Genomic DNA, 178,993 nt, shown 5'->3' on the forward strand with positions numbered 1-178,993 from the left:
GCGGCCCTGCCGGTCCCGCTGCATGCGCAGTGCGGGGCGACGCTGGAGCTGTTCGGCACGGCCGCCCGGGAAGCGCGGCTCGGTCGCCGGCAGGGCTGAGCGCCGTGGTGGACGGACCGGTGCGGGCACTCGCCGCGCCCGCACCGGCCCGGGGGCCTACAGGGGTACGGTGCCGGTCAGTTCACCGTCCTCCAGCGTCAGCCGGCGCGTGATGCCGATCTCGTCCAGGAAGGTCGGGTCGTGGCTGACGACGACCAGGGCACCCTCGTAGGACTCCAGGGCCGTGACGAGCCGGCGGACCGAGGCGATGTCGAGGTTGTTGGTCGGCTCGTCGAGCAGCAGCAGCTGCGGGGACGGCTCGGCGAGCAGCAGCGCGGCGAGCGAGGCGCGGAAGCGTTCGCCGCCGGAGAGCGTGCCGGCCGGCTGGTCGGCCCGGGCCCCCTTGAACAGGAAGCGGGCAAGCCGGGCCCGGATGTGGTTGTTGCTCGCGCCCGGGGCGAAGCGGGCGACGTTCTCGGCGACGGTGAGCGCGTCGTCCAGGACGTCGAGGCGCTGCGGCAGGAAGCGGTGGGGCACCTCGACCCGGGCCGTGCCGGACGCCGGCGGGATCTCGCCGGCGACGGTGCGCAGCAGGGTGGTCTTGCCGGAGCCGTTGCGGCCGGTCAGCGCGATCCGCTCGGGACCGCGCACCTCCAGGTCGGCGAGGGCGCCGTAGCGGGTGCGCAGGGTTTCCAGGCGGAGCACGGTCCGGCCGGGGGGTACGGCGGTGTGCGGCAGGTCGATACGGATCTCCTCGTCGTCGCGGACGGCCTCGGCGGCCTCGTCGAGGCGGTCCCTGGCCTCCTTGAGGCGATCGGTGTGCAGGGCGCGGTGTTTGCCGGCGGAGACCTGGGCCGCCCTCTTGCGCTCGTTCATGACGATCTTCGGCTCGCGCTTGTTCGCGGACATCTTGTTGCCGTAGCGGACCCGGCGGGCCAACTTGACCTGAGCATCGGAAAGTTCGCGCTTCTGCCGCTGGACGTCGGCCTCGGCGACCCGCAGCATCCGCTCGGCCGCCTCCTGTTCGACGGCCAGGGCCTGTTCGTAGGCCTGGTAGTTGCCGCCGTACCAGTGGACCTCGCCGTCGCGCAGGTCGGCGATCCGGTCGACCAGCTGGAGGAGTGCGCGGTCGTGGCTGACCACGACGAGCACCTTGGACCAGCCGTCGACCGCGGCGTACAGCCGCTCGCGGGCCGCCCGGTCGAGGTTGTTGGTCGGCTCGTCGAGCAGCAGCACGTCCGGCCGGCGCAGCAGCAGGGCCGCCAGCCGCAGCAGGACGCACTCGCCGCCGGACACCTCGCCGACGGTGCGGTCGAGGTCGAGGCCCGGCAGCCCGAGCTGGTCGAGGGTGGCGCGGGCGCGCTCCTCGACGTCCCAGTCGTCGCCGAGGGCGGTGAAGTGCTCCTCGCGGGCGTCGCCGCCCTCGATGGCGTGCAGGGCGGCGCGGGCCCCGGCGATGCCGAGGACCTCGTCGACCCGCAGGTGGGTGTCGAGCGGGGCGTGCTGAGGGAGGTAGCCGACCTCGCCGGCGACCTTGATGCTGCCGGCCGCCGGGGTCAGTTCGCCCGCGATCAGCTTCAACAGGGTTGATTTTCCCGCTCCGTTGAGGCCGATCAGGCCGGTGCGGCCGGGGCCGACGGTCAGCGGGAAGTCCGCCAGGACGGGGGTGCCGTCGGGCCAGGCGAAGTCGAGGCCGGTGCAGACGATGGAGGCGGAGGCGGGGGGCATGGACATACGGGTCTCCTGAGCGCGGGGGAAGGACGGGGACTGCGCGGGGAGACACCGCGTCATACACGCGGGGTGCGCCGGGGTACGCGGTTGCGGTACGCCGAGGTCACGGACAGGCTGCGCCGGGCAGGGATCCGCCGCTCCGGAATGCGGGAGCACAGGGCGGATTCGCCTCTTACGGGCGCGGTGTCTCAGGACCTCAGACGAGCAACGGCCTTCTCCGATCGGCGGCAACGGGACGAGCACGACAGTACGGGGAGGGCCGGCCAAACGCAAACGCATTTATTGTTGCGTTTACCTTCTCCCGGGTCGACTTCCGGTCCGTCCGGGGCGGCGGGCCACGGCGGACCACGGGGTGAGCGGCGCGGGTCGACCGGGGCCTCGCCCCCGCGCGCCGTGCCCCGTTGTCGTGCCCCGGATCCCCGTGCCGTGCGCCGGGGCGGCCCCCGTAGCATGAGCCGGATGATCGACAAGCGTGCCGGCCGGGCGGCCACCGCCGCCCCGTGCCGGATCACCGTGTGCCGCGGCTGCTGCTGCGGCGACGCGGCCAAGATTCCGGGAGTCGACCACGCCGGGCAGATACCTCGGTTGCGCGCGGCGCTCGACGGCGCGGCGCCGGTGCGGGCCTCGGAGTGCCTGGACGTCTGCGACCAGGCGAACGTGGTCGTGGTCCAGCCGTCCGCAGCGGGGCGGGCCGCCGGCGGGCGGCCCGTGTGGCTGGGACTGGTCAACGACGACGACGCGCTGGCGGACATCGCCGCCTGGATCCGCGCCGGCGGCCCCGGCCTCGCGGAGCCGCCGGGCGTCCTCGACCTGTACGCGATCACGGTGTCGCGCCGGGTACGGGAGGGGCTGGAGGGCTGAGCCGCCGAACCGCCCCGGCCGCCCGGAGCCGCCGCGTCCCACCCGTCGCGACCGGACGGCACCGCTGCCGGCGACCGGGGAGCCGCTAACCGAAGTCTTACGGATGCCGCCCCGCCCGCCCGCCGCCGCCCGCGCTGGTGTTGGCTGGGCCCATGACCCGCCTCCCGGGAAAAGCAGGCTGACCCCGTGCCCCCCACCACCCCGCCCGCCGCTCCGCCGCCCGCCCCCGCCGCCGGGCCGCCGCGCCGCGTCCTGGTCGTCGAGGACGATCCGACCGTCGCCGAGGTCGTCACCGGCTACCTCTCCCGCGCCGGCTACACCACCGAGCACGCCGCCGACGGTTTCGCCGCCCTCGACCGGGCCGCGGCCTTCCGCCCGCATCTCGTCGTGCTCGATCTGATGCTGCCGGGCCTGGACGGGCTGGAGGTGTGCCGCCGGCTGCGGCGGTCCGCCGAAGGGCCCGCGGTGCCGGTGGTGATGCTCACCGCCCGCGGCGAGGAGGCGGACCGCATCCTGGGTCTGGAGCTGGGCGCGGACGACTATGTGACCAAGCCCTTCAGCCCACGCGAGCTGGTGCTGCGGATCGGCTCGGTGCTGCGCCGCGCGGAGTCCGCGCCGCCGGCCGCGGCGGCCGCCACCGTGCTGCGGGCCGGGGACCTCAGCGCGGACCCGGCTGGCCGGCGGGCCGCCCGCGCGGGGCGCGAACTCAGCCTCACCACGCGCGAGTTCGACCTGCTGGTCTTCCTGATGCGGCACCCCGGGCAGGTCTTCGCGCGGGAGGAACTGCTGCAGCGGGTCTGGGGCTGGGAGTTCGGCGACCTGTCCACGGTGACCGTGCACGTGCGGCGGTTGCGCGAGAAGATCGAGGCGGACCCGGCCGCGCCCCGGCTGGTGACGACGGTCTGGGGCGCCGGCTACCGCTTCGACCCGGCGCGCGAGGAGCCGCCGGAGGGGGACGGACCGCTGCTGGGAGGCGATCTGCTGTCATGACGGACTTCCTGGTCATCGTGGCCCTGGCGGCGCTCGGCGCGACGGTGGCCGGGCTGATCGCCGCGCCCGCGGTACGGGCCCTGCGGCGGCGTTCGGTCGCGCTGTCGCTGTTCGCGGTGGCGGCGCTGGCGGTGGCCGCGATGGCGGCGGGCACGGTGGCGGTCGCCCAGGCGATGTTCCTGTCGGGGCACGACCTGGGCGTGGTGATGGCCGTGGTGGCCGTCTCCGGAGTGGTGTCGCTGGCGGCCGCGCTGCTCTTCGGGCGGCGGATCGCGGCGGGCAGCCGGGAGCTGGCGCGCTCGGCCCGTACGGTCGGCAGCGAGGGCGGCTTCGTGGCGCCCGCCGAACCGCCCACCGCCGAACTCGCCGCGCTGTCCGGGGCGCTGGAGGAGACCAGCGCCCGGCTGGCCGAGGCGCGGGAGCGCGAACGGGCGCTGGAGGCCTCCCGTCGGGAGCTGATCGCCGGGATCTCGCACGATCTGCGCACCCCGCTCGCCGGGCTGCGCGCGATGGCCGAGGCGCTGGAGGACGGGGTCGCCGAGGACACCGCGCGCTACCACGCACGGATGCGGATCGAGGTGGACCGGCTGGCCGCCATGGTCGACGACCTCTTCGAACTCTCCCGGATCCAGGCCGGGGCGCTGGCCCTGACGCTGTCGCGGGTGTCGGTCTTCGACCTGGTGGACGAGGCCCTCGCGGGCGCCGGGCCGCTGGCGCGCAAGAGCGGGGTGCGGCTGGTGGACGGCGGGGTGGTGCCGCTGCCGGTGCACGTGGACGCCCAGCAGATCACCCGCGTCCTGGGCAATCTGCTGGTCAACGCGATCCGCGCGACCCCGGCCGACGGGACGGTCGCGGTCAGCGCACGGCATGAGCAGGGACGGGTGGTGCTGGCGGTGGAGGACGGCTGCGGCGGTATCCCGGCGGAGGATCTGGGGCGGGTCTTCGACACCGGCTGGCGCGGCGGCCCGGCGCGGACGCCCCGCTCGGACGGCGGGAGCGGCGCCGGGCTGGGGCTCGCGATCGTGCGCGGCATCGTGGAGGCGCACCAGGGCCGGACGACGGTGCGCAACGCCGGGGCGGGGTGCCGCTTCGAGGTCGAACTCCCCGCCGCCGGGCCGCCGGGCGCGGACGCCCCGGCCCCGCAGCCGGTCGGCTGAGACACCGCCCGTCGGCCCGCCGCGCCTCAAAGGGCCCCGGCCAGGGCCGTCAGGCCCCCGGCAGCGGCGTGGCCGCCCGCCCCTCCGGCTCCGGCCCACGCCCGGCCGCTCCCGGCCGCTCGCCCGCCGCGGGGCGTACCGGCAGGTCGCGCACCCTGCCGACCGGGGAGAAGAGCAGGATCAGGCCGGCCAGCGGCACCCCGGCGGTCATGATCCACATGGCCGGGCGGACGCCGAGCAGCGAGCCGAGCGTCCCGCCGAGCAGCGCCCCGAGGGGCAGCGTCCCGTAGTTGAGGAAGGAACTGCTGGCGATCAGCCGGCCGAGCAGGGCGGGCGGGCAGTACCGCTGCTGGAAGCCCACCTTGAGGACGTTGCCGGCGACCACCCCCGCGCTGACGCCGAAGCTGCCCGCGACGTAGAGCAGCGCCCCGGCGCCGTGGACGGCCAGCGGCATGCACGGCGCGGTGCAGGACAGGCCGAGTTCGCACAGCAGCAGGGCGCGGGCGGTGCCGAACCGGGCGGCGGCCCGGCGCGCCAGGAAGGCTCCCGCGATGCCGCCCGAGGCGCCCAGCGCCAGCAGCCCGCCGACCGCACCGGGTGCCAGGCCCACCTCGCGGACCAGGAAGACCGCCGCGATCGACTGATATCCCATGAGCGCGAGGTTGGAGGCGGCGCCGAACAGTGTCAGCGTACGGAACCACACGTCGCCGACGACCAGCCGCAGGCCCTCGGCGACCTCCGCGGCCAGGATCCGCGGTCCGCGCTCCCGCCTTTCCGGGCGCGGCTCGCGGTAGCGGATGCCGCGCAGGAACAGCAGGGCGAGCAGGAAGGTGCCGGCGTTGACCCACAACGCGTGGACGGCTCCGGCGAGTTGGGCGAGGAGTCCGCCGGTCCCCTGCCCGGCGATCTGGGCGGCCGAGGCGCTGCCGTGCAGCGCGGCGTTGCCCTCGGCCCGGTCGGCGGGCGCGAGCAGCGTGGGCAGATAGGCGCTGTAGGCGGTCTGGAAGACCACCGCCGAGGTGCCGGCCAGCAGGGCGACGGCGAGCAGCAGCCCGAGCGAGAGTCCGCCGTACCGGGCGAGGAGCGGGACGGCGGCGAACAGCACCAGCGACACACCGGCGGCGCCGAGCATCAGGGGACGGCGCCGCAGCCGGTCCACCCACGCGCCGACCGGCAGGCCGATGAGCAGCCACGGCAGCCAGCCGCAGGCGCTGAGCAGCCCGACCGCGAAGGGGGAGGCGTGCAGGGTGGACACCGCCACCAGCGGCAGCGCGACATTGGTGACCGCCGCCCCGAATCTGCCGGCCGTCTCGCCGCACCACAGCAGCCGGAAGTCCCGGTGGCGGCGCAGCAGTCCGCTCACCGGGCGCCACGCTCCTTGCGCGGGAAGGACTGCAACTGGACGAGGACCGGCTGTCCGTCCGGCGTCCCGGCCCCGGGCGCGCTCCGCGCCGTCGCCCGGTACCGGGCGACGACCTCGGCCAGCTCCGCGTTCATCGCCGCCAACTGCGCGGGCGCGAGCCGCAGATCGTGCCACTGGGTGAGGGTGCCGGCATTGCGCCACTCGGCGTCCCAGTCCTCGGTGAGGTAGTCGACGACGCGGTGGAAGTGCTGCTGGAGCAGTTCGTGCACATAGACGGACAGGGCGCCGCGGGTGTCCGGATCGTCGCGGAACCGGGCGGTGTCGAGGTTGTTGCTGACCCGGACGGCCCGCCACCAGCGTTCGCGCCGGGTGCCGCGGTCGGTCTCCTCCTCGATGAAGCCGTGGGCGGCGAGGTGGCGCAGATGCCAGCTGACGGTGCCGGTGTTCTCACCGAGGCGGCCGCCGAGCCCGGTGGCGGTGTCCGGACCGTCGAGCCGCAGCAGTTCCAGGATGCGCATGCGCAGGGGGTGGGCGAGGCCACGCAGGCTGCGGGCGTCCATCTGCCGGGTGGGCGCTACGGCGGAGGCGTCCGGCCACGGGGGCTTCTGCGGGGTGTCGGTCATGGACGTCAGCGTAGGGGTGCAGAGAACTCTCTGCACAGGGTTCTCTGCAGAGAGGTCTCTGCAAGTGGCCGCGTCAGGACCGGGGTTGATGACCTTGCGGGTCCTGCCCTTCCGCGCGCTCGCCCCGTTCCCCGTCCTCGGGACGCCACAGCGGATGCTCACGGCGGGCCCACCGTGCGTCGACCCAGCCCGTCCGCATCCCGCGGCGCGACTCGGGATCGCCGTACGCCTTCCCGACATGGCCGGCGATCACGAGGATCACGGCGAGGGCGAGCCAGTCGTGGACGAACGTGGCGCCGGTGCGCCACACCAGGGGCACCGGCGTCCCGGCCCGGACGAGGCCGAGGGCCTGCGGGAGGGTGGACCACATCAGCAGTCCGGTGCCGAGCATCACCAGCACGGCGCCGGCGATCCAGGCGGCGTAGAGCTTCTGGCCCGCGTTGAACTTCCCGGCCGGGCGGCCGCCGCGACGGCGCAGGGCGGAGCGCAGCCAGCGGCGGTCGTGCGGGCCGTAGCGGTTGAGCCGGGTGAGGTCGGCGCGCAGGGCGCGGGAGAAGAGGCCCAGCAACAGGGGCACCGGCAGCAGGACGCCGGAGCACTCGTGGACGGTGACCATCAGGGCGCGGCGGCCGACGAGTTCGGCGAGGAAGGGGAGGTAGAGACAGCCCGCGGTGAGCACACAGACCGCCATCAGGGCGGCGGTGGCCTGATGGACCCGGTGTTCGGCGGGGGTGAAGCGCGGCACCCGGGGGCGCGCGGCGGCTGCCGACGGCGCGTCAGGTGGTGGGGGCATCGTCGCGTCCGTTCGACCGGCCGACCCAGGCATCGACGTCATATCCGAGGTTCTCCCAGTATCCGGGCGCGACATGGTCGGTGACGGTGATCCCGGAGAGCCACTTCGCCGACTTGTAGAAGTACATGGGCGCGACGTAGAGGCGGACCGGTCCGCCGTGCGCGTGCGCCAGCGGCTTGTCCTGCATCCGCAGGGCGACCAGAACGTCGTCCCGGCGGGCCTGGGCGAGGGTGAGGGACTCGCTGTAGGTGCCGTCGAAGCTGGTGAAGCGGACCGCCCTGGCCTCGGGGCGGACACCGGCGGCGTCGAGGAGCGCCGAGAGCCGGACGCCCTCGAAGGGGGTGCCGGGCACCCGCCAGCCGGTGACGCACTGGACGTCCCGCACGAGCCGGGTCTGCGGCATGCGGCGCAGGTCGTCGAGGTGGTAGCGGGTGCGGTGGCGCACCAGGCCGTCGACCGTGAGGCGGTAGCTGCGGGCGTCCTTCTCGGGCACCGAGCCGGTCACCGAGTAGTAGCGGAAACCGCCGCCGGCCGGGAGCAGACCGGACAGCCCGGTGGGGTCCTTCTGGGCGGCGGCGCCGAGCGTCTCGTCGTAGGCGCGCTGCAGGAAGGGGGCCGCGGCGACGCCGGCGGCACCGGCCGCGAGCATGCCCAGCACGACGCGGCGGCCCACCGGGGAGCCGCGCCCGTCCCCGCCGCCGTCCGCCGCGGCGGCCGGATTCGCGTCCTTGGTCATGACCCGATTCGAACACCGCGCGGCCTCCGGGGCCAGCGTCCGGGCCCCGGCGTCAGACTTTCGTCATCAGCCGCCGCCGCGGGCTCAGCGTGCCGCGGTGTCGCGGGCGCTGCGCAGGGCGGTGGCGCGGGCGGCCCGGAACGCGGCCTCGGCGTCGCGGCCCGTGTACGACCACGGGGCGCGGGTGGGGTGCGGGCCGATGCGCGGGAAGAGCGCGGCGGCCTCGGCCATCCGCCCCTCGTGGAACAGCGCGTGGGCCAGGAAGTTCAGGTCGATGGTGCGGCGCGGATGGTCCTCGCCCTCCCACTCCAGCCACCAGTCGAAGGCGGCCCGCAGGACCTGGTGGGCGTGCGGGGTGGACCAGTGGCCCGAGTCGGCGGGGTCGGGCGGGACCAGACCGGCGGCGGCCAGTGCGCGGTAGCGCTCGGCGTGCGCCACGACGGGCAGCAGGGCGAGCGGGGAGTCGGCGGGGGCGCGCTCCGCGGCGCGGGCGGCGAAGGTGTGGGCCGGGTGCCGCGGGCTGTCGCCGCCGTCCGGCCGGCGTTCGGCCAGCGCGGCCGTCATCAGGTGGTGGGCGTGGTGGTGGTCGCGGTGGCGGGCGCGGATCTGCCGGAAGGCGTGCTCCTGTCCGTCCGGTGTGCCGCAGCGGCGGGCGAGGATCAGCGCGCCGAGCCAGGGGGTGGGGTCGTCGGGCAGCATCGCGGCGGCGGTGGCACAGGCCCGGGCGGCGGCCGTGGTGCTGCCCGTGCCGCGCAGCGCGAGCCGGACGGTGGCGAGCGCCAGGAGGGTGGCGGCGTCACCGCTGTCCGGTTCGGCGAGCAGCCAGTCGGCGGCCCAGGCGGCGCTGCCGGGAGAGGTGGCCAGGACGGTTAATCGGTGGCCGCGCAGGTCCCAGTCGGTGCCGGTGCCGGTGAGCAGGGTGCGCACCCGGGCCCATTGGCCGAGCGCCAGCGCGTCGGCGGTGAGGGCCAGTTCGGCATCGCCCAGGGCCGGGGCCAGGGCCCGGAGGTCCGGGCAGGGGCCGGGCGCCGGGGGCGACGACGGGGACGGGGGGACAGGGGTAATCGAGATCACGGGTCAGCGGGCTCCATGACGCGCCGCACCGGCCGCTCGCCGCGCCGAGCCGTCCTCGGCGGGGTGGGACCGGATCTGCACGCGCCTCTACAGAGGGTGATGACGTGGTCCGCACCAGTCATCACGGACAGCAAAGCGGTACGCAGAGCTGTGCGTCAAGACGGGAAGGGGAATGGCTGGATCCGCCCAACCCCCTTTAGGTATCACGGTATTGGGCGCGCGAGCCAACCGGACCCGCTGCCGCCCGCCGCTCCCCGGCAGGCCCCTCCCCCGGCCCCGCACGCGCCCGGTCCGTCCCGTTCGGGCATCCGTCCCGGTCAGGACACCGCCCGGGCCGCCGCCCGTCCCGCCGTGCGCCCGGAGAAGAGGCAGCCGCCGAGGAAGGTGCCCTCCAGCGAGCGGTAGCCGTGCACCCCGCCGCCGCCGAAACCGGCCGCCTCACCGGCCGCGTACACGCCCGGCAGCGGGGTACCGTCCTCGGTCCGCACCCGCGAGGACAGATCGGTCTCCAGCCCGCCGAGCGTCTTGCGGGTGAGGATGTGCAGCCGTACCGCGATCAGCGGGCCGGCCTTGGGGTCGAGCAGCCGGTGCGGCGCGGCGGTGCGGATCAGCCGGTCACCGAGGTACTTGCGGGCCCCGCGCACCGCCGTGACCTGGAGATCCTTGCTGAAGGCGTGGGCGATCTCCCGGTCGCGCGCCACGATCTCGCCGCGCAGCGCCTCCTCCGAGAGCAGCGGCTCCACGGTCAGCGCGTTCATCCGCCGCACCAGGTCCGTCAGCGACCGCTCGACGACGAAGTCCGCGCCCCGGTCCATGAACGCCTGGACCGGTCCGGGCGCGCCGGAGCCGGCCCGGCCCAGCACCCCGCGGACGCTCTTTCCGGTCAGATCCGGGTTCTGCTCGGAGCCGGAAAGGGTGAACTCCTTCTCGATGATCTTCTGGGTGAGCACGAACCAGGTGTGGTCGTGGCCGGTCGACATGATGTGTTCGAGGGTGCCGAGGGTGTCGAAGCCGGGGAAGAGCGGCACCGGCAGCCGCCGGCCGCGGGCGTCCAGCCACAGCGGGGAGGGCCCGGACAGGATCCGGATGCCGTGCTGCGGCCAGAGGGAGTTCCAGTTCTCGATGCCCTCGGTGTAGTGCCACATCCGGTCGCGGTTGACGAGGCGGCCGCCGGCCGCCTCGGCGATGCCCAGCATCCTGCCGTCCACGTGCGCCGGCACGCCGGAGAGCATCCGGCGCGGAGGCTTGCCGAGCCGCTCGGGCCAGTTGGCGCGCACCAGTCCGTGGTTGCCGCCGATCCCGCCCGAGGTGACGATCACGGCCTGGGCGCGCAGCTCGAAGGCGCCGGCCACCTCGCGGCTGCTGGGCCGGCCGCGGGCGACGTCCGAGGCCTCCAGGACCTCGCCGCTGACCGTGTCCACCGCCCCGGCGCTGCGCGAGAGTCCGGTCACCCGGTGGCGGAAGCGCAGCTCGACCAGCCCGCGGGCGGCCCCCTCCCGCACCCGCCGCAGGAACGGGGCGAGCAGCCCCGGGCCGGTGCCCCAGGTGATGTGGAAGCGGGGGACGGAGTTGCCGTGCCCGGTCGCGCCGTAGCCGCCGCGCTCGGCCCAGCCGACGACGGGGAAGAAGCGCACGCCCTGCCGGTGCAGCCAGGCGCGTTTCTCCCCGGCCGCGAAGTCGACGTAGGCCTCGGCCCACTTGCGCGGCCAGTGGTCCTCGGGCCGGTCGAAGCCGGCGGTGCCCAGCCAGTCCTGCCAGGCCAGTTCCTGACTGTCGCGGATGCGCAGCCGGCGCTGTTCGGGGGAATTCACCAGAAAGAGGCCGCCGAAGGACCAGTGCGCCTGCCCGCCGAGGGACTGCTCGGGCTCCTGGTCGAGCAGGATCACCTTGCGCCCGGCATCCACCAGTTCCGCGGTGGCCGCCAGCCCCGCGAGCCCCGCTCCGATCACGATCACATCAGCGTCGTACGCCATCTGCTTCTCCTCAACGGGGCACGCCCGGCGCCCCGGCCGCCGTGGTGGAACGATCCTCAGCGCACCCGACTGCCGCGTCAACCACGGGTTACTGCGCGGTACACCGCGACCCGCGGGAGAATGGTGGGTGACGAGGGCCACCCCACGCCCGACGCCGGATGACTATCCTCAGGCGCAATCCCCCACCCCGCGCGATACGAGGTGCGACGTGACGGTGATACTGCTCGCCCTAGGGGCGGCCTGCTGTCTGGGACTCGGCTTCGTGTTCCAGCAGGCCGCGGCGCAGCACGCCCCGATGAAGGACTTCCTCTCGGTGCGGCTGCTGCTCGACCTGGTGCGGATGCCGCTGTGGGTGGCCGGTATCGGGCTGATGGTGGTCGGGATGGCGCTCGGCGCGATGGCGCTGGGGATGGGTGACATCACGCTCGTCGAGCCGCTGCTCGCGACCAATCTGCTCTTCGCCATGGCGCTGTCCCGGCGGCTGACCCGCCAGCGGCTCGGCCGCAGCGGCTGGGCGGGGCTGTGGCTGCTGGCGGGCGGGGTGACGGCCTTCATCGTGGCCGGCCGTCCGCAGGGCGGGCGCAGCAGCGCCGACCAGACCTGGCAGTGGCTGATCATGGGCGTGGTGCTGGGCACCGCCCTGCTGCTGGCGGCGTTCGCCAAGCGGGAGCGGGTGCATGTGAGCCTGGAGGCCGCCCTGCTGGGCATCGCCGCCGGGCTGATCTACGGCCTCCAGGACGCGCTGACCCGGATCAGCGGGGAGCGCTTCGGGCACGGTGGCTGGGGCGCCCTGCTGACCAGCTGGCAGCCGTACGCCATCGTCGTCCTCGGGGTACTGGCCCTGGTGCTGGTGCAGAGCGCCTTCGAGTCGGCGCCGCTGCGGCTCTCGCTGCCCGCGCTGACCGCCGCCCAGCCGCTCGCCGGGATCGCCTGCGGGGTCGGCTTCCTCGGGGACCGGCTCCAGGTGACGGCCGGGGCGCTGGCCTGGGAGGTGGCCGGGATCGTGGCGGTCGTCGCGGGCATCGTGCTGATCGGCAGCCATCCGGCGATGCCGCCGGGAGCCGGCCGGCGGACGGACGAGCGGAAGCTGGAGCCGCGCTGAGGCCGGGCGGCCGGGCCGGCGCCCCGGCGGGTGCGGCCCCCACTCGCGGTGGTTGCATGGCCCCATGACCGAGCAGCAACCGCTCAACGCGGACGAGATCCTCGACGTCGTGGACGAGAACGATCAGGTCGTGGGCCAGGCCCCACGCGGTGAGACCTACGCCCGCAGAATGCGCACCCGCTGCGCCTTCGTCCTGGCCCGGGACGCCGAGGACCGGATCTTCGTGCACCGCCGCACCCCGCAGAAGCTGGTCTTCCCCTCGCACTACGACATGTTCGTGGGCGGGGTGGTCGGCACCGGCGAGAGCTATGACGAGGCGGCGCTGCGCGAGGCGGAGGAGGAGCTGGGCGTGCGGGGGCTGCCGCGCCCGGAGCCCCTGTTCAAGTTCCTGTACGAGACACCCGAGCACACCTGGTGGTCGGCCGTCTACCAGGTGCGCTGCACCCTGCCGGTCGCCCCGCAGGAGGCGGAGATCGACTGGTACGCGTTCCTGACCGAGGAGGAACTCACCCGGCAGCTCGGCGTGTGGCCGTGGACGCCGGACGGCCTGGCGGCCTACCGGGAGCTGCTCGCCCGGCGGGCGGCGGGGGACCTTTGAGGCGACCGGGGCGGGGGCCGGGGCGACACCCCCTAGGGTTTCGCTCATGATCCTCATTCAGGGGCTGCGGTCGGCCGGCCGGGCCGTGCGGCTGTGGTGGGCGCCGGCGCGCATCCGCGAGGAGGGCACGACCCCCGACTACCGCTTCTCGCTCGCCAACGAACGCACGTTCCTGGCCTGGCTGCGCACCGGGCTGGCGCTGATCGGCGGCGGGTTCGCGGTGGATCAGTTCCTGCCCCGGCTGCATCCGTGGCTGCGGCTGGCGTTCACCGTGGTGCTGCTGGTGGGCGGGGCGCTCTGCGCGCTGCGGGCGGTCAACCACTGGGTGCGCTGCGAGCGGGCGATGCGGCGCGGCGAGGACCTGCCGGTCACGCGTTTCCCCACGGCGCTGGCGCTGGCCGTCGGCGCGCTGGCGGTGGCGCTGGTCGTGCTGGTGCTGCTCGGCCGGACCGGCTGACCGGTGGCGGACACGGCGCGGCCGCAGGAGCCGGACGAGGGGGCACCGCGGCCGGCTCCCGACCGCGACCCGGGGCTCCAGCCGGAGCGGACCCGGCTGGCGTGGCGGCGCACCACGCTGTCGGCCACCGCGGTGGCGGTGCTGGCCGGCCGCCAGCTGCTGGCCAGCCGGGCACCGGGGGCGGTGGAGGTGGTCCTGGTGGTGGTGATCGGGCTGCTGTGGCTCGCCTTCGTGACGCTGGCGCACGGCCGGATGCGGGCGATGGCCGAGGGCCGCCCGCCGGCCCTGCCGCCCCGGACCGCCCTGCTGCTGGTCGCCTGCACCCTGGCGCCGGCACTGTGCGGCGGGGTGCTCCTGGCGCGGGCCGGGTGAGGACGCCGGGGGCGCGGCGTCGCCGCGGCGGCCGGTGACGATACCGTGACGCGACCCCGCGGCCACGGGGTGTACCCGCACCCCGGCCGGGCCACGGGGGGTGACGGGTCATCGGACGAGGGGACACACCCGCATGGGCGACGAGACGGCAGCGACCACACCGGGGCGGCACTCCGCGGAGCCTGACCCGGCCCGGACCACCGGCCCGCAGGGACCGCCCGCCGCCGGGGCCGGCCTCCCCGAGCCCTACCTCACCGAACTGGCCGCCGGGGTCCACGCGTTCATCCAGCCGGACGGCGGCTGGTGCCTGAACAACGCGGGCTTGGTCACCGACGGGGACGCCACCCTGCTCGTGGACACCGCCGCCACCGAGCGCCGGGCCCGTCTGCTGCGCGAGCGGATCGCCGCGAGCGGCGCGCCGGCGCCCCGCGTATTGGTCAACACCCACCACCACGGCGACCACACCTACGGCAACGCCGTCTTCGCACCGGAGGCGACGGTCGTCGGGCACGCCTCCTGCCGCAGTGAGCTGCTGGCCGCCGGGCACCAACTGCACGCGGTGTGGCCGGAGGTGGAGTACGGCGACATCCGACTGACCCCGCCGGAGGTCACCTACACCGACGAACTGACCCTGCACACCGGCGACATCGAGGTGCGGCTGATCCATCCCGGGGTGGCCCACACCACGGGCGACACCGTGGTGTGGCTGCCCCGGCAGCGCATCGTCTTCGCCGGTGACCTGGTCTTCCACGGCGGCACCCCGTTCGTCCTGATGGGGTCGCTGACCGGATCGCTGCGCGCGGTGGAGGTGCTGCGCTCCCTGGACGCGGTCACCGTCGTCCCCGGGCACGGCCCGGTGACCGGCCCCGAGGTGTACGACGGCATCGAGCGCTATCTGCGGTTCGTCGGGCAGCTGGCGCAGGAGGGCCGGGCGGCCGGCCGTACGCCGCTGGAGGTGGCGCGCGAGACGGATCTCGGGCCGTTCGCCGAGCTGGCCGAGAGCGAGCGGCTGGTGGCCAATCTGCACCGGGCGTACGCGGAGCTGGCGGGCGGGGCGCCGGGGGCACCGCTCGACCCGATCGCCGCCTTCGGCGACATGACGGCGATGAACGGCGGGGTGCCGATGGCCTGTCACGCCTGACCCGGACCGGCCGCGGGCGCCCCCGGGGCGTCCGCGGTGGCGGGAAATCCCCTGCGTGACGGACGCCCCACGCCGGGCCACTGGACTCCATACCGACTAGTCGGCATGATCGTGGCCAGCGACCGATGGACCGTCCACTCCGCATGGAGGAGCACGATGAGCAAGGGCACCCCTCCCCCGCCGGATTCCGGCCGGGAGCAGCCTCCCGGCCTCGACCTGGAACGATTGCGCGCGCATCTGGACCGGGAGCGGCCGGGGCTGGCCGGCGGGCCGCTGCGGGCACAGCTGATCGAGGGCGGGCGGTCCAACCTCACCTACCGGGTCACCGACGGCACCGGCTCCTGGGTGGTGCGCCGCCCGCCGCTGGGCCACGTCCTGGCGACCGCGCACGACATGCGGCGCGAGCACCGGGTCATCAGCGCGCTGCACGAGACGCCGGTGCCGGTGCCCGAAACGCTGCTGCTGTGCGAGGACGAGTCGGTGATCGGCGCGCCCTTCTACGTGATGGAGCTGGTCGAGGGCACCCCGTACCGCACGGCCGCGCAGCTCGCGCCGCTCGGCCCCGAGCGCACCCGCGCGGTGGTCCTCTCCCTGGTCGACACGCTCGTGGAACTGCACGCGGTGGACCCCGAGGCGGCCGGACTGGGCGACTTCGGCCGGCCGGACGGCTTCCTGGAGCGGCAGCTGCGGCGCTGGGGAAAGCAGCTGGCCGCCTCGAAGAACCGTGCGCTGCCGGGCATCGAGGAGCTGCACGCGGCGCTCGGCCGGGCGCTGCCCGCCTCCCCGGCGCCCACCGTCGTGCACGGCGACTACCGCCTGGACAACGTCCTGGTAGGCGCCGGGGACACCATCGAGGCCGTCCTGGACTGGGAGATGTCCACGCTCGGCGATCCGCTGACCGACCTCGGGCTGCTGGCGATGTACAGCTCCGACCTGGGCCTGCCGCAGTCCCCGGTGAGCACCACCAGCGGCGCCCCGGGACACCCCTCGCCGGCCGAGCTGATCGAGCGCTACGCGGCCCGCTCCGGCCGCGACGTCTCGTCCCTCGCCTGGTACACCGCGTTCGCCTGGTTCAAGCTCGCGGTGATCCTGGAGGGCATCCACTACCGCTTCACGCTCGGCCAGACCGTCGGCGCCGGGTTCGACCGGATCGGCGAGCTGGTCCCGGTCTTCATCGAGCACGGACTCACCACCCTCAAAGAAGGCTGAGCACCCATGGACTTCGCATTCGACGCCCGGACCGAGGAGCTGCGCGAGAAGCTCCTGACGTTCATGGACGCGCACGTGTACCCGGCCGAGCAGACCGCCCACGAGCAGCGGGCCGCGCTCGCCTCGCCGTGGGACACCCCGGCGATCGTCGAGGAGCTGAAGGCCGAGGCCCGGCGGCAGGGGCTGTGGAACCTGTTCCTGCCCGACGCGGAGCACGGCGCCGGACTGACCAATCTCCAGTACGCGCCGCTGGCCGAGATCACCGGCCGCAGCCCGCAGTTGGCGCCCACCGCGCTGAACTGCGCGGCGCCGGACACCGGCAACATGGAGGTACTGGCGCAGTTCGGCGACGAGGCGCAGCAGAAGCGGTGGCTGGCGCCGCTGCTGGCCGGTGAGATCCGGTCGGCGTTCGCGATGACCGAGCCGGAGGTGGCCTCGTCGGACGCCACCAACATCGAGACGCACATCGCACGGGATGGCGAGAATTACGTCATCAACGGCCGCAAGTGGTACATCTCCGGTGCGATGAACCCGCTGTGCCAGATCTTCATCGTGATGGGCAAGACCGACCCGGACGGCGCCGACCCCCGCCGCCAGCAGTCGATGATCCTGGTCCCGCGCGACACCCCCGGCCTGGAGATCAAGCGCGCGATGCAGGTCTACGGCTACGAGGACCACTACCACGGCGGCCACGCCGAGGTGGTCTTCCACGACGTACGGGTGCCGGCGGCGAATCTGATCGGCGAGGAGGGCGGCGGCTTCGCCATCGCCCAGGCCCGGCTCGGCCCCGGCCGGATCCACCATTGCATGCGGCTGATCGGCATGGCCGAGCGCGCCATCGAGCTGATGTGCCGCCGCGCGGTGAGCCGTACGGCGTTCGGCAAGCCGCTGGCCCAGCAGGGCGTGGTCCAGGAGTGGATCGCGGACGCCCGGGTGGCGGTGGAGCAGCTGCGGCTGCTGGTGTTGAAGACCGCCTGGCTGATGGACACCGTCGGCAACAAGGGCGCGCACACCGAGATCCAGGCCATCAAGATCGCCACCCCGCGCACGGTGGTGGACATCCTCGACAAAGCCGTGCAGCTGCACGGCGCCGGCGGGGTCAGCCAGGACTTCCCGCTGGCGGAGCTGTGGGCCGGGGCCCGGACCCTCCAGCTGGCGGACGGTCCGGACGAGGTGCACCAGCGGTCGCTGGCCCGCCGTGAGCTGAAGCGGTACCTCTAGCCGAAGGCCGCCACGGCACGGCCGGGGCCCGCGACCGCCGGTGGTCGCGGGCCCTCGCCGTGCGCGCTCAGGGTCGCAGTGCCCGCAGCAGCAGCTCCGCGAGGTGGTCGGCGACCTGCTGCGGGCTGAGCGGTCCGTCCTCGCGGTACCACGTGCCCAGGTGGTGCACGGAGCCGAAGTGGTAGTCGACCACGAGGTCGGCGGGGATGTCGGCGGCGAACACGCCGGTGCGCTGCCCCTCCTCGACCAGGGCGCGGAACCGCTCGTGGTAGCGCCGCCGTTCGGCGCGTACCTGCTTGTCCTTCTCCGGGCCGAGCTGGTGCATCGAGCGGAAGAAGATCTTGGTGTCGTCGAGGTTCTCGATGGTGGTGACGACGACATCGGCGGCGGCGTCCCGCAGCCGCGTCTCGACCGGCGCGTCGGCGTCGGCGAAGTGGTCCAGCCGCTCCTGCTGGAGCCGCAGCACCCGGCCGTAGACCTCGTGCAGCAGGTCGTCCTTGGAGCCGAAGTAGTGGTAGAGGGCGCCCTTGGTGACGCCCGCCGCATCGACGATCTCCTGGACGGAGGTGCGGTCGTAGCCCTGCTCCGCGAAGAGCCGGGTGGCGGTGGCCAGCAGCCGCTGGGCCACCGGCTTCGCCTCGCCGCTGCCGCTGCCGTTGCCGTCCTTCGTGCCGGCCATCGCCCTCACCTGCTCCTTCGTGCTCTCGTTCATGCGCGGTGGCGCAGCTCCCGTCGGAGGATCTTGCCACTCGTGGTCTTCGGAAGCTCGGCCAGGATCTCCACCTCGCGGGGATATTTGTACGCCGCGAGCCGTTCCTTGCAGTACGCGGCCAGCTCGGCGGGTTGCGGGGCGCTCCCCGGCCGCAGGCTGACGTACGCCTTGACCGACTCCCCGCGGTAGGCGTCGGGCACCCCGACGACCGCCGCCTCGCGCACCGCCGGGTGGCTGTAGAGCACGTCCTCGACCTCCCGCGGCCACACCTTGAAGCCGGAGGCGTTGATCATGTCCTTCTTGCGGTCGACGACGTAGAGCCAACCCTCGGCGTCCATGAAGCCGATGTCACCGGTGCGCAGCTCGCCGTCCGGGATGCCCTGGGCGGTGGCGTCCGGGCGGCGCCAGTAGCCGGGGACGACCTGGGGGCCGCGCACCGCGATCTCGCCCGGCTCGCCGAACGGCAGGTCCCGGCCCTGCTCGTCGATGATCCGGACGACGGTGTCGGGGCCGGGGACGCCGACGGCGAGGGTGCCGGAGGCCTTGTCGACCGGCGCCTGCCGGCCGGGCGGCACGCTGGCGCAGGGGGCGGTGCACTCGGTCAGGCCGTAGCCGTTGTGGAGGTAGGGACCGAAGCCGGTGCGGAAGGTCTCGACGAGGGCGGGCGGCAGCGGCGCGCCGCCGGAGGACAGGGTCGTGAAGGACGCGAAGTGCTCGCGGGTGACCTCGGGATGGGCCATCAGCGCCATGTAGGCGGTGGAGGGGCCGACCGTGTAGGCGGGCCGGTGCTCCAGGAAGGCGTCCAGGACGACGCCGGCCTCGAAGCGGTAGGCGAGGGCAAGGGTGCCGGCGTTGGCGAGGCAGGCCGCGAGCTCGCAGACCAGGCCGGTGATGTGGAAGAGCGGGGCGAGCGCGAAGTAGGTGGCGCCGTCGGGCAGGCCGAGGCCGGTGCGCTGGCGTTCGGCGTTGTAGGTGATGTTGCCGTGGGTGTTGGTCGCGCCCTTGGGGGTGCCGCTGGTGCCGGAGGTGTAGCTGATCAGCGCGAGGTCGTCGGCGGTGAGATCCGGGTCGGCCGGCACCGCGCGGATCGGACCGGCGGTGCGGGCGACGGTCAGCAGATCGTCGGCGCCCTCCTGCGGCCCGAGCCGCTCGCCGCGCAGCACCCGCCGGTCGTCGCGGGTCTGCAGGTCCCGCTCCCAGGCGGTGAGCGCGATCCGTACGGACGGCGTCCCGTCGGCGAGCAGGCGCAGAAAGCCGTCCCAGGTGCGGTCGGCGCAGAGGACGGCGGTGACCTCGGCGTCGTCCAGGATGTGCCGCATCTCGGCGGACTTGTACATGGGGTTGACCGGGACGACCACCCCGCCGGCCTTCCAGACGCCGAGCACGGCGAGCACGAAGTGCGGGGTGTTCTGGAGCATGACCGCGGCCCGGTCACCGCGCCGGAAGCCGCGGCCGGCGAGGTGGGCGGCGATGCCGTCGGAGAGCGCGTCGGTCTCGGCGTAGGACAGCCGCCCGTCGAAGTAGGCGAGCGCCGTGCGGTCGGGGACCCGGCCGACGGCGGCCCGGAAGGCGTGCAGCGTCGAGGGGGGCGGCTGGACGGGGGCGCGCTGGGCGTCGGTGAGCTGTGCCAGCCACGGCTTGTCCTGGTAGGAGGTCATCGGGTGCGGCCCTTTCTTCCTGATCGCCTGATCATCCCCGCGGGGGGACACCTGGGGTGTGGCGGGGTGGCGCCCCCGGACCCGGCCGGCGCGCCACCCCGTCCGTACGGCGGAATCCGCCACCGGGGCGCTTCCCGGGTCAGGAGCGGCCCTCGGTCCGCTCCAGCTTCTGTTGGAGGTGGTTCATCCCGGCGAGCCAGCGGTCGGGTTCGGCGGCCCGGGTCGCGTAGTAGTCGCCGACCTCCGGGTGCGGCAGGACCAGGAAGCGGCCCTCGGCCATGGCCGCGAAGAGCGCCTCGGCGACGTCCTCGGGCTCCACGGCGGTGGGGGTGAGCACCAGGTCGCCGGCGGCGCCGGTGGCGGCCAGCATGTCGGTGCGGACGCCCTGGGGACAGATGGCGTGGACGTCGATGCCGCGGTGACGGTAGGTCAGCGAGAGCCACTCGGCGAAGGCGTAGGCGCCGTGCTTGGTGACGCTGTAGGGGGCCGCGGCCACCATGGTCAGCAGGCCGGCGGCGGAGACCGTGGAGATGAAGCGCCCGCTGCCGCGCTCCAGCCATTCGGGCAGCAGCGCGCGGGCGGCCCGGACATGGGCCATGACATTGACGTCCCAGGCCAGCGTCCAGTCCTCCTCCGACGCCTCGGGCCCGCCGCCGGTGCCGACCCCGGCGTTGGCGCAGAAGATGTCGATGGCGCCGCCGAGCGCCTCCCGCGCGGCCGGGACGATCCCGGAGGCGTCCCCGGCGACCGCGAGCGCCCCGATCTCCGCGGCGGTCCGCTCCGCCTTGGCCTTGTCGAGATCGTTGACCACGACCCGGGCGCCCTCGGCGGCGAACCGGCGGGCCAGCGCGGCGCCGATCCCCCCGCCCGCCCCCGTGACGACAACGGCCTTGTCCCGTACGGCTTCCACTGCGGTGTCTCCCTCGGTCGCGCCGAATCGGCTGCAGGCAGACTAACCAGTCGGTATGTCTGCGCGAAAGGGGCCGGTTTCCGTCACGGCACGGCCCTTGCGCCACGTTTGCGTCCGCGACCTCGCGCCACGGGGCGGGTGTGCGCACGGCCCGGTGCGTTCCGCATCGGCCCCGTGCGGGTTAGCGTGCACACGACACGTATCCGGTGGCTGGGGACGACTGATCACGGAGGTGTGCGGATGGCTCTGTCGCGACGCGTTCTGCTCGGACGGCTGGCGACGGCCACGGCGGCCGGGGCGGCACTGACCGCGGGGACGGGCGGCCCGGCCGCCGCACGGCCCGCGCCCGGCACCCGGCGGCGGGTACGCACCGGCTTCGACCGGCTCGCCGCCGACGGCTACCGCCTCCTGGACGGCCACCGGGTCGGCATCGTCACCAACCCCACCGGGGTCACCGGGGACCTGCGGCACCTCGTCGACGTGATGCACGCCGACGACCGGGTGCGGCTGACCGCCGTCTTCGGCCCCGAGCACGGCTTCCGGGGCACCGCCCAGGCCGGCGGCTCCGAGGGGCGCTACGACGATCCGGCCACCGGACTGCCGGTCTACGACACCTACAACAAGAGCGGCGAGGCGCTCGCCGCCGTCTTCACGGCCTCCGGCGTGGACACCGTCGTCTTCGACATCCAGGACGTCGGCGCCCGCTTCTACACCTACATCTGGACGCTCTACGACTGCATGGTGGCGGCGGTCCTCGCCGGCAAGCGCTTCGTGGTGCTCGACCGGCCGAACCCGGTCACCGGCCGCGCGGCCACCGGCCCGGTGCTCGACAAGGCGTACGCCTCGTTCGTCGGCCGGGAGCCGATCTCCCAGGCGCACGGCATGACGGTGGCCGAGCTGGCGCTGCTGTTCAACGGCGAGTTCGTGCCCCGGGTCGCCGGCCGCCCGGTGGAGCTGGTGACCGTGCCGATGACCGGCTGGCGGCGCGGCGACTTCTTCGGGGCGACCGGACTGCCCTGGGTGCCACCGAGCCCCAACATGCCCACCCCCGACACCGCCCTCGTCTACGCCGGCACCTGCCTCTTCGAGGGCACCAACCTCTCCGAGGGGCGCGGCACCACCCGCCCCTTCGAGCTGCTGGGCGCGGACGGCATCGACCGGCGGTGGGCCGCGGCCGCCACGGAACTGGGCCTGCCCGGCGTCCACTTCCGGGAGGCGTACTTCGCCCCCACCTTCTCCAAGTTCCAGGGCACCACGGTCGGCGGCGTCCAGCTGCACGTCCACGACCCCGGGGCGTTCGACCCGGTACGCACCGGCATCGGCCTGCTGGTGACCGCGAAGCGGGTCTGGAAGGACTTCGCCTGGCGGCCGGATCACGGCATCGACCGGCTCACCGGCTCCGCTGCCGTGCGGACGATGACCGACGCGGGCGCGGAGCCGGACGAGATCGTGGCGGCCTGGCAGGAGGGGCTGCGGCGCTTCCGGACGGTGCGGGCGCGCTATCTGCGCTACCGCTGAGAGCGCGCCGGAACGGACCGGCCCCCGCCCGTGGAGCGGTGCACGGTGCCGTCGGGGTCCAGGCCGCGGAAGGCGAGCAACACCACCACGGATCCTCCGCAGCAGATCGACACGTCGGCGAGGTTGAGGACGGCGAAGTGGGCGGGGGCGATGAAGTCGACCACCCCGCCCTGGAATCCGCCGGGCGTGCGGAAGAGCCGGTCGGTGAGGTTGCCCAGCGCCCCGCCCAGCAGCAGGCCGAGCGCGAGGGCCCACGGCACGCTGTAGAGCTTGCGGGCCAGGCGCACCATGACTGTGATGACCACCGCGGCGATGACGGTGAACACCATGGTCATCGCCTCACCGAAGCCGAAGGCGGCGCCGCGGTTGCGCAGCACCCGCAGCTGCAGGAGCGTCCCGGCGACCTGGACCGCGTCGTGGTGCTCCAGCTTCGCGACCACCAGCATCTTGCTGCCCAGGTCGAGGAGGTAGGCCAGCGCGGCGACCGCGCAGAGCACCGGGATGAGCCGCTTGCGCGGGCCCGTACCGCGTGCGTCGGCGGCGCCCGCCGCGGGTGCCCCGGCGGTCTGCTGAGTTTCCGTCACGGGAGTCTCCCCAATGTTGTCCCGCCTCAGGCGCCTCTGGTCGGGACCGAGCGTACGGCACCCCGGTCCGCCACCGGGAGGACGCCACGGCCGGTTTCTGACGGCACGTCGGAACGGCGGAACGAGGCCCGGACACGACGCCTCACGAGCGGTACCACCACCGGCCGCTCTCCCACGACAGCGCCTCCCACAGGAGGTTCAGCGGGTGCCCCGGGGCGTAGGAGCCGCGCTCGCCGCGCCGGGTGAACACCCCGACCAGCACCTCGGTCCTGGGGCCCACGTCCCCGACGAGTTGCAGGGTGCGCAGACCGCCGGCCTCGGGCAGCCGGCCGTCCGCGGCCGCCTCCCCGATGCCCCGGGTGACCAGCATCGCCCCGTTCACCACCTTGGACCGCAGCAGCTCGAAGCCGTAGTGGGCGGCCTCGATCTCGGCGGCGATGGTCAGCTTCTGCCGGTACTCCGGGCCGTACCAGGAGGCCAGGAAGCGGTCGATCAGACCGCGCGCCGAGACCACCAGGGGCAGCCCGGGCAGGTCACGGGCGCCGAAGGAGGTGCCGGGCAGCGCCTCCGGCGGCAGGTTCGTGAGCAGGGAAAGCCCGCTGCGGCGCCATTCCATGACCTCGTACGGACCAAACAATTCCGCTTCTCTGCCCTCGGTGACGACCACGCTGCCGCAGACCAGATCCAGCTCCTTGGCCCGCAATTTGGCGAAGAGGTCACCGGTGCGGACATGGGTCACTTTGAGATCGACGTCGTCGCGCTCGAAATCCTCGCTGACGCGTTCCACCGCGTCCAGCAGAAAGCCGAGCGTATAGCGGGTGGTGCCGACCGACAGCGTCCGGCCCAGCCGGCGCCGGGCGTCGCGCACCCCGTCCGACCACTCCCCCAGGGTGCGCCGGGCCAGCTCCACCAGCGCCTCGCCGGTCGCGGTGAACAGGGCGTTCTGCCCGCGCCCCTGCTTGAGCACCAACTCCTCGCCGCACAGCCCGGAGAAGGTGCGGTTCATGGTGTCCAGTTGCTTCTGCACACTGGACTGCTCCCTGCCCAGCCGGCGCGCGGCGCCCAGCGCGGTGCCCGTCTCGTGGACGACGATCAGCGTGCGCAGCTGATCCATGGTGGTGTCCAGCAACTCGGTCGGGTACTGCTGCGGACCTAACAAAGCCATGCGCCCCTACTCGCTTTCCCGTCCCTGGAATGCAGAACGTTGCAGCATAACCCCAGGGAAATTCCGGCCGGGCACCGCCGGGATTACTGGGGGTTTCTTCCGGAAAATACGAGATGCGTTCTCGGCGAACGTGGAATGGTCAAGTAAATCCCGGCTTTTCCGTACCGGCCGTCCGTTCCGGCGGCCGGGCCCCGGGCACACCGCCGCTCCGGACGCGAACAGGCCCCGGGCGGGTGCCCGGGGCCTGCTGCCGCTCGGCGGTCGCCGGCCGGCCTGTGTCCGCTACCGGTCCGCTACCGGTGTGCGGGGAATTCCACGACCTGCTGATAGGTCGGCCGGTTCTGCCAGCTGATGGTGTCGTGGGTCAGCCCGCCCACCGCACGCTGGATGATCGCGTCCGCACACCACTGGTCGCCGGCCTTGCAGCTGCTGTCGCCGGGGTAGACCTGCTCGGCGGTCTTCCCGGCCGCCTGCTGAAGGGTGGTCAGCAGGGTCTCGCGGCAGGCGGAGAGGTCACCGCCGCCGCAGTACGGCTCCGCGAGCGGGCCCTGCACCGGGTCGCCGAGCACCGCGCGCAGGTCCTTGTCGGCGTAGCTCCACCAGCCGTACTGGAAGGCCGAGCCGGCGTGCCCGCCGGTCGGGCCGTGGCCGGCGGACGGCGATTCGTCGACGGCGAGGTTGGCGCGCAGCGCGTCGTAGAGGTCGCCGCCCAGCCGGGGCTTGAAGACCGCCTCGGTCATCAGCGGCCACCAGGCGTCCATCAGACGGACCGCGTCGGGGTGGGTGTAGGTGTGCGAACCGGCGGCGGTCTCCTTCCGCTGGGCGCCGTCCTTGCGCCAGGCCTCCAGCTGCTGGACCGCGGTCTTCAGCGCCGGGTCGGTGACCGGCTTGCTGTTCAGCACCCGCAGCAGCTCGGGCAGCACGTCCTCGCCGCGCAGATCGGTGACGGCGGCCTCCCCCATGGCGCGGGTCAGCGCCGCCCGGGTCACCCCGCCGCGGTTGGTCAGCGCGCGCACCCGGTCGTCCAGCAGATTGCCGCGGTGCACCGAGCCGTTGCCGAAGCCCGCCGAGTCGTAGTCCTTGGCCTGCTTGTTGTTCCAGGAGATGTAGTAGTCCTGATCGACGGACTGCGGGTGCTGGGCGGGCGGGGTGTAGTCGGTGGTGTTGGTGGCGGGGTCGTAGCCCTTCCACTCGTAGGCGTCGTCCGCCGTGATCGGCAGCGACGGATCGACGTCCGGGTTGCGGACCGGGTTGAGGCCGCTGTTGTAGTACGCGATGTCCCGGGAGTCGGCGTAGAACCAGTTGAAGGCGTAGCCGATGTGCGAGGCGGCCTTCTGGAAGGACGCGGCGTCGGTGACGTAGGACGGGTCGTTGAACATCTGGAAGCCGATGATCGAGTCGGCCTCGTGGCGGTAGGTGGAGCGCTGCGCGGTGTAGGCGACGGGTTTGCCGTCGACGGTGGCGCGGTGGGTGACGATGCCGTACTTCGTCCGGAAGACCTGCATCCGGTAGGAGCCGGCCGCGGTCGGGTCGGCGACGGTGGGCTTCCAGGAGTTGGTCCGCTCCAGCTTCTCCATGGGCACGCAGCCGCCGTGGTAGCGGTAGGAGGTGGAGTCCTTGGTGGGCGCGGAGCCGTCCGCGTTGCACAGCTCGGCGGCGTAGGTGTCGGTGATGTCCTGGCCGGCGGAGGTGGCGCTCCAGGCGTAGTCCTGGCCGCGGCCGAGCTGGACGTACATGCCCACCCCCGCGAAGGACGCGCCGCGGGCGCTGATGCCGGGCCCCTGGATCTCCTGGAGCATCAGCAGCTGGGGGGCGAAGTAGCCGGTCTGCGGGCCGAAGACCGCGACGGGGTGGCCGCTGGCGGTGTGCTTGCCGGACACCAGCAGGGCGTTGGACATCCCGCGGTGCTGGGTGGGGTCGAAGCTCCCCTCGGGCAGCACCCCGTCCTTGAAGAGCCCTTCCAGCTTCTTGTACTTCTTGGGGGCCTTGACCGGGTCCCGCGGCGGCGTCCCGCTCTTGACGGTGGCCGCGCCGGTGCGGTCGAAGACCAGCGGCTCGGCGGTGACCGAGCCGCGGTCGGGCAGCGCGGTGCCCTTGGCCTTGGCCGGCTTGACCGCGTACGGGAAGCTGCTGCCGTCGTGCAGGGTCTTGGCGGCCTCGGGGTCGTTGCGCTCGCGGAAGGACTCCCAGACCGCGGTGCCCTTCTCCACGCCGTACTTCTGCTGGGCGGAGAGCAGCGCGAGGGCGGAGGGGACCTCGCCGCCGCCGCCGTTGCCGAAGAGCCCGCCGACGACGGAGGCCAGGGCTATCAGGTCGGTGAGCTTGAAGGGCTGGATCTCACCGGCGTTGGTGATCGCGTCGACATGGCCGGTGAGGACGTACTCGCCCGGGAAGTAGCGGCCGTTCTTGGACTGTTCGCGGTAGGCGTTGATGCCGTCGATGTAGGCCTGGGCGTCCGACATGGCCTGCTTGCCGCGCTCGCCGTTGTGGTCCCTGATGTAGTCGACCTGCTGTTGCAGGTCCTCCTCGGTGTACGGCGCCTGCGGCCAGAACTGCTGCTCCAGGCCCTGGTTGGCGAGTGCGCCGCCGGCGAAGGAGGTCAGTTCGCCGCGGCCGATGTGGCGGAAGAGGTCCATCAGCCAGAGCCGGTCCTGGCCCGCGGCGTAGCCGGCGCCGTATTCGGTGCCGTAGCGGGTGGTGCCCTTGATGTGCGGCACCCCGGTCTTTTTGTCCCGGGTGATGGTCACGTCGTCGCGGGGCGTGGTGACCTTGCCGACCTGGTCCTGGGGGACACCGAAGGAGGCGTCATTGAAGAACCGGCTGAGGGTGTCGTCGGTGAGGGACTGATAGCCGCCGGCCAGGGCGCTGTAGGGGCCGAGCTGGTCGGTGGAGTGCTCGGGGTGGGTGCCGAACAGCTTGTTGCCGAGGATCTCCACCAGGGTGGCGTTGCCGGTGGCGCCTGGCGGCAGGATGTCGCCGCACTGGCCCTGGCAGTAGTCGTGGGCGTCCTGGGGTGCGGCGGCCGAGGCCGCGGTGGGGGGCGGTGCCAGGACCATGGCACCCAAGGCGAGCAGGGCCGCCGCCGCGGCGGTCCTGAGCCTTCCGGTACGTCGTCGCATACCTGCTCCTCGGTGGGGGCCCCTGCTCTTCCGGAGCCTGGGGAAGGGTGGGCGGGACGTTACCGGCGGTTATCCCCGGCCGGAAGATGAGCAACAGTCAACTTTTTCTCACTCCACGGGACTTCGGGCGCGAGGGAGCCACCGCGCTCCGGGCGGACGGCACCTCCGGCCTTTCAATTCACCGCCCGGGCCCCCTCGGGCCCGGGCCCCGGCACCCCCGGATCCCACCCCGCCGAAACCGCAAGGAAATTCGATGGATCCAAGTGGGGGCCGGCTGCGTCTCATCTCCGTCCAGTCGGATCCTCCCCACGGAGGTGGGATGAAATGGCCGGTTTCAGAGCCCTCGCAGAGCAGGTCCGCAATCCACGACTCGTCGCGACCCAGCGACGCACCGCGCTGCGCAAGTGCCTTGAACGCTTCGCCCCTTACGGGCACCGGGCGACCTGGCACCATCTGTGCACCCGGGCCGGTATCGCGACCCAGGACCGCGAGCCGGATCCGGCGCGGCTGGTGGCCGCGCTGACCGAGCTGGAAGAGGCCCGCGCCCTCTGGCTCGCGTACGAGGAGGAGTGCGCCGCCCGGCGCCGCAAGGAGAAGCACGACGGCATCCGCCAGCCCGGGGCCCTCGACGAGTGGCACCGGCGGACCTGGGGAGGCTGTGACATCGTGCCGTGCGAGTCGCCGCAGCGGCACCCCGCGGCCCCGCTCGCGGCGGTGCTCCGCAACATGATCGCCGCGATGGAGGCGGGCCGGCCGCGCCGCGACTGCCCGGTGTGCGGCGGCACCCGCTTCAGCTGGCTCCCGCAGTCCATGAACCACCCCGCGGCCGGGCCGGCCTGCCGGCAGTGCGGGGTGCTCGCGCCGGTGTCCGTGTTCACCCCCGAGGCGCTGATGGCCGCCGACCGGGTGCCCGGCGCGGGGGCGTTCGCGGCGGCCTGAGCCGCGGCCCGAAGCCGTCGGGCACGGCGGGCGCACGGCGCAAGGACCGCGGTCCGGGAGCGTTGTCAGACCCTTCTGCCATCATCACGACATGCTTCAGGTATGCCTCAACGGCCCCCGGACCGCGGCCGATTCGGGTGCGGTGCCGATGTCACCGGCGGCGCTCGCCGCCGCCGCACAGGCGGTGGCGGCCGGCGCCGAGGACGTCCATGTCCATCCGAAGACCCCGTGCGGCAGGGATTCGCTCGCGCCGGAGGTGGTGGCCGCGGCCCTGGAGGCGATCCGCGCGGTGGTGGACGTCCCGGTCGGGGTGACGACCGGCGCCCGGGCCGAGCCGGACCCCGGGCGGCGGGCGGCGCGGGTCGCCTCCTGGACGGTGCTGCCCGATCACGCCTCGGTGCACTGGCACGAGCCCGGCGCGGAGGCGCTCGCCGCGGCGCTGCTGGAGCGGGGCGTCGGCATCGAGGCCGGCATCCGGTCGGGCACCGCCGGCGCCGCCCTGTTCGCCCGCTCCCCGCTCGCGCCCCGGGTGCTGCGGGTGCGGGTGGAGGTGACCGACGCCGGGGCCGCACCGGCCGTCGCGCGCGAGGTGCTGGCCGCGCTGGACGGCGCCGCGCCCGGCCGCCCGGTGCTGCTCCACGGCCGGGACGGCGGGGCCTGGCCGGTGCTGCGGCTGGCCGACGCCCTGGGCCTGGACACCCGCATCGGCCTGGAGGACACCCTCCTGCTGCCCGACGGCCGTCCGGCGCACGACAACGCCCAGCTGATACGCGCCGCCGCGGAGGCACGGTGAGCGGCCCCCTCGCGGGCACCCCGACGCCTTCGCGGACACCCTCCCGGTCGCGCCGAACCGTCCGTTCATATACGGCCTTTACGGTCCGTCCGGGAAACTGCCACGGCAGAAACCGCACCACCGCGTACCGCACACCGCACACCGCACCAACGGAACCTGCACCAACGGAAACCACTGTGCACGGGGCCGACCGCCCGCACCGGCCTCGCGCCCGGCGGGCAGCGGCCTTCCCGCCCGTGCGGCACCAGGCCGCGCGGACACCCTCCCCCTGCCCGGAGCACGGGGGAGGCACTCCCAGGAGAAGGTGGACGTCCATGGCCGAACTGCACGATCTGACCGCGCTCCAGCAGGCCGAGGGGATCCGGTCCGGTGACCTCTCCCCCGTGGAACTCACCGAGCACTATCTCGCACGGATCGAGCGGCTCGACGAGACACTCGGCGCGTTCCTCACCCGCACCCCGGAGATCGCCCGCAAGCAGGCCGCGGAGGCAGAGAGCGAGGCCGCGGCGGCCCGCCGCGAGGGCCGCTCGCTGCCCCCGCTGCACGGCGTCCCCGTCCCGGTGAAGGACCTCAACCAGGTCGCCGGGGTGCGCTGCACGATGGGCTCCCGGGCGCTGGACGGGAACGTTCCGGTGCTCGACGACCATCTGGTCGGCAAGCTGCGGACCGGCGGCACGATCCTGCTGGGCAAGACCAACACCCCCGAATTCGGGCTGCCCTGCTACACGGAGAACGGTCTCGCGCCGCCCGCCCGCACCCCCTGGAACCCGGAGCTCTCGGCGGGCGGGTCCAGCGGCGGCGCGGCCGCGGCCGTGGCCGGCGGACTGGCCCCGCTCGCGCACGCCAGCGACGGCGGCGGCTCGATCCGCATTCCGGCGTCCGTCTGCGGGCTGTTCGGCATCAAGCCCAGCCGGGGCCGGATCAGCAGCGGCCCCCTGCTGCACGACGTCTCCGGTCTGGCCACCTCCGGCCCGCTGGCCCGTACGGTCGCCGACGCGGCCACACTGCTGGACGTCCTGGCGGGCCCCATGCCCGGCGACCCGTTCGCGGCCCCCTCGCTGCCGCCCGGCGACACCTTCGCCGCGTACGCGGGCCGGGAGCCGGGACGGCTGCGGATCGCCTGCCTCACCGAGCCGCCCGTCCCCGGGGTCGAGGTCCACCCCGACTGCCGTACGGCGACCACCGACACCGCCGCGCTGCTGTCCGGACTCGGCCACGAGGTCGAGGAGTTGTCGCTGCCCTCCGACGAGGGCATCCTCCTCGCCTTCACCCGCGTCTGGTCGGTGCTGGCCGCGAGCCGCCCCGTACCGCCGGAGGGCGAGGAGCTGCTGATGCCGCTCACCCGCTATCTGCGCGCCCGCGGCGAAGAGGTCTCCGGCACGGAATTCGCCCGGTCGCTGCACGCCTTCCGGATGCTCGCCCAGTCCCTCGCGGACGGGCTGATGCCGCCGGGCGGCTATGACGTGATCCTCTCCCCGACGGTGGCCGCGCCTCCGGTGGCGGTCGGCGCGCTGCGCAACGACGCCGATCCGCAGGCCGAGTTCGCCGCCATCGGGGCCTTCACCCCGTTCACCGCGCTCTACAACGCCACCGGCCAGCCCGCGGTGAGCGTCCCGCTCCAGTGGAATGCCGAGGGCCTGCCGATCGGGGTGATGCTGGCCGGCCGGTACGGCGAGGAGGCCACCTTGATCGCGCTCTCCGCCCAGTTGGAGCGGGCCCGCCCGTGGGCGGACCGCAAGCCGTCCATGTGGTGACAGCGAGGTGCGGGCGGGCTCCCCACGCCGGGGCCGCCCGCCCGCGGCCTCACGCCTCGCCGGGGCAGCACTCCGGACCGCCCGGCGTCTCACACCGCCCGTCCGAACCGCCCGGCCCGTCCGGCCCGGCGGCGCTCCCCTGCGGCTCGCCGGCCCGCCGCTGTGCCCCCACCGGGTCCGTGGCGCGCCGGTCGACCCGCAGCCGGCGCGCGCCGGGCCCCTGTGCGCCGAGGCTGTCGTAGGGGTTGGACAGCGCGCAGGTCTCCAGCGAGAGACAGCCGCAGCCGATGCAGTCGCTCAACCGGTCGCGCAGTTCCTGGAGTTGGCCGATCCGCTCGTCCAGCTCGGCGCGCCAGACCTCGGAGAGCCCGGCCCAGTCGGCGCGGTTGGGGGTGCGCTCGTCGGGCAGCTGTGCCAGCGCGTCACGGATCACCGCGAGCGGGATCCCGACCCGCTGCGCCGCCCGCACGAACGCCACCCGGCGCAGCGCGTCACGGGAGTAGCGGCGCTGGTTGCCCGCCGTCCGGGTGCTGCTGATCAGCCCCTTGGACTCGTAGAAGTGCAGCGCGGAGACCGCGGCGCCGCTGCGCGCGGAGAGCTGACCGACGGAGAGTTCATGAACCTGGTACGGAAGCTGGGGCACGGATCCACCCTAGGCGGACGTGCCCGGTGGACCTCAAAGCGTTGACAGTGGGCACCCCCACTCCGCATGCTGAGCAAGCGCTTAGTATGCGCCCCCGGCCGGTGTGCGACAGCGGCGGATGGATCCCGAGGAGGCAGACGGAGATGGCACAGCCCCGAGTATTCGGATCGCTCGACGAACTGCGGGCCGCGGTCGGTGAGGAGCTGGGCACCAGCGACTGGCTGGAGATCGACCAGAAGCGGATCGATCTGTTCGCGGAGGCCACCGGCGACCACCAGTGGATCCATGTCGACCCGGAGAAGGCGGCGGACGGCCCCTTCGGCACCACCATCGCGCACGGCTATCTGACGCTGTCGCTGCTGCCCGCCCTCGTGCCGCAGCTGATGCGCGTCGACAACGTGAAGATGGGCCTCAACTACGGCTCCAACAAGGTGCGCTTCCCGGCCACCGTCCCGGTCGGCTCCCGGCTGCGCGCCACCGGCCGGATCGCGGAGGTGGCCGAGGTGTCCGGCGGCGTCCAGCTCACCACGGTGGTGACCGTGGAGCGCGAGGGCGGCGAGAAGCCGGTGTGCGTCGCGGAGACGGTCAGCCGCTTCTACCTGTAGGGCGGCGGGCGCCCCGCGCACCGGACCGGTGCGCGGGGCGCCCCCTACCGTCGGGTGCGGGCCCCCGTCACTGGCCCACCCTGCCGTCGATGCGTTCGCGCAGCAGGTCGGCGTGCCCGCAGTGCCGGGCGTACTCCTCGATCCGGTGCACCAGCAGCGCCCGCACGGCGATCCCGTCCTTCCCGACCCGCGCACCCAGATCCGGGTGCGCGGCCAGCGCGGCGTCGGTCGCGGCCTGTTCACGCTCCAGGTCGGCGTACGCGGCGTCGACGGCGGCCGGCTCGGCGACGACCGCGTCGAAGTCCGCGTCCCGCTCGCCGTAGAGCTTCGGCAGCCGGGCGCCGTCGCCGATCCAGTTGCGCCAGTCCCGTTCCACCTCGGCGAGGTGCCGCACCAGGCCGAGCAGCGACATCGTCGACGGCGGAGCCGACCGGCGGGCCAGCTGCTCCGCGTCCAGGCCCTCGCACTTCATCCGCAGGGTCAGGCGGTAGTCCGTCAGGAAGCCCTGCAACGTCGCGAACTCGCCGTCCGGGCCGGCGCCTTCGCTGTCGCGGGGGTCGTCGTCCGGGTCGGCCCACATGTCGGGGTGGACGGTCGCCTGGCTCCATCGCGCGGGTGCGTCACTCATGCGGGGCATCCTGGCCCCGGGCGGCCCGGGTTCGCCACCGAATTGCGGCGGACGGGGCCCGGGGCGGCCTGCGGGCGCAGCCCGAGGACCGCGCGGCGCGCCCGTTCGGCGGCGTCGGCGTCACGGGCGATCCTGCGGCTGTGCTCCACCTGCTCCCTGCCGTACGCGACGGCCGCTGCGCGCCGCCGGGAGCGGACCCGCCGGATCTCCTCGGCGAGCGCCCGAGCGGTGTCCTCCAGGTAGTCGGTGTGCCTGCCGGACCACATGCCGCCCCCTTGTCGTCGGTGCAGCACACCAGGGACGACGGCCGGCGGCAAGACATCCGCCGGCCATCCGCTCAGCGCGAGGTCCCGGCGCTCCGGCCCGGGTCCGTTGCGCCCACCATCCGCAGCACGAGATCGGCGTAGAGGGTGCCAACCTCGTCGGGCGTGCGCGGGCCGTCGGCGGTGAACCAGCGGGCGACGTCCACGCACAGCGACAGCACCGCGAGGGTGGTGCCCGGGACGTCGTCGGCCCGGAACTCCCCGCTGTCCGCGCCGTCCTGGATGATCTGCCGCAGCAACCGGTCGGTCCGGCGGCGCAGGCCGGTGATCTCGGTGTAGTGCTCGGGGCCGAGCGCCTGGAGTTCGTACTGGATGACCCGGGCGGTGGTGTGGTGCTCGGCGTGCCAGCGGGCGAAGGTCCGTACGGCGTCGCGCAGCCGCTCGGTGGCGCTGCCCCCGGCCCCGGCGGCGGCCCCCATGATGCGCAGCGCCTTCTCGTGGCCGATGCCGCTGATGCGGTAGAGGAGTTCTTCCTTGGTCTTGTAGTGGATGTAGAGCGCGGCCGGGCTCATGCCGGCGCGGCCGGCGATGTCACGGGTGGTGGTCGCGTGGTAGCCGCGTTCCGCGAAGGCCTCGACGGCGGCACCGACCAGCCGTCGCGCGGCGTCCGGGGTCACCCCGGCCCACTCCTCGTGCTCCTCTTCGGCCCGCTCCGCCGCCGCACCCATCGCGCTCCCCGCTCCTCGGTCCGCCAGGGACCCTCCTCTGACGGATCGAACACCATATCGCGCCGCTGAGCAAGCGCTTAGGGTCCGGCCGGGTGCGGAGACGCTTAATTAGCGCTGCTAGTTTTCGGCGCCGCAGCCTCTACGATGGACGGCATGGCCCGCCCCCGCAAGCCCCTGCTGAGCCGCGCACGCATCGTCTCCACGGCGCTGGCGCTCATCGACTCCGAGGGGCTGCCGGCGCTCTCCACCCGGCGCCTGGCGGCGGAACTCGGCGTCAGCGGCCCCTCCCTCTACAACCATTTCACGACCAAGGACGAGATCCTCGACGCGGTGGCCGACACGGTCATCGCCCAGGTCGACGTCTCCGCGCTGGTGTCGGGCGGGGACTGGCGCAGCGGGCTGCTCGGCTGGGCCCGCTCCTATCGCGCGGCGCTGGCCGCCCACCCGCAGATCGTGCCGTTCCTCGCCCAGGGACCCGGCCGCCGCCCCGCCGGACTGGCGATGGCCGACGCGGCGTTCGGCGGCATGGTCGAGGCGGGCTGGCCGCCCGCCCAGGCCACCCGGGTCTGCGCGATGGTCCGCTACTTCGTCGCCGGCTCCGCGCTGGGCTCGTTCGCCCGCGGCTTCGTCGACGACCCCGGCGCATACGACCCCGCCGACTACCCGCACCTGGGCCAGGCCCATCTTCTGGCGGAGCATCAACGGCAGGTGGACGAGGGCGCGTTCGAGACCGGACTGCGCGCGCTGGTGGACGGACTGGCGCTGCAATTCCCTGCGCGGCCCACCAAGGGCTGACTGCCGTAAGCGTTCCGGCCATTACGGGAATGGGCCGGTCGTGGAGAAGGTCCCATGCCGCCGAGAAGGGTCGTCACCGGACGGAGCAAGGAGCCGCGCAAGCGGTTCGCGGAGGAACTGCGCTTGCCGCGTGCGCAGAAGGGCGACAGCCTGCGGAAGCTCGGTGAGGTGCTCGGCCGGGACGCGTCGCTGTCCGGGAAGAGGGAGAGCGGGAAGAACCCCCAAGGGCCCGCGCTCGTCTTCAGCGCCACCGCTTGGGGGTTCTTCGTTGCCGCCGTGAAGAGCAGGGCCGTCTAGAAGACCACCAGCGCCCGCCCGCCCTTGCCGGCCAGCATCGCGTCGAAGGCGGCCGGGATGCCGTCGAGGCCGATCCGCTCGGTGACCAGCGCGGACAGATCCAGCGCGCCGGATCGCACGTGCTCGGCGATGACGGGCAGATCTCGGGCGGGGTCGCTGTTGCCGTAGACGCAGCCGGAGAGCGTCCGGCCGAAGTAGAAGAGTTCCAGGGCGGAGAAGGTCACCTGCTGCTCCTGGCCGCCGATGCCGACCACCGTCGTACGGCCGCCGCGGCGGGTCGCCGACCAGGCGGCGCGGATGGTGTCGGCGCGGCCCACGCACTCGATCGCGACATCGGCGCCGACTCCCCCGGTGAGCCCGCGGATCCGCTTGGCGCCCTCCTTCTCGAAGAACGCGGCGTCCGCCACCAGGAAGTCGGTGGCGCCGGCCGCGCGGGCCAGCTCCTCCTTCGCCGGGGAGACGTCCACGGCCACGATCGGGCCGGCGCCCGCGATCCGCGCCGCCTGGAGTGTGGCCAGGCCCACCCCGCCGACGCCGAGGACCACGACCGACTCCCCCGCGCGCACCCGGGCGCTGTGGTGGACGGCGCCCCAGCCGGTGAGCACCGCGCAGCCCAGCAGCGCGGCGTCGGCGAGCGGCACCCCGTCCGGCAGCGGCAGCGCGGCGTGCGCGGGCACCAAGGTCTCCTCGGCGAACGCGGCGGTGCCCAGGCCGGGGTAGAGCGCGGTGGCGCCGTCGGCGAGGGTGGCGTACGGGGAGCCCGCGGCGAGGCCCGCGCCGGCGCACAGCCACGGCTCGGCCAGCCCGCAGTAGTGGCAGTCACCGCAGGACGGCGCCCAGTTGAGGACGACCTGGTCGCCGGGGGCCACCGTGGTCACCCCGGGGCCGACCGCGGTCACGGTCCCCGCGCCCTCGTGCCCGAGGACCGCGGGGGCGGGCTGGCGCAGGGTCCCGTTGGACAGCGACAGATCCGAGTGGCACACCCCGGCGGCGGCGAGCTTGATGCGGACCTGGCCGGGGCCGGGTGCGGGCAGATCGATCTCGGTGACCCGGAGCGGGGCGTTGACGGCGGACAGGACGGCGGCGCGGACCACGGGAACTCCTCGGTGCGGAGGACGGGCGGAGGGAGGGGGCGGACGAGCGGAGGGGGCGGACGAGCGGACGGCAGGGCCGCCGGCCGCCCGCGCCGCCGGCTCAGAACTGGAGCGACTTGGTCTGCAGGTACTCCGTCAGGCCGTGCGGGCCCAGCTCGCGGCCGATGCCGGACTGCTTGTAACCGCCGAACGGGGCGAGGGGGTTGAAGCGGCCGCCGTTGATGTCGACCTGCCCGGTGTCCAGCCGGCGGGCGAACGCGACCGCCTCGGCGTCGTCGCCCGCCCAGACCGCGCCGGCCAGGCCGTAGACGGTGCCGTTGGCGATCCGCACGGCGTCGTCCTCGTCCTCGTACGCCAGCAGCGCCAGGACCGGGCCGAAGATCTCCTCCTGGGCGACGGTCATCTCCGGGGTGACGTCCGCGAAGACGGTCGGCCGGACGTAGTAGCCGGGACCGTCGAGCGCCTCCGGGCCGCCCGCCACCACACGCGCCCCCTGGGCGATGCCCTGCTCGATGTAGCCGCGGACCCGGCCCTGCTGGCGGGCGTTGACCAGCGGGCCGACGCGCTCGCCGGGCACGTACTTGGCGGCCGCGGCGGCCGCCAGCTCGACGGCCTCGGCGTAGTGGTCCCGGTGGACCAGCATCCGGGTCCAGGCGCTGCACGTCTGGCCGGAGTTGGCCATCACGTTGGCGACGCCCACTCCGACCGCCCGGGCCAGGTCGGCGCCGGGCAGGATGACATTGGCGGACTTGCCGCCGAGCTCCAGCGCCACCCGCTTGACCTCGGCGCCCGCGAGCGCGCCGATCCGCCGCCCGACGGCCGTCGAGCCGGTGAACGACACCAGGTCGACGCCCTCGTGCGCGGCGAGGGCCTGCCCGGCGACCGGGCCGAGGCCGGTGACGAGGTTGAAGACGCCGCCGGGTATCCCGGCCTCGTCGACGCACTCGGCGAAGAGCTGGGCGACCAGCGGGGTGTCCTCGGCTGGCTTGAGCACCACCGTGCAGCCGGCCGCGAGCGCCGGGGCCACCTTGGCGACGATCTGGTGCAGCGGGTAGTTCCAGGGCGTGATCGCGCCCACCACCCCGACCGGTTCGTGCAGCACGGTGGAGGTGCCGATCTTCTCCTCGAACGCGTACGTCCGGGCGAGTTCGGCGTAGGAGGCGCAGACCGCGAGCGGCACCCCGGCGTGCACGGCCTTGCTGAAGGCGAGCGGCGAGCCGAGTTCGGCGGTGACGGTCTCGGCGATCTCGTCGGCGCGCGCGGTGAGCCGGCCGTGCAGCGCGGCCAGCCGGTCCGCGCGCTCACCGGGCGCGGTGGCGGCCCAGCCCGGCAGGGCCGCGCGGGCGGCGTGCACGGCGGCGTCCACATCCGCCGTGGACCCGGCAGGGACGGTGGCGATGACCCGTTCGTCGGCCGGGTTGACGACCTCGATCGTCTCGCCGCCCGCGGCGGGCCGCCAGCTTCCGTCGATGTACATCGCGTCGTGCTGCTTCACGTCGTGATCCTCCCGTGGCGCCGGTCGTCGTCCCCCCAAACTAGCGCCGGTAGTTTTGCGGGCGCCAGGGAGCCCGCCGTCCCCCGGGCCGGGGCGACGACGGGCACGAGCCTACGAGGCGTCCGCACCATCCCCGTAGGGGAGGGGATGCGGGCCCCCGACCACCCCCGTCCGGGCCGCCCCGGCACCGCTAGATGATGCCGAAGAGCAACCCCGCCCCCAGGACGACCAGCGAGGTCAGCGCGGCCCACTTGACCGTGAACCGGGTGTGGTCGCCGAACTCGACCTTGGCCATGCCGACGAGGACGTACACGGCGGGGACCAGCGGGCTGGACATGTGCAGGGCCTGGCCGACGAGCGAGGCCCGGGCGATCTCGACGGGGGTCACGCCGTGGGCGGCGCCGGCCTCCGCGAGGATGGGCACGATGCCGAAGTAGAAGCCGTCGTTGGACATGAAGTACGTCAGCGGGATGCTGAGCACGCCGGTGACCAGGCCCATGTGCGGGCCGAGCGCGTCGGGGATGCCGCCGACCAGCCAGCGGGCCATGTGCTCGACCATGCCGGTGCCGGTGAGCACCCCGGTGAAGACCGCGGCGGCGAAGACCATGCCGGAGACGTTCAGCACGTTCTCGGCGTGCGCGGCGACCCGGGCCCGCTGGTCCTTCATCTGGGGGAAGTTGACGGTGAGTGCGAGGGCGGCACCGAGCAGGAACAGCACCGGGATCGGCAGCGCCTGGAGGATCAGCAGGGTGAGCAGCGCGACGGTGAGCGCGGCGTTGAACCAGTAGAGCCTGGGGCGCAGGGTGGCGCGCCGCGGGTCCAGCGCCTGGAGGTCGGTCTCGTCCGCGTCCTCCGGGGAGCCGGCAGAAGCGGCGGCTCCGGGTCCGGCGCCGCCCGGGGTGCGCGGGCCACCGGACAGGGTGCCGCCCGCGCCCACCGCGCCCGCACCGACCAGGACCGGCTCGCCCGCCTCGATGTCCACGTCCTCGGTCACCGGCCGGGTGTCGCCGAGGGTCAGCAGGCCCAGCCGCTTGCGCTCGCGCCGGCCGAGGACGTACGCGAGGACGAAGACCGCGACCAGACCGACGGCCAGGGCGGGGATCATCGGGATGAAGATGTCGCCGGCGTCGAGCTTGAGGGCGGTGGCGGCGCGGGCGGTGGGGCCGCCCCAGGGGAGGGTGTTCATCACGCCGTTGGCGGTGGCGGCGACGCAGGTCATGACCACCAGGCTCATCTTCAGCCGCTTGTACAGCGGGTAGAGCGCCGAGACGGTGATCATGAAGGTGGTGGAGCCGTCGCCGTCGAGCGAGACGATCGCGGCGAGCAGCGCCGTGCCGACCACCACGCGGACCGGGTCGGCCTTGCAGAACTTCAGGATGCCGCGGACGACCGGGTCGAAGAGCCCGACATCGATCATCACCCCGAAGTAGATGATGGCGAACATCAGCATCGCGGCCGTGGGGGCCAGGTCGCCGATGCCCTTGAGGACGTAGTCGCCCAGGTGCGCGCCCTGTCCGACCAGGACACAGAACAGCGCCGGAATCAGCACGAGCGCTGCCATCGGTGACATCTTCTTCATCATGATCAGCGCCAGGAAGGTGGCGATCATGACAAATCCGAGGATCGTCAGCATCAGTGGTACCTCACGTTCGCCCTTGAACATCTGCCGGGGGTGGCGGTTGGGCTGACGTTAGGTGCCGCAAACTTTTGTTAACAAGGCCTTGACGCGCGAGCAATACGAGCAAAACCCCAGGTCAATGCGGGATCTCCCGAAACGGGCCTGCCGCACCGTAGCGGGGGCCGCCGCCAGGTCCCCTGGCTCACTCCCGCTCGTGGTCCGCCCCGCCGCCGTCCAGATAGCGCACCAGGTAGGCCCGCAGCAGCAGCTTGGTCTCGCCGACGATCGCGGGATCCCCCTCGGGGTCCGTACGGAAGGCGAGCTGGAGCAGGGCGTCGGCGGTCTCGACGCCCACCAGGAAGGCGGTGCGCAGCCGCTCGTCGGCGGGGTCCAGGCCGAGCGGCCCGGCGAAGAGTCCGAGCAGCCGGTCGGCCACCTCGTAGTTGGCCTGGCGGGAGGCGCGCGGGGCGGGGACGGTGAACTCCACCAGCGCGAAGCCCGGCACCGTCCGCTTCATGGCGAGGTATTCGTCGATCACCACGTCCATCGCGCGGTGCCACTGCGACGACGTGGGGTGCGGCGTGGCCAGCCGGGCGGTGATGCGGTCCGCGTAGGCGTCGAGGTTGCGCCGGGCGAGGGCCTCGGCCATGGCGCGCTTGTTGGGGAAGAAGCGGTAGACGGAGCCGATCGGGACGCCGGCGCGGACGGCCACGGACCGGGTGCTCAGATTCTCGTAGCCGGTCTCCTCCAGCACATGGGCGCAGGCGTCGAGGATCCGGGCCAGGCGCTGGGCGCTGCGCTGCTGGACGGGGGCGCGGCGGAGGGAGCCGGGCGGCGGGGCGGGGCGCGGGGGCTGCTGCACCCGTCCATCCTGCCCGGCGACCGGGCCGGCGGCGGGTAACCGTGACGTTCCGGCCGCGCGGCAGGGAGTCTCCGTTGACGGCCCCCCACCGGAATCCTAATGTCTTGCATAGGATTTCTTGAGCGGCGGGAGCACGCGATGACAGGCACGGGCAACGAGCAGGCGCGGGAAACGGCCGAGGCGCTGGCGTACACCACCGGCTTCGGCAACGAGCACAGCTCGGAAGCCGTCCCCGGGGCGCTGCCGATCGGCCGCAACTCCCCCCAGCGCGCCCCGCTCGGCCTCTACGCCGAGCAGCTCAGCGGCTCGGCGTTCACCGAACCGCGCGGCACCAACCACCGCTCCTGGCTCTACCGCATCCGCCCGTCGGCCGCCCACCCGCCGTTCGCCCGCGCCGCGCAGGGCGCCCTGCGCTCGGCGCCGTTCACCGACTGCGTCCCCGACCCCAACCGGCTGCGCTGGAACCCGCTGCCCGAGCCCGCGGGCCCGGCCGACTTCCTCGACGGCCTGTGGACCCTCGGCGGCAACGGCGACGCCGCCCAACGCACCGGCATGGCCGTGCACCTCTACCACGCCAACACCTCCATGGACCGGCGGGTGTTCAGCTCCGCGGACGGCGAGCTGCTGATCGTGCCGGAGCACGGCGGGCTGCTGCTGCGCACCGAACTCGGCCTGCTGCGCGCCGAACCGGGCGAAGTGGCCCTCATCCCGCGGGGCGTGCGCTTCCGCGTGGAGCTGCTGGACGCCGCGCCCGACGGGCGGGGCCCGGCCGCGCGCGGCTATGTCTGCGAGAACTACGGACGGCCCTTCCAGCTCCCCGACCTCGGCCCGATCGGCGCCAACGGCCTTGCGAACGCCCGGGACTTCCGCGCGCCGGTCGCCGCCTACGAGGACGTCGAGGGCCCCGTCGAGGTCGTCAACAAGTTCTGCGGCCACCTCTGGACGGCGACCTACGACCACTCCCCGCTGGACGTCGTCGCCTGGCACGGCAACCACGTCCCGTACGTCTACGACCTGCGCCGCTTCAACGTGCTCGGCTCGATCAGCTACGACCACCCCGACCCGTCGGTCTTCACCGTCCTCACCTCCCCCTCCGACACCCCGGGGCTGGCGGGCGTGGACTTCGTGGTCTTCGCGCCGCGCTGGCTGGTCGGCGAGGACACCTTCCGGCCGCCGTACTTCCACCGCAATGTGATGACCGAGTACATGGGCCTGATCGAGGGCGCCTACGACGCGAAGGCGGCCGGAGAGGGCGGCTTCGTCCCCGGCGGCGGCTCGCTGCACAACATGATGTCGGCGCACGGACCGGACCGGGAGACCTTCGACCGGGCGAGCGCCGCCGAACTGCAGCCGCAGAAGATCGACGACGGTCTGGCCTTCATGTTCGAGACCCGCTGGCCGCTGACCCTCACCGAACAGGCCCGGGACGCCGGCCATCTGCAACAGGGCTACGACGACGTATGGCAGGGTCTCCAGCGCCATTTCCGTCCGTGACACCGGGGAAGACCTCGTGACCACCTTCGCTCCCGACTCGCTCGACCTGAACCGCAAGCTGCCGCTGTGGTACCAGGTCTCGCAGTCGCTGCGCGCCTCCATACTGGGCCGCTCCCCCGAGGCGCCGCTGCGGCTGCCCACCGAGGACGCGCTCGCCGCGCACTACGGCGTGAGCGTACTGACCATGCGCCAGGCCCTCAAGGAGCTGGAGACGGAGGGACTGATCAGCCGGCACCGGCGCCGCGGCACCTTCATCGAGCCGAGCGCACGGCGCGGTGCGCCGGTGCGGCTGCTGGGTTCCGTGGACGCGATCGTGGCCCAGCAGTCCGGAATGACCACCGAGCTGCTGGGCCACGGCCCCACCACCGTGCCGGCCGACCTGTCCGGCTACTTCCCCGGCACGGCCGAGGTGACGGCCTACCGCCGGCTGCGCAGCGACGAGGAGACCGGCGAGCCGACCAACCACGCCCACAACTACGTACGCCCCGAGATCGCCGCCCGCATCGACCCGGCTGACCTGACCCGCTGGCCGATGACGAAGGTGCTGCGGGACGTGGTCGGCGTCCGCATCAGCCGGATCACCGACACCGTCGAGGCCCGCCTGGCCGACCCGGAAACCGCCCGCCTCCTGCGCATCCCCCTCCTCAGCCCGATCCTCCACTACACGGGCATCACCTACGACGAGACCGGCCAGCCGGTAGACATCGCCCGCATCCACTACCGGGGCGACCGCTTCTCCTTCACGGTGTCGCTGGACGCCTAGTCTTTCTGGCTTCCCACGTTGTCGGCTTTCCCGCCCTTCCGCTGCGCTTGGCTTGTCTTCCCACGTTGTTTTCTGCGGCGCCGCGGTGGCTTCTCGCCGTTGCGCCTGCGGCGGGCCGGTCCGCTGCGCTTGACCGTTCTTCCCACGTTGTTTTCTGCGGCGACGTGGTGTCGTCTCGCCGTTGCGCCTGCGGCGGGCGGTGGTTGTCGGGTGCGGTGACGGTCCTGCGGGGGTGGGTGTTCGGACTGCTTCGCTTTACGTCCGAACACCCACCCCCTCCGGCCCGTCCCCTCCCGTGGAAGGAAAAGTTTCGGTGAGTGGGGGCGGGCCATCGAGGCCCGTTTCTGTGCGACCGGTACGGCGCACTGGACCAGCCACGTTCACCCCCACCGGCCTCTCCTCCCTCCCACAACGGGAGGGGGCGGACCGGAGGGGTCGGTGTGTGGGACGTAAAGCGAAGCAGTCCCACACACCGACCCCGGAGGTCCGTCACCGCACCCGACAGCCCCGCGCAGCGGACCCCGCCCGCCGCAGGCGCAACGGCGAGAAACCACCGCGGCGCCGCAGAAAACAACGTGGGAATCAAATCCGCTCAAGGCTCCGGCCCGTCGTGCGAGGGCCCAGGAGTGCCACGTTCAGGCACAGGAGGAGCATCAGGCCTGCGGAGCCGGTGAATAGCGCGGGAGCGCCGAAGGCGTGGAGGGCGCTCAGCGCGACGAACGGCAGCACTACCGAGGTGAGGCGGGAGAGCGCGTAGGCGATGCCGATGGCGCTGCTGCGCAGGGCGGTCGGGAAGAGTTCGGTCTGGTAGACGTGGAAGGCGTTGGAGAAAACGTTGCTGCTCACGGTCAGCAGGAAGCCGAAGGTGACGATGGCCCAGGCCGAGGTGGCGAAGCCGAAGGCCAGGCCGCAGCCGGCGATGCCGAGGGCCGAGGCGATGATCAGCGTCCGGCGTTCGGTCCGGTCGATCAGCGGGACCGACAGCGCGGAGCCGACCGGATAGCCGCAGAAGCTCAGCGCCGCGTACAGCAGCGACTCGGTGACGGTGTGCCCCTTCGCGGTGAGCACCACCGGCGCCAGCGACCCGAAGCCGTAGTAGCCGACGGTCTGCAGCACCTGGAAGAGCCACCACATCACGGTCCGCCGCCGCCAGGTGCCCCGGAACATCTCCCCCAGCGGCACCCGCCGTTCCCAGACGGTCTCCGTCTCGGGTACCGACGGCAGGCTGCCGCCGCTCTCCCGGGCCGCCCGTTCCTCCAGCTCCGCCACGATCCGTTCGGCCTCCACGTCGCGCCCCTGCACCGCCAGCCACCGCGGCGACTCCGGGAGCCGGCGCCGCATCAGCTGGAGGAAGGCGGCACCCAGCGCACCGGCGAGCAGCAGCCAGCGCCAGCCGTCCAGGCCCAGCAGCCGGTGGGTGGCCACCAGGCGGGCCCCGAGCAGCGCGGCGACCGGCACGCCGACGAAGCCGACGGTGTAGGCCCAGGCGATGTAGCGGCCACGCACCGCCCGGGGCAGGAACTCGGCGAGATAGGTGTCCACCAGCACGAGTTCGGCGCCGAGCCCCAGCCCGGCCGCGAAGCGCAGCGCCAGCAGCCAGGACAGATCCGGCGCGGCGGCGCTCAGCAGCGAGAAGAGCGAGTACGCGGCCAGATTGACCAGGAACATCCGGCGCCGCCCGAACCGGTCGGCGAGCACCGAGAGCACGGTGGCGCCGACGAACATCCCCAGGAAGCCGGACGCGATCACCCAGGACGTCGCGGTGTGCCCCAGGTGCCACCGGTCGGCCAGCACCGCGGCCAGCACCCCGCCCAGGAACAGCTCGTAGAGGTCGAAGAAGGCCCCGATGCCGACAAGGAGGGTGAGCCGGCGGTGCCACCGTGACGGCGGCAGCCGGTCGAGCCGTGCGGCGGCCCGGGTGCCGAGTGCCGTTCCCCCGCGCCGTTCCGGCGTGGGCGAGGTGGTGTCCCCCATGACGCTCCTCCCCTGAGCAGGTCCCGGCACACGGCACGGAGCCAGGTCCGCACCGTGTGGCCGGGCGTACGGCGAGGACCGTACTCCGCCAAGATCAGCAAGTGGAAGACCGCGGGGAGACCCGCCCCCAAGGAGTGGCGTGACGGCCGAGGCGGCACGCCCGCCGGGGTCCGTGGTTACCATGCCGGGGTCAACCGAACGGTCCGGGAGGGGCTCCGCGTGACGGCGAAGCAGGACGCGCCACGGCTGTCCGATCTGATGCCGTGGTCCGTGGCGCCGCTGCGGCTCGGCCGTTCCTGGGTGCGCGCACCGGACCCGGCGACCCTGCGGGCCCGCTGGCGGGCGCTGGTGGAGGCCGGCGACACGGCCGCCCGCGAGCGGCTGTTCCGGCCGTCCCGGGCCCGCACCTTGCACTCCGCCGTCGGCCAGCTGCCGGGCCAGGCCACCCCGACCGGGCGGCTGCACCGCGCGAGCGGCCCCTGCCCCGAGCCGGTGCGGATCCTGCACGGCCCGTTCGACCAGCAGTGGCTGCTGCCCGATCACCGGCTGATCGACGGGGCCCGGCCGGAGCTGTGGCGGGTGGCGGACGAACGGCAGCTGTTCGTCGTCGAGTGGGGCCAGGTACCGCAGCGGTCCGGACCTCCGGTGGTGTGCACCACGCTGCTGCCCGACGGGCGTTCGCCGGCCGGCCGCCCCGGCCGGATCCGCCCGTTCTACCGGCGGCCCGGCGGCCGGGAGCCGAACCTCGCGCCCGGCCTGCCGGCCCTGCTCGGCCGGCGCCTGGACCGCGAGGTGGGCCCCACCGACCTGCTCGCCTGGCTCGCCGCGAGCGCCCGGCACTCCCCCGACGGCTGCACGGTGCCGCTCACCGCCGACCCGGAGATCTGGGAGCGCGGTGTCACCCTCGGCGGGCGGCTGCTGTGGCTGTGGACCCGGGGCGCCCATGTCCACGGTGCCCCGGGCACACCGGGCGCCGAGCGGCCCCGGATGCCCGGCGGCCGCCGCCCGTACGTCCGCTCCGCGCTCCCCGCCCACGGCCTGCCCCCGGCGCCCGGTTACGACCCGCAGGAGGAGGCGCTGCTGCTGGGCGACGGCCGGATCTCCCCGGTGCCCGCGGGCGCCTGGGAGTTCCACGCGGGCGGCCTGCGCGTCGTCGAGTCGTGGTGCGCCGAGCGCACCGGCACGGCCGCGGACGAGCCCGAGCCCGGCTCGCTGGCGGCCCTGCGCCCCACCGGCTGGCTCCCGGAGTGGACCTCGGAGCTGCTGGAGCTGCTGACCGTGCTGGCGCTGCTGGCCGAACTCGTCCCGCGGTGCGCGGAGTTGCACCGCGCCACGGACGAGTCCCCGCAGCTCACGGCGGGGGAACTCCGGGCGGCCGGCATCCTGCCCGCGCCCGTCCACGCCCACCGCCCGGCCTCGGTGCTCGACCATCACGAGGAGGGGCCGGAGGGGCAGTTCGCACTGCTGTGAACCTGCCGTCGTGTGAGGGTGGGCGCACAAGAAACCACCGGTCGCGGCGCAACGGGTGGTGGGGAGTCCTGCGCCGGCCGGGTGGGGACGGGGCCGGGCGAGTGAGCGGCTCAGGGCAGCCGCGGGGCAGGGGTTCCCGGCCCGGCGAGCACACCGACATACTGCCGACGCCCTGGGCCCGAGGAGCGAACGGGCCGCAGTGCCGCGCCGGGACGGTGTGATCGCCCGAGATGCCGCTTCAGCAGCGGATCAGCCGTGCCCCCCGAACAGCGAGCGCCGCAGCCTGCGCAGCGGCGCGAACAGCGACACCCTGGCGCCGCGGCTGTTCCTCGAACGCGAACGATCACGCGCGGTCAGCTCCTGCATCAGCGAGGTCGCGCCCTCCGCCTCACGCCGCGGGATGGCTGGGCCACCCAGCACGGCGAAATGGCGGTCGAGGCGCGCACTGGACGCACTGCTTCCGCAATTGATGGCAGGGACTCGCGCCCTGCTACGCACTGTTATCTGTTCCATGACTCTCCCCACCCTACGAGGGCACCCGGCCCGGGCAGGGTAACCCTATCTCTCTCTCAGGACACGCGTGCAGACCGGTCATCGGATTCACCTGCCCCGCTTCGGCGTTGACGCACACCATACGGAAGGTCACCTACCACGGCGCGGACCAGGGCGAGTTGAGCGACCACCGGGCCGCACAGGCGGCCCGGTGGGGCGTCCGACGGGCCGCCGGGACGGACGAGGAGAGACGCGGATCTCACCACCCCTCCCCGGCGCCCGGCGGAGGGGTGCTCACGCAGCGGAGGCGAACACCGGTAGATAGCCGCCGGACTGGCCGGCGGCGGTGGGGTGGTAGGACTCGTCGACGGGGAAGGTCACGCTGTGCAACCACGGACTGCCGGAGCACAGCTCGTGTCCGGAAAAGGTGGCGTTGACATCGGCGAAGGAGAAGCCGTGGTCGGCGGCCCGCTTGGCCATGACACCGTTGATGTCGTCGGCCGCGGCGTTGATCGCGGCACGGGACCGCTCGGAGAGGCCGGCGAAGCAGGTGCCGTTGAGCCGGTAGAAGTGCGGATAGCCCAGGACGACCACGCGGGCGGCCGGGGCCTTCTGGGAGATGGCGTCGTACACCCCGTCGAGCCGGCCGGGCAGGGTGCTGTCGATGAAGCTCCGGGCCTGGGCGACCCGGGAGAGGCAGGCGCTCTCGCCCTGGAGCGCACAGGTCGTCATGGTGTCGGCGAACCCGGCGTCATTGCCGCCGATGGTGATGCTCACCAGCCCCGTGGAGCTGCTGAGCGGCCCGAGCTGACTGCTGAGAACATCACCCGTTCGGGCGCCGGAGCAAGCGGTGAAACGGAACGAGGAGGGGGAGTGCGCCGCGGCCCAGAGGGCCGGGTAGGACTTGGCGCTGCGCTTGCAGGAGCCGCTGGCACTGTCGTAGCTGCCGGCCCCGACACCGGAGGAGTAGGAGTCGCCGAGGGCCACATAGCCGGTGGCGGTGAGGAGTTGGGCGGACGCGGCGGCGCTCGCGCCGGTGAGCGCGAGCGCCGAGGTGACGAAGAAGGCGGACGTCAAGGCCGCGAATCGGGACAGTTTCATGGAACCTCCCTTAGCAGGAGCTCTGCCACATCCGTCGTAGCAAGACTCGCGGGGAGCCGGAAGTGTCCATGCCAAAACTCATCGCCAGTTCACGGCAAATCACCCGATCCGGGCTGATGTTCCCCCCGATATCCCCCCAGCACCGCCCCCCGGACGACACGTCCACGACCACCCCGATGGCGCACCGCGGACCCCGGCGGCCGAGGGGCGGGGGCATGGCGGACGGCCGGGTGCGCCCTACGGGACCGCACGCGACGGCCCGTCAGTCCTCCGGGGACGTGCGTCGGCGGGCCATGCCGGGGATCAGGGCGGCGGTGGCCGCGACGGCGACCGCGACCAGGGCGATCACCAGTATCGGGCGGGTGCCGAGGCCCAGGAGGCCGGCGCCCAGGAGGCCGCCGGCGAACATCGCGCCGACCGAGGCCAGGCGGCGGCCCGCGACGTGGCTGCCGTAGCCCAGTCGCTTGTCGTGGCCCACCGGTGAGCCGCTGATCAGGGCCGTCATCGCCCGGGTCTCGACGGTGGTGGTGAGGTCGGGCGAGGCGATGCGCAGGGCGGTGACGTTGCGCATGCCCATCGCCACCGCCATCAGGCCGACGATGAGGTAGGTCCGGCCCGGCGGCAGCCCGTGGGCCGGGCCCTGCTGCCAGGCCGCGGCCGCGGCGGCGGCCAGCAGCACCGCCTCCGTGACCAGCGCGACCGGGAACCACGGGCGCCGGCGGCGGGCCAGCCCGGATTCCACCCGGGCCCCGAGCGCCGCCCCCAGCACGAAGGCGCCGAGCGAGACGAGCGTCGCCGCGACCGGCACGCCGCCCTGTCCGGCGATGCCGAAGCCGAGGAAGAGCAGGTTGCCGGTCTGGGTGGCGGTGAAGACATGACCGAGCGCCAGAAAGCTGACGGCATCGAGCATCCCGGTGGCCACGGTCAGACACACCATGATCACTGTGAGGGCGGTTCCGCTCGGCGGCTCCACCAGCGCGGCTCCTTCCGGCGGGTCGCCTCACCTCGCGGTACGTCCCCCCAGTCTCCGGACGGCTGGCCCTCGGCGGCGCCATTGCGCCGTCTGTGGGCGGCTCATCCCCGGCTCACGGGGCAGCGCACCGGCCCCGCACCGCACAGCGCACGGCCGTACGGTTGCGCCGTTTTCCGGCCGTCTACGCGTCTTGACGGTGCTCCGAACGCTGCGCGACATTGAGGCCCGGCATCCGGTGCTTATGGGGGGCAAAGCAGCCAATGCACACCAAGACCATCCCGCACGTGGACGCGTACGACCGGCCGGCGCCCGCGCGGCGCCCGGTGGGGGCCGCCGTCTCGCTCGCGCTCGGCGCGGCCGCCGGCGCCGGCATCCTGGGCGCCGTCCTGGCGCTCGCCGGAATCGACTCGCCACTGCGCGCGCCACTCACCCTCTTCTTCCTTCTGGCGGCACCGGCCGGCGCGATCGCCACGGCCCTGGGCCGGATGGATCCGCTCGCCCGCGCGGTCGTCGCCGGGGCCGGGGCGCTCGCCGTCGATCTGCTGGTGGCGCAGGCCATGCTGACGCTGCATCTGTGGTCGATACGCGGCGGCGTGGCGGCGGTGGCGGTGTTCAGCCTCGCGCTGGCGCTGGTGGCCGCGCCGGCGCGCCGGGCCGGCCGGGCTCCCGGTCAGGGGGCGGACTGACATGGACGTCGCGGTGTACCGCCCCGGGGAGCTTGCCGGGGCCGACCGGAGCGCCTGGACGGACCTGCAGTCCCGGGCCCCCGCCCTGGGGTCGCCGCAGCTGGCGAACCCCTTCCTGTCACCCGAGTTCGCCCGGGCCGTCGACCGCTGCCGCGGCGGGGTGCGGGTCGCGGTGCTCCACGAGGACGGCCGGGCGGCCGCGTTCCTGCCCTTCCAACGCTCGGCACTGGGCGTCGGCCGGGCGGTGGGCCTCGGTGTCTCCGACGCGCAGGGACTGGTGCACCGGCCCGGATTCGCCTGGGACGCCCGGGAGCTGCTGCGCGGCTGCGGTCTGTCGGTGCTGGAGTTCGATCACCTGGTGGCCGGTCAGCGGCCGTTCGAGACGGCCTCGTCCGTCCGGCACGCCTCGCCCGTCATCGAGGTGGACCAAGGCTTCGAGGCGTATCTGGCGGGGCTGCGGGCGCGGTCGCCGAAGTTCGCCCGGACCACCCTCGCCAAGGAGCGCAAGCTCGGCCGGGACATCGGGCCGGTGCGCTACGTCCATGACGAGCGGGACCCGGCGGCGCTGCCGGCGCTGATGCGGTGGAAGTCCGCGCAGTACCGCAGGACGGGGCGCAGCGACCGCTTCGCGCAGCCCTGGATCGTCCGGCTCCTGCGCCACCTCTTCCACACCCGCACCGACTCCTTCGCGGGGCTGTTGTCGGTGCTCTACGCGGGCGAGCGGCCGGTCGCGGCGCACTTCGGGCTGCGTTCGGACGCCGTGCTCGCCTGCTGGTTCCCGGCCTACGACCCGGAGTTCGCGAAATTCTCCCCCGGGCTGGTGCTGCATCTGCGGATGGCGCAGGCGGCGGCCGCGGAAAACCTGGCGTATCTCGATCTGGGGCGGGGCGCCAAGGACTACAAGGATTCCCTCAAGACGCGTGAACTCACGGTGTCCGAGGGGTGGGTGATGCGACCCCACCCGGTGGCGCTGGGTCACCGGGCCCGGCGCGCGCCGGTGCGTGCGCTGCGCAACGCGGTGCTGGCCAGGCCCGAGCTGTTCGCGTCCGCCGACCGTGTCCTCAAGCAGTGGGGGCGCCTGCGGTCAGGGAGCGGGGACGCTTCGGCCGCGCGCCGCTGACATGGGGGTTCACTGCACGGTGCGCAACGGCGCAACGGGGCGTGCGCCGGTGCATAAATACCGGCGTGCCTCGGTATGTGACGGTGAATTACGCCAAAGCCCATTTCCGACGGAAGATCTTGTCCTACAGTCCCATTTATCAATACCGACGCACATCCACCCGCAACGGACGATCATCGCAAGACGGCTCCTGGGGAGGGCCCCGGCGACACGATGAACCGTTCGGTGCGGTGCGCGGTGGGGGGTCCCGTGTGCGGTCTTTCGCTTGCCGATCGCGGCATGCCGATGACCGTGGCGCGAGCCGCGCAGCCGTACGACGTATGCCAGCTCGCCCTGTTCGGACGGTGATCGCGGCCGTGCCGACCGGGGTGTGAACCCCCCTTTCGCACCGGATACCCAGCACGGAGCCGCCCGGGGGTGGGCGGTCCACCGGACGAGAGGGCAAGACATCATGAGCGCGTTCCTTCGCCCGGCCGACGCGGACGAACCACCGCTGACGCTGCCGCCGGACCAGTCCGCCTACCGGCCCGTTTCCTCGCATCTGGCCATCGCACCACCGGTCAGCGTCGTCATTCCGGCGATGAACGAAGCGGAGAATCTGCCGTATGTCTTCAAGACCCTGCCGGACTGGATTCACGAAGTGGTCCTGGTCGACGGGAATTCCACCGATGACACGGTTCGGGTCGCCCGTGAGCTGTGGCCCGGCGTCACGGTCGTACCGCAGTGCGGCAGAGGCAAGGGTGACGCCCTGATCAGCGGATTCGCGGCCTGCACCGGCGAGATCATCGTGATGGTCGACGCGGACGGGTCGGCCGACGGCGCCGAGATCGTCAGCTACGTCTCCGCACTGGTGGCCGGAGCGGATTTCGCGAAGGGCTCGCGGTTCGCCAACGGCGGTGGCACGGATGACATGACGGCGATCCGCAAACTCGGCAACCGTGTACTGACCTCCGTCGTCAACGCCAAATTCGGCGCGCGTTATACCGATCTTTGTTATGGATACAACGCCTTCTGGCGGCACTGCCTGGACGAAATCGCCCTGGACTGCGTGGGGTTCGAGGTCGAGACGCTGATGAACATCCGGGTCGTCAAGGCCGGGCTGCGGGTGCAGGAGATCCCCAGTCACGAGTACAACCGCATTCACGGCGTCAGCAATCTGCGGGCGGTCCGGGACGGGCTGCGGGTGCTGAAGGTGATCCTGCGGGAGCGGGGCACCCGGAAGAACCGTCCGGTCCGGCCGGCGATGATCACCGGGGAGGCGCGATGAGCCCGGCGCCGCGGATCTCGGTGGTCGTCTGCGTGCACACCGAGGACCGCTGGGACGACATCCTGGCCGCGGTGGCCTCGGTGCACGGCCAGTCCCGTCCCGCCCATGAGCTGCTGCTCGTGGTGGACCACCACCCCGCGCTCCTCGCGCGGCTCGGGGAGCACTTCGGGGGCGCTCGCGCGGGCGCGTCCGCTCCCGGCGCACCCGCAACTCCCCTGCGGATCATGGCCAATTCCGGACCCCGCGGACTGTCCGCGGGCCGGAACACCGGCATCGCCGCCGCCGGGGGCGAGGTCATCGCCTTCCTCGACGACGACGCGGTGGCCGAGCGGGACTGGCTGCGGCACTTCGCCGAGGCGTACGCGGACCCGTCGGTGATGGCGGTCGGCGGACGCACCGAGCCGGTCTGGGCGTCCGGCCGCCGCCCGGCGTGGTTCCCCGAGGAGTTCGACTGGGTGGTGGGCTGTACGTACCGCGGCCTGCCGCCGGGCCGGGTGCGGGTGCGCAACGTCCTGGGCGGCAACGCGTCCTTCCGCAGGTCCGCCTTCGACCTCGTCGGCGGGTTCGCCGTCGGCATCGGCCGGGACGGCGGCCGCCGGCCGCTGGGCGGCGAGGAGACCGAGCTGTGCATCCGGATCAGCCAGGCGCTGCCCGGTGCCGTGCTGCTGCTCGACGACCGTTCGGTCATCCACCACCGGGTCCCGGCCGAACGGCAGCGGTTCGGCTACTTCCGCAGCCGGGCGTACGCGGAGGGCCTGTCCAAGGCGCTGGTGGCGCGGAGCGTCGGCGCCCGCGACGGGCTGGCGACCGAGCGGCGCTACGCGACCCGTGTGCTGCCCGCCGGGGTGCTGCGCGGGGTGCGGGACGCGCTGCTGCGCCGGCCGGGCGGCGCCGGCCGGGCGGGCGCGATCGTCGCCGGGGTGGCGGCCGCGGCGGGCGGCTACGCCCGGGGCGCCGCGAGAGCCCGAAGAGGCGCAATATCGCTCAGACACAGAGGAGTTGACGGCGACGGGAACGGCACGGGCGTGGTGCGCGAGGAGGCGGCGGCGTGAGCGCGCGCCCGTCTGCGGTGCCGGTGCTGATGTACCACGCGGTCGCCGTGGCACCGGCGCCCGCCGCGCGCGCCCTGTCCGTCCCGCCCGAGGCGTTCGCGGCGCAGCTGGCGGTGCTGGCCGACGGCGGGTTCACCCCGCTGACCACCGCCGGGCTCGCCGCGGCCTGGCGGACCGGCGGCACGCTGCCCGAGCGGCCCGTGCTGATCACGTTCGACGACGGCTACGAAGGGGTGTACCGCCATGCGCTGCCCCTCCTCGCCCGGCACGGCTTCCCGGCCACCCTCTTCGTGACGACCGGGTGGCTGCGCGGCCCGCACGAGACCGGGGGCGCGCCCGACACCATGCTCGACTGGGACCAGGTGCGCGAACTGGCCGCGGCCGGGGTGGAGATCGGCGGGCACAGCCACGCCCACCCGCCGCTGGACGACCTCGGCGACGAGCGGCTGCGGCAGGAGGTGCTGCGCTGCAAGGAGATCATCGCCGAGGAGACCGGGGCGCCGCCGGAGTCCTTCGCCTACCCCTACGGGCACTCCGGCCGGCGGGTGCGGCAGACGGTACGCGGCGCGGGGTTCCGGCAGGCGCTCGCGGTGGGCAACGCGCTCGCCGACCGCCGGCAGGGACCGTACGCCCTGGCCCGGATGACGGTGCGGCGCGGTACGGGTATCGAGGAGTTCGCCCGGATCGTCGAGGGCCGCGCGGTGCTCCGCGCCTTCGCCCGGGACCGGGCGCTCACCAAGGGCTACGCGGTGGTCCGCAGAACACGGCAGGCGGTGCGGCTGTGCACGCCGGGCGGCTGAGCGTGCCGCGGTGGTCCCGCGGCGGAGGAGAGGGCGACGAAGCCGGTGTCTGACACGACCGTCCAGGCCGAGGAGCGCACGGAACCGGAGCCGCAGGCGCGGCCGGAGGGCGACCGCGCGGCGCGCCACGGGCGGCGCGGCGGCAGTCCGCTGTTCCGCAACGCCTATGCCCTGATGCTCAACACCGGCGTCTCCGGGCTGCTCGGTCTGGGGTTCTGGCTGGTCGCGGCCCGCTGCTACACGGAGTCCGCGGTCGGCCAGGGCTCGGCGGCGATCGCCGCGATGAAGCTGCTGGCGGGGCTGACGGCGCTGACCCTGACCGGGGCGCTGGCCCGGTTCATCCCGGTCGCCGGGCGGGGCACCGCGCGGCTGGTGCGGCGGGCCTACGCGGGCAGTTCGGCGGTGGTGGCCGTGGCCGCGGCCGTCTTCCTGCTGACCCTCGACACCTGGGGCTCCTCGTACGGCTTTCTGCACGGCGTGCTGCCGGGGCTGGGCTTCGCCCTGGCCGTGGTCGCCTGGTCGCTGCTCACCCTGCAGGACGGCGTGCTGACCGGGCTGCGCAGTGCCCTGTGGGTGCCGGCCGGCAACCTCGCCTTCTCCTCGGTGAAGCTGGGGCTGCTGGTGGCGTTCGCCGCGCTCCTGCCCACGGCCGGGGTGTTCGTCTCGTGGGCCGCGGCGATCGCGGTGTCGGTGCTTCCGCTGGGCTGGCTGGTGTTCCGGCGGCTGGTGCCCCGGCATGTGGCGGCCACCCACCGCACCGCCCGGCCGCCGTCGCTCGGGGAGATGGGCCGGTTCCTGGCCGGGGACTCCACCGGGTCGCTGTTCTCGCTGGCCGTGGTCTATCTGGTGCCGGTGCTGGTGGCCGCGCAGGTGGACCCGGCCGACAACGCCTACTTCTACATCACCACCACGATCGGCGGCACGGTCAATCTGCTCGCCCTCAACATGGGCGCCTCGCTGACCGTCGAGGGGGCGCACGATCCGGCGCAGCTGGCCCGGCACACCCGGGCCGCGCTGGGGCGGATGGCCCGCATCATGCTGCCGGTCTGTCTCACCCTGTTCCTCCTCGCGCCCCGCCTGCTGGGCATCTTCGGCCCGGGATACGCGCAGGCGGCGACGCCGCTGTTGCGTTGGTACGCGGTGGGGGCCGCGCTGCGGGTGGTGATGGAGGTGTACTTCGCGGTACTGCGTGCCCAGAGCCGCACGACCGAACTCGCCGTGCTCCAGGGACTGTTGTGTGTGCTGGTGCTCGGTCTGACGCTGGTCCTGCTGCCCCGGACGGGGCTGATCGGGGCCGGGGTCGCGGAGATCTCCAGCCTGGCGGTGATCGTGGCGGTCGCGGGGGTGCGGCTGCGGCGGGTGCTGCGCGGGGAGACGCCCGCGCCCTCACCCGTGGGCCGTTCGCCGTTCTTCGGGCGTCTGCGGAGGCGGCCCGACCTCGCCGTGTGGGCACTGTGCGGCGCCGCGCTGGCCCTCTTCTGGCTGCCGCTGCGCGGGATGGGCGATGCCGCGCTGGACCGGATGAGCGGGCTGGGGCTGATCTCGGTGCTGCCGGCGCTCACCCTGGCCGGGCTCGTCCTGCTGGTGGTGTCGTACGGCGCGGCGCTGTGGCTCTCCCGGCCGCGGCGTGCGCTGCTCACCGTCGTCCTGCTGGCCACGGTGGTGACGCTGCACGCGCTGCCGGCCGTGCTGGAGAGCGAACCGCGCTTCCCGACGGCCTGGCAGCATCTGGGCTTCCTGGACCACCTGGCCCGCACCGGCACCGCCGTGCCGGACCTGGACGCCCGCTGGAGCTGGCCCGGCTTCTTCGCCGGGGCGCAGTTCCTGGCGGGGGCCTGCGGCGTCACCGACTTCACCGACGTGCTGCGCTGGTGGCCCACGGTCCTGCAACTGCTGTATCTGGCGCCGCTGTTCCTCCTGTTGCGGGCGATCCGGGCGAGCTGGCGGGCGACCTGGTGCGCGGCGTGGCTGTTCGCGCTGTGCGGCTGGGTCGGCCAGGACTACTTCTCCCCGCAGGGGTTCACCTATCTGTTCTACCTCGCGTTCGTGGCGATCCTGCTGGTGTGGTTCCGGGCGCCGCGCCCGCTGGGCGGCCGGCTGCTGCCGGGCGAGCGGGAGGTGCGGGCGGCCGGCCGCGGCCGGCTGGTGGTGCTGCTCGGGGTGCTGGTCGCGCTGTTCGTGGCGTCGGTGGCGGGCCATCAGCTCACCCCGTTCGTGATGCTCGGCGTGCTGACCGTCCTCGTGCTGGTCCACCGCTCCAGCCTGCCGGGCCTGCCGCTGCTGCTCGGCGTGCTGGTCGTGGCGTGGGTGGGTTTTCTGGCGGAGCCGTACTGGTCGGGCCATCTGGGCGAGCTGTTCGGCGGGCTCGGCGGGGTCGGCGGCAATCTCTCCTCCTCCGTCACGGACCGGATCGCCGGCGACCCCACGCACAAGCTGGTGCTCTACACCCGGGTGGCGCTGGCCGGCGGGGTACTGGCGCTGGCCTGCTGGGGGGTGCTGCGGCGGCGGGCGGCGGGCTTCACGGAGCGGGCGCTGCTGGTGCTGACGTTCGTGCCGTTCCTCGCCTTCGGGATGCAGTCCTACGGCGGCGAGATGGCGCTGCGGGTCTTCTTGTTCGCGCTGCCGGGCGCCTGTGTGCTGGCGGCGCTGGCCCTCTTCCCGCGCGGCGCGGACCGGCGCGGGCTGGGGCCGCTCGCCGCGCTGTTGACGGGGCTGCTGCTGGCCGTCGGCTTCCTCGTCGCCCGCTGGGGCAACGAGCCGTTCGAGCGGATCCGGCCGGGTGAGGTCGCGGCGATGGACTACGTCTACGCCCACGACCGGCCGACGGCGCGGCTGCTGTGGCTGAGCAGCGACCCGGTCAACAGCGTCACCCCGGAGATGCCGTGGGGCGCCAGGGACATGGAGCGGGTGCAGTACGAGCCGGTCCTGGCACCGCGCGCCCCGGACCGCGTCGCCCCGCTGCTCGCCGCGCTGCGGAAGGCGGGACCCCGGTCGTACCTCCTCGTCAACCACGCGCAGGCGGAGTCACTGCGGCTGGATTCCGGCTACCGCCCGGGCTGGGAGGCACGGCTGCGCGGGGCGCTGGACGACCGCCCGGAGCTGCGGCGGGTGCTGTCCAACCGGCATGCGGCGGTGTACGAGCCGGCCCGGCAGCCGGCGGGCACGGTGCCCGCGCCGCACCCCGGCCGGCCCGGCCCGCAGGTGACCTGGACGCCGTGGTCGGTGCTCGGGGCGCTGGCGGGGCTCGCGCTGGTCCTGGTGCTGACGGCCCGTGAGGTGCTGCGGGTCGCGGTCCTGCCCAGCCCGCGGCAACTGCACTGGATGCAGGGAACGTTCTGGTTCTCGCTGCCGCTGCTGGCGGTGTTCCTGGCGTCGCTGGTGCAGCGGTTCCTGACGATGTCATGAGGCCGAGGGCCCGGGACGGGACCCGGCCCCTCGGCAGGGGTCACGGGCGGTCGAGCCACCGCACGTCATACCCCGCCAGGGTGACGCTTTTGCCGTCCACGGTCACCGTGACGGGCCGTTTGCCGGTGTTGACCAGCAGCGCGGTGCGGTCGTCGGCCAGCCCCCGGACCTGCGGGCGGTCGGTGTCGAGGTCGCGCGGGCCGCTGCCCGGCGGGAAGGCGCGGGCGAAGCGGGACAGCAGCGTCATCATCGGCAGCTCCCTGCCCCCGTCGTCGAGCCGGGTGCTGGTCCACAGGCAGCCGGGGCAGTCGGCGCCCTCGGTCTCCGGGTTCCAGTAGAAGCCGCCGGCGGCGCCGCCGGCCGTCATCTCGATCAACGCGGTGGCCTGCGCGGCGGTCCGGGTGCGCTCGCTCCACCGGGCCCGGTCGTCGTTCTCGTCGGCGACCTCCACGTACCACTCCGCCCACCACAGCGGCAGCCCGCTCTCCTTGCGCAGCCGGCGCCCCACATCGGCGAACTTCCGTGCGGCGGCGAACGGGTCGGGGGCGTAGCGGTCGTCCTTGCTGTAACTGGAGCCGTCGACGACCACGAAGTCCGCACCGGCCTTGTGGCGGTTCCAGTAGGTGAAGGCGTCCAGGGTCCGCCGGTCGATGCTCCCCCAGGGGCCCTTGAGGTCGGAGGCGTAGGTGTCGTCGCCCGGTACATGACTGTCCATGACCAGATAGGGGCCGCCCACCTGATTGGCGCCGTTCACCTTCTTCACGGCGCGGTAGACGAGGTTGTAGAGGCGGGTGTAACCCTCGTAATTCCAGCGGCCCTTGGTGTCGTCGAAGAATCCCTTGAATTCATTCCAGACGACATAGTGGCGGACGTCCGGAAAGCGCTGGGCGATCTTTCCGGCGAGGGCGGCGAAGTCCCCGTAATGCTGCGGTTCGGGCGCCTTTTCGAGGTTGTTCCAGTCGGTGTGGCCGGCCGTGCCGCCCTTCATCCAGTCGGGCGCGCAGCACAGGGTCACCACGGGCGTGCCGCCGGTGCGCCGGATCAGCGCGAGGCGGCGGTCCAGGTCGGCGAAGTCGTATTTCCCCGGGACGGGTTCGGGGTTGTCCGCGCCCCAGCCCATGATGTGCTGGTTCTGCGGCATCGGGTGGTCGTGCAGCAGCTGGGCGGCCCGGGCGGTGGACGCGTCGGTTCCGGTGTCCGCGCTGAATTGCGTGTGGGTGAATCCCCAGCCGATGGCGGGGCCGGTGACGCCCGGCCGGGCGGGCCGTTTCCCGTCCTGTTCGCGGTCCCCCGGAAGGGAACAGATGACCACCAGTATCGCCAGCGCCGCCATCCCGGCAGCGATGACAATGAACCTGCTCTGACGTTCCCCACCACGACGGCGCACAATGAGCAGATTAGCCAGTGAACGACCCAGTGCACCGGGCTTTCTGAGTAACAGTTCTGTTCTGGTACCGGGAAAACGCCGGGATAATCCGTGTACGCGCGGGGCCGCCGTGACCGATCATGGCGGTATGTGTGCCGATCATGTCCAGCCGTCCGCCACCGAGGAGTCCCTTCCGCTCCGGCTGACCATGGACGACAGCGACTCGCCGTCCGATGTCGTCGATGCGCTCTTCCTGGGCCGGTTCGCCAAGGGGGAGCAGCCGTTCGCCCGGAGCCGGTCCGTGGACCGGGTGCGGTCCGGACTGACGCTGCTGCCACCGGGCGCCCGGATCCTGCGCGCGGCGAGGGACGAGGACCGCAGCACCACGCTCGCCGAGGGGGACGGCTACACGCTGCTGGTCTCCCGCTGGAACCGCGGCGCCGACGTCACGGTCACCGCCGTCACCGACGACCTCGCCGAGACGGTGCTGGGGCAGGCCACGGACGGCGCCGAGGACCAGCCGGCCCCGCAGCCGGCGAACGTCCCGATGGGCTTTTGGTACTTCTCCCCGCGCCGCGGGCCGCACCGCACCTCCCGGCAGATCTCGGCCGGGACCTGGGAGGAGATCCGCCCCAACTACACCGCGCCGGTGGCCGAGGCGATGGACCGGCTGATGACGGTGGCGCCCGGGGAGATCGCCGGCCGGCTGCTGTTGCTGCACGGCCCGCCCGGCACGGGCAAGACCTCCGCGCTGCGCACCCTGGCCCGCTCCTGGCGCGACTGGTGCCAGGTGGACTGCGTACTGGACCCGGAGCGGCTGTTCAACGACGTCGGCTATCTGATGGACATCGCGATCGGCGAGGACGACAGCACCGGCAAGGGCCGCTGGCGGCTGCTGCTCCTGGAGGACTGTGACGAGCTGATCCGCGGCGAGGCCAAGCACGCCGCCGGGCAGGCACTGTCGCGGCTGCTCAACCTGACGGACGGGCTGCTGGGCCAGGGCCGCAACGTCCTGGTCGGGGTGACCACCAACGAGGATCTGGAACGGATGCATCCGGCGGTGATCCGCCCCGGCCGCTGTCTGGCACGGATCGAGGTCGGCCCGCTGAGCCGCGCCGAGGCCGTGGGCTGGCTCGGCACGGACCAGGGCATCGGACGCGAGGGCGCCTCGCTGGCCGAGCTGTACGCCCTGCGCCGCGGCACCCGCCCGGCCTCGGTCCCGGCCCAGGACGCGGGGGCGGACGCCGGGCTCTATCTCTGAACCTCCGGGCCCACCACGGCGCGCGAGACCGCGCGGGCCGGGTCCCGGCCGTGCCCCCCCCCGGGTCTACAGCCAGCTGTGGAACCTGCGGATGTACCAGGTCTTCACCCACTGGGTGAGGGCGCAGTAGGAGAGCAGGACCGCGATCAGCCAGGGGAAGTAGCTCATCGGCAGCGCGACCATGCCGAGCCCGGCGGCCAGCGGGGAGAAGGGCAGGAACAGGCCGGTGGCCATCGCCAGGGCCGTCATCACCATGACGGGCCAGGACGCGCGGGACTGCAGGAAGGGGATCCTGCGGGTACGGATCATGTGGACGATCAGGGTCTGCGACAGCAGTCCCTCGATGAACCAGCCGGACTGGAAGAGCGCCTGATGGGCCTCGTTGTCGGCGCCGAAGACATGCCACATGATCAGGAACATCGCGATGTCGAAGACGGAGCTGATCGGTCCGATGGTGACCATGAACCGGCCGATGCCCCTCGCGTCCCAGTTCCGCGGCCGGCGCAGATACTCGGGGTCCATCCGGTCCCACGGGGTGGCGAGCTGGGAGACGTCGTAGACCAGGTTCTGGATGAGCAGGTGGATCGCCAGCATCGGCTGGAAGGGGAGGAACGCGGAGGCGACCAGGACGGAGAAGACGTTCCCGAAGTTCGAACTGGCCGTCATCTTCAGGTACTTGATGGTGTTGCCGAAGGTGGTCCGCCCCTGGGAGACGCCGTCGCCGAGGACGGTGAGGTTCTTCTCCAGCAGGATGAGGTCCGCGGACTCCCTGGCGATGTCCACCGCGGTGTCCACCGAGATGCCGACATCGGCCTCGCGCAGCGCGGCCGCGTCGTTGACTCCGTCGCCGAGGAAGCCGACGGTGTGCCCGCCGGCCTGCAGCGCCCGCACGAGACGGGCCTTCTGCACCGGGGTGACCTTGGCGAACACCGTGGTGCGGGCGGCCAGTTCCCGCAGTTCGGCATCGGGCATGCCGTCGAGCGCGGCCCCGGAGACCACCTCGCCCACGGTGAGGCCGACCTCCGCGCAGATCCGGGCGGCGACCAGTTCGTTGTCACCGGTGATCACCTTGACGGTGATGCCCTGGTCCGCGAGCCCCTCCAGGGCGGCCGCGGCGTCCGCCTTGGGCGGGTCGAGGAAGGCCAGGAAGCCGAGCAGCACGAGCCCGTCCTCGTCCGCGACGCCGTAGGTGTCCCGGGGCTCGTCGACGGTCCGGGTGGCGACGGCCAGCACCCGCAGGCCCCGCCGGTTGTGCTCCTCGGCGATCCGCCCGGCGTGCCACCGCAGCTGTTCGGTGAGGGCGACCGTCTCGCCACGGTCCCTCATGTGGGTGCACAGGCCCAGGACTTCCTCCACCGCGCCCTTGGTGATCAGGACGTGCCCGCCGCCGCTCTCCCCGCCGTCCAGGGCGTTGCGGCGCAGGACGACCGACATCCGCCGGCGCGCGAAGTCGAAGGGGATCTCGTCGACCGGCGTGAAGCGGGCGTCGACGACAACCTCCTCGGCCTCGTGCATCCGGTCGATGACGGCCCGGTCCAGCAGGTTCCGCAGCCCGGTCTGGAAGTGGCTGTTGAGGTAGGCGTACTCCAGGACCTCGGAGTCCGGCCGGCCGTGCACGTCGACGCAGCTGTCCAGGACGATCCGGTCCTCGGTGAGGGTGCCGGTCTTGTCCGTGCACAGCACGTCCATCGCGCCCAGGTTCTGGATCGCGTTCAGCCGCTTGACGACCACCTTGCGGCGGGACAGCGCGACCGCACCGCGCGCCAGATTGGTGGTCACGACCATCGGCAGCATCTCCGGCGTGAGGCCGACCGCGACCGCGACGCCGAACGCGAAGGCGCCCTTCCAGTCGCCCTTGGTCAGCCCGTTGACGGCGAACACGGCGGGGACCATGACCAGCATGAAGCGGATCAGCAGGAGGCTGACCCGGCGGACGCCGTGGTCGAAGTTGGTCTGCGGGCGGTCGCCGGCCAGTGAGCCGGCCATGGAGCCGAAGTAGGTGTCCGAGCCGGTCGCCACGACCACACCGGTCGCGGTGCCGGAGGTCACCGACGTGCCCATCAGGCAGAGGTTGCCGGCGTCCACCGGGTCCGCCGTGGCGCGCTGCCCCCGGTCGTCGCCCCGGAGGTCGTCCTTGGCGACCGGCAGCGACTCCCCCGACAGTGCGGCCTGTCCGACCATCAGGTCCTTGGCCGCGATCAGCCGCAGGTCGGCGGGGACCAGGTCACCCGCGGCGAGCCGGACGAGGTCACCGGGGACCACCTGGTCCATCGGCACCTCAAGAGTGGCGGGTTGCGACGAACGGCCGGCCCGGCGGCGGACCGCGCAGGTCGTGGTGACCAGCCGGCTGAGGGCGTCGGCGGCGCGGCCGGAGCGGAACTCCTGCCAGAAGCGCAGCAGTCCGCTGATCCCCACCATGACGGAGAGGATGACCACGCCCGGGTCCTGGGGATCCTGGACGTACATGACGGCGGCGAGCAGCACCAGGACGGCGATGAACGGGTTCGCGAAGGCCCTGGCCAGCTGGGCGCCCCAGTGCGGTGCCTTCTCGTGGGTGACGGTATTGGGCCCGAAACGCTCCTGGCGCTCGGTGACATCGGAATATTTCAGGCCGTCGCGCCGGGCGTGCACGTCCTGGAGGACCTGTGCGGCGGGGCGTGCGCTGATGCGGGCGAGCTTTTCGCCGGTGATTCGAGTACGGGTCTCGAATTCGGCGGCCTTTCTCGCTCGGCGGCCGCGGGGTCCGCGGCCCGGCGGAGCGAGCTTCTCCGGGGCGAGCATGGTCATGGTGAATTTCCTTTCCGCGCAGGACGGCATGGCGCAGCCGCGCCGGCGTGCGGAGTGACGGAGTGCGAAGTGGTGGAGTGCCCGAGCGGGCGGGCGGCAAGAGCCCTTCCCGCGGAGCGCAGGAAAAGGTGGAGGAACGCGCGCGTCAGGGCGCGGCAGTGCTCAGGGAGCGGTCAGCCGGCCGGCAGGGCGCGGTGAGGACTTCGACCGGGTGGCATCCCGATCACCTCCTCCACTCGCGGGGCAACGGCCCGGACATCTCTGCCGCCGGACGACCTCACCGGCGGCACCCGAAGGAAAGTAACACGCCCTTCCGGGGAGGGAGAAACCTGAATGCGTCTTCAGGAATTTCAGTTTTCGTTCAGCCGGTATCCGCTCGGGAATGCCTCCCGAGGAGCGTTGTCGCGGCGCCCGCCGAGGCGTTTTCGCGGAAGGGCGGCGCCCGTGCGGAAATCGTCTCCGGCCGGACGGACGGAAAGGCAATTGCCTTAAGGGATATGTCATCCTTGCCGGTATGCGCATTCTGGTGGTCGAGGACGAGGAGGGGCTGGCCGACAGCCTGCGGCGGGGACTGGCCCTGGAGGGCCACTGGGTCGATGTCACCCACGACGGACACCACGGCCTCGAATGCGCCCGCGTCCGCGACTACGACGCCCTCGTCCTGGACGTGATGCTGCCCGGCCTGAACGGGTACGAGGTGTGCCGCCGACTGCGGCACGCGGGGGACACCACCCCCATCCTGATGCTGACCGCCAAGGACGGTGAGCACGACGAGGCGGAGGGCCTCGACTCGGGCGCCGACGACTACCTCGCCAAGCCGTTCTCCTTCGTCGTCCTGCTGGCGCGGCTGCGGGCGCTGGGCCGTCGCGCGCAGCAGGTGCACTCCCCCACCCTGCAGGCGGGGGACCTCGTCGTCGACACCGTCGCGCGCCGCTGCCGCCGGGGGGACACCGAGATCGAGCTGACCGCCCGTGAACTCGCCGTCCTGGCCTGCGTGATGGCGGGGGACGGCGACACGGTCGCCAAGCTGCACATCCTGCACGAGGTCTGGGACTCGCCGCTGGACATGGATCCCAACATCGTCGAGGTCTACATCAGCTCGCTGCGCAAGAAGGTCGACCTCCCCTTCGGGCGCCGCGCCATCCGGACGGTGCGCGGCCTCGGCTACCGGATCGCCCCCGATGGCGGCTGACCGGCTGCGCGCCCTGGTCCGCGCGCTGCCGCTGCCGCACAGCGTCCGGGCGCGGTCGGCCACGGCGGCCGCGCTGGTCATGGCCATGGTCCTGGCCGTGGGCGGCGCCTGGCTGTACATGACGCTGACCGACAATCTCCTGGACAACACCCAGGACCGCACGGAACTGGCCGCCCGCAAGGTGGCCGCCCGCACCGGCCCGCTCCCCCGCCATCTGCCCCAGCCGGCCGGCGGCGTCGATGCCGTCGTCGTGCTGGGGTCGCGGGGACAGGCGCTCGCCGGCACCGGACCGGACCCGACGGCCGGCGCCGACCGACTCGCCGGCTTCCGGCCGGGTCCGGGCAAGGAGGCGAGCAGCACGGTCCTGCCCGCCACGGCGGCGTCCGGCCAGCGCAGCCTGGCCGTCGTCGTCCGGGCGGACTCGGCGCAGGGCACCCGCTACGTCTACGCGCTGACCACGCTGGCCGACCTCAACGACGCCACCCGCGCGCTGGGCGTGACGCTGCTGGCGGGCGGTCCGCTGCTGATGGCGCTGGCCGCCCTCATCGCCTGGGCGGTGACCGGGCTGGCGCTGCGCCCCGTGGAGGCCATCCGCGCCGAGCTGGCGTCCGTGACGGCGAGCGAGCTGGACCGGCGGGTGCCCGACCCCCGGGGCAAGGACGAGATCACGCAGCTGGCCCGCACGGTCAACCGCACCCTCGACCGCCTGGAGCAAGCGGTCTCGCGGCAACGGCAGTTCACCGCCGACGCCTCCCACGAGCTGCGCAATCCGATCGCCGCGCTGCGCACCGAGCTGGAGGTGGCGCTGCGCGCCGCGCGGGACCCGGAGTCGGCCGCGTCCGTACGGCAGGCGCTGGACGCCGCGGTGCGCCTCCAGCGGATCGCCGACGATCTGCTGCTGCTCGCCCGGCTCGACACCCACCCGGTCCCGGCCGGCGAGCCGGCCGATCTGGCGCTGCTGTGCGCGGAGGAGATCGCCCGGCGGCGCGGCCCACGGGTGCCGCTGGTGCTGGACGCGGCGGCCCCGGTGCCCGTACGGGGCGACGCCGTGCAGCTGGAGCGGCTGCTGGCCAACCTCGTCGACAACGCCTTGCGGCACGCGTCCCACGAGGTCCGCCTCGGCGCGGCCGTCGACCCCGCCACGGGGCAGGCGGTGCTGCGGGTCGCCGATGACGGGCCGGGCATCCCGCCGGAGGCCGCCGAGCAGGTCTTCGAGCGCTTCACCCGGCTGCACGCCGCCCGCCACCGCGGCGGCGGCGGCACCGGACTGGGCCTGGCCATCGCACGGGACATCGCACGGGCCCACGGCGGCAGCCTGCGGGTGGAGCCCAGCGAGCACGGCGCGCTCCTGGTGGCCCGCTTCCCCGCCCGGGGCGCCTGACGGAGCCGTCGGGCCCGGGAGCCTGAAGACGCCGTCAGGAATCTCAGCTTTCCTTCAGCCGGCCCCGCCCACACTCGGGACTCGCCCCCAGCGCCCGTGGCCTCGTCCGCCGAGAGCCGCCGGGACGAGACCGACAGGACGCCCGTATGCACCACCGCCGTCACGCCTCCCCCGGGCCGGCCGGGACCGACGCCGCCCGCCCCCGCCGCCACCGGCGCGGACGTTCCCGGGCCGTCCGCTTCTCGCTCGCCTTCCTCGCGCTGGTGCTGGTGGTGGCCGGATTCGGCGGCTGGTACGTCTACCACGACGTCTTCGGCCGCATGGGCAGCTCCCGGGCCTTGGACGGTGCGGCCCGGTCCACGGACGGGGCGACGAACATCCTGCTCATGGGGCTGGACAGCCGCAAGGACCAGAACGGCGAGGACCTGCCCCCGGCGGTGCTGGACAAGCTCCACGCCGGCAGCTCCGAGATCGGGGGCTACAACACCAACACGCTGATCCTGCTGCACGTACCGGCCGGCGGCGGCCGGGCCACCGCGTTCTCGATACCGCGCGACGATCTGGTCGATATCCCCGGCTTCCCCCGGGACAAGATCAAAAAGGCGTACGGGCTGGCCAAGGCCCACCACGAGAACGTCCTCGCCGGGCGGGGCGGCGCGGATCACCGGGCCCTGGAACAGGCCGGGCGCGAGGCGGGGCGGCGGGCGGCGATCACGACCGTCTCGCAGTTCCTGGGCGTGCCCGTCGACCACTTCGCCGAGGTGAATCTCGCCGGCTTCTACCACCTGGCCGATTCCCTGGGGGGCGTGCCGGTCTGCCTCAAGCACCCGGTCGAGGACCGCTATTCCGGGGCCGATTTCCCCGCGGGCCGCCGGACGCTGGACGGCGCCCAGTCGCTCGCCTTCGTGCGGCAGCGCCACGGTCTGCCGCGCGGGGACCTGGACCGCACCCGCCGGCAGCAGGCGTTCCTCGCCTCGGCCCTGCACAAGCTGGACAGCGCGGAGACGTTCACGGACCCGGCCCGGCTGCTGCGCCTGCTCGATGCCGCCAAGCAGGACGTGGTCATCGACCAGGGCTGGGACCTGCCCGGCTTCCTCCGACAGGCGAAGAACCTCTCGGGCGGCGATGTCGAGTTCTCGACGCTGCCCATCACCGGTTTCGCCAAGCACCACGGCGAGGACGTGAACCTGGTCGACCCCGCGACGATCCGGCGGCTGGTGCGGGAGCGCATCGGTCCCGGAACCGACGGCAAGGGGCCGGACGAGGGACCGGACAAGGGGGCGGGCGGCAGCGCCGGCCCGCCCGCGGCCGGCCGCTCCGGCGCCTCCCCGTCGCCCGGTGGCGCGCCGCGGCGCGAGACGGTCGAGGGAGGCGGCGTCCCGTGCGTGGACTGACCCTCGCGGCCCGGCGGGCCACCGGCTCCGGCGGCACCCCGGGGGCGCCGGCCGCGCGCCGGACCGAGGCGCTGCTGCTGGGACTTGTCGTGGTCGTCGTGCTCTTCGGCTACCTCGCGGTCGGCATGGCGACCGGGGGCGCGCTGCCGGACCGGACCGCGGAGTTCGCGCTCACGATGTGCTGCCTGACCGTCACCCCGCATCTCGCGCTGCGCCGCTTCGCCCCGGACGCGGACCCGCTGATCCTGCCGGTGGCCACCCTGCTCACCGGCCTCGGCCTGGTCCTCCTGCACCGCCTCGACCACGCCTACCGCACCCCGCCCGCCGCCGGGCAGCAACTCCTGTGGACCGTCATCGGCGTGGCCGCCTGCATCCTGACGGTGGCCCTGCTCAAGGACCACCGGCGGCTTCAGCGCTACATCTACGTCACCATGGCGGCCGCACTCGTGCTGCTGATCGCCCCGGCCCTCTACCCCGGGGACACCTACGGGGCCAAGCGCTGGGTGTATCTGGGGCCGTTGTCCTTCCAGCCGGGTGAGTTCGTGAAGGTCATGATCGCCGTGTTCTTCGCCGGATATCTCGTGATCCACCGCGACGCCCTGGCGCTGACCGGCCGGCGGACGCTGGGCATGCGGCTGCCGCCCGGCCGGCAACTCGGCCCGATCGTCGCCGTCTGGATCGCGAGCCTGCTGGTCCTGGTCCTGGAGCGGGACCTGGGCACCTCGCTGATCTTCTTCGGTCTGTTCATCGTGATGCTCTACGTCGCGACCGGACGCGGCAGTTGGGTGGTGTGCGGCGCGCTGATGGCCGTGGCCGGCGCGGCCGTCGTGGGCTCCACCGAACCCCACGTCAAGGGCCGGATCGAGGCCTGGCTGCACCCCTTCGCCATCTTCCTTCCGCCCGAACGGCGCCCGCCGGGCCTGATCTCCGACCAGGCCGCACAGGCCCTGTTCAGCTTCGGCTCCGGCGGCATGACCGGCACCGGCCTGGGCCTGGGCCACCCCGAACTGATCGGCTTCGCCGGCCGCTCCGACTTCATCCTCACCACCGTCGGTGAGGAACTCGGCCTCGCCGGGCTGATGGCGGTGCTGCTCCTCTACGTCCTGCTGGCCGAACGGGGCCTGCGCGCGGCGCTGCTGTCCCGGGACCCGTTCGGCAAACTGCTCGCCCTCGGACTGGCCGTGGCGCTGGCCCTCCAGGTCTTCGTCGTCGCGGCCGGTGTCACCGGCCTGATGCCGCTGACCGGCAAGGCGCTGCCGTTCCTCGCCCAGGGCGGCTCGTCGATGGTCGCCAACTGGCTGCTGATCGCCCTGCTGCTGAAGGTCAGCGATCACGCACGACGCGGCGCCGATCCGCCGCCCGGCACGGACGGCACGGACGGCACGGACCGCGAACGGGCGGCAGCGGCCGGCGGGACGGGCGCGCTGCTCCCGGCGCAGCGGAGCGGTCCCCCGTCCTGACGGCCGGAGGGCACCGCGCGCGGGTGGCGCAGAAGATATCGTCAACGGCCCTTTTCCTGGCCGCCGGGCTCGGCCCGCTCCTACGATGCCGGTACCCGGGGGAGAGGTCGTGGGCGTGGCACGCAGGACCGCAGAGGCAGGGCAGGCAGGGCACACTCGGCACAGCGTCGAGAGTTCCGTCGCCTGGACCCTCCGCAATCTCGACAGCGTCGTCGCACTCGGCGCCGCGCTGGTCATCGGGCTGCTCGACGTGTTCGGCGGGGCGATCCAGGACAACGTCATCTCCGGCGCGACCCTGCTGGTGCTCGCCGCACTGGTCTTCGGGACGCTGACCGAGCGCAGACGCCGGGTGGCCGACATCCAGGGCGCGATGTCGGCGACGCACCGGGCGCTGGAAGACCTCACCATGGTGCGGTCGTTGACCGGCGCCGAGCTGGAGCAGGCCCTGGACCGGGCCCGCCACCGCACCGACCGCTGGGTGTTCAAGGGCGGCACCGGAACCTATCTGCGGGCGGTCACCCTGCCGGTCTGTATCCGGGAGGCGCAGCTCCAGCGCCGCTCCCTGACCGTCAAGATCGACATCATCCACCCGGGGGACGAGCAGGCCTGCGCCGCCTACGCCCGCTTCCGGCAGACCTTCGCACACCGGCTGGACGTCGTACCGCCGGACAGCTGGAGCGCCGACCGCACCCGCAAGGAGTCGTTCGCCACGGTGCTCGCGGCCTGCTGGCACCGGCAGCGGCTCGACACCCTGGAGATCGACGTGCATCTGTCGTCGGTGGTGCCCACGCTGCGCTTCGACCTCTCCGCCTCGTGCCTGATCATCACCCAGGACGACCCCCGGCGGGTCAACCTCCTCGTGGAACGGGACCGGCCGCTCTACGACTACTACGTCACCGAACTCCACCAGAGCCGGGAGCAGGCCGTCGCGCTCGACCTGCGCCGCACCGTACCGCTGAGCGAGGAGCCGACGGTCGACGAGACCCTCCGGCTCTTCGAGGGCCTCGGCCTGCCGCTTCCCACGTCCTTCACCGACGGAGACGTCAGCGAGGTCATCGACAAGGCGCTGCGCGCGGAGAACCCGTACCGGAGGTGAGCTGCCGAGTGCACAGCCCCATGGACCACCGACGGCTCGCACGGGCCATGCACCGGCAGGGCGCCCCCACGGAGATCTTCGAGACGGCCGCCTCGGTCCTGGAGGAGATCGCCTCCGGCCGCCGCGGGCTGCGCGCCGTGCGCCATCCGCTGGGCTTCCTGTGCTTCCCGGTGGAGCGCGTCGGCGACCACGGCGTCTGTGTGCACGCCTTCGGCGGCGAGCCGGCCGCCCGGGCGGCCCGGCCGACCACCTCCGAGGTGCACTCGCACAGCTGGGAGCTGACCAGTTGTGTGCTGTACGGGGCGGTGGGCAATCTGCGCGTACGGGTCGTCGAGCGGCCGGCGGAGCCCACCCACCGGGTGTTCGAGGTCCTCAGCCGCCCCTCCGGCGTGGACGAGATTCAGCCGACTTCCCGGCTGGTGAGCTGTGAGCCGGGCCCCGAACAGACCAGCCACCGCGGCACGGTGTACACCCTGCCGGCGGGAGAGTTCCACACCACGGTCGTCCCGGAGGGCCGCCCCGCCGCCACGCTGGTGCTCGGCCGGACCGTGCCGGGGCGCTTCGACCTTTCCCTCGGACCGCTGCACGGCACCGGCCATCGAGTGGTACGACAGGCATGCGACGCCGAGCAGACCGCCCGGACCGCGCGGACCGTGCTCAGGAGGATCCATGACCCCTGCCCCTGACAGCCCCTCGGTGCGGTTCGCGGCCGAGCGGGAGCTGGCCGTCGCCGCCGCGCGGGAGGCCGGCGCCCTGCTGCGCTCCCGTTTCCAGGACGACTTCGACGACTACGGCGTGCGGGCGAAGGGCGACGACGGGGACGTGGTCACCGAACTCGACACGATGGCCGAGGACCTGATCGTCGGCCGCATCAGGGAGCGCTATCCGCACGACCGGATCCTCGCCGAGGAGGCCGGGACGCTGGACGGCGACCGCGCCGGCGGCAGCGAGACCCCGCGCACCTGGCTGGTCGACCCGCTCGACGGCAGCAACAACGTCGTGATCGGCCTGCCCGCGTATGTCGTCGGCATCGCCCTGTGCGTGGGCGACGCGGCCGCCGTCGGCGTCGTGCACGACCCGGTCACCGACCGGACCTGGACCGCGCTCGCCGGCTGCGGCGCGTACGGGCCGCGGGGCCGGCTGACCGGCCCGGGGCGCGCCCTGCCGCCCGCGGGGCCGCTGCTCGCCTGGACCCAGGGGCACGGCGTCGCCCGCGACGATCCGGCGGCGCGGGCCCTGAAGGAGGTGCTGGAGGTCCGCTCCCGGCGGCTGCTCCAGCTGTGGGCGCCCCTGCTGACCTGGGCGATGCTCGCCCGCGGGGCGATCGACGGCTTCGTCGGCTACCGCGCGGAGGGCGTCGACCTGCCCGCGGGCGCCCTGCTCGCCACGGAGGCGGGGGTGGAGATCCGGGCCCTGGACGGCGGGCCGTTCCGCGGGACCGCCACCGGCCCGGACATCGACCGCAGCTTCGTCGCCGGACGCCCGGACGTCATCCCGCACCTGCTGGAGCTGGCCGCGCGGGGAGCTGGGGCCGGCGTCCGCTGAAGGAATCGCCCTAACCGGCCACCGCGAGCGCGACGGTGGCGGCCGGCAGCGCGACGGCGGCGAGCAGCGCCCCGGTCCCCACGAAGGTCTTCATCGACACCCGCACCCCCTGGGCGTGGCAGCGCTCGAACCACAGCAGCGTCGCCAGCGAGGCCCACGGGGTCACCACCGGGCCGACGTTCGTCCCGATGAGCAGCGCCAGCAGCTGGTGGTGGTTGCCGGCCGGCACGGCGGCCTCGCCGGCCAGGTAGACGGGCAGGTTGTTGAGCACGTTGGACAGCCCGCCGCCGACGGACGCGGCGCGCAGCATGCCGGGCAGCCCGCCGTCCGTGCCGATGGCGGCCGCCAGCAGCTCGTGCAGCCCGTTCGCGTCGACCGTCTCGACCACCAGGAACAGCCCCGGCACCAGGACCAGCAGCCGCCACGGCACGAGCGAGAGCCGCAGCGCGTCCCGGCGGCGCACCGCGAACGCCGCCACCGCGATCCCGGCGGCCGCCGCCGAGGCCGCCCACAGCGGGATGTCGGCGAGCAGGATGGCCAGCAGGAAGCCCGCACAGACCAGGGCGCAGACGCGGAAGAGCGCACGGTCCGCGGGCCGGTGCGGCGCCGGGGGCGGGTAACTGCGCGCCCCGCGCCGGCCGGACCGCCAGAAGAACAGCCACAGACAGCCCATGGTGACCGCGATGGCCACCAGCTGGGGAGCCCACATCGTGGCCGCCAGCCCGGTGGGGGTGAGCGCGACGCGGTCCGCCGCCAGCAGGTTCGTCAGGTTCGACACGGGCAGCAGCAGGCTCGCCGTGTTGGCCAGCCACACCGTCGTCATGGCCAGCGGCACGGGGGCGATCCCCACCCGGGTGGCGAGCGCCAGCATGACGGGGGTGAGCAGCACCGCCGTCGTGTCGAGGTTGAGGGTGATCGTGGTGAGCGAGGCGAAGGCCACGCACAGCACGAACAGCGCGGCGTAACTCCCCCGCCCGGCGCGCGCCACACCGGCGGCGACCACGTCGAACACCTCGGCCGCGCTGGTGAGTTCGGCAAGGACGATCACCGTGGCGAGGAAGGCGAGCAGCGGGGCGACGCGCAGCATGGCGTCCCCGGCGGAGGCGGCCGGCAGCAGCCCGGTGGCCAGGCACAGCAGACCGCAGGCGAGCATCCCCCCGGCCAGCCAGTCCAGCACATGGAGACGTTGTATGGCGGCACGCACCCGCAAAGCATGGCACACCGTTTGTGCGAACCCGGTGCCCGCCGGGAAGCGGCTCCCTAGGATGGCGTCATGGCCGGGCGTCAGGAACTTTCGGGGGAAACGCAGCTGTTGGACTTCTTCATCAGCTATTCACCAGCCGACGAGCGATGGGCCTCCTGGATCGCCTGGACGCTGGAGGAGGCCGGCTACCGGACCGTCGTGCAGGCCTGGGACTTCGTGGCCGGCACGAACTTCGTCGACTTCATGGACCGCGGGGTCAGCGAGTCCGCCGCCGTCATCGCCGTCCTCTCCCGCAACTACGAGCGCTCCCGGTACGGGCGGATGGAGTGGCAGGCCGCGCTGCGCGCCGACCCCGACGCCCCGGAGCGCAGGCTGATCACGGTCCGCACCGAGGACATCCCCGTCGAGGGCCTGCTCGCCACCATCACCTACGTCGACCTGGTGGGCGTCAGCGACACCGCCGCCGCCCGGGACCTGCTGCTCACCCGGGTCGGCCAGGCCCTGGAGGGCCGGGCCCGGCCCACCGCGCGCCCCGGCTTCCCCGGCGGCCCGCCCGCGCGCACCGCGCCGGCCGCCGCCGCGCCGAGCATCCCGCGGCCCTCCTCGCACCGTCCGCTCGGCCGGACGGGCTGGGCCGGGCGCCGGCGGCCCGCGGTGCCGCCCCGCTACCCCCAGGCCGTGGCGGCGGGCCCGTCCCGGGAGGCCGTCTCGGTGCTGCACCTCGCCGGGCCGTGCTTCGGCCGCGGCGCCGAACCGGCCGCGCTCCAGGCGGCGATCTGGGGCGACCTCGTCGAACTCGCCGACGCCGGGGCGCCCGAGCCCGACCTCCTGATCGTCACCGGCGACCTCACGGCGTCCGGCAGCCCCCGGGAGTGCGAACAGGCGCTCAGCTTCCTGACCGGGCTGCGCTCACGGCTCGGCCTCGACCCCGACCGGCTCGCCGTCGTCCCCGGCGGGCAGGACGTCAGCCAGGCCGCCTGCCGGGCCTACTTCAGCACCTGCGAAGCCGACGAGATGCAGCCCAGGCCGCCCTACTGGCCGAAGTGGCGGCACTACCACCGGCTGTTCCAGGAGCTCTACCAGGGCCTCGACGTCGTCTTCGACGGCGACCAGCCCTGGAGCCTGTTCCCGGTCCCCGCCCTGCGCACCGTCGTCGCCGGGCTCAACTCCTCGATGGCGTACAGCCACCGGCCCGAGGACCGCCACGGCCTGCTCGGGCCCGAGCAGGCGGCCTGGTTCGCCCAGGCCCTGCGCCCGTACGAGCAGGAGGGGTGGCTGCGGATCGGGGCCCTGCGCCATCCGGTGGGGGCGGACCGGCCGCTCACCTCCGACGGCGGGTCCGGCGCGGCGCCGGACGGCGACCGCGGCCCGCGCCGCGGGAGCGGTCAGGACACCGCGTCCGGCGCCGCGCCGGTCCGCGACGCCGATGTCCTCGCCCGGCTCACCGGGCCGCGGCTGCACCTCCTGCTGCAAGGGCCCGCCGGCGGCCCCCGGGACTCGTCCGCCGCGCCCACCGCCGCCGCGCTCCCCCTCGCCGCCGGCGACCTGCCGGTCTTCGGCGCGGCCGCCCCGGCCCGGCACCAGCTGCTCCGGATCACCGGCGAGGGCGTCACCCGCTGGCCGGAACGGTCCGACGGGCGGCCGCGGAGCTTCGCCACCGGATGGGAGGGCAGCCGGCGCGTCTTCGGCGGCCCGGAGCCCTCGCCCGCCCCGGACTCCGCGCCGGAGGCCGGCTCCACGGCGCCCGCGCCGGAGGCCGGCCGTACCGTGGAGGACCCGCTCGACACCCTGATCGCCCGGGTCACCGAGGTCTGCCGCACCCGCCACGAGGGCGCCCAGCTGCGCCGGGTGCCCGGCGAGCTGCCCCAACTGCTTGTCACCTGGACGGAGTCCGGGTTCGTCCGGCAGCAGCGGGTGGCGGTCTGCGCCGGCACCCCGCAGCCGGAGTTCGTCGACCGCTTCCTCGACCACCTCCACGCCTCCGACTCGCCGCCGGACGCCGAACTCGTCCACGACGGCCCGCCCCCGCCACCGGAGCTGCGCGAGCGGGCCCGCCGCCGCGGGGTCCGGGTGCGCAGCTTCACCGAGTTCCAGGGGCTGCTGGATCTGCGCGGCTATGTGGCCCGCCAGACCGAGCGGCTCAGCACCGACCTCCCCTACCACCCGAGCCTGTATCTGCCGCAGCGCTACCGCGAGGTGGAGCGGCCCGGCGGAGCCGAGCGGGACGGGCTCGTCGAGGACATACTGCGACTGCTCGACGCCGACCACGGCCGCTTCGTGCTGCTCCTCGGCGACTTCGGCCACGGCAAGACCTTCGCCCTGCGCGAGCTGGCCCGCCGCCTGCCCGAGGAACTCCCCCAGGCCGTACCGCTGCTGATCGAGCTGAGCACCCTCGACAAGGCCCACACCCTCGACGGGCTGGTGGCGGCGCATCTGGCGAGCCACGGCGTCGACACCATCGACCTGCGGGCCTTCCGTTACATGCTCCGCCAGGGCCGCATCGTGCTGCTCTTCGACGGGTTCGACGAACTGGTCAACCAGGTCAGCTACGAGCGCGCCGCCGACCATCTGCAGATGCTGTTGGACGCCGCGGTGGACAACGCCAAGATCGTGGTCAGCAGCCGCACCCAGCACTTCCGGTCGCAGGCCCAGGTGCTGACCGCGCTCGGGGAGCGCGTCGGGCTGCTGCCGCAGCGCCGGGTGCTGGCCGTCCAGGAGTTCTCGCCCCGGCAGATCCGCACGTACCTGGTGAACCGCTACGGGGACGAACACGCCGCCGAACGCCGGGTACGCCTGCTCGAAGGCATCCCCGACCTGCTGGCGATGTGCCGCAACCCGCGGCTGCTCAGCTTCGTCGCCGACCTCGACCACGAGCGGCTGCGAGCCGTCGCGGGCGCCGGCCGGGCGCTGAGCCCCGCGGGGCTGTACGAGGAGGTGTTCACGTCCTGGCTGCGCTACGAGGAGCGCCGTGGCCAGGGCGGTCCCGGCAGCGTGCCCGGGCTGAGCGAGCGGCAGCTGTGGCGGGGCGTGACGACCCTGGCGCTGCGGCTGTGGGAGAGCGGCCGCAGCGCGCTGCGGCTGGACGAACTCCATGACGTGGGCGAGGTGCTGACCGGCCTCGCCGACAGCCGGCTGTCCGTGCCGCAGGCCGCGCACGCCGTCGGTTCGGGCAGTCTGCTGCTGCGCACCGAGGACGGCCTGTTCCAGTTCATCCACGGCTCGGTGGTCGAGTGGCTGGTGGCGCGGGAGGCCGCCGCGCAGCTGACGGGCGCGGGCCCCGGGGACAGCGGTCTGCTCGCCCGCCGCCCGCTGAGCCAGCTGGCGGTGGAGTTCCTGTGCGACCTCGCCGACCACCGCACCTGCCAGCAGTGGGCCGAGCGCGTGCTGGCCGGCGGTGCCGAGGGCGCGGACCGCGAGCCGGGCGCCGCCCGGGAGGGGGCCGCCGGGGAGGAGGCCGCCCGGGCGAACGCGGTCAAGGTCCTCAGTCGTCTGCGGGTGCCGGCCCACACGGATCTGCGGGGCGCCGTCCTCGCCGGGGAGGACCTCTCCTACCGCGACTTCTCCGGCGTCGACCTCACCCGCGCCGACCTCACCGACGCCGCCCTGGTCGGCGCGGACTTCTCCGGCGCCGTACTGCGCGACGCCTGCCTGGCCGGAGCCCGCCTGGACGAGGCGAAGCTGACCGGCGCGGATCTGCGCGGCGCCGATCTGCGGATGGCCCGGCTGATCGGCGCCGAACTCCGCGGCGCCCGGGTGGCCGGCAGCCACTGGCAGCGCGCCGCCCTCGTCAACACCGTCGCGGACGACGCCACCCTGGACACCCCGGAGCTGCGGGCGGCGGCGCGCGCGCCCGGCATGCCCGTCGAGGCCGGCTTCCGGCCGTCCGCGGTCGGCGTGCCGTACGGCTTCGACATGCGCACCAGCAGGCTGCCCGAGCCGGTCTCCTACAGCCCCGACGGCGAACTCCTCGCCGTCGGCAGCGAGGACGGCGGCGTGCTGGTGTGCGACGCCGCGACGGGTACGGCGGTGCGCACGCTCCAGGGCCACACCGGCCGGGTCTACGCGGTGAAGTTCCGCGACCGGGTGCTCGCCACCGGCGGTGCGGACGGCACCGTGCGGCTGTGGGACCCGGTCGCCGGCACCTGCCTGCACCGGCTGGAGGTGCATCCGGACGGGGTGTGGCCGGTGTCCCTGGACGTCGCCGGGGCGCAGCTCGCGACCGGCGACCGCGAGGGCACGGTCACCGTGTGGGAGGTGGCGGACGGGACCCCGCGGCACCGGCTGTACGGCCACACCGCGCCCGTCTACACCGCGGGGTTCAGCCCCGACGGCCGCACCCTCGTCACGGGCGACGCGGCCGGGGCGGTACGCCTGTGGGACACCGCCTCCGGCCGGCTCCTCGGCTCCCTCGACGGCCACCGGGGGCCCGCCTACCGCGCGCAGTTCAGCCCGGACGGCACCCTCCTGGCCACCGGGGACATGGGCGAGGACGAGCGGGGCACGGTGCGCGTCTGGGACGTGGCCGGGCTGCGGCTGCGCCACGAGTTCACGGGCCACACCGGGCGCGTCTACACCCTGGACTTCCACCCCGGCGGCCGGCTGCTGGCCAGCGGCGACACCACCGGGCAGGTACGGCTGTGGGACCCGGTGACCGGGGCCGCTGCCGGGGCGCCGGCCGAGGGCGGCGGCCATGTGTACCAAGTGGTCTTCGACCCCGAGGGAACGATGCTGGCCGCGGGCAGCAGCGACGGATCGGTCCGTCTGTGGCGGGTGGCGCACCGGTCCGGGGACTGGACGGCGACCCCGCTGCGCCAGCAGCCCGCGGATCATCAGGGGGCGGTCTGGGCCTGCCGGTTCCGGCCCCGGAGCCGCTTCGGCGCCCGGGAGGCCGACCCGGTGCTGGTGACCATCGGCAACGAGGGCCTGGTGCGGCTGTGGGACACCTCCACCGGTCAGGGCCGGCGGATTCTGCGCGGTCACGGGCGGCGGGTGGCGAGTCTGGCGTTCAGCCCGGACGGGACGTACCTGGCGGCCTGCGGCAACGACGGCGTGGCCCGGTTGTGGGAGTCCGCGACCGGCCGCCGCACCCGGGAGTTCTCCGGCGACCACGACCGCCTGGTCTCAGCGCTGTTCGTCCCCGGCAGCCACCAACTGGCCACCGCCAGCAGCGACGGCGACCTCTACCTCTGGAACGCCCGCACCGGTGAGTACCAACGCGAGATCGACGCCGAGACCGACCATGTGTGGGCGGAGGCGTTCAGCGCCGACGGCGAGATCCTCGCCACCGCCAACGACGACGACACCGTGGCGCTGTGGTACCGCAGTACCGGGGCCCGGCTGATGACCCTGGCCGAACACCGGGGCCGGGTGCGGTCGATCGCGTTCCGGGCGGACGGGACGGGCCTGGCCACCGGCTGCGACGACCGGTGCGTGCGGCTGTGGGACCTCGCCGAGGGCCGCCTCCTCGCCGAACTCGCGGGCCACGCCGCCCGGGTGTACGCGGTGGCGCACGGCCCCGGTGACGCCTGGCTGGCGAGCGCGTCCTGGGACGGCGAGGCGATCATCTGGCAGGACGGCGCACTCCGGCACCGGCTGCGGGGGCACGTCGGCCGGCTGTGGACCGCCGCCGCCCACCCGATCCGGCCGCTGCTGGCCACGGCGGGCGACGACCGCACGGTGCGGCTGTGGCACCCGCTGGAGGGCCGGGAGACGGCCCGGCTGACCGGCCACACCAGCCGCATCCTGACCCTGGCGTTCAGCCCGGACGGCTCGCTGCTGGCGAGCGGCGGCGAGGACGGCACGGTCCGGCTGTGGAGCGTACCGGCGGACGGCGAGCCGACCCCCCGGGCCACGCTGGTCGGCGTGCCGGGCGGCTGGGCCGCGCTGTCCCCCTCGGGCGGCTACAAGTACGACGGTGACATCGCGGGCGAGTTCTGGCACGTGGTGGGCATGTGCCGGTTCGAGCCCGGCGAACTCGACGCCCATCTGCCCGGGGTCCGGCGTCTCGCGCCGGACGACCCGATCTGAGCGGCCGCCCTGTGCAGCCAAAAGGGCGGCGAGCTCAAGCACCGCGGCCCTTTTGTCCCTTTCTGTCATACTAACAAGATCGGGGAGATGCCGGCCTTGCCGCGGACCCGGGCGGCGCGCCCCGGCCGGGCGGGTTCGGCAGGCGGTCCGTCGCACGATTGTCGTCGCCAGGGAGACCGGTTCCCATGGACCTCAACACCGTCACCGAAGTCATCCGGCGGCCGGCCGACCGGCCGGGCCCCGACTGGCGCGAAGGCGATGCCTGGCTGGCGGGCGGAACGTGGCTGTTCTCCGTGGAGCAGCCCGCCCTGCGCCGCCTGATCGACTTGACGGCGCTGCGCTGGGTCCCCCTCGTCGCCGGTGACCACGGCCTGGAGATCGGCGCCACCTGCACCATCCGCGATCTGTACGCCTTTCCGCTGCCGGACGACTGGCGCGCGGGCAGTCTCGTCGCGCCGAGCTGCGAGGCGTTCCTGTCCTCGTTCAAGGTCTGGAACGCGGCGACCGTCGGTGGCAACATCTGCATGTCCCTGCCCGCCGGCCCGATGATCACGCTGACGGTCGCGCTGGAGGCGCGCTACGAACTGTGGGCTCCCGACGGTGCGGTGCGCCTCGTCGAGGCCGTGGACTTCGTGACCGGCGACCATCGCAATGCGCTCGCTCCCGGCGAGATACTGCGGCGCGTCCTCCTTCCGGCACCCGCCCTGCGAAAGCGCGCCGCACACCGCCGTTTCTCCCTGACCCAGCTCGGCCGCTCCACGGTCTTCCTGATCGGTACGCACTCCCCGGACACGGGCGAACTGCTGCTCACCGTCACCGCCGGCACCACCCGGCCCGTGCGCTTCGCCTTCGACGCGCTGCCCGACGCCCGCACGCTCCAGGAGAGCATCGACGCCCTGCCCGCCGATGTCTGGTTCGCGGATCCCAACGGGTCGCCCGACCACCGTCGCCATCTGACCCGGCACTTCGCCGAGGAGATCCGCCGTGAACTCGACGCCGGGGGCCGGGCATGAACTACCGGGTGAACGGCGCGCACTTCGACGACGAACCGGCCCCCGGCCAGTGCCTGCGCACGTTCCTGCGCGCGCTCGGTCACTTCGGCGTCAAAAAGGGCTGCGACTCCGGCGATTGCGGCGCGTGCACGGTGTGGCTGGACGGCGATCCGGTGCACAGCTGCATCACCCCCGCGTTCCGTGCGGAGGGGCACGAGGTGACGACGATCGAGGGACTCGGCTCGCCCGGCCATCTGCACCCGATGCAACGCCGGTTCCGTGACGCCCCGGGCTTTCAGTGCGGCTTCTGCACCGCCGGGATGATCATGACGTCGACCACGTTCACCGAGGCCCAGAAGGCGGACCTGCCGCGGGCGCTGAAAGGCAATCTCTGCCGCTGCACCGGTTATCGGGGGATCGAGGACGCCGTGCGGGGCGTCGCCGGGGTGGAGAGCGCCGCGCCGGGAAAGGCCGTCGGCACCAGCGTCGCCCCGCCGGCGGCCGACGAGGTGGTCACCGGTCGCGCCGAATTCACGATGGACACCCACCTCGACGGCATGCTCTACGTCAAGGTGCTGCACTCCCCCCACGCGCACGCCCGGATCCTCGCGATCGACAAGAGCGCGGCCCTCGCGGTGCCCGGCGTGTACCGGGTCTACACCTGGGAGGACGTGCCGCGCAGGCGCTTCACCACGGCGATCCACACCGATCACCTCGTCGATCCGGACGACACCCGCATCCTCGACGACACCGTGCGCTTCGTCGGCCAGCGCGTCGTCGCGGTGCTGGCCGAGACCCCGGGGGCGGCGGAAGAGGGCTGCCGGCGGGTCGAGGTGGAGTACGAGGTGCTGCCCGCGGTGTTCGACCCGGAGGAGGCGATGGCGGAGGGCGCGCCCCCACTCCACGGTGCGCACGACCCCTTCGTCCGCGACCCGGTACGCAACATCCTGTGCGAGATCCATTCCCATCTCGGCGATGTCGACGCGGGGTTCGCCGAGGCGGAGGTGATCCACGAAGGCACGTACGTCTCGCCGCGGGTACAGCACGCGCATCTGGAGACCCACGGCTCGATCGCCTGGATGGAGGACGGCCGGCTGCACGTCCGCACCAGTTCGCAGTCGCCGTCGATCGCGAAGGTCAAGCTCGCCCACCTGTTCGCGCTGCGGCCGGACCGGCTCCGGGTGTTCTGCAAGCGGGTGGGCGGCGGTTTCGGCGGCAAACAGGAAGTGATCTCGGAGGATCTGGTCGCGCTGGCCACCCTGGACACCGGACGGCCCACCTGCTTCGAATACACCCGAGAGGAGGAGTTCACCACGGCCTCGCCCCGGCACCCGATGACGCTGACGGTCCGGCTCGGCGCGAAGGCCGACGGCACGCTCACGGCGTTCCAGGTCCGCACGGTGTCGAACACGGGCGCCTACGGCAACCACGGCGGCGAGACGCTGTACGCGGGCGGCGCCGCCGTGATGATCTACCGCTGCCCGCACAAGAAGTACGACGCGTACTCCGTCTACACCAACACCGTCCCGAGCGGAGCGCTGCGCGGGTACGGCATGACGCAGCCCGCGTTCGCCGTGGAATCGGCGATGGACGAACTCGCCCTCGCCCTGCACCTCGATCCGCTCACGCTGCGGCGGCGCAACATCGTGCGGCCGGGCGATCCGCTGCTCTCCATGTCGGAGGGCCCCGATGACGTGGAATTCACCGAGGACGGTCTCGGACGGTGCATCGACCTGGTGGAGGGCGCCATGGCACGCACGGCCGACATGCCGCCGCCCGGCCCCGGGTGGCTCGTCGGGGCCGGCGTCGCGAGTTCCGTGCACGAGACCGCGCCCCCGACCGAGCACCTCTCCGAGGCCTGGGTCACGCTCGGCGACGACCTGGTCTACGAATTGGCCGTCGGGACGGTCGAATTCGGCGAGGGCACCTCGACGGCGCACGTCCAGATCGCGGCCCAGCAGCTGGGCACGACGCCGTCACGGATCCGTCTGGTGCAATCCGACACCGACCGCACGGGATTCGACACCGGCGCCTTCGCGAGCGCGGGACTCTTCGTGGCGGGCAATGCTGTGCTCCGTGCGGCCAACGCGGTGCGCGACCGCATTCTGGAATTCGCCGCCGCATATACGGGCGTGCATCTCGTGATGTGCGCGATGGAGGACGAGAGTGTCGTGTGCGGCGACCGGCGGGTATCGCTGGCCGAACTCGTCGCCTCGGCCCGGGCGCGCGGGATCCGTTTCAGCGCCGCCCGCAAGGCCTACGGCTCGCCCCGCAGCGTCACCTCCAATACGCAGGGCTTCCGCATCGCCGTCCATCCGGTGACGGGTGAGATCCGCATCCTGTACAGCGTGCAGGCGACCGATGCCGCCGTGGTCATCAACCCCGCGCAGGTCCGAGGGCAGGTGGAGGGCGGGGTCGCCCAGGGCATCGGCTTCGCGCTGACCGAGAATTACCAGGTCGACGCGGACGGCGTCATGGTCAACCCGAATCTCCGCAACTACCGCATTCCCAGCTTCGCCGATATCCCGCGCACCGAGGTGCTCCTGGTGCACTCGACGGATTCCGTGGGGCCCCTGCGGTCGAAGGGGATAGCGGAATGCTGCATCAACCCCGTGGCCCCCGCACTGGCGAACGCGCTCCGCGACGCCACGGGCGTCCGCTACCGCGCCCTGCCGCTGACCCCGGAGCGGATCTACCACCGGCTCGCCGAGAGCCGGCCGGCGCGGCGGACCTGAGCCCGTCAGCGCTCCCTGCCCCGGGGCTTCAACGCCCCCGGCGGCAGCGCCGGAGCCGCCAGCCGGTCGCCGTCGTAGCCGTGGACGGTGCCGAAGCGCGAGCCCGACATCCAGGCCGACCGGGCCTCCTCGATGTCCGCGTGCGAGCGGCCCACGAAGTTCCACCACATCACGATCCGCTCCTCGAACGGCTCGCCGCCCAGGAGCAGCAGGCTGCTGTCGGAGTCGGCGCGCAGCGGCAGTTCGCCGCGGCCGCAGCCGAGGTAGAGCAGGGCGCCGGGGCCCAGGCGGACGCCGTCGACCTCGCTCTCGCCGGAGATGGTCAGCGCCGCGTACTCGAAGTCGGGGTCGACGGGCAGCCGGGTGTCGGTGCCGGCGCCGAGGGTGAGGTCGGCGCCGACCAGCGGGGAGTAGGTGGCGCCGGGCGAGGTGGCGCCGGCCAGTTCGCCGAGGAGGACGGTGGCGGACAGCCCGCCGCCGCCCTCGATGACCGGCAGATCGGTGTGGTGGGCGAAGGCGGGGGCGGCGTCGCGGTGAGCGTCGGGGAGGGCGACCCACAGCTGGGCGCCGTGCAGGAACGGGCCGTGACCGTGCGGGGATTCCTCGGAGTGCGCGATGGCCCGGCCCGAGGTCATCAGGCCCAGCTCCCGGGGCCGTACGGTCTGCAGGCTGCCGAGGCTGTCGCGGTGCAGCACCTCGCCCTGGTGGAGCCAGGTGACGGTCTGCAGACCCATGTGCGGATGCGGCGGCACCTGCATACCGGGCTCGGCAACGATGTCGTCGGGGCCGTAGTGGTCGACGAAGCACCAGGCGCCGACCATCCGCCGGCCGAGGTTGGGCAGCAGACGGCGGACGACGGTGCTCTCGCCGAGGGGCACCTGCTTGCCGGGCTGGACATCGCGGACCGGGCCGGTGCGGCCGGTGCCGCCGCACACGCCGGGCGCGGGTCTGAGGTCGAGGTTGCTCATGGCGTCACGATAGGCGCGGTCGGGTGTGCGGTCCGGGCAGGCGCACGCCACAAGCCGCGGATGGCGCCGTCACGTATACAGCGCGCGCAGCCGCACCGAGAGGCAGGTCACACAGCCCTCCAGCTTCTCGAACTCGCCGATGTCCACGAGGACCGGCTGGTACCCGAGGCCGGTGAGGAGCTCCGCGCTCTTCGGCGCGCTGGCGGCCATCAGCAGCCGGCCGCCGCCGAGCAGCACGACATGGGCGCCGGACTCCTCCGGGACGGGCAGGAAGCGGGGGAAGAGGGCGGGGTCGTCGACCAGCGGCGGGTAGCCGATGACGGTGCCGTCGGGGAGGGCGGTGACCGCGGATTTCAGGTGCAGGACGCGGCTGACCGGTACGGCGACCACCCGGGCCCCCAACGGCTCGAAGGCGGCGCGCAGTTGGCGTATGCCCTCGCCGTCGGTGCGGCCGCCGCGGCCGACGTAGACGGTGTCGCCGACCTTGAGGACGTCGCCGCCGTCCAGGGTGCCGGGGGCCCGGATCTCGTTGACGGAGCAGCCGAGCGCCTCCACCGCGGCGCGGACGGCGGCCACCTCGGGGCGGCGGGAGCCGGCGCCGGGGCGGGTGAGGAGCGCGACGTTGCGGAACATGACCACGGCGTCCTCGACGAAGACCGCGTCGGGGCAGTCGTCGGCGGGGGCGACCTCGGTGGTCCGCCAGCCGTGGTCGCCGAGCGCCTGGACGTAGGCCTCCCACTGGCGCAGGGCGCGCGCGGGGTCGACCGGGCGGCGGTCGATGTGGGTGACGAGGCCCTCGGCGAGGCGGGGGCCGGGGCGGCGTATGAGCGCGTGCCGGCTGGGCATGCGGATCCTTTCGGGCGGCGGGTGGTGGGAGGGCGAGGCGGGTCAGGCGTCGGTGCCGTAGGTGGCGCGCAGGGCGTTCTCGGCGGCGGCGAGGGCGGTGCGGTGGTCCAGACCGAGGCGCAGGGCGCGGCGGGCGTAGGACTCGGCGGCCGCGGCGGCCTCCTTGTCTGCGGCCTCACCGGCCGCCGCGATGAAGCTGCCGTTGCGGCCGCGGGTTTCGATCACCCCGTCGGTCTCCAGGGCGCGGTAGGCCTTGGCGACGGTGTTGGCGGCCAGCCCGAGGTCCTCCGCCAGGCCGCGGACGGTGGGGAGCTTGTAGCCGACCGGCAGGGCGCCGTCCCTGGCCTGATCCGCGATCTGGGTGCGTACCTGCTCGAAAGGCGCGGCGGACACGGCCGGGTCGATGGTGAGGGACAAGCTCTGCGGGGACACGGGGGCGCTCCTGTTGCTGGTGGTGGGGCGGGTGCGCGAGGCCTCGCCTCCCCGGGGCTCCCGGGGTGCGTGACGTGTGCGGACCCGCCGGTGCGCTTGTTTGTCGCATCCATTGTGCGTCAGGAGCGCCCGCCGTGCCGGGAGGTGCTATCCCCCGGGGGCGGTCACAGTGCGAGGGCGGTGCCGGTCGTGCGCAGCCAGGCGTTCATGCCGAGGACGAGTTCGGCGGCCGGACGGATGCCGGCGGCCGCCCCGTCGGTGAGGGCGTGCGCGGTGGCGGCGGTGTCCAGCAGCGGCCGCACCGGGGCGTCGCGGTCGGCGCACAGCGCCTTCAGCTCGGTGCGCAGGGCCTCGCTGTAGCGCGGGTCCTGGGTGCTGGGGTAGGGGCTCTTGACCCGGTCGGCCACCAGGTCGGGGAGCACGTCGCGGGTGGCGGCGCGCAGCAGTGACTTCTCCCGGCCGTCGAAGGTCTTCATCGCCCAGGGGGTGTTGAAGACGTAGTCGACGAGGCGGTGGTCGCAGAACGGGACGCGGACCTCCAGGCCGACGGCCATGCTGGCGCGGTCCTTGCGGTCGAGCAGCACCTGCACGAAGCGGGTCAGATGCAGATAGCTGATCTCGCGCATCCGGCGCTGCAGGCCGGTGTCGCTGTCGAGGTAGGGCACTTCGGCGAGCGCCTCACGGTAGCGGCGCCGCTCGTATCCGGGCAGGTCGAGCTTGCCGAGCAGCCCGTGGTCGAGCAGCGCCTCGCGGCCGGAGTCCCCGCCGGCGAACCGGCCGGCGATGCCGGCGGCGATCCAGGGGAAGGTGTCGGCGTGGACGGCCGCGGGGTCGTGGAACCAGCGGTAGCCGCCGAAGACCTCGTCGGCGGATTCACCGGACAGGGCGACCGTGGACCGTTCGCGGACGGCCTTGAACAGCAGGTAGAGGGAGGTGTCGCCGTCGCCGAAGCCGTTGGGCAGATCGCGGGCGGCGAGCACGGCGGCGCGGTGGCCGGGGTCCATCAGGTCGGCGGTGTCCAGGACGATGTCGCGGTGGTCGGAGCGGACGTGCTCGGCCAGGGCGTGGGCGTAGGGGCCGTCGGGGGTGCCGCGCAGATCGTCGGGCGTGAAGTTCTCGGTGTAGCCGGTGAAGTCGACGGCGAACGAGCGGACCGGGCCGCGGCCCTGCTCGGCCAGCGCCTTTGCAGCCAGTGCGGTGATGGCGGAGGAGTCCAGGCCGCCGGAGAGCAGGGTGCACAGCGGCACGTCGGCGATCAGCTGGCGGGCCACGATGTCGTCGAGGAGGTCTCGTATGTGCGCGACGGTGGCGTCGAGGCCGTCGGTGTGCTCGCGGGCCTCCAGGGCCCAGTAGCGCGTGGTGCGCAGGCCGTTGCGGCCGACCCGGACGACATGGCCGGGGCGCACCTCGTGCATGCCCTTGTAGACGGCGTGGCCGGGGGTCTTGGTGAAGGTGACGAGTTCGGCGAGGCCCTCGGCGTCGACGGTGGGGCGTACCGAGGGGTGGGCGAGGATCGCCTTGGGCTCGGAGCCGAACAGCACGCCGTCGGGGGTGGGGTGGTAGTAGAGCGGCTTGATGCCCATCCGGTCGCGGATCAGCAGCAGTTCCTCGGTGCGCGGGTCCCAGAGCGCGAAGGCGTACATGCCGTTGAGGTGTTCGGCGCACGCCTCGCCCCACTGGAGGTAGGCGTGCAGCACCACTTCGGTGTCGCTGTGGGTACGGAAGGTGTGGCCCAGTCCGGTCAGTTCGCTGCGCAGCTCACGGTAGTTGTAGACCTCGCCGCTGTAGGTGGTGACGACCAGGGTGCGGCCGTCGCGGTCCACCCTCATGGGCTGGGCGCCGCCGTCGAGGTCGATGACGGCGAGCCGGCGGTGACCGAACGCGGCGTGGGTGTCGAGCCAGATCCCGTCCGCGTCGGGCCCACGGCAGGCCATGGTCCGGGTCATCGTCTCCAGCGTACGGCGCTGGGCGGTGAGGTCGTTGTCGTAGGAGATCCATCCGGTGATTCCGCACATGAGGCGGCTCCTCCTTCGTGGCATCGGCGGACCTCCGCGCCACGGCGGCGGCCCACAGCAGCACCGTACGCGCGAATAGATGTACAGGCCACTGAAACCGTGCGGGGGCGGTACGGAATGAGCCACGCGGCCTTGCGGCGCCGCGGGAGGGGCGAGGGACCACAGGGGCTGAGGGTGCCGACGGGTCGTACGGGGCGGGACGCGAGGAACGGGAGGCGCGAGTCCGCGGGGCCGGGGGCGGGCGTGGGCCGCGCCCCGAAATTCAGCGGCGCTAGCCCGCCCCGGCGCGTACTGTCCGCCGTCATGACACTCACCGTGCGCGACTTCCGTCCGTCCGATGCCCAAGCCGTCGCCGAGCTGCGACGAGCCGCCGCGCCCTTCCACGTCTCCACCCCGCAGGGCGTCGCCTGGGAGGTCGCCACGGCGCCCGCGGCGCAGCGTCTGCGGCTGTTCGTCGCCGAGCGGGAGGGCAGGGTCGTCGGCGCGGTGCGGGCCGTCATGGTGCACGACGCCACCGTCCCGGGGCAGGCCTCGGCCACCCCCCAGGTCCACCCGGACCACCGCGGCCGGGGCGTGGGCCGCGCCCTGCTGACCGCGGCCGAGGAGCATCTCGCCGCGGCCGGCGCCACCCGGCTGCACGCCTGGGCGGTGGACGGGACCGGCGCACCGGCCTTCGCGGAGCGCCATGGCTACCGCCGCACCCGGCAGGCCCGCTTCCTACGCCTGGACCTCACCGAAGCCGCACTGCCGCAGCTCCCCTCCGACCTGCCGCCCGGTGTCCGGGAACGCCCCGGCACGGACTTCGAGGCCGACCCGCGGCAGCTGTTCGCGGCGGACACCGAGGCCAGCGCGGATGTGCCGGGCGATGTCACCATCGACGCCATGGCCTACGAGGACTGGCTGCGGCACACCTGGGAACACCCCCACCACGATCCGGACCTCACCTCGGTGGTCACCGTCGACGGCGAGATCGCCTCCTTCGCCCTGGCCTTCACCGACGGCCGCACCCGCTACTGCTCCGACATGACCGGCACCCGCCGCGCCTTCCGCGGCCGGGGCCTGGCCCGGCTGGCCAAGACCGCCTCCCTCCACCGCGCCCGCGACGCCGGCTACGCCGAGGCGTTCACCGGCAATGACGCCGAGAACGCCCCGATGCTCGCCCTCAACCAGGCCTTCGGCTACCGGCCGTTCGCCGGGGAGTGGCGGTACGTCCGCCCGCTGGGCGAGGGCTGAGCACCGCCCGCGCCCGGCACCTCACCCGCCCGGCGGCACGGGCGCGGTCACCACGGCGTCCCGGCCCGGGAGGGCGGCGATCAGCGCATAGCGCTCGTCGGTCACCTCCTTGCCCCACAGCGCCGGATCGTCCACCAGGCTCTCCACCCGTATCCCCATGGTCAACGGCGCGACGAGAGCGGTGAGTTCGACAGCCGGCAGGCCTATCGGCTCGGCCTCGCCCCAGCGGCCCTCCACCAGCACCAGCCGGCCGCCGGGAGTCAGCAAGGAGACCCAGCGGCGCAGCGCGGCCGCGGCATCGGGCAGCGCCCACAGGACATGCCGCACCAGCACCGCATCGAACCGCCCCTCCGCCACGGGCGGTTCGGCGGCGTCACCGACCAGGAACGCGGCCTCGTGGCCGGCGAGCTTGGCGCGCGCCCTGGCGATCATGCGCGGTGAGCGGTCGACACCCGTGACGCGATGCCCCTGTTCGGCGGCGAGCAGCGCCAGGCTGCCCGTGCCGCAGCCCAGGTCGAGGACGGCGGCGGGCCCGGACGGCAGCCAGGAGCACAACCGGGCGGCCCAGGCGGCGCGGACGGCCGGGTCGCGCAGGCCGTGGTCCGGCTCGTCATCGAAGGAGGCGGCGGCCACTTCCCAGTAGGCGGCGCCGGCGGTCGGCAGGGGCGATTCCCGGGGGCGGGCACGGAGGTTGGCGGGTGCGGCACGGGGCCGGCGGGACGGGTCGGCGGGGGCGTCGGTGCTCATGTGCCGAGGATGACAGCGACCACTGACAACGCCGGCCGGACGCGGTTCCCGGGCAGGCTCCGCGGGCCGGCGGCCGGCGTTCGCACGCGCGCCCGGCAAGGGCGGGGGAGTACCGTGGAAGGGCCGGTACGGTGCGTCGTGGACGTCCGGAAAGGGCGTCCGTCGCAGGTGGTACCGGCATTGGACCGGTCATATGAGTGTGCCCCAGAGCAGCCGTGTCTCCGGAGACGGCGTCTTCGACCTCACGCGGACGGCCGTGGTGGTGGCGGATCGCGCGGGGGTGACGCAGGGCTGGACCGAGGGGGCCGAGCGACTGCTCGGCTACCGGGTGTCCGAGGCCGTCGGCAGGCCCCTGGCGGACCTTTTCACCGGCGTGGACCCCGGTCCGGCACCGGACAGCGAGTGGCGGACCCGGCTGGCGGCGGCGGACGGCTGGAGCGGCCTGGAGGCCGTACGCCACAAGGACGGGCACCGGCTCGACCTGGAACTGCGCATCCTGCCGGTCAGGGACACCGAGCACGGCTCCGCCCGCCTCCTGCTCGCCGCCGAGATGACGCAGACGCCCTGGTCAGGAGCGAGCCGTTCGTTCCTGGAGGGGATTTTGGGGATGTCCCCGATCGGCGTGGGCATGGTGAACGCCGATCTGCGGTTCGTGTGGCTGAACGACGCGCTGGAGGCGATGGGCGGCATCAGCCGCGAGGCCCGCCTCGGCAAGCGCCTGGGGGACGTCCAGCCGGGCCTGGCGGTGAAGGCCATCGAGGCGGAGATGCGCCGGGTACTGCGCACCGGCCTGCCCTCGGTCGGCTACGAGTACCTGGGCCGGCCGCAGTCCGATCCGCAGCGCGAGCACGCCTACTCCACGTCGTTCTTCCGCCTGCAGGACGGTGCCGGCCAGGTGCTCGGCGTCTGCTACATGGTCCTCGACGTCACGGAGAGTTACCGTTCCCGGCAGCGGATGGCGCTGCTGAACCGGGCCGGGGAGCGCATCGGCAGCTCGCTGGACGTCTGGCGGACCGCGCAGGAACTGGCCGACGCGGCGGTGCCGGATCTGGCCGACTTCGTCACCGTCGATCTGCTCGACGCGCTGCTCAGCGGGGAGCAGCCGGCCGCGGGGCCGGTCGAGGCCTCGGCGCTGTTCTCCATGCGCCGGGCCGGCCAGCAGTCCGTGCGCGAGGGCTGCCCGGAAGCGGTGGTCACGGTCGGCGAGCGGGCCTCCTACCCGCCGTCGGCGCCCGTGGTGCTGAGCCTGACCGAAGGCAACTCCACCCTGCTGCAGACGCTCGACCTCGACGACGGCGAGTGGGCGGCCGAGGACCCGGTCCACGCCGCGCAGCTGCGCGCGCTCGGCTTCCACTCGCTGATGGTGGTGCCGCTGCGGGCGCGGGGGGTCTTCCTGGGCGCCGCCGCGTTCGCCCGCTGGCAGCACACCGGGCCCTTCCAGCCCGACGACCTGGTGCTGGCCGAGGAGTTCGGCACCCGCGCCGCGATGGCCATCGACAACGCCCGCCGGTACACCCGTGAGCACACCACCGCCCTCACCCTCCAGCACAGCCTGCTGCCGCGCGATCTGCCCGACCAGTGCGCGGTGGAGGCGGCCTACCGCTATCTGCCGGCCGACTCGCTCAGCGGCGTCGGCGGCGACTGGTTCGATGTGATCCCGCTGTCCGGGGCCCGGGTCGCGCTGGTGGTCGGCGACGTGGTCGGCCACGGGGTGCACGCCGCGGCCACCATGGGCCGGCTGCGTGCCGCCGTACAGGCGCTGGCCGACCTGCCGCTGTCCCCGGAAGAGGTACTGGCGCACCTCGACGACATGGTCAACCGGGTCGCCGACGACGCCCACACCGGCACCTCCGGTGGCGCCGACACCGCCGGCAACGGAGTCGTCGGCGCCACCTGTCTGTACGCGGTCTACGACCCGGTCGCCTGTAGTTGCACGCTGGCCCGCGCCGGCCACCCCGCGCCGCTGCTGGTGAGTCCCACCGGCGCCGCCGAGTTGCTGGAGCTGCCGACCGGACCGCCGCTGGGGCTGGGCGGGATGCCCTTCGAATCCGTCGAACTGCACCTGCCCGAGGGCAGCTTGCTGGCGCTCTACACCAACGGACTGCTGATGGGAAAGGCCCTCGACCTCGACGGGGGGATCGCCCGGCTGCGCAGCGCCCTGGCCGATCCGCAGGCTCCGCTGGAGAGCCTCTGCGACACGGTGATCGACGGCCTGCCGGGCGCCCGGCCGGTCGACGACGTGGCGCTGCTGCTGGCACGCACCCGGGCCCTGCCCCACACCCAGCTGGCCACGTGGGAGATCCCCGCCGATCCCTCGGCGGTCGGCGAGGCCCGCAGGGCGGCGGCCGCCCGGCTGGCCGAGTGGGACCTGGAGGAGCTCGGCTTCTCCACCGAACTCATCGTCAGCGAGCTGGTCACCAACGCCATCCGGCACGCCACCGGCCCGATCAGCCTGCGGATGATCCGGGCCCGGGCGCTGATCTGCGAGGTGTTCGACACCGGCAGCACCGCCCCGCACCTCCGCCACGCCCGGACCACCGACGAGGGCGGCCGCGGCCTGTTCCTCATCGCCCGCGTCGCCCAGCGCTGGGGCACCCGCCACACCTCCCAGGGAAAAATCATCTGGGCCGAACTCCCCCTCCGACCCGCCCCCTTTAACGCCACGGCGAACGACTTCAGCACCCTCGCCGCAGACCTCGGCGCCCCGCCCGCCGTCACCACGGCGGACGACCAGTGAGCTAGCGCCCCCTCCCCGGCCCCTCCGCTCCGCCCGTTTCCTCCCGGCCTGCCTGTGCCCCCGCTTAGCCGCTCCTTAAGCCCACCATAAAGATCATCCGCATCGCCCTTCGGACCGTAAATCCGCTGTTCAGCGGGGCTAGCGTGCTTCTCGCAAGGCGGCGTTGCGAGGCGCCGGTGCCGTTCTCCGGGGGGCGGTGCCGTCGTGCGCATCCCGACCCCCCACCACTGTGCCGCCCTTGCTTCCCCCTGCCCCGGCTGGATGCCCACTGATGAAGGAGACCCCCACGATGACCGCTCGTCGTAAGGCCACCGGGATCGCGCTGACCGGTGTCGCGCCGCTCGTGCTCACCGTGCTCGCCGCGAGCCCGGCCGCCGCGCACGGTTCGATGACGGATCCGGTGAGCCGGGTCTCGGCCTGCTACGCGGAGGGGCCGGAGAGCCCGCGGTCCGCGGCGTGCAAGGCCGCCGTGCAGGTCGGCGGGGCCCAGGCGCTCTACGACTGGAACGGGGTGCGGGACGGCGAGGCCGGCGGCAAGTCGAAGACGCGGATCCCGGACGGCAAGCTGTGCAGCGCCAACAACCCCACGTACAAGGGGCTGGACCTGGCGCGGGCCGACTGGCCGTCCTCCCGTATGCGGGCCGGGACGCACACGTTCCACTACAAGGCCACCGCTCCGCACAAGGGTTCCTTCGAGCTGTACCTCACCAAGAAGGGCTACGACCCGACCAAGCCGCTGAAGTGGTCCGACCTGGAGTCGAAGCCATTCGTGAAGGTCACCGACCCGAAGCTGACCAACGGTGAGTACGTCTTCAGCGGGAAGGTGCCGGCGCGCTCCGGTCGCCACCTGATCTACAGCGTCTGGCAGCGGTCGGACAGCGCGGAGGCGTTCTACACCTGCTCCGACGTCGTCTTCGGGAAGGGCGCGGCCGCCGGCGCCACCGTGAAGTCCGCGCCCCTCGCCTCCGCGCCGACGGACAGCCAGATCGCGGCGGGCGCCTCGAAGTCGTCGATGGACATGAGCCACCACGACCACCGGAGCGCCGGTGCGGACGAGCACCAGGGCGCGGGCGCGGACGGCCACACCGGCGCCGTGCGGTCGGCGAGCGCGGACAGCCCCGCGGTGGGCGGCGGTGCGGACGCTTCCGGCAACGCCCCGCGGCCCGAGGGCGGCGCCCGTCCGGCCGGCACCCGGCAGCTGGCGGAGACCGGTGGGGACAGCTCCACCGCCCCGCTGGCCGCGACCGGCGCCGCCGTCGTGGCACTGGGCGCCGGCGTGCTGATCGCCACCACCCGCCGCAAGGCCGCCCGGTCCCGCGGCTGAATGCCCGCAGCTGATCGGTCCCCCGGCTGACCGGTCGCGTGCCGGATCGGCCCGGGGCCGGTCCGGCGGCCCGGAAGTGCGGGAAACGGCGTCGCCTCCCCGTCCGGTGAACGGGGAGGCGACGCCGTTTCCCGTCCCCTGCCCCACCCGCTCGGACCGTTTTGGAGGGGTATCTCCGGCAATGTGGAGAGTACCCTCCAGAACATGGCCAGGCCCTCCCGCTTCGACACCCCGCGGCTGCTCGACGCCGCCGTGCGGCTGGCGGCCGGCTCCGGGCCCGCGGCGGTCACGATGTCCGCGGTCGCGGCGGCCGTCGGCGCACCCAGCGGCTCGCTCTACCACCGCTTCCCCGGCCGTTCGGCGCTGCTCGCCGAGGTGTGGCTGCGGACCGTCGAGGGCTTCCAGGAGGGCTACTTCGAGGCCCTGGAGTCGTCGGACGATCCGCTCTCAGGGGCCCGGGCCGCCGCCCGGCACGTCGTGGCGTGGAGCCGCACCCATCCGCAGGAGGCCGCGCTGCTGCTGTACGGGGCCCACGACTTCGGCCACGACGACTGGCCGGACGCGTATCTGCTGCGGGCCGAGGACGGGAACATGCAGGTCCGGGCCGCCATGGCGGCACTCGCGGGGGCGCTGGGAATGCACGGCCGCCCCGCCCTGGACCGGGTGACGCTCGCGGTGATCGACCTCCCGCTGGCGCTGGTCCGCCGCCATCTGCGCGGCGGACACCCGCTGCCCGCGCACGCCGAGGACCTCGCCGAGCAGTGCACCGCCGCCCTGCTCGCCGGCGGCTGACCGCGGCGGCGCCGGTACACAGCCGCTTCGGCCCCCTCGCCGACAGGGGGCCGGAGCGGCTCCCGGTCAGCCCGAGACGCAGGTCGTCCGGGTGGCGTGGGCCGGGTCGAGGGCGTTGGCCGTCTCGTGGAAGGCGACCCGGTCGAGGAGTCCGATGGCCACGTGCTCGGAGAGGTCGAGCGCGCACAGGTCCTGGAGCACGACGTTGTGCACGTCGGGGCCGTCGAGGAACTGGGTCCGGTAGGGCGTGACGACCTCGTCGTAGCGGGTGGCGAGCACGGTGTAGTGGACCCCGGGGACGGTGTCGCCGCCCTCGTTGAGGCGGCGCAGGATGTCGGAGCCGGCGATCTGGTCGGTCAGGCCCGGGGTCGCCCTGTCGAGGTACTTCTTGGCGCCGGGGAAATACGGCAGCAGGCGGGTCAGACCGTCCAGGTCGGTGCCGTGGTTGTCGGGGGCCAGCCCGACCAGCGTGTGCACCTTGTCCGCGCCGCCGTGGAACTTCAGGTACACCCGCGCCATCATGCCGCCCTGCGAGTGGCCGACGAGGTCGGCCTGCCGCGTCCCGGTGGCGGCCAGCACCCGGTCGACGAATTCGGCGAGCTGCCCGGCGGAGGCATCGACCGGGCCCAGGCCGTGGAAGAGCGGGACGCCGGGCAACTGGCCGTAGTCCAGGGAGAAGACGCAGTAGCCACGGGCCACCAGGTAGGGCGCGAGTCCGAGCCAGTTGTCGATGGAGTTACCGAGGGTGCCGTGCACCAGGACCACCGGCCGCGGGTGGTCGGCGGAGGGTGTGCAGGAGTAGTTGTTCCAGCCGCTGCTGACGGTGGGGGCGTCGGCGGCGGCGGGCACGGTGGCGGCCCCGAAGGCCAGGGCGAGGGCGGAGAGGAAGGTCAGCGGTCTTGACCAGCGCAGCTTCATACGATGCTCCTTGCGGGGTGAGGGGGACTCCGACGTACTCGGCGAGTCGTTCACGCGATCCGGATCGCAAGGGCCAACGCAGTTGACTGACAAGTAAGTTACGGCTGGGTAAGCGAGATGTGCCAGCGGCGTGACGGTGAAGGAAGCGCCACACAATCCTCACCGGATGTCCGGGGTGCACGGCGGCCGGACCGTGCTGTGGCGGGGCGCGCGGTACGGCGCTCCCCCTGCCCCGCCGCCCGGGCGACCGGTCGCGGTGCGCAACCCCGGTCGCTCCACGGCCCGTTGGGCGTTGGCGGGGCCGCGCGCCCGGTCCGTCGGCGGAGGGCCGGATGTCAGTGGCGTCGCGTACATTCGGTGATGCCTTGACCGAGCGAGTGAGGGGAGACGCCGATGGGGACGGCGGAAGCGGCGGACGCGGCGGGGACGGCGGACGCGGCGGGGACGGCGGACGCGGCCGGACTGGTGGAGATCTCGTCGGCGGCGGAGCTGCGCGAACTGATCGGTGAGCCCTCCGCCCATGCCGCGCACAAGACCCGGCACCGGCTGCACGAACTCGACCGGCAGTGGCTGGCCCGCTCACCGTTCTGCATGCTGGCCACCGCGGATGCGCAGGGCCGCTGCGACGTCTCCCCCAAGGGCGACCCCGCCGGCTTCACCCATGTCCTGGACGACACCACCGTCGTGATCCCCGACCGCCCCGGCAACAAGCGCCTGGACGGCCTGATGAACGTCCTGGTCAACCCGTATGTCGGGCTGGACTACGTCCTTCCGGGGCGTGGTGACACCCTGCGGATCAACGGCCGCGCCCGGCTGCTGCGCGATGCCCCGTTCTTCGACGACCTGGTCGTCAAGGGCCACCGCCCGCGGCTGGCGCTGCTGGTGGAGGTCGAGGAGGTCTTCTACCACTGCTCCAAGGCCTTTTTGCGCTCGGAGCTGTGGAAGCCGGAGACCTGGCAGCCGGACGCCCTGCCGTCGCGGGCCCGGATAGTCAAGGGCATCGAGGCCCAGGAGCTGCCCCTGGAGGAGCTGGAGCGGCACTACGGACCGCGGTATGCGGAGCGGCTGTACGGCTGAGCGGCTGTACGCGGCTGTACGGCTGAGCGCCCGGGGCGCGCGCCGGGTGCGGGGGCGCCGGGGCCGGCGGGTCACCGCCGGGTGGTGCCGGGGCCGGGGGGTTTCGCGCCCGGGAGCGGGGGCGGACGGCCGGCCCCGCCGAGGGCCGCCGCGGGCCGTACACTCCCGTCCCCGAAGCGGGCCCTGGCCCGGTCGACGGCCGCCTCGATGCGGTGCGCCCGGTCGTCGGACGGGTCGAAGGACAGCTGGCGGGCGGCGAGTTCGGCGCGGCACAGGTCCTCCGCGCGCAGCGCCACCGACCGCACCCGCGCCCGCTGCAGCCCGAGCGCGGCGTGCAGCGCGTACGCCGCCTCGACCAGCGCGGGACCGTGCGCGGTCGGCCCGTCCAGCCGCCGGGTGCGGGTGGTGGTGGAGCGGTCGGCGTAGCGGACGGTGAGGGTGAGCGCGCGGGCCACCTGCCCGCTCGCCCGCAGCCGGGCCCCGAGCCCGTCGGCGAGCGAGAGCAGCGCCCGCCGGCGCCGGTCCGGGTCCAGCTCGTCGTGGGCGAAACGGTGTTCCGCCGCCGTCGAGCGGGCCGCGGCGTTGGGGGTCACCGGCGTCGGGTCGATGCCACGGGCCCGCTCGTACACCACCCGGCCGGTGCGCGCGCCGAGGATCCGCTGGAGGGTCGCGGGTGGTGCGGCGGCGACCCTGCCGACGCTGTCGAGCCCGTAGGCGCACAGGGCGCGCGCGGTCGCCGGGCCGACGCCGTGCAGCGCCGAGGCCGGCCGGCGGTCGAGGAACGCGGCGACGGCGACGGCGTCATCGGGGACGACCCTGATCTCCCCCGGGGCCGCCCCCTGGGCCGCCATCCGGGCGAGCAGCGGGTTGGCGGCGATGCCGATCGTGCACCGTACGCCGTGCCAGGCGAGCGCCCGCAGCCGCACCAGTTCGGCCAGGCCCGCCGCGTCCCGGTCGAAGTAGCGCAGCGCACCGCGGACGTCCGCGAGCGCGGCGTCCGGTGGCAGCGCCTCGATCACCGGGGTGAACTGTGCGAGCAGTCCCAGCAGTTGCGCGAAGCACCCGGCGTCCGGCGGGGTGCCGTCGGCGGTCCGGAAGCGGATGTGGAGCATGCCCGGCTGCCGCCCGGTGGGGGCTTCCGGGAGGTCGGGGCCGGTGTCCGTGCCGGGGGTCATCCCGCGCTCCCGGGGCTGGAGTGCCACAACTTGCGTCCGGTGGCGGCGCGTTCACCCGGGGGCTGGAGGTCGGCCCACGGGTGCAGCTCGTAGCCGGTCTCCAGCCGGATGGTGCGGCCCGGGGCACCGGCCGGCTCGGCCTCCCCGCCGGCGCCGGGCTCCCCGCCGGGTCCCCGGTCCGTCCCGGCCTCCCCGGTGCCGGCCCCCGCCGCTCCCCCGTCCGGCCCGGTCGCGAGCCGGGCGGCGACCGCCTCCAGCCCGCCCTCCTGGCGCAGTTCGGCCAGTTCGGCGAGGTTCCAGGCGGCGGCGCCGACCACGCTGAAGCTGCGCGGACCGCGCCGCTGGACCGTGCCGCGCACCAGCAGCAGCCAGGAGTGGAAGATCGTGTGCGCACAGGCGGCGACGGGGCTGGGGGCGCTTCCCGGGCCGTCGGAGCCCGGAGGGGCGTCGAAGAAGGCGCAGTCGACCAGGCCCGTGCTGTCGTCGAGGGTGGTGAAGATGACCCGCCGGCCGGAGCGGATCGGTGGCGTCTGGGTGGCCGCCTTGGCGCCGGCGACCAGCACCGTCTCCCCGTGCCGGGCCTCCCGCAGCAGCCGGGCCGGCAGCGCCCCCAGCTCCGCGAGGAACTCCTGGTGGTCGGCCATCAGGTGACGGGAGGCGTCCATGCCGAGGACGCCCAGCTCGGCGCTGAGCCGTTCGACCTCGTCGAGGTCGGGCAGCCCCGCGGGCTCGACCGGATCGGCCGCCGCCCCCGGCTCCGCGCCCGCCCCGTCGAGGGCCCGGTCCGGCAGCGCCAGCTGGCCGCCGGACGCCCGCCGCCGGTGGTGGTGCAGCTCGGCGACGTGCAGCAGCAGATCCCGCCGGTTCGCACCGAAGGCGTCCAACGCGCCCACCCGGGCGAGGCGTTCGGCCACCGGGCGGCTCGGCCTGGCCCGCTGCCACAGGTCCTGGAGCGAGTGGTAGGGCTGTCCCGCCTCGATCCGCCGCGCCTCGGCCTCGCTCATGCCGTGCACATCGCAGAACGCGAGCCGCAGCCCCCAGAGGGCCCCGGACCGGCTTCCTGAGCCGCCAGGACCGACGGAACGAAGCCCGGCACCGGACACCAGTTCGATTCGGTGGGCGAGGGCCGAGCGGTTCACATCCAGCGGCAGCACCGGCACCCCGCGCCGCCGCGCGTCCGCGAGCAGCAGCCGCTTCGGGTACATCCCGGGGTCGTGGGTGAGCAGCCCGGCGTAGAAGGCCGCCGGGTGGTGCGCCTTGAGCCAGGCCGACTGGTAGGTGGGGACCGCGAAGGCCACCGCGTGCGCCTTGCAGAAGCCGTACGAGCCGAAGGCCTCGACGATCTCCCAGGTGCGGGCGATGACGTCGGACGGATAGCCGCGCCGCTCGGCGCACCGCGCGAACCAGGCGCGGACCCGGCCCTGGAATTCGGGGTGCGACAGGGCCCGCCGCTTCTCGTCCGCCTCGTCCCGCGGACAGCCCGTCATGATCCGCAGCAGCTCGATGATCTGCTCGTGGAACACCACCACCCCATAGGTCTCGCGCAGCGGCTCCTCCAGGTCGGGGTGCGGATAGCGGACCGCCTTGCGGCCGTGCCTGGCCTCGATGAAGGGCCGCACCATATCGGCGGCGACCGGTCCCGGCCGGAAGAGGGAGATGTCGACGACCAGATCGTGGAAGGTGGCGGGCTGCAGCCTGCCGACCAGGTCGCGCTGGCCCGGCGACTCGATCTGGAAGCAGCCGAGGGTCTCGGTCGAGCGGATCAGTGCGTACGTCGCCTCGTCGCCGGGCGGCACCTGCGCGGGGTCGTCGAGGTCGAGCCGGCGTCCGGTGGCCCGGCCGATCTCGGCGACCGCGTGCGCCATCGCGGACTGCATCCGCACGCCCAGCACATCGAGCTTGAGCAGCCCCATCTCCTCCACGTCGTCCTTGTCGAACTGGGACATCGCGAAGTGCTCACCGCTGGTGGGCACGGTGGGCGTGCGATCCAGCAGCGTGGCGTCGGAGAGCAGCACCCCGCACGGGTGCATGGCGATCCCGCGCGGCAGTGCGTCCAGCGCCTCGACCAGCTCCCACAGCCGCTCGTCGCCGGGCTCCCGCACCCCGCGCAGCTCCGGCAGCTCGGCCAGTGCCGTCCGCGCGTCACGGGCGCGGATGTGCGGAAAGGCCTTGGCGAGGCGGTCCACCCGGGCCGGGTCCATGCCCAGCGCCGCGCCCACGTCCCGTACGGCGTGCCGCACCCGGTAGGTCTCGGGCATCGAGACCGTGGCGACCCGCTCCGCGCCGAACCGGTCGAAGATCGCGCGGTAGACCTCCAGCCGGCGGGCGGATTCCACGTCGATGTCGATGTCCGGCAGCGCCGCCCGCCGTTCGGACAGGAAGCGCTCCATCAGCAGCCCGTGGGCGACCGGGTCGGCGTGGGCGATGCCCAGGAGGTGGTTGACCAGCGAGCCGGCGCCCGATCCCCGGGCCGCGACCCGGATCCCCCGCTCCTTGACGTCCGCCACGACCCGGGCGACCGTCAGGAAGTACGAGGGAAAGCCCAGCCGTTCGATCGTGCGCAGCTCGTCCTCCAGCCGCGCCCAGCGCGCCCGGTCGCGGTCGTATCCGCGCAGCACCATCCCGGCGGCGCAGTGCGAGCGCAGCACCCGGGCGGCGGTGCGGTGTTCCGCGCCGACCAGCCGCGGCTCGGGGAAGTGGACGCGGCCGAGCCCGATGTCGTCCTGCGGGTCGACCAGGCACTCGCCGGCGGTCTCCTCGGTCATGGCGAGCAGCCGGTGGGCGAGGTCGCGCCGGAAGCCGGCGGCCTCGGCGATCCGCCCGGCGGTGCGGTGCATCGCGGCGGCGTCCTTGAGCCAGCGCTCACCGCCGTCCCAGGTCTCGGGCCGGTGCCGGTCCACCGGCACCAGACGGCGGGCGGAGTCCAGGACGTCGGCGACCGGGCCCTGACCGGAGTCGGCATAGCGGACCGCGTTGGTCAGGACGGCGCGGATGCCCTGGTCGACGGCGAAGCCGAGGGTGCGGGCGGCCAGCCGCGCCGAGCCGGGTCCGCTGCCGGGCCGCCCGTGGTCGACGACCTCCAGGCGCAGCCCCTCGCCGTACAGCTCCCGCCAGGGGGCGATGAGCCGGGCGGCGCGGTCCGGGCGGCCGGCGATCAGCGCCCGGCCGACCTCGGAGTCCGGCCCGAGCAGCACGGTCAGCCCGTCCGCGGCGGATTCCAGGGAACTCCACGCAAGGACGGGCCGCTCGGCCCCGCCCGCGTGGGCGGCCGAGACCAGCCGGCACAGGGCGGCCCAGCCGGCCGCGCCGTCGCGGGCCAGGAAGACGGCGCGGGCGGCGGACTCGTCGAGGAAGGCACCGCCGCGCACCGGGGTGCGCCGGCGCACGGTGGCGTGGCCGGCCGGGGGTTCCACCACGTGCTCCGCCACGGCGAGTGCGCTGCCGAACAGCGGGCGGACGCCGGCGACGGCGGCGGCCTTGGCGAACCGTACGGCCCCGGAGAGTCCGTCCCGGTCGGTCAGCGCGAGGGCGTCCATGCCGCGTTCGGCGGCGCGCTCGGCGAGGCGCTCCGGGTGGGAGGCGCCGTAGCGCAGGGAGAAGCCCGAAGCGGTGTGCAGGTGCGTGAACCCTGGCATTCGCACCTCCCGCGCCTCATCCGCCTCAGCCGACCCTGTGTCCCCCCGTTCCTCTCCTCCACCATACCCGTCTGTCGAACATTCGTACGAAGAGACGCCGAAGATCACCGCCTCACCCGTCCGCCGATCGGCCCCATCCGCCCTGCACGGCCCCCTCACCGCCCGGAAGATAGGGGGACAAAAGCACCGGACCGCCCGCCGCGAGGTGGCAGGGAGCGCTACATGGCCACGACGGACGACGGCACCCGCACCACCTTCCTCGCGGAGGTGAAGAGCGCGGTGACGCCGCACGCCTCGCTGCTGGTGCTCGGCGTGCTGGGCCTGATGACCGCGTTCATCACGTCGTACACCGGCGCCTTCCACCACCCCCGGCCGACCGATGTGCCGCTCGCCGTGGTCGCCCCCGCGCCGGCCGGCGGACAGCTGGTGGGCGCCCTGGACCGACTGCCCGGCTCCCCCCTGGCCCCGCGCGCGGTGCCCACCGAACGACAGGCGCGGCAGCGGATCGCGGACCGGGAGGTCGCCGGGGCCCTGATCGTGAACCCGCACGGCGGCACCGACCGGCTGCTGGTCGCCGGCGGCGGGGGCACCTCCCTGGCCCAGGCCCTCGAACAGGTCGTCCGCCCGGTGGAGAAGGCCCGGCACCGCACCGTCCGCACGGTGGACGTGCGCCCGGTCGCACCGGGCGACGGCCGCAGCCTGTCGTCCTTCTACCTCGTCGTCGGCTGGTGCGTCGGCGGCTATCTGTGCGCCGCGATCCTGGCGATCAGCGCCGGGGCGCGCCCCTCCAACGGGCACCGGGCGGTCATCCGGCTGGCCGCGCTGGCGCTGTACGCGATCGCCGCCGGACTGGCCGGCGCGGTCGTCGTCGGGCCGGTCCTCGACGCCCTGCCCGGCACCTTCTTCGGGCTGTGGGGGCTGGGCGCCCTGGTCGTCTTCGCGGTGGGCGCCACCACCCTGGCCTGCCAGGCCCTGCTGGGCATCCTCGGCATCGGGCTGGCGATCCTGCTGATCGTCATCCTGGGCAACCCGAGCGCGGGCGGCGCCTACCCCTACCCCCTGCTGCCCCCGTTCTGGCGCGCCATCGGCCCCGCCCTGCCGCCGGGCGCGGGCACCTGGGCGGCACGCTCCCTCGCCTACTTCCGCGGAGCCGCCCTCACCGGCCCGCTCCTGGTGCTCTCCGCCTGGGCGGTGGGCGGCACCCTGCTCACCCTGGCCCTGTCGGTCTTCCGCACGAAGGATGTGAACCCCTCATGACCATTTCCGCCGGCCGGCTGTCCCAGCCCGCGGTCCGTGCCCTGGTCACGGCCCTCAACAACCATGACGAGCAGGCGTTCTTCGACGCCCTGACCGCCGACGCCACCATGTCCGACGACGGGTCCGACCGGGACCTGCGGGAGTGGTGCGACCGGGAGATCTTCGCCACCCGCGGCCACCTGGACGTACGGTCCGAGTCGGACCACGGACTGTCCCTCGTCGCCGACTACCGCAACGACACCTGGGGCGAGATGCGGACCCGCTGGAGGTTCACGGTGGCGGACGGCAAGGTCAGCCGCTTCGAGACCGGGCAGGCGTGAGGCGCCTCCCACCGCCTGCCGGCGCGTGGGACCGTGCGCGGCCGGCTCACATGTGTGTGCCGCCGTCGATCCGGATCTCCGTGCCGGTGATGAACGCACCGTCCTGCGAGGCGAGCATCGCGATCACGCCCGCGACCGTTTCCGGGGCCGCGAAGCCCTCGCCGAGGGCCGGGGTGAGCTTGGTGAAAAGGGACATGTCGGCGTCGTCGGGCAGTCCCGGGCCGCGTCCGTGGGTCATCCCGCTGGCGATCGAGCCCGGTGCCACGCACACCGCGCGCAGCCCCTGCTTGCTGTACTCACTCGCGATGGCGTGCGTCATGGACTGGACGCCGCCCTTGCTCGCCGCGTAGGCCGCCATGTAGGGGTGCGCGAACGCGGCGGACGTGGAGCTGAAGTTGACCACGACCGGCGAGCGGCCCTCCAGGAGGGCGGGCAGCGCCTCACGGGTCATCAGGAACGTGCCGGTCAGATTGATCGAGATGATCTTGTTGAAGAGGTCCAGGCCGGTCTCGTGGGTGTGCGCGGAACGCAGGATGCCGGCCGCGTTGACCAGGACGTCCAGACCGCCGAGGCCGGCCACCGCTGCGGCGACGCCGGAGCGGACCGCCGCCTCGTCGGCTATGTCCAGCACCGCCGTCTCCAGCCGGCCGGCCGTCCCGTCGTCGGCGGCGCGGGCGGCGGTGTCCCGCAACCCCTCCGCGTCGATGTCCGCGGCGACCACCCGGGCACCCTCGGCGAGGAGCCGGTGGACGGTGGCCCGCCCGATGCCCGAGCCGGCTCCGGTGATCAGGGTGCGGCGTCCGTCAAAGCGATCCATGGTCCAGCTCCGTTCTCGGGTTCTCCGGCACGCTAACTCCAAAGTGGCACGTTGTGCCAATGTCACATGCTGCGCCGGTACGGCACGCCACGTAGGCTGACCGCATGTCACCGGCGCCCGAACCCGCCCCGCTCCCCCGCCCCTCGCTCACCGCCCGGCGCACGGCCGAGACCCGGCTGGAGATCGCCCGGGCCGCGGCCGTGCTGTTCGCGGAGCGCGGCGCCGCCGTCACCGCCGACGAGATCGCGCGCGCCTCGGGCGTCGCGCTGCGCACCTTCTACCGCTACTTCCGCACCAAGGAGGAGGCGGTGGTGCCACTGCTCGCCACCGGCGTGCAGGAGTGGGTCGACGAGCTGGCGGCGTCGCCGGACGGGCCGGACGCACCCCCCGTGTGCGAGACGCTGGAGCGGGCCGCCCGCCGGGCGCTGACCCCCGCGGACGCGCCGGCCGCCGAGTCGCTGCGCCTGACCCGCGGGCTGCTGCGGGCGATGCCGGGCGACCCGGCGCTGCGCGCGGTCTGGCACCGGGTGCATCACGACGCCGAGGAGGCGCTGGTGCCGGTTCTGGGGCGACTGACCGGCGCCGGGCCGCTGGAGGTACGGCTGGCCGCGGCGGCCGCGAACACCGCGATGCGGGTCGCCGTCGAGCAGTGGGCGGCGGGCGACGGGCCGCCGGAGGGGCCCCGGGGGCCGGCGGCGCTGGTGGCGCGGAGCATGCGGACGCTGACGGCCGGGATGCCGGAGCTGACCGGGGTACACGGACGGGCGGGGACCCGCGGACGGGGCGGGAAGGAGAGCTCCGGCCGCACGGCGCGGGGGCGGCGCGGCGACGGGCCGGCGGGCCCGGGGAAACCGGGCCGGCGGCGCTCCGAGGAAGGCCCGGCGGCGGGCCGGTAAGGCGAGGGGCGGCGGTCCGGCTCTTACCCCGGCGGGCGCCCGACACCGCTCGGAGGGACCCTCCGGCCCCCCTCTTCGGCCAATCGCCGGAGATCGAAACCCGCCCGAACGGCCGGTCGGTGGCTGGATACCGGCACACCGGAGCCCGCCACCTCTTGCCGGAAGCATGACGAACGGGGCAACCTCGCTGGCCGCACGGCACTCCCACCCACCCGCGCCGCATCTACTCCACCCAGTTCGCGCCATTACCCTCAGCTTTCGAGTAACGACTCAAAGTGAACGCTTCAGACGCACTCAAGGTGCTTTCGGGATGCGGTTGGGCCAGACTCCCGTCCGGTATCTGCACCTTCGAGATAGGGAGTGTTCGTCATGCGGTACATCACTGGGGCGGTCGCGCTCGGCGCGGCACTGGTTCTGGGCACCCTGGCCACCACGGCGCAGGCCGTGGCCGCCCCGGCGCAGCCCGCGCGGACCGGTGGCCTGTACGCCCCGAGTGAACTGGTGCTGACGATGGGCCAGGGCGAGAGCCGTGCGACCGCCACGGTGCAGCGTGCGGTGACGCTCACCTGCATGCCGAAGTCCGGCGGAAGCCACCCGAACGCGATAGCCGCCTGCAACCAACTGCGCACGGTGGCCGGCGACTTCGGTGCGGTGACCGCCGCACCGTCCACGCGGCTGTGTACCAAGGAGTGGGCTCCCGTCGTGGTCACCGCGGACGGCGTCTGGCAGGGCAAGCGGGTCTCGTACACCTACACCTTCGCCAACCCCTGCACGATGACCGACGGCCGCGGTTCGGTCTTCGACTTCTGACCGGACCGTTCGCGATCCCCGGGCCCCGGACGGCGGTGCCCGGGGATCGTCATGTCCGGCAGGTCAGGGCCTCCCGGACCACGGAGCGGTCAGCCGATCTCCGCGCCGTAGGCCTTCAGGGCCTCCGGCACCGGCTGGAAGAAGGTCTCGCCGCCCTTGGTGCAGTCGCCGCTGCCGCCGGACGTGAGGCCGATCGCGGCGTCCCCGTCGAAGAGCGCGCCGCCGCTGTCGCCGGGCTCGGCGCAGACATCGGTCTGGATCAGACCGTCGACCGTGCCCTCCTGGTAGTTGACGCTGGCGTTCAGCGCCTTGACCGTGCCGCCGTGCACCTGGGTGGTGCTGCCGCTGCGCTGCACCTTCTCACCGACGGTGGCCTCCGCGGCCTTGGTGATCTTCTGCGTGCCGCCGTTGTAGAGGTCGACCTCGCTGGGGTGCGGGGTGTCGCCGGTGTACTTGGCAAGGGAGAAGTCGTGGCCCGGGAAGGTCGATTCCTCGGTGGTCGCGATCGCCGAGCCGCCCTGCTGGTCGGACCAGCTCTTGATCTCGTTGCCGCAGTGGCCGGCCGTCAGGAAGTACGGCTTGCCGTCCTTGACCACGTTGAAGCCGAGCGAGCAGCGGGCACCGCTCCCCCAGATCGCGTCGCCGCCGCCGATGAAGGGCTTGAACTCTCCCTTGCTGCGCTGCACCTCGACCTTGTCGCCGAGGCTCTTGGCGACCTTGGCGAGCCGGTCCAGCTTGGCGCCCTTGACCGTGCGGTCGGCGGTCACCACGACCTTGTTGCTCTGCGGGTCGATCCCCCAGGACGTACCGGGGATGGTCGCCTTCGACTTCAGGGTCTGCCGGGCCGAGTCGAGCTGGGCGAAGGTGTGCTTGACGAATCTGGCTTCCGCCCCCTTCGCCCGCGCGGCTCTGGCCTGCGCCTGGTTCACGACGTTGACCACCAGCTTCTTGGCCTTGGCGTCGTAGAACGCCCCCGCGGTGTCCGTCTTGAGGTGGGAGGCGAGGGTGGTCGCCGCGGCGGAGGTCAGCTTCGCGAGGGCGGGGGTGGCGGGCCGCGCCGGGGACGCGTTGGCGTTCGCCAGGGTCACGGTGGCGGTGGCGGCGAGGGCGAGCGCGCCCGCTCCCGCGATCACGGCGCGCCGGTGGGGTATGCGACGGTGCTTCAACTCGGGGCCTTCCGTGGGGGGGAAGAGCCCGGAAACCGTGGGGAGTTGCCCGGGCCCGGAGAGTGAGGGATGGACACACGGACGGTCCCCCCGGGATTGCCGCACCCCTGGAAGCCGCGTCCATGCCGACGTGTGCGCGGCCGAGTATCCCCATCGGCCTCACTCGTGCACAAGACCGAGTACCGGTCTCACATACGGGAGTTCACCATTTCGCCACACGGCGGTCACACCTGTGTCCGCGCCCCGTGGTGCGGAGTGCGGACATCAGCGGGCGTCCGGAAGCTCGGCGGCCACGCCACGTGTGAGGACTATAGCTGGCCGGAAAACGCCGACCGGAAGCCGCCCCCGGACCGCGGAAACCGCCGTACACACCGGCATCAACAGGCATATACGACGGTCAACGGGACATCAGGCGGCCCCTCGCGCGGCGGGCTCCTCCGCCCCTACGGCCGGCCCTCCGTCCGGTCCGGCAGATCCTCCGTCCGGTCCGGCAGATCCTCCGCCTCCGGGAGGTCCTCCAGCTCCGGCGGCCGCTCGTCCGGCGTCTCGCCCTCCACGGCCGCGGGCGAGTCGTCGGCCACCTCGGGGGCGACCGGCCGGCGCGCGGGCCCCCGCACGGCCTCGGCTGCCGCGGTCTCCGCCTGGGCCTGCAGCCCGGAACGCTCCAGGAACCGCAGCAGTTCGACCGGGAAAGGCAGGACAAGGGTGGAATTCTTCTCGGCGGCGACCGCCACCACGGTCTGCAGCAGCCGCAGTTGCAGCGCCGCGGGCTGGTCGGACATCGCCTCGGCCGCCTCGGCGAGCTTCTTCGAGGCCTGCAGCTCGGCATCGGCGTTGATCACCCGGGCGCGCCGGTCACGGGTCGCCTCCGCCTGGCGGGCCATCGAGCGCTTCATCGTCTCCGGGAGGGAGACGTCCTTGATCTCCACCCGGTCGACGGTCACACCCCAGCCGATGGCCGGGCTGTCCATCATCAGCTCCAGGCCCTGGTTGAGCTTCTCCCGGTTCGACAGCAGATCATCCAGTTCGCTCTTGCCGATGATCGACCGCAGCGAGGTCTGCGCCATCTGGGAGACCGCGAAGCGGTAGTCCTCGACCCGGATGACCGCGTCGGCGGCGTCCACGACCTTGAAATAGACGACCGCGTCGACCCGCACGGTGACGTTGTCCCGGGTGATGCCCTCCTGGGCGGGCACCGGCATCGTGATGATCTGCATGTTGACCTTGCGCATCCGGTCGACGAACGGAACGATCATGGTGAATCCGGGCCCGCGCACCTCGGAGGCCAACCGCCCCAGCCGCAGCACCACCCCGCGCTCGTACTGCTTGACCACCCGCGCCGCCGCGACGACGTACACCGCGCCCACCGAGGCCAGCGCCACCCCGGTCGCCACCAGTTCTTCGACCATCACGGCTCCCTGACGTGTGCCTACGCCATGCGAATCGCCTTGTTCACCATGGTATGCCCGGTTTGAAGGGGCGGGCGAGGCTCGCGAGGGGGCAGGCAGGGCGGGGCGGGGCCCCTGTCCGCCGGCGGACAGGGGCCGAGGCACCGCGGACCGCCGGAACCGGTTCCGGCGGTCCGTGGCGCGTCCGTCCCCGCGGGCCGGGGCCCACGGCCCGCGGGGACATCAGCCGGCCGGCGTCAGTAGACGCTCACTCCGTAGGCGCTCAGCGCCTCGGTGACGGGCTGGAAGAACGTGGTGCCGCCGGACGTGCAGTCGCCGCTGCCGCCGGAGGTCAGGCCGAGGGCCTTGGTCCCGGAGTAGAGCGGCCCGCCGCTGTCGCCGGGCTCGGCGCAGACGGTGGTCTGGATGAGTCCGGAGACGATGTCGCCGCTGCCGTAGTTGACGGTGGCGTTCAGCGCGGTGACCTTGCCGCTGTGGATGCCGGTGGTCGAGCCGCGGCGGGTGACCGTCTGGCCGACGGTGGGGGTGCCGGCGCTGGTGATGTCCTGGCTGCCGACCGTCCCGGGGTGCGCCAGGGAGCTGTTGGTGTACTTCACGATGCCGTAGTCGTTGCCCGGGAAGCTGGAGCCGGTGGTCGGGCCGATGCTCGTGGAGTCCGAGGAGTTGGTGTACCAGGGCGGGCTGCCCTCGGTGCAGTGACCGGCGGTCAGGAAGTAGTAGGTGCTGCCGCTGCGGACGTTGAAGCCCAGCGAGCAGCGCCAGCTGGGGGTGTAGATGGCGTCGCCGCCGCCGATGAACTTGCGGAACGTGCCCTGGATGCGGTCGATGCGGACCGCCGCGGCGTTGCTGCCGGCGGCCCGCTCGATCCGGGCGATCCCGGCCGCGGAGACCGTACGGTCCGCGGTGACGACCAGGGTGTGGGTGGCGCTGTCGACGCGCCAGGCGGTGCCGGCGACATCCGCGGCCCGGACCGCGCTTCCGGCGGCGCCGAGCTGGGCGGCGCTGAACGTCTTCGCGGGCGCGGGGTTCTGGGCGCTGGCGGTGGGGACGGCGATGGCTCCGACGGCCACCAGTCCGGACGCCACGGCGATCAGCCGGGTACGTCTCGCCACGCCGTTGTGGGGGTTGATGCGCGCGTTCCTCACTGATTCCTCCGAGGGGGATCGGGGGGCCGCCGGTGGGCAGCCCGTGAGGCGCAGCCGAGGGGCAGGCCGGAATCCGCACGTCCCTTTTCGACGTGCCCCTGACAAGCGCTGAGCGGAGTGTCGGGCGCACCGCCCGCCCTGCGCAAGAGGCGTGACGCCCCCTCCTTGCGTCCGGCACCCGGGCGGCATCCCGCGGCGGGCGCCTCAACGCCGGTTCCCACCGGCCCGGTTGGCTTCCCGGGACGGCGCCCGGCCGGGGCGCGGGGAGGCGGTCCGGCCGGGTGTGGGGCGGGCGGTCCGGCCGCCCGCCCCCGCCCGTCAGCGGGCGAGCGCGCCCGCCCGCGCCGGGCCGCCGGCCGTGTGCCGCCGTACGACCTCGTCCATCAGCGCGGCCAGCACCTCACGCACGGACCGGCGCCCGCGCGCGTCACAGACGAGCGCCGGGACCGCCGAGTCGATGCCCAGCGCCTCGCGGACCTCGTCCAGCTCGAAGTGCCGGGCGCCGTCGAAGCGGTTGACCGCCAGCACGAACGGGGTGCCGCGCTCCTCGAAGTAGTCCAGCGCCGGGAACGAGTCCTCGATCCGCCGGGTGTCGACCAGCACGATCGAGCCCAGCGCGCCCTCGACCAGGTCGTCCCAGAGGAAGGAGAAGCGGTCCTGGCCCGGGGTGCCGAAGAGGTAGAGCACCAGGGTGGGATCGAGCGTGATCCGGCCGAAGTCCAGCGCGACCGTCGTGGTGGTCTTGTCCTCCACGCCGGCCAGCGAGTCCACCCCGACCGAGACCTGCGTGATGGCGGCCTCGGTGTCCAGCGGCTCGATCTCGGAGATCGCGCCGATGAACGTCGTCTTGCCGACGCCGAGACCGCCGCTGATCACGATCTTCACGGCGAGCGGTGCGGCTTTGTCAGAGCGCCCTGACATGGTCCCTGATCCTCTCCAGGACATGGAGCGGCAGCTCCTTGGGTTGTTGACACACCAGCAGTCCGGCGACGACCAGATCGGCGATGAGCACCTTGGCCACGCCCAGCGGCACCCCGGTCTTCTGCGCGACCTCGGCCACCATCGTCGGCCGGGCGCACAGCGCCACGATCCGGCGGCGCTCGAACTCCAGGCCCGCGAGCGACGCGTCGGGCCCGGCGACCACCAGCGTCTCCAGGCGCAGCCCGTCGTGCATCGGCTCGGCCCGGCCGCCGGTCATGATGAACGGCCGGACGAACAGCTCGTCCGCGTCGGCTTCCTCGCTCACCGCGGCAGGACCTGCCGCAGATCGGCGATCAGCGCCGGGTTGAGCAGATCCCCGGCCCGCTCGGCCAGCACCGCCATCTCGTAGCCGACCAGGCCGAGTTCGCCGGTGCTGTCGGCGAGCACGCCCAGACAGCTGCCGTCCCGGATCGCCGAGACCAGCAGGAAGCCGCGGCCCATCTCGATCATGATGAGTTTGACGCCGTCGAACTCATAGCGGCGCGAGGCACTGCGCGCCAGGCTCGACAGACCGGAGACCACCGCCGCCAGATGGTCGGCGTCGGTGCGGCCCAGACCGTCGGAGACCGCGATCAGCAGCCCGTCCGAGGAGACGGCCACCGCGTCGCGCACCCCGTCCGTCTTGCGGACGAAGCTGGCCAGCAGCCAGTTGAAGGTCTGTGAATCGCTGTGGAGATCGACGCTCACTTCTCGTCACCCTTCGTCGCCGTCCCTGCCGTCTTCGGCCGGGCGTCCTGACCGCTGTCCCGGCCGCCGTCCCGGCCGCTGTCCTGCGCGGGCTCCGCCGCGCCCGCCGCCTGTTCCTTCTGCTGCTCCTTCGCGCGCTCCTTCTCCACGCTGATCCCGCCGCGCATGTGGGCGCTGCGGAGCGTGGCGAGCATGCCGGACACCTCGTCGGGGCTGCGCTCCGGAGTGGGGGCGGCCTGCTGCTGCCAGCGCGGGGCGGCCGCCTCGTCCACCGCCGACCGGATGGCGCTGCGCCGGGCGCGCTTGACCAGCCCGTTGCGGGTGCGGGACCCGGACGGGCCACGGGCCGGGGCCGCTTCCGTGGACTCCTGCGACGCGCGCGGGTGCGGCAGCGCCTCGGCCGCCCGGTCGTCCGCGGCGGGTCCGGCCGCGGGCCGCGGCTCTGCGGGGGCACCGGCCGCGTCGTGCCGCTCGGCTTCGCCGTCCGCACGCGGCCCGGCCGCCGGCCGGCTCTGCTCCGGCGCCGCGGGCCGCTCCTCGTCGCCGGTGCCGGGGGCGTCCGCCACGGCCGCCGACGCCGACGGCTCGGTGATCAGGCTGCCCGGGACGAGCACCCGGGCGACGGTGCCGGCGGCCGGCGCCTCGCCGAGCCGGACCTCGATCCCGCACCTGCGGGCCAGCGCGCCGACCACGAAGTGGCCCAGGAAGCGGGTCGGTTCGGCCATGAAGCCGGCCATCCCGGAGAGCCGGACGTTGGCCTCGGCCATCGCCGGGGCCGTCATGCCGGTGCCGTGGTCGACGATCGCGATGAGGTAACCGGCACTGGTCCGGCGCCCCTCGACCTCCACCTCGGTGTCCGGGGGCGAGAAGCTCAGCGCGTTCTCGACGAGTTCGGCCAGCAGGTGGGCGATCTCGGAGGCCACCGCGCCGCTGAGGAAGCCGGCGTCCACCCGGCGCAGCGTGACCCGGCGGTACTCCTCCACCTCGGAGAGCGCCGCCCGGATCACGTCGGTGACGGACAGCGGGGTGGCCGAGGTCCGCGGGCTGGCCTCACCGGCGAGCACCAGCAGGCTCTCGGCGTTCCGCCGCATCCGGGTGGCGAGGTGGTCCAGCTCGAAGAGGTTGGCCAGCGTCCCCGGGTCGGCGTCCTCGTGCTCCAGCCGGTTGATGAAGCTGATCTGACGCCGCACCAGGTTCTGGTTGCGGCGGCCGAGGTTGACCAGCGAGTCGGTGGCGTTGCGGCGCAGGACGGCCTGCTCGGTGGCCAGGTCGTAGGCCACCTTCTGCACCTGGTCGAAGGCGTCGGCCAGCTGCTGGACCTCGGTGCCCGCGCCCCGCGGGACGGTCAGCGGGCCGGGCGGCTCGGGCGAGCCGTCCCCGGACTGCACCCGGGCGACGGCGTCGGGCAGCCGGCCGCCGGCGACCTCACGGGCCTGGCGGGTGAGGGAGCCGAGCGGCCCGGAGACCGAGCGGGCCGCGCCGACGGCCAGCGCGCCGAGGGCCAGCACCGAGCCGAGGGCCAGCAGCCCGAAGAGCACCAGGGTCCGGGTGGCCTCGTCCTGCAGGGCCGAGGCGCGGTCCGTGATGTCCCGGCCCAGCGCGATCTGGACGGTGCGCAGCCCGTTGATGGTGGCGGTCGCCGCGTCGTACCAGGCGGTCGGCGGCACCGTCGCGGGCGCCGGCATCGCGCCGCGCCCCTCGACGATGACCTTCTCGTAGCCGAAGAGCCGCCGGGCGACCGGGGTCGAGAGCGCCTCGTCCACCTCGCGCCGCTGCTTCGCGGAGGCCCACGCGGGATAGGAGTCCAGGGCCGCCAGCCGCCCGGAGCGGGCGGTCATGAAGCGGGTGTAGTCCTCGCCGTGGAACCGCCGGGCGTGCAGCGAGCCGAGCACGACGGCCCGCTCCTGGCCGGTGAACTCCTTGGCCGTGCCGAGGACTTGCAGCGCCTGGTAGTCGGCGCGCAGCTCGCCGTCGCGGACCTCGACGAGGCCGAGCCCTAACCGGTTGAGGGCGACATCGGTCTCGGTGAAGTAGTCGTAGGTGCGCTCGACCCCGCCGGAGCCGCGGTCGGCGGCGGCGCGGATGTCCCGCAGGGCGTTGACGCGGGCCAGGGCGGTGCGCACGGCGTCGGCGGCGCTGTCGTGCCGGCCGGCGAGCGCGTGGTCCACGGTGCGGCGCGCGGCGTCGGTGAGCGTGCGCTGGGCGAGCATCCGGTCGTGGAACTCCCGGATGCCGCCGACATAGCCGGTGGTCAGGCCGCGTTCCTTCTGGTGCTCGTGGATGAAGCCCTGGAGGGCGTCGGAGAGCCGGGCGTCGGCCGCGGTGGTGCCGGCGTTCTCGTAGTCGCCCACCTGTCGCTCCGCGGAGAAGCCCAGCAGGGCCAGGAGTATCGCGAGGGAGACGGCCAGGATGCGGATGAGCTTGGCGCGGAGGGTGCGCGGCGCCACGACGGTGTCCGTCAGCGTCCGCCGGAGGCGCCGGTACCCGGCGCGGGTGGTCTGAGATTCCACGTACAGAACTTTCGAGGGAGGTTGATGCGGTGCGCAGATCACGATCTGCTGCCGTGTCAACGACCCTCGGATGGGCCAGTCACCCGATCATCGTCCTATTTCCCGGTGGTGCGCCGGCGCCTTTGGCATTTGCCCTGGTCCCGTGCACGAACCTACCCAGAGGTCCGCTCCGCCTTTCACCGGCCACTTTTCGGTATCGGGCCGGTAAAATACCGACCGTCACGTTCTTCATACTGTCAGTTTCCCTATGGGGCGCGTAAGCTGATGCCGCGCCACCCTCTTTGCACCAGATGTGTCACGAACCCCCCGTGCGGCGGCTATCCACTTGGCACACCCTCCGCCTCATGGACGACGATAGGGGCGGACACGCAGAGACCGCGGGTGAGAGGAGGCGTCAATGGGATCGGTGCGCAAGGCGAGTGCCTGGCTTGGCCTCGTCGACGACAGTGATGACGAGCGCTACTACGACGACGACTACGCCGAGGGACCCGATGCCGGCGACCCCGGGGAGAACCACCCGTGGGTCACCGACCCCCGGGTCCGGGTCGCCGATGAGGCCGCCCAGGACCAGGGCACCCGCATCGCCACGGTCTCCCCGGAGAGCTTCCGGGACGCCCGCGGTATCGGCGAACTGTTCCGCGACGGCGTGCCGGTCATCGTCAATCTGACGGCCATGGACTCCGCCGACGCCAAGCGGGTGGTGGACTTCGCGGCCGGGCTGACCTTCGGGCTGCGCGGTTCGATCGAGCGGGTCGCGACCCGGGTGTTCCTGCTGACCCCCGCCGACTACAAGGTGCTCAGCGGCGAGGCCCGCGGCCACCGCAACGGCGGCTTCTTCAACCAGAGTTGAGCGGACCCGGGCCTGCGCGCGGGCCCGGGGACCGCGGTGGCCGCCGCCGGCGTGTCCCGGCCCACGAGGGCCGGGCGGCGGCCGCCCGCATCACCGCGCGGCAGCGCCGCGCGAGCCGGTCACCGGAAGGCGTCCAGCCCGGTGAGCGCCTTGCCCAGCACCAGCTGGTGCATCTCGACGGTCCCCTCGTAGGTGAGCACCGACTCCAGGTTGGTGGCGTGCCGCATGACGGGGTACTCCAGGGAGATCCCGTTCGCGCCGAGAATGGTCCGGGCCGTGCGGCAGATCTCGATCGCCTCCCGGACGTTGTTCAGCTTGCCGAAGCTGACCTGCTCGGGCCGCAGCCGCCCCGCGTCCATCCGCAGCCCCAGGTGGTGGGCGAGCAGGATGCCCTTGTGCAGTTCGACGGCCATGTCGGCGAGCTTGGCCTGGGTGAGCTGGAAGCCGCCGATGGGCTTGCCGAACTGCTCGCGCGTCTTCGCGTAGTCCAGCGCCGCCTCGAAGCTGGCGCGCGCGGCGCCCATCGAGCCCCAGACGATGCCGTAGCGGGCGTGGCTGAGGCAGCCGAGCGGGCCGCGCAGCCCGGTGGCCCCGGGGAGTACGGCGTCGGCCGGCAGCCGCACCTCGTCCAGGACGAGTTCGCTGGTCACCGAGGCGCGCAGGGACCACTTGTGCTTGATCTCGGGGGCCGAGAAGCCCGGGGCGTCGGTGGGGACGACGAAGCCCCGGATGCCGTCGTCGGTACGGGCCCAGACCACCGCGACCCCGGCCACCGAACCGTTGGTGATCCACATCTTGCGGCCGCTCAGCACCCAGTCCGTCCCGTCACGCTTGGCGTGCGTGCGCATCGCGGCGGGGTCGGAGCCGATGTCGGGCTCGGTCAGGCCGAAGCAGCCGAGGACCTCGCCGGCCGCCATCCGCGGCAGCCACTGCTCCTTCTGCTCCTCGGAGCCGAAGCGCCAGATCGCGTACATGGCCAGTGAGCCCTGCACGGAGACCAGCGAGCGGATGCCCGAGTCGGCGGCCTCCAGCTCCAGACAGGCCAGGCCGTACTGGACCGCGGAGGCACCGGCGCAGCCGTAGCCGGTCAGGGACATCCCGAGGGCGCCGATCGACCCCAGTTCCCGGGCGAGTTCGCGGATGCCGGGGAGTTCGCCGCGCTCGTACCAGTCGGCGATGGAGGGCAGGATCCGCTCGGCGGTCCACCGGCGGACGGTGGCGCGGACGGCGCGGTCCTCGTCGGTCAGCAGATCGTCGATGCCCAGCGGGTCACGGGCGTCGAACGGCGAACCCGTCACGGGCGCTGAGGACTCTGCGGACGGCGTTGCGGGCATGGCGGGGCCTCCGGCGCGAAAACTAGCAGTGGTAGTTATGTGCCTTCGACGGTACGGCCCGCGGTGCCGCCCGGCAAGGGTCACCGCCGTGCGCCACGCGGGCGCACGGCGGGGCCGGGGCGGGCGGGGGAAGCGTCGCTCAGTGCCCGGAGCGCGCCGTGGCGGGCGCACCGCGGCCGGCCGGCCGGTCGCCGGGCGCCGCCTCGCCGTCCGCCTCCGCCCGCTCCGTGGACTCCGCCGCCCGGCGCGGCAGGCGCAGCGCGATGCCCGCGCCGATCAGCAGCAGCACGGCGCTGGCGACCAGGGTGATGTGCAGCCCGCGGACGAAGGACTCCCGGGCGGCCTCGCGCAGCGCGGCCCGGGCCGTGTCGCCCAGCCCGGCGGCGACCTTGTAGGCCTCGCCGAGGGAGTGCGCGGCGGAGGCGGAGGCGTGCGCGGGGACTCCCTCGACCCGGGTCAGGCCGGGTGCGTAGGCGGCGTTCATGACGCTGCCCAGGAGGGCGACGCCGATGCCGGCACCGAGCTGGTAGGAGGTCTCGCCGATCGCGGCGGCGCCGCCCGACTGCTCGGCGGGCGCCTCGCTGAGCATCGACTCGTACGCGCCGAACAGCGTGGACTGGAAGCCGAAGCCGAGCAGCACGAAGCCCAGCGACAGCAGCCAGGGCCGGTCCTGACTGCTCATCGCCGTCAGACAGAGCACCGCGACGGCGGTCAGCACGAAGCCCAGGGACACCATGGCGCGCGGGCCGAGGAGTTGCAGCATCTTCGAACCGGTCAGGCCGGCCGCCATCGCGGCGAAGACCAGCGGCAGCATCCGCAGTCCGGTCTGCAGCGGGCTCAGCCCGAGGACGAGCTGGAGGTACTGCACGGCGATCAGTTGGAGGCCCACGAGCGCGAGCATGGCCAGCACGATGCAGCCGACGGAGGTGCCGAACGCGGGCCGGGCGAACAGCCGCATGTCGATCAGCGGGTGGGTGCGCCGGCGCTGGCGGCGGACGAAGAGGGTCAGCAGCGCGATGCCGAGCAGGATGGGCAGCAGGGTCGTCCAGCCCACCACCGGGGCGCCGCTGCCGATCCGCTTCACCCCGAGGACCACGCCCAGCACACCGAGCGCCGCGACGATCGCGCCGACCACGTCCCAGGGGCCGTTGCGCTCACCGCGCGACTCCGGCAGCAGCCACCGGCCTATCAGCAGCATGGCCGCCATCATCGGGATGTTGATGAGGAAGACCGAGCCCCACCAGAAGTTCTCGACGAGGAAGCCGCCGAGGACCGGGCCGACCGCGGCGCCGACCGCGGCCACCGCGCTCCACACGCCGATGGCGACCGCACGCTCGCGCCGGTCGGGGAAGACCTGCCGCAGGATCGACAGCGTGGCCGGCATGATCATGGCGCCGCCGATGCCGAGCAGGGCGCGGGCCACCATCAGGGTCTGCGGGTTGGGCGCGAGCGCGGCGGCGGCCGAGGCCAGCCCGAACAGGCCGTAGCCGAGCAGGAGAACGCGCCGGCGTCCGACGCGGTCGCCGAGGGTGCCGAAGAGGATCAGCAGCGAGGCCGCGATCAGCGGATAGACATCCACGATCCACAGCAGCTCCACCGGCCCCGGCCGCAGGTCCTCGGTGACCGAGGGCACGGCGACGTACAGGATGGTGGTGTCCAGCGCGACGAAGAGCAGGCTGACGCAGAGCACGATCAGCACGGTCCAGCGGTTCACACCGCCGGCTGACAGCCGGGGAACACCAGCGGTCCGTCCACTGCCGGACGCGGTCGTCCCTGACATGCAGCACCTCCAGTCATGCTCTCGCTGCCGCGGATCAGGGCGCGAAAGCGCCCCGGGGGAACCGGCGGCACGGGCGAGTAGAGACGTCAGACTACGCGAACCCCCCGCTACCCTGCGTGGTTCACCTCACGATGAGACGCGCATCGCAGCGCCTCGCGTTCCCCCCACCCACCGTCGACCGTCGCTCTTCGGCCACGGGATAATCCCCGGGATGAACGCTCTTGCGCCCGCCGCCGCTGCCGGCCCGACCCGGTGCGCCGGCCCCGCCGCGGGGACCCCGCTGCGCCGGGCCGCGCCCGCGCTGGCGGCGTACGCGGCGATCCGGCTGCTGGGCGTGCTCGTGCTCGCGGTGTGGTCGGCGGCCGACGGCAAGGACTGGCACACCCTGCTGACCGCCCGCTGGGACGCGCTCTGGTACACCCGGGTCGCTGCGGACGGCTACGGCTACGCGGTGACGATGCCCAATGGCGACGTCCACTCCAACCTGGCGTTCTTCCCGCTGCTGCCGTGGCTGGAGCGGGGGTTGTCGGCACTGCTGCCGCTGTCGCCGGCCGACGCCGGGCTGGCGGTCGCCTGGCTCTCCTCGGCCGCCGCGGCCTGGGCCCTGTACGTGACCGGTGAGCGGCTGCACGGGCCGCGGGCCGGGATCGCCCTGGCCGCGCTGTGGGCCGCGCTGCCGGTCGGGATCGTGCAGTCGATGGCGTACTCGGAGTCGCTGTTCACCGCGCTCGCGGCGTGGGGCGTGTACGCCGTGCTGAGCGGTCGCTGGGTCGTGGCGGGCGTGTGCGCGTCCCTGGCCGGGCTGACCCGGCCGGTGGGCGCCGCGGTGGTCGCGGCGGTGTGGCTCACCGCCGCGGCGACGCTGTGGCGGGAGCGCGGCGACGGCGTCCGGCTGCGCGCCGCGCTCCGTGCGCACCCGGGCCTGGCGACCGGGGTGCTGCTGGCCCCGCTCGGCTGGTGCGGCTACTTCCTGTGGGTGGGCGCGCGGCAGGGCGCGCTCACCGGCTACCTCGACGTCCAGGGCGGCTGGGGCAACGGGTTCGACGGGGGGCTGGCGTTCGGCTCGTTCGTCCGGGGCCTGCTGTCCGGGCCCGCCGTCCTGGCCGGACTCGGGTTGATCCTCGGCGTCGGGCTGATGGGCTGGCTGTACGTGCGCGGCGTGCGCCGGGGGCAGCCGCTGCCGCTGGCGGTCTACGGCGGGGCGGTGCTGCTGCTCGCGCTGACGGCCAAGGGCTACTTCGGGTCCAAGCCGCGGCTGATGATGCCGGCCTATCCGCTGCTGCTGCCGCTGGCCGCGGCGCTGGCCCGCCGGCGGCCGGTGTGGTCGTGGCTGGCCATCGGCATCGCGGCGGCGGGCTCCGCGGTCTACGGGGCGTTCTGGCTGAACGGTTCGGGCCCGCCGTGACCATCCGGTTCCGCTCTGTGAGCAGCGCCGTGGGGAAACGTTACGAGGCCTGGCGGCGAATGGCGGATAAACTCCCTCCGGAGAAAAGCAGATAAGGCGTCCGGGACGCCGACACGCGGATGGCGGGAAGCGATTGAGAATCGCCAGGAATTCCCTTGCAAATCCCTTCGGCAAAGCCTCGTTTGAGACACATTCCACATCACATCGTCATTACAAAGCGCACAGTTTGACCAAGCACCTACATCACACGCGGTAACGTCGATTGAGTGCGTACCGATGACAAGCTCGACCAGATGGAGGAGCGCCCGACCGATCGCGCCCGACCACCCCGCATGACCCGGACCCGCCTGTGGCTGTTCTGGGGCACGCTGGCGGTGTACCTGGCGATCGTGGTCGGAGTGCTGGTCACTTCATGGCTGGTCACGTTCGACTGGCAAGTCATGTTCTTCAGGCCGTACAAGCAGTGGCCTGAGATCCATGCCTTCCTCGACTACTTCGTTGTACTGGGCCAGCGCGGGCCGACCGCGGTGGCCGTGGCCGCCTGGCTGGGCTGGCGCTGCTGGCGCCAGCGCAACCTCCACCCGCTGCTGGTGCTCGGCGCCTCGCTGCTGCTGCTGAACATCACCGTGGGCGCCGCCAAGCTCGGCATGGGCCGGCTCGGCCCGCACTACGCGACCGTGGTCGGCGCCAACGAGATGTCGCTGGGCGGCGACATATTCCCCTCGGGCCACACCGCGAACGCCGTGGTCACCTGGGGCGTGCTGGCCTACCTCGCCACCACCTCGCTGCGCCGCCGCACGCTGTCGGTGATCGCCGCGCTCGGCGCGCTCGGCGTCGGGATGACCACCGTCTACCTCGGCACGCACTGGGTCAGCGACGTCCTGCTCGGCTGGGCCGCGGGGCTGCTGGTGCTGCTGGCGATGCCCTGGCTGGAGCCCGGCGTCACGTGGTTCGAGGACCGGCTCATGGGCATCCTGCTGCGGCTGTGGCTGCGGCTGCGCCCCAACTCGCTGCGCGGCCCGCTGCCGGCCGGCGCGCTGGCTCCCGGGGTCTCCCGGCAGCGCCTGGCGCCCGACGGCGAGGTGCTGGTACGCGAGACGGTCCCGGCCGGCACGGGCGGCCGCTCCGCCGGCCACTCCCCGGACAGCTGGCCGCACCACCCGGCCCGGCCGTACACGATCCGCTCCGAGCGCTCCCCGGTCACCCCGGCCGGCACCCGGCGCCCGCCGCACGCCGACCGGATGCCCCGCAGCACACAGCTGGGCCCGTCCACCTGGCGCGGCCGCAACGACGCCGGCTGACCGGCCGCACGGACCGCGGGGCCGGTACGCACACCCCCACCCCGCAGCGAAGGCCCCGGCCGCTCCCGAGGAGCGGCCGGGGCCTTCGCCGTCCGCGCCGCGAGCCGGGCGGGACTTTGCGGACACGTCCTAGCCCTGCCAGCTGCGGTGCACCGTGCCGTCCTCGACCTCGAAGTTGAGGCGGCCGGACAGGTACTCCATGGTGATGATCGCGCCCGGCGGCAGGGAGCGGACGGTGGTCCAGCCACGCGCTCTGGCCTGCTCCTCGGCGCTCTCCTGCGCGAGGCCGACGTAGGCCTCGATGTCGTCCTCGGGGTTGTCCGGAAGATGCGGTAGGTCAGCCATGACAGCCACCGTATGCGGCTGCGACGGCCCGTGGAAGCCCGGTCCGCGCGCGGGGAAGGCCCGGTCCGCGCACACTCCGGTGACCGTGCGGTCCGCCGTTCGTCACACTTGTGTCACAGCCTGCGTTGGTGCGACCGCCGGACTTCCGTCACCCGTACGCGCCGCGTGACCGCGCAACCGGGTGGACTTTGTCGGCAGCCGAAATTCCACCTTGATCGAATACAAAACGGGCATCGGCGTTCCGGGCCGGGCGCCGCGGCGCCCGAAAACAATCCCCCGGCACTACCGGAAATTCGTTGCTCACTGCCGTTTGTCGGCCGTCCGGAAATTGACCAACGAGACACACTCCGAACACATTTCCCGCACATCGCCCCGATTGCCGGGCGCGTGCCCTTCGCGCCCCCCGCCCCCGCCCGGCGGGCCGCCGGAGGGGCGCCCGGCGGATCCCACCGGAACGGCCCGGAGCGCCCTCTCGCACTGCGCCGCACCCGCGGGGATCATGTCCCGGGCCCCAGTACACCTTCGACGAACGAGGTGCAGCGGATGGTTACGGACACCGGCCGGGCCGACCTGCGGGCGCCCGCGACGCGAAGCCCCGGGGCGGTGCTGGTCGACTGGCTGACGACCACCGACCACAAGAAGATCGGCCACCTCTACCTGATCACGTCGTTCGGTTTCTTCCTGGTGGGCGGCGTGCTGGCGCTGGTGATGCGGGCCGAACTGGCCCGTCCGGGGCTCCAGATCATCGGCCCCGAGCAGTACAACCAGGCGGTGACCATGCACGGCACGATCATGCTGCTGCTGTTCGCCACCCCCGCCTTCGCGGGCTTCGCGAACGAGATCATGCCGCTGCAGATCGGCTCCCCGGACGTGGCCTTCCCGCGGCTGAACATGCTCTCCTACTGGTTCTTCCTGTTCGGCGGGCTGATCGTGCTGGGCAGCTTCCTCACCCCGGACGGCGGCCCCAGCTTCGGCTGGACCGCCTACGCCCCGCTGAACTCGCTGACCCGCTCCCCCGGCTCCGGGCCCGATCTGTGGATCATGGGGCTGGCGCTGGCCGGCTTCGGCACCATCCTCGGCGCGGTCAACTTCATCACCACGGTGATCACGCTGCGGGCCCCCGGCATGACGATGTTCCGGATGCCGGTGTTCACCTGGAACGTCCTGTTCACCTCGATCCTGGTGCTGATGGCGTTCCCGGTGCTGGCGGCCGCGCTGCTGGTGCTGGAGGCGGACCGGCAGTTCGGGACGGTGGTGTTCGAGGCCCAGTGGGGCGGGGCGCTGCTGTGGCAGCACCTGTTCTGGTTCTTCGGGCATCCCGAGGTCTACATCATCGCGCTGCCGTTCTTCGGCATCATCACGGAGATCATCCCGGTCTTCTCCCGCAAGCCGATCTTCGGGTACGTCATGCTGGTCGGCGCGACGATGGCCATCACGGCCCTGTCGGTGATGGTCTGGGCGCACCACATGTTCGCGACGGGGGCCGTGCTGCTGCCGTTCTTCTCCCTGATGTCGTTCCTGATCGCGGCCCCGACCGGGGTGAAGTTCTTCAACTGGATCGGCACCATGTGGCACGGCTCGGTGTCCTTCGAGACACCCATGCTGTGGTCGGTCGGCTTCCTGGTGAGCTTTCTGTTCGGCGGGCTGACCGGCGTCATCCTGGCCTCGCCGCCGCTGGACTTCCACGTCACCGACACGTACTTCGTCGTCGGCCACTTCCACTACGTCGTCTTCGGGACGGTGGTGTTCGCGACGTACGCGGGCTTCTACTTCTGGTGGCCGAAATTCACCGGCAAGATGCTCGACGAACGCCTCGGGAAGATCCACTTCTGGACGCTGTTCGTCGGCTTCCACGCCACCTTCCTCGTCCAGCACTGGCTGGGCGTGGAGGGCATGCCGCGGCGCTACGCCGACTACCTGGCGGCCGACGGCTTCACGGCGCTGAACACCCTGTCCACCATCGGCTCCTTCCTCCTCGGGCTGTCCACCCTGCCCTTCCTCTACAACGTCTGGAAGACCACGCGTTACGGCGCCAAGGTCACGGTGGACGACCCCTGGGGCTTCGGCCGGTCCCTGGAGTGGGCGACCTCCTCACCGCCGCCGCGGCACAACTTCACGACCCTGCCGAAGATCCGCTCCGAGTCCCCGGCGTTCGATCTGCACCACCCGGAGGTGGGCCGTCCGGCGCCGCTGCCAGTGTCCGGGACAGCCGGTCCCTGATCTCCCGTACGTGGGCGAGCAGTTCGGCCGGCTCACGGATCTCGAAGTCGAAGCCCATCAGCACCAGGTGCACCACCATCACGTCCAGGCTGTGCGCCCCGGTGTGCAGCAGGCAGCTCTGCGCGTCGACCGCCTCCAGCGTCCCGGCGGCCGGGCCGATGCGCTCCGCGGCCCGCTCCAGCGGTGCGTGCACCAGCACGGTCGCCTGCCGGGCGTAGGCGCCGGTGGAGATGCCGTGGGAGACGTACGCGGCCAGGTCCTCGGCCGGCGGGGGCCGCGGGGTGAAGCGCGGGCCGTGCGGCGGGGTGGGGGTGATGCGGTCGGCGCGGTAGGTGCGCCAGTCCGCGCGGTCGGTGTCCCAGGCGACGAGGTACCAGTGGCGCCGGGCACAGACCAGGCGGTGCGGCTCCACCGTGCGGCGGGAGTGCGTGCCGTCGTGGGCGGTGTAGTCGAAGCGCAGCCGCCGGCAGTCCCGGCAGGCGTGCGCGAGTTCGGTGAGGGTGTTCGGGTCGACCCGGGGGCCGCCGCCGAGCATCGGCACGGTGAAGGCGTTCAGCGCGCCGACCCGGCGCTGCAGCCGGTGCGGCAGCACCTGCTCCAGCTTCGCCAGGGCGCGTACGGAGGTCTCCTCGATGCCCTCGACGCCGCCGGCCGCGGCGGTGCGCAGCCCGACCGCGACCGCCACCGCCTCGTCGTCGTCCAGCAGCAGCGGCGGGAGTTCGGCGCCGGCGCCGAGGCGGTAGCCGCCGGCCGTCCCGGACGCGGAGTGGACGGGGTAGCCCAGCTCCCGCAGCCGGTCGATGTCCCGGCGCACCGTGCGTGCGGTGACGTCGAGCCGGTCGGCGAGCTGGGCACCGGACCACTCGCGGTGGGACTGCAGCAGGGAAAGCAGACGGAGCAGCCGTGCCGAGGTCTCCAACATGACCCGAGTCTCGCAGCCTTTGCGGACAGCCACTGTCCTCGTGGCGCCCCGGCGGCGGTCCGCTTCCCGTCAGTCCCCGCCCGGTCCCGCTATCCGCAGGGCCAGGTCGTTGTCGAGCGTGTAATACGGGCCGGCCCGGAGGTCGCCCGCGGCGGTCGGCACCGGCATCGCGGGGTAGGTGAAGACCTGCTTCTTGTCGGCGACATCGTCCAGGAGGCGGGCGATGCGCACCGGCCGGGCGCCCTCCGCCGGGCGCAGCCACAGGTCCCACGGCTCGCTGCCGTCCTCCCAGTGGCCGGCCGGCTCGGCGTAGGGCAGCGTGAAGCTGAATTCCGCGCCCTCGACGGTCAGCGGGACGGTGACCGTGACCGCGGGGGCCGCCGCGGACGCCGCGGTGCGGCGCAGCCGTGCCTCCGCCCGGGCGCCGGCGGCCGGCGCGGCACCGTAGAGCCGGCCGGAGACCGTCATGCCGTCGGGCGTGACGAGGATGTCGCCGGCCTCGGCGTGCGGGCCGCGCAGCCAGCTGCGCAGCGCGAGATTGCCGAACTTGGTCGCGTACGGGATGCGCACGCCGAGCCGGCCGATGCCCGCCAGCGGCCGGCGGTCCACCAGCGAACGCAGGTCGTTGATGCCCGGGAGCAGGCGCCGGGGGTCCTCGCCGTCGCCGAGGTCGGCGTAGGCGTTCCAGCGGCCCTCGGCGAGCGCGACGGTGCTGGGCAGCACGGCGCGCAGCCGGCCGGCGCCGTTCGGCCCGAGCGGCAGCCGCACCGCGTCGTCCGCGCCGTCGCCGCCGCGCAGCCGCAGCACCAGCGCCGCGCTCCAGTTGAGGTGCAGGTCGTGCGGGACGCTCAGATCGAAGGTGAGACCGCCCGCGGAGTCCGCGATGCAGTCGGCCCGCAGCTCCGCCGGCGCCGTCACTGCGCCCCGCTCAGGCGGCGGTTCGGTGCCGTCGGGCCCCGGTCTGTCCGGAGCCTCGGGTTCCTGGTCGATGGCGGAGGACTCCTTCGTGTCGTGTCCGGTCACGGTCAGCCGGCTCGTCGCCGTCATGCCGTCCGCACCCCTCTCAGCGCGGCGCGGGCCGCATCCTTGGTGGCGTACGCGCCGCTGAGCAGGGCTCCCCGGGCGCGGTGCAGGCCGCATTGCAGCCGGCTCCCCCGGCGGCGGGCGAGCAGTTCCCCGAAGAGGTCCTCGTAGCGCCCGGCGACCGTGGCGGGGTCGAAGCGGGCGGACGCGGCCAGCGCGGCGCCGCCCATCCGTATGCGGGCGTCATCGTCGTTGATCAGCGTGAGCAGCGAGCCGGCCAGTGCCTGCGGGTCGCCGACCGGCACCAGCTTGCCGTCGACCCCGTCGGCGATGATCTCGCCGGGGCCGTGCGGGCAGTTCGTGGCGACGACCGGCAGCCCGCAGCGCATGGCCTCGACGATCGTCATGCCGAAGGACTCCAGGCTGGAGGAGACGGCCGCGATCGAGCCCTTGGCCCACTCGGCCTCCAGGGGGTTGGCCGGGCCCATCAGGAAGACGTGGTTGTACAGGCCGAGTTCCTCGATCAGCGCGCGCAGGGCGGCCTTCTCCGTGCCGCCGCCGTATATCCGCAGCCGCCAGTCGGGCCGCGCGGCGACGACCTGGGCGAAGGCGCGGATGAGGACGTCGTAGCGCTTGACGCGGGTGAGCCGGCCGGCCGCGACGACCCACTTGCCGCTGCCGTCGGCGGCCTCCACGGCGGGCGCCGGCACGCTGTTGGGCACGGCCTCGATGCGCACCCCGGGCAGCCGCAGCGTGCGGCGGTAGGAGCGGGCGTCGGCCTCGGTGACGGTGGTGACCGCGTCGAGACGCGGATAGGCGCTGCGCAGCGCCAGCTTGAGCTCGGGGTGGTGGGTGTCCAGGGTCAGGTGTTCCTGGCCCATGCGGACCGGGCCGCTGCGCGCCTGCCGGGCGATGTGCACATTGAGTCCGGGCCGGGTGCCGACCAGGACATCGGCCTCGGTGCGGCCCAGGTGCCGGGCGATCCGCCGGTCGGTCAGCTCGCTGTACTGGCGGTAGCGGACCTCGGCGGCGGGGAAGACCCGGGCCGGGCGGGCGTGCGCGGGATCCGCCCCGTCGTGGCCGGGGGCGCCCTCCCTGAGATCCACGAGGTGCCGCAGCGCGACCCGCGGGCCGAGGTCGAAGACCGGCGCGTCGCGGTGGCGCAGCACGGAGACGATCTCGACGTCGTGCCGCTCGGCGAGCGTGCGGGCCAGGTTGAACGTGGTGCGGATCGTCCCCCCTATCCCGTACGCGTTGTGAATCAGGAATGAGATGTGCATCCGTCCCCGTATCCCCTGGTCTTCCGGTCCGTGCTGGTCTCCCCGTGGGTCACGTCGCACTCCCCTCCTGATGGCGCGACGTTTCCCCTGTTGAACGGAAGGACACCGAAAGGAGGTTCCGGGTTGGCGCCTTACGCCAAGTTGTGCCGAAAGAGTTAGGACATCGGTAATGGCCCGGTGGAACCCCGAAGTCGTGAATACCGTCCACCCCCGGTGAACTGGAATTTCCCATTCCAGAGGTCGCCGTTTCCGGGCGTCCCACCGGCTCCCGGCAAGCCCCGGGACGGAAAGCCGCCGGTGAGGGCGTGAACCCGACCCGGCCGGAAGCCGCCGTCTCCTGTACGTACGCAGACGGGGCGGGGGTTGCTCACCGCGCGGACGCGCCGCCGGACGGTCACACCGCCGCGGCGGGAGGTACGGGAAGGCACGGGAGGTACGGCAGACCACGGGAGGTACGAGCGTCACGCGCCGCACGGGACGGCCGGAAACGCCCCCCTGAGCGGCCGTGCCCGCGGGGCGCCGCCGGTCGTGGTCGGCAGTCCCCACCCGGGGGTGCCGCACCGCCGTCTAGGGAACGCGCAGCCTGGTGCCGACCGGGAGCCGGTTCGGGTTGTCCCCCAGGGCCGTGCGGTTGGCCTGGTGAAGCGCCTGCCAGCCGCCCTTCACCCGGTACTTGCGGGCGATCCCGCCGAGCGTCTCGCCGCGCCGTACGACATGGCTCCGCTCGCCGTCACCGGTCAGCCCGTAGCGCCGGGCGCACTCGGGCCAGGCGCCCCAGCCCTGGGCCGCCTGCACCCGCTTGGCGATCTCGATCTGCTCGTCGCGGGTGGCGAGGTCCGCCCGCGAGGCGAACTCCAGGCCGCCGAAGGCCTCCCAGGTGGGCTGCCAGAACTGCAGTCCGCCGTAGAAGGTGTTGCCGGTGTTGATGTGCCAGTCACCGCTGCTCTCGCACTCCGCGAGGCAGCCCCACGGCCACTGGTCGCCGGCGCAGGCGTGCCCGGTCCTGCCGCCGCCCGGGCCGCCGCCGTCCGGCCCGTCGGCGGCGGCTGCACCACCGGGCAGACAGAGCACCAGGGCGGCGGCGGCCGAGGCGAGAAGTCCGACGGATCCCGCGAAGCGACGTGGCGACGAAGAGTTGTCCGACATAGCCGGTGACGGTAGGCAGCCGTCCGCGGTTGACCAGCGCGCCACGCCCTCGCCGGCGCGCTGCCACCCGGTCCGGCGTACGGAACGGCCCCGACTGCGCCAAGTCCTGCGCAAGAGTTGGCGCTATGTGACCGCTTGCGGGGCGGCTTTCCATTGAATTCCACTGTGCGGCGATTGGTTCGATTCTGTTCCCGTCCTCGCGTGACCCCTGCCGCAGGTCACCCGTTGTCCTGGTACGAGCCGGGAGACCACCCGGCAGACGCACAGAGATCGAGGAGCCACCCGTGCCGCGCATGCTCGACGTCAGTGACGACGTTCGCGCCGAGATCGGCGACGAAGAAGCCGACCGTCTGCTGGCCGGTGGCGACGCCCCCGGCAGCTATGACTGCACCTCCTGCCGGACGCCCGGGGACAGCGACCAGGAGCGCACCAGCACCGTCCTGTTCGTGGGCGAGGAGACCGCGGTGCTCGCGTTCGCCCATGCCACCTGCATCCCGTCGCAGGTCGTCCCGGTGTCCGAGGAGCAGCTCCAGGGAGCCGTGCGCTCCATCACCGGAGAGGACGCCGCCGCCCCCGCGCCCGGAGCGCAGCCCTCGCCGGCCGCCCCGGTCCCCACCACCCCGCGCCAGGCGACCCTCGGGATCACCTGCGGACTGGTGCTGATCGAGGGCGATCTGCGCCCGGCCCTGGTCGTCGAGCCGGACGGCCCGATCGCCCGTCCCGGCTCGGCCGGCCAGGACGACGCCTTCCTCCCGCTGCTCCTGGAGCAGGGCTTCCACCCGGTGACGGACATGAACCAGCTCCCCGGCCCGAACCCGGGCTGGTCCGCGCTGCTGGCCATGGGCAAGCTGCACGCCGTCCTCCAGCCGGGCAGCACCGGCAACCAGGCCGCCTGGTGGCAGGCCCACCAGCCGCTGGCCGTCTCCGACGGCTGGCGCGCCGCGGCCAACAAGGCACAGTCGGTGCTGATGTACGCCGCGCCGGCCGGCAGCATCGGCCACCAGCCGCGCGAGGACCTGATGCGGCAGGCGCTGGAGAACGCCGCGGCGAAGGGCGCCCTGGTCGCCGCGGAGATGCCGCTGGCCGGCACCTGACCGTCGCTCGGTACCCGATCGCGGGGACAGGACCGCCCTTCCGGACGGTCATGCCCTCGCGATCAGCCATTTCCGCCCGAAAGCCGCATCCCACGGCCATCGGGGTCGTTGGCACATACGTGCACGCATACGACGCCTCCTCCCGCGCCCCGTACACCCACCCGATCCCCGGCATGCGCCCGTCGTACGAACACGGGACGGCGCACACCACGGAGCACCGCTCGGCCACCCCGATCTACGACGCGCTGTACGCCGAGTACCGCCGCTCCTTCCGGGCGCTGCCCGGGGACCGTACGGACGAGCCGGAGCTGCCGGAGGTGCTGCGCGGCGCCGGGGACTGGGGCACCCCGCCTCCGCCCGCCGGCCACTGGGAGGTCGTGAACCGGCAGCCCTACCACCGCCGGGGCCACGCGCCGGCGCTGCCGCCGGCCCCGCGCGACACCCGGCCGCACGGACGCTGAGCCGCCCGCGCGGCCGGGGACCCGCTACTTCTTCTTGCTGCGCTTCTCGCGCACCCGCACGGAGATGTGGATCGGCGTCCCGTCGAAGCTGAACTCCTCGCGCAGCCGGCGCTCGACGAAGCGGCGGTAGCCGGCCTCCAGGAAGCCGGAGGCGAAGAGGACGAAGCGCGGCGGCTTGGTGCCCGCCTGCGTGCCGAACAGGATGCGGGGCTGCTTGCCGCCGCGGATCGGGTGCGGGTGCGAGGCGACGATCTCACCGAGGAAGGCGTTCAGCCGCCCGGTGGGGATCCGGGTCTCCCAGCCGGCCAGCGCCGTCTCGATCGCCGGGACCAGCTTCTCCATGTGGCGGCCGGTGCGCGCGGAGACGTTCACCCGCATCGCCCACGGGATCTGGACGAGGTCCCGCTCGATCTCCCGCTCCAGGTAGAAGCGGCGCTCCTCGTCGAGGGTGTCCCACTTGTTGTAGGCGATCACCAGGGCGCGGCCGGCCTCGACGGCCATGGTGATGATGCGCTGGTCCTGGACGCTGATGGACTCGGCCGCGTCGATCAGGACGACGGCGACCTCGGCCTTCTCCACGGCCGCCGCGGTGCGCAGCGAGGCGTAGTAGTCGGCGCCTTCCTGGAGGTGCACCCGCCGGCGGATGCCGGCGGTGTCCACGAACTTCCAGGTCTTGCCGCCGAGTTCGATCATCTCGTCGACCGGGTCACGGGTGGTGCCGGCCTGCTCGTTGACGACCACCCGCTCCTCGCCGGCGACCTTGTTCAGCAGCGACGACTTGCCGACGTTCGGGCGGCCGATGAGCGCGATCCGCCGGGGGCCGCCGAGCGCGGTGCCGAAGGTCTGCGCGGGCGCCTCGGGCAGGGCGTCCAGGGCGGCGTCGAGCATGTCGCCGGTACCCCGGCCGTGGAGGGCGGAGACCGGGTGCGGCTCGCCGAGGCCGAGCGACCACAGCATGGCGGCGTCGGCCTCGCCGGACGGGCCGTCCACCTTGTTGGCGACCAGGACCACGGGCTTGCCGGCGCGGCGCAGCAACTTGACGACGGCCTCGTCGGTGTCGGTCGCGCCGACCTTGGCGTCGACCACGAAGACCACCGCGTCCGCGGCCTCGATGGCGAACTCGGCCTGCATCGCCACGGAGGCGTCGATGCCGAGCACGTCCTGCTCCCAGCCGCCGGTGTCGACGACCTTGAAGCGGCGACCGTTCCAGTCGGCCTCGTAGGTGACGCGGTCGCGGGTGACGCCCGGCCGGTCCTCGACGACCGCCTCACGGCGGCCGATGATGCGGTTCACCAGCGTCGACTTGCCGACGTTGGGGCGGCCGATGACGGCGAGGACGGGCAGCGGGCCGTGGCCGGCCGCGGCGATGTCGCCGCCGACCTCCTCCAGGTCGAAGCCCTCTTCCGCGGCGAGCTCCATGAACTCCGCGTACTCGGCGTCGCCAAGCGCACCGTGCTCGTCGCCGGTGGGGTTCTGGTCGTTCATGAAGTCCGTTCCTCGTTCATCATCGTGGTCGGTGGGCCGCTCGTCCGCGGCCCACTACTCAAGTGTGGGTGTCAGCGCCCGGTCAGGCGCCGGGCCCGGTCCAGGTGGGCGGTCAACCGCTCCTGGATCCGCACGGTCGCCTCGTCGAGCGCCTTGCGGGTGCGCAGGCCGCCCGCCTGCCGCCCGTCACCGGCGCCTTCCTGGGCCTCGAAGGCGTCGCCGAAGACGACGTCGACACGGGCGCGCAGCGGCGGCACGGCCGGGGTCAGCCGGCTGCGGCGGTCGGTGCTGCCGAGCACCGCCACCGGCACGACCGGGGCGCCGGAGCGCACCGCGAAGTACGCCAGTCCGGACCGCAGGGAGGCGAAGTCGCCCTCGCCCCGGGTGCCCTCCGGGAAGATCCCCAGCACCCCGCCGTTCTTCAGCACCCCGAGCGCGTCGGTGATCGCCTTGCGGTCGGCGGTGCTGCGGTCCACCTTCACCTGCCCGATGCCCCGCAGGAACGGGTCCAGCGGGCCGGCGAAGGCTTCCTTCTTGATCAGGAAGTGCACCGGCCGCGGCGCGGTGCCCATCAGCATCGGGCCGTCGATGCCGTGCGAGTGGTTGACGGCGAGGATCACCGGGCCGGCCGAGGGCACCCGCCAGGCGCCCAGCACCCGCGGCCGCCACAGCCCGTACATCAGGCCGATGCCGATCCGCCGGCCGACCGCGGCGCCTGCCGCGCTCGGCGCGCTGCCGCTGTCGGTCACCGGGCGACCCGCCCCGCCTTCTCGGCGCCGGCGCCCTCGATGAGGGTGACCACGCACTCGATGACCTGCTCCAGGGTCAGCTCGGTGGTGTCCACCTCGACCGCGTCGTCCGCCTTGGCCAGCGGGGAGGTCTTGCGGCCGGAGTCGGCGGCGTCCCGCTTGATCAGCGCCTCGCGGGTGGCGGCCAGGTCGCCCGCCTGCGCCTCCTTGCCCTTGAGCTCGCCGCTGCGGCGGGCCGCCCGGGCCTCGGGGGAGGCGGTCAGGAAGATCTTGAGGTCGGCGTCGGGCAGGACGGTGATGCCGATGTCCCGGCCCTCGACGACGATGCCGTGCGGCGCCTCGGCGGCGATGGAGCGCTGGAGGTCGGTGATCAGGGTCCGCACCTCGGCGACGGCGCTGACGGCGCTGACCGCGGCGGTGACCTCCTGGGTGCGGATCGGGCCCGCGGCGTCCAGGCCGTCGACCGTGATGGTCGGGGCGGCCGGGTCGGTGCCGGAGACGATCACGGGCTTGGCGGCCGCGTCGGCCACCGCGATCGCGTCGTTGACGTCGATGCCGTTGTTCAGCATCCACCAGGTGATCGCGCGGTACTGGGCGCCGGTGTCGAGGTAGCCGAGGCCGAGCCCTGCGGCGACGGCCTTGGACGTGCTGGACTTGCCCGTGCCTGCGGGGCCGTCGATGGCGACAATCACTGCTGCCGGGGCGGTCCGAGCGGCGGTTTCCACGGTGACGAACACCTTTCTTGTACACGGGGCGGGGGTCCAAGGGCCACAAGGGCCTCGGACAAGGTTACTGGCTCACCCGCACCGCCCCGTCCACGGTCTCACTGCCGGATGGACCAGCCCCGCTCCCGCAGCTCCGCGGTCAGCACCGGCACGGCCTGCGGCTCGACCATGAGCTGGATGAAGCCCGCCTGCTGACCGGTGGCGTGCTCGATGCGGACATCCTCGATGTTGACCGCCACCCGGCCGGCGTCGGCGAAGATCCGGGCCAGCTCACCGGGCTGGTCGCCGATGTGGACGGCGACGATCTCGTAGGCGGCCGGGGCGGCGCCGTGCTTGCCGGGCACCCGGTCGCGGCCGGCGTTCCCACGGCGCAGCACGTCCTCGATGCCGAGGGCGCCGCCGCCGCGCTTGTCCTCGTCGGCGGACTCCAGGGCCCGCAGCGACCGCACGGTCTCGTCGAGATCGGCGGCGACCTCGGAGAGCACATCGGCGACCGGGCCCGGGTTGGCGGACAGGATGTCGATCCACATGCCCGGGTCGGAGGCCGCGATCCGTGTCACATCCCGGATGCCCTGGCCGCACAGGCGCACCGCGGTCTCGTCGGCGCCCTTGAGGCGGGCGGCGACGAGGCTGGAGAGCAGCTGGGGGGTGTGCGAGACCAGGGCGACGGCACGGTCGTGCGCGTCCGCGTCCATCACGACCGGCACGGCCCGGCACAGCGCGACCAGCTCCAGTGCGAGATTGAGCACCTCGGTGTCGCCGTCGCGGGTGGGGGTGAGCACCCAGGGGCGGCCCTCGAAGAGGTCGGCGGTGGCGGCCAGCGGGCCGGAGCGCTCCTTGCCGGCCATCGGGTGGGTGCCGAGGTAGCGGGACAGGTCGCGGCCCGCGGCCTCCAGCTCACGGCGCGGGCCGCCCTTGACGCTGGCGACGTCGATGTAGGCCCGGGCCACGCCGCGTCCCATCGTGTCCGCCAGGGCCGAGGCGACATGGGCCGGGGGGACGGCCACGATCGCCAGATCGACCGGCGCCCCGGGGGCCTCGGTGGTGCCGGCGCCGAGGGCCGCTGCGGTGCGGGCCTGGGCCGGGTCGTGGTCCTCCAGGAAGACCTGCACGCCGCGGGCGTGCAGCGCGAGCGCGGCCGAGGTGCCGATCAGGCCCGTGCCGATGACGAGGGCGGTCCTCACTGCGCGATGTCCTTCCGCAACGCCCCGGCCGCGCCGAGGTAGACATGGGCGATCCCGGCCCTGGACAGGTCGGTCTCCACATGGGCCAGCACCCGCACCACGCGCTCCATGGCGCCGGTGATGTCCAGCTCCTGGGCGCAGATCAGCGGGACGTCCGTGATGCCCAGGGCGCGGGCCGCGGCGGCCGGGAAGTCGCTGTGCAGATCGGGGGTGGCGGTGAACCACACGCTGATGAGGTCGTCCGCCAGCAGGCCGTTGCGCTCCAGGACGGCGGTGAGCAGCTCGCCGACCTGCTCCTGCATGTGCTGCGCGTCGTCCCGCTCCAGCTGGACGGCCCCGCGGACCGCTCGTACCGCCACGTCACTGCTCCCCTGCGTCCTGTGCCGCCGCACGCACCCGTGCGCGTCCCGATCAGCGTAACCAGCCCCACCGACATTCCGTGCCCGGCGGCCGCACGGCACAACGGGCCGAGCCGCCTCCGCACGTCCGGCGACCTTCCGTGCACCGACCGTGAGCACTCCGCGGGGGCGTCGGGATGCGGGTCGGCACAACGGGTGGCATTCGGCCTCCCACCAGCCACCATCTCCGCCATGCCGGAAGCCGCCGCAGGGCGTCCGCTGGTCGCCGAGCACACCGTCCACGCGTGCGTGAGGGGCTCGCGGGCCTTCGAGCCGGCCACGGAGACCGGTGACACCGACCGCCGCGGGTCTCTCTCGCACCCACCCCGCTGTTCCGGGGCTTCGAGAAGCCGCCCACCCCTGTGGAGGGGCCGCGAGGAGGAGTTCTCCTGGGAGCTGGAACCCTTCTGCCGGCTGGGGCTGCGCGCGAACCCGACCGTCCTGGAGTGTCTGCACTCCCCCTGGTGGAGCGCGTCGACGCGGTCGGGCGCGAGCTGCTCGCGCTGCGCGGGGCGTTCCTGTCGCGGCGGGCCCACCGCACCTTCGCGGGGTACGCGACCGGCCGGCTCAAGCAGCTGCGGGCCGATGTCCGCCGGCACGGCGCGCCCCGCTGGAAGCACGCCATGCATCTGCTGCGGCTGCTGGCCGTCTCGCGCGATCTGCTCCGCACGGGCCGGCTCACCCTGGACGTCGGCGACGACCGGGAGGCGCTGCCGGCGGTCCGGCGCGGAGAGGTGGCCTGGTTCACGGTCGCGCGGCGGAGGGCGCGGCTGTCCGAGGAGGCCGAGGCGGCGGTCTCCGGCTCGCCGCTGCCGGCCGAGCCCGACGTGGGCCGGGTGGCGGACTTCCTCTTCCGGGCCCGCGGCCGCCTCCGCGCAGGGCTGAGGCGGCCGCGGCACCCGGCCCGGCCGCCCCTCGGCCGCGCCGCCCGTCCCCGGCCCGCCGAAGCGCCCTCAGCCCAGCCGGGCGTGCAGCGCCTCGACGTCCGCGCGCAGCCGCGCCGCCGCCACCACCGCGCGGGCAACTCGGCGGCACGGGTGGGCAGATGGGGCTGCACCCGGCCGCCGGCCATGAGGTGGATGCCGGTGAGCAGCACCCGCAGCGTGTACAGCAGCGGCTTCAGCTCGCCGGTCTTCCCGAAGCGCCGCCACTGGGTCGCGGCGAAGCTCCGGTAGTGGTGGGCGTGGTGGGCGGTGAGCAGGCCCGGGGCCGGCGCGGTCAGTTCGGCATGCACGGGGGTGGTGTGCACGACCAGCGGGGAGAGCAGCCGCTCCAGGACCGAGCCGTTGCGGCGCAGCGGCAGGTCGTCGAACTCGGTGGGACAGCCGAGCGCATCACCCGGCGCCGGCCCGATCAGCGAACCGGTGGCGAAAGCCCCCGTGGACACCATGAACAGCACCACCCCTTAACGTCATGATGACGTTAAGGGGTGGTGAGGGCTTGGCCGCAAGGGAATTCGGCGCGGGTGCGCGGCCCCGGCGGCGGACCCCCTTAGAGCTCCACCTCGCGCATCAGCATGCCGACCTCGGTGTTCGTCATCCGGCGCAGCCAGCCCGACTTCTGGTCGCCCAGGGCGATCGGGCCGAAGGCCGTCCGCACCAGCTTGTCGACCGGGAAGCCGGCCTCGGCCAGCATCCGGCGCACGATGTGCTTGCGGCCCTCGTGGAGGCTCACCTCGACGAGGTAGTTCTTGCCGGTGTTCTCCACGACCCGGAAGTGGTCGGCGCGCGCGTAGCCGTCCTCCAGCTGGATGCCGTCCTTGAGCTGCTTGCCCAGGTCACGCGGCAGCGGGCCCTGGATAGCGGCCAGGTAGGTCTTCTTGACGCCGTAGCGCGGGTGCGTCAGACGGTGGGCCAGCTCGCCGTGGTTGGTGAGCAGGATGATGCCCTCGGTCTCGGTGTCCAGCCGGCCGACGTGGAACAGCCGCGTCTCGCGGTTGGTGACGTAGTCGCCCAGGCACTGGCGGCCGTCGGGGTCCTCCATCGTGGAGACGACGCCGGCCGGCTTGTTCAGCGCGAAGAACAGGTAGGACTGGGTGGCGACCGTCAGGCCGTCGACCTTGATCTCGTCCTTCTCCGGGTCGACCCGGACGCCCTGCTCCATGACGATCTGGCCGTTGACCTCGACCCGCGCCTGGTCGATCAGCTCCTCGCAGGCCCGGCGCGAGCCCATACCGGCCCTGGCCAGCACCTTCTGGAGCCGCTCGCCCTCCTGCTCGCCGAAGGTCTTGGGGGTCTTGACCTGCGGCTTGCTGTGGCGGGCGCGGTTGCGCTCCTCCACCTGGGCGTCGTACTCACGGGGGCGTGCGGGCGCCTGGCCCCGGCCGCGCGGGCCGCCGCCCTTGGCGCCCGGGCGGGCACCCTTGGACGCCGCGCCGGTACGGGGGCCGCCCTTGGCGCCGCCGCGGGCCGCCGCGCCCCGGCTGCCGCCGCTCTTGGCGCCGCCGCTCTGGGGACCACCGCTCTTCGCGCCGCCGCCGGTGCGCTCGTCCTTGCGGCCCGAGGAGCCGCCGGAACCACCGGAGCCGCCGGAGCCGCCCACGTCGTAGCGGCGCTCCTCGGGACGGGGGCGGCCCGCGCGCTGCTGCTTGTCGTCCCGCTTGCCGCCGGCCTTCGGCCGGGCGGAGCCCCCCTCGGCTCCGCGGTGATCGCCCCGACCGCTGTCCCTGTTGTTCCTGCCGCTGCTTCGCATCAATGATCCGTCTGAGAGTCGCCGCTGTCGTCTACGTCGAACGACGGGATACCTTCCGGGGAGTCGCCCTCGACCGCTTCCGCCTCCGGGAGGAAGGGTGCGAGCTCAGGGAGCTCGTCCAGGCCTCGCAGGCCCATCCGCTCCAGAAAGTAATTCGTCGTCCTGTACAGGATCGCACCTGTTTCAGGTTCCGTCCCCGCCTCCTCCACCAGGCCGCGCTGGAGGAGCGTGCGCATCACACCGTCACAGTTCACGCCGCGTACGGCCGAGACCCGGGAACGGCTGACCGGCTGACGGTACGCGACCACGGCCAGAGTCTCCAATGCGGCCTGCGTGAGCCGGGCCTGCTGCCCGTCCAGGACGAAGCTCTCCACCGCGTCCGCGTAGGCGGCACGGGAGTAGAAGCGCCAGCCGCCGGCGACCAGCCGGAGATCGAATCCGCGCCCCTGGCGGGTGTAGTCGTCGGCCAGCTCCCGCAGCGCGAGCGCCACCGCCCGCCGGGGCCGCTGGAGCACCCTGGCCAGGTGCTCCTCGGTCGCCGGCTCGTCGACGACCATCAGGACGGCCTCCAGCGCGGGCTTCAGCGCCAGCTCCTCGACGCCCAGCGCCCCGGCCGGCGCCCCCGGGTCGTCGTCCGCCCCGGTCCGCGGCCGCGCGCCCGCCTCCGTGACGTCGTAGGCCTCACCACCGGCCACACCGCTCATACCTGCTCCTCCTCCGCCTGCTCCGACGCCCGCGCGTCCGCCCGCTGTCCCGGCTCCCGGTCGAACTCGTCCGTGACCCGCGGCGCGGCCCCCTCCGTGCCCGTCCAGCGGACCAGCAGCTCACCCAGGGCCTCCTCCTGCTCCAGGGCCACCACCCGCTCCCGGTAGAGCTCCAGCAGGGCCAGGAAGCGGGCCACGACGGTGAGGGTGTCGGGTGCGTCGGCGATCAGCTTGCCGAAGCCGGCCTCGCCCGCCTCCCGCAGCCGCGCCATCACCACGTCGGCCTGCTCGCGCACGCTCACCAGCGGCGCGTGGATGTGGTCGACGTAGACCTGCGGCCTGGCCCGGGGCTGCATCGCCTTCACCGCGAGCCGGGCGAAGCCCTCCGCGCCGATGCTGATCGCGACCTCGGGCAGCAGCTCGGCGAGGTGCGGCTCCAGCCCGACGGTACGGGGATGACGCCGGCCCTCGTCGGCCAGCCGGCCGCTGAAGATGTCCGCGATCCGCTTGTAGGCGCGGTACTGCAGGAGCCGGGCGAAGAGCAGGTCACGGGCCTCCAGCAGCGCGAGGTCCGCCTCGTCCTCCACCTCGGCCACGGGCAGCAGCCGGGCCGCCTTGAGGTCCAGCAGGGTCGCCGCGACGACCAGGAACTCGGTGGTCTGATCCAGGTCGAAGTCCGGCCCCATGGCGCGGATGTGCGCCATGAACTCGTCGGTGACCTTCGACAGGGCGACCTCGGTGACGTCCAGCTTGTGCTTGGAGATCAGCTGCAACAGGAGGTCGAAGGGGCCCTCGAAGTTGTCCAGCCGGAGGGTGAAGGTGCCCTCGCCGGCCCCGCCGCCGTCCCTCGGCGCGGTCGCGGCGGAATCGGCCTGCGGGGTCTCCCCGTCCACCGCGGCCGCCGGGGCCGGAACGGGAGCGGTGTCCCCGGACCGATCCGGGGTCCCGGGTGCCGCCGGCTCCGCCGCTGCCTCGGCCGGCCCGGGCCCGAGTGATCTGCGGGCGCGGGACCGGGGGGCGTCGTCGTGGGTCGTCGGCATCGCGGTCCATGCTGCGGAGGTCCCGCGCCGGGGGCGGCGGGCTGGTCACGGGCGGGACAGCCCGCCGGTTGGGCAGGTTATCCCGTGGCACGCCTAACGGCCGCGCAGCCGCCTGACGAGGATGCTGGCGTCGCCGCGCGATTCGAGGTCGGCGAGGACCACGGCGACCGCCTCGCGGACGATCCGGCCGCGGTCGACGGCGAGGCCGTGCTCGCCGCGCAGCACCAGCCGGGCGTGTTCGAGGTCCATGAGCTCCTCGGCGGAGACATAGACGGTGATCTTCTCATCGTGCCGTTCCCGGCCGCTGGGGCGGCGGTTGGCGCCACGGCCACCGCGCCGGCGGCCCTGGCCGCCGGCCTGCTGGGCGGCCGCGGCCGCGTCGGCCCCGGCCGGTCCGGCCTGGCCCCGGTGGTTCTTGGCGGCGTCGCCGTCCGTCTCGCGCCCGCCGTGCTCGGCCGGGGCGCCGACGGCGGGCACCCGCGGCGGGGTGGCCGGTCCGCCGTCACCGGCCGTGGCCGCGGGGGTGTCCGCGCCGGCGTGGGGCCGCCGCGGGCGGACCGCGGTGGCCGTCTCCGGCGCGTCCGCCGCCGGATCGGGTTCGCCGGCCGGTGCGGGCACGCGGGGCGCCTCGCCGGGCGCCGCCGAGCCGTTCACCGGCCGGCGGGGGGTGGAGGCCTGCAGCCCCACTCCCCCGGTGGTACGGAACAGTTCGTCGGCTCCCGGAAGACTCACTCGGCGTGACACCGGGCGAGCACCTCCCTGGCGAGCTGGCGATAGGCGGCCGCCCCGACGGAGTTGGAGGCGTAGGTGGTGATCGGCTCGCCCGCGACGGTGGTCTCCGGGAAGCGGACCGTACGGCCGATGACGGTGTGGTAGACGTGATCGTCGAAGGCCTCGACGACACGCGCCAGGACCTCACGGCTGTGCACGGTGCGGGAGTCGTACATCGTCGCCAGGATGCCGTCCAGCTCCAGCTCGGGGTTGAGCCGCTCCTGCACCTTCTCGATCGTCTCGGTGAGCAGCGCGACACCACGCAGCGCGAAGAACTCGCACTCCAGCGGCACGATCACCTTGTGAGCCGCCGTCAGGGCGTTCACCGTGAGCAGACCGAGGGACGGCTGGCAGTCGATGACGATGTAGTCGTAGTCGGCCAGCAGCGGCTTCAGCGCGCGCTGGAGGGTCGACTCGCGCGCGACCTCGCTGACCAACTGCACCTCTGCCGCGGACAGGTCGATGTTGCTGGGCAGCAGGTCCATGTTGGGGACCGCGGTCTTCAGGAGCACCTCGTCGGCCGACATCCCGCGCTCCATGAGCAGGTTGTAGACCGTCAGGTCGAGCTCCATCGGGTTGACGCCGAGTCCGACCGACAGGGCACCCTGCGGGTCGAAGTCGACGAGCAGCACCCGGCGGCCGTATTCGGCGAGCGCGGCACCCAGGTTGATGGTCGAGGTGGTCTTGCCGACCCCGCCCTTCTGGTTGCACATCGCGATGATTTTGGCCGGGCCGTGGTCCGACAGCGGTCCGGGGATGGGGAAGTAAGGGAGCGGGCGTCCGGTCGGGCCGACGCGTTCGCGGCGCTGTCGCGCGGCGTCCGGCGCGAGCGTCGCGGCGTATTCGGGGTCCGGCTCGTACTCCGCGTCCGGATCGTAGAAGTGCCCCTGGGGCAGGTCGTCGTAGTCGGCGAGACGGGCGGGTTCTCCACTGCCCCGGTCGCCGGCCATGGCGTTCACGTGATGGCCGTCCATGCTCTGGTGGGCTGTCGTGGAAATGCTCTGGTGGGTTGCTGAGGTGTGGACCGCGACGGAGCCGACAGCCTCGCGCCCCGAGGGACCCTGGCCCCGTGCAACCACTCCTGGTTGACCACCTCCGGGAGAAAATGTCGACTCATTCACAAGTCGTCTTACCTCCTTGGATGTCACCAGGAAACTTTATCGATAGGTCAGCGTGGCACCATGCCGACGGTTGGCGACTCTATGGCGTGTCGGGCGTCCGCAGCAACACAATCCACCGGACCCGGCACGATGTGTCGGTAACCGGACCCCCCGATGTCAAGGGCGCAGGCGGTATCGCACCGATGTTTTGGGGGTGCGCGAATCGGTTAAAGGGTTACGTTCGCGGCGAGTTGAGAGTGCCCGTTCCGGAACACATGATTCCGCTGGTCGGACATGCGACCGGCCGGGCCCTGTGACCAGGACCCGGCCGGATGTGCCGCGTTGACGCGTGTCGTTGACGCGTCAGCCGAGGAGGGTGCGCAGCTCGATGTGCTCCAGCTCGTGCGCCTCGGCGACCGGGCCGTAGACGACCTTGCCGTCGTGCGTGTTCAGGCCCTTGGCCAGCGCCGGGTCACGGCGCAGCGCCTCGGCCCAGCCGCGGTTCGCCAGCTCCACGATGTAGGGCAGCGTGGCGTTGGTGAGGGCGTAGGTGGAGGTGTTCGGCACCGCGCCGGGCATGTTGGCGACGCAGTAGAAGACCGAGTTGTGGACCTCGAAGGTCGGCTCGGCGTGCGTGGTGGGACGCGAGTCCTCGAAGCAGCCGCCCTGGTCGATCGCGATGTCGACAAGAACACTTCCGGGCTTCATCTTGGCGACGAGCTCGTTGGTGACCAGCTTGGGGGCCTTGGCGCCGGGGATCAGGACGGCACCGACGACGAGGTCGGCCTCGACGACGGCCTTCTCCAGCTCGTAGGCGTTGGAGACGATCGTCTGCACCTTGGTGCCGAAGATCTTGTCGGCCTCGCGGAGCTTGTTGATGTCCTTGTCGAGCAGGGTGACGTGGAAGCCGAGGCCCACGGCGATCTGCAGCGCGTTCCAGCCGGAGACGCCACCGCCGATGATGACGGCCTTGCCCGCCGCGACACCGGGGACACCGCCGGGCAGCACGCCGCGGCCGCCGGCCTGGCGCATCAGGTGGTAGGCGCCGACCTGCGGGGCGATCCGGCCCGCGACCTCGGACATCGGGGCCAGCAGCGGCAGCGCGCGGCCGGCGGTCTCGACGGTCTCGTAGGCGATGGCGGTGGTGCCGGACTCCAGCAGCGCGTCCGTGCACTCCCGCGACGCGGCCAGGTGCAGGTAGGTGAAGAGCGTCTGGTCCTTGCGGAGGCGGTGGTACTCCTCCGCGATCGGCTCCTTGACCTTCAGCAGCAGGTCGGCGGTGCCCCAGACCTCATCGGCGGTGTCGAGGATGCCGGCGCCGGCGGCGACGTACTCCTCGTTCGAGATGGACGAGCCGAGACCGGCGTCCTTCTCGACGAAGACCTGGTGGCCGTGGCGGACGAGTTCGTGGACTCCGGCGGGCGTGATGGCCACGCGGAACTCGTTGTTCTTGACCTCGCGGGGGATGCCGACCTTCACGTCGATCACGGTCCTTGAAAGAGAGGGTGCAGGAGGAATTATCCCCTCATGCGCTGCATGACGGAACTGACCGCGCCGTACGCGGCCCAGCCAGTCTATTGAAGGAGCTCATCTTGTCTAGCCTTGCAAAGCATTAATCTTTCGGAGTAGCACTACCGATTTCGTAGGTCACTCGGGGTAATCTTCGAGGAGTCGTTCTCCGACGGAGCGGTGCAGCCGTGCCGCGGCGGGGTCGCCGAGCCGCTCGAGGGTGTCCGCGATCCGCAGCTGCAGTGCCGCCTCCAGTCGTCCGTCCTCCGCCTTCCGGGCGAGATCGAGGGCCTCCAGGCAGGTCCGCAGCGCCTCCTCGGGCCGTCCCGCGTACTCCCGCACCCGGGCCATCTCGCCGGTCGCCCGCGCCTGGCCGGACACCTCGCCGAGCCGGCGGAAGGTCCGGGCGGCCGCCCGCCAGGACGTGAGCGCCTCGTCCCAGCGGCCCGCGCAGGAGTGCGCGCCGCCGATCCGGCCGTACAGCCGCGCCGCGTCGGACCCCTCGCCGCGGGCCAGCCGCAGCTCCAGCGCCCGGCCGTACCAGTCGGCGGCCCGCTGCCAGTCGCCCAGCTCGCTGTACGAGCAGCCCAGGGACTCCAGCGCGCGGCCGGTGGCCACCGGGTCCGACACCGAACGGGCCGCCTCCAGCGCCTGCCGGTAGCGGGTCAGGGCCTGTGCGGTACGGCTCGCCCGGCCGTCCAGGTCGGCGAGGTTGAGCAGCGCGGCGGCCCGCTCCCGGGCCAGTCCGCGCCGTTCGGCGACCCGCAGGACGAGCCCGTGCAGCGCGTAGAGGTCCGGCGCGGCGGCCTCGGCGCCGCGGTGCGCGAGCAGGGTGCGGGTCAGCGCGGCCATCAACCGCCGGTCCAGGGTGTCGAGTTCACCGTCCGCGACGGCCATCGCGGCGGCGTCGAGCAGCGCGCCGCGGCGGCCGTGCAGCCAGTGCGCGGCGGCCGCCTTCGAGGCGAAGCGCAGGGAGCGCGGCAGGCCGGCGACCTGCTGCCGGGCGGGCGAGTCGGCCGGCTCCCCCATGGCGCGGCAGGACTGCAGCAGCCGTACGGTCCGCTCCAGCATCCGGGCGCGGGCCAGCTGGACCTCCGCCGGGCGCTCGTGCTCCGGCAGCAGCGCCCGCAGCAGCGGATCGAGGCAGCCGGGCAGGCGGTACGGGGGGTGCATGGCGGCGTCCGGCGTGCGGGTGCCCGCGCCGTCGCCGGCCTCGTCCCGCGCCGCGGCGAGCGGGCGCAGCAGGCCGAGCGTGGCGAAGTCGTCCAGGGTCGTGGCGGCCGCGGCGACCGAGCAGCCGGCCAGCGCGGAGGCGATGTGGGCGTCCACCAGGCCGCCCGGCGCGAGGGTGAGCAGCCTCAGTATCCGGGCGGCGGGCGCCGGCAGCGCGTCGTGGGCGAGCCGGAAGGCGCGGCACAGCGGGCGGACGCCGGTGGGCAGGTCCTCGGGCAGCGCGATGTCGTGCAGCGCCCGGTACAGATCGGCGACCGAGGACATGGGGCGGGCGGCGAGCCAGGCACCGGCCAGCACCAGCGCGGCGGGCTGGCCGCCGCACTCCTCCACGACGCTGTCGGCGGTCCGGGGGTCGACGGTGATCCGGGTCGGCCCGGCGTACCGGCTGAGGATCTCGACGCCGGCCGCGCCGTCCAGCCCGCCCAGGGCACACGGCCGGACGTCCGGAATGCCGGTCAGCGGCCCCTGGGAGACGACCACGACCAGGCAGTCCGGGGCGTCCGGGAGCAGCGGTTCGACCTGTTCGGCGCCCGGGGCGTCGTCCAGGAAGAGCAGGACGCGGCGCCCGGCGAGCGCCCCGCGCAGCTGCGCGGTCAGCTCGTCCTCGGCGGCGCCCGGCGGGGCCTCGGCGCCCAGGGCGGTCAGCAGCTCACGGGCGGTGCGGGCGGTGTCGGCCGGTTCGCCGCCGGGCCCGGTCAGCGTGGCCCGCAGCACCCCGTCGGGGTGGTCGGCGGCCCGCTCGCGCAGCAGCTGCTCGGCCAGGGCCGTCCGTCCCGAACCGGGGCGGCCGGCGATCAGCAGGACCCGGCTGCGGGTGCCCTTGCGGCCGGAGAGGGTGTCCAGGCCGGCCCGGGCGATGTCGGCGTGCAGTTCCTTGAGTTCCCGGCGGCGCCCGGCGAAGTGCGGGGCGGCGGCCGGCGCGGGGCGGGCGGCGGCGCCCTCCGGACGGGCTCCGGGGGCGCGCTTGCCGGGTACCGGCGCGGCCGGCGCCTCCCCCGTCTCCGGCAGGAGGGGTCCCCCGCCCACCGCCTGGTCCGTCACCGGTCACGCTCCCGTCCACCTGCGCGTACGAGTCCGCCGCTGGGGCGCGGACGGCACCCTGCCGAGGGTAGTTCACAGCCCGTCACGTCCGGTGCGGAGCAGGGCGGTTGCGTCACCCGATCGGATCGGCGGATCATCCGACGGGCCCGCGGCGGCGGCGCGGCGGCTCAGGCCTCGAAGGGACGGGCCGGCCACGGCGCGTCGGCGGGGCGCAGCGCGTCCAGGCCGGCGCCGCCCCGGGCCGCGGCGAGCGCCAGCACGCCCACGACGAGGCAGTTGTTGTGGAGTTCACCGGCGAGCGCCCCGCGCACCAGCTCCTCCTGCGGGACCCGCGCCAGCTCCATGTCGGCCTCCTCCTCGGAGACCTCGAAGCGCTCCCCCTGTGCCTCGGACAGCCCGCGGGCGAGGAAGATCCGTACGGCCTCGTCGCAGCCGCCGGGCGTGGTGTAGACATCGGTCAGCACCCGCCAGTCGCCGGCGCTGACGTGTGCCTCCTCGTACAGCTCGCGCTGCGCGGCGTGCAGCGGGTTCTCGCCGGGGATGTCGAGCAGCCCGGCGGGGATCTCCCACAGCTTCTGGCGCACGGGGTGGCGGTACTGGCGCAGCACCAGCACCCGGCCCTCGTCGTCGAGCGCGACGACGGCCACCGAGCCGGGGTGGACCTGGTAGTCGCGCGAGACGGTGGAGCCGTCCGGCATGACGACCAGGTCGGTGCGGACGCTGGTCTTGTTCCCGGTGAACGGCGTCGTGGTCGCGGTGACCGTCCACTCCTCGGGGGTGTCCTTGATCGCCATGGCGCGTCCTCCTGTATGTGCCTCTACAACGCAGAAACCGGGGTACGGCCTCGAAGAACGAGGCCGTACCCCGGCAACCGTATCCGTCGCGGTGCGGCTACTTCGCGGCGCCCGTCTTGCGCGCGACCGCGGCCTTCACCAGTCCGGCGAAGAGCGGGTGCGGGCGGGTCGGGCGGGAGCGCAGCTCGGGGTGCGCCTGGGTGGCGACGAGGTAGGGGTGCACCTCGCGCGGGTACTCGACGTACTCGACGAGCTTGTTGTCCGGGGAGGTTCCGGAGAACTGCAGCCCGGCCTTCTTCTCCAGCTCACCGCGGTAGGCGTTGTTGACCTCGTAGCGGTGGCGGTGGCGCTCCTCGACGTAGGGCTGGTCGTCGTAGACCTCGCGGACGATCGAGCCCTCGGCGAGCTTGGCCGGGTACATGCCCAGTCGCATCGTGCCGCCCATATCGCCCTCACCTGCGACGATGTCCATCTGCTCGGCCATCGTGGAGATGACCGGGTCGGCCGCGGCCGGGTCGAACTCGGTGGAGTTCGCGCCCGCGATGCCGGCGAGGTTGCGGGCCGCCTCGATGACCACGCACTGCAGGCCCAGGCACAGGCCGAGCAGCGGGAGCTTGTTCTCCCGGGCGTAGGTGATCGCGCCGACCTTGCCGTCCACGCCGCGGTCGCCGAAGCCGCCGGGGATGCAGACCGCGTCACAGTCCGCGAGCTGCTCGGCGGCGCCGGCCGGGGTCTTGCAGTCGTCGGAGGTGACCCACTTCAGCTTCACCCGGGTCTTGTTCGCGAAGCCGCCGGCCCGCAGCGCCTCGGTGACCGAGAGGTAGGCGTCCGGCAGGTCGATGTACTTGCCGACCAGCGCGACCCGGACCTCGTGGTCGGGGTTGTGGACGCGGTCCAGCAGGTCCTCCCACTGGGTCCAGTTCACGTCGCGGAACGGCAGGTCCAGCTTGCGCACGACATAGGCGTCCAGGCCCTCGGTGTGCAGCACCTTGGGGATGTCGTAGATCGACGGGGCGTCGATCGCGGCGACGACCGCGGCCTCGTCGACGTCGCACATCAGCGAGATCTTGCGCTTGATGGCGGTGGGGACCTCGCGGTCGGCGCGCAGCACGATCGCGTCGGGCTGGATACCGATGTTGCGCAGCGCCGCGACCGAGTGCTGGGTCGGCTTGGTCTTCAGCTCACCGGACGGGCCGATGTAGGGGAGCAGCGAGATGTGCACGACGAAGACGTTGTCCCGGCCGACCTCGTGGCGGACCTGGCGGACGGTCTCCAGGAACGGCAGCGACTCGATGTCGCCGACGGTGCCGCCGACCTCGGTGATGACGACGTCGACGTCCTCGGTCGCCATCCGCCGGATGCGGTGCTTGATCTCGTTGGTGATGTGCGGGATGACCTGCACGGTGTCACCGAGGTACTCGCCGCGCCGCTCCTTGGCGATCACGGTGTTGTAGACCTGACCGGTGGTGACGTTCGCGGAGCCGTCGAGGTCGACGTCGAGGAACCGCTCGTAGTGGCCGATGTCCAGGTCGGTCTCGGCGCCGTCGTTGGTGACGAAGACCTCACCGTGCTGGAACGGGTTCATCGTTCCCGGGTCGACGTTGAGGTACGGGTCGAGCTTTTGCATCGTGACCCGCAGGCCGCGCGCCTTCAGGAGCGCTCCCAGGCTGGAGGCGGTGAGGCCCTTGCCGAGAGAGGAGGCGACGCCCCCGGTGACGAAGAGGTGCTTGGTCGTCGTGGATTTGGGCGGCATGGCCAAGAGGGGGCTCCCGTGGTCGCGAGGTGGAGAGGTGCGAAGCGGCGCCGGCCTGGGGTTTCAGGGGTGCCTCGCTGCGGCTCGGGGGTGCCTTCACCACTGCCGTGACGTCTCTGGGCGGCCCACCGGTCCACGGGATACCAGGCTATCAGCGACCTGAGGTGGTCGCGTCCGGCCGGAAGCGGAATCCGTGCGGCGGCGGCGCCCGTGCCGGGGTCACGTGACGGAGGCCACCCGTTCGGACCATGTTCGTCCTCGCGAGGGTCGCGCGGAGAACCCACGTGCGTCGTATCCTGCTCGGACACTCGCGACGAGCCGTCCGGGAAGGCACCACCCTGAGCCGTCCGGGAAGGCACCACCCTCCCCCAGCTACCGCTGGGCGGTGCCCCCAGCCCGAATTTCCGGTCCCGCTGCTCGGCGACGTTTCATGGGCAGGACGGACAATCACAACGTCCCATGGGGGGCGTGACTCCAGTTCGACGGGAGACGCACGTGGCCGGGCGCATCGAGGACTACGCACTTATCGGCGATATGCAAACCGCCGCTCTAGTGTGCCGGGACGGCACGGTGGACTGGCTGTGCCTGCCCCGCTTCGACTCGCCGGCGGTCTTTGCCGGGCTGCTGGGCACGGAGGAGCACGGTTTCTGGCGGATGGGGCCGGCCAACGGGTCGGGGAGCCGCCCGGTGCCGGCCGACCGCCGGCGCTACCGGGGCGATTCGCTGGTGCTGGAATCGGAGTGGGACACCCCGCGCGGCACGGTCCGGGTGATCGACTTCATGCCGCCGCGTGACGGGGCGCCGCAGCTGATCCGCATCGTGGAGGGCGTCAGCGGCCGCGTCCCGATGCGCTCCGAGCTGCGGATGCGCTTCTCCTACGGCTGGGTCGTGCCGTGGGTGCACAAGATCGACGACCGTACGGTGGCCGTCGCGGGCCCCGACTCGGTGTGGCTGGACACCGCGGCCGAGACCTACGGCAAGGACCTCACCACCTACTCCGACTTCACCGTCTCGCCGGGTGAGCGGATCGCGTTCACGATCAGCTGGGAGCCCTCGCACAAGCGGCCGCCGGCCGTGGCGGACCCGGAGGGGTCGCTGGAGGCCACCGAGGAGTTCTGGCGCGAGTGGGTCGAGCACTGCACGTACCACGGCCCCTACCGTGACGCGGTGGTGCGTTCGCTGATCACGCTCAAGGCGCTGACGTACGCGCCGACCGGCGGGATCGTGGCGGCGCCGACGACCTCGCTGCCGGAGTGCCTGGGCGGGGTGCGCAACTGGGACTACCGCTTCACCTGGCTGCGGGACGCGGCGATCACGCTGTCCTCCCTGCTGCGCACCGGCTACCGCGAGGAGGCCCGGGCCTGGCGGGAGTGGCTGCTGCGGGCGGTGGCCGGCGACCCGGAGAACCTCCAGATCATGTACGGCATCGCCGGTGAGCGGGAATTGGGCGAGAACGAGCTCAACTGGCTTCCGGGATACGAGAATTCCCGTCCGGTACGGGTCGGCAACGGCGCCGCGGGACAGCTCCAGCTCGATGTCTACGGCGAGGTCACCGAGGCGCTGCACCTGGCGCACATGACGGGGCTGGCCCGCAACGACTACGCCTCGCTGCTCCAGCTCAAGCTGATCCAGTGGGTGGAGAAGCACTGGGACGAGCCGGACGAGGGCATCTGGGAGGTCCGCGGTCCGCGCCGGCACTTCGTGCACTCCAAGGTCATGACCTGGGTCGCGGTCGACCGCACGGTCAAGCTGATCGAGTCCGGGGACGTCGACGGTCCGCTGGAGCGCTGGCGGGACCTGCGCGAGACGATCCACCGGGACGTCTGCGAGAACGGCTACGACAAGGAGCGCAACACCTTCACCCAGTCCTACGGCTCGCAGGAGCTGGACGCCTCGCTGCTGCTGATCCCGCAGATGGGCTTTCTGCCGCCGGACGACAAGCGCGTCATCGGCACCATCGAGGCGATCCAGCGGGAGCTGTCCACCGAGGACGGGTTCGTGCTGCGCTACCCGACGTCCGGCGCCGACGATCTCGGGGTGGACGGCCTGGAAGGCGAGGAAGGGGCCTTCCTGGCGTGCTCGTTCTGGCTCGCCGACGATCTCGCGATGATCGGCCGGGTGGACGAGGCCCGCAAGCTCTTCGAAAAGCTGCTCTCGCTCCGCAACGACCTGGGCCTGCTCGCCGAGGAGTGGGACCCCAAGGCCCAGCGCCAGGTGGGCAACTTCCCGCAGGCCTTCAGCCACGTTCCGCTGATCGACACCGCGCTGCGGCTGACCGCCAGCGGGGCCTACGGGGGCTAGGGAGTCTCGGGGTGCCGTCCGGTTTCCGGGCGGCACCCCTTCTCCGTGTCGGAGACCTCCGGGTCAGAAGGGGGTCAGGGTGAGGGTGAGTTCCGTGGGGGCGGCGTCCTCGATATAGGAGGCGAAGCCGGCGACGTCGTCGAAGGCGAAGCCGTACGCCTTGCCGTCGCGGGTCGCGGCGTGCATCGCCCTGGCGTAGTGGTTGGTCAGCGGCAGCTGGTAGAAGGCGGCCGGGTCGGTGGTGGGCTGGCTCGCGTGTCCGGCGAGGGTGGAGCGGTTGAGGGCGGCGCCCAGGACGGCGGCGACGGGGCCGAGCACCCCGTCGTTGGGGGCGGCCAGGGTGCCGTCGCAGAAGAGGACGTCGCGGGTGGACGGCTTGCCGAAGGAGACCGTGCGGGGGCCGGTGAAGGTCAGGGTGGTGCCGCGGGTGCGGCCGGTGAAGGTGCCCGCGCCGGTGGTGACGGTCAGGTCCTTGTTCTCGTAGGCGGCCCAGGCCTCGTCGACGGCCGGGGCGAGACGGTCCCGGTCGAACAGGCCGGCGTCCAGGCCGTGTCCGGGGGCGATGATCCGCCGGTCGTCGATCACCAGGCGGGCGAAGCCCTCGGCCTGCCGGAGCGCGGCGAAGGCCGCGGCGCGGCCGCCGTCCTTGAGCGTGCCGGTGGTCTGCCGGCGGGCGCCGGTGAGCGTGAGCGCGAGCGGCACGCTGAACATGTCGACCATGGTGGTGTTGCAGTACATTCCGCCGGCGTGGAACGTGAACTCGGCGCAGTCGTGCAGCACTCCGTAGTTGGGGTCGCCGGCCACCCAGCCCGCCGGATAGGCGAGCGCGGGCCTGCCGTCGCCGTCCCGGACCGCCTTGAGTTTCAGCGGTCCGCCCAGCGCGGTGTAGATCCGGCCGGACATCGGCGGGAGCCAAAGGGTGGTGGTGCCGCTCGCGGCGAGCGGGATGGCGTAGTCGGTGAAGCCGTCCGGCCCGTTGTCGGCCAGGTCGACGGGGCGCAGCGCGCCGTCCGGGGTGACGTGCACCTGCTGGGTGCCGTCGTTGCCGACGATGTAGACGCGGACCGAGGAGTTGGCGAAGGCCCCGGTGTTGTTCACGAGGTGCAGCGGGAGGCCGTCGGCGGACAGGGCGGAGCGGCCGGCGCGGGCCGCGAAGGCGGGGCCGGAGCGGGCGAGGCCGAAGCCGGTGGCGGCGCCGGCGGTGAGTCCGCCGAGCAGGCGGCGGCGGGTGATCACGAGACCACTCCTGGGCGGATTTGCGTGCTCATGACATTCTCCTCGGTGCGGTGGGGGGTGGTGAGGAGTTCCGTGGAGCGGGTGCGGTGTGGGTTCCGCACGGCACGTTCCCGGCCGGGGCGGGGACGCGGGGTGCGAACGGCGGGTGAGAGCGCTCTCACCGTCTTCGCGGTGAACCCTGCCGACCCGGCGGCCGCACGTCAAGTGGCCGCGTGATAAAAGGAGTTGGATGAGGTCTCAGCCGAACGGACCCCGGCCCACGCTGGAGGCGGTCGCGGCGCTCGCCGGGGTCTCCCGCGCCACCGCGTCGCGCGCGATCAACGGCGCCGCGGGCGTGCGGCCCGTGGTCCGGGAACGGGTCCACCGGGCCGTGGCCGAGCTGGGGTACGTCCCGAACAGCGCGGCCCGCTGCCTGGTCACCCGCCGCACCGGAGCGGTCGCCGTGGTCATCGCCGAGCCGGAGAGCCGGGTGTTCAGCGACCCGTTCTTCGGGCGCCAGCTGCGCGGCATCAGCCGGGCGCTGGCCGGCGCCGACACCCAGCTCCTGCTGATGTTCGTCGAGGGCCCCGCCGACCACGACCGCATCGGCCGCTGGCTGTCGGCGGGGCACGTCGACGGGGCGCTGATGTTCTCCCTGCACCGCGACGACCCCCTGCCCGCCCTCGCCGAGCGCGCCGGCCTGCCCACCGTCTACGGCGGCCGGCCGGACTGGGCGGGCGCCGGCCGCACCCCGCCGCCGCTGTACGTCGACACCGACAACCGCGGCGGCGCCCGCCGGGCCGTCCGCCATCTCCTCGGCCGCGGCCGGCGCCGGATCGCGGTGATCACCGGGCCGCTCGACCAGGCCTCGGCGGTGGACCGGCTCGACGGCTACCGCGACGCGCTGGGCGCCACCGAGCCGGATCCGCGGCTGATCGCGGACGGCGGGTTCACCGCGCGCGGCGGCGAGCGGGCGATGGCCGCGCTGCTGGCGGCCGCGCCGGATCTGGACGCCGTCTTCGCCTGCTCCGACCTCATGGCGAACGGGGCGCTGCGCACGCTGCGGGCGCACGGGCGGCGGGTGCCGGACGACGTGGCGGTGGTGGGCTTCGACGATCTGGAGCCCGCGGCCTGGGCGGATCCGCCGCTGACGACGGTGCGGCAGGACGTGGAGGAGATGGGACGGCTGATGGCACAGCTGCTGCTGCGGCTGCTGGACCGGGAGAAGGCCGGTGCGGCGGACGGGCCGGACGCGGCGCCGGCGCCGATCGTCACCGAGGCGCGGCTGGTGGTGCGGGAGTCGACGTGAGGGGCGGTGCGGCCGCGCCACCGGGGCACGCGCCCCCGGGACACCGGACCACCCCGCTCCGGAATGCGGACTGCGGGTACCGTTCCTGGCCATGGGGCCGGAAGCGAAAATGGAGACCGAGATCACGGTGCGCAGGGCGCTCGAACTGCCCGCGCTGCGCCGCGGCCTGCCGGAGGTACTGGCCGGCGGCGACCGGCTGGACCGTGCGGTGCGCTGGGTGCACGCGGGCGAGGTGCCGCACATCGCCTCGCTGCTCAAGGGCGGCGAGCTGCTGCTGACCACCGGCCTGGGGCTGGGCGCCCGGCCCTCCGAGCAGCGCGCGTTCATCCGCAAGCTCGCGGACCGCGAGATCGCCGCGCTCGTCGTGGAGCTGGGCTCCCGCTTCGCCTCGCTGCCCACCGCCCTGGTCGAGGCCGCCCGGGACTGCGGGCTGCCGCTGATCCAGCTGCACCGCGAGGTCGCCTACGTCACGGTCACCGAGGCGATCCACACCGAGATCGTCAACAGCCACTACGCGATGCTGCGGCGCGCCGACGAGGTCCTGCGGCGCTGCACCGACGTGCTGCTGCGCGGCGGCGGCGCCCCGGAGGTGCTGCGGCTGCTGGCCGGCTTCACCGGAAACCCGCTCTGCCTGGAGGCCCCCGACGGCAGCCCGCTGTACGCGGCCGGGCCGGAAGGGCCGGAAGGGGGCGACGGCCCCGCGGACGCCGATCCGCTGCTGGCCTGGGAGGGGCTGCGCGACACCGGCACCCGCATCGATGTCCCCGGCGGCGGCCACGGCCCCGACGCGGTCCGGGCCCGGCTCGTCCTGCTGCCCGTCAACACACCGCTGGCGCCGGTGCACCGCATCGCCGCCGAGCGCGCCGCCGATCTCCTCGCCGTCGTCATGCTCCAGTCCCGCCAGGAGGAGGTGCTCGCCGCCCGGGGCCGCGGCGACTTCCTCGCCGATCTGGCGGAGGGCCGGATCACCGCGGCCGAGGCGCCCGCCCAGGCCCGGCTGCTGGGCTTCCGTCCTGGTTCGGACCCGGTCCTGCCGGTGGTGATGCGGCTGCCCGCGGGCCTGCCCACCCCCGGCAGCTGGGCGCTGCTCGCCCAGGCCCTGCGCGAGGAACTCGCCGCCCCCGGGGTGCCGGTGCTGCTCGGCGTGCGCCCCGTGGAGAGCCGGGTCCCGGTGCTCGCCGCGCTGCGCGCCGGCCAGGACCGTGCGGCGCTCGCCGACCGGATCGCCGAGGCCCTGCACGCCGGCGTCGTCCGCGCCGGTCTGGACCGCCCGGCCGCGCACCGCCCGGTGGTCGTCGTCGGCACACCGGGCGACTGGGCGGCCGCGGGCCCCGGTCTGCTCCACGCGGCCCAGGCGGCGGCCGCGGCCCAGGGACTGCCCGAGGCGCCCTGGTACGACGCGCGCCGGCTGGACATCGAGCTGCTGCTGTGGCGGATGCGCGAACACGGCGAGCAGGGCGTGCTGACCGACTTCGTGGAGCGCGCCATCGGGCCGCTGCTCGCGCACGACCGCGGTGCCCGCCAGCCGCTGCTGCCGACGCTGGAGGCCTATCTGGCCAGCGCGGGCCGCAAGGCGGAGACCGCCCGCGATCTGAACGTGAACCGGCAGACGCTGTACGACCGGCTGGCCCGCATCGCCCAGCTGCTCGGCACGGACCTGGACGATCCGCAGACGGTGCTGGGCCTGCGGCTGGCCCTGCGCGCCAGACGCCACACGGACTAGGCGCTCGGCGGTCGGGGGCGCGCGTCGGCCGGTGACCGTCCCGGCCGCCGTCCCCGTGCCGAGCGCGATCAGCACCGCGCCGGTGGCGCGCTCCACGGCGCGCTGGACCCGGGGGCGCCGCAGCCGGGCGAGCAGCGGCCCGCGCAGACTACCACCAGCAGCAGCCGGCCCGCGGCGATCAGCGCGTCGGCGGCGCCCAGCAGCAGCGTGTCGCCGAGCATCGAGTGCCCTCGGGCAGGAACTGCGGCACCACGGCGACCGGGCCGGGCTACCCCTGTGCGATCGGCTGGGCCAGTTCGTCGTAGACGCTCAGGACCTGGGTGACGGTGTCGTTCTCGCTGGGCCAGCCGGCCGCCTGGGTCCGGCCCGCCTCGGCGAGCGCGGTCCGCCGTACGGGGTCGGAGAGCAGGGCGCGCACGCTGCGGGCCAGGGCGGCGGCGTCCCCGTAGGGGACCAGCTCCGCGGCGCGGCCGACCAGTTCGCGGGTGCCGCCGGTGTCGGTGGCGACCAGCGGCACCCCGGCGCGCAGCGCCTCCTGGGCGATCAGCGAGCGCGCCTCCCATCTGCTGGGCAGCACCACCAGGTCCGCGGCGGCGAGGAGTTCGGGCACGTCATCGCGGCGGCCGAGCAGCTGGACGGGCAGCCGCTCCTGGTCGATCCGGCGCTGGAGCGCGGCCCGCTGCGCGCCCTCCCCCGCGATGGCCACCAGCGGCTGCGGATCGAGCGCGCACCAGGCGTGCGCCGCGTCCAGCAGCAGGTCATGGCCCTGGCTCGGGTCCAGCCGGCCGACCGCGAGCAGCAGCGGACGGCCCACCGCGCCCAGCTCGGCCCGCTCCTTGTCGCGCATCCGGTCCTGCTCCTCGGGCTCGGCCGGGACACCGCCGGCCCGGGGCCCCGGAATGGCGACCGGTGCCAGCCGGGCATCGCGCGCACCCCGCTCGCGGGCCCGGTCCACCAGGTCGGAACAGGCCCCCAGGACGACGGCGGCGGCCCGCGCCACCCGACGCTCCATCAGGTGCACCAGCCCGGCGCGCGCGCCCTCCGTGTGTGCCTTGGTGTGCCAGGTGATGACCAGCGGGACCCGCCCGCCGCCCCGGGGGCCGCGCAGTCCGCGCAGCGCCATCGAGGCGCGCATCCCGGCCCGCAGGCCGTGCGCGTGGACGAGGTCGGCATCCCAGCAGGCGCTGCGCAGCGAGGCCACGCTCGCCGGGTCCATCCGCGGCGGGACGTGCACGAAGCGGGCGCCGGTGCCCGCGAAGTCGTAGGCCTCCTCGGCCTCCGGGGTGGCGCAGACGGTCACCCGCACCCCGCGGGCGACCAACCCCTCGGCCAGCGAGCGGACGTGCGCGGCGCTGCCGGCGCTGCCGTACCCCAGCACCTGGACCGTGCGCAGCGGTGACAGCCCGTGCGCCGAGGTCGGGGTGCTGGTCACGTGATCGGGGCTCCTGGGTCGGGACGGGCGGACCGTGGGACGGCCGGTCCGGTGGCTGGGGGTGCCGCGGCGCGCGAGCCGCACCATTCCGCCCGCCCGCGGGACGGGCCGGCGGCGGCGATTCCGCCCGGGTTCGCGCACCGCGCCCAGGATGCCAGTCCGGCGACATCAATTCGGCACCGTCGGCCCGCCGTTCCGGTGGGAAGTCTCACCCCAGCACCCACCAGATCACCCACATGGGCGACAAACCGCCCGCGCGTGTGGACGCCCCGCCGGGTGCAGCCGCTCGCCGGAGTGCGCCCGCGGCCACCACGGGGGGCGCGTGCGCCGGGCGGAGACGGCCGCCCCGGGCGGGCGGGGTGGCTAGCCCTCGGCCCTGGCCGTCACCGGCCGGTCGTCGCGCAGCTCCCCGAAGAGCTTCGGCGCCCGCCGCGCGTCCCACTTCACGGCGCTGCCCTTGGGCGTCCGGAGGTTGAGGCTGGAGACGGGGACGTGGAGGCGGGTGCCGTCGCCGGCCGAGACGCTCTTCATCGCCTTGAAGAGCGAGGTGAGGTTCCACAGGCTCATGCTCTTGTCGACGATGAGCGTGTCGAGGCCCGCGTTCATCGTGGGGTAGACCTTGGACGGGTCGAGCAGGGTGCCGGGCGTGGCCGTCTTGTGGGACAGCGCGGCCAGGAACTTCTGCTGGTTCTGGCCACGGCCGAGGTCGCCCTGGGCCTCCTGGTGGCGCTGGCGGACGAACGCGAGGGCGTCGCGGCCGTCGAGCGTGTGGCAGCCCTTGCTGAGGTTCTCGCCGGACTTCTTGTCCCTGACGGCCTTTTTCAGGCACATCGGCACCCCGCCGACCGCGTCCACTATCCCGACGAAGCCCGCGAAGCCGATCTCGGTGTAATGCCCGATGTGCAGGCCCGTGTTGTGCTCGATGGTCCGCACGAGCAGCTCGGGGCCGCCGTGCGCGAACGCCGCGTTGAGCTTGTCCTTCGACGCGGCGTAGTGCTTGCCGGTCTCGGGGCGGGTGTACGGCGGGATGGTCACCCAGGAGTCGCGCGGCAGGCTCATCATCGTGGTGCCGTGGGCGCCGGTGTGCAGCAGGATCATCGAGTCGGTGCGGCGGCCCGCGTCCGCCGAACCGCCCGTGTGCAGATGCTTCAGGTCCTTGCCGGACAGGCCCTGGCGGCTGTCGGAGCCCACGATCAGGTAGTTGGCGCCCTTGCCGGCCGCCGGCCCGCCGGCGAGCTTGCCGAGGTCGACCTCGCGCTCCAGCTTGGTGTCGGCCCAGGTGTAGGTGCCGACGGAGGTGAGCAGGGAGACGACGACCAGGAGGCCCGCGAGGCGCAGGATCCGTCGGCGGCGGGTGGGGCGGGTGGGAGGACGACGGGTGGGGCGCCGGCGCAGGGGGCCGACCGGACCGCCGGGGGCGGGGGGTCCGCCGTAGGAGCCGGGTCCGCCGTCCCCGCCGCCCGGGAAGGCCGGGCCTCCGGGAGCGGCGCCGTTCCGGGCCGGGACGCCGGTGTCGTACGGGGCGGCGGCCCGGTCGTGGTCGTAGGGGACGCCCGGGACGTGCACGCCCTGCGCGCCGTACGGGACGTCCGGGCCGTACCCGGCCTGCGCGCCGTACGTGTCCCGCACGTCGTGGGTGCCGTACGCGCCATGGGTGTCCTGCGCGCCGTATGTGCCGTACGCGCCGTACGGATCGCCGCCGTGGTCCGCGGGCAGCGGTCTGGCGGGGACCGGTTGCGGCGGGTAGGGGGCGTGCGGCCCCGGCTGCCCCGTGACGGCGTGCGCCGGCTCCGCTTCGCCGCCGTAACGGTTGATGTCGGGGGACCCGTTCAACCAGTCATTCATGGGCGGACAGTCTGCATGCCCACGAGCCCTTCACCAAATGGCCGGTAATTGCGCACCGGAGGACGCACCTTCGGGGGAGGAAAGCGGATATTTCGTGCGGTCGGGCGAAGGATACGGGCGGGATCGCCGTGCGAAGGGCGGGATGCGCGGGGGTCGGGGGGCGTGCGACGGCGCCCGCCCGGGGCCGGGGGCGGGCCCCGTGTGACGGAACCCACCCCCGGCCGGCCCGTTCACCGCGACGACAGGCTCTCGTACGCCACCGGCTCCCCGATCGTCTGCGCGGCCGTTCCCGAGCGGTGCATCCGCTGCCACTTCAGACGGGAGCCGAGCAGCAGCGCCACCACGGACTGGATGACCACGAGGTACATCAGCTGCCGGTAGACCAGCAGTTGGAACGGCATCGCCCACAGCACCCGCATCTTCTCGCCGTCCAGTCGCAGCGCGTATCCGGCGCAGACCAGTTGGACGAGCAGGAAGCCGCACCAGACGCCGGCCGACTGCCAGGGGCCGAGGAAGAGCAGCCCGTACAGCGCGAAGATGTCGACGATCGGCGCGAACAGCGGCAGGGCGATCTGGAACAGGGCGAGGTAGCTCAGCCCGCGGCGGCCGAAGCGCCCGGCCGGCCCCATCTGGAGGACGGCCCCGCGGTGCTTCCACACGGCCTGGATCGTGCCGTAGCACCAGCGGTAGCGCTGCCGCCACAGCTGGCGCAGCGAGGTGGGCACCTCGGTCCAGGCGACGGCGGACTCCTCGTAGACCACCCGCCAGCCGGCCTGCCACAGGGCCATCGTCAGGTCGGTGTCCTCGGCGAGGGTGTCCTCGCTGACCCCGCCGATGCCCAGCAGCGCGTCCCGGCGGAAGGCACCGATCGCGCCGGGGACGGTCGGCATGCACTCCAGCACCTCGAACATCCGGCGGTCGAGGTTGAACCCGAAGACGTACTCCAGGTGCTGCCATCTGCCCAGCAGCCGGCGCCGGTTGCCCACCTTGGTGTTGCCGCTGACCGCGCCGACGGCCGGGTGGGCGAGCGGCTGGACGAGGCAGTGGATGGCGTCCGGCTCGAAGACGGTATCGGCGTCGACCATGACCACGATGTCGTGCCGGGCGTGCGCCAGACCGGTGTTGAGGGCGGCCGCCTTGCCCGCGTTGGACTGCCGGATCACGCTCACCCGCGGGTCGTCGATCCGGGCGGCGAGGTCCGCCGTCCGGTCCGTCGATCCGTCGTCGATCACGATGACCTGCAGCCGGTGGTGGGTGGAGGCGAGCAGCGAGTGGACGGTGGACTCGATGCCCGCCTCTTCGTTGTAGGCGGGGACCAGAACCGTCACCGGTTGGGTGATCTCCCGCAGCCGGGGTGATCCGGGGCGGAAGCGGGTCAGCCGCCGGACATGGGCGCGGGCGAGGAACACCAGCATCGCCAGCCGCAGCAGCCCCAGCCCGCCCGCGATGGCGAGCACCCAGGCCATCCCGCTGACGAAGGCGTGGCCCAGGGCCTTCGCCCAGATCAGGGCCGTGCCCGACCAGCGCGCCGGGCCGCTGACCGGTTCTTCGGGCGGGGGCTGGCGGACGCCGTCCGTCACGGTCGTGAACTTCTTGACGCGCGGGTTGTCGAGCAGCTCCTTGCTGCCCAGGTACGCGAGGTCGTTCTGGCTGAACTGGCGGATCACGCCCTGCGACGGATTGCGGTACCACCGGTCGGCGGCGACCAGCGTGTAGCCCTGCGCACCGGCCTTCTTCGCGGCCTGCCACTCGGGGCCGCACAGGGTGTCCACCGCGGTGGTCTGCGGCAGCCGCAGCAGCTTGGTGTGGATGCCCGCGCTGCCCGCCAGCGCCTTCTGGGTGAGCGAGAGCTCCAGCGAGGCGCGCAGCGGCGAGGAGGCGCCCATGGCGCCCCCGGTGTAGCTGTTGGAGCCGATCTCATGGCCCTCCGCCCGGATCCGCCGCACCAGGTCGGGGTACTGGGCCGCCTGGGAGCCGCGGAGGAAGAACGTGGCGTGGGCGTGGTGCGCGCGCAGCAGTTTCAGCAGCCGCGGCGTCCACACGGGGTCGGGTCCGCCGTCATAGGTGAGCGCCACCGTACGGGCCGGCACCCCGGACGACTCCGTCCGCCCGTCGTGGAACCGCAGCACCGGGCCGCCCTTGTCGACGGACCGGGGCACGGGGCCGGCGCAGTCCTTGCGCGTTTTCGCGGCGTCGACCTCATGAGTGGTCCAGCCCTCGAAGAGCAGGGCGCCGAACATCACCGGCAGCACCAGGAGCAGCAGCAGCCAGTGGCCGCGCGGGTCGCGGGACTGCCGGTGCCGGGCGCGGTTCGCGCGGCGCCTCACAGCGCCCCCGGGACCCCGGAAGCAGGCATCGCAGGAGTACCTCTTCGGACAGCAGGGGCCAACCGGTCACGGACGACGGCATCGCGGGGGTTCCGCGGCGCCCGGACGCGACGGGCGGAAGCATCGGCGCATGAACGGTCATCGCCTATTTTGTGCCGTTTTGTATACCATCTGGCCTCACACATGGTGGGCGAGTTTACTCATGGCCCCTCCGGGGCACGCACCGCGGATCATGCCCGTCGGGGCCGTACGCAGGGGGTTGTCACCCCGGCACAAGCGGTGGCCCGCGGCGCGCGCGAGGCCCGGCACGACCGCCCCGGCCGCCCCTGACGCCCCGCCGGACGGCCTGCGCGCGACGGGGCGGACCGGTGGCACAGCCCGCGCGTCCGCCGCCGGCCGGCGGCGGACGCGCGGAAGAGACTCTGCTCACATACGGAGGGCGCGGGGCCGGGGCCCGGTCCGCGGACCCGGTCCGCGGACACGCCCTAGCTTCCCGTGCGCGCCGTTTCCAAAAGCTCCTCGGCGTGCGCGCGGGCCGTCTCGGAGTCCTCCTGGCCGGCCAGCATCCGGGAGAGTTCCCGGACCCGCTCCTCGCCCTCCAGGACGGTGACCCCGCTCCTGGTGACCGAGCCGTCGTTCGTCTTGGCCACCAGCAGCTGGCGGTCCGCGAACGCCGCGACCTGCGGGAGGTGCGTGACCACCACGACCTGCGCCTTCTTCGCGAGCCGGGCCAGCCGCCTGCCGACCTCGACCGCCGCCTTGCCGCCGACCCCCGCGTCGACCTCGTCGAACAAATAGGTCGGTACCGGGTCGGACCCGGCGAAGACCACCTCGACGGCGAGCATCACCCGGGAGAGCTCACCGCCGGAGGCCCCCTTGGCGATCGGCCGGGGCGGCGCTCCCGGGTGCGGTGCCAGCAGGAGTTCGACCTCGTCGGCCCCGGCCGGTCCGTAGGCCACGGTGCGGCCGCCGACCTCGATGCCGTCGGCGTCGTCCCCGGCGACCTCGCTCTGGCGGATCTCGACGGTGACCCGGGCGTGCGGCATGGCGAGTTCGGCGAGTTCCGCGGTGACCGCGTCGGCGAAGCGGGCGGCCGAGGCGGTGCGGGCGTCGGTCAGCGTCTGGGCCAGCTCGCCCAGTTCGGTGCGCAGCGCGTCCCGCTCGGCGGTCAGCTCGCCGATCCGGTCGTCGTCGCCGTCCAGCTCCGCGAGCCGGGCGGCGCCGTCCTGGGACCAGGCGAGCACCGCGGTGATGTCCTGGCCGTACTTGCGGGTGAGGTGGCCCAGGGCGGCGCGGCGCTCCTCGACGGCGGCCAGCCGCAGCGGGTCGGCGTCCAGGCCGTCCGCGTAACTTGCGAGTTCGCCGGCCACGTCCGCCATCAGGATGCCGATCTCGCCGAGCCGCTCGGCGAGCGTGGCGAGATCCTGGTCGTGGCTGCGGACGGCCTCCAGGGCGCGGTGGGCGCCGGCGACCAGGGTGGTGGCGTCGACGCCCTCGGGGTCCTCGGGGTTGCCGGCCAGCGCGGCGTGCGCGACGGTCGCGGCGGAGGCCAGCGCCTCGGCGTGACCGAGCCGCTCGGCCTCGGCGGCGAGTTCGGTGTCCTCACCGGGCAGGGGTTCGGCCGCCGCGATCTCGTCGAGGCCGAAGCGCAGCAGATCGGCTTCCTGGGAACGTTCCCGGGCCCGCGTCGTCAGCTCGTCCAGCTCGGTGGCGACGGCACGCAGCCGGCGGTGGGCCGCGGTGTACTTGGCGAGCGGGACGGCGACCGCGTCCCCGGCGTAGCGGTCCAGGGCCTGGCGCTGCCGGGCGGGCCGCAGCAGGCCCTGCTGGTCGGTCTGGCCGTGCACGGCGACCAGGTCGTCGGCGAGCTCCGCCAGCAGGCCGACCGGCACCGAACGGCCGCCGACGTGGGCGCGCGAGCGGCCCTCCGCGGAGAGGGTGCGGCTGATCAGCAGCGCCCCGTCGTCCAGCTCGGCGCCGGCCTCCTCGGCACGTACCGCGGCCGGGGCATGGGAGGCGACGCTGATCCTGCCCTCCACGACGGCCGACTTGGCGCCGATCCGCACCAGGGCGGGGTCGGCGCGCCCGCCGAGCAGCAGGCCGAGGCTGGTGACGACCATGGTCTTGCCGGCGCCCGTCTCGCCGGTCACCGCCGTGAAGCCGGGGGACAGCTCGACAACGGCGTCATCAATGACACCCAGGGACCGGATCCGCATCTCCTCCAACACGGATACGACCTTACGAGGTCCCGGGGCCGCCCCGCGACGGCCTCCCCTCACTCCTGTCCCCCGCCCCGCGGAAAACCGCCCCGCACCAGGGGCGGACGCCGTGGCGGCCGGGCCTGGGCCCGGCCGTCACACCGCTCACCGTCCGCACCGGACGAGATGCCCATGTCCGGCGGATCGGTGCATACGACGGTGCGCGGGCCCCGGCACGCGCCGCCACCGGCCCGGCGACGGGCACGGTACGGCCGGGCGCCGCCCCGCCCGTCCCCCGCCGCCCCGTCCGTCGGAGCGGCCCCTACTGCGGTGCGCCGCGCCAGCCCGCCACCGGGAGCGCGAACTTGGCGACCAGGCGGTCGGTGAAGGAGGCGTGGTGCAGCCGGGCCAGGCGTACGGGGACGGCGCCGCGGCGGACCTCGACGCGGGCGCCGGCGGGGAGTTCGACGCTGCGGCGGCCGTCGCACCACAGGACGCCGTGCGGGGTCTTCGGCTGGACCTCGACGGCCAGGACCGAACGCGGCGAGGTCACCAACGGCTTGGCGAACAGGGCGTGCGCGCTGATCGGGACCATCAGCAGGGCCTCGACCTCGGGCCAGACCACCGGGCCGCCGGCCGAGAAGGCGTAGGCGGTGGAGCCGGTGGGGGTCGCGCAGACCACGCCGTCGCCGCCGAAGCGTGAGACGGGCCGGCCGTCGACCTCGGTCACCACCTCCAGCATCCGCTCGCGCGCCGCCTTCTCCACCGACGCCTCGTTCAGGGCCCAGTCGGTGTGCACCACATTGCCGTTGTTGCGGACGAGGACGTCCAGCGTCATCCGCTCCTCGACCTCGTAGGCGCGGGTGACGACCCGGTCGACGACCTTGTCGAGGTCGTCCCGCTCGGCCTCGGCGAGGAAGCCGACGCGGCCGAGGTTGACGCCGAGCATCGGGACCCCGGACGACCGGGCGAAGTCGGCGCCGCGCAGCAGCGTGCCGTCCCCGCCCAGCACCACCAGCAGTTCACAGCCCTCGGCCGTGCACTGCTCGGAGTCGACACGCTCGACCGACGGCGGCAGCGGCAGGTCCGCGGCCTCCTCCGCCAGGACCCGCACCCCGATGCCGCAGCGCAACAGGCCCTGGACGACGAGTTCGGCGCTGCGGATGGCCGCCGGGCGGCCCGTGTGCGCGAGCAGGAACACCGTCCGCCCGGCACCGCTGTTCTCGTGTGCTGCGCTGCCTTCAACTGCCTGGGTAGTGGTCAACGAGGCCCCTCCGCCACTGCACGGTCGACGTCCGCCGGGTCGAGTGCAGGCGCCCCGGCGCGCAGCCACAGAAAGTACTCGACATTCCCCGACGGACCCGGCAGCGGGCTCGCAGTTACGCCAAGTACGCCAAATCCGAGGGCGGCCGCCCGCTCGGCGACGGCACACACCGCCTCGGCGCGCAGCTGCGCGCTGCGCACCACCCCGCCGCTGCCCAACCGCTCCTTGCCGACCTCGAACTGCGGCTTGACCATCAGCACCAGGTCCGCGTCGGGCGCCGCGCAGGCGGCCAGCGCGGGCAGGACGAGTCCCAGCGGGATGAACGAGAGATCGCCGACGACCAGATCGACGGGCTGCGCGTCGATCTGGTCGAGGGTCAGTTCCCGTACGTTGGTGCGGTCCTTGACGGTGACCCGCTCGTCGCTCTGCAGCGACCAGGCGAGCTGCCCGTACCCGACGTCGACGGCGACCACATGGCCGGCGCCGGCCCGCAGCAGGACATCGGTGAAGCCGCCGGTCGAGGCGCCGGCGTCCAGCGCCCGGCGGCCCTCGATCCGCAGCCCGCGCGGGACGAAGGCGGCGAGGGCGCCGGCGAGCTTGTGCCCGCCGCGCGAGACGTACTCCGGATCGCTCTCGTCGGCGCGGACGACCACGGCCGCGGCGGTCTCGACCTGGGTGGCCGGTTTCGTCGCCGTCGCCCCGCCCACCGTCACCCGGCCCGCGGCGATCAGCTGGCTGGCGTGCTCGCGCGAACGGGCCAGCTTGCGGCGCACCAGCTCCGCGTCGAGTCGGCGTCGTGCCACTCCTGCCACCTGTGGTTCAGCTCCTGTTGTCGTGCGTCGTACCGTGCGTCGGGGAACCCGCGGACGGTGCGGGCGGCCCGGGGTGCTGGTCGAGGGCGGCCAGCACGTCACGCAGCCCACGGTGCACATCCTCGTACACCGGGAGATGTCCCTCGGCGGGGAGGTGGTCGGCATCGGCCAGCCGCCGCAGCCGGGCGTCGACCGCGGCCTGGCCGGTGGGGGTCACGCCCACCCCGAGGGGCCGCGGCCCGGCGGGAGAGTCCGGCCCGGCGTCCGTGCCCGGCCCCGGGTCCTGCGGTGCGTTCCCCGCTCCCCCGGCCCGGGGCTCCACGGGCTCTGTCGGCCCCCTGGCCCCGGCGTCCGCGGGTGCCTCCGGCTCCGGGCCGGACATCGGCTGTTCCATGCCCCGACGCTACCTCGACGAAGGCCGCCGGGGACGAACGAGCCGTCCCCGACCTGGCGTATCGTCGCTACCGATGGCAACCCTCGACCAGTGCCGCGCCGCTCTCGACCGGCTGGCCCAGAACATGTCCTCGGCCGACGGCAGGGTCCGCGGCGCCACCGCGGTCCACCGTTCGCTCAGCTGCCGCATCACCGACCTCGATGTGACCTTCGTCGGACGACTGGCCGACGGCACCATCCGGGACGTCACCGGCGTCCCCGGCCCGCCCCCGCACAAGGCCGACATCCGCCTGACCATGACCGGCGACGATCTGGTGGCCCTGGTGGACGGGGAGCTGAACTTCGCCCGGGCCTGGAGCAGCGGCCGCGTCAAGCTGGAGGCCGGCCTGCGCGACCTGCTGCGGCTCAGGACGCTGCTGTGACCGCCGCCCCGCCCGGTGCCGGCGCGGCCGCGGACCGGCCGCGGCGCCGGCGGGCGGCGGGGACGACCAGCGGGGTGCCGGTCTCCGGGTCCTCGATGACCTGACAGGCGAGCCCGAAGACCCGCTCCACCAGCTCCGCCGTGACGATCTCGCCCGGCGCGCCCTCCGCGACGACGGCACCGTCCTTCATGGCGATGAGGTGGGTCGCGTACCGGGCGGCGTGGTTGAGGTCGTGCAGCACCGCGACCAGGGTGCGCCCCTGCTCCTCGTGGAGTTCCGCGCACAGGTCCAGCACCTCGATCTGGTGCTGGATGTCCAGATAGGTCGTCGGCTCGTCCAGCAGGAACAGCGGTGTCTGCTGGGCGAGGGCCATCGCGATCCACACCCGCTGGCGCTGCCCGCCGGACAGCTCGTCGACGCAGCGCTCGGCCAGCGCGTCCACGCCGGTGGCCGCCATCGACTCCCCGACGATCCGCTCGTCCCGCTCCGACCACTGCCGCAGCAGCCCCTGGTGGGGGTAGCGGCCGCGGGCGACCAGGTCGGCCACGGTGATGCCGTCCGGGGCGATCGAGGACTGCGGGAGCAGCCCGAGCGTCCTGGCGACCTTCTTGGCCGGCTGCGAGGAGACCGCGGAGCCGTCCAGCAGCACCGCTCCGGCGGCCGGCTTCAGCATCCGCGACAGCGCGCGCAGCAGCGTGGACTTGCCACAGGCGTTCGGGCCGACGATGACCGTGAACGAGCGGTCGGGGACGGCGACCGAGAGGTTCTCGGCGATGACCCGCTGGTCGTAGGCGAGGGTGACCTGCTCGGCCGTGAGGCGGCTCACGTCTGCACTCCTGGGGGTTGTGGTGTCACTGCTGTGCTCGGGGACGGGCCGCGCCGTCGCCCGGGCCGTCCGGCGGCGGGGCCGGTCCGCCGCGCCGCTCATATCCGTCCCGCCCTGCGCTCCGTGACCAGCAGCCACAACAGGTAGCCGCCGCCGAGGAGGCCGGTGAGCACCCCCACGGGCAGCTGGTCCGCGCCGAAGAGCTGCTGCGAGGACCAGTCGGCGGCGACCAGCAGCGCGGCTCCCATCAGGGCGGAGGGCAGCAGGTTGGGGCCGGGCGACCTGGTGAGCCGGCGGGCCAGCTGGGGTGCGCTGAGCGCCACGAAGGAGATCGGCCCGGCGGCGGCGGTGGCCACGGCGACGAGCAGGACCGCCGCGGCCAGCGCGACGATGCGGACCCGGTCGACCCGCACGCCCAGCGCGCAGGCCGCGTCATCGCCCATCTCCAGCATGCGCAGCCCGCGTCCGCGGCCCAGCAGCAGCGGCACGAGGAAGGCGCAGACGGCGGCCACCGGCCAGACCTGGTCCCAGTCACGGCCGTTGAGGGTGCCGGTCATCCAGGTGGTGGCCCGGGTCGCCTCGACGATGTTGGCCTTGGTCATGAGGAAGAGCACCACCGCGTAGAGCATCGCGCTGACGCCGATGCCGACCAGCACGAAGCGGTAGCCGTGGATGCCGCGCTGCCAGGCCAGCAGGAAGATGGCGAGGCCGGTGACCAGGCCGCCGGCGGCCGCGCCGGCGGCGACCGCGAAGCCGCCGTCCTGGCCGTAGACGATGACGGCCAGTGCGCCGACGGACGAGCCCTGGGTGAGGCCGAGGACGTCCGGACTGCCCAGCGGATTGCGCGAGACGGTCTGGAAGACCGCCCCGGATATCCCGAACGCGGCGCCGACCAGCAGCCCCACCAGCACCCTCGGCAGCCGCAGGTCCTGCACGATGAACCGCTGGCCGGCGTCGCCGCCGCCGGTCAGGGTGGCGAGCACCTCGGACGGCGTCATCGGGTAGTCGCCGGAGCCGATCAGCGCGACGCCGGCGGCCAGCGCGAGGGCCAGCAGCAGCACCCCGGTCCACAGGGCGCGCGGGTCCAGGCGCAGCGAGAGCCCGCCCGCGGTGCGCACCGTCCGGGTCCGCCGGGCCGCTCCCGCCGTGGCCCCCTTCTTCCGCAGCGATGCGGTCTCCCGCGCAGTGTTGTCCTGCCCGGTGGTCCGCCCGGTGGTCTGCCCGGATTTCACGGTCGCGCTCACAGCTGGGCCAACCTCCGACGCCGTACGAGAAAGATGAAGACCGGCCCGCCGACGAGGGCCGTGACGATGCCGACCTGGAGTTCGCCGGGCCGGGCCACCACCCGGCCGAGCACATCCGCGCCGACCAGCAGCACCGGTGCGAGCACCGCGGAGTACGGCAGGATCCAGCGCAGGTCGGGGCCGGTGAGTGCCCGGACGGCGTGCGGAACCATCAGGCCCACGTAGACGATCGGGCCGCAGGCGGCGGTCGCCCCGCCGCACAGCAGGGTGACGGTGAGCATCGCCAGCACCCGGGTGCGGGTCAGCCGGGTGCCCAGCGCCCGCGCCTGGTCGTCGCCGAGCGCGAGGGCGTTCAGCGGCCGGGCGAGCAGCAGCGCGAGGAGGGCGCCGACCGCCAGGAACGGCGCGATCCGGGTGACCGTCGGCATCGTGGCCGCGGCCAGCGAACCCACCGTCCAAAAGCGCATCTTGTCCAGCGCCGCGGTGTCCAGCAGGTTGACCGCGTTGATGTAGCCGATGAGGACGGCGCTCAGCGCGGTGCCGGCGAGGGCGAGCCGGACGGGCGTGGCGCTGCGGGTGCCGCCGAGGACGTACACCGCGACGGAGACCACCGCGGCGCCGGCGAACGCCCACCACACATAGCCGGCCAGCGAGGTGACGCCGAAGAAGCTGATGGCGGTGACGACCGCGGCCGAGGCGCCGGCGTTGATGCCGAGGACTCCGGGGTCCGCCAGGGGGTTGCGGGTCAGCGCCTGCATGACCGTGCCGGCCAGGCCGAGGGCGGCGCCGACCAGCAGGCCGAGCAGGGTGCGGGGGTAGCGCACGTCGCGGATGACCACGTCGGTGTCGGAGCCGGAGTAGTGGAACACCCCGTGCCACACCTGGTCGAGGGGGATCTGTTTCGCGCCGACCGCGATGCCGAGGACGGTGACGACGGCCAGGACGGCCACCGAGGCGACCAGCCCCGCGAAGCGCAGGGCCTGCCGTCGCCGTGGTGGCACCGGGGCCGGGGCGGCCGGTGCTTCGGGGGGACTGTCAACCAACACGACAGTTAGGTTAGCCTACCCTCACATTCTCCGTGCAGGCCCTCCCAGAGAGAAGCGCAGCCACCATGAGTTCCTCCCGAAGCACCTCTTTGTCCCGTCGCGGCATCCTGGCCGCGGGCGGCGCCGTCGGCATCGGCGCCCTGCTGGCCGCCTGTGGCGGGGGCAAGGGCGCGGGAGGCACCAACGGCGCCGACGGGAAGGGCTCCTGGAGCTTCACCGACGACCGCAGGAAGAAGGTGTCCCTCGCCGGCAGACCGCGCCGCATCGTCGCCTTCACCGGCACCGCGGCCGCGCTGCACGACTTCGGGATCGATGACCAGATCGTCGGCGTCTTCGGCCCCACCAAGCTGAAGAACGGCAAGCCCGACCCGCAGGCCGGCGACCTGGACATCCACAAGGTCACCATCCTGGGCAACGCCTACAACCAGTTCAACGTCGAGAAGTACGCGTCCCTGCTCCCCGAGCTGCTGGTCACCAACATGTACGAGCCGAACGCGCTGTGGTTCGTGCCGGACGAGAGCAAGGACAAGATCACCTCGCTGGCCAAGACGGTGGCCCTGACCTCGTCCCGCACCCCGCTGAACAAGATCATCGAGCGTTACGCCGAGCTGGCCGAGTCGCTCGGCGCCGACCTGCGGGCCAAGAAGGTCACCGACGCCAAGGCCCGCTTCGAGAAGGCCTCCGCGTCGCTGCGCAAGGCCGCCAAGGCGCACCCGGTCAAGGTGCTCGCCTGCTCCGGCAGCCCGGACCTCTTCTACGCCTCCAACCCGGGCATCAACGCCGACCTCATGTACTACAAGTCCCTCGGCGTCGACCTGGTCGTCCCCGACCACCTGGACAAGGGCGGCTATTTTGAGAGCCTGAGCTGGGAGAACGCGGACAAGTACCGGGCCGATGTCCTGCTGCTGGACAACCGGACCGCCACCCTCCAGCCCAAGGACCTGGCCGCCAAGCCCTCCTGGTCCAAGCTGCCCGCCGTCAAGGCCCACCAGATCACCCCGTGGTCGAGCGAGCCGCGCTTCTCCTACGCGGGCGCCGCCCCGCTCATCGAGTCGCTGGCCAAGGCGATCGAGGGCGCCCGGAAGGTCAACTGACGCACGGCCGGGGCACCCCGGCGGCCGGGCCACGACAACTCCGGCCGCCGGCCCGGCCCCTGCCCCGGCCGCGACACCCGCCCCGAAGAAGCACCGCACCACCGCCCCCGCACCACCGCAGTCCGTCCCGGGAGGTTCCCCGCATGACCACGACCGCCGCCCCCGCCACCACGCCGTTCCGCTTCTTCGAGGTCCAGGTCCTCCGCACCCGGCGGCTGGGGCCGTCCATGGTGCGGGTCACCTTCGGCGGCGACCGGCTGGACGAACTCGCGTCCGGCGGTCGTGACCAGCGTTTCAAGCTCTTCCTCCCGCAACCCCACCAGGACCGCCCGGTCTTCCACGACACCGGCGACGGCTGGTACACCACCTGGCGGGCCCAGGACCCGGCCGAGCGCCCGGTGATGCGCTCGTACACGATCCGCGAACAGCGCCACGACCCGGCGGAGTTCGACGTCGACTTCGCCCTGCACGGCGCGGAGCCGGCGGCCTCCCCCAAGCTCTCCACTCCGTTCGAGCAGGGAGGTGCCCCCACCACCGCGGGCGGACCGGCCTCCCGCTGGGCCGCCCGGGCCCGGCCCGGCGACCGGCTGACCGTGCTCGCCCCGGCCGTCGAGGACAACGGCGGGGTCGACTTCCGGCCGCCGACGGGCACCGACTGGATCCTGCTCACCGGTGACACCACGGCGCTGCCCGCGATCGCCGGCATCCTGTCCTGGCTCTCCCCCGGAACCCGCGCCAAGGTGTGGATCGAGATCGCGCACGAGGACGACCGGCAGGAGCTGCCGTCCTTCGCCGACACCGACGTCAGCTGGCTGGTCCGCGACGGGGCCACCGCCGCACCGGGTGGCCCGGTGCTCGACGCACTGCGCGCCGCCGACCTGCCCGGGGGCACCCCCTACGCCTGGGTCGCCGGCGAGGCCGGGACCGTCAAGGCCGTGCGCCGCCACCTGGTCCGCGAGCGCGGCATCGACCGCCGGGCGGTCACGTTCACCGGCTACTGGCGGCGCGGCGCCACCGAGGAGGACCTGCTCGCGGAGCTGACGGCCGCGGCGGCCGCGCGCCAGGGCGACTGAGCCGCCGGCCGCCGCACGACGCCGCGGCCGAGGGGCCCGCGACGGCCGGGGCGCACCGCGCACCGCACCGCCGGGGCCCCGCCCCTCACATCCCGATCCGGGCCAGCGCCTTGCCCGCGTCCGCCGCGCAACTGCCGTCCCCCGCAGCCGTCCAGGCCGCCGCGCACAGCGCCCGCAGCCCGTCCAGCGGCTCGCCCTCACCCGTCACCGCGAGGGTGTCCCCGGACGCCCCGGCCCGCCAGCCGCCGCACCGGAACCCGTCCCCGTCCGCGGTCACCGCGGGCTGCGGGGTGAGCAGTCCGCGCAGATCGGCGTCCACATAGGCGGGACGGTGCGGCGGCGGGGCGGCCAGCAGCGCGGCCGGGGTGGTGACGCCGGTGAGCACCAGCAGCGAGTCCACCCCGCCGTTGGTGGCGCCCTCGATGTCCGTGTCGAGCCGGTCGCCGATCACCAGCGGCCGCCGCGCGCCGGTCCGCAGCACCGTCTCGCGGTGCATCGGCGGCTGCGGCTTGCCCGCCACCTGCGGCGATCCGCCCGCCGCGATCCGCACCGCCTCGACCAACGCGCCGTTGCCCGGGGCGATCCCGCGTTCCTTGGGAATGGTGAGATCCGTGTTGGACGCGAACCACGGCACCCCGCGCTGCACCGCGTACGCCGCCTCCGCCAGCCGCGTCCAGTCCAGCGCGGGATCGAAGCCCTGCACCACCGCCGCCGGATCGTCGTCCGCGGAGGTGACCGGTTCCAGGCCGCGCTCGCGCAGCGCCACCAGCAGCCCCTCGCCGCCGATCGCCAGCACCCGCGCGCCCGCCGGGACCTGCTCGGAGATCAGCCGGGCCACCGCCTGCGCCGAGGTGATCACATCCTCGGCACCGGTCGGCAGCCCGAAAACGGACAGCTGGCCGGCCACGGCCTGCGGGGTCCGGGCGGCATTATTGGTCACATAGGCGAGGTGCATCCCGCCGTCCCGCGCGGTGGTCAGCGACGCGACCGCGTGCGCGATGGCCTGTCCGCCGGCGTAGACGACACCGTCCAGATCCAGCAGCGCGGTGTCATACGCCTCGTTCAGCGCGTGCCGGCACCCGTCGGGCTGCCTGCGAACCTGCTCGTTCATGCCGTCTCGCTCCTCGCTTCCGCACGTCCGCGAAGGGATTTGCCGCCCCGCCGGGGGCGCACTCGCCGCCCGGGACCGGTGCGCGGCCCTCCGCTTGGCACCTACCGGCATTTCCGGCCAGGTACCGGCTGTCCCCCGATCTTCCCTCATCGGCCGGGCGGCATAGCATTCTTCAATGACCCGTACCGACGGCCTCCGCCTCCTCCCGTTCCGCGGACTGCGTTACGACCGGGACCGCGTCAGCAGCCTGACCGCCGTGACCTCCCCGCCCTATGACGTGGTGGTCCGGCCGGACGGCGTGCGCCACCTGGAGACCGCCGACCCGTACAACATCGTCCGGCTGATCCTCCCGCACGCCGCCGACCCCACCGACCGCCACCGCCAGGCCGCCGACACCCTGCGCCGCTGGCGTGCGGAGGGCGTGCTGCGGCAGGACGCCGAGCCCGCGCTGTACGTCTACGAGCAGCGCGCCGGCGAGGTGCTGCAGCGCGGCCTGATCGGGGCGCTGCGGCTGGACGGCCCGGTGCTGCCGCACGAGGGGGTCATCCCGGAGGTGGTCGAGGACCGGGCCGCGCTGATGCGCGCGGCGGCCGCCAACTTCGAGCCGCTGCTGCTGTCCTACCGCGGCGAGGGCACCGCGACCGGCGCCGCCGCGGTCATCGAGCGCGTGGTGGGCGAGGAGCCGCTGCTCGCGACCGTCACCGAGGACGGCTTCGCGCACCGCCTGTGGGCGGTCACCGACCCGGCCGACCTCACCGCCGTCGACGACGACCTCTCCTGCCGGCAGGCCCTGATCGCCGACGGCCACCACCGCTGGGCGACCTACCAGCGCCTCCACGAGCAGCAGTCCGGCGCCGGCGACGCCTCCCCCTGGGCCTCCGGCCTGGTGCTGCTGGTCGACACCGCCCGCTATCCGCTCCAGGTCCGCGCGATCCACCGGGTGCTGCCGCATCTGCCGCCCGCCAAGGCGCTGGCGGATCTGGCCGGTTCGTTCCGCGCCCGTGCGCTGCCGGGCGAGCTGTCCGCCGCCCTGGAGGTGCTGGAGGAGACGCCCGGCACCGCCTTCGTCCTCGCCGGCGGCCCGGACTCCTTCCACCTCCTGGACCGCCCCGACCCCGCGCTGCTGGACCGTACGATCCGCCGGGACCGGCCCGAGGCCTGGCGGCAGCTGGACGCCACGGTGCTGCACTCCGTCCTGCTGGACGAGGTCTGGCACATCCCCGACCACCCCTCGGACATCGGCTATCTCCATCACACCGGGGCCGCGGTCGAACAGGCCGCCCGGCACGGCGGCACCGCGGTCCTGATGCGCGCCACCTCCGAGGAGACGGTCCGTCAGCTCGCCGAGCGGGGCGTGACGATGCCGCGGAAGTCCACGTCCTTCGGCCCCAAGCCGGCCACCGGCCTGGTCCTGCGCACCCTGGAGAACACCGGCGACTGACCCCCCGCGCCGCCCCGCCGCGGCACCGCCCACCCACTCGCGCTCGGGTTAGGTTAGGCTTACCTAACCACGTCGCGGGCGGGCCTCCCTGCCCCTGCGCACAACCCACCCTGCGCAGCACGTGGTCAACTCCGCACCAGGGAGGACTTCGTCATGAGTCTCCTCGCGCACTCCGCCGAGGACCCGGCCGACGGCCGGACACATCTGCTCCACAACGGCACGGCGCACCGCTACCAGCGCACGGTCACCGAGGCCGTCACCCGGATCGGCGCCAAAATCGCCGGCACCACCCGCCCGTTCACCGGCGTCACCGTCGACGGCCTCACCCCCACCGTCTCCGGCGTCGACCTGGACGCACCGCTGCACGACGCGGCCGCCGCGCTCGACGAGCTCGAAGACGTCTACCTCCGCGACGCCGTCTACTTCCACCACCCGCGCTACCTCGCCCACCTCAACTGCCCCGTGGTGATCCCGGCCCTGGTCGGCGAGGCCGTACTGGCCGCCGTCAACTCCTCCCTGGACACCTGGGACCAGAGCGCCGGCGGCACCCTCATCGAGCGCCGGCTGATCGACTGGACGGCCGGGCGGATCGGCCTCGGCGAGCGGGCCGACGGCATCTTCACCAGCGGCGGCAGCCAGTCCAACCTCCAGGCCATGCTGCTCGCCCGGGACGAGGCCTGCCGCCGCGCGCTCACCGGCGGCGAGCTGCCCGACGACGCCCGGGCCTCCGACGTCCTGCCGCGGCTGCGCATCCTCACCTCCGCCTGCAGCCACTTCAGCATCCACAAGGCGGCCACCCTCCTCGGCCTGGGCGCGGACGCCGTCATCGCCGTCCCCTGCGACGAGCAGAAGCGGATGCGCACCACCGACCTGGCCGCCGAGCTGGCACGCTGCCGCCGCGAGGGCCTGATACCCATGGCCGTCGTCGCGACGGCCGGCACCACCGACTTCGGCTCGATCGACCCGCTCCCCGAGATCGCCGGACTGTGCGCCGGATACGGCACCTGGATGCACGTCGACGCCGCCTACGGCTGCGGACTGCTGGTCTCCCGCCGCCGCGAGCTGCTGGCCGGCATCGAGCACGCCGACTCGGTGACCGTCGACTACCACAAGTCCTTCTTCCAGCCGGTCAGTTCGAGCGCGGTCCTGGTCCGCGAGCGCGACACGCTGCGGCACGTCACCTACCACGCGGACTACCTCAACCCGCGCCGGATGGTCGAGCAGCGCATCCCCAACCAGGTCGACAAATCACTCCAGACCACCCGCCGCTTCGACGCCCTCAAGCTCTGGCTCACCCTGCGCATCATGGGCGCCCCCGCCCTCGGCGCGCTCTTCGACGAGGTCATCGACCGCGCCGCCGACGCCTGGAAGCTGCTGGCCGACGACCCCCGCTTCGAGGTCGTCGTCGAGCCCCGGCTGAGCACCCTGGTCTTCCGCTACGTCCCCAGCACCGACCAGGACCCCGACCTCAGCGACCAGGTCAATCTGCACGCCCGGGACGCCCTGTTCGCCTCCGGCGACGCGATCGTGGCGGGCACCACCGTCGGCGGCCGCCACTTCCTGAAGTTCACCCTGCTCAACCCGGAGACCACGCTGGAGGACATCGCCACCGTCCTCGATCTGATCGCCGAGCACGCCGGCAGCTACCTCGCCGCACGCCCCCGCCCGACGCTCAGCGCGCGCTGACCCTCCCACCGCCGACACCATCGGAGCCCCCGTGTCCGCCCCTCACGACTTCATCGCCATCGGCCTCGGCCCGTTCAACCTGGGCCTGGCCTGTCTGACCGAGCCGATCGACGAGCTCGACGGCCTGTTCCTGGACGACAAGCCGGCCTTCGACTGGCACCCCGGCATGATGCTCGACAGCACCCACCTCCAGGTCCCGTTCCTGGCCGACCTGGTCACCCTCGCCGACCCCACCTCGCCCTTCTCGTTCCTGAACTACCTCAAGGAATCGGGCCGGCTCTACCCCTTCTACATCCGCGAGAGCTTCTATCCGCTGCGCGCGGAGTTCAACGACTACTGCCGCTGGGCGGCCGGCAAACTCGACACCGTCCGCTTCTCCCGGCGGGTCACCACCGTCGAGTACGACCCGGCCGCGGAGCTGTACGTCGTCCACGCCGAGCACCTCCCCACCGGCGAGGTCACCACCCACCGCGCCCGCAAACTCGTCCTGGGCACCGGCACCCCGCCGCACCTCCCCGACGCCTGCGAGGGCCTGGGCGGCGACCTGCTGCACAACTCCGACTACCTGGACGCGAAGGCGGCCCTCCAGGCCAAGGAGAGCATCACCCTGATCGGCAGCGGCCAGAGCGCCGCCGAGATCTACCACGACCTCCTCCAGGACATCGACAGCCACGGCTACCACCTGACCTGGGCGACCCGCTCCCCGCGCTTCTTCCCCCTCGAATACACCAAGCTCACCCTGGAGATGACCTCCCCCGAGTACGTGGACTACTTCCACGCGCTCCCGGCCGCCACCCGCGACCACCTCAACGCCACCCAGAAACACCTCTACAAGGGCATCGACTCGGCCCTGATCAACGACATCTTCGACCTGCTCTACCAGAAGAACCTCGCCGGCCCCGTCCCCACCAGGCTGCTCACCAACACCGCCCTGCACCACGCCCGCTACGACGAGGCCGCCGGCACCTACACCCTCGGCCTGCGCCAGGAGGAACAGGGCGCGGACTTCACCCTCGACACCCAGGGCCTGATCCTCGCCACCGGCTACCGCTACCGCGTCCCGGACTTCCTCGCCCCGGTCCACGACCGCATCGCCTGGGACGACGCCGGCCGCTACGACGTGGCCCGCAACTACAGCATCGACACCACCGGCCACGGCATCTACGTACAGAACGCCGAGCTGCACACCCACGGCTTCGTCACCCCCGACCTCGGCATGGCCGCCTACCGCAATTCGTGCCTGGTGCGCGAGCTGCTCGGCCGCGAGCACTACCCGGTCGAGAAGGCCATCGCCTTCCAGGAGTTCGCCGCCCCGGCCGGCACGCACCACCCCATGGAGATCTCCGCATGAACGAGCACAGCGCGCACATACCCGGCCAGCGCCCGCCGAGCGCCGCCGAGGCCGGGCCCGGCGAGCGGCCGGCCCTCTTCACCCGCACCGACGAGGCCCTCGGGGAGTTCGCCCTGCGCCCCGTCGACCCGGCCGCCGACGCCGGGCTGCTGCACGGCTGGGTCACCCACCCCAAGGCCGTCTTCTGGCTGATGCAGGACTGCGACCTCGCCGCCGTCGAGCAGGAATTCGCCCGGATCGCCGCCGACCCCTTCCACGACGCCTTCCTCGGCCTGCACAACGGCACCCCGGCCTTCCTCATGGAGCGCTACGACCCGGCCCACCGGGAGCTGGTCGGCGTCCACACCGCCGCACCCGGCGACGTCGGGATGCACTTCCTCACCGCCCCCGCCGCGGCCCCCCTGCACGGCTTCACCCGCGCCGTGCTCACCACCGTCATGGAGATGCTCTTCGCCGACCCGGCCACCCGCCGCGTCGTCGTCGAACCCGACACCCGCAACACCGCCGTCCAGGCCCTCAACAAGGCCGTCGGCTTCGAGGTCCTGCGCACCGTCTCCCTGCCCGCCAAAGACGCCTGCCTGAGCACCTGCACCCGCGACCAGTTCCTGGCCACCCGAGGAGACCACCGATGACCGCCGCCGGCCGGCCCACCGCCCAGGAAGCCGTCGCCCACCTCACCCCCGCACTGTGGGCCCGCGCCAACCGCCTGCTGCTGCGCAAGGCCCTCGCCGAGTTCACCCACGAACGGCTGCTCACCCCCGAGCGCCTGCCGGCCGACGGCCACTACGCGCTGACCGGCGACGACGGCGCCACCGCGTACCGCTTCACCGCCCGCAGACAGGCCCTGGACCACTGGCAGATCGACGCCGACAGCATCACCCGCCACCGCGCCGGCAGCGAACTCCCCCTGGACGTACTGGAGTTCCTCCTCGAATTCCGCGACTCCCTGGGCCTGAACGACACGGTCCTGCCCGTCTACCTGGAGGAGATCAGCTCCACCCTCTCCGGCACCGCCTACAAACTCGCCGCGAAGCAGCCCACCGCCGCCGAACTCGCCCGCTCCGGCTTCCAGGACATCGAGACCGGGATGACCGAGGGCCACCCCTGCTTCGTCGCCAACAACGGCCGCCTCGGCTTCGGCATCCACGAGTACCACGCCTACGCCCCGGAGACCGCCAGCCCGCTTCAGCTGATCTGGCTGGCCGCCCGCCGCGACCGCGCCACCTTCACCGCCGGCGCCGGCCTCGACTACGACACCCTGATCCGCGGCGAACTCCCCCGCCACACCCGCGACCGCTTCACCGCCACGCTCACCGGCCTGGGCCTCGACCCCGACGACTACTACCTCTTCCCCACCCACCCCTGGCAGTGGTGGAACAAGCTCTCCGTCACCTTCGCCGCCGAGGTCGCCCAGCAGCATCTGGTGTGCCTGGGCCCCGGCGACGACACCTACCTCGCCCAGCAGTCCCTGCGCACCTTCTTCAACACCACCACCCCCACCGGCCACTACGTCAAAACGGCGCTCTCGGTGCTCAACATGGGCTTCATGCGGGGCCTGTCCGCCTCCTACATGGAGGCCACCCCGGCCATCAACGACTGGCTCGCCCGCCTGATCGACGCCGACGACACCTTCCGGGCCGCCCGCTTCTCGATCATCCGCGAGCGCGCCGCCATCGGCTACCACCACCGCGCCTACGAGGCCGCCACCGCCAAGGGCTCCCCGTACCGCAAAATGCTCGCCGCCCTCTGGCGCGAGAGCCCCGTCGCCACCCTCGAACCGGACCGGCGGCTCGCCACCATGGCGTCCCTCCTGCACACCGACGACGAGGGCGGATCCTTCGCCGCGGCCCTCATCGAGGAGTCCGGCCTGGCCCCCGCGACCTGGCTGCGCCGCTACCTCGACGCCTACCTGACCCCGGTCCTGCACTCCTTCTACGCCTACGACCTGGTCTTCATGCCCCACGGCGAGAACGCCATCCTGGTCCTTGAGAACGGCGTCGTGGACCGCGTCATCTTCAAGGACATCGCCGAGGAGATCGCCGTCATGGACCCCGACGCGGTCCTGCCCCCGGCCGTCGAACGCATCCGCGCCGACGTCCCCGAGGACAAGAAGCTCCTGTCGGTCTTCACCGACGTCTTCGACTGCTTCTTCCGCTTCCTGAGCGGCACCCTCGACGACCGCGGCGTCCTCGACGAGGACACCTTCTGGCGCACGGTCGCCGAATGCGTCCTGGACTACCGGGCGTCCGCGCCCCACCTCGCCGACAAGTTCGCCCGCTACGACCTGTTCGCCGAGGAGTTCGCGCTCTCCTGCCTCAACCGCCTCCAGCTGCGCAACAACCAGGAGATGGTCGACCTCCAGGCCCCCGCGGGCGCCCTCCAGCTCATCGGCACCCTCCGCAACCCGCTCGCCCCCTACGCACCGGCCTCCTGACTGCCCCACACATGCCGAAGGGCGGGACCCCCACCGGGGGTCCCGCCCTTCTCGCTCTCGTCAGCTCAGCCCGCGGCAGCCGCCGGCTCAGGCCTGCGCGGCACCCGCTTCGCCCTGCGCGGTGTCGTCGCCGGCCTCGTCACCCTCGGCCGGGTCCGTCCCGGCGTCGTCCAGCGCGTCGGTGAACTCCACCCCGTCCAGCTCCGCGAGCCGGTCCGAGGCATCCGTCGTGCCGCCCTGGTCGGCCTCCAGCGCCCTGGCGAACCAGTCACGCGCGTCGTCCTCCCGCCCGACCTCGAGGAGCGCGTCCGCGTAGGCGTACCGCATCCGCGCGGTCCACGGGTGCACGGCGCTGGACGCGAGCTCCGGGCTCTGCAGCGTCACCACCGCCGCGTCGGCCTGCCCCATGTCCCGCCGGGCACCCGCCGCGACCAGCCGCATCTCGACCTGGCCGGCCCGGTCCAGCTTCTGCACCTCGGGCTCGCCGGCCATCGCCAGCGCCTTCTCGGGCCGCCCGAGTCCCCGCTCGCAGTCGGCCATGACGGGCCACAGCTCCACGCTACCGGTCATCCGCCGCGCCGCCCGGAACTCCGCCAGCGCCTCGCTGTACTTGCCGACCGCGTACGCCGCGAAGCCCGCGGCCTCGCGCACCGCAGCCACCCTGGACGCCAGCCGCAGCGCCACCCGGGAGTACCCGTACGCCCGCTCCGGCTCCTCGTCCAGCAGCTTCGCCACCATCACCAGGTTCTTGGCGACGTCCTCGGCGAGCGTCTTCGGCAGGCTCAGCAGCTCCTGCCGCACATCCTTGTCGATCTCGTCACCCGTGACGTCCTCCGGAATCGGCAGCCGCTTGATCGGCTCCCGGTCCCGGTCCCGACGGTCGTCCCGCCGCTCCTCACGCCCACGCCCGGCCCCATACGGCCGACGCCCACCACGGTCATCATCCCGGCGGAACCCACCACGGTCGCCGCCACGGTCGTCCCGCCGGTCGCCCCCGCGGTACCCGCCACGGTCGCCGCCGGACGGACGGTCATCCCTGCGGAATCCACCGCGGTCGCCGCCCGACGGACGGTCGTCACGCCGGTCGCCGCCACGGTACCCGCCACGGTCGCCACCGGACGGACGGTCATCCCTGCGGAATCCACCGCGGTCGCCGCCGCGGTCATCCCGCCGGTCGCCGCCACGGAACCCACCACGGTCGCCACCGGACGGACGGTCATCACGCCGGAACCCACCACGATCGCCACCGCGGTCATCCCGACGGTCACCGCCACGGAACCCACCACGGTCGCCACCGGACGGACGGTCATCACGCCGGAACCCACCACGATCGCCACCGCGGTCATCACGACGGTCACCGCCACGGAACCCACCACGATCGCCACCGGACGGACGGTCATCCCTGCGGAACCCGCCACGGTCGCCGCCCGACGGACGGTCATCACGCCGGAAGCCTCCGCGGTCGCCGCCGCGGTCGTCTCGCCGATCGTCCCTACGGAAGCCGCCGCGGTCACCCCCACGGTCATCCCGCCGGTCACCGCCACGGTACCCACCGCGATCTCCGCCCGACGGACGGTCATCACGCCGGAACCCACCACGGTCACCGCCGCGATCGTCACGCCGGTCACCGCCACGGAACCCGCCACGGTCGCCACCGGACGGACGGTCATCACGCCGGAACCCACCACGATCGCCACCGCGATCGTCACGCCGGTCGCCCCCGCGGAAGCCACCACGGTCGCCACCGGACGGACGGTCATCACGCCGGAACCCACCACGGTCGCCACCGCGATCGTCACGCCGATCACCGCCACGGAAGCCCCCGCGATCTCCGCCCGACGGACGGTCATCACGCCGGAATCCGCCACGGTCACCGCCGCGGTCATCCCGCCGGTCGCCCCCGCGGTACCCACCACGGTCACCACCGGACGGACGGTCATCCCTACGGAATCCACCGCGGTCTCCGCCACGGCTGGCGCCACGAGCGCCCCGGTCCCCCCGGTCGTCACGCCGGAAACCACCGCGGTCGCCGTCGTCGCGCCGCTGCGGCCGGCGCTCCGAACGATCGTCGGAAGAGTTGGTGGACATCGACGTGACTCCTGTCTTCGGTACTGCATTCATTCTCGCGCACCGACCACTTCGGCGCGCTTCGGTAAAAACAAAAAGGACCCTTGGTCCCAGCATGAACGCTGGGACCAAGGGTCCTGAAAGATTGTTCGGCGGCGTCCTACTCTCCCACAGGGTCCCCCCTGCAGTACCATCGGCGCTGAAAGGCTTAGCTTCCGGGTTCGAAATGTAACCGGGCGTTTCCCTAACGCTATGACCACCGAAACCCTATCGGGTTCTAGCGAACAAGCACACTTTTTAGTTAAAGAGTGAAACTTGGTTCAACCAGCGATTGCGACTGTTCGCAACCCGGGAACCACACAGTGGACGCGAGCAACTGAGGACAAGCCCTCGGCCTATTAGTACCAGTCAACTCCACCCGTTGCCGGGCTTCCATATCTGGCCTATCAACCCAGTCGTCTACTGGGAGCCTTAACCCCTCAAAGGGGGTGGGAGTCCTCATCTCGAAGCAGGCTTCCCGCTTAGATGCTTTCAGCGGTTATCCTTTCCGAACGTAGCCAACCAGCCATGCCCTTGGCAGGACAACTGGCACACCAGAGGTTCGTCCGTCCCGGTCCTCTCGTACTAGGGACAGCCCTTCTCAAGACTCCTACGCGCACAGCGGATAGGGACCGAACTGTCTCACGACGTTCTAAACCCAGCTCGCGTACCGCTTTAATGGGCGAACAGCCCAACCCTTGGGACCGACTCCAGCCCCAGGATGCGACGAGCCGACATCGAGGTGCCAAACCATCCCGTCGATATGGACTCTTGGGGAAGATCAGCCTGTTATCCCCGGGGTACCTTTTATCCGTTGAGCGACGGCGCTTCCACAAGCCACCGCCGGATCACTAGTCCCTACTTTCGTACCTGCTCGACCCGTCAGTCTCACAGTCAAGCTCCCTTGTGCACTTACACTCAACACCTGATTACCAACCAGGCTGAGGGAACCTTTGGGCGCCTCCGTTACTCTTTAGGAGGCAACCGCCCCAGTTAAACTACCCACCAGACACTGTCCCTGATCCGGATCACGGACCCAGGTTAGACATCCAGCACGACCAGAGTGGTATTTCAACAATGACTCCACAACCACTGGCGTGGCCGCTTCAAAGTCTCCCACCTATCCTACACAAGCCGAACCGAACACCAATATCAAGCTATAGTAAAGGTCCCGGGGTCTTTCCGTCCTGCTGCGCGAAACGAGCATCTTTACTCGTAATGCAATTTCACCGGGCCTATGGTTGAGACAGTCGAGAAGTCGTTACGCCATTCGTGCAGGTCGGAACTTACCCGACAAGGAATTTCGCTACCTTAGGATGGTTATAGTTACCACCGCCGTTTACTGGCGCTTAAGTTCTCAGCTTCGCCAACCCGAAGGTTGACTAACCGGTCCCCTTAACGTTCCAGCACCGGGCAGGCGTCAGTCCGTATACATCGCCTTACGGCTTCGCACGGACCTGTGTTTTTAGTAAACAGTCGCTTCTCGCTGGTCTCTGCGGCCACCACCAGCTCACACTGCAAGAGTGATCACCAGCAATGGCCCCCCTTCTCCCGAAGTTACGGGGGCATTTTGCCGAGTTCCTTAACCATAGTTCACCCGAACGCCTCGGTATTCTCTACCTGACCACCTGAGTCGGTTTAGGGTACGGGCCGCCATGAAACTCGCTAGAGGCTTTTCTCGACAGCATAGGATCATCCACTTCACCACAATCGGCTCGGCATCAGGTCTCAGCCTTAACGTGTGACGGATTTACCTACCACACGGCCTACACCCTTACCCCGGGACAACCACCGCCCGGGCTGGACTACCTTCCTGCGTCACCCCATCGCTTACCTACTACCACCTTGGATCGGCGGCTCCACCACGTCCCTTTGTCCGAAGACTCCAGGCCGGCTTCACGGCCTTAGCATTAATGGATTCGATACTGGGCGTTTCAAAGCGGGTACCGGAATATCAACCGGTTGTCCATCGACTACGCCTGTCGGCCTCGCCTTAGGTCCCGACTTACCCTGGGCAGATCAGCTTGACCCAGGAACCCTTAGTCAATCGGCGCACACGTTTCCCACGTGTGTATCGCTACTCATGCCTGCATTCTCACTCGTGAACCGTCCACAACTCGTTTCCACGGCTGCTTCACCCGGCACACGACGCTCCCCTACCCATCACGATCCCCGTTGGGGGTAATATCGCAATGACACGACTTCGGCGGTGTGCTTGAGCCCCGCTACATTGTCGGCGCGGAATCACTTGACCAGTGAGCTATTACGCACTCTTTCAAGGGTGGCTGCTTCTAAGCCAACCTCCTGGTTGTCTCTGCGACTCCACATCCTTTCCCACTTAGCACACGCTTAGGGGCCTTAGTCGATGCTCTGGGCTGTTTCCCTCTCGACCATGGAGCTTATCCCCCACAGTCTCACTGCCGCGCTCTCACTTACCGGCATTCGGAGTTTGGCTAAGGTCAGTAACCCGGTAGGGCCCATCGCCTATCCAGTGCTCTACCTCCGGCAAGAAACACACGACGCTGCACCTAAATGCATTTCGGGGAGAACCAGCTATCACGGAGTTTGATTGGCCTTTCACCCCTAACCACAGGTCATCCCCCAGGTTTTCAACCCTGGTGGGTTCGGTCCTCCACGAAGTCTTACCTCCGCTTCAACCTGCCCATGGCTAGATCACTCCGCTTCGGGTCTTGGGCACGCTACTCAACGCCCTATTCGGACTCGCTTTCGCTACGGCTTCCCCACACGGGTTAACCTCGCAACATACCGCAAACTCGCAGGCTCATTCTTCAAAAGGCACGCAGTCACGACGCACCGAGCAAGCTCGATGCGCGACGCTCCCACGGCTTGTAGGCACACGGTTTCAGGTACTATTTCACTCCGCTCCCGCGGTACTTTTCACCATTCCCTCACGGTACTATCCGCTATCGGTCACCAGGGAATATTTAGGCTTAACGGGTGGTCCCGCCAGATTCACACGGGATTTCTCGGGCCCCGTGCTACTTGGGTGGTTCTCAAACGAGCCGCTAATGTTTCAGCTACGGGGGTCTTACCCTCTACGCCGGACCTTTCGCATGTCCTTCGCCTACATCAACGGTTTCTGACTCGTCTCACAGCCGGCAGACTGCAAAAGAGAACTCCCACAACCCCAACCACGCAACCCCTGCCGGGTATCACACGTGACTGGTTTGGCCTCATCCGGTTTCGCTCGCCACTACTCCCGGAATCACGGTTGTTTTCTCTTCCTGCGGGTACTGAGATGTTTCACTTCCCCGCGTTCCCTCCACACTGCCTATGTGTTCAGCAGCGGGTGACAGCCCATGACGACTGCCGGGTTTCCCCATTCGGACACCCCCGGATCAAAGCTCGGTTGACAGCTCCCCGGGGCCTATCGTGGCCTCCCACGTCCTTCATCGGTTCCTGGTGCCAAGGCATCCACCGTGCGCCC

Annotated in this window: 145 protein-coding genes, 2 rRNA genes and 1 pseudogene (2 of these 148 only partly in view); 65 read left to right on the forward strand and 83 right to left on the reverse strand. The window is 73.2% G+C overall.

Annotated elements, in window-relative coordinates:
• Positions 1–99 carry the 3' portion of a hypothetical protein gene (locus tag ACQP17_RS07710; RefSeq protein WP_433860086.1) on the forward strand. The gene continues 84 nt to the left of window position 1, outside the view, so the window shows 99 of its 183 coding nt (coding positions 85–183); its start codon lies beyond the left edge, outside the window; the stop codon is at positions 97–99.
• A gap of 57 nt (positions 100–156) precedes the next feature.
• On the opposite strand, the gene ACQP17_RS07715 is transcribed toward ACQP17_RS07710, so the two are convergent.
• The gene (locus ACQP17_RS07715) at positions 157–1,773 is read right to left on the reverse strand and encodes an ABC-F family ATP-binding cassette domain-containing protein (protein WP_433855585.1); all 1,617 of its coding nucleotides are present in this window, start codon (positions 1,771–1,773) and stop codon (positions 157–159) included.
• 456 nt (positions 1,774–2,229) lie between these two features.
• Here ACQP17_RS07715 and ACQP17_RS07720 point away from each other — a divergent pair, with 456 nt between their 5' ends.
• The 3 genes from ACQP17_RS07720 to ACQP17_RS07730 all read left to right on the forward strand — a co-directional run bounded on the left by ACQP17_RS07720 (position 2,230) and on the right by ACQP17_RS07730 (position 4,778).
• Positions 2,230–2,631, forward strand: coding sequence for a (2Fe-2S) ferredoxin domain-containing protein (locus ACQP17_RS07720; RefSeq protein ID WP_433855586.1), 402 nt, complete (start codon positions 2,230–2,232; stop codon positions 2,629–2,631).
• A gap of 186 nt (positions 2,632–2,817) precedes the next feature.
• Positions 2,818–3,621, forward strand: a complete 804-nt coding sequence (locus tag ACQP17_RS07725; RefSeq protein ID WP_433855587.1) for a response regulator transcription factor — start codon at positions 2,818–2,820, stop codon at positions 3,619–3,621.
• Positions 3,618–4,778 carry a sensor histidine kinase gene (locus ACQP17_RS07730; RefSeq protein WP_433855588.1) on the forward strand — a complete coding sequence of 387 codons (1,161 nt, stop codon included), beginning with the start codon at positions 3,618–3,620 and terminating at the stop codon, positions 4,776–4,778. The genes ACQP17_RS07725 and ACQP17_RS07730 overlap by 4 nt, the downstream gene beginning before the upstream one ends.
• Before the next feature lie 49 nt (positions 4,779–4,827).
• On the opposite strand, the gene ACQP17_RS07735 is transcribed toward ACQP17_RS07730, so the two are convergent.
• The 6 genes from ACQP17_RS07735 to ACQP17_RS07760 form a co-directional block, all read right to left on the reverse strand.
• Entirely contained in the window at positions 4,828–6,141 is a 1,314-nt protein-coding gene (locus ACQP17_RS07735) for an MFS transporter (RefSeq protein WP_433855589.1), read from the reverse strand.
• A complete protein-coding gene (locus tag ACQP17_RS07740; RefSeq protein ID WP_433855590.1) occupies positions 6,138–6,764 on the reverse strand; it encodes a helix-turn-helix domain-containing protein in 627 nt (208 codons plus the stop codon). Before ACQP17_RS07740 ends, ACQP17_RS07735 begins: the two co-directional genes overlap by 4 nt.
• A 73-nt stretch (positions 6,765–6,837) precedes the next feature.
• Positions 6,838–7,557 carry a cytochrome b/b6 domain-containing protein gene (locus ACQP17_RS07745; protein WP_433855591.1) on the reverse strand — a complete coding sequence of 240 codons (720 nt, stop codon included), beginning with the start codon at positions 7,555–7,557 and terminating at the stop codon, positions 6,838–6,840.
• Positions 7,541–8,293: a molybdopterin-dependent oxidoreductase gene (locus ACQP17_RS07750; RefSeq protein ID WP_433855592.1), complete on the reverse strand. Its 753-nt coding sequence runs from the start codon at positions 8,291–8,293 to the stop codon at positions 7,541–7,543. The genes ACQP17_RS07745 and ACQP17_RS07750 overlap by 17 nt, the downstream gene beginning before the upstream one ends.
• Positions 8,294–8,377: 84 nt before the next feature.
• Positions 8,378–9,358, reverse strand: coding sequence for a hypothetical protein (locus tag ACQP17_RS07755; RefSeq protein ID WP_433859845.1), 981 nt, complete (start codon positions 9,356–9,358; stop codon positions 8,378–8,380).
• 326 nt (positions 9,359–9,684) lie between these two features.
• On the reverse strand, positions 9,685–11,340 hold the full coding sequence (locus ACQP17_RS07760; protein WP_433855593.1) for an FAD-binding dehydrogenase: 1,656 nt from the start codon (positions 11,338–11,340) through the stop codon (positions 9,685–9,687).
• Positions 11,341–11,548: 208 nt separating this feature from the next.
• Here ACQP17_RS07760 and ACQP17_RS07765 point away from each other — a divergent pair, with 208 nt between their 5' ends.
• The 7 genes from ACQP17_RS07765 to ACQP17_RS07795 all read left to right on the forward strand — a co-directional run bounded on the left by ACQP17_RS07765 (position 11,549) and on the right by ACQP17_RS07795 (position 17,440).
• Positions 11,549–12,442, forward strand: a complete 894-nt coding sequence (locus tag ACQP17_RS07765) for a DMT family transporter (protein WP_433855594.1) — start codon at positions 11,549–11,551, stop codon at positions 12,440–12,442.
• Between the two features lie 64 nt (positions 12,443–12,506).
• Positions 12,507–13,040 carry an NUDIX domain-containing protein gene (locus ACQP17_RS07770; protein WP_433855595.1) on the forward strand — a complete coding sequence of 178 codons (534 nt, stop codon included), beginning with the start codon at positions 12,507–12,509 and terminating at the stop codon, positions 13,038–13,040.
• Between the two features lie 46 nt (positions 13,041–13,086).
• Positions 13,087–13,497 carry a YidH family protein gene (locus ACQP17_RS07775; RefSeq protein WP_364877767.1) on the forward strand — a complete coding sequence of 137 codons (411 nt, stop codon included), beginning with the start codon at positions 13,087–13,089 and terminating at the stop codon, positions 13,495–13,497.
• A gap of 3 nt (positions 13,498–13,500) precedes the next feature.
• A complete protein-coding gene (locus ACQP17_RS07780; RefSeq protein WP_433855596.1) occupies positions 13,501–13,869 on the forward strand; it encodes a DUF202 domain-containing protein in 369 nt (122 codons plus the stop codon).
• Between the two features lie 133 nt (positions 13,870–14,002).
• A complete protein-coding gene (locus ACQP17_RS07785; protein ID WP_433855597.1) occupies positions 14,003–15,010 on the forward strand; it encodes an MBL fold metallo-hydrolase in 1,008 nt (335 codons plus the stop codon).
• A 156-nt stretch (positions 15,011–15,166) separates the two neighbouring features.
• Positions 15,167–16,219, forward strand: coding sequence for a phosphotransferase family protein (locus tag ACQP17_RS07790; protein ID WP_433855598.1), 1,053 nt, complete (start codon positions 15,167–15,169; stop codon positions 16,217–16,219).
• Positions 16,220–16,225: 6 nt separating this feature from the next.
• Entirely contained in the window at positions 16,226–17,440 is a 1,215-nt protein-coding gene (locus ACQP17_RS07795) for an acyl-CoA dehydrogenase family protein (protein WP_433855599.1), read from the forward strand.
• Positions 17,441–17,507: 67 nt separating this feature from the next.
• Here the strand turns inward: ACQP17_RS07795 and ACQP17_RS07800 are convergent, their stop codons facing one another.
• The 3 genes from ACQP17_RS07800 to ACQP17_RS07810 form a co-directional block, all read right to left on the reverse strand.
• On the reverse strand, positions 17,508–18,119 hold the full coding sequence (locus ACQP17_RS07800; RefSeq protein ID WP_433859846.1) for a TetR/AcrR family transcriptional regulator: 612 nt from the start codon (positions 18,117–18,119) through the stop codon (positions 17,508–17,510).
• Between the two features lie 29 nt (positions 18,120–18,148).
• On the reverse strand, positions 18,149–19,810 hold the full coding sequence (locus ACQP17_RS07805) for an AMP-binding protein (protein ID WP_433855600.1): 1,662 nt from the start codon (positions 19,808–19,810) through the stop codon (positions 18,149–18,151).
• A 139-nt stretch (positions 19,811–19,949) separates the two neighbouring features.
• Positions 19,950–20,720: an SDR family oxidoreductase gene (locus tag ACQP17_RS07810; protein WP_433855601.1), complete on the reverse strand. Its 771-nt coding sequence runs from the start codon at positions 20,718–20,720 to the stop codon at positions 19,950–19,952.
• 240 nt (positions 20,721–20,960) lie between these two features.
• On the opposite strand from ACQP17_RS07810, the gene ACQP17_RS07815 reads away from it, so the two are divergent.
• Positions 20,961–22,238, forward strand: a complete 1,278-nt coding sequence (locus ACQP17_RS07815) for an exo-beta-N-acetylmuramidase NamZ family protein (protein ID WP_433855602.1) — start codon at positions 20,961–20,963, stop codon at positions 22,236–22,238.
• On the opposite strand, the gene lspA is transcribed toward ACQP17_RS07815, so the two are convergent.
• From lspA to ACQP17_RS07830, 3 genes are all read right to left on the reverse strand, one after another.
• Positions 22,229–22,822, reverse strand: a complete 594-nt coding sequence (gene lspA / locus ACQP17_RS07820; RefSeq protein WP_433855603.1) for a signal peptidase II — start codon at positions 22,820–22,822, stop codon at positions 22,229–22,231. The genes ACQP17_RS07815 and lspA overlap by 10 nt on opposite strands.
• Positions 22,823–22,964: 142 nt before the next feature.
• The gene (locus ACQP17_RS07825) at positions 22,965–23,987 is read right to left on the reverse strand and encodes a LysR family transcriptional regulator (protein WP_433855604.1); all 1,023 of its coding nucleotides are present in this window, start codon (positions 23,985–23,987) and stop codon (positions 22,965–22,967) included.
• A gap of 293 nt (positions 23,988–24,280) precedes the next feature.
• Positions 24,281–27,106 (reverse strand): penicillin acylase family protein, encoded by a 2,826-nt coding sequence (locus ACQP17_RS07830; protein ID WP_433855605.1) that lies wholly within the window; start codon positions 27,104–27,106, stop codon positions 24,281–24,283.
• 324 nt (positions 27,107–27,430) lie between these two features.
• On the opposite strand from ACQP17_RS07830, the gene ACQP17_RS07835 reads away from it, so the two are divergent.
• The 3 genes from ACQP17_RS07835 to ACQP17_RS07845 all read left to right on the forward strand — a co-directional run bounded on the left by ACQP17_RS07835 (position 27,431) and on the right by ACQP17_RS07845 (position 30,592).
• Positions 27,431–28,045: a hypothetical protein gene (locus ACQP17_RS07835; RefSeq protein WP_433855606.1), complete on the forward strand. Its 615-nt coding sequence runs from the start codon at positions 27,431–27,433 to the stop codon at positions 28,043–28,045.
• Between the two features lie 91 nt (positions 28,046–28,136).
• Positions 28,137–28,838, forward strand: a complete 702-nt coding sequence (locus ACQP17_RS07840) for a 3-keto-5-aminohexanoate cleavage protein (protein WP_433855607.1) — start codon at positions 28,137–28,139, stop codon at positions 28,836–28,838.
• 314 nt (positions 28,839–29,152) lie between these two features.
• Positions 29,153–30,592 carry an amidase gene (locus ACQP17_RS07845; RefSeq protein ID WP_433855608.1) on the forward strand — a complete coding sequence of 480 codons (1,440 nt, stop codon included), beginning with the start codon at positions 29,153–29,155 and terminating at the stop codon, positions 30,590–30,592.
• A gap of 49 nt (positions 30,593–30,641) precedes the next feature.
• Here the strand turns inward: ACQP17_RS07845 and soxR are convergent, their stop codons facing one another.
• Positions 30,642–31,235 (reverse strand): redox-sensitive transcriptional activator SoxR, encoded by a 594-nt coding sequence (gene soxR / locus ACQP17_RS07850; RefSeq protein WP_433855609.1) that lies wholly within the window; start codon positions 31,233–31,235, stop codon positions 30,642–30,644.
• 143 nt (positions 31,236–31,378) lie between these two features.
• Between soxR and ACQP17_RS07855 the strand changes: the two genes are divergently transcribed.
• Positions 31,379–31,840, forward strand: coding sequence for a MaoC family dehydratase (locus ACQP17_RS07855; RefSeq protein ID WP_249636919.1), 462 nt, complete (start codon positions 31,379–31,381; stop codon positions 31,838–31,840).
• Positions 31,841–31,907: 67 nt separating this feature from the next.
• Here ACQP17_RS07855 and ACQP17_RS07860 read toward each other — a convergent pair whose 3' ends face one another.
• The 3 genes from ACQP17_RS07860 to ACQP17_RS07870 form a co-directional block, all read right to left on the reverse strand.
• Positions 31,908–32,477, reverse strand: coding sequence for a DinB family protein (locus ACQP17_RS07860; protein ID WP_433855610.1), 570 nt, complete (start codon positions 32,475–32,477; stop codon positions 31,908–31,910).
• Entirely contained in the window at positions 32,465–32,734 is a 270-nt protein-coding gene (locus ACQP17_RS07865) for a hypothetical protein (RefSeq protein ID WP_433855611.1), read from the reverse strand. Before ACQP17_RS07865 ends, ACQP17_RS07860 begins: the two co-directional genes overlap by 13 nt.
• A 71-nt stretch (positions 32,735–32,805) precedes the next feature.
• Positions 32,806–33,459, reverse strand: coding sequence for a TetR/AcrR family transcriptional regulator (locus tag ACQP17_RS07870; protein ID WP_433855612.1), 654 nt, complete (start codon positions 33,457–33,459; stop codon positions 32,806–32,808).
• Between the two features lie 153 nt (positions 33,460–33,612).
• Between ACQP17_RS07870 and ACQP17_RS07875 the strand changes: the two genes are divergently transcribed.
• A complete protein-coding gene (locus tag ACQP17_RS07875) occupies positions 33,613–34,254 on the forward strand; it encodes a TetR/AcrR family transcriptional regulator (protein ID WP_433855613.1) in 642 nt (213 codons plus the stop codon).
• Between the two features lie 54 nt (positions 34,255–34,308).
• Positions 34,309–34,551 (forward strand): DUF397 domain-containing protein, encoded by a 243-nt coding sequence (locus tag ACQP17_RS07880; protein WP_433855614.1) that lies wholly within the window; start codon positions 34,309–34,311, stop codon positions 34,549–34,551.
• Here ACQP17_RS07880 and ACQP17_RS07885 read toward each other — a convergent pair.
• The 4 genes from ACQP17_RS07885 to ACQP17_RS07900 all read right to left on the reverse strand — a co-directional run bounded on the left by ACQP17_RS07885 (position 34,548) and on the right by ACQP17_RS07900 (position 39,620).
• A complete protein-coding gene (locus ACQP17_RS07885; RefSeq protein WP_433855615.1) occupies positions 34,548–35,645 on the reverse strand; it encodes a Zn-dependent alcohol dehydrogenase in 1,098 nt (365 codons plus the stop codon). The genes ACQP17_RS07880 and ACQP17_RS07885 overlap by 4 nt on opposite strands.
• Before the next feature lie 100 nt (positions 35,646–35,745).
• Positions 35,746–37,140: an aldehyde dehydrogenase family protein gene (locus tag ACQP17_RS07890; protein ID WP_433855616.1), complete on the reverse strand. Its 1,395-nt coding sequence runs from the start codon at positions 37,138–37,140 to the stop codon at positions 35,746–35,748.
• A 190-nt stretch (positions 37,141–37,330) separates the two neighbouring features.
• A complete protein-coding gene (locus ACQP17_RS07895; RefSeq protein ID WP_433855617.1) occupies positions 37,331–38,773 on the reverse strand; it encodes a CitMHS family transporter in 1,443 nt (480 codons plus the stop codon).
• A 187-nt stretch (positions 38,774–38,960) separates the two neighbouring features.
• Positions 38,961–39,620 carry a TetR family transcriptional regulator gene (locus ACQP17_RS07900; protein ID WP_433855618.1) on the reverse strand — a complete coding sequence of 220 codons (660 nt, stop codon included), beginning with the start codon at positions 39,618–39,620 and terminating at the stop codon, positions 38,961–38,963.
• A 138-nt stretch (positions 39,621–39,758) separates the two neighbouring features.
• Between ACQP17_RS07900 and hmgA the strand changes: the two genes are divergently transcribed.
• Both hmgA and ACQP17_RS07910 read left to right on the forward strand, forming a co-directional pair.
• A complete protein-coding gene (gene hmgA / locus ACQP17_RS07905) occupies positions 39,759–41,114 on the forward strand; it encodes a homogentisate 1,2-dioxygenase (protein WP_433855619.1) in 1,356 nt (451 codons plus the stop codon).
• A 16-nt stretch (positions 41,115–41,130) separates the two neighbouring features.
• The gene (locus tag ACQP17_RS07910; protein WP_433855620.1) at positions 41,131–41,877 is read left to right on the forward strand and encodes a GntR family transcriptional regulator; all 747 of its coding nucleotides are present in this window, start codon (positions 41,131–41,133) and stop codon (positions 41,875–41,877) included.
• A gap of 582 nt (positions 41,878–42,459) precedes the next feature.
• On the opposite strand, the gene ACQP17_RS07915 is transcribed toward ACQP17_RS07910, so the two are convergent.
• Positions 42,460–43,851, reverse strand: coding sequence for an MFS transporter (locus ACQP17_RS07915; protein ID WP_433855621.1), 1,392 nt, complete (start codon positions 43,849–43,851; stop codon positions 42,460–42,462).
• Between the two features lie 219 nt (positions 43,852–44,070).
• On the opposite strand from ACQP17_RS07915, the gene ACQP17_RS07920 reads away from it, so the two are divergent.
• A complete protein-coding gene (locus tag ACQP17_RS07920) occupies positions 44,071–45,321 on the forward strand; it encodes a type ISP restriction/modification enzyme (protein WP_433855622.1) in 1,251 nt (416 codons plus the stop codon).
• Positions 45,322–45,570: 249 nt separating this feature from the next.
• Here ACQP17_RS07920 and ACQP17_RS07925 read toward each other — a convergent pair whose 3' ends face one another.
• The 3 genes from ACQP17_RS07925 to ACQP17_RS07935 form a co-directional block, all read right to left on the reverse strand.
• Positions 45,571–45,834 carry a hypothetical protein gene (locus ACQP17_RS07925; protein ID WP_433855623.1) on the reverse strand — a complete coding sequence of 88 codons (264 nt, stop codon included), beginning with the start codon at positions 45,832–45,834 and terminating at the stop codon, positions 45,571–45,573.
• A 273-nt stretch (positions 45,835–46,107) separates the two neighbouring features.
• Positions 46,108–46,914 (reverse strand): SGNH/GDSL hydrolase family protein, encoded by an 807-nt coding sequence (locus ACQP17_RS07930; protein WP_433855624.1) that lies wholly within the window; start codon positions 46,912–46,914, stop codon positions 46,108–46,110.
• A 262-nt stretch (positions 46,915–47,176) separates the two neighbouring features.
• Entirely contained in the window at positions 47,177–47,887 is a 711-nt protein-coding gene (locus ACQP17_RS07935; RefSeq protein WP_433855625.1) for a YoaK family protein, read from the reverse strand.
• A gap of 260 nt (positions 47,888–48,147) precedes the next feature.
• Here ACQP17_RS07935 and ACQP17_RS07940 point away from each other — a divergent pair, with 260 nt between their 5' ends.
• The 6 genes from ACQP17_RS07940 to ACQP17_RS07965 all read left to right on the forward strand — a co-directional run bounded on the left by ACQP17_RS07940 (position 48,148) and on the right by ACQP17_RS07965 (position 56,217).
• On the forward strand, positions 48,148–48,573 hold the full coding sequence (locus ACQP17_RS07940; protein WP_433855626.1) for a hypothetical protein: 426 nt from the start codon (positions 48,148–48,150) through the stop codon (positions 48,571–48,573).
• Position 48,574: 1 nt separating this feature from the next.
• Positions 48,575–49,693, forward strand: a complete 1,119-nt coding sequence (locus ACQP17_RS07945; protein ID WP_433855627.1) for a GNAT family N-acetyltransferase — start codon at positions 48,575–48,577, stop codon at positions 49,691–49,693.
• Positions 49,694–50,144: 451 nt separating this feature from the next.
• Entirely contained in the window at positions 50,145–50,960 is an 816-nt protein-coding gene (locus ACQP17_RS07950; RefSeq protein WP_433855628.1) for a glycosyltransferase family 2 protein, read from the forward strand.
• On the forward strand, positions 50,957–52,012 hold the full coding sequence (locus tag ACQP17_RS07955; RefSeq protein ID WP_433855629.1) for a glycosyltransferase family 2 protein: 1,056 nt from the start codon (positions 50,957–50,959) through the stop codon (positions 52,010–52,012). The genes ACQP17_RS07950 and ACQP17_RS07955 overlap by 4 nt, the downstream gene beginning before the upstream one ends.
• A gap of 29 nt (positions 52,013–52,041) precedes the next feature.
• Positions 52,042–52,812, forward strand: coding sequence for a polysaccharide deacetylase family protein (locus ACQP17_RS07960; protein WP_433859847.1), 771 nt, complete (start codon positions 52,042–52,044; stop codon positions 52,810–52,812).
• 45 nt (positions 52,813–52,857) lie between these two features.
• Positions 52,858–56,217 (forward strand): lipopolysaccharide biosynthesis protein, encoded by a 3,360-nt coding sequence (locus tag ACQP17_RS07965; RefSeq protein WP_433855630.1) that lies wholly within the window; start codon positions 52,858–52,860, stop codon positions 56,215–56,217.
• A 40-nt stretch (positions 56,218–56,257) separates the two neighbouring features.
• Here ACQP17_RS07965 and ACQP17_RS07970 read toward each other — a convergent pair whose 3' ends face one another.
• Positions 56,258–57,604: a xylan 1,4-beta-xylosidase gene (locus ACQP17_RS07970; RefSeq protein WP_433855631.1), complete on the reverse strand. Its 1,347-nt coding sequence runs from the start codon at positions 57,602–57,604 to the stop codon at positions 56,258–56,260.
• Between the two features lie 127 nt (positions 57,605–57,731).
• Here ACQP17_RS07970 and ACQP17_RS07975 point away from each other — a divergent pair, with 127 nt between their 5' ends.
• On the forward strand, positions 57,732–58,844 hold the full coding sequence (locus ACQP17_RS07975; RefSeq protein WP_433855632.1) for a DUF5925 domain-containing protein: 1,113 nt from the start codon (positions 57,732–57,734) through the stop codon (positions 58,842–58,844).
• Positions 58,845–58,910: 66 nt separating this feature from the next.
• Here the strand turns inward: ACQP17_RS07975 and mgtA are convergent, their stop codons facing one another.
• Positions 58,911–61,631, reverse strand: a complete 2,721-nt coding sequence (mgtA, locus tag ACQP17_RS07980; RefSeq protein ID WP_433855633.1) for a magnesium-translocating P-type ATPase — start codon at positions 61,629–61,631, stop codon at positions 58,911–58,913.
• A gap of 514 nt (positions 61,632–62,145) precedes the next feature.
• Between mgtA and ACQP17_RS07985 the strand changes: the two genes are divergently transcribed.
• From ACQP17_RS07985 to ACQP17_RS08015, 7 genes are all read left to right on the forward strand, one after another.
• A complete protein-coding gene (locus tag ACQP17_RS07985; RefSeq protein ID WP_433855634.1) occupies positions 62,146–62,823 on the forward strand; it encodes a response regulator transcription factor in 678 nt (225 codons plus the stop codon).
• Positions 62,813–64,204, forward strand: a complete 1,392-nt coding sequence (locus ACQP17_RS07990; protein WP_433855635.1) for an ATP-binding protein — start codon at positions 62,813–62,815, stop codon at positions 64,202–64,204. The genes ACQP17_RS07985 and ACQP17_RS07990 overlap by 11 nt, the downstream gene beginning before the upstream one ends.
• A gap of 146 nt (positions 64,205–64,350) precedes the next feature.
• Positions 64,351–65,598, forward strand: a complete 1,248-nt coding sequence (locus ACQP17_RS07995) for an LCP family protein (protein WP_433855636.1) — start codon at positions 64,351–64,353, stop codon at positions 65,596–65,598.
• Positions 65,586–67,058, forward strand: coding sequence for an FtsW/RodA/SpoVE family cell cycle protein (locus ACQP17_RS08000; protein ID WP_433855637.1), 1,473 nt, complete (start codon positions 65,586–65,588; stop codon positions 67,056–67,058). The genes ACQP17_RS07995 and ACQP17_RS08000 overlap by 13 nt, the downstream gene beginning before the upstream one ends.
• Before the next feature lie 115 nt (positions 67,059–67,173).
• Positions 67,174–68,154 carry a hypothetical protein gene (locus ACQP17_RS08005; protein WP_433855638.1) on the forward strand — a complete coding sequence of 327 codons (981 nt, stop codon included), beginning with the start codon at positions 67,174–67,176 and terminating at the stop codon, positions 68,152–68,154.
• Positions 68,155–68,162: 8 nt separating this feature from the next.
• The gene (locus ACQP17_RS08010) at positions 68,163–68,840 is read left to right on the forward strand and encodes a hypothetical protein (RefSeq protein WP_433855639.1); all 678 of its coding nucleotides are present in this window, start codon (positions 68,163–68,165) and stop codon (positions 68,838–68,840) included.
• Positions 68,824–69,699, forward strand: coding sequence for an inositol monophosphatase family protein (locus ACQP17_RS08015; RefSeq protein WP_433855640.1), 876 nt, complete (start codon positions 68,824–68,826; stop codon positions 69,697–69,699). The genes ACQP17_RS08010 and ACQP17_RS08015 overlap by 17 nt, the downstream gene beginning before the upstream one ends.
• Positions 69,700–69,709: 10 nt before the next feature.
• Here ACQP17_RS08015 and ACQP17_RS08020 read toward each other — a convergent pair whose 3' ends face one another.
• Entirely contained in the window at positions 69,710–70,852 is a 1,143-nt protein-coding gene (locus ACQP17_RS08020; protein WP_433859848.1) for an SLC13 family permease, read from the reverse strand.
• A 120-nt stretch (positions 70,853–70,972) separates the two neighbouring features.
• On the opposite strand from ACQP17_RS08020, the gene ACQP17_RS08025 reads away from it, so the two are divergent.
• The 3 genes from ACQP17_RS08025 to ACQP17_RS08035 all read left to right on the forward strand — a co-directional run bounded on the left by ACQP17_RS08025 (position 70,973) and on the right by ACQP17_RS08035 (position 80,657).
• A complete protein-coding gene (locus ACQP17_RS08025) occupies positions 70,973–76,930 on the forward strand; it encodes a TIR domain-containing protein (protein WP_433855641.1) in 5,958 nt (1,985 codons plus the stop codon).
• 185 nt (positions 76,931–77,115) lie between these two features.
• Positions 77,116–77,943: an FAD binding domain-containing protein gene (locus tag ACQP17_RS08030; RefSeq protein ID WP_433855642.1), complete on the forward strand. Its 828-nt coding sequence runs from the start codon at positions 77,116–77,118 to the stop codon at positions 77,941–77,943.
• A complete protein-coding gene (locus ACQP17_RS08035; protein WP_433855643.1) occupies positions 77,940–80,657 on the forward strand; it encodes a molybdopterin-dependent oxidoreductase in 2,718 nt (905 codons plus the stop codon). Before ACQP17_RS08030 ends, ACQP17_RS08035 begins: the two co-directional genes overlap by 4 nt.
• A 5-nt stretch (positions 80,658–80,662) precedes the next feature.
• Here ACQP17_RS08035 and ACQP17_RS08040 read toward each other — a convergent pair whose 3' ends face one another.
• From ACQP17_RS08040 to asnB, 4 genes are all read right to left on the reverse strand, one after another.
• Positions 80,663–81,625, reverse strand: coding sequence for a pirin family protein (locus ACQP17_RS08040; RefSeq protein ID WP_433855644.1), 963 nt, complete (start codon positions 81,623–81,625; stop codon positions 80,663–80,665).
• 69 nt (positions 81,626–81,694) lie between these two features.
• Entirely contained in the window at positions 81,695–82,471 is a 777-nt protein-coding gene (ddaH, locus tag ACQP17_RS08045; protein ID WP_433855645.1) for a dimethylargininase, read from the reverse strand.
• A gap of 42 nt (positions 82,472–82,513) precedes the next feature.
• Positions 82,514–82,903, reverse strand: a complete 390-nt coding sequence (locus ACQP17_RS08050) for a GntR family transcriptional regulator (RefSeq protein ID WP_433855646.1) — start codon at positions 82,901–82,903, stop codon at positions 82,514–82,516.
• A 164-nt stretch (positions 82,904–83,067) separates the two neighbouring features.
• Positions 83,068–84,918, reverse strand: coding sequence for an asparagine synthase (glutamine-hydrolyzing) (asnB, locus tag ACQP17_RS08055; protein WP_433855647.1), 1,851 nt, complete (start codon positions 84,916–84,918; stop codon positions 83,068–83,070).
• A 303-nt stretch (positions 84,919–85,221) separates the two neighbouring features.
• On the opposite strand from asnB, the gene ACQP17_RS08060 reads away from it, so the two are divergent.
• The gene (locus tag ACQP17_RS08060) at positions 85,222–86,151 is read left to right on the forward strand and encodes an N-acetyltransferase family protein (RefSeq protein WP_433855648.1); all 930 of its coding nucleotides are present in this window, start codon (positions 85,222–85,224) and stop codon (positions 86,149–86,151) included.
• Between the two features lie 21 nt (positions 86,152–86,172).
• On the opposite strand, the gene ACQP17_RS08065 is transcribed toward ACQP17_RS08060, so the two are convergent.
• Positions 86,173–86,898: a class I SAM-dependent methyltransferase gene (locus ACQP17_RS08065; RefSeq protein WP_433855649.1), complete on the reverse strand. Its 726-nt coding sequence runs from the start codon at positions 86,896–86,898 to the stop codon at positions 86,173–86,175.
• 193 nt (positions 86,899–87,091) lie between these two features.
• Here ACQP17_RS08065 and ACQP17_RS08070 point away from each other — a divergent pair, with 193 nt between their 5' ends.
• The 3 genes from ACQP17_RS08070 (at position 87,092) to ACQP17_RS08080 (ending at position 91,751) form a co-directional block, all read left to right on the forward strand.
• Positions 87,092–89,635, forward strand: coding sequence for a SpoIIE family protein phosphatase (locus tag ACQP17_RS08070; protein ID WP_433855650.1), 2,544 nt, complete (start codon positions 87,092–87,094; stop codon positions 89,633–89,635).
• A 289-nt stretch (positions 89,636–89,924) separates the two neighbouring features.
• Positions 89,925–90,959 carry a lytic polysaccharide monooxygenase gene (locus ACQP17_RS08075; protein WP_433855651.1) on the forward strand — a complete coding sequence of 345 codons (1,035 nt, stop codon included), beginning with the start codon at positions 89,925–89,927 and terminating at the stop codon, positions 90,957–90,959.
• Between the two features lie 204 nt (positions 90,960–91,163).
• A complete protein-coding gene (locus ACQP17_RS08080) occupies positions 91,164–91,751 on the forward strand; it encodes a TetR/AcrR family transcriptional regulator (RefSeq protein WP_433855652.1) in 588 nt (195 codons plus the stop codon).
• Between the two features lie 66 nt (positions 91,752–91,817).
• Here the strand turns inward: ACQP17_RS08080 and ACQP17_RS08085 are convergent, their stop codons facing one another.
• Complete coding sequence (locus tag ACQP17_RS08085) at positions 91,818–92,669, reverse strand: esterase/lipase family protein (protein ID WP_433855653.1); 852 nt, start codon at positions 92,667–92,669, stop codon at positions 91,818–91,820.
• A gap of 465 nt (positions 92,670–93,134) precedes the next feature.
• On the opposite strand from ACQP17_RS08085, the gene ACQP17_RS08090 reads away from it, so the two are divergent.
• Positions 93,135–93,746 carry a pyridoxamine 5'-phosphate oxidase family protein gene (locus ACQP17_RS08090; RefSeq protein ID WP_433859849.1) on the forward strand — a complete coding sequence of 204 codons (612 nt, stop codon included), beginning with the start codon at positions 93,135–93,137 and terminating at the stop codon, positions 93,744–93,746.
• A 71-nt stretch (positions 93,747–93,817) separates the two neighbouring features.
• On the opposite strand, the gene ACQP17_RS08095 is transcribed toward ACQP17_RS08090, so the two are convergent.
• Positions 93,818–94,921 carry a DNA polymerase Y family protein gene (locus tag ACQP17_RS08095; RefSeq protein ID WP_433855654.1) on the reverse strand — a complete coding sequence of 368 codons (1,104 nt, stop codon included), beginning with the start codon at positions 94,919–94,921 and terminating at the stop codon, positions 93,818–93,820.
• Positions 94,918–98,556: a DNA polymerase III subunit alpha gene (locus ACQP17_RS08100; RefSeq protein ID WP_433855655.1), complete on the reverse strand. Its 3,639-nt coding sequence runs from the start codon at positions 98,554–98,556 to the stop codon at positions 94,918–94,920. The genes ACQP17_RS08095 and ACQP17_RS08100 overlap by 4 nt, the downstream gene beginning before the upstream one ends.
• A gap of 222 nt (positions 98,557–98,778) precedes the next feature.
• Between ACQP17_RS08100 and ACQP17_RS08105 the strand changes: the two genes are divergently transcribed.
• Together ACQP17_RS08105 and ACQP17_RS08110 are read left to right on the forward strand one after the other, a co-directional pair.
• Positions 98,779–99,813 (forward strand): DUF3533 domain-containing protein, encoded by a 1,035-nt coding sequence (locus ACQP17_RS08105; protein ID WP_433855656.1) that lies wholly within the window; start codon positions 98,779–98,781, stop codon positions 99,811–99,813.
• Positions 99,810–100,133 (forward strand): nuclear transport factor 2 family protein, encoded by a 324-nt coding sequence (locus ACQP17_RS08110; RefSeq protein WP_364880602.1) that lies wholly within the window; start codon positions 99,810–99,812, stop codon positions 100,131–100,133. The genes ACQP17_RS08105 and ACQP17_RS08110 overlap by 4 nt, the downstream gene beginning before the upstream one ends.
• Positions 100,134–100,179: 46 nt before the next feature.
• On the opposite strand, the gene ACQP17_RS08115 is transcribed toward ACQP17_RS08110, so the two are convergent.
• Positions 100,180–100,950, reverse strand: a complete 771-nt coding sequence (locus ACQP17_RS08115) for an SDR family NAD(P)-dependent oxidoreductase (RefSeq protein WP_433855657.1) — start codon at positions 100,948–100,950, stop codon at positions 100,180–100,182.
• 104 nt (positions 100,951–101,054) lie between these two features.
• Here ACQP17_RS08115 and ACQP17_RS08120 point away from each other — a divergent pair, with 104 nt between their 5' ends.
• Positions 101,055–101,846, forward strand: coding sequence for a TetR/AcrR family transcriptional regulator (locus tag ACQP17_RS08120; protein ID WP_433855658.1), 792 nt, complete (start codon positions 101,055–101,057; stop codon positions 101,844–101,846).
• Between the two features lie 369 nt (positions 101,847–102,215).
• Positions 102,216–102,656, forward strand: a complete 441-nt coding sequence (locus tag ACQP17_RS08125; protein WP_433855659.1) for a subtilase-type protease inhibitor — start codon at positions 102,216–102,218, stop codon at positions 102,654–102,656.
• An 89-nt stretch (positions 102,657–102,745) separates the two neighbouring features.
• Here the strand turns inward: ACQP17_RS08125 and ACQP17_RS08130 are convergent, their stop codons facing one another.
• From ACQP17_RS08130 to ACQP17_RS08160, 7 genes are all read right to left on the reverse strand, one after another.
• Positions 102,746–103,822, reverse strand: a complete 1,077-nt coding sequence (locus ACQP17_RS08130) for a S1 family peptidase (protein ID WP_433855660.1) — start codon at positions 103,820–103,822, stop codon at positions 102,746–102,748.
• A 443-nt stretch (positions 103,823–104,265) separates the two neighbouring features.
• Positions 104,266–105,231: a slipin family protein gene (locus ACQP17_RS08135; RefSeq protein WP_433855661.1), complete on the reverse strand. Its 966-nt coding sequence runs from the start codon at positions 105,229–105,231 to the stop codon at positions 104,266–104,268.
• Positions 105,232–105,467: 236 nt separating this feature from the next.
• Positions 105,468–106,376 carry a S1 family peptidase gene (locus ACQP17_RS08140; protein WP_433855662.1) on the reverse strand — a complete coding sequence of 303 codons (909 nt, stop codon included), beginning with the start codon at positions 106,374–106,376 and terminating at the stop codon, positions 105,468–105,470.
• A 318-nt stretch (positions 106,377–106,694) separates the two neighbouring features.
• A complete protein-coding gene (locus tag ACQP17_RS08145; RefSeq protein ID WP_364880612.1) occupies positions 106,695–107,297 on the reverse strand; it encodes a GTP-binding protein in 603 nt (200 codons plus the stop codon).
• The gene (locus ACQP17_RS08150; protein WP_433855663.1) at positions 107,281–107,622 is read right to left on the reverse strand and encodes a DUF742 domain-containing protein; all 342 of its coding nucleotides are present in this window, start codon (positions 107,620–107,622) and stop codon (positions 107,281–107,283) included. Before ACQP17_RS08150 ends, ACQP17_RS08145 begins: the two co-directional genes overlap by 17 nt.
• A complete protein-coding gene (locus ACQP17_RS08155) occupies positions 107,619–108,044 on the reverse strand; it encodes a roadblock/LC7 domain-containing protein (RefSeq protein WP_329152497.1) in 426 nt (141 codons plus the stop codon). Before ACQP17_RS08155 ends, ACQP17_RS08150 begins: the two co-directional genes overlap by 4 nt.
• Complete coding sequence (locus tag ACQP17_RS08160; RefSeq protein ID WP_433855664.1) at positions 108,041–110,554, reverse strand: nitrate- and nitrite sensing domain-containing protein; 2,514 nt, start codon at positions 110,552–110,554, stop codon at positions 108,041–108,043. The genes ACQP17_RS08155 and ACQP17_RS08160 overlap by 4 nt, the downstream gene beginning before the upstream one ends.
• A 397-nt stretch (positions 110,555–110,951) precedes the next feature.
• Here ACQP17_RS08160 and ACQP17_RS08165 point away from each other — a divergent pair, with 397 nt between their 5' ends.
• Positions 110,952–111,404: a cell division protein SepF gene (locus ACQP17_RS08165; protein ID WP_433855665.1), complete on the forward strand. Its 453-nt coding sequence runs from the start codon at positions 110,952–110,954 to the stop codon at positions 111,402–111,404.
• 119 nt (positions 111,405–111,523) lie between these two features.
• Here the strand turns inward: ACQP17_RS08165 and ACQP17_RS08170 are convergent, their stop codons facing one another.
• Both ACQP17_RS08170 and ACQP17_RS08175 read right to left on the reverse strand, forming a co-directional pair.
• Positions 111,524–112,738, reverse strand: a complete 1,215-nt coding sequence (locus ACQP17_RS08170) for an acyl-CoA dehydrogenase family protein (protein ID WP_433855666.1) — start codon at positions 112,736–112,738, stop codon at positions 111,524–111,526.
• Between the two features lie 139 nt (positions 112,739–112,877).
• Entirely contained in the window at positions 112,878–114,518 is a 1,641-nt protein-coding gene (locus ACQP17_RS08175; RefSeq protein ID WP_433855667.1) for an MFS transporter, read from the reverse strand.
• 211 nt (positions 114,519–114,729) lie between these two features.
• Between ACQP17_RS08175 and ACQP17_RS08180 the strand changes: the two genes are divergently transcribed.
• Both ACQP17_RS08180 and ACQP17_RS08185 read left to right on the forward strand, forming a co-directional pair.
• Complete coding sequence (locus ACQP17_RS08180) at positions 114,730–115,923, forward strand: hypothetical protein (protein ID WP_433855668.1); 1,194 nt, start codon at positions 114,730–114,732, stop codon at positions 115,921–115,923.
• A gap of 266 nt (positions 115,924–116,189) precedes the next feature.
• Entirely contained in the window at positions 116,190–117,224 is a 1,035-nt protein-coding gene (locus ACQP17_RS08185; RefSeq protein WP_433855669.1) for a phosphatase PAP2 family protein, read from the forward strand.
• A 129-nt stretch (positions 117,225–117,353) separates the two neighbouring features.
• On the opposite strand, the gene ACQP17_RS08190 is transcribed toward ACQP17_RS08185, so the two are convergent.
• Complete coding sequence (locus ACQP17_RS08190) at positions 117,354–117,569, reverse strand: I78 family peptidase inhibitor (RefSeq protein ID WP_433855670.1); 216 nt, start codon at positions 117,567–117,569, stop codon at positions 117,354–117,356.
• A 543-nt stretch (positions 117,570–118,112) separates the two neighbouring features.
• Here ACQP17_RS08190 and ctaD point away from each other — a divergent pair.
• The gene (gene ctaD / locus ACQP17_RS08195; RefSeq protein WP_364880627.1) at positions 118,113–119,789 is read left to right on the forward strand and encodes an aa3-type cytochrome oxidase subunit I; all 1,677 of its coding nucleotides are present in this window, start codon (positions 118,113–118,115) and stop codon (positions 119,787–119,789) included.
• Here ctaD and ACQP17_RS08200 read toward each other — a convergent pair.
• The 4 genes from ACQP17_RS08200 to ACQP17_RS08215 all read right to left on the reverse strand — a co-directional run bounded on the left by ACQP17_RS08200 (position 119,683) and on the right by ACQP17_RS08215 (position 124,160).
• Positions 119,683–120,711, reverse strand: a complete 1,029-nt coding sequence (locus ACQP17_RS08200) for a helix-turn-helix transcriptional regulator (protein ID WP_433855671.1) — start codon at positions 120,709–120,711, stop codon at positions 119,683–119,685. The two genes, ctaD and ACQP17_RS08200, sit on opposite strands and share 107 nt — an antisense overlap.
• Before the next feature lie 69 nt (positions 120,712–120,780).
• On the reverse strand, positions 120,781–121,758 hold the full coding sequence (locus ACQP17_RS08205; protein ID WP_433855672.1) for a hypothetical protein: 978 nt from the start codon (positions 121,756–121,758) through the stop codon (positions 120,781–120,783).
• Positions 121,755–123,014, reverse strand: a complete 1,260-nt coding sequence (locus ACQP17_RS08210) for a glycosyltransferase family 4 protein (RefSeq protein ID WP_433855673.1) — start codon at positions 123,012–123,014, stop codon at positions 121,755–121,757. Before ACQP17_RS08210 ends, ACQP17_RS08205 begins: the two co-directional genes overlap by 4 nt.
• 567 nt (positions 123,015–123,581) lie before the next feature.
• Positions 123,582–124,160 (reverse strand): transglycosylase family protein, encoded by a 579-nt coding sequence (locus ACQP17_RS08215; RefSeq protein WP_433855674.1) that lies wholly within the window; start codon positions 124,158–124,160, stop codon positions 123,582–123,584.
• Positions 124,161–124,444: 284 nt separating this feature from the next.
• On the opposite strand from ACQP17_RS08215, the gene ACQP17_RS08220 reads away from it, so the two are divergent.
• Both ACQP17_RS08220 and ACQP17_RS08225 read left to right on the forward strand, forming a co-directional pair.
• The gene (locus tag ACQP17_RS08220; RefSeq protein ID WP_433855675.1) at positions 124,445–125,254 is read left to right on the forward strand and encodes a hypothetical protein; all 810 of its coding nucleotides are present in this window, start codon (positions 124,445–124,447) and stop codon (positions 125,252–125,254) included.
• Positions 125,255–125,373: 119 nt separating this feature from the next.
• Positions 125,374–125,715, forward strand: a complete 342-nt coding sequence (locus tag ACQP17_RS08225; protein WP_364880637.1) for a hypothetical protein — start codon at positions 125,374–125,376, stop codon at positions 125,713–125,715.
• Positions 125,716–125,739: 24 nt separating this feature from the next.
• Here ACQP17_RS08225 and der read toward each other — a convergent pair whose 3' ends face one another.
• From der to aroH, 5 genes are all read right to left on the reverse strand, one after another.
• Positions 125,740–127,200, reverse strand: a complete 1,461-nt coding sequence (gene der, locus ACQP17_RS08230) for a ribosome biogenesis GTPase Der (RefSeq protein ID WP_364880638.1) — start codon at positions 127,198–127,200, stop codon at positions 125,740–125,742.
• Between the two features lie 71 nt (positions 127,201–127,271).
• Positions 127,272–127,949, reverse strand: a complete 678-nt coding sequence (locus ACQP17_RS08235; protein WP_433855676.1) for a lysophospholipid acyltransferase family protein — start codon at positions 127,947–127,949, stop codon at positions 127,272–127,274.
• Entirely contained in the window at positions 127,946–128,686 is a 741-nt protein-coding gene (gene cmk / locus ACQP17_RS08240; RefSeq protein ID WP_433855677.1) for a (d)CMP kinase, read from the reverse strand. Before cmk ends, ACQP17_RS08235 begins: the two co-directional genes overlap by 4 nt.
• A gap of 86 nt (positions 128,687–128,772) precedes the next feature.
• Complete coding sequence (locus ACQP17_RS08245; protein WP_433855678.1) at positions 128,773–129,858, reverse strand: prephenate dehydrogenase; 1,086 nt, start codon at positions 129,856–129,858, stop codon at positions 128,773–128,775.
• A complete protein-coding gene (gene aroH / locus ACQP17_RS08250) occupies positions 129,855–130,217 on the reverse strand; it encodes a chorismate mutase (RefSeq protein WP_364880646.1) in 363 nt (120 codons plus the stop codon). The genes ACQP17_RS08245 and aroH overlap by 4 nt, the downstream gene beginning before the upstream one ends.
• A gap of 231 nt (positions 130,218–130,448) precedes the next feature.
• Between aroH and ACQP17_RS08255 the strand changes: the two genes are divergently transcribed.
• A complete protein-coding gene (locus ACQP17_RS08255; RefSeq protein ID WP_433859850.1) occupies positions 130,449–131,141 on the forward strand; it encodes a DNA polymerase beta superfamily protein in 693 nt (230 codons plus the stop codon).
• A 127-nt stretch (positions 131,142–131,268) separates the two neighbouring features.
• On the opposite strand, the pseudogene ACQP17_RS08260 reads toward ACQP17_RS08255, so the two are convergent.
• The 10 genes and pseudogenes from ACQP17_RS08260 to ACQP17_RS08305 form a co-directional block, all read right to left on the reverse strand.
• Positions 131,269–131,571, reverse strand: a pseudogene (locus tag ACQP17_RS08260) (DNA polymerase beta superfamily protein); the annotation flags it as partial.
• Between the two features lie 176 nt (positions 131,572–131,747).
• A complete protein-coding gene (locus ACQP17_RS08265; protein WP_433855679.1) occupies positions 131,748–132,947 on the reverse strand; it encodes a pseudouridine synthase in 1,200 nt (399 codons plus the stop codon).
• Positions 132,947–133,651: an SMC-Scp complex subunit ScpB gene (gene scpB, locus ACQP17_RS08270; protein WP_433855680.1), complete on the reverse strand. Its 705-nt coding sequence runs from the start codon at positions 133,649–133,651 to the stop codon at positions 132,947–132,949. The genes ACQP17_RS08265 and scpB overlap by 1 nt, the downstream gene beginning before the upstream one ends.
• Positions 133,648–134,691 carry a segregation and condensation protein A gene (locus tag ACQP17_RS08275; protein WP_433855681.1) on the reverse strand — a complete coding sequence of 348 codons (1,044 nt, stop codon included), beginning with the start codon at positions 134,689–134,691 and terminating at the stop codon, positions 133,648–133,650. Before ACQP17_RS08275 ends, scpB begins: the two co-directional genes overlap by 4 nt.
• Before the next feature lie 93 nt (positions 134,692–134,784).
• Positions 134,785–135,435 carry a hypothetical protein gene (locus ACQP17_RS08280; protein WP_433855682.1) on the reverse strand — a complete coding sequence of 217 codons (651 nt, stop codon included), beginning with the start codon at positions 135,433–135,435 and terminating at the stop codon, positions 134,785–134,787.
• Positions 135,420–136,436, reverse strand: a complete 1,017-nt coding sequence (locus ACQP17_RS08285) for a ParA family protein (protein ID WP_030078562.1) — start codon at positions 136,434–136,436, stop codon at positions 135,420–135,422. The genes ACQP17_RS08280 and ACQP17_RS08285 overlap by 16 nt, the downstream gene beginning before the upstream one ends.
• Positions 136,437–136,925: 489 nt before the next feature.
• Positions 136,926–138,041: an alanine dehydrogenase gene (ald, locus tag ACQP17_RS08290; protein WP_433859851.1), complete on the reverse strand. Its 1,116-nt coding sequence runs from the start codon at positions 138,039–138,041 to the stop codon at positions 136,926–136,928.
• 168 nt (positions 138,042–138,209) lie between these two features.
• A complete protein-coding gene (locus tag ACQP17_RS08295; RefSeq protein WP_433855683.1) occupies positions 138,210–140,345 on the reverse strand; it encodes a tetratricopeptide repeat protein in 2,136 nt (711 codons plus the stop codon).
• Between the two features lie 167 nt (positions 140,346–140,512).
• Positions 140,513–141,139 (reverse strand): NUDIX domain-containing protein, encoded by a 627-nt coding sequence (locus ACQP17_RS08300; protein WP_433855684.1) that lies wholly within the window; start codon positions 141,137–141,139, stop codon positions 140,513–140,515.
• 97 nt (positions 141,140–141,236) lie between these two features.
• Entirely contained in the window at positions 141,237–142,892 is a 1,656-nt protein-coding gene (locus ACQP17_RS08305; protein WP_433855685.1) for a CTP synthase, read from the reverse strand.
• Positions 142,893–143,351: 459 nt separating this feature from the next.
• On the opposite strand from ACQP17_RS08305, the gene ACQP17_RS08310 reads away from it, so the two are divergent.
• Complete coding sequence (locus ACQP17_RS08310) at positions 143,352–145,193, forward strand: glycoside hydrolase family 15 protein (protein ID WP_433855686.1); 1,842 nt, start codon at positions 143,352–143,354, stop codon at positions 145,191–145,193.
• Positions 145,194–145,256: 63 nt separating this feature from the next.
• Here ACQP17_RS08310 and ACQP17_RS08315 read toward each other — a convergent pair whose 3' ends face one another.
• On the reverse strand, positions 145,257–146,429 hold the full coding sequence (locus tag ACQP17_RS08315) for a beta-1,3-glucanase family protein (RefSeq protein WP_433855687.1): 1,173 nt from the start codon (positions 146,427–146,429) through the stop codon (positions 145,257–145,259).
• Between the two features lie 229 nt (positions 146,430–146,658).
• Between ACQP17_RS08315 and ACQP17_RS08320 the strand changes: the two genes are divergently transcribed.
• On the forward strand, positions 146,659–147,717 hold the full coding sequence (locus tag ACQP17_RS08320; protein WP_433855688.1) for a LacI family DNA-binding transcriptional regulator: 1,059 nt from the start codon (positions 146,659–146,661) through the stop codon (positions 147,715–147,717).
• A gap of 109 nt (positions 147,718–147,826) precedes the next feature.
• Positions 147,827–149,440 (forward strand): PucR family transcriptional regulator, encoded by a 1,614-nt coding sequence (locus tag ACQP17_RS08325; RefSeq protein ID WP_433855689.1) that lies wholly within the window; start codon positions 147,827–147,829, stop codon positions 149,438–149,440.
• Positions 149,441–149,508: 68 nt separating this feature from the next.
• Here the strand turns inward: ACQP17_RS08325 and ACQP17_RS08330 are convergent, their stop codons facing one another.
• From ACQP17_RS08330 to ACQP17_RS08365, 8 genes are all read right to left on the reverse strand, one after another.
• Entirely contained in the window at positions 149,509–149,661 is a 153-nt protein-coding gene (locus ACQP17_RS08330; RefSeq protein ID WP_433855690.1) for a hypothetical protein, read from the reverse strand.
• 47 nt (positions 149,662–149,708) lie between these two features.
• Positions 149,709–150,872 (reverse strand): glycosyltransferase family 4 protein, encoded by a 1,164-nt coding sequence (locus ACQP17_RS08335; RefSeq protein ID WP_433855691.1) that lies wholly within the window; start codon positions 150,870–150,872, stop codon positions 149,709–149,711.
• A gap of 363 nt (positions 150,873–151,235) precedes the next feature.
• Complete coding sequence (locus tag ACQP17_RS08340; RefSeq protein ID WP_433855692.1) at positions 151,236–152,717, reverse strand: LCP family protein; 1,482 nt, start codon at positions 152,715–152,717, stop codon at positions 151,236–151,238.
• 230 nt (positions 152,718–152,947) lie between these two features.
• A complete protein-coding gene (locus ACQP17_RS08345) occupies positions 152,948–155,044 on the reverse strand; it encodes a bifunctional polysaccharide deacetylase/glycosyltransferase family 2 protein (RefSeq protein ID WP_433855693.1) in 2,097 nt (698 codons plus the stop codon).
• A gap of 485 nt (positions 155,045–155,529) precedes the next feature.
• Positions 155,530–157,260 (reverse strand): DNA repair protein RecN, encoded by a 1,731-nt coding sequence (recN, locus tag ACQP17_RS08350; protein WP_364880696.1) that lies wholly within the window; start codon positions 157,258–157,260, stop codon positions 155,530–155,532.
• A 304-nt stretch (positions 157,261–157,564) separates the two neighbouring features.
• Positions 157,565–158,506, reverse strand: a complete 942-nt coding sequence (locus ACQP17_RS08355) for an NAD kinase (protein WP_433855694.1) — start codon at positions 158,504–158,506, stop codon at positions 157,565–157,567.
• Positions 158,503–159,318 carry a TlyA family RNA methyltransferase gene (locus ACQP17_RS08360; RefSeq protein ID WP_433855695.1) on the reverse strand — a complete coding sequence of 272 codons (816 nt, stop codon included), beginning with the start codon at positions 159,316–159,318 and terminating at the stop codon, positions 158,503–158,505. The genes ACQP17_RS08355 and ACQP17_RS08360 overlap by 4 nt, the downstream gene beginning before the upstream one ends.
• A 7-nt stretch (positions 159,319–159,325) precedes the next feature.
• Positions 159,326–159,712 carry a hypothetical protein gene (locus ACQP17_RS08365; RefSeq protein WP_433855696.1) on the reverse strand — a complete coding sequence of 129 codons (387 nt, stop codon included), beginning with the start codon at positions 159,710–159,712 and terminating at the stop codon, positions 159,326–159,328.
• A 73-nt stretch (positions 159,713–159,785) separates the two neighbouring features.
• On the opposite strand from ACQP17_RS08365, the gene ACQP17_RS08370 reads away from it, so the two are divergent.
• Positions 159,786–160,133, forward strand: a complete 348-nt coding sequence (locus tag ACQP17_RS08370; protein WP_433855697.1) for an SCP2 sterol-binding domain-containing protein — start codon at positions 159,786–159,788, stop codon at positions 160,131–160,133.
• On the opposite strand, the gene ACQP17_RS08375 is transcribed toward ACQP17_RS08370, so the two are convergent.
• From ACQP17_RS08375 to ACQP17_RS08385, 3 genes are all read right to left on the reverse strand, one after another.
• Positions 160,117–160,959: an ABC transporter ATP-binding protein gene (locus ACQP17_RS08375; RefSeq protein ID WP_433855698.1), complete on the reverse strand. Its 843-nt coding sequence runs from the start codon at positions 160,957–160,959 to the stop codon at positions 160,117–160,119. The genes ACQP17_RS08370 and ACQP17_RS08375 overlap by 17 nt on opposite strands.
• Positions 160,960–161,057: 98 nt before the next feature.
• Complete coding sequence (locus ACQP17_RS08380) at positions 161,058–162,203, reverse strand: FecCD family ABC transporter permease (protein WP_433855699.1); 1,146 nt, start codon at positions 162,201–162,203, stop codon at positions 161,058–161,060.
• A complete protein-coding gene (locus ACQP17_RS08385; RefSeq protein WP_433855700.1) occupies positions 162,200–163,249 on the reverse strand; it encodes a FecCD family ABC transporter permease in 1,050 nt (349 codons plus the stop codon). The genes ACQP17_RS08380 and ACQP17_RS08385 overlap by 4 nt, the downstream gene beginning before the upstream one ends.
• A 65-nt stretch (positions 163,250–163,314) precedes the next feature.
• Between ACQP17_RS08385 and ACQP17_RS08390 the strand changes: the two genes are divergently transcribed.
• Positions 163,315–164,343: an ABC transporter substrate-binding protein gene (locus ACQP17_RS08390; RefSeq protein ID WP_433855701.1), complete on the forward strand. Its 1,029-nt coding sequence runs from the start codon at positions 163,315–163,317 to the stop codon at positions 164,341–164,343.
• A gap of 143 nt (positions 164,344–164,486) precedes the next feature.
• Positions 164,487–165,416, forward strand: coding sequence for a siderophore-interacting protein (locus tag ACQP17_RS08395; protein ID WP_433855702.1), 930 nt, complete (start codon positions 164,487–164,489; stop codon positions 165,414–165,416).
• An 85-nt stretch (positions 165,417–165,501) separates the two neighbouring features.
• Here ACQP17_RS08395 and ACQP17_RS08400 read toward each other — a convergent pair whose 3' ends face one another.
• Positions 165,502–166,527 carry an HAD-IIA family hydrolase gene (locus tag ACQP17_RS08400; protein ID WP_433855703.1) on the reverse strand — a complete coding sequence of 342 codons (1,026 nt, stop codon included), beginning with the start codon at positions 166,525–166,527 and terminating at the stop codon, positions 165,502–165,504.
• Positions 166,528–166,702: 175 nt separating this feature from the next.
• On the opposite strand from ACQP17_RS08400, the gene ACQP17_RS08405 reads away from it, so the two are divergent.
• From ACQP17_RS08405 to ACQP17_RS08425, 5 genes are all read left to right on the forward strand, one after another.
• Positions 166,703–167,968 (forward strand): DUF1015 family protein, encoded by a 1,266-nt coding sequence (locus tag ACQP17_RS08405; RefSeq protein WP_433855704.1) that lies wholly within the window; start codon positions 166,703–166,705, stop codon positions 167,966–167,968.
• A gap of 153 nt (positions 167,969–168,121) precedes the next feature.
• Positions 168,122–169,654 (forward strand): pyridoxal phosphate-dependent decarboxylase family protein, encoded by a 1,533-nt coding sequence (locus ACQP17_RS08410; protein WP_433855705.1) that lies wholly within the window; start codon positions 168,122–168,124, stop codon positions 169,652–169,654.
• A gap of 31 nt (positions 169,655–169,685) precedes the next feature.
• The gene (locus tag ACQP17_RS08415) at positions 169,686–171,005 is read left to right on the forward strand and encodes a lysine N(6)-hydroxylase/L-ornithine N(5)-oxygenase family protein (protein ID WP_433855706.1); all 1,320 of its coding nucleotides are present in this window, start codon (positions 169,686–169,688) and stop codon (positions 171,003–171,005) included.
• Positions 171,002–171,637, forward strand: coding sequence for a GNAT family N-acetyltransferase (locus tag ACQP17_RS08420; RefSeq protein ID WP_433855707.1), 636 nt, complete (start codon positions 171,002–171,004; stop codon positions 171,635–171,637). Before ACQP17_RS08415 ends, ACQP17_RS08420 begins: the two co-directional genes overlap by 4 nt.
• On the forward strand, positions 171,634–173,439 hold the full coding sequence (locus tag ACQP17_RS08425; RefSeq protein WP_433855708.1) for an IucA/IucC family protein: 1,806 nt from the start codon (positions 171,634–171,636) through the stop codon (positions 173,437–173,439). Before ACQP17_RS08420 ends, ACQP17_RS08425 begins: the two co-directional genes overlap by 4 nt.
• 87 nt (positions 173,440–173,526) lie before the next feature.
• Here ACQP17_RS08425 and ACQP17_RS08430 read toward each other — a convergent pair whose 3' ends face one another.
• The 4 genes from ACQP17_RS08430 to ACQP17_RS08445 all read right to left on the reverse strand — a co-directional run.
• On the reverse strand, positions 173,527–174,294 hold the full coding sequence (locus ACQP17_RS08430; protein ID WP_433859852.1) for a hypothetical protein: 768 nt from the start codon (positions 174,292–174,294) through the stop codon (positions 173,527–173,529).
• A complete protein-coding gene (locus tag ACQP17_RS08435) occupies positions 174,222–175,379 on the reverse strand; it encodes a hypothetical protein (protein WP_433860087.1) in 1,158 nt (385 codons plus the stop codon). The genes ACQP17_RS08430 and ACQP17_RS08435 overlap by 73 nt, the downstream gene beginning before the upstream one ends.
• Positions 175,380–175,653: 274 nt before the next feature.
• Positions 175,654–175,770: ribosomal RNA gene (gene rrf, locus ACQP17_RS08440) — 5S ribosomal RNA — on the reverse strand.
• Between the two features lie 114 nt (positions 175,771–175,884).
• Positions 175,885–178,993, reverse strand: a 23S ribosomal RNA gene (locus ACQP17_RS08445) (it continues 14 nt past the right edge of the window).

It is taken from the genome of Streptomyces kronopolitis, assembly GCF_050953795.1.
Taxonomy (GTDB): domain Bacteria; phylum Actinomycetota; class Actinomycetes; order Streptomycetales; family Streptomycetaceae; genus Streptomyces; species Streptomyces kronopolitis_A.

Excerpts from the sequence above, each read along its gene's own strand:
- ACQP17_RS07715 (WP_433855585.1), bottom strand. The coding sequence starts at position 1,773 with ATGTCCATGCCCCCCGCCTCCGCCTCCATCGTCTGCACCGGCCTCGAC.
- ACQP17_RS07720 (WP_433855586.1), top strand. The coding sequence starts at position 2,230 with ATGATCGACAAGCGTGCCGGCCGGGCGGCCACCGCCGCCCCGTGCCGG.
- ACQP17_RS07730 (WP_433855588.1), top strand. The coding sequence starts at position 3,618 with ATGACGGACTTCCTGGTCATCGTGGCCCTGGCGGCGCTCGGCGCGACG.
- ACQP17_RS07740 (WP_433855590.1), bottom strand. The coding sequence starts at position 6,764 with ATGACCGACACCCCGCAGAAGCCCCCGTGGCCGGACGCCTCCGCCGTA.
- ACQP17_RS07745 (WP_433855591.1), bottom strand. The coding sequence starts at position 7,557 with ATGCCCCCACCACCTGACGCGCCGTCGGCAGCCGCCGCGCGCCCCCGG.
- ACQP17_RS07750 (WP_433855592.1), bottom strand. The coding sequence starts at position 8,293 with ATGACCAAGGACGCGAATCCGGCCGCCGCGGCGGACGGCGGCGGGGAC.
- ACQP17_RS07760 (WP_433855593.1), bottom strand. The coding sequence starts at position 11,340 with ATGGCGTACGACGCTGATGTGATCGTGATCGGAGCGGGGCTCGCGGGG.
- ACQP17_RS07770 (WP_433855595.1), top strand. The coding sequence starts at position 12,507 with ATGACCGAGCAGCAACCGCTCAACGCGGACGAGATCCTCGACGTCGTG.
- ACQP17_RS07775 (WP_364877767.1), top strand. The coding sequence starts at position 13,087 with ATGATCCTCATTCAGGGGCTGCGGTCGGCCGGCCGGGCCGTGCGGCTG.
- ACQP17_RS07785 (WP_433855597.1), top strand. The coding sequence starts at position 14,003 with ATGGGCGACGAGACGGCAGCGACCACACCGGGGCGGCACTCCGCGGAG.
- ACQP17_RS07790 (WP_433855598.1), top strand. The coding sequence starts at position 15,167 with ATGAGCAAGGGCACCCCTCCCCCGCCGGATTCCGGCCGGGAGCAGCCT.
- ACQP17_RS07795 (WP_433855599.1), top strand. The coding sequence starts at position 16,226 with ATGGACTTCGCATTCGACGCCCGGACCGAGGAGCTGCGCGAGAAGCTC.
- ACQP17_RS07800 (WP_433859846.1), bottom strand. The coding sequence starts at position 18,119 with ATGGCCGGCACGAAGGACGGCAACGGCAGCGGCAGCGGCGAGGCGAAG.
- ACQP17_RS07805 (WP_433855600.1), bottom strand. The coding sequence starts at position 19,810 with ATGACCTCCTACCAGGACAAGCCGTGGCTGGCACAGCTCACCGACGCC.
- ACQP17_RS07815 (WP_433855602.1), top strand. The coding sequence starts at position 20,961 with ATGGCTCTGTCGCGACGCGTTCTGCTCGGACGGCTGGCGACGGCCACG.
- ACQP17_RS07825 (WP_433855604.1), bottom strand. The coding sequence starts at position 23,987 with ATGGCTTTGTTAGGTCCGCAGCAGTACCCGACCGAGTTGCTGGACACC.
- ACQP17_RS07830 (WP_433855605.1), bottom strand. The coding sequence starts at position 27,106 with ATGCGACGACGTACCGGAAGGCTCAGGACCGCCGCGGCGGCGGCCCTG.
- ACQP17_RS07835 (WP_433855606.1), top strand. The coding sequence starts at position 27,431 with ATGGCCGGTTTCAGAGCCCTCGCAGAGCAGGTCCGCAATCCACGACTC.
- ACQP17_RS07840 (WP_433855607.1), top strand. The coding sequence starts at position 28,137 with ATGCTTCAGGTATGCCTCAACGGCCCCCGGACCGCGGCCGATTCGGGT.
- ACQP17_RS07845 (WP_433855608.1), top strand. The coding sequence starts at position 29,153 with ATGGCCGAACTGCACGATCTGACCGCGCTCCAGCAGGCCGAGGGGATC.
- ACQP17_RS07855 (WP_249636919.1), top strand. The coding sequence starts at position 31,379 with ATGGCACAGCCCCGAGTATTCGGATCGCTCGACGAACTGCGGGCCGCG.
- ACQP17_RS07860 (WP_433855610.1), bottom strand. The coding sequence starts at position 32,477 with ATGCCCCGCATGAGTGACGCACCCGCGCGATGGAGCCAGGCGACCGTC.
- ACQP17_RS07865 (WP_433855611.1), bottom strand. The coding sequence starts at position 32,734 with ATGTGGTCCGGCAGGCACACCGACTACCTGGAGGACACCGCTCGGGCG.
- ACQP17_RS07870 (WP_433855612.1), bottom strand. The coding sequence starts at position 33,459 with ATGGGTGCGGCGGCGGAGCGGGCCGAAGAGGAGCACGAGGAGTGGGCC.
- ACQP17_RS07875 (WP_433855613.1), top strand. The coding sequence starts at position 33,613 with ATGGCCCGCCCCCGCAAGCCCCTGCTGAGCCGCGCACGCATCGTCTCC.
- ACQP17_RS07880 (WP_433855614.1), top strand. The coding sequence starts at position 34,309 with ATGCCGCCGAGAAGGGTCGTCACCGGACGGAGCAAGGAGCCGCGCAAG.
- ACQP17_RS07895 (WP_433855617.1), bottom strand. The coding sequence starts at position 38,773 with ATGCTGACGATCCTCGGATTTGTCATGATCGCCACCTTCCTGGCGCTG.
- hmgA (WP_433855619.1), top strand. The coding sequence starts at position 39,759 with ATGACAGGCACGGGCAACGAGCAGGCGCGGGAAACGGCCGAGGCGCTG.
- ACQP17_RS07915 (WP_433855621.1), bottom strand. The coding sequence starts at position 43,851 with ATGGGGGACACCACCTCGCCCACGCCGGAACGGCGCGGGGGAACGGCA.
- ACQP17_RS07925 (WP_433855623.1), bottom strand. The coding sequence starts at position 45,834 with ATGGAACAGATAACAGTGCGTAGCAGGGCGCGAGTCCCTGCCATCAAT.
- ACQP17_RS07930 (WP_433855624.1), bottom strand. The coding sequence starts at position 46,914 with ATGAAACTGTCCCGATTCGCGGCCTTGACGTCCGCCTTCTTCGTCACC.
- ACQP17_RS07940 (WP_433855626.1), top strand. The coding sequence starts at position 48,148 with ATGCACACCAAGACCATCCCGCACGTGGACGCGTACGACCGGCCGGCG.
- ACQP17_RS07945 (WP_433855627.1), top strand. The coding sequence starts at position 48,575 with ATGGACGTCGCGGTGTACCGCCCCGGGGAGCTTGCCGGGGCCGACCGG.
- ACQP17_RS07950 (WP_433855628.1), top strand. The coding sequence starts at position 50,145 with ATGAGCGCGTTCCTTCGCCCGGCCGACGCGGACGAACCACCGCTGACG.
- ACQP17_RS07955 (WP_433855629.1), top strand. The coding sequence starts at position 50,957 with ATGAGCCCGGCGCCGCGGATCTCGGTGGTCGTCTGCGTGCACACCGAG.
- ACQP17_RS07960 (WP_433859847.1), top strand. The coding sequence starts at position 52,042 with ATGTACCACGCGGTCGCCGTGGCACCGGCGCCCGCCGCGCGCGCCCTG.
- ACQP17_RS07975 (WP_433855632.1), top strand. The coding sequence starts at position 57,732 with ATGTGTGCCGATCATGTCCAGCCGTCCGCCACCGAGGAGTCCCTTCCG.
- mgtA (WP_433855633.1), bottom strand. The coding sequence starts at position 61,631 with ATGACCATGCTCGCCCCGGAGAAGCTCGCTCCGCCGGGCCGCGGACCC.
- ACQP17_RS07985 (WP_433855634.1), top strand. The coding sequence starts at position 62,146 with ATGCGCATTCTGGTGGTCGAGGACGAGGAGGGGCTGGCCGACAGCCTG.
- ACQP17_RS07990 (WP_433855635.1), top strand. The coding sequence starts at position 62,813 with ATGGCGGCTGACCGGCTGCGCGCCCTGGTCCGCGCGCTGCCGCTGCCG.
- ACQP17_RS07995 (WP_433855636.1), top strand. The coding sequence starts at position 64,351 with ATGCACCACCGCCGTCACGCCTCCCCCGGGCCGGCCGGGACCGACGCC.
- ACQP17_RS08015 (WP_433855640.1), top strand. The coding sequence starts at position 68,824 with ATGACCCCTGCCCCTGACAGCCCCTCGGTGCGGTTCGCGGCCGAGCGG.
- ACQP17_RS08020 (WP_433859848.1), bottom strand. The coding sequence starts at position 70,852 with ATGCTCGCCTGCGGTCTGCTGTGCCTGGCCACCGGGCTGCTGCCGGCC.
- ACQP17_RS08025 (WP_433855641.1), top strand. The coding sequence starts at position 70,973 with ATGGCCGGGCGTCAGGAACTTTCGGGGGAAACGCAGCTGTTGGACTTC.
- ACQP17_RS08030 (WP_433855642.1), top strand. The coding sequence starts at position 77,116 with ATGGACCTCAACACCGTCACCGAAGTCATCCGGCGGCCGGCCGACCGG.
- ACQP17_RS08035 (WP_433855643.1), top strand. The coding sequence starts at position 77,940 with ATGAACTACCGGGTGAACGGCGCGCACTTCGACGACGAACCGGCCCCC.
- ACQP17_RS08040 (WP_433855644.1), bottom strand. The coding sequence starts at position 81,625 with ATGAGCAACCTCGACCTCAGACCCGCGCCCGGCGTGTGCGGCGGCACC.
- ddaH (WP_433855645.1), bottom strand. The coding sequence starts at position 82,471 with ATGCCCAGCCGGCACGCGCTCATACGCCGCCCCGGCCCCCGCCTCGCC.
- asnB (WP_433855647.1), bottom strand. The coding sequence starts at position 84,918 with ATGTGCGGAATCACCGGATGGATCTCCTACGACAACGACCTCACCGCC.
- ACQP17_RS08060 (WP_433855648.1), top strand. The coding sequence starts at position 85,222 with ATGACACTCACCGTGCGCGACTTCCGTCCGTCCGATGCCCAAGCCGTC.
- ACQP17_RS08065 (WP_433855649.1), bottom strand. The coding sequence starts at position 86,898 with ATGAGCACCGACGCCCCCGCCGACCCGTCCCGCCGGCCCCGTGCCGCA.
- ACQP17_RS08070 (WP_433855650.1), top strand. The coding sequence starts at position 87,092 with ATGAGTGTGCCCCAGAGCAGCCGTGTCTCCGGAGACGGCGTCTTCGAC.
- ACQP17_RS08075 (WP_433855651.1), top strand. The coding sequence starts at position 89,925 with ATGACCGCTCGTCGTAAGGCCACCGGGATCGCGCTGACCGGTGTCGCG.
- ACQP17_RS08080 (WP_433855652.1), top strand. The coding sequence starts at position 91,164 with ATGGCCAGGCCCTCCCGCTTCGACACCCCGCGGCTGCTCGACGCCGCC.
- ACQP17_RS08085 (WP_433855653.1), bottom strand. The coding sequence starts at position 92,669 with ATGAAGCTGCGCTGGTCAAGACCGCTGACCTTCCTCTCCGCCCTCGCC.
- ACQP17_RS08095 (WP_433855654.1), bottom strand. The coding sequence starts at position 94,921 with ATGACCCCCGGCACGGACACCGGCCCCGACCTCCCGGAAGCCCCCACC.
- ACQP17_RS08100 (WP_433855655.1), bottom strand. The coding sequence starts at position 98,556 with ATGCCAGGGTTCACGCACCTGCACACCGCTTCGGGCTTCTCCCTGCGC.
- ACQP17_RS08105 (WP_433855656.1), top strand. The coding sequence starts at position 98,779 with ATGGCCACGACGGACGACGGCACCCGCACCACCTTCCTCGCGGAGGTG.
- ACQP17_RS08110 (WP_364880602.1), top strand. The coding sequence starts at position 99,810 with ATGACCATTTCCGCCGGCCGGCTGTCCCAGCCCGCGGTCCGTGCCCTG.
- ACQP17_RS08115 (WP_433855657.1), bottom strand. The coding sequence starts at position 100,950 with ATGGATCGCTTTGACGGACGCCGCACCCTGATCACCGGAGCCGGCTCG.
- ACQP17_RS08120 (WP_433855658.1), top strand. The coding sequence starts at position 101,055 with ATGTCACCGGCGCCCGAACCCGCCCCGCTCCCCCGCCCCTCGCTCACC.
- ACQP17_RS08125 (WP_433855659.1), top strand. The coding sequence starts at position 102,216 with ATGCGGTACATCACTGGGGCGGTCGCGCTCGGCGCGGCACTGGTTCTG.
- ACQP17_RS08135 (WP_433855661.1), bottom strand. The coding sequence starts at position 105,231 with ATGGTCGAAGAACTGGTGGCGACCGGGGTGGCGCTGGCCTCGGTGGGC.
- ACQP17_RS08145 (WP_364880612.1), bottom strand. The coding sequence starts at position 107,297 with ATGTCAGGGCGCTCTGACAAAGCCGCACCGCTCGCCGTGAAGATCGTG.
- ACQP17_RS08165 (WP_433855665.1), top strand. The coding sequence starts at position 110,952 with ATGGGATCGGTGCGCAAGGCGAGTGCCTGGCTTGGCCTCGTCGACGAC.
- ACQP17_RS08170 (WP_433855666.1), bottom strand. The coding sequence starts at position 112,738 with ATGCCCGCAACGCCGTCCGCAGAGTCCTCAGCGCCCGTGACGGGTTCG.
- ACQP17_RS08175 (WP_433855667.1), bottom strand. The coding sequence starts at position 114,518 with ATGTCAGGGACGACCGCGTCCGGCAGTGGACGGACCGCTGGTGTTCCC.
- ACQP17_RS08180 (WP_433855668.1), top strand. The coding sequence starts at position 114,730 with ATGAACGCTCTTGCGCCCGCCGCCGCTGCCGGCCCGACCCGGTGCGCC.
- ACQP17_RS08190 (WP_433855670.1), bottom strand. The coding sequence starts at position 117,569 with ATGGCTGACCTACCGCATCTTCCGGACAACCCCGAGGACGACATCGAG.
- ctaD (WP_364880627.1), top strand. The coding sequence starts at position 118,113 with ATGGTTACGGACACCGGCCGGGCCGACCTGCGGGCGCCCGCGACGCGA.
- ACQP17_RS08200 (WP_433855671.1), bottom strand. The coding sequence starts at position 120,711 with ATGTTGGAGACCTCGGCACGGCTGCTCCGTCTGCTTTCCCTGCTGCAG.
- ACQP17_RS08205 (WP_433855672.1), bottom strand. The coding sequence starts at position 121,758 with ATGACGGCGACGAGCCGGCTGACCGTGACCGGACACGACACGAAGGAG.
- ACQP17_RS08210 (WP_433855673.1), bottom strand. The coding sequence starts at position 123,014 with ATGCACATCTCATTCCTGATTCACAACGCGTACGGGATAGGGGGGACG.
- ACQP17_RS08215 (WP_433855674.1), bottom strand. The coding sequence starts at position 124,160 with ATGTCGGACAACTCTTCGTCGCCACGTCGCTTCGCGGGATCCGTCGGA.
- der (WP_364880638.1), bottom strand. The coding sequence starts at position 127,200 with ATGAACGACCAGAACCCCACCGGCGACGAGCACGGTGCGCTTGGCGAC.
- ACQP17_RS08255 (WP_433859850.1), top strand. The coding sequence starts at position 130,449 with ATGCCGGAAGCCGCCGCAGGGCGTCCGCTGGTCGCCGAGCACACCGTC.
- ACQP17_RS08265 (WP_433855679.1), bottom strand. The coding sequence starts at position 132,947 with ATGCGAAGCAGCGGCAGGAACAACAGGGACAGCGGTCGGGGCGATCAC.
- scpB (WP_433855680.1), bottom strand. The coding sequence starts at position 133,651 with ATGAGCGGTGTGGCCGGTGGTGAGGCCTACGACGTCACGGAGGCGGGC.
- ACQP17_RS08275 (WP_433855681.1), bottom strand. The coding sequence starts at position 134,691 with ATGCCGACGACCCACGACGACGCCCCCCGGTCCCGCGCCCGCAGATCA.
- ACQP17_RS08285 (WP_030078562.1), bottom strand. The coding sequence starts at position 136,436 with ATGGACGGCCATCACGTGAACGCCATGGCCGGCGACCGGGGCAGTGGA.
- ACQP17_RS08300 (WP_433855684.1), bottom strand. The coding sequence starts at position 141,139 with ATGGCGATCAAGGACACCCCCGAGGAGTGGACGGTCACCGCGACCACG.
- ACQP17_RS08305 (WP_433855685.1), bottom strand. The coding sequence starts at position 142,892 with ATGCCGCCCAAATCCACGACGACCAAGCACCTCTTCGTCACCGGGGGC.
- ACQP17_RS08310 (WP_433855686.1), top strand. The coding sequence starts at position 143,352 with ATGGGGGGCGTGACTCCAGTTCGACGGGAGACGCACGTGGCCGGGCGC.
- ACQP17_RS08320 (WP_433855688.1), top strand. The coding sequence starts at position 146,659 with ATGAGGTCTCAGCCGAACGGACCCCGGCCCACGCTGGAGGCGGTCGCG.
- ACQP17_RS08325 (WP_433855689.1), top strand. The coding sequence starts at position 147,827 with ATGGAGACCGAGATCACGGTGCGCAGGGCGCTCGAACTGCCCGCGCTG.
- ACQP17_RS08330 (WP_433855690.1), bottom strand. The coding sequence starts at position 149,661 with ATGCTCGGCGACACGCTGCTGCTGGGCGCCGCCGACGCGCTGATCGCC.
- ACQP17_RS08340 (WP_433855692.1), bottom strand. The coding sequence starts at position 152,717 with ATGAATGACTGGTTGAACGGGTCCCCCGACATCAACCGTTACGGCGGC.
- recN (WP_364880696.1), bottom strand. The coding sequence starts at position 157,260 with ATGCGGATCCGGTCCCTGGGTGTCATTGATGACGCCGTTGTCGAGCTG.
- ACQP17_RS08365 (WP_433855696.1), bottom strand. The coding sequence starts at position 159,712 with ATGGAACAGCCGATGTCCGGCCCGGAGCCGGAGGCACCCGCGGACGCC.
- ACQP17_RS08370 (WP_433855697.1), top strand. The coding sequence starts at position 159,786 with ATGGCAACCCTCGACCAGTGCCGCGCCGCTCTCGACCGGCTGGCCCAG.
- ACQP17_RS08390 (WP_433855701.1), top strand. The coding sequence starts at position 163,315 with ATGAGTTCCTCCCGAAGCACCTCTTTGTCCCGTCGCGGCATCCTGGCC.
- ACQP17_RS08395 (WP_433855702.1), top strand. The coding sequence starts at position 164,487 with ATGACCACGACCGCCGCCCCCGCCACCACGCCGTTCCGCTTCTTCGAG.
- ACQP17_RS08400 (WP_433855703.1), bottom strand. The coding sequence starts at position 166,527 with ATGAACGAGCAGGTTCGCAGGCAGCCCGACGGGTGCCGGCACGCGCTG.
- ACQP17_RS08405 (WP_433855704.1), top strand. The coding sequence starts at position 166,703 with ATGACCCGTACCGACGGCCTCCGCCTCCTCCCGTTCCGCGGACTGCGT.
- ACQP17_RS08410 (WP_433855705.1), top strand. The coding sequence starts at position 168,122 with ATGAGTCTCCTCGCGCACTCCGCCGAGGACCCGGCCGACGGCCGGACA.
- ACQP17_RS08420 (WP_433855707.1), top strand. The coding sequence starts at position 171,002 with ATGAACGAGCACAGCGCGCACATACCCGGCCAGCGCCCGCCGAGCGCC.
- ACQP17_RS08425 (WP_433855708.1), top strand. The coding sequence starts at position 171,634 with ATGACCGCCGCCGGCCGGCCCACCGCCCAGGAAGCCGTCGCCCACCTC.
- ACQP17_RS08435 (WP_433860087.1), bottom strand. The coding sequence starts at position 175,379 with ATGACCGTCCGTCCGGTGGTGACCGTGGTGGGTACCGCGGGGGCGACC.